We start from the raw sequence: 230,686 nt of genomic DNA on the forward strand, positions 1-230,686 counted from the left end.
CTGCTTCTGGAAATCAATGAGTCTTTTTGGGCCCATCCGTAGAAGAATCCGTCAAGGGTTTAAGCGGATCAATCGCGGTGGGAGAAGAAGGTGGAATCCCCTTAATTGCAATCAAAGCCTCCATCACCTTTTTAACCACAGGAGCCGCTACCGTTCCCCCAAAAACATTACCTCCCTTCGGTTCATCCACTACTGCCAGTACAACATAACGAGGATCTTCCACTGGTAGGATCGAAACAAAGCTCGTAATATAGGCATTTGCTAAATAACCACCCCTTGGCCCAGCCTTTTGAGCAGTTCCTGTTTTACCGCCGATGTCATAACCATTAATTTGGGCAGCTTTCCCAGTTCCGCCATCCGCATTAACCACATCTCCCATCATTCGGACGATGGCATGGGCATCAGGTTGGGAAAACACGTTTTTAACAGGATAATCCGGTTGCCAATGAAGAGTTCCCCTGGCATCCACTAACCCTTCAACCACATGAGGCGTAACCAATCTTCCTCCATTGGCCAGAGCCGCATTGAGTTGTAACAGCTTAATGGGAGTGAGAGAAAGCCCTTGCCCAAAGGCCGCCGTCGCTGGTTCAATCGCTTGGCTAACAAACTCTTCCCTCGTCTTCAAATAATTTGCCACTTCGCCAGGCAGATCAATCCCTGTTTTACTACTCATACCCACGCCCTGAAGGAGTGTATAGTACTGATCAGGAGATAAATGCCTCATTAATCCCACCATGCCAACATTACTAGAGGTTTTAATGATTTGTGCCACATCAATTAACCCCCCGCCACCAGAATGGGAATTTTTAATTGTCCAGGGCCCAACCCTAACTGAACCTCCATCAAACACCCTCGTTTTGGGAGTAATGGCCTTGGTACTCATCGCCAGGGCAATATTAATGGGTTTAAAAGTTGAGCCAGGCTCATAGAGATCGCTCACTGACCAATTTTTAAAATATTCAACCTTGGATTTGTAATATTCGTTGGGATTAAAAGAGGGTTCATTGACCATCGCCAGAATAGCCCCATCCTTAGCATCCATAATCAGGACAGTTCCTCGTTTGGCTTTATAAACCTTCATTTGTGCCTGCAAAGCTTCCTTGGCGGCTCGTTGTAAGCGCATATCCAAGGTTAACTGCAATTGCCAATCATTGGACTGGAGTAAATCCTGGGGTAAAAAGGCGGGCAAAATCGTCCCATTACCGGCTCGGCGAATGGAAAAGCTTAAGGCATCCCGTTCCAACAACTGCTTTTGACTTAATTCAATGCCTGCCTGGCCATGGTGATCCCCATCCACATAGCCGACGACATCGGCTGCCATTTCTTCCTGGGGATAGAAACGAGCATACTGCTGCTCTAGTTCTAAGCCATCTAATTTCAGGCTGTGAATTTTAGCGGACTGGGACTCACTTAATCGGGTTGCTAATTTAATCCCACTGGCTTGCTGATTAAAGCGTTTTACCAATTCCTGCGGAGTTCTGTCCCCTAAAATTAACGCCAGTTCCTGAGCAATTTCTTCCTTGGGTTTTTTAAATAACTTAGGATGCACGTAGAGGACATACATTAGACGATCTGTTGCTAAAACATTCCCTAAATTATCAATCACAGATCGTCGAGGAATATAGGGTTGGAGACTAGTTGTTTGTTGAGCCTGGGCTTTTTTTTGCAGCCAAGCGGCTTGAATAACTTGTAAATGATACAGTTTATAGCCTAACCCCAACATTCCAGCCGTTAGGATTCCCCATACAGCCAGCATTCTTAATTTCGGTAGGGGTGACGGTCTATTTTTCCTTTTGAGGGGGGGGCGTTGAGGAGGGGAGGATTTTCGGTTCTCTAATGGTAGTTTTGGGGCAGTGACAGTCGAACGCTTTGATACAGGCTTCGGCCGATTGGGTCGCTGGGGACGATTGGCAGGGGAGGTTTTGGGATTCGTTTTCAACTTCAAATGCGAGGAGGCCATAGTCTTGACCAGGAAACGAGAATTTTAAAAGGATGGGGAAACTTAGCTCAATTAGCTTAAAACATTAAATCTGAACAATAAGCACAATATTTATAGAAATATTGATAAAAACGATAAACCGTATAAATAGTATAAGCAATCATGATCTCTGCAAGGAGAGGAGCCAAGGTCAAGAATCAGATTCATTTCCTCTAGCTCCTTTCCAGCTTAGTAGGCAATGGGTTCTTTGGAAATAATCAATGGAGACTGAGCTTTGACTGGTTTGGCTTTTGACAAGGAGAGTGAGTTAGGACTGGCGGCTAAAAAGATATTTTGCTGAGGCATGGCTTTGACTAAGCCCGAACCAGGTTTAGTAGCTTGCTCTGCCAATTGATGTTTAATAGATTCATTGCTGGCAATTAATTGACGTTCATAGCGTTGCAGAGTTAGCAATTTATGAAATTCCTGACTCCAAGCCCTAGGAGTATAAACTGTCCAACCATAAACGCCCAAGGCAATACCCACTAATCCCAGGGTAAAGACGGAAGTTGCCTGCTGGAAACGCAGCAAAAATTGCAAGCTAGTCGGCAGAGGTGTTTGGGGTAAGACTGAGGGAGGGAGATTGTCAGATTGGCCAAAACTGGTCTGATTACTGGCTTTCGCAGCCTCTACAGGCAAAGCCTGGGAATGACGGGGAAAAGCTCTTCTTCCCCGTCTGGCTCTGGGATGGGTATTGGTCAAAAATTCTTTCGGAAGGGCAGTCATGGCAGGGTCTATCAATAAAAAAGTCGAAAATGTGGTATGACAACAATTTCATGCTTGCAGAGGCAGCATTACTCCCCAATCATAAACGCTTAGTCGTTTTCCGATCAGGTTTTTGTTCCTTTTTTGCTAACAATTTTAGAGTGCTGAAGGGCAAGGGGAGAGAGGAAACTCTAAAAAGTTGAGAGAGAGGGAGCATAAATGGGTTTCTGATGCTTAGTTCTCAATTTATCCCCTGTTGTGGGACAAAGCAGGCGATCGCGGGATTCGGGAAGTGTGAGGATTAGACCTTAGAGTTATTGACAGTTTGCATCAGTCTTTGGTGCTGGGGAAGGACGTATTTTCCCTGGGGAATGAAAAATCTTTCCGAGTGATTACGGGGATCACTGGTCTGTTAAGGCATTGAGCCAATTATCTTCTCCCGAAGCCGCGATCGCGTCTCTGGATCTAAAAACGATGCGGAAAAAAGGAAACAAAGCCGATAGAATGGTTTACTGAAGCGTATTAAATGCAAAAGGTTGAACTCCTATGACACCTTCTTTAGCTAATTTCCTCTGGAGCTTGGTATTGGGAGCCGTGATTGTGCTCATTCCCGCCACCGTAGGTCTGATCTTCATTAGCCAAAAAGATAAAATCAAACGTAATGTCTGATCTGCTCCCCACTCTGGCGTTGGCTGGGGTGGGGCGATCGACTATCACCGAAGGGTTCAAAATTGCTACCCTAAAATAGCGAGATGGAGTGTTAATTCAGATAAATGGTTAATTTTGGACTTAATTCAGCCAGTATTTTAGGGATTTTTTTGGCGGTGGCCGGGGCTGGTCTCTATTTTTTGCGATCGGTTCGCCCCGAAGTTTCACGAGACTATGACATTTTTTTCTCGGCTGTCGGCTTGCTCTGTGGCTTAATTTTATTGTTTCAGGGCTGGCGACTTGACCCAATTCTCCAGTTTGGCCAATTACTATTAACTGGCTCAACCGTATTTTTTGCGGTAGAAACGATTCGGTTGCGGGGGATCACCACGGAACAGGCCCGCCGCAGTAGTCCGTTAGTGGACGATCGCCGAGTGAGCAAAACCAGGGTCTATACAGAAGCAGAACTAGATCAGATAGAACCCTACGAAGAAGAAGGTTATAGCGACAAGCGTCGCCTCAGAGGTTATACCGATCCCCGCTCTAATCGCAGCACCAATTATGGGGATGAGGAATCCCGCCCTAGTCGTAACCGCCGTCCCGCTAATGAACCAGATCGGCAATCTCCCCGCCGTTCTCGCCCCAGTCCTCGTCCCGAAACCGATAACTATGCAAGTTGGGAGGAAGATGTTTGGGAAGAACCCCCTTCTCCCCGTCGTCCCCGTCGTCCGCGACCTGAAAGTGATGGGCCAACTGAATCTAGAGAAACGTCTTCTCGTCCCCGTCGTCCTCGCGCTGAACGCCCTACTCCAAAGGTTTCTCCCTATGAAGATGAACCACCGGCGGCCTATGTCGATTACCAACCCTTAAATGAAGAGGATGAGACCCCGAATGATTTCCCCTCAGAATCTTCCTCTTCTAGCCGCGATCGCCCTAGGGAAGAAGATTCAACCCGATTTGATTATTAGATTTTTTGATTCATTAAAATACGGTTGAGTGAACAATCCTCTTGGTTAATGCGAGTCTATCGGCCCATTTTGCTCGGTTTATTGGGACTACTTGCGGCCTGTGATTTAATTCCCCGCGCACCGATCGCCTCCTCCCTAAATAGTCGCTTCAATGATGAACAACCTGCTTTAAGTGGAGATGGCCGCTGGTTAGCCCTAACCTCCAACCGCAACGGCAATCGGGAGATTTTAGTCTATGACCTACGGGAAAATCATCTTGTCGATCTGCCCGGTCTTAATCAAAGTAATGCGATCGCCGAAAGTCCTAGCCTAAGTCGTACAGGCCGCTATTTGGTCTATCTATCCAGTTTACAAGGACGACCCGATGTCGCTCTTTATGACCGTTTAACTAAACGAACAGACTTATTAACCTTGACCTACCGTAGTTGGGTGAGAAACCCCCAGATCAGCCCTGACGGTCGCTATGTGGTTTTTGAAACGGCGCGGCGAGGTCAGTGGGACATTGAAGTGCTAGACCGAGGGCCACAGATTGAACTTGATATTCCTAACGGTAGCCCTGTCATCGGCCCCTCATCCGTACCCTAGCCGATGAGGAGAAATCTTGATCTCACCCTATTCCTGTTTTGCACCGCGTCGCTTCCGGGTTTGGAACGGGGTGATAATCGGGGCGGAAATAATGGTATCGGGCGGCAAACAGACTAAATAGACGATTAAATTACCAACTCGCTCCGGCGGTAGGGAAATTTCAGGACGAATTGGGCCATTTTGCTCCCAAATAGGAGTATCCACTGCATCCGGTAATACTACTTGTACCTTAATGCCATACTGCCGCACTTCCTCCGCCACAGATTCAGAAAAACCAATAACCCCAAATTTAGTTGCACAATAAGCAGAATCATGGGCCCGACCTTGACGACCTGAAACCGAAGACATATTAATAATCGTGCCTCGTTTTTGTTGAATCATGTTTGGCAGTACGGCTCGATTACTGAGAAAAACGCCTTTGAGGTTAATGTCCATCACAAAATCCCACTCATCGACACCATATTTAACCATGGGTTTCGGTAAACTACCAGCTCCCCGCAGAACTGCTGCACTAGTTACTAGAATGTCAATTTGTCCAAATTTTTCGACGGTCAGCCGGGCCATCGCCTCCATATCTTCTTCCTTGCGAACATCTAGGGTTAAACCCAAGGTTTCTGGACAGCCCTCTCCACCAATCTGGGCAAGCTCCTGCTGAAGTTGCTCAATCCGTTCGGTGGATTTGTCCACAATGACGACTGAGGCTCCCTCGGCCATTAAACCCTGACAAGCGGCTTGACCAATTCCACCCGCACCACCAGTGACAATGGCGACCTGGCCCTGTAACCTTTTGGCTTGTCCATTCTGGAAACTGTTCACTCGTACTCTCCTTGATTAATATCTCAAATTATCTTTAATTATGGCTAGGGAAGATTAAAAATAATCTTCGTCACCTTGGCTTTAATCACGTTGCTTTAACCAACTAGGACGTTTAGCGCGTACCGGCTCCACTATCATCTGAGGACAAATGGTATCCTGGGGCAAGGTTAGTAAATACAGGACTAAATCTGCTACTCTCTCTACCGGCGGTAAACCCTGGGGATGGGGAATGGAACGATTCTGTGACCAAATAGAACTTTCAAACGCGCCTGGTAAAACGGTTTGAACCCGAATGCCTTTGGGGCCAACCTCTTCGGCTAGGGACTGGGACAAGCCAATAACGCCAAATTTGGAGGCACAGTAGGCAGAATCAAAGGCCCGTCCTTTGAGGGCAGATTTGGAGGCAATATTAATGATCTGTCCCGATCGCTGTTGTAACATACTGGGCAATACAGCCCGGTTGCTCAGGAAGGTTCCCCTTAAGTTAATGTTAATCACTTCATCCCAGGCTTCCGTGTTCATTTGCCAAATCGGGGTAATGTTCGGTTGTTTGCTAGGCCGGAGAATCCCTGCTGATGCCACCAGGATATCGATCTTGCCAAAATGAGCCAGGGTTTTGTCAGCCATTGCGGTCATATCCTCATCCTTAGCCACATCTAAGGGATATCCCACAATTGGACAAGCTGGATAGGCTGCCGTTAAGCTTTCGGTAACTTCTTGTAATCGCTGGGGATTGCGTCCTACCATGACGATTGAGGTATTCTGTTGGGCAAGACTGGCGGCGATCGCCTTTCCAATCCCGGCACTTGCTCCCGTGATAATGGCGACCTTTCCCTCTAGCGAAGTTAAATTACATCTGTTAGCATTAAGCATATTGTTGAGAACTATTGGGGATTTTGAAAAATTTAACTATCGTTAAGCCGGAATCTTTTCCTAATATGCCATTTTTCTTGACTGGTTTCTATAATTCCTGGGAGGAAGTTAATGACTCGCACACTCTTCATTGGTCTTGATGGTGCAACATTCACTGTTTTGAATGAAATGACTCGTGACTTACCTGGGGAAGGCATTACAATGCCGTTTTTAAAAAAATTCTTAGAGAATGGAGTCCGAGCCAAATTACGTTCAACACCTAATCCTTTAACCCCTCCGGCTTGGGTTTCTATTCAAACCGGCAGAAATCCGGGAGAACATGGGATTTATGACTTCGTTCATACAGAAGAAAAAGGAAGAGATATTTTCTTTACCCTCAATGATTTTCGTAATATTGACACGGAAACTATTTGGTCAATTTTGGGACGGCAAGATAAAAGTTATGTCGCACTGAATTTCCCAGTAACAGCCCCTCCTAAGGGTTTAACCGGCGTTGTTGTCCCTGGTTTTGTTTCATGGAAACATCTCCGTCGTAATGTTTCACCAGAGAACTTTTATGAGCGACTTAAGAATATTCCTGATTTTGATCCCAAAGAATTAGCTTGGGATTTTGAACAGGAAGGGAAAGCCATTGAAATCATTAGTCCTGAAGATATGGAAAGCTGGATTAGCTATCACCTTCCTAGGGAAGAACAGTGGTTTCGTATTTCCGAAATGTTAATGAAAGAAGATAATCCTGATTTCATGGCCGTTCTGTTTGATGGAACCGACAAAATTCAACATCAGGCTTGGAAGTTTTTAGATCCAGCTTTGTTGCCGGAAAATCCCTCTCCCTGGGAGACACGAATGCGTGCTCTCTGTTTAAAATATTTTCGACAACTAGATGGTTATATTGAAGCACTGGTCACGCTAGCAGGGCCAGACGCACAGGTTTTTATGGCCTCTGATCATGGTTTTACCACCACCACCGAAGTCATTCGGATTAATAGTTTCTTGGCGGAAAAAGGATACCTGATCTGGAAAGAGGATGATGGTACTGAACAAAGTAAAAGACGGGATGCTTCCAACTTTGCCAATGTGGATTGGGATCAAACGTTGGCTTACTGTCGTACTCCTTCCAGTAATGGTATTACTATCCGTGTCGCGGAAAAACCAGGCGACCCAGGTATTAAACCAGAAAACTATGAAAGCTTCCGTACCAAATTAATTCTGGATCTGGAAAGTTTTGTTGATGAAGAAAACGGGGAACGGATCATCGTGGAAATTATGAAGCGAGAAGATGTTTTCCCTGGTAAAAACATGAAAAACGCCCCTGATCTGACCTTGATGCTGCGTGACAATGGCTTTGTGTCAGTCCGTAGCACCACACCGCCTCTCTGGAAGCGAGATATGCCGGCGGGCACTCATCATCCCGATGGTGTTTTTCTGGCGGGAGGTTATGGCATCCGTCAAGGCGTTGAAACCGATTTAAAACAAATTGTCGATGTCGCACCGACTTTTCTTTATAGCCAAGGTCTGCCTATTCCTAGCGACTTTGAAGGAACTATTCCCCAGGATTTCTTTACAGAGGAGTATTGGAACGCTCAGCCTCCTCGAACAGGGCCAGCGACCCTCTCCATTGAGCAGTTAAATGCTTCGCCCTCCCCTAGCTCAAGTTCTGAGGATGCAACAGAGGAAGACAAGGCAAAAATCATTGCCCAATTGCAAATGTTAGGATATATGGAATAATCTTAAGCATTCGTAATCCAACCCCTAGTCCCTTCAATCGCTCCTGTAGAAAGTGTTTGCTTTCTCAGTGAGTTGAAGAGGGGAGAAATCTATCCTGAACTTTTTCTAGACTTCTATCGAATCTTATGACTACAGCAGCACCCAAACAAGACGTAACAGAGCGAGTAATTACTATCATTGACGATATGACTCAAGATTGGGATCTCCCTTCGGATGAACCGATCAGTGCAACAACCCAGTTGATGGATGATTTAGCCTTTGAGTCTGTTGATGTTGTTCAATTAATTGTGGCTTTGGAAGAGAACTTCAAGAATCCTTCTGCTGAGGCACGTCTCCCTTTTGAAAAGCTGATTATGATCGATGGTCGATATGTCGATGATCTGAGTATCGATGAGATTGCTGAGTTTTTAGTTTCCCAATCAGTGGCTTAAAAAGTTTGTTGGCCAAGCATTTCGGTGAACAAGATTCAAACCGTATTAAACAATGGCGATTTCAGATAGAATCAGGCAACGCATTCTTGCGCGTCGTCAAGGTGTTCAAGAAAATACTGTAGCTCATCGTCTTATTGATGTTCAAGCTTTTTCTCAATATAGTCCTGAAGTCATCGAAGCGTTAACCTTTGTTGATGATCAGCGTCATCGAGAAATCCCCTTGAATATCTACTATCCACGAGAAAGGAATAAATGTCCTATCCTTTTCTTTTCCCATGGGGCTGGTGGCTCTCGTCTTTCCTATGATTATTTAGGACGGTACTGGGCTAGTCATGGCTATATTGCTATTCACCCAACCCACATTGGTAGTGACTCTTCTCTGCTAGGAAAACAGCGAGGACTTGGTTTTCAACTCCTCAAAGATATCATTGATGATCCCCAGCAATGGCAAGATCGAGTTCAAGATATTTCTGCTTTGATTGATTCCCTTCCGCTTTTGGAACAGAAGGTTCCTGTGTTGGCAGGAAAGCTAGATCGTTCCTCTATTGGTGTAGCGGGTCATTCCTTTGGTGCCCATACGGTGATGTTACTGGCGGGAGCCAATCTCCGGCTTCCGAACGGAGCGATTCTTAATCTTAAGGATGAACGTATTTGTGCTTTTCTGGCTATTTCTCCCCAGGGAACTGGCCGGCAAGGTTTTGATCGCCATTCTTGGGAGATGATCACTCGGCCAATGATGATCATTACCGGGCCAGAGGATCGAGGGTTAATGGGAGAAACGGCTCAGTGGCGACAGCAGTCCTTTGACTATATGGCTCCAGGCGATAAGTGTCAGATCTTGATTCAGCGAGCTTCCCATTTTTCTTTTGCAGAGGATCAGTTGGGGTTAGTGAATCGCGATCGCCAACGTCAAGTACATAGTTATGTTCAAGATCTGAGTTTAGCTTTCTGGCATACCTATCTCCAGCCTTCCCCATCGACGTTAAAGTTGCTTGATTCTCTCAAGTTACCGGCAGATAATCGGGGAGAAATCACCGTTTTACAAAAATAGTCCTCCCATTCGTTCTGAACTTAAGAAATTTATGATGGAAGTTATTACGTCCTACGAACCCTATTCTCAACAGCCAGAATATATTCAAGGCAATCGCGACTTTTTGGAAAATCTCTCACTCGGAAAATTTGTAAGAGTTCTGGATTTGGCCTGTGGCACTGGAACATTGACGGAGATCCTGTTTGAGATTCAGCCTAATATTCAAGTGATCGGGATTGATATTTCTAAGGAATCTTTAGATATTGGTCGTAAAAACTTTCGAGAAAGAGGACTTTTAGTTGAAGATATCAATGGTCTAGAAGTAGCAGCCCAGGTGAATAAAGGGGCTGTTTTGTTATTAGAAGGCAGTGCCGATGAGATTCCTTGCCAACCGAATAGTATTGACTTAGTGGTGATGGGAAATTCGATTCACCTCTTACCGGATAAGGATAAGCTTCTACAGGGAATTTTGCGGGTTCTTCGTCCAGGGGGTCGTTTCGCTTTTAATAGTACTTTCTTTGTGGGCACTTACCCAGAAGGGACACAATGGATCAACAATGAATGGATGAAAGAATCCTTTAAAGTCATGCTGGATCTAGATAAACAGCAACGGGAAAAAGGAGAGCCAGGCATCAAGCGTAAACGAGGAACGGTGGGTAAAGCTTTTGACAAGGGTTGGATGTCTTCCGAGGAATGGCAAGAAACGTTAAGTCGTAATGGTTTTGAGGCGGTTGGCTCTGCTCTGCGTACAATTATGATGACCCAGCAGAGTTTTGAAACGGTTGGAGTCTATGCTGGTTTGGCGGAAGTGCTGATGAGTGGTTATCCAATCCAGTTTGCTAGTCAAGCCTTACAAGAGGGAGCCAAAAATCTATGGGAACGGGAAAAGTTAACGGAAATTCCTCGTTACTGGCTAGAAATAACCGGTATTAAACCCGCCTAAATTAATTCCGGCTCTCTCTCTAGCTCTCGTCTTAGGAACCTCTGGCAGGAGAGAGAGAGAGAATGGCCATCCGTGTCAACTTAAAGGAATGGGTTCCCAAATTTGTTGATTGAGAGCGGCCTTTTCTCGATGTCGCTTTCTCTCAGCTTTGACCAAACCAAATAACTTAGCACGTTCAGCCAGATAGGTTACTGTATCAGGCTTTTCTCCTCTAGCAATAGCCTTCGCTACATAGTATAGACTCCGAAACACCATCTCTACTGAGATTTTTTCTTTCGGTTGATTTAGAGCAATCGCCACTTCCCCTACCAATTGATTTAAGACCGTATAGAAAATCAAAGTGCAAATAATCTGGATTTGGACACCATTCTTATTACCTACCCATAAATAGGCTAGTCCTAAAAGTCTTTTCGTTAATAAAAAGGCTTCTTCGATTGTCCATCGTCTTCGATATAAATCACAGACCTCTTCGGCGGACAGTTGTTCGGGAGACAACACATTTGTTAAATAGGGCTTGCTGAAAAAGTCAAAAAACGAAAGAAATGTGGGTTAGGGAAGTATGGACTGAAAAAGCATAGATAACTTATCCTTATAGAAACAAATCAAAATACAGATTTTGTTTAATCTATTGTTCCTTTCTGTCTAAAAAGGTCAACACAAATCACTCCTCACAAAAGAGAGGAAAATTAACACCATTTTTCACAAGAAAAACGACTCTACAACTTTTTACTTTTTGTCTTCTGAAGTAGAGTAGAAAGATTCATTACCAAAAAGTTCATCGCAATTACCGTTTCCGAGGTCTCAGGTAGTTTGGCCATCACTCGACCAAGACTAAATTTCCTCTTTCCCTGTCCGAATTTACCCTCAATGGCATTACGCACTCTTTCATCTGAGCGTGCCTCTTTCTTTTTTTCTTTGCTCACCTCTTTCGGCGGTCTTCCCAATCGGGGACCACTCATTCTTATATCCCTTTCTTTACAATAAGCTCGATTCGCTTTTGTTCGATAGATTTTATCCACATGAACCGATTCCGGATAACATCCTGTTTCCCTTTTATATTCTTCTATTCGCGCTTGTAAATCTCCCGATTCGTTGTAATTATCCCAACTTAATTTGTCTAAGAAGACAAAGCCATTCACATTACTTGCCGATATTTTAGCTCCAAACTCTACTGCTTTTCCCGCTTTTCCACGCACTATTGGACGCACGTGAGGTTGGCTTACACTCACAATTCTGTTTTCTACTTTATTTGTCTTTTTTTCATACATTTCTAACTGTTGCTCATACACTTTTCCTATCGTTACAAGCTCTTCTTGCTCTTTTTTCGTTAGTTTTTCTAACTTTGCTCCCTCTTCTATCATTTTTTCTATATGAGACAAGTTTCTTTTTATATATCCTAGTTGTTTTTTTGTTCCTTTTCTTCTTTCTTTTTTTGACACACGACGTTTTTTTGCTATGGCTAAGTACTCTTTTCTTGCCACTTCCCTATAAGTCCTCGGCTTTTCTTTCCTTTTCTCTTTTATTTCTTCATACAGCTTATCTATTATTTTTTCTGTTTTTTCTCTGGCATCATTCAATATTCCTATATCCGTTGGATATTTTATATCTGCTGGTGTACAAGTCGCATCTAACAATAACTTTCCTTCATTTTCTTTTTTTTCTGACGCTACACCCGTCGCTTTTTTTTCTATTTCTTTATTAATTTTATTTATTAATTCCATTCCTATTTTTTTACGAAAATGAACCATCATTGACGCATTAAATGCTTCTTTGCTACTATAGCTTTCCATTCCTATAAAGTACTGTAAATAAGGGTTCTCTTTTATTTGTTCTACTGTTTCTCTGTCACTTTTTCCTGAAATTTCTTTGATAATTAATGCTCCTAATGCCATTCTAAATGATTTGGCTGGGGCTCCTTTTTTTTCTGTGAAGTTTTTTGCATATTCTTCCTCATATTCTTCCCAAAGAATCATTTTTGACATTTCTATCCAACGATTTTCTTCGTCTAACTGCCCGCCGAACAGATTTTTCAAGTTTTCTGGTGTTTCAATTGAGTACTGTTGCTTTCGGTACATCTGCTTTCTCTCTTCTTAATGCAATGGTTTTGAGGCATTCTACCCTATTTTCGTGCATTCTAGCGGTTCTTAATTCGCCTACTATTTTTCTCCGTAAAGGTTTCAGCTTTTTTCAGCAAGCCCTATCCTAGTGAACGCATTGCTCAACTAGCCATCCAACATCAAGCCCCAATGATTTTTCCTCAAAGTCCACCTAGTCTGCTTTTGCCTAAATTCCTTGCCGCTAAACTTGACCCTTTTCCAAGTCCTGATAGACTTACTTTGGCCGCATAGTCATTACCTTCTCTGCCATCCATAAACTTCCCACTGTCCAGTTTCTAACACTCCTTTTAGTAATATTGCAAATATTTCGGCTGGCACATTCATCATTCTTTTTGATACTGCCTGTTTGCTTACTTTTAATGATGCTACCCATAGCAATCCCTCTTCCTCTAACAGTCTTACCGCTTCACTTATACCCGCTATTTGACGATACACTATACTTAACACTAATGCCACCATTACTGGTAAATTTAATGGGTACATCCCGGATAAAGTAGTACATAGAATCTGGGGTAAAATGGAAAAAAACTGATGAGCGAAAAAAGTATGTTACCGATTCCCCCAGAAGAAAAAGCACTGTTAAAACAGCATCTCACCGAATCAGCCCGTATCCTGCGCAAATATACGGAACCAGAGAAACAGAAGGACTTTGGAAGCATCGAAGTAGAAGTCAGAACCCAGATGTTAGAAATTGTGGGGCCAACAATGGGGGAGTTTTTTTTTCAGAAGGGGGAAAAAAACGGTCTGGAAACAAGCGAAAAATCAAAACCCTAGTCGGAGAAGTGGAAATAAGCCAAAAACAAGCCAGAAAACTAAAGGTGTCGCCAAAAATCGTCTTAAGTCCAGGTTTAGAGAAATGCTGTCTAAGAGCCAGTGCGAAAACATCCTACCAACAAGCAGAAGAAGATATAGAGGAGTTGATGGGGATAAAAGTAGGACATAGCAGTTTACATCGCTTGGTAGAACGGACAGAACTGCCCTTAGCTCAAGCTCAGTCAGAGAGTGCGGGGGTCAGTATAGATGGGGGAAAGATTTGTCTGCGGGGCGAGGAGAAGGAAGGGGGACAGTGGCGAGATTATAAACTGGTGAGTCTTCATGGCAATGTCTGTGAAGCCTTTTTCCAAGACCCAGAGGGCTTAAAGAATTGGAGCAATGTTCAACCTTTGTCTCCAATAGTGACCTTTTTGGGAGATGGTCATCCCGCAATCTGGAATGCGGTAGAGAGTTTCGCCACTCAATCGTGGCTGATACGACGAGAGGTGTTGGATTGGTATCATCTCAAGGAGAATCTGTTCAAAGTGGGTGGCTCTCTCAAACGGCTAGAAGCAGTGGAGCATTTACTGTGGCGGGGTTTTGTGAACAAGGCAATAGATGCGTTTGATGGAGTCAAAAGCAAGAGGGCAAAGAATTTTCAAGCCTATTTGACGAAGCATTATCAGCGTATCCCTGATTACCAATACTATCAACAGCTTGGTATTGTGATTGGTTCTGGTGATGTGGAGTCTAAGATTAAACAGGTGGGAGCTAGGGTTAAATTGTCGGGAGCACGTTGGCATCTTCATAATGTTTCTCGTATTCTTCGGCTACGATGTGCTTATCTCAATCACTCTCCTCTTTTGAGTGTCAATGTATTATCTTAAGTGGGATGCACCCATTTAATACCCTATCTCTCATCATTTTCTCATGAGTTCCCTGTAAATATTTTAATGGTGTAAACATTGTGGGTTCTAGTAATTCAAACAACTCTTTTGTTATTTCAGGGATTTCTACCCCTGGCTGATTTGTCTTACGACGTAAGTCTGGGTTTCCTTTTCTCCGAGGATGTTGTCTTGCCATTTGTTTTTTGCTCACTTTTTTATATACTAACCTTTTTTTCAGCCTACTCTTACTTCCGCCTGCTTTTAGGCTAATCTTTTGTGAGTAGGCATTTTGGCTTAAGTTGACACCAATGGAGAATGGCTCTCAAAAATGTTTAAAGGCGATCGGCTGATTGACTGACTAAACATGGGAGAGAAAAGGCTAAAAGGCTTGTCAGAAGGGGTGCGACCTTTAGTTGATAAAAGCTGTTGTAATCAGGGTTCTACAGGGAACCCATATTGATCAAGTTTTGCCCAAAATTGACTCCATCGTTCCTTGGTCAATACCAAAGCTCGTAGGCTCAAAATAATTCCTGCTCCTTTTTCCTTCCATCGCATCCCTGAACAACATAATCGTTGTTTGACCAACGTCTTACAAGCTGCTTCCATAACACCTGAACCAATCGGATACTTTTTCTCTATGTATTCAGCATAATCCATTTGATGCTGATGATTCTCGTAATAAGTAATCGCCGCTTGTAGTTTCTCGGTAAGATTCTTAGAATGACTTTTTTCTTCTTTGACTTCTTTCATCAGATTTAGCAGTTCTCCTGCTTTTCCTTTTTCATGCTTGAGTTCTCGACAATTTTCAGTCAACCATTCTTTTTGTTTTGACACGGTATTCGGATGCAACGCTTCTGCCAAGGCACCTAAGTAACCAGAGGCATGATAGAAATCTAATATCTGTTCTTCCGTTTGCTTTTCTAAAAACTTCCAATTTGATTCTGCCCCGTCTGCTATCCCGACCAATGTTGCCTCTGGATAACGTTTTTTCGCTCGCTCAATTTCTCTTTCTAATCTTTCTAGAAAACTCTTTTTTCCATACTCTGGTGCCGCACCTAGATAGATTGTAGGTTGACGTTCGCCTTCACTATCGTATAGGGAAACGGTTCCCACCATTGCTTCACGGTAGCCATCCTCACACATCAGCATACAGGTTCCATCTAATCCTATTCCCACTGTTGCAATTTGGCTATCCTCCTTGGGCGGGGCATAACTCCACGCTTCTTCTTTTGCCTGTACCACACTTCCTACTGCTTCACTCAATCTTTGGATATAGGATAGCGCTACTTTTCTACCATGATTTTCTAATAAATCATTTTTCACCTCTTTGCCTGCCATCCCTGACATTTTTGAGGATACCTGTTTTGCCAATAATGGCGTTGATGTTATGATTATCCTTGCTTCTCTTTCTAAGGGGCAATACGTTTTTCCTCAAAGGTGAACGCTGATATACATGACGATTCACTATAACCTCACCATAAGGTGTTTGATATTCTTTCGGTTGCTCTCCCTTACTCTTCCAGATTTCTTCACCGATTTTTAAGGGTGAACCATCTGTATCTAAATATTTCAAGGCTTCTTTGCTGGCGATGCAACCTACTTCGTTTAAGCCTTTTTGAATATTTATTTCTGTATCCAACATTGAACGACTGAGTTCTAATGTTAGTTCTATTTTTATCTTTGAACCCTCTACATTAATTAGTTTTGCTGTCATCATTGTTTCCTCTTTGTCACTTTTCATCCCATGTTAACACTTTTCTTTTCCTTCATCAACTAAAGGTCACACCCGTCAGAAGAAGGATAGAAGCCCTTGATAGAAGGGTGTGCAGGGCAAACGCATCGGGTGCGACCTTTAGTTGATAAGAGCTGTTGTAATCAGGGTTCTACAGGGAACCCATATTGATCAAGTTTTGCCCAAAATTGACTCCATCGTTCCTTCGTCAATACCAAAGCTCGTAGGCTCAAAATAATTCCTGCTCCTTTTTCCTTCCATCGCATCCCTGAACAACATAATCGTTGTTTGACCAACGTCTTACAAGCTGCTTCCGTAACACCTGAACCAATCGGATACTTTTTCTCTATGTATTCAGCATAATCCATTTGATGCTGATGATTCTCGTAATAAGTAGGGCTTGCTGAAAAAAGCTGAAACCTTTACGGAGAAAAATAGTAGGCGAATTAAGAACCGCTAGAATGCACGAAAATAGGGTAGAATGCCTCAAAACCATTGCATTAAGAAGAGAGAAAGCAGATGTACCGAAAGCAACAGTACTCAATTGAAACACCAGAAAACTTGAAAAATCTGTTCGGCGGGCAGTTAGACGAAGAAAATCGTTGGATAGAAATGTCAAAAATGATTCTTTGGGAAGAATATGAGGAAGAATATGCAAAAAACTTCACAGAAAAAAAAGGAGCCCCAGCCAAATCATTTAGAATGGCATTAGGAGCATTAATTATCAAAGAAATTTCAGGAAAAAGTGACAGAGAAACAGTAGAACAAATAAAAGAGAACCCTTATTTACAGTACTTTATAGGAATGGAAAGCTATAGTAGCAAAGAAGCATTTAATGCGTCAATGATGGTTCATTTTCGTAAAAAAATAGGAATGGAATTAATAAATAAAATTAATAAAGAAATAGAAAAAAAAGCGACGGGTGTAGCGTCAGAAAAAAAAGAAAATGAAGGAAAGTTATTGTTAGATGCGACTTGTACACCAGCAGATATAAAATATCCAACGGATATAGGAATATTGAATGATGCCAGAGAAAAAACAGAAAAAATAATAGATAAGCTGTATGAAGAAATAAAAGAGAAAAGGAAAGAAAAGCCGAGGACTTATAGGGAAGTGGCAAGAAAAGAGTACTTAGCCATAGCAAAAAAACGTCGTGTGTCAAAAAAAGAAAGAAGAAAAGGAACAAAAAAACAACTAGGATATATAAAAAGAAACTTGTCTCATATAGAAAAAATGATAGAAGAGGGAGCAAAGTTAGAAAAACTAACGAAAAAAGAGCAAGAAGAGCTTGTAACGATAGGAAAAGTGTATGAGCAACAGTTAGAAATGTATGAAAAAAAGACAAATAAAGTAGAAAACAGAATCGTGAGTGTAAGCCAACCTCACGTGCGTCCAATAGTGCGTGGAAAAGCGGGAAAAGCAGTAGAGTTTGGAGCTAAAATATCGGCAAGTAATGTGAATGGCTTTGTCTTCTTAGACAAATTAAGTTGGGATAATTACAACGAATCGGGAGATTTACAAGCGCGAATAGAAGAATATAAAAGGGAAACAGGATGTTATCCGGAATCGGTTCATGTGGATAAAATCTATCGAACAAAAGCGAATCGAGCTTATTGTAAAGAAAGGGATATAAGAATGAGTGGTCCCCGATTGGGAAGACCGCCGAAAGAGGTGAGCAAAGAAAAAAAGAAAGAGGCACGCTCAGATGAAAGAGTGCGTAATGCCATTGAGGGTAAATTCGGACAGGGAAAGAGGAAATTTAGTCTTGGTCGAGTGATGGCCAAACTACCTGAGACCTCGGAAACGGTAATTGCGATGAACTTTTTGGTAATGAATCTTTCTACTCTACTTCAGAGGGTGCGACCTTTAGTTGATAAAAGCTGTTGTAATCAGGGTTCTACAGGGAACCCATATTGATCAAGTTTTGCCCAAAATTGACTCCATCGTTCCTTGGTCAATACCAAAGCTCGTAGGCTCAAAATAATTCCTGCTCCTTTTTCCTTCCATCGCATCCCTGAACAACATAATCGTTGTTTGACCAACGTCTTACAAGCTGCTTCCGTAACACCTGAACCAATCGGATACTTTTTCTCTAAGTATTCAGCATAATCCATTTGATGCTGATGATTCTCGTAATAAGTAATCGCCGCTTGTAGTTTCTCGGTAAGATTCTTAGAATGACTTTTTTCTTCTTTGACTTCTTTCATCAGATTTAGCAGTTCTCCTGCTTTTCCTTTTTCATGCTTGAGTTCTCGACAATTTTCAGTCAACCATTCTTTTTGTTTTGACACGGTATTCGGATGCAACGCTTCTGCCAAGGCACCTAAGTAACCAGAGGCATGATAGAAATCTAATATCTGTTCTTCCGTTTGCTTTTCTAAAAACTTCCAATTTGATTCTGCCCCGTCTGCTATCCCGACCAATGTTGCCTCTGGATAACGTTTTTTCGCTCGCTCAATTTCTCTTTCTAATCTTTCTAGAAAACTCTTTTTTCCATACTCTGGTGCCGCACCTAGATAGATTGTATGTTGACGTTCGCCTTCACTATCGTATAGGGAAACGGTTCCCACCATTGCTTCACGGTAGCCATCCTCACACATCAGCATACAGGTTCCATCTAATCCTATTCCCACTGTTGCAATTTGGCTATCCTCCTTGGGCGGGGCATAACTCCACGCTTCTTCTTTTGCCTGTACCACACTTCCTACTGCTTCACTCAATCTTTGGATATAGGATAGCGCTACTTTTCTACCATGATTTTCTAATAAATCATTTTTCACCTCTTTGCCTGCCATCCCTGACATTTTTGAGGATACCTGTTTTGCCAATAATGGCGTTGATGTTATGATTATCCTTGCTTCTCTTTCTAAGGGGCAATACGTTTTTCCTCAAAGGTGAACGCTGATATACATGACGATTCACTATAACCTCACCATAAGGTGTTTGATATTCTTTCGGTTGCTCTCCCTTACTCTTCCAGATTTCTTCACCGATTTTTAAGGGTGAACCATCTGTATCTAAATATTTCAAGGCTTCTTTGCTGGCGATGCAACCTACTTCGTTTAAGCCTTTTTGAATATTTATTTCTGTATCCAACATTGAACGACTGAGTTCTAATGTTAGTTCTATTTTTATCTTTGAACCCTCTACATTAATTAGTTTTGCTGTCATCATTGTTTCCTCTTTGTCACTTTTCATCTCATGTTAACACTTTTCTTTTCCTTCATCAACTAAAGGTCACACCCACTTCAGAAGACAAAAAGTAAAAAGTTGTAGAGTCGTTTTTCTTGTGAAAAATGGTGTTAATTTTCCTCTCTTTTGTGAGGAGTGATTTGTGTTGACCTTTTTAGACAGAAAGGAACAATAGATTAAACAAAATCTGTATTTTGATTTGTTTCCATAAGGATAAGTTATCTATGCTTTTTCAGTCCATACTTCCCTAACCCACATTTCTTTCGTTTTTTGACTTTTTCAGCAAGCCCTATTTAATATTTGTCACGAAGTATTAAGGACTGGAAAGCGAGGTCGTCCCACCAAAGTATTACCGAAGGGTCTTGTGGTAAGACTAAAAAATAAGAGTAGTAAACGTCGAGATTCTGAGGGTAAACTAAAGAAAGTAGAAACTCCGAAACCAGAACATCCTGAGACAACAGAAAAACCAGAAGAAAAGGACGTCCATGCCAACCACGTTGAGGCATTTAATAGTGCTATCCGACGCTATTTATCTGCCTTTCGTCGTCGTACAAATACTTATGCTAAATCTGTTGTGGGATTACAGCGAGTCCTAGATATTTTCTGGATGGTTCATAACTTTGTTCGCAGCCATTTTACTACGAGAAAAGTTCCTGCTGTAGCTCTCGGTATAATTGAAAAAGGGTTTACTTGGGAGGACTTACTCCAAATTCGCCTGATTTTTTGAACCTCTCGTATTGCAACGTTTGTAGCTTCTAGCTAGACGATACCAGTGCCATTTATCATCCAGAAGCCGAAAAGATAACACTTATTCACGACAACCTGAATACTAATGTTTCCTATGCCTTATATGAGACCTTTGAACCCCAAGAAGCCAAGCGTATCCTTGACAAACTGGATATTCATTACACCCCTAAGCATGGTAGTTGGCTCAACATGGCTGAGATTGAGTTGAGCGTTTTATCTCGTCAATGTTTAGCCCGTCGTATTCCTGACAAGGAAACTCTCAACAATGAAATTGCTGCTTGGGAAAAACACCGAAATGAACAATTGCGTACCATTGATTGGCAATTTACCACTGATGATGCTCGCATCAAACTCAAGCGGCTTTATCCATCAGTTCTACCTTGACTGACTACTAGGTTAATGCCATTATCATCCAGATACAAGTTTTTAAATGAGTCAGATGTTCCCATTCAGTGGCTTCTCCCAACCATGACTCTAGGGCATTGTAGTGAGGGGAGTTTTTTTTCATGGCATTTCTCCATTACGAGTCGTTTCTAATCTCAGAATCTCAACTCTCATCCCCTTCTGTCAAGGGCTTCTATTCCTTCTCTGACTTAGCTTTCAGCCTGTTCTCTCCTATCTTTTGTCAGTCAATCAGGGTCTAAGGTTAAACAGAAAACCAAAGACTTATGTGTACACGGTAGATCGTCTGGGTGGGTCCTGGTTGACTGACAAAACATGGATCACTAACCCCTGAAACCCTTAGCTGACAAGGATTACAGGCGAGACAAAGCCATAAAACGATCTTGATCACCTAAAACCCTTGCTAGAAGGGGCTTTGAGTGGCATCAAGACAAACTTTTGTCAGTCAATCAGGGGGGGGTCAGTGACTACCAGTATCCTACCATATAAAGCCGTCCTAGAACGACGGGGTTTCAGACAGGGCGAACGCATCTTATTTTTGAAAGGTAGGCTGGATAAGGGTTTCCGAGATCATGATTGATTTTTTATGAAACGCTGAAAGTCTTATCAGATAAGGAGTCTAGAATTTAGATGCGTTTGCCCTGAGGTGGCACTGGTATCGTCTAACTAGAAGCTACAAACGTTGCAATACGAGAGGTTCAAAAAATCAGGCGAATTTGGAGTAAGTCCTCCCAAGTTAACCCTTTTTCAATTATACCGAGAGCTACAGCAGGAACTTCTCTAGTGGTCTGTCAAGCTAAAGATTGTGAATTTGAGGGAAAATGGAGAGGCTATTCATTACCTCAACAGATATCGTAATAAGTAACCATGCTCAAGACCTATATTGTCCGATTAAGTCAAGAAGAACGTCAGACCCTAAAAGATTTGGTATCCATCGGCAAAGGAGCGGCTTACAAAATTAAGCACGCCAATATTCTGTTAAACATTGATGTGAATGGACAAGGATGGACGGATGAGGAAGCTGCCGCCGCCTTTAGTTGTCACCGTAACACAGTCGCCAATCTCAGGGAGCGATTGGTCAATGAAGGTGTGGAGTCAGCATTAAGCCGCAAGCCCCGCAAAACGCCGCCTCGTCAACCGATTATTGATGGAGAGGTAGAAGCAAAACTAATCGCCTTACGTTGTGGAGAACCGCCTGCTGGTCAAGCCCGTTGGACATTGAGGTTACTAGCCGACAAGGCGGTCGAGTTAGAAATTGTGCCAGCAATTAGTCACGAAACCGTGCGTCAAGTGTTAAAAAAAACGAACTAAAACCTCATCTGCGACAGATGTACGTGATTCCACCAGAAAAGAGTGCCGAATTGGGTGCGACCTTTAGTTGATAAAAGCTGTTGTAATCAGGGTTCTACAGGGAACCCATATTGATCAAGTTTTGCCCAAAATTGACTCCATCGTTCCTTGGTCAATACCAAAGCTCGTAGGCTCAAAATAATTCCTGCTCCTTTTTCCTTCCATCGCATTCCTGAACAACATAATCGTTGTTTGACCAACGTCTTACAAGCTGCTTCCGTAACACCTGAACCAATCGGATACTTTTTCTCTATGTATTCAGCATAATCCATTTGATGCTGATGATTCTCGTAATAAGTAATCGCCGCTTGTAGTTTCTCGGTAAGATTCTTAGAATGACTTTTTTCTTCTTTGACTTCTTTCATCAGATTTAGCAGTTCTCCTGCTTTTCCTTTTTCATGCTTGAGTTCTCGACAATTTTCAGTCAACCATTCTTTTTGTTTTGACACTGTATTCGGATGCAACGCTTCTGCCAAGGCACCTAAGTAACCAGAGGCATGATAGAAATCTAATATCTGTTCTTCCGTCTGCTTTTCTAAAAACTTCCAATTTGATTCTGCACCATCTGCTATACCGACAAATTTTGCCTCTGGATAACGGTTTTTCGCTCGCTCAATTTCTCTTTCCAATCTTTCTAGAAAACTCTTTTTTCCGTACTCTGGTGCCGCACCTAGATAGATTGTCTGTTGACGTTCTCCCTCACTATCGTATAGGGAAACGGTTCCCACCATTGCTTCACGGTAGCCATCCTCACACATCAGCATACAGGTTCCATCTAATCCTATTCCCACTGTTGCAATTTGGCTATCCTCCTTGGGCGGGGCATAACTCCACGCTTCTTCTTTTGCCTGTACCACACTTCCTACTGCTTCACTCAATCTTTGGATATAGGATAGCGCTACTTTTCTACCATGATTTTCTAATAAATCATTTTTCACCTCTTTGCCTGCCATCCCTGACATTTTTGAGGATACCTGTTTTGCCAATAATGGCGTTGATGTTATGATTATCCTTGCTTCTCTTTCTAAGGGGCAATACGTTTTTCCTCAAAGGTGAACGCTGATATACATGACGATTCACTATAACCTCACCATAAGGTGTTTGATATTCTTTCGGTTGCTCTCCCTTACTCTTCCAGATTTCTTCACCGATTTTTAAGGGTGAACCATCTGTATCTAAATATTTCAAGGCTTCTTTGCTGGCGATGCAACCTACTTCGTTTAAGCCTTTTTGAATATTTATTTCTGTATCCAACATTGAACGACTGAGTTCTAATGTTAGTTCTATTTTTATCTTTGAACCCTCTACATTAATTAGTTTTGCTGTCATCATTGTTTCCTCTTTGTCACTTTTCATCTCATGTTAACACTTTTCTTTTCCTTCATCAACTAAAGGTCACACCCGCCGAATTTGTGTCTAACATGGAAGATGTTCTAGAAATTTATCACCGACCCTATGACCCCAATTGTCCAGTGATTTGCATGGATGAGCAACCTATACAATTGGTCAAAGAAACCCGCCTTCCTCTACCAGCCAAACCTGGACAGCCAGAGGCGCATGATTACGAATATGAACGCAATGGAACAGCCAATATCTTTATGTTTACAGAACCCTTGTCTGGGTGGCGAAAGACAGTTGTCAGTGAACGTAGAACATCGGTTGACTGGGCAACAGAAATTAAGAATTTACTCGATAACGACTATGCTGATAACGACAAAGTCATTTTAGTATGTGATCAGCTAAATACTCACAAACTTGCCTCACTATATGAAGCATTTGAGCCTTCCACGGCTCGTCGTCTAGTCGAACGGTTGGAAATTCACCATACCCCAAAACATGGCAGTTGGCTTAATATTGCTGAAAACGAGCTGTCCGCAATGACTCGGCAATGCCTAGCTCGTCGAATTCCAGATCGGGAAACTTTAGAGCAAGAAACAACGGCTTGGTACACTCAGCGCAATCATTCCCAAAAGTCGGTAGATTGGCAATTCACGACGGCTGAGGCTCGTATCCGTCTCAAGCGTCTTTATCCACAAATAGAAAATTGACAGACCACTAGTCGTAAAATGGCTGCGAACAAAGTTATGAACCATCCAGAAAATATCTAGTACTCGCTGTAATCCCACAACAGATTTAGCATAAGTATTTGTACGACGACGAAAGTCGGCTAAATAGCGTCGGATAGCACTATTAAATGCCTCAACGTGGTTGGCATGGACGTCCTTTTCTTCTGGTTTTTCTGTTGTCTCTGGATGTTCTGGTTTCGGAGTTTCTACTTTCTTTAGTTTACCCGCAGAATCTCGACGTTTACTACTCTTATTTTTTAGTCTTACCACCATACCCTTCGGTAATACTTTGGTGGGACGACCTCGCTTTCCAGTCCTTAATACTTCGTGACAAATATTAAATAGCAGTTGACTATATCGCTTTTCTCCATCTGTAAATAGCTGGAGAGATTCTGCACTCCTTTCAAATAATTCCGCTACCGTCATCATTGCTTCTAGAAATAATTTCTGCTCTTTTCGACCACATTTTAAATGCCAAATAAAGCGGCTAGCCCTGTCCATGAGAACGATTGTCCACCCCTCAGAGGCACTTGCTTCTTTATTTTTTCCAACTTTTGTGTATAGTTCATCCCCTTCTATTACTAATTTAACAAATTCATTCACTAAGGCGTATAAAAATAATGTCTCTTGTAATCCTGAATTTCTTTTCCCAATTCAATATTGTTGTTTTCGCGTAGCCAAATACTCGGGCTGCTGCATTCAATCCTATTCCTTCCATTCTGGCTTTTAATACTTTTACAATTTCACTTAATGGGGTTTCTAAGCCAGCGATTACGCTACCATAAGTCTCAGCAAAACAAGAACTACATTCTTGACAAATGAACATTTTACGTTCCCCGTTACCTTTCGTTTGATAATGAGAATGTATTTTTACTTTTTCACTATAGCAATGAGGACAGTTTTTCTTGAATAAGGCATCCTCTTTCTCTTGGCACAAGCCAACATCATTCAGAATTTCCATAGAGCTTTTCTTTAATATTGACATTGTTTTCTGTTTCCTTCTTCTTTGATATAATGATAATAATAATAGTATAATAAAAACGGGCCCATGTCTAGTCTTAAACTATTTTTCTATTTTCTCAAAGCCTTACACCATAACTTTTTCCAACTTTGATCAGACGATACCAGTTCCCCTGAGGTTTCAGACCCAAATTTTTGATGATTGCTCCAGAGGAAGACCTGGATTCGGGGGCGACGGTAATTAATCCGTTTAAATCGATTATGGATCCCTGGTAGGACAAAGCCAGTTATCGTTGACGAGAAGCCCGTAACTGCCCACAGGCCGCATCAGCTTGCAGTCCCCTGGAATAACGAACACTGACGGCGACATGCCGCTCTCCTAAAATATCTGCAAAGGCTTGGATTCGTTCGGGGGTGGGACGTTGATAGTCTGCCTCTGAAATGGGATTGTAGGGGATCAAGTTAACATGACTCTGAAAGCCTTTAATCAGTTCAGCTAAGGAGATCGCCTGCTCCGGCAAGTCATTCACGTCGGCTAACAAAATATATTCAAAGGTAATTCTACGCCCTGTTATTTTGACGTAATCTCGACAGTCTGCTAACAGGGTTTTGAGCGGGTAATGTTTGGCACTGGGGATTAACTCTTCTCGTAAAGTCTGATCGGCCGCATGAAGACTCACGGCCAAGGTGATTTGTAATTGATGTTGGGCTAATTGACGAATTTTTTGCGCTAGACCCACCGTTGAAACTGTCAGCGATCGCGCCCCAATACCCACATCTTGATTCAGACAATGGAGAGCTTGCAGTACTGCCGGAAGATTCAGTAGCGGTTCTCCCATGCCCATAAAGACCACATGACTGACCCTTTCCTGAAAATCTGTCTGGACGGTCAAGACTTGATCCACAATTTCATGGGGTTGTAAATTACGGAGAAATCCTCCTTTGCCCGTTGCACAGAAGGTACAGTCCATGCCACAACCGACCTGGGAGGAAACACAGACCGTTAGTCGCTTGCTACTGGGAATGCCAACCGTTTCAATAATGAGTCCATCCGCCAGACGTAGCAGATATTTGCGGGTTTTATCGGTCGCCGTACTGCAATGCTCAATGACGGATCGTCCCAGGGGATAGTCTTGCAATTGTTCTCGCCATTGTTTGGGAAAGACAGAAATCTCTAACAGAGATCGCGCTCCCTTTTCGTAAAGCCACTGGTGTAATTGTTTACCGCGATAGGCCGGTTGTCCTTGGCTTTGTACCCAATGGGTTAGATCCGTGAGAGATTGGCCCAATAGAGGCAGGGGAGAAACGGCGATCGGGGAAGCAGTCATGATGTCTCAAGCAAGGGTGTCCAGGTCTATGGTAATCCAAGGCAAAAGAAGATTGAATTTTTCTAATCCTAAACCCTTGACAGAAGTCTTTTTTTTTGGCATCATTAGAGACATCTCAAATGTGCGGGTATAGCTCAGTGGTAGAGCGCAACCTTGCCAAGGTTGATGTCGCGCGTTCGAATCGCGTTGCCCGCTTGAAAGTAACAAACTTGTTTTTGGTTGTGTCTAGCACTTGAAATATTTAGTTTTGCTGAGATGCCAGATTGATGATCATAAATGCACAAGACGATCCTGATGTTTGACTGTGCCGGTCGTGTTCTAAACCTGTGGAAAAGAGTAATAATAAATAAATGTAAATCTTAAAATTGGTGTGCCATGCTATTCAAAGCAATTGTTTGCCCAAGTTGTCAAAGTACGGATATTGTGAAACACGGCCCCTCTGGGGAGGGGAAAGAGCGTTACAGATGTCGTAATACAGAATGTAAGCGTTGCACATTTATCTTAAACTATACTTATAAAGGTTATTTGCCAGAAGTAAAGGAAAAGATTGCCGAAATGGCAATGAATGGTAGTGGCATAAGGGATACAGCCCGTGTGCTGAGGATTAGTCCATCAACAGTGATTAGTGAACTAAAAAAAAAGAGTCTAGTTTAGTATTCGTCAACGAAAAAAAACTAGCAGAACTGGAACCCAGTCAGAGTATTGTAACGCTCTGCCAATGGAATGACGTGGAAGCAGAACTCGACGAAATGTGGGGTTTTGTGAAGAGCAAAAAAGAGCAAAGATGGTTATGGCACGCTATTGCTCATAAGACAGGTGAGATATTAGCTTATGTTTTGTCTGGTCACAAAGACGAAGCATTTCTAAGGCTAAAAGAGTTGTTAGAACCTTTTGGTATTACTCAATATTATACAGATGGATGGGGGGCTTACGAACGACATATTGAGCCAGCATTGCATGAGGTGGGTAAGTATAATACTCAAAAAATCGAACGAAAGCACTTGACATTGAGAACTCGAATAAAGAGATTAGCGAGAAAAACGATTTGTTTCTCCAAATCTATTGTGATGCACGATATTGTCCTTGGATTATTTATCAATCGCTTTGAATTTGGATGTCTTATTTAGATGTGCTTCCACAGATTCAGAACACTACCAAGGGTTTTGGCTTAGGTTGACACCAATGGATTGCAATCAGCCTCTACAGTGTGCTGATTTTTTCCAATAAACGTACCCCCTTTTCTACAGAGGATAATGCAAAAATTATGAGTATTTTAGATGTTTTACAAGCTGACTACCAACGTTTTCCCACTAATCCTAGCTACGAAATCTATGCTGAGGATGTTTATTTTAAAGATCCTTTAACGGAATTTCACGGCATTCAACGTTATCAGGCCATGATCCAGTTTATGGCGACCTGGTTTCAGGATATTCAGATGGAACTTCATCACCTAGAACAACACCAGCAGGAGATCGCCTCTCGTTGGACATTACACTGGACAACCCCTTTGCCTTGGAAACCGCGAATTAGTATCTCAGGACGAAGTGAATTACTGCTCAACGATCAAGGACTCATTTATTCCCATCAAGACTACTGGGATTGCTCCCCCTGGCAAGTGCTACAGCAACATCTTTTTCCCAAGACTGGGATTAACCGCCATAATTAATAATAAGGAATGTAAATTTTTCTCAGCCAAAAACTAACCCATGCGCGTAATTCTGATGACTGGTAAGGGCGGAGTCGGTAAAACCTCTGTCGCTGCGGCCACGGGCCTTCGTTGTGCCGAACTAGGCTATAAAACCCTGGTGCTGAGTACCGATCCAGCCCACTCCCTAGCCGATAGCTTTGATTTAGAATTGGGCCATGAACCTCGTCTTGTTCGTCCTAATCTTTGGGGGGCTGAACTAGATGCCCTCATGGAATTAGAAGGTAATTGGGGAGCCGTTAAACGTTATATTACCCAAGTACTGCAAGCACGAGGCTTGGATGGAGTACAGGCTGAAGAATTAGCCATTTTACCCGGTATGGACGAAATCTTTGGGCTAGTCCGTATGAAACGTCACTATGATGAAGCCGACTATGATGTCCTAATTATCGATTCGGCTCCCACTGGCACAGCCCTGCGTTTACTTAGTCTGCCGGAAGTCGGTGGCTGGTATATGAGAAGATTTTATAAACCCTTGCAAAGTATGTCGGTGGCTTTGCGACCCTTAGTAGAACCGCTTTTTCGACCGATCGCTGGTTTTTCCCTGCCCGATAAGGAAGTGATGGATGCCCCCTACGAATTCTATGAGCAGATCGAAGCCCTCGAAAAAGTTTTGACCGACAATACCATTACCTCAGTACGTCTCGTGACCAATCCCGAAAAAATGGTCATCAAAGAATCCCTGCGGGCCCATGCCTATTTGAGTTTGTATAATGTTTCCACCGACTTGATTATTGCCAATCGCATTTTGCCAGAAAGCATTGACGATCCCTTCTTTCAGCGTTGGAAAAGCAATCAACAGGTCTATAAACAGGAAATTTACGACAACTTTCATCCCCTACCCGTCAAAGAAGTTCCGCTTTTCTCCGAAGAAATGTGTGGTCTAGCAGCCCTCGAACGTCTTAAGGAAACCCTCTATAAAGACGAAGATCCTTCCCAGGTCTATTACCGCGAAAATACCATTCGCATTGTCCAAGACGCTCAAAATTATAGTCTCGAACTCTATTTGCCCGGAGTCCCCAAAGAACAAATCCAACTCAATAAGACTGGGGATGAGTTAAATATTCGGATTGGGAATCATCGCCGTAACCTAGTCTTACCCCAAGCTCTAGCAGCCCTCAGCCCTTCTGGCGCGAAAATGGAAGACGACTACCTCAAAATTCGTTTTAGTGATCTTGCCAAAGTTTAATCCAGGCTTGAATTCACCCAAGACAATCAAGGCCGTTGTCATCACTTCTATCAATGGTGGTCTGACTCCAAAACAGGTCGGCCACTTTCCCCAAACTATCTCCTTTGGGAAGTTGCTTTTTATCAGATAAAAAATGTAAGATTAGAGATCGTGACTACAAGACGAATTTTTTACTAATTGGAATCGTAACATTATGTCGAAGCGTGTACAAGTTGTCTTAAACAAACCCGTCAATAAACTCGGAAAGAATGGCGATCTCGTCGAAGTAGCCCCCGGATATGCCCGTAATTACTTAATTCCCCAAGGGATGGGAGTACTGGCAACCCCTGGTATTCTCCGTCAGGTTGAACAGCGTCGCGTTAAAGAAGAGGCTCGTCTGCAAGCGGAAAAACAAGCTGCTGAGGCTCAGAAGGCTGCACTACAAACGGTGGGTCGCTTTGTCATTCAAAAACAGGTGGGAGAAAACGAAGCAATCTTCGGGACTGTCACCAGCCAAGAAGTTGTGGATGCCATCAAAGCCATTACCAACCAAGAAGTTGATCGTCGCGGCATTACCCTACCAGAAATTAGCAGACTCGGTTTCTATAAAGCTCAAATTAAAATTCATCCTGAAGTGACGGCTGAAGTAGAAATTCAAGTGGCTTCTCTCTAACATCGGGAAGGTAAAGACTGAAAATTTTAGGGATAAAGTGGCATAGATTGGTGGCCTTCAGTGAACAACCCTAATTGGACTTTACCTTGACCAGGCTTGGTGATGGTAGGGGATAGGATCACCGTCGGTTCACTGATCCCCAATTTAAAGCTCACAACAAAACAATGAGAATTTTTTGGCGATCTTTTTGGCGATCTAAATTTGCTCTTCGTTGGCGGATATTTAGAGAAAATCCTTATCAACACTTACTTCTATCCTTAATTTTTCTCTTTTTCGCCTTTGCTTTTGTTGACAATGACTATCCTTTCGGTGGTGTTGCTATTAATGCACTATTTTTGTTAACGGTTTTATTTGTCATTGAAACTTTCCAACTTCCCCAAAGATTTTTGAATTGCTTCCGATTGATTGCTATTCTGAGTTTTGGTATTAATAGCTATATCATCTTATTCCTAGAGCAAGATATTTGGTTTTCAACTTTTATCAGCCACATCATCCAACTTATTTTTATTGCCACTGCCATCTGGATTATCCTCAAAAGAATTTTTCGTGACAAACACGTTACAGGCGATATTCTAGTGGGGGGGATTAGTGTCTATTTAATGGTGGGTTTTTTTTGGTTTCAACTTTACCAAATCCTAGTTTCCTTTGATCCCAAAGCTTTTTCCCAAACTATGACTTACTATCGCACCTTTTATTTTAGTTTTGTCACCTTAACGACGGTGGGATACGGTGATATTGTCCCGATTAATCGAGTAGGAATGGTGATGTCTAATATGGAGGCAATTATCGGTCAAATGTACCCGGCTGTTATTCTGTCCCGATTAGTGAGTTTATACGTGCAAGATCTTAAAGATTAACGTTTAATAAATGGGTGTGACCTTTAGTTGATGAAGGAAAAGAAAAGTGTTAAGCTGTCATCAGTTTAACTTGCAATAATACTTGAGCCCTTGTTTTTGATTTTACGTCCCCAACATATTGTCAATCCACCTTCATTAAGAAGTTTATGGATGAGAGATTCTAATTCTTCAATTGATTTGAATAATTTATTTGCAATATATTCTTTTGCTGAATGCCATACCAATTCCATTAAATTATAATCGGGACTATAGGGGGGTAAAAACTCCAAAATAATGTTTGGCATTTCTTCCGTGCTCTCGTCTAGAATTTCTTGCTTTTTGTGGAAGCTCGCATTATCTAAAATAATCACAATCTTCGGACCATTCTTTTCAAAGTCTTCTTTTTTATTTCCTTGTTCTATCCATTCTCTTTGTATGTCTTTGTAAAATTTTAATAATACACTCTTGAAGTTCTGAGAGTTACCAGTGGGAATCAAATCAACCCACCGTTTTTTGTCAGTATATCTAGGGCTTGCTGAAAAAGTCAAAAAACGAAAGAAATGTGGGTTAGGGAAGTATGGACTGAAAAAGCATAGATAACTTATCCTTATGGAAACAAATCAAAATACAGATTTTGTTTAATCTATTGTTCCTTTCTGTCTAAAAAGGTCAACACAAATCACTCCTCACAAAAGAGAGGAAAATTAACACCATTTTTCACAAGAAAAACGACTCTACAACTTTTTACTTTTTGTCTTCTGAAGTAGAGTAGAAAGATTCATTACCAAAAAGTTCATCGCAATTACCGTTTCCGAGGTCTCAGGTAGTTTGGCCATCACTCGACCAAGACTAAATTTCCTCTTTCCCTGTCCGAATTTACCCTCAATGGCATTACGCACTCTTTCATCTGAGCGTGCCTCTTTCTTTTTTTCTTTGCTCACCTCTTTCGGCGGTCTTCCCAATCGGGGACCACTCATTCTTATATCCCTTTCTTTACAATAAGCTCGATTCGCTTTTGTTCGATAGATTTTATCCACATGAACCGATTCCGGATAACATCCTGTTTCCCTTTTATATTCTTCTATTCGCGCTTGTAAATCTCCCGATTCGTTGTAATTATCCCAACTTAATTTGTCTAAGAAGACAAAGCCATTCACATTACTTGCCGATATTTTAGCTCCAAACTCTACTGCTTTTCCCGCTTTTCCACGCACTATTGGACGCACGTGAGGTTGGCTTACACTCACAATTCTGTTTTCTACTTTATTTGTCTTTTTTTCATACATTTCTAACTGTTGCTCATACACTTTTCCTATCGTTACAAGCTCTTCTTGCTCTTTTTTCGTTAGTTTTTCTAACTTTGCTCCCTCTTCTATCATTTTTTCTATATGAGACAAGTTTCTTTTTATATATCCTAGTTGTTTTTTTGTTCCTTTTCTTCTTTCTTTTTTTGACACACGACGTTTTTTTGCTATGGCTAAGTACTCTTTTCTTGCCACTTCCCTATAAGTCCTCGGCTTTTCTTTCCTTTTCTCTTTTATTTCTTCATACAGCTTATCTATTATTTTTTCTGTTTTTTCTCTGGCATCATTCAATATTCCTATATCCGTTGGATATTTTATATCTGCTGGTGTACAAGTCGCATCTAACAATAACTTTCCTTCATTTTCTTTTTTTTCTGACGCTACACCCGTCGCTTTTTTTTCTATTTCTTTATTAATTTTATTTATTAATTCCATTCCTATTTTTTTACGAAAATGAACCATCATTGACGCATTAAATGCTTCTTTGCTACTATAGCTTTCCATTCCTATAAAGTACTGTAAATAAGGGTTCTCTTTTATTTGTTCTACTGTTTCTCTGTCACTTTTTCCTGAAATTTCTTTGATAATTAATGCTCCTAATGCCATTCTAAATGATTTGGCTGGGGCTCCTTTTTTTTCTGTGAAGTTTTTTGCATATTCTTCCTCATATTCTTCCCAAAGAATCATTTTTGACATTTCTATCCAACGATTTTCTTCGTCTAACTGCCCGCCGAACAGATTTTTCAAGTTTTCTGGTGTTTCAATTGAGTACTGTTGCTTTCGGTACATCTGCTTTCTCTCTTCTTAATGCAATGGTTTTGAGGCATTCTACCCTATTTTCGTGCATTCTAGCGGTTCTTAATTCGCCTACTATTTTTCTCCGTAAAGGTTTCAGCTTTTTTCAGCAAGCCCTATCTAATACCACCCATTACATTGACTCTTCCTTTTCTTCTATCTCCCCTCACTTTTTTACGCTTTCCTTTTTTTGTCCAATGTTTTCTCCGTATTACTCTTAAGCTGAAGCCACTTTCATCCCAAAACCATATCTGGATTGATTCTGGCTTTTCTTTCAAAAGCTTCTTGTACTCTTCAACTTTCTTTCTAAATTCCTCTCTTTTTTGCTCATCTTTTTTATCTTCTAGACTATATTTTGCCCAAATATAGACAGATCGCTTTTTTTAAAGCATATTTCTAAGTTGTGTATTTCCTAACAATATACCCGTTTCTTTTTCCATATGAGTTGATAGTCTTGCTACTGTCCAACTTCCAAATTCATATCCAAACTCTTCAGGCTCTTTGATTATTATCTCCGTCAATTTCTCTATGTATTCTTCTGTTACTTTCCTGTGATTTCCTTTTTTTCTTTTGTCTCTTAAGCTTTCTATCTCTTTCGGATTTCCATTATTGCACCAGTACCACACTTGTCGTTTGCAACATCCTAATAATCCTGATATTTCATCATACGTTTTTCCTTCATTTCTCAGTAACATAATCAATATTCTCTCTCTTGTAACTGCGTGCTCTTCCGTTTTAAGGGCTTTTTGTAGCTCTTTCTTGGTCTTTTGGTCTAAGAAGTTTAACGTCAGCATAGTCATACAAAAAAGTAAGTCTATATATTCTACCTTATATCCACTTAGAGTGATGACAGCTTAACATGAGATGAAAAGTGACAAAGAGGAAACGGTAGTGTTCTGAATCTGTGGATAAGATAAGTCATAATGAATAGACTGACTACGTTCTAGAAATACGCTCCACTGGTCTAGAACATTACCGATTCAACTTGTTAAGGGCAACCTCCTCTACCTCTGGCAAACTCCCTAGAGCTAACCGAGAAGGCTGTTTACTGCCGGATAGACGTTTGAGCAGAGAGGGCCTGGGATCATGGAGCAAATAGAAAATTTCATCCCCTGCATCCCACATTTCATCACTTTTAACCAATTGCAAATTTCCCTGACGCTTTACCAATAGGGGTAATAATTCCCCTGAACGAATCAGGGCTTGTAGATGGGCCTGTTGTAAACTTAAACCCTCTTCTTGAAAAGTTGTTTTCCCTAGTTTTACCTGATCATTACTGAGATATTGATTCCAATTTTTAAACAATTGATGATCAATAAAAGACTGAATCCCCTTCGGTCGATGATTAGGAATTTCTTCTGACCCCTGGTTGGGGAAAATTGCCCAAACCCTTGGCGGTTTAAATTCTTCTAAAGCCCTTTGAGCCAAGACCAAATTGACCTCTGCATTACTGGTTAAGGCAATTAAGGTTCCCATTGAATTCATGCCGGCCGCTTCTAAGACATTCGGATCTAAAGCACTGCTATGGACAGCCCGAATGCCTTCTGATTCAGCAATTTGACAGGCTTCTAATTCCGTATCGATGAGAACGACAGGTTCCTCCTGGGACTGAAATAAACGGGCCATTAACCGGCCTAAAGGCGTGCAACCAATAATAATCGCTCCCGTGGCAGTGGCGGTGGTAATGCCTAACGTATTAGCTAACCATCGGGCCGTTAAACCTTGAATAAATACCGTCATAATAATCGTGAGAAATACCAAAGCTTTAATGGCATCTCCCCCGTTAATTCCTTCGGCGGTTAATAAAATCGCAAAAAGAGAGGCAACCGAGGCTGAGACAATTCCCCTGGGGGCAATCCAAGCGACAAAACATTTTTGTTGCCAAGTTAAGCCACTGTTTAAGGTACAAAGTAGAACACTAATCGGTCGTACCACAAACATCAGGGTTAAAACCGTTAAAACACTGCCCCAACCCAGGGCTACAATACTGGCAAGAGAAAGATCCGCCGCGAGCAGGATAAAGAGGACAGAAACACAGAGAATGGTCAGTTTACCTTTAAAGCGTCGTAGGAGTCGTTCATCCGGTAGGGCAGAGGAGTTAAGAAACATCCCCGTAGCAACGGTGGCCATTAAGCCAGATTCACTAATCAACAATTGGGCCCCACCGAATACTCCCCACACACCAGCCAAGACCACTAGATTATTAATATCTTCCGATAAGAAAGTGGCACGTTTCAAAAAGAAACTCATCAACCAGCCGCCCAGGATGCCAATACCCAATCCAATCCCTAAACGGAGTAAAAGACCTGTTAAAATTTCGATGACATCGGCTTCTACGGTGACATTGGTTTTAAAAATCGTTTCTAGGACAACAACGGCCAGGATGGCTCCGACGGGATCAATGAGTACGCCTTCTCCCTCTAAAATGGTTGCTACTGAACGATCAACCTGAACTTGTTTAATCAATGGGCCGACGACGGTGGGCCCCGTCACCACCACTAATGAGCCATACAAAAAGGCGATCGCCCAGGGAAATTCCGCTAACCAATGAGCCGCCATACCAGCACCGGCCAAGGTAATTAAGGTTCCGAGGGTGACAAGATTGCGTAAACTGCCCGAAACCTGAGAGATTTCTTTTAGACTTAAATTCAGTCCGCCTTCAAATAAAATAATGGCAACGGAAAGGGCGACTATCACTTCTAACCCGTCTCCCAATTGTTGCGGATGGAGCAGATGCAGACCGTTACGTCCTAATAAAATACCAAAGAGGAGCAGGAAGACAATACTGGGAACCTTAAGATAGGCCGCCACAACTTGGGCACTGATGCCTGCCAGTACCGTAAGGATAATTTGTAAGGTTAAATTAAAGGAGCCTTCCATGACAATGAATCATAGAAGATTTTCTCGCCAGTGGATAGCGATCCGATTGTTCTGACAATGTAAGGTTATGGGCGGCGATCGCCGTTGTTCCCTAACTGATGCTGCCTTGAGAAAAGAAAGCATTATCATTAAAATCGTGACTTTTGGGTGATCAAACTCAACCCGCATTGTAACACTTGAGTATTTTGACTCATTTTAAAGTTGAAGATCACTTTTTCCTTTTAAAGCTTGCTATGAATCATCCGGCCTTCCTGTCAGATCGCGACCAACGTCAATGGCGTAGAGAAGAACGCTGGTTAGAAAGATTTTGTATTGGTGGTTTACTCATCGCAGCGATCCTTCTTTTTTGCAGTAATCTTGGCAGTGTTCCTCTCTTGAATGGTGAAGAAGCTACCTTAGCCCAAATTGCAAAGGAATTGGCCGCTCATTGGCCAAAATTTTCAGGCTTTTTTCAAGCAGATCATCCTTCTGCACCCGCTCCAAATTCGATTCCGGCAATCGCTCACAAAACAACGACAGGGATATTAGCGGCGATCGCTGATCCTAGGGAATTAAGCACCATTCCAAAGAAAGTTGCTGGTACATTTCAAGCTCTCAGCCCCCTCAGTGCTAAAGGATCATCGGCTCATTTCCTGACACTCTGGGGAAAACCGATTCTTGCCCAACCGCCCCTTGTTCCGGTTTTATTGGCAAGTAGTTACGCTCTCGGCGGTATTAACCTATGGACAACCCGTTTACCGATCGCCTTGCTGACAGCTTTATCGGTTCCTGGACTCTATTGTGTGGCCAAAGAACTGTTTCGACATCGGTTAACAGCACTCTATGCCGGACTCATCTATTTAACCTGTTGGGGGGTGATTTGTTGGGGGCGATTGGGCAGCAGTCATGGCGTTGTCCTGTTTAGCGAAATTTGGTTAATGGGAGCCGTTTTAAGAACGAGACGCAATCTCATCACTTCCTTTGAAATTGGTTTAGCCCTCAGTTTATTAATGCTCACCCAACCATTATTAGGGGCATTATTAGCCATAACGGCTTTAACTTTTCTATTTTGGGATACGCCCCGCTTATCACGCTCTGTTTACTTTTGGAGTGGTTTGGGGTTGGGACTAGGGCCAGCCATTGCTTGGTATGGATGGCAAAGCTCTCAATGGGGAAAAGTATTTTGGTCACAGATATTTGTTTTCCCTAATGGACAAGCATCTTCGCTCTGGTTGGCCATTATTGGCTTTTATAGTTTAAAACTGTTGCAATATGGTCTGCCCTGGCTATTATTTGCGGGTTATGGTTTTTCCTTAGCCTGGTCTTCACGGCATTGGAGTTGGGGGAAAGCAATTATTATTGGTTTGGGTCTGTATTTTTTACTAATCTGTTTGCTACCAGGACAGTGGGAAAATGCTCTCACACCGATCTATCCTTCCTTGGCTTTAGCTGGGGCGATCGCTTTAAAAGAAGTCCGTCATCTCGATCCCACCATTCCCTATCCCAAAATTTGGCGTTTTGCCTTTTTCGGGTTTTCTTTTATCTTTATTGCCCTAACTATCTCGCTCTATAGTAATTTTCCCGTTCAAATATTACCCCAGAAGGAAAGACCTTTTCTACTATTGATTCTGATCTTTTTCTCTCTTACTTTAGCGATGACGGCTAATCTTCTCGCTCAACGACAGACGGAATTTATTCCGATTTTATTCTGGGGAATGTTTATTAGTCTTCTGCTTTGGGTCAATACCCCTTTCTGGTTGTGGCCAAAAGCTGGAGATTTTCCTGTTAAGGCGATCGCGGCTCTGATTCAAAAAAAGTTCCAGCTTCTCAACCAATTTATACCTGATACATTTATGCGACAGAAAGCGGTATATTACCGCATTTTGCAACAATAGCATCACCCTCGTTACTGAGAGTGAAGGTCGTACCCGACAAAGCCTTGAGCATAATACCCAAAGCACCATTCCAATCGCGTGGAATAACGTGGTCACAAACGGGACATCGAAAAACCTTAGAACCACCTAGTTTTGTGTGGATATGTCCGTATTTCGTACAAGTTTTGCTGGTAAATTCTTCTGTCACGTCAAACACCTGACAGCCACTTAACTCAGCTTTATTTTTAAGGACTTGTTTGAACCGATAATGCGCCCATGTCAACATTTGTCGGGCAGTTTTACTTCTGATTTTTTGCTTGGAACGATTGGTCATTTCTGACGTTTCAAACTTTGGCAGCAAGATAGCTGGATATTTTTTTGTTAAGTAACTTGCTGTTTTTTTATGACAGTCATCAATTAAGTCACGAATCTTGCCTCGTAATCGAGACGCTGCCCGTCTCATTTTTTGTCGTTCTTTAGCAACTTTTGACAGGCTAATTCGACTCATTAAGTCATCAAGATACTTACATAGCCTGTTGATTCGTCCCATATCTGATGAACCGACTTCTAGGAAGTTTTGCCCATCAAATCCTGTCAGAAAAGTTCTTACTCCTGGGTCAAGAGCAATAATGCGATTTTCCGGCTGGGGTGTCGTTTTTGTTTCTTCTAGAAAAATACAGAACCAGTCACCCGACTTATCCTTGATTAGTTGAGTTGCATAAAGACTAACATCAGGGATTGCTTCTGAAGAAATAAAACCAAGCCCCTTTGTTAGAGTTGGATACCATGTTCCCTTGCTGAAATTGCAGTTGTTAAACTTGATTGTTTGTCTAGGAGCTTTACAACTTCTATACTTACAATCCCGACTGGCAGTATAGGCTTGGTGAGCATCAAAAATAGCATTCTGCCTGATATGACAAGGGGTGTCTTTTACCCATTCAGGAAGGTTGGATTGCATGATGATATTTCTTAATTTTCCCTTGCCAATCCTGCCATTTTTCTTTTGGTAGTCAATAGCTTGATTAAAGCAATAACGACAAGCCGCCATCCATTTATTCCACTGTTTCTTCAACTCCAGACTGGGATAAACTTTTATCTTTCTTGCTCTGATTTTTATACTTTCGGAGTCCGTATAATCGCCTTGAGAAACAAGGTCGAATGGCGAGGATGTCTTCAACCATCTCGGCTTCAGGAGAGAGATTTGTCTCCCTATCGAACCACGATTGAGCATCCAAACTTTCGGCAGAACCCGTCAAGCCAATTAAATCCAAATCGGGCAAGCCTATCTTGGTGAGCGACCACAATTGTTGCGACATCTCCAGACATGACTCGTTCCAATAAGGCTGTAAGTTTTTGCCTTTTGAAGTTGAGTCCTCCACCGATTTCGCTGACGACTTCCGCTTGCGGGTATTTTTCTTGGAGGACGGCGACTTGTCTTGAGAGGTCTTCGGATTGTCCCCTACTGCTGACACGAGCGTAAATAACGGTAGCTCTAGTTGGCTCAACCTATTTCCCTGTGTAGGATTCAGTTTCGTATCGCCTTTACCCTGACGGGGTTTTAATTGCTTGGATTTTCCCTTCCTGCTCCCATTTAACCAGGGTTCGGACGTGGACTCCGAGCATTCCTGCTGCGGTTTTGGGTTTAACATATTTTGCGATAATAAATCCCTCAATTCGACGCTTCCATTCTAGCGCATAGTAGCGCATTCTGTCGGTATTTGTGGATTAAATCTTGCTCTTTATTACAGGAACAGTTTTCCCCAAGAATTTGATGTCTAAAACGTTGGTGGGGAATAATATTTACGGGAAATCACGGAGAAACCTTGAAACGACTTCCCCAGCCCTTAAGGCCGCCGAAAATCAGAGCCACTATTCATTTGACACTTGAGCAGCGATCGCGTCAAGATAGATAGAGATTCGTAAAATTTTGTAAAGCTGGTCACGAAATGTCGGTAGAGTTTTTATCGGTTGATGACATTCAGACGATCGCACGTCAATACGGCTACTGGACAGTCTTTATCGGGATTGCCCTTGAAAACACTGGAATTCCGCTACCAGGGGAAACCATTACCATTGTGGGTGGCTTCCTGGCGGGAAGTGGAGAATTAAATTATTGGTTTGTTCTCTTAACGGCGATCGCTGGAGCCGTAATGGGGGACAACTTTGGCTACTGGATTGGCAAATGGGGCGGTTGGCCCTTTTTATTAAAAGCCGGACGCTTATTTAAAATTTCTGAACATCAACTGTTACAAGCTCGCCATCAATTTAGCAAGAACGCCCCTAGAGCAGTATTTTTCGGACGATTTGTAGCCCTATTGCGAATTTTTGCTGGCCCAATGGCAGGTATTGCCCAGATGCCCTATCCTCAATTTTTACTCTGTAATTTAGGGGGTGCAACCCTCTGGGGAACAATCATGGTGACGGCATCCTTTTTTCTTGGACGTTTGATCCCGCTCCATCAATTGGTGTCCTGGGCAGCCCGATTTGGCATTATTGCTTTGATGGCAGTTGTCGCATCTATAGTAGCGATGATTTGGTTAGAATCCCAAAAAGCTAAGTTAGAAATGAAAAAATAGATCAAGAGTCAGAAAGAGCTAGAATTTTTCAGTCTTTTGTAAGAATTCATTGATTTGACTTTGAAGTTAGTTTTAAGATCTGTCTAGTGGATAAACTAGCTAAGTTCCGATCTCAAAATTCCGCTATAATGTTTGCCTATTCAGGATTACCGTGAAATACTATGAGCATGAATTCCCAACTCCAAACCGCTCTACGTCAACGTCGTGCTGTCAAGATTATCAGTGGTTTAAATAATTTCAATATTGACAAAGTCAGTGCAGTAGTAAAAGCCGCCCAAGCCGGTGGAGCCACTTTTGTTGATATTGCCGCCGATCGCGCTTTAATTCAGCAGGTAAAACAGTTAATCGCTCTTCCCGTTTGCGTCTCTGCGGTAGAAGCCCAATTATTAGCTGATGCGGTTGAGGCTGGTGCAGATTTAGTCGAAATTGGTAATTTTGATAGCTTTTATGCCCAGGGTCGTCGATTTGAAGCCATGAAAGTTTTAGCGTTAACCCAAGCCACCCGTCAACTGCTTCCCAATACAACTCTCTCCGTTACCGTTCCCCACATTTTGGCTCTAGATGAACAGGTACGACTAGCCGAAGCCTTAGTAGAAGCCGGAGCTGATATCATTCAAACCGAAGGCGCAACTAGTGCTACACCGAACCATGCTGGCATTTTGGGACTGATCGAAAAAGCCGCTCCCACGTTGGCCGCAGCCCATGCCATTTCCCATGCCGTTACTGTTCCCGTCCTCTGTGCCTCTGGCCTTTCCGATGTCACGGTGCTAATGGCGATCGCCGCCGGTGCGTCAGGAGTGGGTGTCGGTTCAGCTATTAATCAACTCAACGATCAAGTAGCAATGGTGGCCGCAGTACGTAGTTTAGTAGAAGCGTTAAGCAGCAAACAAGTGGCTCTTCGCTAAGGTAATTTCTAACGGAACTCCTACCAGTAAGTCCCCCAGTATTGGTAGGGCTGTTTCATTCTAATACATACTTGTGTGCGACCTCTAATTGATAAAAGATGGTGTAATCAGGGTTCTACAGGGAATCCATATTGATCAAGTTTTGCCCAAAATTGACTCCATCGTTCCTTGGTCAATACCAAAGCCCGTAGGCTCAAAATAATTCCTGGGTAGTGATTCGATAGTAGTGGTGGCGGCTTAAGCCTTTGCTAATTGGGCATTGTAGTCGTGTATAAAGTACCAAATTGCCCCAATATGATTTTCCACATTTTTGGAAAAAGAGAGGCTTTTTCGCACCAGTCGAGAGATTCTTTGTCGAAAGGTATTATTTAATCTTTCAACATGATTATTTTGTCCCGTCTCTTTACCGACTGCTCGATGACGCTTACTGGGAATAACTTTCTCATAAGATACCCAAAAATCCGTGTAAGCAACGGCACATTGTCGGTAAACAGCAGGCAAACTTGCCCAAAGTTTTTTGGCTGATGCACGGCTTCTGTCCCCAATATAACAACCAACAATGTCTCTTGTTGTTCTGTCTATAGCTAACCAGACATAAAACTTATTTTCTTTGGAGAAAACAAATGACCAAAGCTCATCACATTCGATAGTCAATTTTCCTCGCGCTTTTTCTGAAACGCTTATCTGACGAGGTACCGCAGCAAATTTATCATTAACATAATTCTGTAACCATGACCAACTTACTCCTGTGACTCTTTCAACTCCCCGTAGAGAAATTCGCTCTAGTAGGAGCCTATTAATTAATTGTTTTGTCTGTTCTGAAACTCTCTTCTGACTAGAGTTAATAACAAACTGGCGACCACAGTCTTTACATAGATTTTTGGGCTTACCATTATGGGCGGAACCATTCTTAATAGTGTGATAAGAGCCACAACTTGGGCAGGGCTATTTAAAATTAGTCTTTGAGGGACAATATTTCTCTGCCAATTGCTGTTCTACTGTCAATTGATTTAAGACAAAAAATAATAGCGCAAAAATGTTAGTCATAAAAACGTTAATTTAGGGGATAGATTTGAGAAAAATTTATATTAGTTGATATTCTACATCATCCCTGCCATATAAGCTATTTAGACCACCACTACTATCGAATCACTACCCCCCCTTTAGAATGTTCTTTAAATCCCTAAAAGGCTTGCTGTGTCTAAAACTGAGAATTGCTGATCTTCATATAACCAAAATGGAAACAAATTAAAATGACTCACTTTGTAAACTCTCATCCCTATCCTTTCCCCTATAACGGTGATCTTCGTCCTGAAAATACTGCTCTCATTATTATTGATATGCAGACAGATTTTTGTGGTGTCGGCGGCTATGTGGATAAAATGGGCTACGATTTATCCCTAACTCGCGCTCCCATTGAACCGATTAAAAAAGTCTTAAAAATAATGCGAGAAAAAGGCTTTTTAATTATTCATACCAGGGAAGGGCATCGTCCCGACTTATCTGATTTACCTCCTAACAAAAGATGGCGTAGTCAACAAATTGGAGCAGGAATTGGCGATCCAGGCCCCTGTGGCAAAATCTTAGTTAGAGGTGAATTAGGTTGGGAAATCATTGATGAACTTGCTCCGTTATTAGGAGAAGTAATTATTGATAAACCTGGAAAAGGATCATTTTATGCTACCGATTTAGACCTAATTCTTAAAACCCAAAAAATTGACAACATTATTCTCACGGGCATCACCACCGATGTCTGCGTTCATACCACCATGCGAGATGCCAACGATCGCGGTTATGAATGTTTATTGCTTTCAGACTGCACAGGCGCAACCGATTATGGCAACCATCAAGCTGCCTTAAAAATGATTGAAATGCAGGGAGGCGTTTTTGGAGCTTTCACCGACTCCGATACTCTCTTAAAAACAATTAGTGAACTATAACCATCAATGATAGCAAGTCTATTTAAAACACAAACACGAAGAACTCGATAGCAGGGCACGTAAGCCCCTTGTCTGCCTCACTCAACTGCAAATTTCTATAGTATAATTTTCACAACTATCTAAAGTTCTATCTATCTGGAGGAGTAATGGAAAACTTAATTAAAGAAATACAGAACACACCAATACCTACTATTCTTATCTGGAGTGGATTATTTATTGTTGTTCTAGCATTTGTGACAAAGATCGGCGGAATTATTGAGGTATCACCAGAGCAAAAAAAATTGGCTATTCCTACGGGTGCGACCTTTAGTTGATAAAAGCTGTTGTAATCAGGGTTCTACAGGGAACCCATATTGATCAAGTTTTGCCCAAAATTGACTCCATCGTTCCTTCGTCAATACCAAAGCTCGTAGGCTCAAAATAATTCCTGCTCCTTTTTCCTTCCATCGCATCCCTGAACAACATAATCGTTGTTTGACCAACGTCTTACAAGCTGCTTCCGTAACACCTGAACCAATCGGATACTTTTTCTCTAAGTATTCAGCATAATCCATTTGATGCTGATGATTCTCGTAATAAGTAATCGCCGCTTGTAGTTTCTCGGTAAGATTCTTAGAATGACTTTTTTCTTCTTTGACTTCTTTCATCAGATTTAGCAGTTCTCCTGCTTTTCCTTTTTCATGCTTGAGTTCTCGACAATTTTCAGTCAACCATTCTTTTTGTTTTGACACGGTATTCGGATGCAACGCTTCTGCCAAGGCACCTAAGTAACCAGAGGCATGATAGAAATCTAATATCTGTTCTTCCGTTTGCTTTTCTAAAAACTTCCAATTTGATTCTGCCCCGTCTGCTATCCCGACCAATGTTGCCTCTGGATAACGGTTTTTCGCTCGCTCAATTTCTCTTTCTAATCTTTCTAGAAAACTCTTTTTTCCATACTCTGGTGCCGCACCTAGATAGATTGTAGGTTGACGTTCGCCTTCACTATCGTATAGGGAAACGGTTCCCACCATTGCTTCACGGTAGCCATCCTCACACATCAGCATACAGGTTCCATCTAATCCTATTCCCACTGTTGCAATTTGGCTATCCTCCTTGGGCGGGGCATAACTCCACGCTTCTTCTTTTGCCTGTACCACACTTCCTACTGCTTCACTCAATCTTTGGATATAGGATAGCGCTACTTTTCTACCATGATTTTCTAATAAATCATTTTTCACCTCTTTGCCTGCCATCCCTGACATTTTTGAGGATACCTGTTTTGCCAATAATGGCGTTGATGTTATGATTATCCTTGCTTCTCTTTCTAAGGGGCAATACGTTTTTCCTCAAAGGTGAACGCTGATATACATGACGATTCACTATAACCTCACCATAAGGTGTTTGATATTCTTTCGGTTGCTCTCCCTTACTCTTCCAGATTTCTTCACCGATTTTTAAGGGTGAACCATCTGTATCTAAATATTTCAAGGCTTCTTTGCTGGCGATGCAACCTACTTCGTTTAAGCCTTTTTGAATATTTATTTCTGTATCCAACATTGAACGACTGAGTTCTAATGTTAGTTCTATTTTTATCTTTGAACCCTCTACATTAATTAGTTTTGCTGTCATCATTGTTTCCTCTTTGTCACTTTTCATCTCATGTTAACACTTTTCTTTTCCTTCATCAACTAAAGGTCACACCCATTCCTACCGGATTATTTTTGCTAACTATTGGTTTAATTCTTAACTTTTCTACTCCATCGCCTACTTCTACTTCTACTTCTACTTCTACTTCTACTTCTACTTCTACTTCTACTTCTACTTCTACTTCTACTTCTACTCCATCGCCTACTTCTACTCCATCAACTACTTCTACTCCATCGCCTACTTCTACAGAAAAACCTGAGGGAAATGTATCTAAAGAAACTTTACTGAACGAAATCTTAGGAAACTATGAGAATCATCAGTATAATGGGACTAGCGGAAAGAACGATTGGCATTATGTTACTATAAGCAAGGTCAATGACACTACGTTGGAGTGGACAAATCGTGCTGGTGTGAGTTGGAAACTCACCACGACACCAGACAAAACAAAGCTAAATCTTGGGGAAGATTTCCCATACAGAAAGGAAGGTCCTAAACAAGTAACCGTAGTTTGGGAAGGAGATAAGGTATCGGGATTAAATATAGGCGAATTTTACGAGAAGTCTAAATGATTTTCATACACAGGTAAAGGTTTGTGATCGCCGCTTCGGGTGTGACCTTTAGTTGATGAAGGAAAAGAAAAGTGTTAACATGGGATGAAAAGTGACAAAGAGGAAACAATGATGACAGCAAAACTAATTAATGTAGAGGGTTCAAAGATAAAAATAGAACTAACATTAGAACTCAGTCGTTCAATGTTGGATACAGAAATAAATATTCAAAAAGGCTTAAACGAAGTAGGTTGCATCGCCAGCAAAGAAGCCTTGAAATATTTAGATACAGATGGTTCACCCTTAAAAATCGGTGAAGAAATCTGGAAGAGTAAGGGAGAGCAACCGAAAGAATATCAAACACCTTATGGTGAGGTTATAGTGAATCGTCATGTATATCAGCGTTCACCTTTGAGGAAAAACGTATTGCCCCTTAGAAAGAGAAGCAAGGATAATCATAACATCAACGCCATTATTGGCAAAACAGGTATCCTCAAAAATGTCAGGGATGGCAGGCAAAGAGGTGAAAAATGATTTATTAGAAAATCATGGTAGAAAAGTAGCGCTATCCTATATCCAAAGATTGAGTGAAGCAGTAGGAAGTGTGGTACAGGCAAAAGAAGAAGCGTGGAGTTATGCCCCGCCCAAGGAGGATAGCCAAATTGCAACAGTGGGAATAGGATTAGATGGAACCTGTATGCTGATGTGTGAGGATGGCTACCGTGAAGCAATGGTGGGAACCGTTTCCCTATACGATAGTGAAGGCGAACGTCAACCTACAATCTATCTAGGTGCGGCACCAGAGTATGGAAAAAAGAGTTTTCTAGAAAGATTAGAAAGAGAAATTGAGCGAGCGAAAAACCGTTATCCAGAGGCAACATTGGTCGGGATAGCAGACGGGGCAGAATCAAATTGGAAGTTTTTAGAAAAGCAAACGGAAGAACAGATATTAGATTTCTATCATGCCTCTGGTTACTTAGGTGCCTTGGCAGAAGCGTTGCATCCGAATACAGTGTCAAAACAAAAAGAATGGTTGACTGAAAATTGTCGAGAACTGGACAGTGGGAAGTTTATGGATGCCAGATAAGGTAATGACTATGCGACGAAAGTAAGCATATCAGGGCTTGGGGAAGAGGCAAGTTTAGCGGTAAGGAATTTAGGCAAAAGCAGACTGGGTGGACTTTGAGGAAAAATCATTTGGGCTTGATGTTGAAGGGCTAGTTGAGCAATCCGTTCACTAGGGTAGCCATGGGATGGTAATGTCCGAAACCATCGAGGAAAATTAGCCCAAATCCCCTGGGGTAACTCTAAGGCGAGAATTTGAAGTAGCCCTAAAGCAATGGCATTAAGGTTAACAAAACGCTCAAAGGCTTCTACCTTGTTTAAAATCTGAGTCTGAACAGCTTGTGGATAGTCACTGAGGATAAGATTGCTGGGCCAGGTAGGTAAAGTAGGAAGACTCTTAAGCCAAAAACGATAGGCAAAGCTGCCCAAAAGATGGACTAATTGACGAAAAGTGACTTCAATCTTAAATCGGAGACCGTAAGCGGCAATAATCTCAGGTCCAGTCAAACAGAGATCAGTAGAAAGCAGAATCAGTCGTCGTCCGTTAGGCAATTGGGTCAGAACAAACTTGACGAGCTGATGGGGACTATCCCAGTGGAACTCAAAGCACTGATAAGAAACCGTGACTTGTTGACCATAGAGCCAGACTTTAGCTGTCGGAAAGTCCGCCGCCAGAGCGAACAGCTTTTCTAGTTTTATCGAACTCCCCCAAATCCGTGGTCGTCCTCTCCCCGTCAGCGTCGGCACGGAACAAAAGGGGGCATAGGCGACGGTGGAGCAACGCACTCTTGTGATTAGATGCAAGGCGTTCTGGCGAAAACTTTTGAGCACTGGTTCGCAAGCAAAATAAGCATCCAAAATTACATAACTCCCTGCCTCTGCGTAAGTAACACAAAGGTCAGCCATTTTTGTCACCAGGCTCGTCTTCACCTTTTTTTTGCCTTTTCCCTCCCCCTTCTCGGTTGCTTTGGACTTGATGCCATCGTCTAGCCGCAACACTAAGGGCAAGGCAAAGCAGGCTTTCCCTACTCCCACCAAAATACTCAAGGCATTGAAGTAATGACCCCTTATCCACTCTGGCTTGGACACATCTTCCGATTCTTGGTGTAGTCGTTTTACACCTGGCATCTTGCGTCCTTCTTTCCCCACTTTGATGCCATCACCCACATACACCCGTTTCCCTTTAATTCTGTATAGACTTTCATGCTGACTTAGCCACTTTGACCATTGTAAAGTTAGTCCTTCGACCCTAAACGCCTTGGAATCAAACCAATGTAGAGCCTGATTGTAGTAGCTCTCTGTTAAGCCAATGGCATTGACATAGCTAGTTATTGCGCTGGGTTGGCTGTTGAGCACTACTCCCCAGACTAACAGGATAAACCATTGGAACGTTGCTTCTCGGCTAAAGGCTGGACGGAGATTATTGAGGATTTGCTCTAGTCGCTGACATAGTTGCATAATTGATAGATAGCACTGGCTATCGATTTTCTTATATCAGCCAGTTTCGGACATAACGGCACTCTTTTGTATCGGATGTCCGATTTTCTTTTCTCCACTTACACGCCTCGAGAACTTCCCACTGTCCAGTCGAGAACTCAAGCATGAAAAAGGAAAAGCAGGAGAACTGCTAAATCTGATGAAAGAAGTCAAAGAAGAAAAAAGTCATTCTAAGAATCTTACCGAGAAACTACAAGCGGCGATTACTTATTACGAGAATCATCAGCATCAAATGGATTATGCTGAATACTTAGAGAAAAAGTATCCGATTGGTTCAGGTGTTACGGAAGCAGCTTGTAAGACGTTGGTCAAACAACGATTATGTTGTTCAGGGATGCGATGGAAGGAAAAAGGAGCAGGAATTATTTTGAGCCTACGAGCTTTGGTATTGACCAAGGAACGATGGAGTCAATTTTGGGCAAAACTTGATCAATATGGGTTCCCTGTAGAACCCTGATTACAACAGCTTTTATCAACTAAAGGTCGCACCCGCCGCTTCGTAGATTGGCTTAATAAAAGAAAACCCAATATTTTTGATAAGCAATATAATATTCTTAAAAAAATCATTGATAGCGGTTTTCACAGTAGTGAGGTATTTACGATCCTTGTTAATAAGTGGCTTAAGCCCCTTTACCCTATAGGTTTTATCTGTTTATCAATTAACAACTATTCACTCTCAACTATTCACTATAAAACCATGACCAGCACTATTACTGCCAACCCGATAAAAACCCTTCCTCCCGAACTGGAAATTGTCAACATGACCAAAAAATTTGGTTCTTTCGTTGCCTTAGAAAATGTTTCTTTGAAGATGAAACCAGGAACTTTCCATGCCTTACTAGGAGAAAATGGAGCCGGAAAAAGCACCTTAGTTAAGTGCATTATGGGTTTTCATGCCCCCACCAATGGCGACGTACTTATTGATAAACAATCGAGAGAAATTAATAATCCCCGCGATGCTCATCACTACGGCATTGGTATGGTTTATCAACACTTTACCTCTGTTCCCGCCATGACCGTTGCCGAAAATCTAGTTCTCTCTCGCTATGATCAAACAAATATCATTAATTGGCCCAAAGAATTAGAGCAATTAAAAACCTTCATGGCCAATGCTCCGTTTCAAGTTCCCCTGGATAAAACGATTGGTGAATTAGCAGCAGGACAAAAACAAAAACTAGAGATTCTTAAACAACTTTATCTACACAGTCGCATCCTTATTTTAGATGAACCTACTTCCGTATTAACCCCAGGGGAAGCAGATGAAATTCTAGGACTGTTGCGTGAACAAGTTACCGCCGAACAATTAAGCGTTTTAATGATAAGCCACAAATTCAGAGAAGTGACCGCCTTTGCCGACGAAATTACTGTCTTAAGGAAAGGTAAATTTGCGGGTCATGGCAAGGTTAAAGATTTAACGATCGCTGATATGGCCAAAATGATGCTAGGAGAAGAACGAGGCAATTTTGATGAACGAACGGTTAATAAAATTGCTTGCCAAACCTCTGAAGCAATATTGGAAACGACAGACCTTCATGGCAACAAAGATAATGGTTTAGAAGCCGTTACCGCGATTAATTTTCGGGTTTATGGCGGGGAAATTGTTGGTATTGCAGGAGTTTCTGGTAATGGACAACGGGAATTAGTGGAAATCTTAGCGGGTCAACGATTAGCCACTCAAGGAGACATTTTAATTAATGGGAAAGTTTATCATGCTACCCGTAAAGAAATGTTTACCAATCAAGTGTTTATTTTACCCGAAGAACCTTTAAGAAATGCCTGTGTTCCCCAGATGAGTGTGGCTGAAAATATGGCATTAAGGACTTTTGATCGTCCACCTCAAGCTAGGGGATTATTATTAATTTTGAGAGCCATTCGTGAGGCAGCGAAAGGTTTAATTCAGACTTTTTCAGTCAAAACTCCTTCCCCAGAAACTCCCATTAGTCATCTCTCTGGCGGTAATGTACAAAGAGCCGTTTTAGCCAGGGAATTGTCTTCCCAACATATTCAAGTTTTAATTGCGGCGAATCCCTGTTTTGGGCTAGATTTTGCGGCGGTGGAGTTTATTCATCAACAAATTCTTGAAGCCAGAAATCGGGGCGTTGCCGTCTTATTGGTCAGCGAAGATTTGGATGAGTTATTAAAACTCGCAGACCGAATTATGGTGATGAGTGAAGGCAGATTAGTCTATGAAAGTGCGATCGCCGAAGCTGATATTACCACCATTGGCCAAAAAATGGCTGGACATTAGATCTCTTACAAATTCAAGAAAATCCCCCTTTTTAAGGGGGATTTAGCGATTATCTTGTTTGTCAAGGCCTTGATAGGATCGCTATCAAATAAAATTAGTCAAAACAAACAACTCATCCTCATACAACTCGTCAGAGAATGAGTTATGTTAACTCTTTCAACCAATATCAGAGAATTAGCACGCTTGCAGTTTTTCCTCCTTTGTCTCTATATTTTCAGGACATCGCCAAGGTTTTTGACTCTTGACTATAGCATGAAGAAATCCCAATAGCTTATGAGCGCAGGCAATTAAAGCTACTTTTTTGGCCTTACCTGCCTGGAGCAATTTTTGATAAAACGCCTTAATTACCGGATTGTGTTGTATTGCCACTAGGGCTGACATATACAGCACGGCACGCACCCTTGCTCGTCCACCGATAATACGTCGTTTTCCTCGCATTTGCCCACTGTCACAGTTCATGGGAGCAATTCCCACTAGACTCGACAGTTTCTTCAATGGTAGCTCTCCTAATTCTGGCAACATTGATAGCAAGGTCACGGCCGTTACTCTGCCCACTCCAGGTACACTGGTTAATAGCTCATACTGCTTTTTACTCTCTTCGTTGTCTTGCCGCAGTTGGTCTATCTGCTCATCCATTCCTTTTATCCTTTGTTTGAGCCATTGAATATTAGTCTCAATGTCAGCTTTCGCCGTGCTACTACGAACACTGTGCGCTCGTTTTTGTTCACTGTTTAGCATTTCCACTAACTGACTACGACGATTGACCAAATCGGATAAAGCTACTTGAGATTCTGATGCTAACGGTTTTGGGCTTGGTTGCAAGGCTTCTCCAAAATGGGCTAATACCTCGGCATCTATTTTGTCCGTTTTCGCTAGACGACCTGATGCCTTGGCAAAATCTCTGGCTCTTTTGGGATTAATCACTGCTACCTTGAATTCCTCTTTTTGCAGCTTGTGAGCCACTCCTCTTTCCATTCCTCCTGTTGATTCGATGATGATTAACTCAATTTTGTATTTTTTGAGTTGTTCGCTTAATTCCTGCCAGCCTGACTCTTGATTGGTTACTTGCAAAACCTTATTCGCTGGACGTAAAGCTATGTCCAACTTGGCTTTGCTGACGTCTATACCAACCCATTGGCTTGCTACTTGAGTTTCCATGCTTTTACCCCTTTACTTTGAGTTTTTATCTTCATTACTCGACCTTGTTCACTACGGGTTCGAGACCCTCTCGATTTTTCGAGTTTTTGAAGGATTGATGAGTGGCGACCTAGACTAAATCTCGGCTTTTATAACCAAGGGGGAATCGGTCTACCACTCTTCCTTTAAGATACAAGGGGGATCAAACGCCATTGTGCAAGAAGTCTATTAATGTAGATTCCAAATTTTTTTAACTTTAACTTTTAGTTCACCGAAGAGATAGATAAAATGACGGTCATTAAAGCCCAACCCTACGATTATGAATTACCCGTTACGGGTCAAATTGCCTTGCTGATTATTGATATGCAGCGTGATTTTCTGGAAGTAGGTGGCTTTGGAGATGCCCTGGGTAATGATGTTCAACAATTACGAGAAATCGTTCCCACCGTAAAAACATTGCTCGAAGCATTTCGTCAATATCAACTTCCCATTTTTCAAACAGTAGAAGGTCATCGCCCCGATTTATCTGATTGTCCTCCCTCGAAATTAAAACGGGGTAAAGGAACTTTAAAAATTGGTGATACTGGTTCAATGGGGCGTATTTTAATCTTGGGTGAACCGGGCAATCAAATTATTCCAGAATTGGAACCTTTGCCTCATGAAATCGTAATTGCTAAACCAGGTAAGGGGGCTTTTTATGGGACAAATTTAGAATCTCTTTTACAAACTGAAGGGATTACCCATCTCATTATCACGGGGGTTACGACCGAAGTTTGTGTACAGACGACCATGCGGGAAGCTAATGACCGAGGTTATGAATGTTTATTAGTGGAAGATGGGACTGCCAGCTATTTTCCCGAATTTAAAGAAGCGGCGATCGCCATGGTTCGCGCTCAAGGGGGGATTGTGGGTTGGACTGCTACTGCTGATAAGGTGTTAGAAGCACTAGAGATAGACAACAGGGAGTGAGAAAAAGACTTTGCAGGACTCAGAATACATAATTTTAGTTTGATTATATTGAAACTCAAAAAAACGTAACCAATTGTTAAGCTAATTTACAAAATCAGCGATCGCGCTTGTCAGTATCTTCAAGAATATTGGGAATAGTGCTTGGATTATAGTGAATCGTAATGATCGACTATAACGACATCTACGATAAAACCAATTAGGTTTCAACAAAGTAGCCATACTAATCCAGTGGTAGAATACAAATCGCTTACGATGAAATTCAAAATGATTATTGCAAATATCAAGAAAGTATTTAAAAAAGCCCATTTTACAGGTATTGATTCAGGTGGTCTTCTAAAATAAGAAAATAGCTTACTTAAAATCACTAGTGAAATTATCCAAGCTACGTCGATTACATAAAGTACTAGTAAAAATTGCAGAAAACCTATAGATGAATATCCATTTGCTTGAACAGAAGAAAATTTTCCTAAAAAAACGATGCAAATTGTTTGTCCAGTAATCACAAAATAATCGTATAACCATGCTAATTCTTTGAGTTTTTTAAAGTCGTCACTAACTAAGTATAATTGATTACCAATAAAAAATCGCATGGAAACTAATAAAAACGTTACAATCAGAAGTAAACCGTTTACGATTAGACCAGATAACAATGACTTATGGGCCACTTCAAGCATTCTATCGTAAGCAATCCCCATCAACACAGCCAAGAAAAGTGGTGAGATAATAGCCCGTCTTTCCAACTGATTGTTCATGATTTTATTTTAACCGTATATATTTAATGATGTTTACAAATTTTTTACAACAAGTGTAAAGTTTTCCCTTATTAAGTTTTGTTAACAGTCTAAAAATACCGCAAAGACCAATAAAAACAAGAATCACAACCACAAAAACGAGACCAATCAAAAGTGAATTAATTTGTAACCTATCTTTATCTCTCTTATCGTAAATAAATCTTCCTATGTCTAGTGAGGAATTTTGAGGAATTATTCCCAATGTTGCATAAGTTTCGGCTATACCTTGCCATCTACCTGGATACATATATCCGATTTCAACAATATCAGGCATAATATCCAATCGCATTTTTTTTGATTCATAATTTAAATGCTCTAATGTATGACGTTTGCTGTATTTTTTGTAAATTAAGTTAATTATTTCCTGAGTATTTTTATTATTTTTAAAAGTATATTTCCAGCCTTGTAGCGAAGCCTCTAAAAATTTACGAGATATATCTGAATGCTCTCTTAAGTATTGTTCTGTTGTAAAAAGTGTATCACCATAAAAGTCAATTCCCGCCGATCTAGGAGAGAAAATGTTATATTGAATTTTATTTTTTTCAAGTAGATAAGGCTCGTCTGTTGTATAAGCAGAAATAGCATTAACTTTATCTTTGATTAGGGGAGTAATATCAAATGAATGAGGATAAAGGACTAACTGTTCCTTAGAGATACCTTCATTTTTAAGATAAGCAAATAAGGAATCTGCATGGGGTTCAATCATAGCTTTTTTGCCAACCAGATTGTGAATATTATTAATTCCTTTATTTTGTTTAGTTAGTAAAACTAGTGGAGAGTGCTGAAAAATTGCAGCGAGTACAACTATCGGCTCGCCTTTAATATGATCAATTACCAGATCGGATGTGCCAACCCCAAACTCTGCTTGGCCATTTAAAACAGATTTAGTTGAGTCTGTCCAATCTGAAGATTCTTCTATTTTAACCCGAAGTCCAGCTTTTCTGTAAAACCCTTTTTCCTGCGCTGCATAATAACCAGCAAATTGAAATTGATGCTTCCATTTTAGTTTCAGAGTGATCTCATCCATGTAAGTAGAAGTTTCCTTGATTTGCTCTTTCCCTAAAGCAAAATAACCAGGAAAACAAACTACACAGGCAAGTGCAAGAAATAGAATAATCAAAAACCTTGAGCAATTGATTTTAGTTAATTTACCCATAAAAATATATCTGTATATGAATTTTGTTGATGGCTTTTTATTCCGTTAGTAGTTTAGTTACTAATTCCAATATCTTCATTCCAGAGTAAAGGTTTTTTTTCAATAAAGTCTTTCATAAGCTGTTGGCATTCCTCTAAATTTAAGTCAATTACCTCAACCCCATGATGCTCCATAAAGTCTCTAGCCCCTGGGAATGTTCTTGAATCTCCAGCAACAACTTTTTTTATTCCAAATTGAACAACCGCTCCAGCACAAAGATAGCAAGGCATTAGGGTAGAATAAAGTACTGTATTTTGATAGTCTTTAACTCGACCTGCATTGCGAAGACAGTCAATTTCCGCATGAGTTACAGGATCATTGTCCTGAACACGTCTGTTGTGTCCTCGGCCGATAATCTTTCCAGACTTTACTAGAACAGAGCCGATAGGAATTCCTCCCTCATCAAGCCCAAGCATCGCTTCTGCAATAGCTTCTTTCATAAACGTATCTATTGTTAGATTGGCTTGTAAGATCACTTTACTATTCCTGTAGATAAGCAGACATGAATGAACTTTCGTAGAGCTTGATTTATGCCCGTTTCAAACGAGATCGCGGCTCTTATCGGTTAGCTTAAGAAACTCAGCCTCACCACTATTCAGTTTAGATTAATTGCGATCAATTTGGATTACTGTGTGCTTCCTTAAATGCGATCACAATGGTTCGCGCTCAAGGGGAAATTGTGGGCTGGACGGCTCCTGCTGATAAGGTGTTAGAGGCACTAGAGATAAACAACAGGGAGTGAGAAAAAGGTTTTGTTTGTTACCAAGGCAAGGGCTGGAGTTAGGCCAACCCCACCTACCCTCGAAAATGTTATAGTAGCATTAGATACAAAAATAATTTTTTATTAATGCTATGAAAACCTCTCCTTTCTTGGCCAGAGTGAATCTAGGCGAAAACCTTCCCGTTCAAAATCGGAAAAGTGCGATCGCCGTCAGGTAGGATCTGGGGGGGCAGTAACTGTAATTCTCGTCGGGCGGGATCGAGACGAAAGTGAAAACGACTCAACACATCCATCCCCAAAATCCCCATCACTCCCTCTGGAACCATACCCTGGGACAGTTGTAGAGCCTGTAAGCCTTTGACCTAAGCCTTATCGAGAATCAAGGGGGGTAAAGCGTAAAGGGCTGCATCCATTTCTCGACAAGCATTGCCAGCCACTGCATAGCGGGTATTCTCGCGGGGAATTGGTGTTCCTGTTAAGCCTAATAATTTTGTCCAGGCGGCGGTAACGATGGAAATAGAAGCTCCCGTATCTAGTAAAAATTGTCCTGAATGTTCTCCTGTTTTGACGGTCATTGTCCAGGATAAACCGCCGCTTAAAGCCTGTAAGGGGAGATTGCCCTGACCCTGGATAAGAGGATGAGGTAATTTAGTATTTGCCAAACGGATGATGGCTTGGGAAGGAATGGCTTGATCCATTGAGGTCAGCGATCGCGGCCTGGTGACGGTGTTAACGGGCTTGGCAACTTGACCCAGGGCGGGAAACATCAAAACTTTTCCCAGGGCGATCGCGGTGATCAACAGAATAATCCAATGGCCAGAATTTTTATCAAACATCGTCAATAATTGCAGAACTTTTGGACAGATATTTCGCGGTTAAAGACTTGACCACAATATAAAGCACTGGCACAACAAATAGGCTTAAAAAAGTGGCAACTAGCATTCCACCAAAAACGGCTGTTCCTAAAGATTGCCGACTACTAGAACCGGCTCCGGTAGCAATCAATAAGGGAATATTGCCGAGCAGTGTGGCGAAACTGGTCATTAAAATGGGGCGTAGTCTTCCCTGGGCGGCGGCGATCGCGGCTTTAGTAATCGATAAACCCTGTTCTCGCAATTGGTTGGCAAATTCGACAATCAGAATTGAGTTTTTACTGGCTAAACCAATTAACATTACTAACCCAATCTGACAGTAAATATCATTGGCAAAACCCCGTAAAAATTGGGCTGCTAAAGCGCCTAAAATAGCTAGAGGAACGGCCAACATAATAATAAACGGATCAACATAATTTTCGTATTGGGCCGCTAAAACCAGAAAAACAAAGAGCAATCCCAAGGAAAAGATAATGGGAGCCAAGCCGCCTGATTCCAATTCTTCCAGGGAAACCCCCGACCATTCATAACCAAACCCTAAGGGTAAGATTTTCTTGGCTAAATTTTCCATTTTTTCAATCGCCTGACCAGAACTGACCCCTGGTGCTGCCGAACCATTGACGGCGATCGCCCGAAAAAGATTATAGTGATTAATCGTCTGGGCACTCACTTTGGAAGTGACAGTTACCAAATTAGATAGAGGAATCATTTGATTGCTATTAGAGCGCACATAGAGTTGATTAATATCCTCTGGACTATTGCGAAATTGCTGATCGGCCTGTAAATAAACCCGATAGGTACGATCTTGTAAAATAAAATCATTCACATAGCTCGATCCCATCGCTGTTTCTAGGGTTTTAAAAATATCATTGACCTCTACTCCCAAAATTTTAGCGCGATTACGATTCACCTCAATTAATAACTGGGGACTATTGGCCTGAAAAGTGCTAAATACCCGTTGTAATCCAGGGGTTTGATTAGCTTCACCTAATAACATTCCCATCGTTTGTACCAAAGTTTCTAAATCACTGTTGGCACGACGATCCTGAAGTTGAAAATTAAAGCCACCAAAGTTTCCTAAACCTCGAATAGCTGGTGGATTGAGAGGAAAAATACTGGCCTCAGGAATCTGGGAAAATTGACCAAAGAGTTGTCCAATAATTGCCTGTACGGATTGATCTGGCTTTTTGCGCTCTTGCCAAGGTTTAAGGGTTGTGAAAATAATGCCTTGGTTAGCACTACTGCCACTAAAACTAAAACCGCCCACCGTAAAAGTTCCCACCACTTCTGGCACTTTTAAAATTGTCTTTTCTACCTCCGTCATAATCTTGCTGGTATATTGCAAAGAAACCCCTTGAGGAGCCTGAATCAGCGTAATAAAATAGCCCTGATCTTCTTCTGGTAAAAAAGCGGTAGGTACGATGGTATAAAGCCAGATCGTCACCCCAAAAAGAGCGATAAAAATACCGATAATGAGAGCTTTTAGACGGACTAATTTAAAGAGTGAATTCTCATAACTGTTTTGGATAATGCTCAAAAATCCATTAAAACCATTGAAAAACCAGGCAATCCAACGAGGCGGATGTTGCCCCGATCGCAACCAAAGAGCGCAGAGAGAAGGGGTTAGGGTCAAGGCCAGAAAGGTAGAAATACCAATGGAAAAGGCGATCGTCAGCGCGAATTGTTGATATAAAGCTCCAGTTGTACCAGGAAAAAAGGCAACGGGAATAAACACCGCCATTAAGACTAAAGAAGTGGCAATCACAGCACTACTTAACTCCTTCATAGACTCGCTGGCAGCTTGGTAGGGCGGCAAGCCTTTTGTCTGAATAAAACGACTAATTTGTTCAACGACAATAATGGCATCATCGACAACCATGCCGGTCGCTAAGGTTAAACCAAACAGAGTTAAACTATTGATGGAAAAATTAAAGGCTTTAACAAAAATAAACGTACCCACTAAAGACAGGGGAATGGTTAAAGAAGGAATCAGTGTGGTGCGCCAATCCTGAAGAAAAATCAGAATTACGAGAATGACCAACGTGACGGATTCAATTAAGGTTTTGATCACCTCAGACAGAGACTCTTTTACAAAATTAGTGCTGTCGAGAGCGATTTGATAATCAATCCTTTCTGGAAAATCCTGGGACAATTTTTTGAGTTCTGCTTTCACCAGTTTGCCGACTTCTAACGCATTACTATCAATCAACTGATAAATCCCTAAACCAACCGCATCATAACCGCGATAACGAAGAAAGCTATTATAATTTTCTGCTCCCAATTCAACTCGTCCCACATCCTTAAAGCGAACAATCAGACCATTATCGCCCGTTTTAAGAATCAGATTATTAAAATCCTCGACATTGGTTAACTGACTACTAGCCCTTAGATCGATCTGAAATTCCTGCCCTTTGGGTGCGGGTTCCTTGCCAATTTGACCAGCTCCAACCTGCAAGTTTTGTTCTTTTAAAGCCTGAACAATGTCATCGGTGGTTAAACTTTGACTGGCTAATTTAATCGGATCCAGCCAGAGTCGCATGGCATATCGTCTTTCCCCAAAAATTCTCACCCCTCCTACCCCTGATAACCGTTTAATCGGATCGACTAAATAGCGATCGGCGTAATTACTTAAAAAGACATTATCATACTTGCCATTGGCACTATATAAGCCAATTCCTAATAACAAACTATTAGACTGCTTACTAACATTAACCCCAGTTTGTTTAACCGGTTCAGGAAGTTGCGGTTCGGCTAAAGAAACCCGATTTTGCACATCAATGGCGGCAATATCCTTATCCCTGGAACGGCTAAAGGTAGCGGTGATACTACTGGTTCCATCATTACTACTGCTAGAACTGAGATATTTTAAGCCTTGTACACCATTGATTTGTCGCTCTAAAATATCGGTGACAGCCTTTTCAACCACTTCGGCACTGGCTCCACTGTAGTTGGCTGTTACCTGAATTTCCGTGGGAGAAATATCGGGATATTGGGCAACGGGCAGATTCACTAAGCTAATCATTCCGACTAACAAAATCAGTAAGGCACAAACACTGGAAAAGACAGGGCGTTTAATGAAGAAATCAACAAACATAAGGGAAAATTAGCAGGAATTTGACGGTGAAGCAGTTGAGGATTTGGGTAAGACCCATGAGAAGATGGGGTGAGATTTTCGATCTAATATTTTTTGACTTAGTGTAACGCTTGCACACCGTTAAGAAACTGCTACGGGTTGAGATTGCCTTTAGATGGCATTGTGTCCTATTCTGCAAGCTTGACGATCAAGGGCTTAAACGCCTTACCTGTCGGTGTTTTAGAGAGCAAACTGCTGAACACTGCAGGGCGAACGCATCTAAAAATGATACAGATGCAAGAACATTATAGAGGGATGGATAAGGGAAAATAAGGAAAAGTGCATAGAAAACAAAAGCGATGAAACTCCGACCCAAATATAGACTGGTAGAACACTTTGCCGAAATAGATGACCCTCGCATCGAACGAACAAAACGGCATAAACTCATTGATATTCTAACGATTGCCATCTTAGCCGTCATTTGTGGAGCAGAAGGTTGGGTAGCCATGGAAAGTTTCGGCAAGGCTAAACATCAATGGCTAAAAAAAATTTTGGAATTGCCGAATGGCATCCCCTCCGACGATACGTTTGCGCGTGTATTTGCTAGTCTGAATCCAGAGCAATTTCAAGACTGTTTTCTGCATTGGGTCAAAAGTATAGCGGAGGTAAGTGAGGGAGAAGTCAGCAATTCCAAATTCAGAATGTAGTCAAAGATACAAAAGGCTCAATGTATTTACTGGCAAGGGTTTTGCTATGAAAATTGCCAATTAATCAACTAGGAAGAATTCGAGACAGCGAGAGAAACTGAGTCATCAAGCATAAAATCTAAAAGATGATGCCAGCTTTCAAAGAACAGATATTTGGTCAAAGAGAGAATATCTTGAAAGAATCCCTTACGAGTGCCGCGTTGGACGCGAATTCTCTGGTAACGTTCATCAACCAAACCTAAAACCGTGTGCAAGAGAAAAGCCAGCAAATTCAGGGTAAGCAAAACAGAGGCGAGGTGTTGTTTACCATGCCCAAAATTATGCTCTAAGTGATAGCCTCGATTTTTGAGAATATTGTGATTCTCGTTCTCAGTACGCCAACGAGTCCGTCCAGCACGACAGACATCAAGAACGATGTGAGGGGTGAGAAAATGATTGGTAATCCAACTATTGTGATAAAGAAGTTGAGCATCGGATTCGCGGTGGATTTTTAGCTCACACCAGTTAACCAACAAAGCAGGCTGTTGGTCTCGCAGGGGAATCTGATTGAGATAACGGCAGTGCCAAATCTCGAAATACTTCCCATTCCAACGTCGGTGTTGAGTGGTTTTGACTTCTCCATTAGCTTCTAAATAGTTTAACCATTCATAGAGTGTGGGATGAGAAGTCGGTAAACAGACGAAGATAAAGTTGAAATCGTGGTCGAGACAGTGCTGACAAGTGGGCTGACGACTGTACAAGTCATCCCCTAGCAGAGTTATCTTCTGTCCCGCAAACAAACTAGCATGGTTACTTATCCAACGTTTCGCCGCATTTTGCTCACAATCTTGCTTTTCAGAACCGTCTTGAGGGGTGATAAATTCAGGGGGTAAGGAAAAAACTGATTCATGGTCTGGGGAAACAATCACGGGCAATAATGCCTGATGGAAGTAGGTGACTTTTCCCTGTTTTGACGTTTTGGTTGAACAGCATGGACAATTTACTTTTTCCGAACTGTAGTAATTTGTCCCATCCATTGCTACTAGAAGATTTCCCCTCAATATTTCATAGGCTTTCAAGAATCCCATGCTCCTCAATGCTTGGTAAATTAACCCAAACAAAGGGAATAGACTACTCGCTGCTACCCCATCCACAATGTTGCGAATCTGTTCTACTGTTGGTATTTTTTCTAGTCCAAACAAGCTCTGAGCATTATCTCGCCCACAACGGCTGTTAAGCTGACGTTGGTACTCTAAAAATGACTCATTTTGCATAAAAAAGGCGGCAAATGCCCCCAGTATCGCCTCTCTTAGACTATATTTCGTTGCATTACTAACCGAACGGGGGTCATCTATCTTCCCAATGACCTCGTTTAAACAGTGAACGATTCCGTCAAAACTTAGGTCGTTTACTTCCATCTTTCTCTCTGCAAAATCAGTAGACACTTTTCTCTTTATTCATAACTTCCTATAGGTCAAAGTTTTTCTGTCTCTATTTATACCATTTGAATTTGGAATTGCTGGGGAGAAGTGATAGCGATTGACGGCAAAACCCTTCGCCACTCCTATGATAATGCCAACGGAAAGGGCGCAATTCAGATGGTAAGTGCATGGGCAACAGCAAATCGTCTAGTACTAGGACAGTGCAAGGTGGAAAGCAAATCGAATGAAATCACGGCGATTCCTAAACTCCTGAAAATGCTAGAGGTCAAAGGTTGTATCGTAACGATTGATGCCATGGGAACTCAGACAAAGATTGCCCAACAGATAGTAGGGCGAGGGGGAGATTATGTTTTGGCATTGAAAGGCAATCAAGGTAATCTATGTGAGGATGTTGAACAATTATTTGCTCATGCTCAAGCGATTAATTTTGCGGGAATTAAGCATGATTTTCATCAAACAATAGACAAGGGACATGGACGGATTGAAATTCGCCGTTGCTGGACGATGGAACAAACAGAATTTTTGCTGGGTGGGGAGAAATGGGCAAAGTTGACGAGCATCTGTATGATTAAAGCGGAGAGACGATTGAAAGACAAAACAGAGTATGAGACTCTCTACTATATCAGTAGCCTGCCGAGTAATGCTCAAAAATTATCCCAATCTGTTCGTAGTCATTGGTTGATCCCACATTCCGCAGGTTGTCGAAGAGGAGCACTAGTTCACGCGAGCTAGTATCGGTACTTGTGCATTGATTTCGGGCAAGGATAAAAAATGTCAATAAAGTTCTAAAATGGAGTCTTGTCTTAGATAGGGCTTGCTGAAAAAGTCAAAAAACGAAAGAAATGTGGGTTAGGGAAGTATGGACTGAAAAAGCATAGATAACTTATCCTTATGGAAACAAATCAAAATACAGATTTTGTTTAATCTATTGTTCCTTTCTGTCTAAAAAGGTCAACACAAATCACTCCTCACAAAAGAGAGGAAAATTAACACCATTTTTCACAAGAAAAACGACTCTACAACTTTTTACTTTTTGTCTTCTGAAGTAGAGTAGAAAGATTCATTACCAAAAAGTTCATCGCAATTACCGTTTCCGAGGTCTCAGGTAGTTTGGCCATCACTCGACCAAGACTAAATTTCCTCTTTCCCTGTCCGAATTTACCCTCAATGGCATTACGCACTCTTTCATCTGAGCGTGCCTCTTTCTTTTTTTCTTTGCTCACCTCTTTCGGCGGTCTTCCCAATCGGGGACCACTCATTCTTATATCCCTTTCTTTACAATAAGCTCGATTCGCTTTTGTTCGATAGATTTTATCCACATGAACCGATTCCGGATAACATCCTGTTTCCCTTTTATATTCTTCTATTCGCGCTTGTAAATCTCCCGATTCGTTGTAATTATCCCAACTTAATTTGTCTAAGAAGACAAAGCCATTCACATTACTTGCCGATATTTTAGCTCCAAACTCTACTGCTTTTCCCGCTTTTCCACGCACTATTGGACGCACGTGAGGTTGGCTTACACTCACAATTCTGTTTTCTACTTTATTTGTCTTTTTTTCATACATTTCTAACTGTTGCTCATACACTTTTCCTATCGTTACAAGCTCTTCTTGCTCTTTTTTCGTTAGTTTTTCTAACTTTGCTCCCTCTTCTATCATTTTTTCTATATCAGACAAGTTTCTTTTTATATATCCTAGTTGTTTTTTTGTTCCTTTTCTTCTTTCTTTTTTTGACACACGACGTTTTTTTGCTATGGCTAAGTACTCTTTTCTTGCCACTTCCCTATAAGTCCTCGGCTTTTCTTTCCTTTTCTCTTTTATTTCTTCATACAGCTTATCTATTATTTTTTCTGTTTTTTCTCTGGCATCATTCAATATTCCTATATCCGTTGGATATTTTATATCTGCTGGTGTACAAGTCGCATCTAACAATAACTTTCCTTCATTTTCTTTTTTTTCTGACGCTACACCCGTCGCTTTTTTTTCTATTTCTTTATTAATTTTATTTATTAATTCCATTCCTATTTTTTTACGAAAATGAACCATCATTGACGCATTAAATGCTTCTTTGCTACTATAGCTTTCCATTCCTATAAAGTACTGTAAATAAGGGTTCTCTTTTATTTGTTCTACTGTTTCTCTGTCACTTTTTCCTGAAATTTCTTTGATAATTAATGCTCCTAATGCCATTCTAAATGATTTGGCTGGGGCTCCTTTTTTTTCTGTGAAGTTTTTTGCATATTCTTCCTCATATTCTTCCCAAAGAATCATTTTTGACATTTCTATCCAACGATTTTCTTCGTCTAACTGCCCGCCGAACAGATTTTTCAAGTTTTCTGGTGTTTCAATTGAGTACTGTTGCTTTCGGTACATCTGCTTTCTCTCTTCTTAATGCAATGGTTTTGAGGCATTCTACCCTATTTTCGTGCATTCTAGCGGTTCTTAATTCGCCTACTATTTTTCTCCGTAAAGGTTTCAGCTTTTTTCAGCAAGCCCTAGATAGAATCAACAGTAAAAATGAATAACCTAAATATTAAAGACCTCGACCACTTAGGAATCGTAGCGGGAATTATAGATGAAATGGGTTTAGTAGAAATTATCGATGAGGAAGTGGGAACTCATCCTCAAGAAAAGCTCAGTGTAGGTACAATAGTAAAAGCAATGATATTAAACTGCTTAGGATGTATCAATGCTCCGTTATATTTGTTGAGTGAGTTTTTTAAAGGAAAAGCATTAGAACACCTATTAGGAGAAGGAATAAAAGCAGAAGATTTAAATGATGACAAGCTAGGAAGGTCATTGGATAAGGTATTTGGAGTGGGGGTAAAAAACCGGTTCACGAAAATAGTCCTAAAAGCGGCAGCAATCTTTGGAATAGAACAAAAGTCAAAGCATTTAGACTCAACCTCAATGTCTGTACAAGGGAAGTATAAGGAAAGGATAGAAGATGAGGAAGACGAGCAGACAAAAGCCATAAAAATAAAATTTGGTTATTCCAGAGATAAACGACCAGACCTAAAACAGTTTATGTTAAATATGATATGTAGTGGAGATGGTGGTGTCCCTCTCTTTATGCAATTAGGAGATGGCAATGAATCGGATAAAAAGGTGTTTCCCCAGATAATCAAAGACTGTCAAGAAAGGTTGAATATGGAAGGTTTATCGGTGATGGATGGAGCTTTTTATACGGCGGAAAATGTGGGCATGGCGAGGTCAATTCAATGGTTAAGTCGTGTCCCTCTGAAAGAAGCCACTGAGACTTTGGCAAATATATCAGAAGACCAATGGCAGCAGGGTGAACAGGACGGTTATCGTTGGCAAGTGAGGGCTTCGGAATATGGGGGTGAACAGCAACGATGGCTTGTGGTCGAAAGTGCTCAACGTCTCCAGTCCGATAATAAAGCTATAAGTCAAAAAATTGAGAAAGCCGATAAAGTTGTCAAAAAAGAATGGCAGAAACTTTGTGGACAGAATTTTGCTTGTGAGGCCGATGCTCTTACTGAGGCTCAACTCTGGCCAAAAACCTTGACTTATCATCAACTCAGTCAAGTTGAGGTTCAGACTATTGGGTGCATCCCACTTAAGATAATACATTGACACTCAAAAGAGGAGAGTGATTGAGATAAGCACATCGTAGCCGAAGAATACGAGAAACATTATGAAGATGCCAACGTGCTCCCGACAATTTAACCCTAGCTCCCACCTGTTTAATCTTAGACTCCACATCACCAGAACCAATCACAATACCAAGCTGTTGATAGTATTGGTAATCAGGGATACGCTGATAATGCTTCGTCAAATAGGCTTGAAAATTCTTTGCCCTCTTGCTTTTGACTCCATCAAACGCATCTATTGCCTTGTTCACAAAACCCCGCCACAGTAAATGCTCCACTGCTTCTAGCCGTTTGAGAGAGCCACCCACTTTGAACAGATTCTCCTTGAGATGATACCAATCCAACACCTCTCGTCGTATCAGCCACGATTGAGTGGCGAAACTCTCTACCGCATTCCAGATTGCGGGATGACCATCTCCCAAAAAGGTCACTATTGGGGACAAAGGTTGAACATTGCTCCAATTCTTTAAGCCCTCTGGGTCTTGGAAAAAGGCTTCACAGACATTGCCATGAAGACTCACCAGTTTATAATCTCGCCACTGTCCCCCTTCCTTCTCCTCGCCCCGCAGACAAATCTTTCCCCCATCTATACTGACCCCCGCACTCTCTGACTGAGCTTGAGCTAAGGGCAGTTCTGTCCGTTCTACCAAGCGATGTAAACTGCTATGTCCTACTTTTATCCCCATCAACTCCTCTATATCTTCTTCTGCTTGTTGGTAGGATGTTTTCGCACTGGCTCTTAGACAGCATTTCTCTAAACCTGGACTTAAGACGATTTTTGGCGACACCTTTAGTTTTCTGGCTTGTTTTTGGCTTATTTCCACTTCTCCGACTAGGGTTTTGATTTTTCGCTTGTTTCCAGACCGTTTTTTTCCCCCTTCTGAAAAAAAAACTCCCCCATTGTTGGCCCCACAATTTCTAACATCTGGGTTCTGACTTCTACTTCGATGCTTCCAAAGTCCTTCTGTTTCTCTGGTTCCGTATATTTGCGCAGGATACGGGCTGATTCGGTGAGATGCTGTTTTAACAGTGCTTTTTCTTCTGGGGGAATCGGTAACATACTTTTTTCGCTCATCAGTTTTTTTCCATTTTACCCCAGATTCTATGTACTACTTTATCCGGGATGTACCCATTTACATTTATTCTTTTGAGGATGGAAAACACTTGACAGAAGAGGTAAAAAAAATGGTTTAATTTCTATAACAAAGAGCGATTCCATCAAGCTTTAGAATATCAGATGCCAGACCAAGTCTACTGGACAAGTTTGAATTTGGCTTGAGAGGACGTTTTTAGTTAGGGAGTCCGTTAACTTCAGAGCTTTACTCCCCGCTATTTTTGTTCAGTCTATTGGGGCCACCTCACTGACTCCATTGTGGAAGTAATAGGTTTAACCGGAACCTTGGTAATTGGTAACTGTGTTACGGCTTAATTTATCGAGTAAATTTAGACGAACGGCATTAGAGTTAGAACTAGGCAGTCTGGGGTCAATAGTGGGAAATATCTGCGTTGAGCCTTAACTGCCAGCGTTGCTGGGTCTGCACTAATTGAGTAATTGAAGCAACAGGAACTTTGGCGATCGCATTTCTGCCTAATAAACTGGTCGCCACTTCTGCCACAGTGGCCATGTGTCCCACAAATAACAAATTGCCGGAAAATTTTGTAGTTAATTGCTCGGTAACTACTGCTAAACGAGTCATCATCGCCGTTTCCGTTTCCGGATAGGACGGTATAACACAGGAACAATAGTGGGGTTCAATCAAGGGATATTGACGACAGAGTGATTCCCAAGGCTCCGTTTCCGGCCTTTCCGTTATCCAGTGGGGATTTAACCATTCCCCTAGGCCCGCCTCCACTTTAACGGATAGATTCAAACTATCGGCCAGGGGATAGGCTGTTTGCACCGCGCGTAAAAAAGGAGAACAAAAAATATGATCAATCTTTTCTGGGGCTAAACGCTGGGACAGTTTTTGTACCTGTTCTAATCCCTCGGCGGAAAGAGGTGGATCATAACGTCTAGCGGCGGTTTCAAACCATTCAGGAGAAGCAAAGTCTAAACGATGCCCATGTCTGACCAACCACACTGTCCGTTTCATCTCAGCTTTTTCTAACTCATACTACTTGAAAAGAGTCCCAATAGGCCGACAGCTTCTGCCTGTTGTTGCACACGTTGACTAATGCGATCGCAGACAGACTCACAAATCCCAAAAATAACTGGATCGGTAATACTATAATAAGCACTCACGCCTTGAGCTTGACGGGACAAAATTCCCGCCTGGGTCAGCACTTTTAAATGTTTAGATAAATTAGCTTGACCTAGACCCGTTGCCTCCGCTAATTCCGTTACATTCATAGGGCCAGCCTTGAGACAACTCAATATTTGTAAGCGGCTGACTTCAGACAACACCTTAAAATAATCAGCAACCAGCGTCAAGATCTCGGAATCCGTTTTAGCAGATGGGGTGTCAGCCATAGGTTCACACAGGAATTAATCGCAATATATGGCTTAAATCTTATCAGAAAAATGGGTTTAAAACCCTGTCGTTCTCAGGGCGCAGCAATTCCAAATTCAGAATGTAGTCAAAGATACAAAAGGCTCGATGTATTTAGGGCTTGCTGAAAAAGTCAAAAAACGAAAGAAATGTGGGTTAGGGAAGTATGGACTGAAAAAGCATAGATAACTTATCCTTATGGAAACAAATCAAAATACAGATTTTGTTTAATCTATTGTTCCTTTCTGTCTAAAAAGGTCAACACAAATCACTCCTCACAAAAGAGAGGAAAATTAACACCATTTTTCACAAGAAAAACGACTCTACAACTTTTTACTTTTTGTCTTCTGAAGTAGAGTAGAAAGATTCATTACCAAAAAGTTCATCGCAATTACCGTTTCCGAGGTCTCAGGTAGTTTGGCCATCACTCGACCAAGACTAAATTTCCTCTTTCCCTGTCCGAATTTACCCTCAATGGCATTACGCACTCTTTCATCTGAGCGTGCCTCTTTCTTTTTTTCTTTGCTCACCTCTTTCGGCGGTCTTCCCAATCGGGGACCACTCATTCTTATATCCCTTTCTTTACAATAAGCTCGATTCGCTTTTGTTCGATAGATTTTATCCACATGAACCGATTCCGGATAACATCCTGTTTCCCTTTTATATTCTTCTATTCGCGCTTGTAAATCTCCCGATTCGTTGTAATTATCCCAACTTAATTTGTCTAAGAAGACAAAGCCATTCACATTACTTGCCGATATTTTAGCTCCAAACTCTACTGCTTTTCCCGCTTTTCCACGCACTATTGGACGCACGTGAGGTTGGCTTACACTCACAATTCTGTTTTCTACTTTATTTGTCTTTTTTTCATACATTTCTAACTGTTGCTCATACACTTTTCCTATCGTTACAAGCTCTTCTTGCTCTTTTTTCGTTAGTTTTTCTAACTTTGCTCCCTCTTCTATCATTTTTTCTATATGAGACAAGTTTCTTTTTATATATCCTAGTTGTTTTTTTGTTCCTTTTCTTCTTTCTTTTTTTGACACACGACGTTTTTTTGCTATGGCTAAGTACTCTTTTCTTGCCACTTCCCTATAAGTCCTCGGCTTTTCTTTCCTTTTCTCTTTTATTTCTTCATACAGCTTATCTATTATTTTTTCTGTTTTTTCTCTGGCATCATTCAATATTCCTATATCCGTTGGATATTTTATATCTGCTGGTGTACAAGTCGCATCTAACAATAACTTTCCTTCATTTTCTTTTTTTTCTGACGCTACACCCGTCGCTTTTTTTTCTATTTCTTTATTAATTTTATTTATTAATTCCATTCCTATTTTTTTACGAAAATGAACCATCATTGACGCATTAAATGCTTCTTTGCTACTATAGCTTTCCATTCCTATAAAGTACTGTAAATAAGGGTTCTCTTTTATTTGTTCTACTGTTTCTCTGTCACTTTTTCCTGAAATTTCTTTGATAATTAGGGCTTGCTGAAAAAAGCTGAAACCTTTACGGAGAAAAATAGTAGGCGAATTAAGAACCGCTAGAATGCACGAAAATAGGGTAGAATGCCTCAAAACCATTGCATTAAGAAGAGAGAAAGCAGATGTACCGAAAGCAACAGTACTCAATTGAAACACCAGAAAACTTGAAAAATCTGTTCGGCGGGCAGTTAGACGAAGAAAATCGTTGGATAGAAATGTCAAAAATGATTCTTTGGGAAGAATATGAGGAAGAATATGCAAAAAACTTCACAGAAAAAAAAGGAGCCCCAGCCAAATCATTTAGAATGGCATTAGGAGCATTAATTATCAAAGAAATTTCAGGAAAAAGTGACAGAGAAACAGTAGAACAAATAAAAGAGAACCCTTATTTACAGTACTTTATAGGAATGGAAAGCTATAGTAGCAAAGAAGCATTTAATGCGTCAATGATGGTTCATTTTCGTAAAAAAATAGGAATGGAATTAATAAATAAAATTAATAAAGAAATAGAAAAAAAAGCGACGGGTGTAGCGTCAGAAAAAAAAGAAAATGAAGGAAAGTTATTGTTAGATGCGACTTGTACACCAGCAGATATAAAATATCCAACGGATATAGGAATATTGAATGATGCCAGAGAAAAAACAGAAAAAATAATAGATAAGCTGTATGAAGAAATAAAAGAGAAAAGGAAAGAAAAGCCGAGGACTTATAGGGAAGTGGCAAGAAAAGAGTACTTAGCCATAGCAAAAAAACGTCGTGTGTCAAAAAAAGAAAGAAGAAAAGGAACAAAAAAACAACTAGGATATATAAAAAGAAACTTGTCTCATATAGAAAAAATGATAGAAGAGGGAGCAAAGTTAGAAAAACTAACGAAAAAAGAGCAAGAAGAGCTTGTAACGATAGGAAAAGTGTATGAGCAACAGTTAGAAATGTATGAAAAAAAGACAAATAAAGTAGAAAACAGAATTGTGAGTGTAAGCCAACCTCACGTGCGTCCAATAGTGCGTGGAAAAGCGGGAAAAGCAGTAGAGTTTGGAGCTAAAATATCGGCAAGTAATGTGAATGGCTTTGTCTTCTTAGACAAATTAAGTTGGGATAATTACAACGAATCGGGAGATTTACAAGCGCGAATAGAAGAATATAAAAGGGAAACAGGATGTTATCCGGAATCGGTTCATGTGGATAAAATCTATCGAACAAAAGCGAATCGAGCTTATTGTAAAGAAAGGGATATAAGAATGAGTGGTCCCCGATTGGGAAGACCGCCGAAAGAGGTGAGCAAAGAAAAAAAGAAAGAGGCACGCTCAGATGAAAGAGTGCGTAATGCCATTGAGGGTAAATTCGGACAGGGAAAGAGGAAATTTAGTCTTGGTCGAGTGATGGCCAAACTACCTGAGACCTCGGAAACGGTAATTGCGATGAACTTTTTGGTAATGAATCTTTCTACTCTACTTCAGAAGACAAAAAGTAAAAAGTTGTAGAGTCGTTTTTCTTGTGAAAAATGGTGTTAATTTTCCTCTCTTTTGTGAGGAGTGATTTGTGTTGACCTTTTTAGACAGAAAGGAACAATAGATTAAACAAAATCTGTATTTTGATTTGTTTCCATAAGGATAAGTTATCTATGCTTTTTCAGTCCATACTTCCCTAACCCACATTTCTTTCGTTTTTTGACTTTTTCAGCAAGCCCTAATTAATGCTCCTAATGCCATTCTAAATGATTTGGCTGGGGCTCCTTTTTTTCTGTGAAGTTTTTTGCATATTCTTCCTCATATTCTTCCCAGGGAATCATTTTTGACATTTCTATCCAACGATTTTCTTCGTCTAACTGCCCGCCGAACAGATTTTTCAAGTTTTCTGGTGTTTCAATTGAGTACTGTTGCTTTCGGTACATCTGCTTTCTCTCTTCTTAATGCAATGGTTTTGAGGCATTCTACCCTATTTTCGTGCATTCTAGCGGTTCTTAATTCGCCTACTATTTTTCTCCGTAAAGGTTTCAGCTTTTTTCAGCAAGCCCTATTTACTGGCAAGGGTTTTGCTATGAAAATTGCCAATTAATCAACTAGGAAGAATTCGAGACAGCGAGAGAAACTGAGTCATCAAGCATAAAATCTAAAAGATGATGCCAGCTTTCAAAGAACAGATATTTGGTCAAAGAGAGAATATCTTGAAAGAATCCCTTACGAGTGCCGCGTTGGACGCGAATTCTCTGGTAACGTTCATCAACCAAACCTAAAACCGTGTGCAAGAGAAAAGCCAGCAAATTCAGGGTAAGCAAAACAGAGGCGAGGTGTTGTTTACCATGCCCAAAATTATGCTCTAAGTGATAGCCTCGATTTTTGAGAATATTGTGATTCTCGTTCTCAGTACGCCAACGAGTCCGTCCAGCACGACAGACATCAAGAACGATGTGAGGGGTGAGAAAATGATTGGTAATCCAACTATTGTGATAAAGAAGTTGAGCATCGGATTCGCGGTGGATTTTTAGCTCACACCAGTTAACCAACAAAGCAGGCTGTTGGTCTCGCAGGGGAATCTGATTGAGATAACGGCAGTGCCAAATCTCGAAATACTTCCCATTCCAACGTCGGTGTTGAGTGGTTTTGACTTCTCCATTAGCTTCTAAATAGTTTAACCATTCATAGAGTGTGGGATGAGAAGTCGGTAAACAGACGAAGATAAAGTTGAAATCGTGGTCGAGACAGTGCTGACAAGTGGGCTGACGACTGTACAAGTCATCCCCTAGCAGAGTTATCTTCTGTCCCGCAAACAAACTAGCATGGTTACTTATCCAACGTTTCGCCGCATTTTGCTCACAATCTTGCTTTTCAGAACCGTCTTGAGGGGTGATAAATTCAGGGGGTAAGGAAAAAACTGATTCATGGTCTGGGGAAACAATCACGGGCAATAATGCCTGATGGAAGGGGCGTGACCTTTAGTTGATGAAGAAAAAGAAAAGTGTTAACATGAGATGAAAAGTGACAAAGAGGAAACAATGATGACAGCAAAACTAATTAATGTAGAGGGTTCAAAGATAAAAATAGAACTAACATTAGAACTCAGTCGTTCAATGTTGGATACAGAAATAAATATTCAAAAAGGCTTAAACGAAGTAGGTTGCATCGCCAGCAAAGAAGCCTTGAAATATTTAGATACAGATGGTTCACCCTTAAAAATCGGTGAAGAAATCTGGAAGAGTAAGGGAGAGCAACCGAAAGAATATCAAACACCTTATGGTGAGGTTATAGTGAATCGTCATGTATATCAGCGTTCACCTTTGAGGAAAAACGTATTGCCCCTTAGAAAGAGAAGCAAGGATAATCATAACATCAACGCCATTATTGGCAAAACAGGTATCCTCAAAAATGTCAGGGATGGCAGGCAAAGAGGTGAAAAATGATTTATTAGAAAATCATGGTAGAAAAGTAGCGCTATCCTATATCCAAAGATTGAGTGAAGCAGTAGGAAGTGTGGTACAGGCAAAAGAAGAAGCGTGGAGTTATGCCCCGCCCAAGGAGGATAGCCAAATTGCAACAGTGGGAATAGGATTAGATGGCTACCGTGAAGCAATGGTGGGAACCGTTTCCCTATACGATAGTGAAGGCGAACGTCAACATACAATCTATCTAGGTGCGGCACCAGAGTATGGAAAAAAGAGTTTTCTAGAAAGATTAGAAAGAGAAATTGAGCGAGCGAAAAACCGTTATCCAGAGGCAACATTGGTCGGGATAGCAGACGGGGCAGAATCAAATTGGAAGTTTTTAGAAAAGCAAACGGAAGAACAGATATTAGATTTCTATCATGCCTCTAGTTACTTAGGTGCCTTGGCAGAAGCGTTGCATCCGAATACAGTGTCAAAACAAAAAGAATGGTTGACTGAAAATTGTCGAGAACTCAAGCATGAAAAAGGAAAAGCAGGAGAACTGCTAAATCTGATGAAAGAAGTCAAAGAAGAAAAAAGTCATTCTAAGAATCTTACCGAGAAACTACAAGCGGCGATTACTTATTACGAGAATCATCAGCATCAAATGGATTATGCTGAATACATAGAGAAAAAGTATCCGATTGGTTCAGGTGTTACGGAAGCAGCTTGTAAGACGTTGGTCAAACAACGATTATGTTGTTCAGGGATGCGATGGAAGGAAAAAGGAGCAGGAATTATTTTGAGCCTACGAGCTTTGGTATTGACCAAGGAACGATGGAGTCAATTTTGGGCAAAACTTGATCAATATGGGTTCCCTGTAGAACCCTGATTACAACAGCTTTTATCAACTAAAGGTCGCACCCATTTAGAGATGGAAGTAGGTGACTTTTCCCTGTTTTGACGTTTTGGTTGAACAGCATGGACAATTTACTTTTTCCGAACGGGTGCGACCTTTAGTTGATAAAAGCTGTTGTAATCAGGGTTCTACAGGGAACCCATATTGATCAAGTTTTGCCCAAAATTGACTCCATCGTTCCTTGGTCAATACCAAAGCTCGTAGGCTCAAAATAATTCCTGCTCCTTTTTCCTTCCATCGCATCCCTGAACAACATAATCGTTGTTTGACCAACGTCTTACAAGCTGCTTCCGTAACACCTGAACCAATCGGATACTTTTTCTCTATGTATTCAGCATAATCCATTTGATGCTGATGATTCTCGTAATAAGTAATCGCCGCTTGTAGTTTCTCGGTAAGATTCTTAGAATGACTTTTTTCTTCTTTGACTTCTTTCATCAGATTTAGCAGTTCTCCTGCTTTTCCTTTTTCATGCTTGAGTTCTCGACAATTTTCAGTCAACCATTCTTTTTGTTTTGACACTGTATTCGGATGCAACGCTTCTGCCAAGGCACCTAAGTAACCAGAGGCATGATAGAAATCTAATATCTGTTCTTCCGTTTGCTTTTCTAAAAACTTCCAATTTGATTCTGCCCCGTCTGCTATCCCGACCAATGTTGCCTCTGGATAACGGTTTTTCGCTCGCTCAATTTCTCTTTCTAATCTTTCTAGAAAACTCTTTTTTCCATACTCTGGTGCCGCACCTAGATAGATTGTATGTTGACGTTCGCCTTCACTATCGTATAGGGAAACGGTTCCCACCATTGCTTCACGGTAGCCATCCTCACACATCAGCATACAGGTTCCATCTAATCCTATTCCCACTGTTGCAATTTGGCTATCCTCCTTGGGCGGGGCATAACTCCACGCTTCTTCTTTTGCCTGTACCACACTTCCTACTGCTTCACTCAATCTTTGGATATAGGATAGCGCTACTTTTCTACCATGATTTTCTAATAAATCATTTTTCACCTCTTTGCCTGGGCACTGGTATCGTCTAGCTAGAAGCTACAAACGTTGCAATACGAGAGGTTCAAGAAATCAGGCGAATTTGGAGTAAGTCCTCCCAAGTTAACCCTTTTTCAATTATACCGAGAGCTACAGCAGGAACTTCTCTAGTCGTAAAATGGCTGCGAACAAAGTTATGAACCATCCTGAAAATATCTAGGACTCGCTGTAATCCCACAACAGATTTAGCATAAGTATTTGTACGACGACGAAAGGCGGCTAAATAGCGTCGGATAGCACTATTAAATGCCTCAACGTGGTTGGCATGGACGTCCTTTTCTTCTGGTTTTTCTGTTGTCTCTGGATGTTCTGGTTTCGGAGTTTCTACTTTCTTTAGTTTACCCTCAGAATCTCGACGTTTACTACTCTTATTTTTTAGTCTTACTACAAGACCCTTCGGTAATACTTTGGTGGGACGACCTCGCTTTCCAATCCTTAATACTTCGTGACAAATATTAAATAGCAGTTGACTATATCGCTTTTCTCCATCTGTAAATAACTGGAGAGATTCTGCACTCCTTTCAAATAATTCCGTTACCGTCATCATTGCTTCTAGAAATAATTTCTGCTCTTTTCGACCACATTTTAAATGCCAAATAAAGCGGCTAGCCCTGTCCATGAGCACGATTGTCCACCCCTCAGAGGCACTTGCTTCTTTATTTTTTCCAACTTTTGTGTATAGTTCATCCCCTTCTATTACTAATTTAACAAATTCATTCACTAAGGCGTATAAAAATAATGTCTCTTGTAATCCTGATAATTTCTTTTCCCAATTCAATATTGTTGTTTTCGCGTAGCCGAATACTCGGGCTGCTGCATTTAATCCTATTCCTTCCATTCTGGCTTTTAATACTTTTACAATTTCACTTAATGGGGTTTCTAAGCCAGCGATTACGCTACCATAAGTCTCAGCAAAACAAGAACTACATTCTTGACAAATGAACATTTTACGTTCCCCATTACCTTTCGTTTGATAATGAGAATGTATTTTTACGTTTTCACTATAGCAATGAGGGCAGTTTTTCTGAAATAAGGCTTCCTCTTTCTCTTGGGGTAAGCCAATATCACTTAGGAGGTCAATTGAGCTTTTATTCAATGTTGACATTGCTTTCTGTTTTCCCTTTCTTTAATATAATGACAATAATAATAGTATAACAAAAACGGGAATATGTCCAGTCGTAAGTTATTTTCTATTTTCTCAAACTCTTACACCATAACTTTTTCTAGCTTTGATCACACGATACCAGTACCTTGCTGTCATCATTGTTTCCTCTTTGTCACTTTTCATCTCATGTTAACACTTTTCTTTTCCTTCATCAACTAAAGGTCACACCCATTTCTATTGGCTCTGGCTCTGTCGAATCTCAAGTTAAACAAATTGGTCATCGTCTTAAAATTACTGGTGCGAGTTGGAATTCTGACAATGTACCACAAGTCCTTCGTCATCGCTGTTCCTATTTAAATGATTACCTTTTTTGACTCTTTCATTTACCTCGTTAAGTATTTCTACTTATTGCAAAGGTGAGATGCTCCCGACGGTTGACGGTTTCCTTTTTCTGTACAGAGCGATCGCGTTTTTTTATAGTTAAGAGGCGATCGCTTTTTCTGAGAGTTGAGACGGTGATCGCGTTCCCAACGGACAATTATCAACTATTCATTATCAACTATCAATTAATCGGCGATCGCCTTTTAAAATTAACCCCTATTAACTATTCATTATCAATTATCCACTAGGCCACGCTTTGGTTTCAGAGTTCAGGTTTAAGGCGCGATCGCTCCATCTTAATAGCCTTGTACCGTTTTTGGCCTTATCAGAGATCAATTGACCCTTGATCCTGTGAAGGCATAGATTCACAGTAAATTGGGCCAAAAATCCCTGACCGTGCTAGTATCTTAGTCAGCATCTCCCTAAAGAAACTAGAAACAAATTCTAGACTCTGGGGTCAAGCTTTCTGGTGGTGTTTTGTGGAGTTTCAATTACATTTATGAATAATTCGCTTAAAGGTCAGAGAAGTTATCTGGAGCCGATCCGCGTTGGAGTAATCGGGGTCGGCAATATGGGACAGCACCACACCCGTGTCCTTAGCCTCATGAAAGATGTAGAATTCGTTGGAATTTCCGATGTCAATATAGAAAGAGGACTCGATACCGCCAGTAAATACCGAGTCCGTTTTTTTGAGAACTATATCGATATGCTGCCCCACGTTGATGCCGTCTGTGTAGCCGTTCCCACTCGTCTGCACTATAGCGTTGGCATGGCCTGTTTACAGGCAGGTGTCCATACTCTTATTGAAAAGCCGATCGCCGCCAGTATTGCGGAAGCCGAATCTTTGGTCAATGCAGCCGCCCAGTCGAACTGTATTTTACAAGTCGGTCATATTGAACGCTTTAACCCTGCTTTTCAGGAACTAACCAAAGTTCTGCAAACCGAAGAACTACTGGCATTAGAAGCCCATCGTATGAGTCCCTATTCTCAACGGGCCAATGATGTATCAGTCGTTCTAGACCTGATGATCCATGACATTGACTTACTTTTAGACCTAGTAGGCGCGCCGGTTGTCAAATTAACCGCCAGTGGTAGTCGAGCGTCAGGCTCAGGCTATTTGGATTATGTGACAGCAACCCTAGGTTTTGCCACGGGCATTGTTGCCACGGTGACGGCCAGTAAAGTTACCCATCGTAAAATTCGTCGGATCACAGCCCATTGTAAAAATTCCTTGACAGAAGCGGATTTTCTCAATAATGAAATTCTAATCCATCGTCAAACCACCGCCAACTATACAACAGACTACGGTCAAGTTCTCTACCGTCAAGATGGCTTAATCGAAAAGGTTTACACCAGTAACATTGAACCGCTACACGCCGAATTAGAACATTTTGTCTATTGTGCCAGGGGCGGCGATCAACCCTCAGTGGGTGGTGAACAGGCCCTCAAGGCCTTGCGGTTAGCTAGTTTAATCGAACAAATGGCCTTAGATGGTCGAGTTTGGGATGCTTCGGAACAGGATTTGCTTTACTCCAATCCCCAGGATGTTGTGAATTACGCAGTCCTGTAAGCAGTGAAGCCGATCACTCAAGCCTCGAAAGGAGACTATCATGATCATTCCATATCTGGTCTTTGGAATTTTGGTTCTGATGATGATTTTTCTCCTTTTTGGACGCGCTCAGGAAGTTGAGATTCCCCATCTGCTCTCAGATCAAGAAATTCTTCAGTTAGCCCAGCAAGGAAAGAAAATTGAGGCAATTAAGTGTTATCGCTCTTTGCATAATGTGGGATTGAAACAAGCAAAAGAGGCCGTGGAAGCAATGCTGAAACAATCCTAAGCCAGATAATTTTTGATCTTGCTTGATCAATAACCTCTAGGGGTAATGAGCCAATTTTGATATTGGTAGGTCGTGCTATTACCAATTAAAACAACGGTTAACATATCAATCGGAAAGTCGAGCATTTTGTCTAAGGTCGTTTGAACAATCTCTTCTTCCTGTCGATAAACAGAACGCACCAGGGCAACTGGATTATTAGGATGGCGATGTTTAAGAAAAATTTGTTGCGTTAAAGTAATTAATTCGGTGCGTTTTTGGGATCTAGGATTATAAAGAGCGGTGACAAAATCAGCTTGAGCAGCAGCTTCTAACCGTTGTAAAATCTTGGCTGTGGGTGTTAGCAAATCACTGAGACTAATGGCACAAAAATCGTGCATCAGAGGTGCGCCGACTTTGGCTGCGGCTGCTTGCAGGGCGGTAATACCAGGAAAAACTTCGATCGCCGGATTCAGACCATCCCAATACTGTTTTTGTAATTCTTCTAACACCAAACCGGCCATGCCATAGATACCACAATCCCCAGAAGAAATAATAGCTACTTTTAATCCCCATTGGGCTAATTTTATAGCGCGTTGACAGCGTTGACGCTCTTGGGTAATAGGAAAGGCTTCGATAATTTGGCCCGCCCTTGTTAGTGGTTTAATTAAATCTAAATAAAGGGAATAACCAATGATGGCATCGGCTTGGATTAGGGCTGTTTTCGCTGCCGGTGTGATTTGTTCTAAGGCTCCTGGCCCCGTTCCCACTAAATATAAGGCTCCGGTTTTACCGATATATTCCTCTGAGGCAAGCGCGATCGCCACTGTCACCGCTTCTGAGTTGCTTTCTGAACTGGCTTTAATAATTTGTTTTGGTACTAATAACTGAGCTTCACCATAGATTTGGGCGGCACAAAGGGCGGCGGCTTCTGCGACACTGGCGGTTCCCACTTCCTGTTCGACAATCTGGGAAGGAGTGGGTACTGGAATTTGATGTAATTGTGCGGCGGTAAAGGTTTTTAAGGGATATTGTTGCGCGTCACAGTAAGCCAGTAACCCCATTTCATCGGCCTTAATATCAATGGTGGCAATGCCCGCGATCGCCTTTTGTGTCAGTTGAAAGGATTGAAACACCTGATCAATGGCCTGGTGAATCAACGCTTGGGAAGTGCCTCGCACACAACCAATGCCAACCCATAACAGACGGGGATGCCATTGCACCTGGGGACAATCAGCTTTCGTCTGCCCTTGACCTTGAGTGATACTAATCCATATTCTGGCCCGGGCATTGTTAACCTGTTCCCAAACAAAAGGATGAGTATCCGGTAAAGCTTTTTGCCAAAGAGTACTGCCCACTTCCTGAATCACTTCTACTGGCTTACCATTGGCGATCGCGGCACTAACCTCTGTCCAATCTCCCGCTCCTTTTCGCCACCCAAACGGTTCCCCCAATGTATCAATGCCAGGTAAGTTCAATGCCTGGGCTGCTCCAGTTAAAATCGGAATCGCGCCTAACTGAGCGGCAATCAAACAAGCCAGGCGATCGCTCCCCCCCTGATGACTACCACAAAGACTAATGACAAAGCGACCCTGGGGATCGATAACAATTACCGCCGGATCAGTGGCTTTATTGGTCAAAAGTGGGGAAATTAAACGGACAACCGCTCCCGTTGCCAAGCCAAAAATAAAAGCTCGATGGTGGGGCCAAAGACTAGCTAAATGATCTTTTAAACTGCCTGAATAACGAGTTACACCATCACATTCCGTTAGCTGTTCGGCTAAATGTAAGGTGATGCCCAAACTTTGACAAAGGGGGTGCAACTTGTGGGCAGACTGGCTGGTTGTGGCGATCGCGGCGATCGGTTGGAAGTCAGAAAAGAGCGATTCGGTCAATGTTGGGTGAAAAAATATTTTAGATTTTAATCATAGCCTTTAAAGCGGTTCTATTGCTGACAAAATTTCTGATCTAATCAGATGAATATTTGGGACAAAATTGACGCAAACGGAGGGCATTTGTCACCACAGAAACTGAACTAAAAGCCATTGCGGCTCCGGCAATAATAGGATTCAGTAACCAACCAAACCAGGGATAGAATAAACCAGCAGCCAAGGGAATGCCAATTACATTATAAATAAAGGCAAAAAAGAGGTTTTGTTGGATATTTCGCATGGTGGCCCGACTGAGTTGAATCGCGGTGACAATGCCCTGGAGATCGCCCGAAATGAGGGTAATATCACTGGCTGCGATCGCTACATCTGTTCCAGTCCCCAAAGAAATTCCCACATCGGCCTGAGCCAAAGCTGGCGCATCATTAATACCATCGCCTACCATCGCCACAATTTTGCCAGACTGTTGTAATTTTTTGATCTGGTTAGCTTTATCATCGGGACGAACTTCGGCAATCAGGTGATAAATCCCCACTTGATCGGCGATCGCCCGGGCCGTAGCCTGATTATCTCCCGTTAACATGACCACTTCTAAACCCATTTTTTTTAAGGTGGCGACAACTTGCTGGGAAGAAGGTTTCAGCGCGTCAGCAATGCCGACAATTGCTTGTAGTTGTTGATTAATGGCCAGCCAAACTACGGTTTTTTGCTCTTTTTCCCAACGGGTTTCAGCGTCTTTTAAATCATCGGTAATCATCCCCAATTCCTGAAACCAGCGTTCTGTCCCCAATTGAATCCAGTTTTCCCCCACCTGACCTTGTACCCCACAACCGGCGATCGCCGTAAAATTCTGAATATCTAACAGCGTCACTTGTTGAGATTGGGCATAATTAACAATCGCTTCTGCTAAAGGATGTTCTGAATATTTTTCAATCGAAGCAGCTCCTTGAATTAACTCAAGTTCCGTCATAGAGTTGTTAGCATGGAGACTGATAAAATCTGTGACGGTTGGTTTTCCTTGTGTTAATGTTCCCGTTTTATCTAAGACAATAGTTTGTAATTTTTGAGACAATTCTAAACTTTGGGCATCTCGAATTAAGATCCCAAATTCGGCTCCTTTTCCCGTTCCGACCATCACCGAGGTGGGGGTTGCTAATCCTAAGGCGCAGGGACAGGCAATAATTAACACTGCAACCATGGTGGAAATAGCAAAAGTTAAATGATGACCTAAAACGAACCAGAGAATAAAGGTTAACAAAGCAACCAAAAGCACGACGGGAACAAACCATTGAGTGACTTGATCCGCTAACTTTTGAATCGGGGCCTTAGACGCTTGGGCCTGCTGAACCAGTTTAACAATTTGAGCAAGAACCGTATCTTTGCCAACACGAGTCGCACGAATTTTTAAACTGCCATTTTTATTAATGGTTGCGCCAATAACTTCATCGCCAATACTTTTTTTAATCGGTAAGCTTTCCCCTGTCACCATCGCTTCATCAATGGTCGAGGTGCCGTCTATAATTTCACCATCCACAGGAATTTTCTCACCTGGGTGAACAAGAATGAGATCGCCGACTTGAACCGCCTCAATGGGAACGGTAACGACTTCTCCATTACGAAAAAGTTGAGCTGTTTTTACCTGTAAACCCATTAATTTATGAATAGCGTCTGAAGTTTCCCGTCTAGCTCGCTGCTCAAAAAATCGTCCTAATAAAATCAAAGTAATGACAATGGTAGAGGCTTCAAAATAAACATGATGGCTTAAGCCTGGCTCCATTAAAAACTGCGGAAAAAGCAGGGTAAATAAGGAATAAAAATAAGCAGCACTCGTTCCCAAGACAACCAGGGTATCCATCGTCGCTGAACGGGTTTTTAAGGATTTAATCGCTCCTTGATAAAAACCTTTTCCACACCAAAATTGTACAGGGGTTGCTAAGAGCCATTGAAACCAAGGATTCTGGAAAAAAGTCGGGATAAAATTCATGCCCCAACCTGTCATCATCGGGATTGAACCGAGTAATAGTAAAAAACTAGCAATTCCACCGATTAATAACTGGACATACAGGGTTTGTAATACTTTTTTCTGGTTGATTTTCTCATCTTGCTCATTATTAACCTCTAGGGGCAAACTCTGATAACCAGCTTTATCGATCGCAGTTTGAATGGCGATCATCGTTGTAGCTTGAGGATCATAATCAACGGTAGCTTGTTCGAGGGCAAAGTTAACCTGACAGGATGAAACACCCACAACTTTTTTAACGACTCTTTCAACGGTTGAGGCACAGGCGGCACAGCGCATTCCCTGAAGTTGTAAAGTAAGATTTTCCATATAGAATAAACCTGAATAAAACCCAAATTAAAATGTAAGAAATTGATTAACCGAAAATAGTATTAATCCCCATAGTGAGATTTAGCACGAATAATCAGAATTGTTTTTTCTGATTCATAAATTTCATACAAGATTCTATCCTTAAGGTTTAAACGATAGGAACGTAGTCCGGCCAAACTTCCTTTGAGGGCCTTACCTTGGTAAGGATTTTCAGCTAATATTTCAATTAATATTTCCTGAAGTTTTATTTTTTGTTTTGGAGAGAGTTCGGTAATATCTTTTTTGGCCTGTCTTGAAAATAAAAACTGATAATTTGCCATCTTTAGTCAAGTGAGATTCCAAAAACCTGTTCCATTGTCAATGCTTCCTTACATTGATAATCTTGACGAGCCGCAGCAACATCGGACAAAATATCAGCATCTTGCATCCATGTGGCTGTTTCCATCAGTGATTCCCATTCTTCCTGATTGACCAGAATATATTTTTGATCTCCTCTGGTAATGGCTATCCCCTTGGGTTCCATAATGGCATGATCGCAAAGTTCATCCAAATGGCTTTTGGCATAATCAACAGTAACCTGATACATTCTTGTCTCCTTACTGAGTATTTTTTAATGGTTAAAGCGTATGAAAAGTTTGTTTAATTATGTCAGAAAAATTAATACATACTATACTTGACATTGTAAGTTAAGATTTTTATTTTGAAAAGTAGTTTAGCTGACAATATTCTCCTATGCTGGCCGATAAATCTTAAAATGAGTGAACGTTCCCAGATATTTAACTTTCCATGATCACCCATCTTCCTCTCAACATCCCTTCTCCCTGCTTTGTCTTAGAAGAAGCTTGCTTAGAAAGAAACTTAGCCATTTTTGCGAGAGTACAACAGCAAGCACCAGTGAAAGTAATGTTGGCCCTCAAAGGGTTCGCCCTCTTTCCCAGTTTTCCTTGGATTCGTCAAGTGTTAGCGGGAGCCTCAGCCAGTTCTTTGTGGGAAGCTCAGTTAGCAGCCGCAGAATTTGGCAAGGAAGTTCATGTTTATGCCCCGGCCTATCGAGAAGAAGATTTACCAGCTATTTTACCTTTGGCAACTCATCTAGTTTTTAATTCCCTCAGCCAATGGGAAAACTTTCGCTCATTAGTGCAGAATTCACCCCAGATTCCAGGCATTGGTTTACGCATTAATCCCCAATATTCTCCTGTTACTACGGCCTTATATAATCCCTGTATTCCTGGTTCCCGTCTGGGCATTTCTCCTGAACAATTAGGCGATCGCCTACCAGCAGGAATTACCGGTTTTCTGTCCCATAATCTGTGTGAAAGTGATTCCTATGCCTTAGAAAAAACCCTAGGTTATATTGAAGAATATTTTGGTCATTGGTTATCCCAAATTCGTTGGTTAAATCTAGGGGGAGGTCATTTAATGACTCGTCAGGATTATGATCTAGATCATGCCATTACGGTTCTTAATCATTTCCATCAACGTTATCCCCATTTATCCCTCATTTTAGAACCTGGATCGGCGATCGTTTGGGAAACCGGCTTTTTATTGAGTCAAGTCAGAGATATCATTCCGACACCCGAATTTACCCATGCCATGCTAGATGTTTCCTTTACCGCTCATATGCCAGACTGTTTAGAAATGCCCTATCGTCCCGCCATTAGATATGCCCACGAACCACAAGCCGGAGAAACTATTTATCGCATGGGAGGATCTAGTTGTTTAGCGGGGGATTTTATGGGGGATTACGGCTTTGATCAGGCTCTGCAAGTCGGCGATCGCTTAATTTTTGAAGATATGATGCACTATACCCTAGTCAAAACAACCATGTTTAATGGCGTTCCCCATCCAGCCATTGGCATACTCAAAAAAGACGGTAGCTTTGAACTATGGCGAGAATTTGGCTATCAGGATTACCGCGATCGCTTAGGTTGATTTTGCTTCAGCTTAAATTGAATTACCATTTCGACTCGCATCCAGACTGACCTTCAAATGAAAAAAGAGGGCAATGATTATCCCAGCCAGTAAAATGGGTAAAATGCTCATTGGTAAAATAACCGGGCCTAACAGGAACGGAAAATAACTCATAGCCGAGACAAAGGTAATCGTCATTGGCACAAAGAAATAATGGGGAAAATAAAAGCCATAAATAATCGATAAAATATCGGCTGCAAAAAAATAGCGTTCGTGCATTTTCGGTAAACAATAAGGCACGATTAACACAGAAATCAGTGCAATTTGGACAATAATAGCGGCTGTCACTTCAAATTTAATTCTATTAATGATCAGGATAAAACTGGTAAGAATAAGAACTGTCAAAAGAATCCCTAAAGGTGCGAGACTATCAAAATAGCGATTGGAAACCCATAGGTAAGGATTGGGCGCATTGAGCGTGAGAAATTGAAAGGTATTAGCTTGCTGAAGATAAATAAAGAGTAAATCTTTGACTGATCTGCCCGCAATCCAACTAGGCAGAATAGCGATCGCGTAAATAGTGGGAATCCAGAGAAAAGATCGCAGAGAAATATATTTTTTAAGCCCTAAGATAATCAACACGGGGAGAAAAAAGAGAGCCTGCTGCTTAAAGGCTAGAGCTAAACCAAAAGCAATCAGGGCTAGATTTTCCTGTTTTTTACATAAATAATAAAGACAGGCCACTAATCCCGTGGTGTAGATAATGTCACACTGTCCCCAAAAAGAGCCATTTAAGAGAAGAGTGGGGGCAAAAAGAAGGGTTAATAGGGCTAGTAAGGGGAGAGATCCCTGGGGATAACGGAGTTTAACTAATTGATAGGTGAAAAATCCACAAATAATTTCAAAGGGAAAGTTAATTAATTTAATGGCAATAACTTTTGATAAATTAGCCAAAAAAGTAACAACCAGTACCAATAGATAAAGATAGGGGGGCGTGTAATTACTAAAATTATCTTTTAAGGCCCAAAAGCCGCCATGAGCTTGTATATAATCATACCAAGGTTCGAGAAAATAGGTATAGTCGCTACTTTCATGACTAATTAAGCTAAGACGCACAATGATCGCTATCACCACTGCGATCGCCGTCAAAATACCTTTGGCAGTAAGAGACAAAAAATTAAGGAGTTTAAAGATATTTTTGCAAGAATAAACCTAGTTTTTCCTTCGTTGCTGCCGGAGCCTGAGCTAGGGGAGTAAGAATCGCATACTTTAAGGCATTATGGGCCTTAGAAAGCGGTGGATTTTCCGTCAGCCGACGAACCGTTTCTTGAATCACTTGCTGGGCATTGATCGCATTGCGATGTAAATTATCTAAAATCATTTCGACGGTGACATGGTCATGGTCGGGATGCCAGCAATCATAATCGGTGACTAAGGCTAGGGTTGCATAGGCAATTTCTGCTTCTCTCGCTAACTTAGCCTCTGGTAAATTGGTCATGCCAATTACCGTCCCCCCCCAACTGCGATAAAGATTAGATTCCGCCAAGGTTGAAAAGGCTGGCCCTTCCATACAAACATAAGTTCCTTGGGTATGTAGGGTAATCTCCGGCAAATTTAAACTAGTAATGGCATCCTGTAAGACCTGGGCTAATGCGGGGCAAATTGGATGACCAAAACCAATATGGGCCACAATGCCTTCCCCAAAAAAGGTAGAAATGCGATTGCGGGTACGGTCAATAAATTGATCGGGAACTAACAGATCTAAAGGTTTAACCTCGGCTTGCAGAGATCCCACGGCCGAAGCGGAGATAATATATTCAACTCCCAATTGCTTCATGGCATGGATATTGGCTCGAAAGGGAATTTCCGTAGGGGTGAGATGGTGATTACGACCATGACGAGCTAAAAAAGCAACTGGTACACCAGACAATTGTCCCATCATGAGGGCATCAGACGGTTTGCCAAAGGGCGTTTCGAGGGCCACTTCCTGAATATCTTTGAGGGCCTCCATTTTATAAAGCCCACTACCGCCGATAATACCGATTTTTGCTGAGGTCATGGAAATTAAAGCTCAAAAAGACAGTGAGAGTTAATGGGGTATTTGTTGATCAGACTATGGGCAGCGAGAGAATCGAACTCTCATGAGGGGTTACCTCGCCACATTTTGAGTGTGGTGCGTCTACCAATTTCGCCAGCCGCCCTGGGTTTTGTCTTTTTGATTATAGAGGCTACGGGGGCCTTGTAACAAGTCTTGATAATTTTGGGAACTGGCCCAACGATCAATTTCCTTGGCACGAAGCACCGGAACCGGATGGGTTAAGGCCTCGGTTTGCATGGATTTTAGCATAGTTCCTAATTCCGTTTCACTGATCGCCTGATATTCCCTGGCCTGTTCAATAAAGGCATCCAAATTCAACAGTGGAGCTAAACTGGGGGAACCACCGGCCAATTTCATCAGCACAGACATGACAATCCTGGGATCTTGAACCGCTAATAAAGCGGCGCGATCGCAACTAAATTCAGCACAACGTACCCATTCCAAAATTTGAGATTGTAGCGATTGGGCAATCATTGTTCCCCAGATCGGCAATTGTTCTGATGCCAAGGCAATCAGATTCGCTAGGGTTAAATAAACCCCATGTTCACATTTGAGGTGTCCCAATTCGTGGGCCATAACCGCTTGAATTTCAACCGGCGTGAGCATTTCAATTAAGGACGTATGCAGCACCATAAATGGCTGTTTGCCCCGCATCGCAAAGGTATAGGCATTGGGAATCGGATTTTGCTGCACATAGAGTTGGGGGGGATCTAAATCTAAAATCCGACAGGCCTCTAATAGCAATTCATGCAGATGGGGTAATTGTTTTGAACTAACCCGCACACTGGCGGCTAAATTATTGAGGGCAAAAAACTGTTCAGCAACAGAGCCTAATAAACCACGAATGGCTAAATCAAATCCGGGTAACTGTTTAAGAGAATTGGTGGCAGCTAGATCGAGGGGATGACGGAAATCATCGGCTTTAAGTCCAACTAACAGCGTGGGGGAAAGTACCATAAACTTAGCTGATTAAAGAAAATGTTAAATGAACAATAGTCTGCTTTTGGGGAATGCTTTCAATGTGTAGTTGTCCCCCATTTAATTCTACTAAATATTTAGCAATAACCAAACCGAAACCTTCTAAGTTACCTTTAGGATCACTGAGGGAACTTTTAGGATTTCCCATCCAATTTTCATACAATTCTGACTCCATGCCCTGACCCGCATCGATAATGAATAAACGATATCGAGACTCATCTATTTGACTGACAACTTCCACCGTTGAACCAGGGAGAGAATAACGGAAGGCGTTATCACTTAATTCTTCTATAATTTTTTTGAAATTGGTTTCAGATAAGGCAATCTTGGTATCCTGCAAGGTCAGTTTTAAATCTCGTAGGCGTTGATATTGTTGAGCTTTTAACTGGGCAACTTTAGTAATTACAGCACTGGGAAAACATTGACTGCGTTTGCTTTGATAGGCTTCTCTCATCTTTGGATTGCTGGCAATCATCTCTAGTTGGGAATAGAGAGAGAGATTAATAAATAGGCGATGAATTTCGACCGAGTTATTTTCGATTTTCTCAGCGATTTCCTCAATCTCCTGAACGGTTAGGTTATCACTTAACTGCTTGAGAGTATTGGCAACACTGTGTAAGGGAGAGATCAGATTATTTAATCTTTTGGGCAGCGATCGCGTTAGACGATAACGAAAATCACTCAATTCCTGTTGAGCTTCTTCTTGTAAGCTGGCCTTTTTATCTAAGCGCAGACGAATTGAGAGTAACAGAGCCTTGATACTGTAGGGCTTGATTAAATAATCATCGGCCCCTAAATCCATGCCAGCTCTTAATGATTCTAGCTCCGATTTAGCAGTTAGAAAAATTAAGGGAATATTTTTGGTAGAGGGATTTTGTCTGAGGTTTTGTAAGACTTCATAACCATCCATTTCTGGCATCATGACATCACAGAGAATCAGATCAGGAAGATGAGTTTGGGCTATTAATAGGCCCTCTTTGCCATTACTTGCCTCTAAGATCTGAAAACTCTCCAATTCTAGAATGTCCTGAAGATTTTTTCTAACTAAAAGATCATCCTCAATCAGTAGAATAGTCGTGGTCATGTTGCCTCTATGAAAATTAATTAAAACAGGCTAGGCTGATGTTTAATACCAACATTTAGGTTAATAGCCAAGCTTTTACCCGTTGCAAATTTTTCCAGTCTGGTTTTCGTTCTAGACCATCTTCAATGTTGTCGGCCACGGTTTGGTAGATTTCCTTATCTAAGGACATAATTTGACCTGCCAGTTCCACATGGGGACGCACACCAGGACGATTATTTTCTAACATTGCCAGCACTAAATTGACCTGGGCTTGGGGATGTTTGGCATCAATCTTAACGCTTTTCTGGGCTGCTTTTAGGGCCGCTTGTGGTTTGTCGGCAAGCAGATATAGCCAGGCCAAACAGGCCCACACGGTGGCATTGCGAGGGGCGCGATCGCAAATATCTTTAAATACTGGAATGAGGGTGATTGGATCTTCTCCGGCTTTATAACGTTCTAGCCCTTGTTCAAAGTCTTGTACTACCAATTCAACGGTTTCAGTCATAGGTAACGAGTAAGGTTCAGTAGGGAAAAATAAGCAGAAAAAAGAGGACGTGATGGACTGTCCCCTATCTACCATACTGGATCACGAAGCATCCTTAAACCCCAAAGGATTTTCCACAGCCACAGGTTTGATTGGCATTGGGATTGGTGAACTGGAAACCGCCGCCGATCATAGCGTTGCTATAGTCCAGCATCAGACCGTAGAGATAAAGTAAACTTTTGCGATCGCAAACAATCTTAAACCCATCGTATTCAAAGACTTCATCATGTTCCGTAGTCTTGCTAGGGTCTTCAAAATCCATCAAGTAGGACATACCGGAACAACCACCTTGACGCACTCCCACCCGCAAACAAAGGTCTTGACCCTGTTGTTCTCGTAACATCAGGACGTGTCTCAGGGCAGTTTCACTCAGTTGGATTCCTTGACGTTTGGTTTCTGTGGCTTGGGTCATACTATTTATATCTCCTAAATCCTGGTGTCGAGGAATGGACAAGATCTTATTTTAACAAGGGTATCCCTCTATAGTAGCGAGTTTGGCCGGAGAAAGACCAATCTCAACCGAATTGCTCGGTATGGCCTGAAGGCGATCGCTTAACTGGACATGTTTGTAGTACGACACGAAATCGAAGTAACTGAGATAGTCGTCGCCTTGTCCAGAAAAACTATAATCAAACAGTTGAGCGGGTGTGACCTTTAGTTGATGAAGGAAAAGAAAAGTGTTAACATGAGATGAAAAGTGACAAAGAGGAAACAATGATGACAGCAAAACTAATTAATGTAGAGGGTTCAAAGATAAAAATAGAACTAACATTAGAACTCAGTCGTTCAATGTTGGATACAGAAATAAATATTCAAAAAGGCTTAAACGAAGTAGGTTGCATCGCCAGCAAAGAAGCCTTGAAATATTTAGATACAGATGGTTCACCCTTAAAAATCGGTGAAGAAATCTGGAAGAGTAAGGGAGAGCAACCGAAAGAATATCAAACACCTTATGGTGAGGTTATAGTGAATCGTCATGTATATCAGCGTTCACCTTTGAGGAAAAACGTATTGCCCCTTAGAAAGAGAAGCAAGGATAATCATAACATCAACGCCATTATTGGCAAAACAGGTATCCTCAAAAATGTCAGGGATGGCAGGCAAAGAGGTGAAAAATGATTTATTAGAAAATCATGGTAGAAAAGTAGCGCTATCCTATATCCAAAGATTGAGTGAAGCAGTAGGAAGTGTGGTACAGGCAAAAGAAGAAGCGTGGAGTTATGCCCCGCCCAAGGAGGATAGCCAAATTGCAACAGTGGGAATAGGATTAGATGGAACCTGTATGCTGATGTGTGAGGATGGCTACCGTGAAGCAATGGTGGGAACCGTTTCCCTATACGATAGTGAGGGAGAACGTCAACAGACAATCTATCTAGGTGCGGCACCAGAGTACGGAAAAAAGAGTTTTCTAGAAAGATTGGAAAGAGAAATTGAGCGAGCGAAAAACCGTTATCCAGAGGCAAAATTTGTCGGTATAGCAGATGGTGCAGAATCAAATTGGAAGTTTTTAGAAAAGCAGACGGAAGAACAGATATTAGATTTCTATCATGCCTCTGGTTACTTAGGAGCGTTGGCAGAAGCGTTGCATCCGAATACCGTGTCAAAACAAAAAGAATGGTTGACTGAAAATTGTCGAGAACTCAAGCATGAAAAAGGAAAAGCAGGAGAACTGCTAAATCTGATGAAAGAAGTCAAAGAAGAAAAAAGTCATTCTAAGAATCTTACCGAGAAACTACAAGCGGCGATTACTTATTACGAGAATCATCAGCATCAAATGGATTATGCTGAATACTTAGAGAAAAAGTATCCGATTGGTTCAGGTGTTACGGAAGCAGCTTGTAAGACGTTGGTCAAACAACGATTATGTTGTTCAGGAATGCGATGGAAGGAAAAAGGAGCAGGAATTATTTTGAGCCTACGAGCTTTGGTATTGACCAAGGAACGATGGAGTCAATTTTGGGCAAAACTTGATCAATATGGGTTCCCTGTAGAACCCTGATTACAACAGCTTTTATCAACTAAAGGTCGCACCCAGTTGAGCAATTAAGTTTTTTATATTGCTTCGTGAGTACCTCGTGGGTAAAGCAGTTCTGATTTACCGACGCGACGAAATTCTTTGGAGATGGAGAGATGCCAGTCAAAATTGCGATCGCCCAAATTCACGTTGCGCCTGGTCAGCGAGTCAGGCTGGAAAATATTAGCTGGCAAGAATTTGAAGAGACGTTAGAAGATTTAGGAGAGCATCGTCATTCCCATATCGCCTATTACCAAGGAGTTTTAGAGCTTCGGATGCCATTACCAGGACACGAACGAACAAAAGTTTTGATTTCTCACTTGTTAGTGATTTTATTGGATGAGTTAAATTTAGAGTGGGAATCCTTGGGATCAACTACCTTTAAAAGTCCAACAATGCAGGCCGGGATTGAACCTGATGATTGTTTTTATATTCAGAATTATCAGGCCATGATTGGGAAACAGCGACTGGATCTGGCCGTTGCTCCTGTCCCTGATTTGGCAATTGAAGTAGATTTAACATCAATGACGCAAATCAGTGCCTATGAAGCCTTGGCAATAGCTGAAATTTGGCGTTATGAAAGGGGCAAATTAGAGATTAGTGTCTTGGAAAACGGGCGATATATTAATGTTTTAACCAGTAAAATTTTTCCTTCTATACCTGTCATTGAGGGAATTTCTGAGTTTGTAGAAAAAAGTGAGGAGAGGCCGATGAGTGCCTTGGGACGGGAATTTCGCCAATGGCTAAAGGATTATTGTTTGTAAGCCGGTCAATATTCATGCTTCTGAAGTCTGGAAGTCTTGGGAGATCGCTGCTCTGAGCCTAGCAATCATCTCCCTCGCCCTAGAAAGACGGGTTTTAAAACCCATTTCTCTGATAATCTAGAACTGTATGCGTAATCATGATGACCTAAGCCTCCTTGAGGATCACTTCGATGACCCGTTAGAGCAGCTTGATGCTGATAACCTGGCGGACTCTCCTCCCCCTGATCCAGAAATAATGTTGTCGCTTCTGGCCGATCCGGATGCGTCTCAACGGATGCTGGCTGCACGAGCTTTTTGTGAATTACAGGATGAGCGATCAATCCCTACTCTGATTCAACTATTGGGAGATATTTGCCCTCTAGTGCGAGTCAGTACAGCCTACGCTTTGGGCAGAAATACCCATGTAGATGCGGTGGAGCCTTTGATTCACCTTTTAGCAACGGATTGGAATGGCTATGTCCGCAAAGGTGTGGTTTGGGCCCTGGGGAATTGCCGCGATCGCCGGGCCTTACAACCCTTGATCCACGCCTTAAAAACAGATATTTCTGCGGTGCGTCTATGGGCGGCAAGTAGTTTACCCCCGATTGCCAGTTTGGCCTACGAAGATGTCATTTCAACCATTCCTCCTATTATTGAGGCTCTGCGTCGAGATAAGATGTCTGCGGTTCGGAGTAACTGTGCCTGGGCGATCGGCCAACTCTGCCGAGAATTACCGTCTAACGTCGTCTATGCAACGGCGATCGATGCTTTACTTGAGGCTTTGGTAGAGGATGAGGATTTTGGGGTAAAAGAAGATGCTAAGGCTTCCCTGTTGCGGTTAGGTGATCCGAGGGGATTACAAATGATTGAAGATTTGGAATTGGAAGGATTGATTTAAGTTTTTGTTTTAAGTTCTGACTCTGTAGAACAGTGTAAACCCTGGCTAAACATTAAGACAATCATGACCAAACCGTTAATTTTGGGAGTCAGTGGAGCTTCTGGCTTGATCTATGCTGTTCGTACCATCAAATACTTATTGGAAGCCGATTACGCTATTGAATTAGTGGCATCCAAAGCAACCTATCAGGTTTGGCAAGCTGAACAAGCGATCCGAATGCCCTCTGAACCCGAAGCTCAGGAAGAATTTTGGCGATCGCAGTCTGGTGTGATCAGTCAGGGAAAATTGCATTGTCACCGTTGGGGAGATGTGGGAGCAACCATTGCCAGTGGTTCTTTTCGTACCTTGGGAATGATTGTCATTCCTTGCAGTATGAGTACGGTGGCCAAACTGGCAGCCGGTTTAAGTTCGGATTTATTGGAAAGAGCGGCAGATGTGCAAATCAAGGAAAGCCGTCCTCTGGTGATTGTGCCCCGTGAAACCCCTTTTAGTGTTATCCATTTACGGAATTTAACGACCTTAGCGGAGGCAGGCGTGAGGATTGTTCCCGCTATTCCGGCCTGGTATCATCATCCCCAATCCATAGAAGATTTAGTAGATTTTGTTGTGGCTAGGACTCTGGATCAATTAGAGATTGATTGTGTTCCTCTTCAACGTTGGCAAGGATCATCATTGTGAGGTGTAAAAACGCGATCGCACTTTCACATTCCAGCCAGGAGACGGCGATCGCACTAGATTGGTTTGTTTTTTGAACAAAAGGGGGAGAAATTTTAGATTTATCGCCATACAGAGATTTTCATTACGTCAAAATGATAGTCATAAGTCCAGACAGGTATATTTAATTCATCGGCTAAGATAGCAGTAAGAGCATCAACAATGGTAATGGTTTGATCGGGAAATTGTTGAACTTTTTTAATGGCTTTTAAATATTGTTCTTCTGTGGGGTTGAGTAGATTAGCAGACTCTAAGCAATTTTGGCTAAAACGAGTTGCTTGTTCAAATCCTAAGCGATATAAAGTTAGGCTATAGGCTTCAATATAAACAGGAAAAGAAACAACAACAATTAATTTTTCTGTGGCAATACGTTGAATTTCTGCTTGTGCTCTAGCATGAAATTGATCGCTAGTATCTATGGCTCCATAGAGGGGTGTGGTATCGGCAAGAATGGCTTTCAAGATTCGGTCTGATTCAGTTTTTGAGAGAGGATAAATTCGTTTAAAACAACATCGTGATTGATAGCGGTATCATTATAGCCACTACCGATGGGAGCGGGATCAAGATGAAATGTTTTTCGCGGTTTGGTTAAATAGCCTTTAGCGATTAGAAAGGATTCTAAGGCCGTTTGGACGGTATCAGCAGAGGATGTTTGCTGTTCTTGGGTATAGGTTGTGAGGGCATTAAGGATGGGTAAGGGGAGATCAAGGGTTATTTGGGGCATCGTTATCAATTTTTTGTTGTTTAAAAATTCTAGCATCTTGCCGATAATCATTAATCGCTCTTATCGAGCATCATTAAACTGACAATGATCGCTTTTTTATCTTTTGTTTAAGAATGATTGCTTTTTTAATTTTTAACAACAGGGGAAGGGCGATCGCCTATTCAAGTAGAAAAAAAGTGATCGCCAAAATCATCAATTATTTGCGCTGTTTAGCTAGGAAATAGGCATCATCGTGTTCTGCAAAGCTTACAATAATAACTCGTTGTGGTGATGGCTTTTCATAAATGCGATAAACTAAGCGATAGGAAATCTGATTCCAGTCAATCTCTAAGGCACGAAATCCCCTGAGTTTACCGATTAAACTATGACTCGGAAAACCTAGTGTTTTGTACGGATCTAAGGACAAAATATTGTAATATTGGGGCCATTTTTTCTGTAATTCTGATGGTAAGCTAGCAATGTCTGATTGTACATCAGGAAAAATTTGTATTAGATATAATCCCTTGTTTTTGCTCATGGGCAATCCATTCTTTTAATGCCGTTTCATCAATTTCTTGCCCGGGTTCCATGACGGTGATCCACTGACTCGAATCCTTTAGCAAGGGTAATCGAGCGATCGCCAATGCTTCAGCCGATAAGGTTTTAGGTTGTTCCTCCAGGATAATAATCACTTCAACCGTTTTTCCCTCTGGTAAGCGATCATCTTGAATTTCAATTCTACCCTGGGATTTAACGAGAGCCTGTTGTCGAAAGGTTTTAGTCATAACCATCACTCGTAAGGAAATTAGTTTTATGATAACAAGTTAGAAAAGATTATGCTCTGCGATCGCGGTTTTAAATTTTCATAGAGGAAGGAAAGGGCGATCACGTTTTATTCTTTGTAAGGAATGATCGCTTTTTTATCTTGTGTTAGGGGCGATCGCGGTTTTAAATTTTAATTCAGAAGAAGATAGCGATCTCTGCTATCTCAAGTCATCTTCGGTTAGATCAGCATCTTTTAAAATACTTTTAAGAGTACCAATTGGTAAATCTTTATTGCCATGAATAGGAATAGATAAAATGACTCTCATTCCTTGTTTTGTATAAATATGATGGCTACTACTAACACGCTTTAACTGCCAACCTTAACGTTCAACAATTTTACAAAGAGCTTTACCAGAGATAGATTTCATAATGATAATTCGATTAGCTCTTTTTCTGCTTCGATTTCTGTTTCTTGACTCGCAACTTCAAGCCAGCCTTGAACTGCATCTTGCAACATTTCTAATAATTGTTCATAACTTTCTCCCCAGGTATGACAACCTGGCAAAGCGGGTACGGAACCGCACCAAACCCCGTCTTCTTGCCAAATCAAGGCTTTAACTTTCATTATTGATATTACTCCTGTCATTTGCTTGATTTTACTATGAAGACGGCAATAGGCGATCGCAGTTTTAAATTTTCATAGAGGAAGGAAAGGGCGATCGCTTTTTTATCTTGTGTTAGGGGCGATCGCAGTTTTAAAGTTTAACCAATTAAGAAAATTATTCACGATTTTATCTGTACGATTTAATAAGTACCTCGACAAAATTATTTACACCAAGCGATCCTTGTACAGTAAGACTTCTGGGCTTGTCTAATGGGTAATTTATTTTGCAGAACCACTTACACATCAAGGGAAAGTAGAAGCCTAACTACATTTGCAGAATATATTTTTTAAAAATCTGCCATTAATAGAATGTCTGTGCTATATTCTAAAAAGCCAAGAAAATCAGGATTATAGCAATGGCACACGCAATGACACATAAGGATAATTCTTCTGCCCGCGATTTATCGGGTAAGGAGGTTGAGCAGAACGTAATTCGCATTGAAAACCAGATTGAGCGGGCAACTCATTCGCTATTTCAACAAAAAGCTGTTCTTGAGAAGATTATCAAGGAATGTTGTGAGCTAGGCTTTGGTTTTGCCTCGATTCAACTGGTTCGTCCTGAAGAACAAATTATCGAAGCAGTGACAGGAGCCGCTTGGGCTGGAAAAGCCGGACACTTTTTAGAGCCTGTTAATAATTTAAGAGACATCCAAGCCGATATTTGCCAGACTTGCCGCACTGAAGTTATTGCTGGCTGGGACGATCGCTTTGATGAATGGGTTTACAAAAAGTACAAGCACCAAGACTCGATACGGATTTTTACGCCTCTAATCTTAGTACAAGATGATAAAGGTTGCAATGACCAGAAATGGTTTAACAACTTTGATCAAAAGTGGATTACTCATAAGGTTAATGAAAGTTGGTTTAAGGGAGGTGAGCAAAATCAACCAAAGGAGAATGGGCAACATAGTGTTGTGGAAGTCTTATTACCTAAATCCTATATCGGCAATGAAATCAAGGTAATTGGAACGATAGAGGTTGGATATTGGTCTTTTGACTCCCCGTTAGCTCTGATTGAAAAAGACAAAGTGATTGATCTAATTGTAAAAGCGGGTGAGTGGGCTTTAAAAATTCGGGAAACTCAGCTTCCTTGTGTTTTAGATGAGATTACTAAAATTGCGATGAGAGAAGTTAAGGCTGATGGAGCTACCCTTCATTTTTTAGAAGGCTTGCCTCCAAAATCTAATATCTTGGAAATTGGTACTGATGGGAGCATAAAGAAGAACTAAGTACAGGACAAAAAATGTAGGGAGTCGAGAAAAAGAGAAAAATTGGGTAGAGAAGGATTAAGAACAAGATGACGAAGATGGTCAAAACCAAGACGAAAAAGACTCTGCGCTAGGCGACCATGTTTCTTGAGGGGAATGGGATGAAGATGATGAATTGCTAGACCAGTTTTGAGAGACCAAGCCAAAGCTAAAGTCAGTAAAGCCAAAAGCTTACGAAGACGCTTGGGGTCAGTAAAGTGAGTAGATTCCAAGCAAAAGCCACGAGTCTTAAAGATGCCAAAAAGGGTTTCAATGCCCCAACGCAGGGCATAATCGTGAATAAGACCTTGGGAATCGGGATGTCCAATGACGATGAGTAGAGAATTATCAGGCAAGCGAAGAGCCTCTACAGAAACAGGATATCCCCAAACCCGACAACTCCCTTGAAGACGTTGAGATTCACTCTTTTGCAAGATGGGCAAAAATGACTTTGGCGGCCAAAAGCTTGCCATTGTGCTCAATCTTGTCCGTAGCCCGAATTCTCAGACAGAAAGCCAGTAGCGGTTCGAGCAGAAGATAGCGAAGCCAAGCCTGACCAATAAACTCACGGTCGCCACATAAACAACGAATCAGGGCGGTGGGAAAAATCTTGAGCATCTCCTCGATAAAACGCATTCGTTCATCACTGTTAGAATTGCCCTTTTTCTTGCTAAGCATCCACCACAAGATGGGAATGGCTACTCCTTCATGGACAATGCCGACAGTGAGGATATTATAACCATGACTGCCAAACTCCCAGGTTGTGCGGTCAATACTTAATACCCAAGGTTGAGGGATATCCAGCCAACTGACTACAATACGGGCAATGTGATGGTAATCCAGCTCAAATCCTGAGAAAAAGCGTTGTAAGCGTTTGTAATGAGAATCCACCAATGCCCGACCTTCAAAACCCAGAGCCAATTCTTTAAGGTTAACCGTTTTCACTTTGAGGAGGGCGAGTAAGAACAAGGCTAGGAAGGAGAGTCTGGCACCATGCCATCCCAAATGGGGTTTTAGGGCTTGTTTCAATGCGTTATATTGGTTCATGGGTTTTCTTACATTACGTTCATCTTCCATGAAACCCCTTTCTCGTATACTTTTCAAGCCTTTTGTCCTGTACTTAGAAAGAAGAAGTATTTAGAGATGAAAACAGGTCGAATTCCCTACACCTACGAGGTATTTTCTGAATTAATTGGGCGTGAATTTATCCGAGAATGTCCTCCTTGTATCGGGGGCGAGGGTCAATTAGCGATCGCAGCTAATCAGGAAAGGATATTGCCATCTTTACCGAAATCCTTGAAAGATTATAATCCAAAAGCGTTTGATTTAGGCATCAGAGAAATTGTTATTTTCCCTTTAATTGTTGACCAATATAAAGGATGTTTGTATCTTCATTTTAAACAGAAAAATCCTTTTAACAAAGAGGCAATTAGTTGGCTAAGGCTCTTTCGTAATCGGATTGAAGAGGCTATCCGTTAGGGGAGCATCTCACTTATGCAATAAGTATTAATACTTATGGGGCAGAAAAATAAGACTTTGAACTTTATCGAACTTTATCAAAAAAAGAAATGAGAGTATAATAGTCGAGACCCACTTTCCAAAATCTATCCCAATTGAGGAACAATCTCATGTTATCAGTGTTATCAGAAAATGAAAAAAGGATTCAAGAGTTATGTCAAGAGTTGGGAGAATGTCTCTATCAACAATCTCAAGTTAAAACATTTAATAATTTGGGCGAAATAGAGGAGACTGTCAGAGACTTAATGATTCAGTATGTCAACCCAGAAATAGGTATTTTTTTGTCAAAACAAGTACCGAGGAAACCACAGGTCGGATACGAACAGTAAAAAGTATTTTGGGGGAATTGCCCATTACAGAAAAACAAGCGAAGAAATTAGAACTAAAGCCTCGAACTCAGATGAGTCCAATGTTAGAGAAGAACTGTTTGCTACTGAGTGGCGATGAGTCTTATGAAAAAGCAGCTAAGAAAATCCAATCATTGACGGGAATTGCTGTTTCTCACAGTACGCAACAACGCCTTGTACATCGCTATCATTTTGAAGAATTACCCTCTAACACAGAAGTCGAAGAAATTAGCATAGATGGTGGGAAGGTACGACTCAGAACTCCCAAGGGAGAACCCTTAATTTGGCGTGATTATAAAGGAGTCAGTTTTCATCAATTGGGGGTAGCTGCCTTTTTTCAAGATAACTCGGCTTTATTAGATTTGGTTAATTCTCAAATTTTGGCTAAGCCTTTAATTTGTTTGGGAGATGGACATGATGGTATCTGGAACTTATTTCGTGAGATAGGACAGAAACATGAGCGAATTGAAATTTTGGACTGGTATCACTTAATTGAAAACCTCTATAAAGTTGGGGGGTCATTCCAGCGAATTGAGGAGGTCAAGTCTTTTCTTTGGACGGGTGAAGTGGATGCCGCTATCTCCTGTTTTGAGGGATGGTCAGAGCCTCAAGCTGAGAATTTTATCATTTATTTAAACAAGCATAAACATCGGATTGTCAATTATGGTTATTTGCAGGCAGAGGGCATTTCTATTGGCTCTGGCTCTGTCGAATCTCAAGTTAAACAAATTGGTCATCGTCTTAAAATTACTGGTGCGAGTTGGAATTCTGACAATGTACCACAAGTCCTTCGTCATCGCTGTTCCTATTTAGGGCTTGCTGAAAAAAGCTGAAACCTTTACGGAGAAAAATAGTAGGCGAATTAAGAACCGCTAGAATGCACGAAAATAGGGTAGAATGCCTCAAAACCATTGCATTAAGAAGAGAGAAAGCAGATGTACCGAAAGCAACAGTACTCAATTGAAACACCAGAAAACTTGAAAAATCTGTTCGGCGGGCAGTTAGACGAAGAAAATCGTTGGATAGAAATGTCAAAAATGATTCTTTGGGAAGAATATGAGGAAGAATATGCAAAAAACTTCACAGAAAAAAAAGGAGCCCCAGCCAAATCATTTAGAATGGCATTAGGAGCATTAATTATCAAAGAAATTTCAGGAAAAAGTGACAGAGAAACAGTAGAACAAATAAAAGAGAACCCTTATTTACAGTACTTTATAGGAATGGAAAGCTATAGTAGCAAAGAAGCATTTAATGCGTCAATGATGGTTCATTTTCGTAAAAAAATAGGAATGGAATTAATAAATAAAATTAATAAAGAAATAGAAAAAAAAGCGACGGGTGTAGCGTCAGAAAAAAAAGAAAATGAAGGAAAGTTATTGTTAGATGCGACTTGTACACCAGCAGATATAAAATATCCAACGGATATAGGAACTGGACAGTGGGAAGTTTATGGATGCCAGATAAGGTAATGACTATGCGACGAAAGTAAGCATATCAGGGCTTGGGGAAGAGGCAAGTTTAGCGGTAAGGAATTTAGGCAAAAGCAGACTGGGTGGACTTTGAGGAAAAATCATTTGGGCTTGATGTTGAAGGGCTAGTTGAGCAATCCGTTCACTAGGGTAGCCATGGGATGGTAATGTCCGAAACCATCGAGGAAAATTAGCCCAAATCCCCTGGGGTAACTCTAAGGCGAGAATTTGAAGTAGCCCTAAAGCAATGGCATTAAGGTTAACAAAACGCTCAAAGGCTTCTACCTTGTTTAAAATCTGAGTCTGAACAGCTTGTGGATAGTCACTGAGGATAAGATTGCTGGGCCAGGTAGGTAAAGTAGGAAGACTCTTAAGCCAAAAACGATAGGCAAAGCTGCCCAAAAGATGGACTAATTGACGAAAAGTGACTTCAATCTTAAATCGGAGACCGTAAGCGGCAATAATCTCAGGTCCAGTCAAACAGAGATCAGTAGAAAGCAGAATCAGTCGTCGTCCGTTAGGCAATTGGGTCAGAACAAACTTGACGAGCTGATGGGGACTATCCCAGTGGAACTCAAAGCACTGATAAGAAACCGTGACTTGTTGACCATAGAGCCAGACTTTAGCTGTCGGAAAGTCCGCCGCCAGAGCGAACAGCTTTTCTAGTTTTATCGAACTCCCCCAAATCCGTGGTCGTCCTCTCCCCGTCAGCGTCGGCACGGAACAAAAGGGGGCATAGGCGACGGTGGAGCAACGCACTCTTGTGATTAGATGCAAGGCGTTCTGGCGAAAACTTTTGAGCACTGGTTCGCAAGCAAAATAAGCATCCAAAATTACATAACTCCCTGCCTCTGCGTAAGTAACACAAAGGTCAGCCATTTTTGTCACCAGGCTCGTCTTCACCTTTTTTTTGCCTTTTCCCTCCCCCTTCTCGGTTGCTTTGGACTTGATGCCATCGTCTAGCCGCAACACTAAGGGCAAGGCAAAGCAGGCTTTCCCTACTCCCACCAAAATACTCAAGGCATTGAAGTAATGACCCCTTATCCACTCTGGCTTGGACACATCTTCCGATTCTTGGTGTAGTCGTTTTACACCTGGCATCTTGCGTCCTTCTTTCCCCACTTTGATGCCATCACCCACATACACCCGTTTCCCTTTAATTCTGTATAGACTTTCATGCTGACTTAGCCACTTTGACCATTGTAAAGTTAGTCCTTCGACCCTAAACGCCTTGGAATCAAACCAATGTAGAGCCTGATTGTAGTAGCTCTCTGTTAAGCCAATGGCATTGACATAGCTAGTTATTGCGCTGGGTTGGCTGTTGAGCACTACTCCCCAGACTAACAGGATAAACCATTGGAACGTTGCTTCTCGGCTAAAGGCTGGACGGAGATTATTGAGGATTTGCTCTAGTCGCTGACATAGTTGCATAATTGATAGATAGCACTGGCTATCGATTTTCTTATATCAGCCAGTTTCGGACATAACGGCACTCTTTTGTATCGGATGTCCGATTTTCTTTTCTCCACTTACACGCCTCGAGAACTTCCCACTGTCCAGATAGGAATATTGAATGATGCCAGAGAAAAAACAGAAAAAATAATAGATAAGCTGTATGAAGAAATAAAAGAGAAAAGGAAAGAAAAGCCGAGGACTTATAGGGAAGTGGCAAGAAAAGAGTACTTAGCCATAGCAAAAAAACGTCGTGTGTCAAAAAAAGAAAGAAGAAAAGGAACAAAAAAACAACTAGGATATATAAAAAGAAACTTGTCTCATATAGAAAAAATGATAGAAGAGGGAGCAAAGTTAGAAAAACTAACGAAAAAAGAGCAAGAAGAGCTTGTAACGATAGGAAAAGTGTATGAGCAACAGTTAGAAATGTATGAAAAAAAGACAAATAAAGTAGAAAACAGAATTGTGAGTGTAAGCCAACCTCACGTGCGTCCAATAGTGCGTGGAAAAGCGGGAAAAGCAGTAGAGTTTGGAGCTAAAATATCAGCAAGTAATGTGAATGGCTTTGTCTTCTTAGACAAATTAAGTTGGGATAATTAGGGCTTGCTGAAAAAGTCAAAAAACGAAAGAAATGTGGGTTAGGGAAGTATGGACTGAAAAAGCATAGATAACTTATCCTTATGGAAACAAATCAAAATACAGATTTTGTTTAATCTATTGTTCCTTTCTGTCTAAAAAGGTCAACACAAATCACTCCTCACAAAAGAGAGGAAAATTAACACCATTTTTCACAAGAAAAACGACTCTACAACTTTTTACTTTTTGTCTTCTGAAGTAGAGTAGAAAGATTCATTACCAAAAAGTTCATCGCAATTACCGTTTCCGAGGTCTCAGGTAGTTTGGCCATCACTCGACCAAGACTAAATTTCCTCTTTCCCTGTCCGAATTTACCCTCAATGGCATTACGCACTCTTTCATCTGAGCGTGCCTCTTTCTTTTTTTCTTTGCTCACCTCTTTCGGCGGTCTTCCCAATCGGGGACCACTCATTCTTATATCCCTTTCTTTACAATAAGCTCGATTCGCTTTTGTTCGATAGATTTTATCCACATGAACCGATTCCGGATAACATCCTGTTTCCCTTTTATATTCTTCTATTCGCGCTTGTAAATCTCCCGATTCGTTGTAATTATCCCAACTTAATTTGTCTAAGAAGACAAAGCCATTCACATTACTTGCCGATATTTTAGCTCCAAACTCTACTGCTTTTCCCGCTTTTCCACGCACTATTGGACGCACGTGAGGTTGGCTTACACTCACAATTCTGTTTTCTACTTTATTTGTCTTTTTTTCATACATTTCTAACTGTTGCTCATACACTTTTCCTATCGTTACAAGCTCTTCTTGCTCTTTTTTCGTTAGTTTTTCTAACTTTGCTCCCTCTTCTATCATTTTTTCTATATGAGACAAGTTTCTTTTTATATATCCTAGTTGTTTTTTTGTTCCTTTTCTTCTTTCTTTTTTTGACACACGACGTTTTTTTGCTATGGCTAAGTACTCTTTTCTTGCCACTTCCCTATAAGTCCTCGGCTTTTCTTTCCTTTTCTCTTTTATTTCTTCATACAGCTTATCTATTATTTTTTCTGTTTTTTCTCTGGCATCATTCAATATTCCTATATCCGTTGGATATTTTATATCTGCTGGTGTACAAGTCGCATCTAACAATAACTTTCCTTCATTTTCTTTTTTTTCTGACGCTACACCCGTCGCTTTTTTTTCTATTTCTTTATTAATTTTATTTATTAATTCCATTCCTATTTTTTTACGAAAATGAACCATCATTGACGCATTAAATGCTTCTTTGCTACTATAGCTTTCCATTCCTATAAAGTACTGTAAATAAGGGTTCTCTTTTATTTGTTCTACTGTTTCTCTGTCACTTTTTCCTGAAATTTCTTTGATAATTAATGCTCCTAATGCCATTCTAAATGATTTGGCTGGGGCTCCTTTTTTTTCTGTGAAGTTTTTTGCATATTCTTCCTCATATTCTTCCCAGGGAATCATTTTTGACATTTCTATCCAACGATTTTCTTCGTCTAACTGCCCGCCGAACAGATTTTTCAAGTTTTCTGGTGTTTCAATTGAGTACTGTTGCTTTCGGTACATCTGCTTTCTCTCTTCTTAATGCAATGGTTTTGAGGCATTCTACCCTATTTTCGTGCATTCTAGCGGTTCTTAATTCGCCTACTATTTTTCTCCGTAAAGGTTTCAGCTTTTTTCAGCAAGCCCTAATTACAACGAATCGGGAGATTTACAAGCGCGAATAGAAGAATATAAAAGGGAAACAGGATGTTATCCGGAATCGGTTCATGTGGATAAAATCTATCGAACAAAAGCGAATCGAGCTTATTGTAAAGAAAGGGATATAAGAATGAGTGGTCCCCGATTGGGAAGACCGCCGAAAGAGGTGAGCAAAGAAAAAAAGAAAGAGGCACGCTCAGATGAAAGAGTGCGTAATGCCATTGAGGGTAAATTCGGACAGGGAAAGAGGAAATTTAGTCGGGTGCATCCCACTTAAGATAATACATTGACACTCAAAAGAGGAGAGTGATTGAGATAAGCACATCGTAGCCGAAGAATACGAGAAACATTATGAAGATGCCAACGTGCTCCCGACAATTTAACCCTAGCTCCCACCTGTTTAATCTTAGACTCCACATCACGGCACTGGTATCGTCTAGCTAGAAGCTACAAACGTTGCAATACGAGAGGTTCAAGAAATCAGGCGAATTTGGAGTAAGTCCTCCCAAGTTAACCCCTTTTCAATTATACCGAGAGCTACAGCAGGAACTTCTCTAGTCGTAAAATGGCTGCGAACAAAGTTATGAACCATCCAGAAAATATCTAGGACTCGCTGTAATCCCACAACAGATTTAGCATAAGTATTTGTACGACGACAAAAGGCGGCTAAATAGCGTCGGATAGCACTATTAAATGCCTCAACGTGGTTGGCATGGACGTCCTTTTCTTCTGGTTTTTCTGTTGTCTCTGGATGTTCTGGTTTCGGAGTTTCTACTTTCTTTAGTTTACCCTCAGAATCTCGACGTTTACTACTCTTATTTTTTAGTCTTACTACAAGACCCTTCGGTAATACTTTGGTGGGACGACCTCGCTTTCCAGTCCTTAATACTTCGTGACAAATATTAAATAGCAGTTGACTATATCGCTTTTCTCCATCTGTAAATAACTGGAGAGATTCTGCACTCCTTTCAAATAATTCCGCTACCGTCATCATTGCTTCTAGAAATAATTTCTGCTCTTTTCGACCACATTTTAAATGCCAAATAAAGCGGCTAGCCCTGTCCATGAGCACGATTGTCCACCCCTCAGAGGCACTTGCTTCTTTATTTTTTCCAACTTTTGTGTATAGTTCATCCCCTTCTATTACTAATTTAACAAATTCATTCACTAAGGCGTATAAAAATAATGTCTCTTGTAATCCTGATAATTTCTTTTCCCAATTCAATATTGTTGTTTTCGCGTAGCCGAATGCTCGGGCTGCTGCATTTAATCCTATTCCTTCCATTCTGGCTTTTAATACTTTTACAATTTCACTTAATGGGGTTTCTACGCCAGCGATTACGCTACCATAAGTCTCAGCAAAACAAGAACTACATTCTTGACAAATGAACATTTTACGTTCCCCGTTACCTTTCGTTTGATAATGAGAATGTATTTTTACGTTTTCACTATAGCAATGAGGACAGTTGTCCTTGAATAAGGCATCCTCTTTCTCTTGGCACAAGCCAACATCATTCAGGATTTTCATAGAGCTTTTCTTTAATATTGACATTGTTTTCTGTTTCCTTCTTCTTTGATATAATGACAATAATAATATAATAAAAACGGGCCGATGTCTAGTCTTAAACTATTTTTCTATTTTCTCAAAGCCTTACACCATAACTTTTTCCAACTTTGATCAGACGATACCAGTTCCCACATCACCAGAACCAATCACAATACCAAGCTGTTGATAGTATTGGTAATCAGGGATACGCTGATAATGCTTCGTCAAATAGGCTTGAAAATTCTTTGCCCTCTTGCTTTTGACTCCATCAAACGCATCTATTGCCTTGTTCACAAAACCCCGCCACAGTAAATGCTCCACTGCTTCTAGCCGTTTGAGAGAGCCACCCACTTTGAACAGATTCTCCTTGAGATGATACCAATCCAACACCTCTCGTCGTATCAGCCACGATGGGTGTGACCTTTAGTTGATGAAGGAAAAGAAAAGTGTTAACATGAGATGAAAAGTGACAAAGAGGAAACAATGATGACAGCAAAACTAATTAATGTAGAGGGTTCAAAGATAAAAATAGAACTAACATTAGAACTCAGTCGTTCAATGTTGGATACAGAAATAAATATTCAAAAAGGCTTAAACGAAGTAGGTTGCATCGCCAGCAAAGAAGCCTTGAAATATTTAGATACAGATGGTTCACCCTTAAAAATCGGTGAAGAAATCTGGAAGAGTAAGGGAGAGCAACCGAAAGAATATCAAACACCTTATGGTGAGGTTATAGTGAATCGTCATGTATATCAGCGTTCACCTTTGAGGAAAAACGTATTGCCCCTTAGAAAGAGAAGCAAGGATAATCATAACATCAACGCCATTATTGGCAAAACAGGTATCCTCAAAAATGTCAGGGATGGCAGGCAAAGAGGTGAAAAATGATTTATTAGAAAATCATGGTAGAAAAGTAGCGCTATCCTATATCCAAAGATTGAGTGAAGCAGTAGGAAGTGTGGTACAGGCAAAAGAAGAAGCGTGGAGTTATGCCCCGCCCAAGGAGGATAGCCAAATTGCAACAGTGGGAATAGGATTAGATGGAACCTGTATGCTGATGTGTGAGGATGGCTACCGTGAAGCAATGGTGGGAACCGTTTCCCTATACGATAGTGAGGGAGAACGTCAACAGACAATCTATCTAGGTGCGGCACCAGAGTACGGAAAAAAGAGTTTTCTAGAAAGATTGGAAAGAGAAATTGAGCGAGCGAAAAACCGTTATCCAGAGGCAAAATTTGTCGGTATAGCAGATGGTGCAGAATCAAATTGGAAGTTTTTAGAAAAGCAGACGGAAGAACAGATATTAGATTTCTATCATGCCTCTGGTTACTTAGGAGCGTTGGCAGAAGCGTTGCATCCGAATACCGTGTCAAAACAAAAAGAATGGTTGACTGAAAATTGTCGAGAACTCAAGCATGAAAAAGGAAAAGCAGGAGAACTGCTAAATCTGATGAAAGAAGTCAAAGAAGAAAAAAGTCATTCTAAGAATCTTACCGAGAAACTACAAGCGGCGATTACTTATTACGAGAATCATCAGCATCAAATGGATTATGCTGAATACTTAGAGAAAAAGTATCCGATTGGTTCAGGTGTTACGGAAGCAGCTTGTAAGACGTTGGTCAAACAACGATTATGTTGTTCAGGAATGCGATGGAAGGAAAAAGGAGCAGGAATTATTTTGAGCCTACGAGCTTTGGTATTGACCAAGGAACGATGGAGTCAATTTTGGGCAAAACTTGATCAATATGGGTTCCCTGTAGAACCCTGATTACAACAGCTTTTATCAACTAAAGGTCGCACCCGCCACGATTGAGTGGCGAAACTCTCTACCGCATTCCAGATTCCGGGATGACCATCTCCCAAAAAGGTCACTATTGGAGACAAAGGTTGAACATTGCTCCAATTCTTTAAGCCCTCTGGGTCTTGGAAAAAGGCTTCACAGACATTGCCATGAAGACTCACCAGTTTATAATCTCGCCACTGTCCCCCTTCCTTCTCCTCGCCCCGCAGACAAATCTTTCCCCCATCTATACTGACCCCCGCACTCTCTGACTGAGCTTGAGCTAAGGGCAGTTCTGTCCGTTCTACCAAGCGATGTAAACTGCTATGTCCTACTTTTATCCCCATCAACTCCTCTATATCTTCTTCTGCTTGTTGGTAGGATGTTTTCGCACTGGCTCTTAGACAGCATTTCTCTAAACCTGGACTTAAGACGATTTTTGGCGACACCTTTAGTTTTCTGGCTTGTTTTTGGCTTATTTCCACTTCTCCGACTAGGGTTTTGATTTTTCGCTTGTTTCCAGACCGTTTTTTTCCCCCTTCTGAAAAAAAAACTCCCCCATTGTTGGCCCCACAATTTCTAACATCTGGGTTCTGACTTCTACTTCGATGCTTCCAAAGTCCTTCTGTTTCTCTGGTTCCGTATATTTGCGCAGGATACGGGCTGATTCGGTGAGATGCTGTTTTAACAGTGCTTTTTCTTCTGGGGGAATCGGTAACATACTTTTTTCGCTCATCAGTTTTTTTCCATTTTACCCCAGATTCTATGTACTACTTTGTCCGGGATGTACCCAATTAGTCTTGGTCGAGTGATGGCCAAACTACCTGAGACCTCGGAAACGGTAATTGCGATGAACTTTTTGGTAATGAATCTTTCTACTCTACTTCAGAAGACAAAAAGTAAAAAGTTGTAGAGTCGTTTTTCTTGTGAAAAATGGTGTTAATTTTCCTCTCTTTTGTGAGGAGTGATTTGTGTTGACCTTTTTAGACAGAAAGGAACAATAGATTAAACAAAATCTGTATTTTGATTTGTTTCCATAAGGATAAGTTATCTATGCTTTTTCAGTCCATACTTCCCTAACCCACATTTCTTTCGTTTTTTGACTTTTTCAGCAAGCCCTATTTAAATGATTACCTTTTTTGACTCTTTCATTTACCTCGTTAAGTATTTCTACTTATTGCAAGGGTGAGATGCTCCCCCTACGCACCTCTTCACTTGTTATTCTCGTATATAATCGCGTACTTTTAAAACTTGGGTCTGTTTGACTTTTCGGCTCCACTATCGACTTTATATCTTCTAAGATATTCGGTAATTTTGTTTCTATTTTTTTGCGCCCACTACGGCTGTGACCATCTATGAATGCTTGACCACTCGTTAATTCTTCTGTTCCTTTGCGGATTGTTCGTCTATTCCACCCTAATTCGCGTTCTGCGAAGGTTTGTCCCCCTATTCCCAAACCTTGTACAACCTGTGCCATGAATTGTCTCCTGTCGCTACCTTTTAGTTTTTTGGCTGTTTCGATGTACAGCGATTTTAGGTCTTCACTGATTTCCGTTACTGATTTTTTCAGCATACAATTTACCTTTTTGTTAAAACTGTCTTTTGCTATTCTATCGGATCATTTATTTTATGGCTATCTCTTACTGACTCTCTAAGAGACCGAGATTCGAGGAGGGAATGCAAAAAAACTCAGAGATTAGGTTAATATCTCTCATATCCATAAAAACAAGATCATGTCTGTATCTTATGTTACCGTTTGAATTTGGAATTGCTGCGGAGTTTCAGATCCAAATTTTCGATGATTTGAAATATGCTAACTTGGAGGATTATCACGATCACATCTAGCCAGTACCATGAGTGAAATTAACGTCGGGGGAAAAGTCCGTCTGATTGCCATTCCCCCTTACCTGAAAACTGCCGATCCCATGCCTATGTTACGGCCGCCGGATCTGCTCAGTATCGACGATATAGGCACAGTTATAGATCGCCGGCCGGGGGGTTATTGGGTGGTAAAATTCGATCAAGGCTCATTTCTGCTCGATAGCAAATATTTAGGGCTTGCTGAATAAGGATGAAATCCTTGCTAGACAATACTTTCAGGCATTTTACAAACGATCAGATGCAAGGTTATGGCATTTGGAGGCTCAAAATCCATGCACTTTGCTGGAAAAATGTGGGGTAAAACTGGAAACTGATCTCTGAAGTCACCATTTTTCGCGCCCTGTGGCATCTAGGTTCGTTTTGTGGACTTTTTCAGCAAGCCCTATTTAGAAGCTATTTAAACCAGTTAAGTGCATCGCGGTCAGGACAACTTTCAACCAAGGTAAAACTATCTGTCATTGGCTGCCAGAAATAGCCGAACAACTGCGGATTGAAGTTAATCCTCCTGAATACAGCAATTCCAAATTCAGAATGTAGCTAAAGATACAAAATCCCTGAAGTGCTTACGGTCAAGGGGTTTAATGCCAATATTTAGAATCAATGTAATGCTCTATTTAGTGATTGATCAAGTTTGTTTGTAGGTTACTGACTCTCTAAGAGACCGAGATTCAAGTTTGTTTCAGAACAGCAATTCTAAATTTGCGCTGTAGCAAGGGTTTCAGGTTTTAGTTCGCGTAATACGGGGGAAAATTCAACGGGATTAACAAGTTCATTTTACGAGTCTTCAAGCTTTTAGGCACAATAGTACATCTAGGATTGCCCCAAAAACCCCTTTAAAATGTTCTTTAAATCCCTAAAAGGCTTGCTGTGTCTAAAACTGAGAATTGCTGATCATTTCTCAGCCTCTTGACTAATCAGCAATTCCAAATTCAGAATGTAGTCAAAGATACAAAAGACTCGATGTATTTACTGGCAAGGGTTTTGCTATGAAAATTGCCAATTAATCAACTAGGAAGAATTCGAGACAGCGAGAGAAACTGAGTCATCAAGCATAAAATCTAAAAGATGATGCCAGCTTTCAAAGAACAGATATGGCTCTTCCCCCAACTGTGTGGAAAGTGTATAATAGTAATACCACAGTAGGAGGTGGAGTATGTGGATAAACTTGGATGAGCTACTAGGATTGCCAAAGGTAACAGTCGTAAACTATCGAGAAATAGATGGTGCTTTGTTCTTAAAATTAAAAATGAAAAACGAAGTAATGGAATGTCCAAATTGTCATAAAGAATTGGAAGATATAAATCAAATAGAATATAATTTGGTTCGGGATTTATCCCTATTGGGAAAGAAAGTATATCTGGAAGTGCCCCGCCGCCAGTTCCATTGTGAAAAATGTCAGAAATACATAACAGAAAGACTGGACTTTATGCGGCTAAGAAAACATTATACAATTCGTTATGAAGAAAAGATTTATGAGCAAGTAAAAAAGAAAAATGTAGAAGAGGTAAGGCAAGAAGAAGAAATAAGTTGGGGAACATTGGAATCAATATTTGAAGAGTATGCAAAGCAGGCAGAAAAGAAGGAATGGGAATTACCAGAAAAGATAAGTTTAGACGAATTTAGTAATAGAAAAGGAAAAAAAGACTTTATTACAACAGTGATAGATATAAATAAAAAGGAATTGTTAGAAGTAATAAAAGGACACAAAAAAGAAGAGATAATAGAAGCCCTAAAGGTGCAGCCAGCAAGGGTTAGAGAGAATGTAAAGGAAGTAAGTGTGGATATGTGGGAGTGATTTACGTCAGCAATAAAGGAGTTATTTGTAAATGCTAAAATCGTCTATGATAGATTTCATGTAATGAAAAATATAAATGAAGAATTGAATAAATTGAGAAAGAAAATGAATATCCATAAAAAGGGTTTAACATACCTATTATGGAAAAATAAAGAAGAGTTAAAAAAAGAAAAAAGAGAAGAGTTAGAAGAGATATTGAAAATGTATCCTTGTTTAGGAATAGCGTATGAAATGAAGGAAGAGATTAGAGATATTTATGAGCATTCAAGAACGACAAATGGTGCAAGGAGAAAATTTGAAAAATGGATGAGAACAGCGTGCCTATTCTATAAAAAAAGTGTGGGTATGCTGAAAACTCATTTGACAGGTATATGCAATTATTTTGAAAACCATACAACTAATGGATTAACGGAAGGGATGAATACAAAAATTAAATTAATAAAAAGGAAAAGTTATGGATTTGCTAATTTGAGCATCTACGGCTTAAATTGTTAGCTTGCTTTAACTCGTAACATAACATTACACACAGACAAGGGGAGAGCCCAGATATTTGGTCAAAGAGAGAATATCTTGAAAGAATCCCTTACGAGTGCCGCGTTGGACGCGAATTCTCTGGTAACGTTCATCAACCAAACCTAAAACCGTGTGCAAGAGAAAAGCCAGCAAATTCAGGGTAAGCAAAACAGAGGCGAGGTGTTGTTTACCATGCCCAAAATTATGCTCTAAGTGATAGCCTCGATTTTTGAGAATATTGTGATTCTCGTTCTCAGTGCGCCAACGAGTCCGTCCAGCACGACAGACATCAAGAACGATGTGAGGGGTGAGAAAATGATTGGTAATCCAACTATTGTGATAAAGAAGTTGAGCATCGGATTCGCGGTGGATTTTTAGCTCACACCAGTTAACCAACAAAGCAGGCTGTTGGTCTCGCAGGGGAATCTGATTGAGATAACGGCAGTGCCAAATCTCGAAATACTTCCCATTCCAACGTCGGTGTTGAGTGGTTTTGACTTCTCCATTAGCTTCTAAATAGTTTAACCATTCATAGAGTGTGGGATGAGAAGTCGGTAAACAGACGAAGATAAAGTTGAAATCGTGGTCGAGACAGTGCTGACAAGTGGGCTGACGACTGTACAAGTCATCCCCTAGCAGAGTTATCTTCTGTCCCGCAAACAAACTAGCATGGTTACTTATCCAACGTTTCGCCGCATTTTGCTCACAATCTTGCTTTTCAGACCCGTCTTGAGGGGTGATAAATTCAGGGGGTAAGGAAAAAACTGATTCATGGTCTGGGGAAACAATCACGGGCAATAATGCCTGATGGAAGTAGGTGACTTTTCCCTGTTTTGACGTTTTGGTTGAACAGCATGGACAATTTACTTTTTCCGAACTGTAGTAATTTGTCCCATCCATTGCTACTAGAAGATTTCCCCTCAATATTTCATAGGCTTTCAAGAATCCCATGCTCCTCAATGCTTGGTAAATTAACCCAAACAAAGGGAATAGACTACCATTGGTGTCAACTTAAGCCAAAATGCCTACTCACAAAAGATTAGCCTAAAAGCAGGCGGAAGTAAGAGTAGGCTGAAAAAAAGGTTAGTATATAAAAAAGTGAGCAAAAAACAAATGGCAAGACAACATCCTCGGAGAAAAGGAAACCCAGACTTACGTCGTAAGACAAATCAGCCAGGGGTAGAAATCCCTGAAATAACAAAAGAGTTGTTTGACTTACATCTTGCACCAAAACTCATGTTCTAAGTTGTGACAGCAACTAACTGAAGTTGGAGTCCAAAAGATTGCAAAAGTGGACGTAATCGCTCGACTTGAGAAAAAAGGGAACAAAGAGCAACATCAGGAAAAAGTGTCTGAAGAGCAGAAGCAGAAGCTTGACCCCAATCAGGTGGTTTAGAGGAGTCAGTAGAAAGATAAACCCAATGGGCAAGAAGAAAACTAATCATCGAAAGAAGCAACCAGCGATAAACCCCCAGAAGAGTTTGTTGACCAAAACGATGTAAACCAAAACGATGTTTTACGGTCTTGAAAAAGCCCTCAATACTCCATCTTCGCCGTCCCCACCAGATAATGGTACTGGACTTAAGAGGACGAGTCGATAAGACGAAGCGTTTTTCGAGTTTGCCGTTACGTTTGAGGTAGAACCAAGAGATAGTAACAGGGAAAGATAATCCATCAAGAGTGACCTGTTGTCCTTTTTTGAGCAAATCACGAAGCTGACGACCATCAGCTAATTTACGGTCACAACGCACACCGACGATAACCGCAAGACGGCGTTTTTTCATCGCTTGAAGGAATTGCACACTACTAAAGGCGGTATCGGCTAAAATGACAACCCGAAAAGCACTCAGGAGTTCTTTGGGTAGGCTATCCACTAATCGCACCGCGAGTTGAGCGGGACTTCTTGTTTCTTTACCTCTCCAAACTCGAAATCCCCAGGGGACTAGAAATTCTCCTATCACCAGATAAATCACCAAAAGATGTAAACCCCTCTTCCCGTGAAGAACATGAATTAAATGCTCAAAAGCCTTAAATTTTCCGCATTTCTCCAGTGTCGTTAAGTCCACAATCACCTGCAACCAAGGTCGTCTTCCTCTTGGAGCATAGGTAAGTAGTTCTTTGAGAATTGCTTTTCGCACTGCTCGGATAATTTGGCGAGTACCCCAATCATACTGATTCAAAAATCGGCTTAAGGCCGAGGGTGATTTTGTTTGACTATGTTGGGGTAGAGGATGACCTTGAGCTTCTAGGAATAGCCCCAACATTGCCTGCAAACTATCGCGTTGATAGGAGGTCGGCATCAAACCTAGCAATGTATAAACTAGGGTCTGGGCTTGTATAAGAATGGTTTCCATTGTTTTGCTGTTTTTTCACTTCTACTCCTTTTTCCACTTTCTTGACCCTTTCCGCCAGTCGTTCTTTTGTTCTGCTGCAAGATGTAAGTTTATTCATAACTTCCTATAGGTCAAAGTTTTTCTGTCTCTATTTATACCATTTGAATTTGGAATTGCTGGTTTCAGAACAGCAATTCTAAATTTGAAAAATCAGGAGGAATTAGTGGCGGGTAGAGGGTCAAATGGCTCAAGCATAAAATCAAGAAGGTGTTGCCAGCTATCAAAGGCACTGGTATCGTCTAGCTAGAAGCTATAAACGTTGCAATACAAGAGGTTCAACAAATCAGGCGAATTTGGAGTAAGTCCTCCCAAGTTAACCCTTTTTGAATTATACCGAGAGCTACCGCAGGAACTTTTTTCGTCGTAAAATGGCTGCGAACAAAGTTATGAACCATCCAGAAAATATCTAGCACTCGCTGTAATCCCACAACAGATTTAGCATAAGTATTTGTTCGACGACGAAAGGCGGCTAAATAGGGCTTGCTGAAAAAGTCAAAAAACGAAAGAAATGTGGGTTAGGGAAGTATGGACTGAAAAAGCATAGATAACTTATCCTTATGGAAACAAATCAAAATACAGATTTTGTTTAATCTATTGTTCCTTTCTGTCTAAAAAGGTCAACACAAATCACTCCTCACAAAAGAGAGGAAAATTAACACCATTTTTCACAAGAAAAACGACTCTACAACTTTTTACTTTTTGTCTTCTGAAGTAGAGTAGAAAGATTCATTACCAAAAAGTTCATCGCAATTACCGTTTCCGAGGTCTCAGGTAGTTTGGCCATCACTCGACCAAGACTAAATTTCCTCTTTCCCTGTCCGAATTTACCCTCAATGGCATTACGCACTCTTTCATCTGAGCGTGCCTCTTTCTTTTTTTCTTTGCTCACCTCTTTCGGCGGTCTTCCCAATCGGGGACCACTCATTCTTATATCCCTTTCTTTACAATAAGCTCGATTCGCTTTTGTTCGATAGATTTTATCCACATGAACCGATTCCGGATAACATCCTGTTTCCCTTTTATATTCTTCTATTCGCGCTTGTAAATCTCCCGATTCGTTGTAATTATCCCAACTTAATTTGTCTAAGAAGACAAAGCCATTCACATTACTTGCCGATATTTTAGCTCCAAACTCTACTGCTTTTCCCGCTTTTCCACGCACTATTGGACGCACGTGAGGTTGGCTTACACTCACAATTCTGTTTTCTACTTTATTTGTCTTTTTTTCATACATTTCTAACTGTTGCTCATACACTTTTCCTATCGTTACAAGCTCTTCTTGCTCTTTTTTCGTTAGTTTTTCTAACTTTGCTCCCTCTTCTATCATTTTTTCTATATCAGACAAGTTTCTTTTTATATATCCTAGTTGTTTTTTTGTTCCTTTTCTTCTTTCTTTTTTTGACACACGACGTTTTTTTGCTATGGCTAAGTACTCTTTTCTTGCCACTTCCCTATCTGACTTTTCCCGTTAAGTGCGGATTGCAAGCTGCCAGCCTTGGCAAAGGTCATGCAACTTCAACCAACCGCGCCAAAGGACTTGGATACCGAGAGGAGTTTTACGACGATGTTCAAGATAACCACCAAGAAAAGCAACAGACTCGACAGCCCAAGCAACAGTCAAAATAGGGGGAAGTTTTTGAGAGGCGGCTGCTTTTAACACCTGAAGTTGAAGAGGATTAAGAATTTCAATCGCGAGAGCATCGGGCTGGGTACGATGAAGATAAGTAACGTGTAAAAGTTCAACAGCAATGACACTTAAAAAACCCAAAAGAGTTTTCATTCCATCAGAGGCAAGTCGATAACGCTCACTCTGACAACCAGACTTAAGGACTTTATGAAATTCTTCAACCCGCCATCGGTAGGTGTACCAACGAAGAATAGTGACAGCCATCTCAATAGTCTCAACAACTTCTGTAGTCAGAAGCATCCAAGATAAAGGAGTTTCGCCTTCGGGACAATCGATTTCTGTCGCATAAACAGCATAGACATTCAACGGGTCACGATTATCAAAACGATAGGGAGTTCGTAGATTAACTGAGCAAAATCGGACGGCAAGCTTAACCTTCCGTGCTTTTCTTTTTCCTGTACTCGGAATCTCGATTTCTTGATGAAAACGAATCGGTTCTGATTCCAAATGTTGCCAAAGTCGTTCACTATTTTTGTCTAAACTACGATTATGAGACGCTCTGACCAGCACTCCTGTATGCTTGAGTTGACGCACTGAGTCAAAGACTTCTGAAACATCTCCTTCTCTGTCAAATACATGAATTACCCTCGTTGAACTTTCTACCTGTTTCTCACAGGTGTTTAGAGCCTCTACCCATTTGTAGGATTCTTTTTCCTCAAATGGTCTTTGACGAGCTGCTTTTCTTTGTTCTTTCTGTCTTTCTTTTTTCTGCTTCGCCGTTTCATCTGTTGGGGGCTTTTCTTTTACCTCCCTATTCCACAGTTTTTGCCATAATAAACCTAATACTTGTCCTTTTTCTGGCTCAATTGCTAAAGCACTATGCAGTATTAATCCATTCCCTCCTTTTCCAGTCGGCCCATACCCTTCCCTTTTTTCCTTGATATTGCGATAATCTAAGAAGGTCGTATCTCCGACTGATAGCATTATCTTATATTCTTCTACGGCGGCAGTTGTCATTTCACAGTGCGGCTCTATTATCTTGACAAAGTCTGTTTTCGGATTCCCAAAAATTCATAGGCCCTCTTTAACTCGTTTCCTCCCTTAAACACTTCTGATAAGGCTTTTCCAAACCCCTCACTTAACTTTTTCCCAATCGAGAAGGCACGATTGTTTAGCCTCTCGTCTCCCAATTCACAACTGGCAAAGTTTTTTGTCCACCATTCCAACATTTTTTGACCTGCCCTTTAAGATTTTCTCCATTTTACAGTCTCATACTCCCTTCATCCTTTGTTTTTGAAATTTGAACGATAAGCGGGATGATGGCTTCAGAATATTTTTTTCCTGTCAAGAGAATCATTACTCAAACCCTTGCCAGATAAAGCCTCTAGAAGTTTGCATTGCTGGATTTTGGACTTAACGGGAAAAGTCAGCTTCCCTATAAGTCCTCGGCTTTTCTTTCCTTTTCTCTTTTATTTCTTCATACAGCTTATCTATTATTTTTTCTGTTTTTTCTCTGGCATCATTCAATATTCCTATATCCGTTGGATATTTTATATCTGCTGGTGTACAAGTCGCATCTAACAATAACTTTCCTTCATTTTCTTTTTTTTCTGACGCTACACCCGTCGCTTTTTTTTCTATTTCTTTATTAATTTTATTTATTAATTCCATTCCTATTTTTTTACGAAAATGAACCATCATTGACGCATTAAATGCTTCTTTGCTACTATAGCTTTCCATTCCTATAAAGTACTGTAAATAAGGGTTCTCTTTTATTTGTTCTACTGTTTCTCTGTCACTTTTTCCTGAAATTTCTTTGATAATTAATGCTCCTAATGCCATTCTAAATGATTTGGCTGGGGCTCCTTTTTTTTCTGTGAAGTTTTTTGCATATTCTTCCTCATATTCTTCCCAGGGAATCATTTTTGACATTTCTATCCAACGATTTTCTTCGTCTAACTGCCCGCCGAACAGATTTTTCAAGTTTTCTGGTGTTTCAATTGAGTACTGTTGCTTTCGGTACATCTGCTTTCTCTCTTCTTAATGCAATGGTTTTGAGGCATTCTACCCTATTTTCGTGCATTCTAGCGGTTCTTAATTCGCCTACTATTTTTCTCCGTAAAGGTTTCAGCTTTTTTCAGCAAGCCCTAAATAGCGTCGTAGAGAACTATTAAATGCCTCAACGTGGTTGGCATGAACATCCTTGTCTTCTGGTTTTTCTGTTGTCTCAGGATGTTCAGTTTTCGGAGTTTCTACTTTCTCTAGTTTACCCTCAGAATCTCGACGTTTACTACTCTTATTTTTTAATCTTACCACCATACCCTTCGGTAATACTTTGGTGGGACGACCTCGCTTCCCAGTCCTTAATACTTCGTGACAAATATTAAATAGCAGTTGACTATATCGCTTTTCTCCATCTGTAAATAACTGGAGAGATTCTGCACTCCTTTCAAATAATTCCGCTACCGTCATCATTGCTTCTAGAAATAATTTCTGCTCTTTTTTACCACATTTTAAATGCCAAATAAAGCGGCTAGCCCTGTCCATGAGCACGATTGTCCACCCCTCAGAGGCACTTGCTTCTTTATTTTTTCCAACTTTTGTGTATAGTTCATCCCCTTCTATTACTAATTTAACAAATTCATTCACTAAGGCGTATAAAAATAATGTCTCTTGTAATCCTGATAATTTCTTTTCCCAATTCAATATTGTTGTTTTTGCGTAGCCGAATACTCGGGCTGCTGCATTTAATCCTATTCCTTCCATTCTGGCTTTTAATACTTTTACAATTTCACTTAATGGGGTTTCTAAGCCAGCGATTACGCTACCATAAGTCTCAGCAAAACAAGAACCACATTCTTGACAGATGAACATTTTACGTTCCCCGTTACCTTTCGTTTGGTAATGAGAATGTATTTTTACTTTTTCACTATAGCAATGAGGGCAGTTTTTCTGAAATAAGGCTTCCTCTTTCTCTTGAGGTAAGCCAATATCACTTAGGAGGTCAATTGAGCTTTTATTCAATGTTGACATTGCTTTCCGTTTTCCCTTTCTTTAATATAATGACAATAATAATAGTATAACAAAAACGGGAATATGTCCAGTCGTAAGTTATTTTCTATTTTCTCAAACTCTTACACCATAACTTTTTCTAGCTTTGATCACACGATACCAGTACCCTATCAAAGACAAAATAGGTAGTAAGAGTGCGTAAATGGGAAAAAAAGCATCTTCGAGCCCCTAAAAGTAGTCGGATACGTTGGTAGGACTCATCTAAAAGCTGTAAAACGGTGTGAAACAAGAAAGCCAGTAAATTTAAGGTGAGCAAAAAGGTAGCAAGATGGTGGTCACCATGTCCAAAATTGTGTTCTAGATGGTAGCCCTGAGTCTTAAGAGTATTATGGTTCTCATTTTCGGTTTTCCAACGAGAGCGAGCGACACTGACTAACTCAACAATGTTATCGGCTTGGGAAAAATGGTCGGTAATCCAATCGTTGTGAAAGAGAACCTGACCATCAGAACGGCGAGTAACAGTGACCTCAAACCAATGAGTATTGAGGGCGGCGGAACCATCTCTTAGGGGCAAGTGATAAGTCCAACGATAATGATAGTCATGCCAATCGCGACCATGACGACGACGCTCATGGAAAGAGTAAACTTCCCCAATCTTCTCGGCATAGTCCAAAAACTCATAGAGAGTAGGGTGAGATTCAGGCAAACAGACAAAAAGATAGTGAAAGTGGTTTTGAAGAGCCTCTTCGCACATCGGTTGACGACTATAGAGGTCATCCCCCAATCATAGTAACGCTAAACGGGTCAAAGAATTCTCGATGTCTGTGGAGCCAACGTTTTGCCGCCGCTACCTCACAGTCCTGTTTCTCGTGACCATCTTGAGGAGTAATAAATTCAGGGTCAAGACTAATCACCGCTTTTTGCTGAGGTGAGACAATTACCGGTAAGATTGCCGAATGAAAGTAAGTCACTGTCCCGTTTTTATGGGTTCGATGGGAACATTGCTCACAGTGGATATTTTGGGAGGAGAAATACTCTGTGCCATCTAGCGGAATTAGTAATTGCTTGTCTAACACCTCATACCGAGTCAATATTCCTCTGGTCTTTAGTAGTTGATAAATGTCACTAAACACCACAAATAACGAATTGGCTTTGATTTTATCCAGGATATTGCGGATTTGATTGTCACTAGGTATTTTGATGGCACCGAATAGAGTTTGAAGATTATCCCTACCGTTGCGACTATGCAGTTGTCTTTGATGTTCTAGGAATGATTCACATTGCATTAGAAACAGGCTGAAACCACCTAGTACCGCATCTTTTAGGCTGTAGGTTGTATTTGGACTGGGTTGGCGAGGGTCTTTCATTTTCTCTATACTTGCTACCAAGTACGCTATCAGACCAGTCATACTGATTATTCCTTGCATCTTTTCTTCCTCTCTGGCTACCTTGTTGTCCTTTCCCATTATCCTTTTTTTCTACAACCCTTACCTCGCCTTAAATTTAGAATTGCTGGTTTCAGAACAGGGCAAACGCATCTTATCCGAGTAAAACCTTAAGGAGATAGTCCTCGTCCCAACCAGCGCGTAGCCGTTTATTCTTGATACCAAGTTTCAGAGTATTTTCCTTTGTGAGCAAGTTAAGAGCGATATGGCGTAAGACGGCTAAATTCTCAGGAGCAAAATCCTTACGAATGCGACAAGCATCCTCGTTGAAGGCCAAGTCTAGAACCCAATGTAAAGAGTTTTCTATCAACCAATGACTACGAACAGATTGGGATAATTTTTGAGCATTACTCGGCAGGCTACTGATATAGTAGCGAGTCTCATACTCTGTTTTGTCTTTCAATCGTCTCTCCGCTTTAATCATACAGATGCTCGTCAACTTTGCCCATTTCTCCCCACCCAGCAAAAATTCTGTTTGTTCCATCGTCCAGCAACGGCGAATTTCAATCCGTCCATGTCCCTTGTCTATTGTTTGATGAAAATCATGCTTAATTCCCACAAAATTAACCGATTGAGCATGAGCAAATAATTGTTCAACATCCTCACATAAATTACCTTGATTGCCTTTCAATGCCAAAACATAATCTCCCCCTCGCCCTACTATCTGTTGGGCAATCTTTGTCTGAGTTCCCATGGCATCAATCGTTACGATACAACCTTTGACCTCTAGCATTTTCAGGAGTTTAGGAATCGCCGTGATTTCATTCGATTTGCTTTCCACCTTGCACTGTCCTAGTACTAGACGATTTGCTGTTGCCCATGCACTTACCATCTGAATTGCGCCCTTTCCGTTGGCATTGTCATAGGAGTGGCGAAGGGTTTTGCCGTCAATCGCTATCACTTCTCCTTCACTTACCTCCGCTATACTTTTGACCCAATGCAGAAAACAGTCTTGAAATTGCTCTGGATTCAGACTAGCAAATACACGCGCAAACGTATCGTCGGAGGGGATGCCATTCGGCAATTCCAAAATTTTTTTTAGCCATTGATGTTTAGCCTTGCCGAAACTTTCCATGGCTACCCAACCTTCTGCTCCACAAATGACGGCTAAGATGGCAATCGTTAGAATATCAATGAGTTTATGCCGTTTTGTTCGTTCGATGCGAGGGTCATCTATTTCGGCAAAGTGTTCTACCAGTCTATATTTGGGTCGGAGTTTCATCGCTTTTGTTTTCTATGCACTTTCCCTTATTTTCCCTTATCCATCCCTCTATAATGTTCTTGTATCTGTATCATTTTTAGATGCGTTCGCCCTGGGTTTCAGAACTTACGCATTGACAGGATTTCCATAATGTGTGTTTGAGCTTCAGACTATTCCTTCCCAGTTATTGAGGTCAAGGCAGTTAGACTCTAAATTATTAACAATAAAAGAGCGGATGACCTCAGTAAATAAATTTCTCTGCAAGGAATACCAATTGATAATTTGCCCTTTAAATCGGAGGCATTCTAACTGAACAAAGCAGCGAATGGCACAAAAGATATGAGTCCTTATCGCCCGACTTTCTCTCACTTGAAACCTCTCAATATTACACACTTGTTTTAAGGCGTGATGATACTCCTCAATTCCCCAATGTTGGTCATGAATTTTCTGGAATTCTCTCCAGGTGATTGAGTCCAGTTTATCTAAATTGGGGACGAACATCACGTAGTAACGAATTTCGTTTTTGAGAACCGTTCTAAATACCTTGACTCGTCCCACTTGTTTGAGATAAACAATTAAGCCATCTTGAGGAATATCTAAAGTTTGAACTTGAACATATTTAGTTTCTAGTTCAACCGAGACTAAACGCAGGGTAATCGCATCTTATTTGTTACAAAAAATACAGACAAAAAGAGAGAAATATAGTGTAAAAAAGAAGCAGTCATCTAAGAGAAGAAAAGGCTATTATTTAAAAAAAGTAAGTGAGTGAGGTCAAAGATGGCAAAAGGCTTCGGCGCAAGAGTTCTAACCCCACAACAAGAAAAAGAAGTCAAAATTATCAAAAGAAGCATACTGAAACATTTTCAGTGCCTAAAAGAACCGAGAACAGGGAGAAGGCAAGACCATAACTTAACAGCAATTGTCACCATAGGAATATTGGCAGTATTGTCAGGGGCAGATGGCTTCGTAGCAATTGAAGCCTATGGCAAAGCCAAACGAGAATGGCTAGAAATGTTTCTAGAGTTACCAAAGGGAATTCCCTCTCACGATACCTTAAGATGCGATTACCCTGGTGCTGGTCTGCCCTGCATTGTGCCACTATTAGCAATGCCTCCGTTAGCAAATATCCCTGAATTGGCGATCGAATAAACCTTGTCTCCCTATCTAGAAAAATGAGAAGGTTTAAGAATTTTTGCCTAATCAATAAGCCGTCACGCATTTAGATTGCATAATGATTTTGTTAGAAGTCTTTTAACAAGGGGCTTAAGCCCCTTGCCTGCATGCGTTTGAGATGATTAACAGCTTAGCCCACTTTATTTAGAGCTAAACTCGGGACAATTATCTTAATCTTCTCCAAAGGTTTCTTCTGTCTCCCCAGCATCCCCCGATTCTATCGGTAACACTAAAGACCCAATTTCCAGCTTTTCTCGAACTTGTTGCTCGACCGTTGTTGCCGTCTCTGGATGTTCCTCTAGATATTTCATGGCATTGTCCCGACCCTGAGCAATATTTTCGCCATTGTAACTATACCAAGCCCCTTTACGAGTAATTACCCCACTTTGTTCAGCCAGATCAATAATGCAGCCCACCTGGGAGATACCCGAACCAAAGAGAATATCAAATTCTGCAATCCGAAAGGGAGGAGCGACCTTATTTTTCGCAACCTTAACCTTGGCACGAATACCGTATTCTCCTTCACTCCCTTTTTTAAGGGTTTGAATGCGTCGAATATCTAAACGGACAGAAGCATAAAATTTGAGAGCCGTTCCCCCAGTCGTTACTTCTGGACTGCCGTAGCTGACCCCAATCTTTTGACGTAATTGGTTAAGAAAGACGACCAAGCAACCCGAACGTCCTACGTTACCGGCAATTTTACGCAGGGCCTTACTCATTAACCGAGCCTGGAGTCCGACCTGGGTATCTCCCATTTCCCCTTCAATTTCTGCCCTGGGTACTAAAGCCGCGACAGAGTCCACCACAATCACGTCCACGACCGAAGAACGAACTAATTGATCCACAATTTCCAGGGCTGATTCCCCCGTATCGGGTTGGGAAACCAACAAATTCTGAATATCGACTCCCACAGCATCTGCGTAGGTCGGGTCGAGTGCGTGTTCTGCATCCACAAAGGCTGCTACTCCCCCTGCTTTTTGAACTTCGGCGATCGCATGGAGGGCGAGGGTGGTTTTTCCTGAACTTTCTGGCCCATAAATTTCAATGATCCTTCCCTTAGGCAGACCACCACCTAAGGCTAAATCCAGGGTTAAAGCCCCGCTAGAGACGGTTTCCACTCGCATCTGAACCGCATCACCCAAACGCATGATCGCGCCCTTGCCAAAACTCCGCTCAATTTGCGTTAAAACGGCATTAAGGGTTTTATCTCTATCCGAATTACTGGTACTAGTACTGGCTGCCATTTATACCTCAGAGGTTCAACAGAATTTTATTGGTACGGAGGTTTCCATTCTATCTTAAAAACTGGCAAGTAAACAAGCATTAAGCGTTGACATACTCCCCCGCGTGAACGACGGGGAATTCTTATTCATAGTTCACAGAGATCCACTTACTATTGTTGGTTTCCCTTCAATGATAGAGGTGGTTCTCTCCCTATGCTTTCCCTCTTCCGAGGCAGATTCCTTTTGCCCAAAGGTACTGTTTTGCCATGACCTTCCCAGAATTCCCATTCCCTTTTTAAGGATGTTAATTGCCGCATTTGTATCACGACAAATTTCTATTCCACAATTGGGACAAGAATGAGTTCTGGTACTCAATGACTTTTTCGCCCGATGACCACAATTAGAGCAGTCCTGAGAAGTGTAGTTGGGCGAAACCGCCACCACTGCTTTGTCCCAGATTTTCCCGTAGTAGTCTAACCACAGGGTGAATTGATACCAACTAGCATCAGAAATTGATTTAGCCAAAGTAATGATTCTTGACCAGGTTCGACACCTTTAAATCTTCATACACCACGATATCGTTAGATGCCACCACGTTTCGGGCTTGCTTAATTGCCCAATCTTGCCAGCAATTCTCAGTTTTAGACACAGCAAGCCTTTTAGGGATTTAAAGAACATTTTAAAGGGGTTTTTGGGGCAATCCTAGGCGTACTATTGTGCCTAAAAGCTTGAAGACTCGTAAAATGAACTTGTTAATCCCGTTGAATTTTCCCCCGTATTACGCGAACTAAAATCTGAAACCCTTGCTACAGTGCAAATTTAGAATTGCTGTTAACAAAATTTATGAATGAAGGATAATGACGGAAGAACAGATCTTTGAACTGGACTTGCAAGCCTATCTTTATGGTCATCCCTTTGTACCAACAGAGATAACCAAGCAAGTTTATTTAGGGCTTGCTGAAAAAAGCTGAAACCCTTACGGAGAAAAATAGTAGGCGAATTAAGAACCGCTAGAATGCACGAAAATAGGGTGGAATGCCTCAAAACCATTGCATTAAGAAGAGAGAAAGCAGATGTACCGAAAGCAGATGTACCGAAAGCAGATGTACTCAATTGAAACACCAGAAAACTTGAAAAATCTGTTCGGCGGGCAGTTAGATGAAGAAAATCGTTGGATAGAAATGTCAAAAATGATTCCCTGGGAAGAATATGAGGAAGAATATGCAAAAAACTTCACAGAAAAAAAAGGAGCCCCAGCCAAATCATTTAGAATGGCATTAGGAGCATTAATTATCAAAGAAATTTCAGGAAAAAGTGACAGAGAAACAGTAGAACAAATAAAAGAGAACCCTTATTTACAGTACTTTATAGGAATGGAAAGCTATAGTAGCAAAGAAGCATTTAATGCGTCAATGATGGTTCATTTTCGTAAAAAAATAGGAATGGAATTAATAAATAGGGCTTGCTGAAAAAGTCAAAAAACGAAAGAAATGTGGGTTAGGGAAGTATGGACTGAAAAAGCATAGATAACTTATCCTTATGGAAACAAATCAAAATACAGATTTTGTTTAATCTATTGTTCCTTTCTGTCTAAAAAGGTCAACACAAATCACTCCTCACAAAAGAGAGGAAAATTAACACCATTTTTCACAAGAAAAACGACTCTACAACTTTTTACTTTTTGTCTTCTGAAGTAGAGTAGAAAGATTCATTACCAAAAAGTTCATCGCAATTACCGTTTCCGAGGTCTCAGGTAGTTTGGCCATCACTCGACCAAGACTAAATTTCCTCTTTCCCTGTCCGAATTTACCCTCAATGGCATTACGCACTCTTTCATCTGAGCGTGCCTCTTTCTTTTTTTCTTTGCTCACCTCTTTCGGCGGTCTTCCCAATCGGGGACCACTCATTCTTATATCCCTTTCTTTACAATAAGCTCGATTCGCTTTTGTTCGATAGATTTTATCCACATGAACCGATTCCGGATAACATCCTGTTTCCCTTTTATATTCTTCTATTCGCGCTTGTAAATCTCCCGATTCGTTGTAATTATCCCAACTTAATTTGTCTAAGAAGACAAAGCCATTCACATTACTTGCCGATATTTTAGCTCCAAACTCTACTGCTTTTCCCGCTTTTCCACGCACTATTGGACGCACGTGAGGTTGGCTTACACTCACAATTCTGTTTTCTACTTTATTTGTCTTTTTTTCATACATTTCTAACTGTTGCTCATACACTTTTCCTATCGTTACAAGCTCTTCTTGCTCTTTTTTCGTTAGTTTTTCTAACTTTGCTCCCTCTTCTATCATTTTTTCTATATGAGACAAGTTTCTTTTTATATATCCTAGTTGTTTTTTTGTTCCTTTTCTTCTTTCTTTTTTTGACACACGACGTTTTTTTGCTATGGCTAAGTACTCTTTTCTTGCCACTTCCCTATAAGTCCTCGGCTTTTCTTTCCTTTTCTCTTTTATTTCTTCATACAGCTTATCTATTATTTTTTCTGTTTTTTCTCTGGCATCATTCAATATTCCTATATCCGTTGGATATTTTATATCTGCTGGTGTACAAGTCGCATCTAACAATAACTTTCCTTCATTTTCTTTTTTTTCTGACGCTACACCCGTCGCTTTTTTTTCTATTTCTTTATTAATTTTATTTATTAATTCCATTCCTATTTTTTTACGAAAATGAACCATCATTGACGCATTAAATGCTTCTTTGCTACTATAGCTTTCCATTCCTATAAAGTACTGTAAATAAGGGTTCTCTTTTATTTGTTCTACTGTTTCTCTGTCACTTTTTCCTGAAATTTCTTTGATAATTAATGCTCCTAATGCCATTCTAAATGATTTGGCTGGGGCTCCTTTTTTTTCTGTGAAGTTTTTTGCATATTCTTCCTCATATTCTTCCCAGGGAATCATTTTTGACATTTCTATCCAACGATTTTCTTCGTCTAACTGCCCGCCGAACAGATTTTTCAAGTTTTCTGGTGTTTCAATTGAGTACTGTTGCTTTCGGTACATCTGCTTTCTCTCTTCTTAATGCAATGGTTTTGAGGCATTCTACCCTATTTTCGTGCATTCTAGCGGTTCTTAATTCGCCTACTATTTTTCTCCGTAAAGGTCTCAGCTTTTTTCAGCAAGCCCTAAATAAAATTAATAAAGAAATAGAAAAAAAAGCGACGGGTGTAGCGTCAGAAAAAAAGAAAATGAAGGAAAGTTATTGTTAGATGCGACTTGTACACCAGCAGATATAAAATATCCAACGGATATAGGAACTGGACAGTGGGAAGTTTATGGATGGCAGAGAAGGTAATGACTATGCGGCCAAAGTAATTCTATCAGGACTTGGAAAAGGGTCAAGTTTAGCGGCAAGGAATTTAGGCAAAAGCAGACTAGTGGTCTGTCAATTTTCTATTTGTGGATAAAGACGCTTGAGACGGATACGAGCCTCAGCCGTCGTGAATTGCCAATCTACCGACTTTTGGGAATGATTGCGCTGAGTGTACCAAGCCGTTGTTTCTTGCTCTAAAGTTTCCCGATCTGGAATTCGACGAGCTAGGCATTGCCGAGTCATTGCGGACAGCTCGTTTTCAGCAATATTAAGCCAACTGCCATGTTTTGGGGTATGGTGAATTTCCAACCGTTCGACTAGACGACGAGCCGTGGAAGGCTCAAATGCTCAGGGCAAACGCATCTTATCCGAGTAAAACCTTAAGGAGATAGTCCTCGTCCCAACCAGCGCGTAGCCGTTTATTCTTGATACCAAGTTTCAGAGTATTTTCCTTTGTGAGCAAGTTAAGAGCGATATGGCGTAAGACGGCTAAATTCTCAGGAGCAAAATCCTTACGAATGCGACAAGCATCCTCGTTGAAGGCCAAGTCTAGAACCCAATGTAAAGAGTTTTCTATCAACCAATGACTACGAACAGATTGGGATAATTTTTGAGCATTACTCGGCAGGCTACTGATATAGTAGCGAGTCTCATACTCTGTTTTGTCTTTCAATCGTCTCTCCGCTTTAATCATACAGATGCTCGTCAACTTTGCCCATTTCTCCCCACCCAGCAAAAATTCTGTTTGTTCCATCGTCCAGCAACGGCGAATTTCAATCCGTCCATGTCCCTTGTCTATTGTTTGATGAAAATCATGCTTAATTCCCACAAAATTAACCGATTGAGCATGAGCAAATAATTGTTCAACATCCTCACATAAATTACCTTGATTGCCTTTCAATGCCAAAACATAATCTCCCCCTCGCCCTACTATCTGTTGGGCAATCTTTGTCTGAGTTCCCATGGCATCAATCGTTACGATACAACCTTTGACCTCTAGCATTTTCAGGAGTTTAGGAATCGCCGTGATTTCATTCGATTTGCTTTCCACCTTGCACTGTCCTAGTACTAGACGATTTGCTGTTGCCCATGCACTTACCATCTGAATTGCGCCCTTTCCGTTGGCATTGTCATAGAAGTGGCGAAGGGTTTTGCCGTCAATCGCTATCACTTCTCCTTCACTTACCTCCGCTATACTTTTGACCCAATGCAGAAAACAGTCTTGAAATTGCTCTGGATTCAGACTAGCAAATACACGCGCAAACGTATCGTCGGAGGGGATGCCATTCGGCAATTCCAAAATTTTTTTTAGCCATTGATGTTTAGCCTTGCCGAAACTTTCCATGGCTACCCAACCTTCTGCTCCACAAATGACGGCTAAGATGGCAATCGTTAGAATATCAATGAGTTTATGCCGTTTTGTTCGTTCGATGCGAGGGTCATCTATTTCGGCAAAGTGTTCTACCAGTCTATATTTGGGTCGGAGTTTCATCGCTTTTGTTTTCTATGCACTTTCCCTTATTTTCCCTTATCCATCCCTCTATAATGTTCTTGTATCTGTATCATTTTTAGATGCGTTCGCCCTGCTCAAATGCTTCATATAGTGAGGCAAGTTTGTGAGTATTTAGCTGATCACATACTAAAATGACTTTGTCGTTATCAGCATAGTCGTTATCGAGTAAATTCTTAATTTCTGTTGCCCAGTCAACCGATGTTCTACGTTCACTGACAACTGTCTTTCGCCACCCAGACAAGGGTTCTGTAAACATAAAGATATTGGCTGTTCCATTGCGTTCATATTCGTAATCATGCGCCTCTGGCTGTCCAGGTTTGGCTGGTAGAGGAAGGCGGGTTTCTTTGACCAATTGTATAGGTTGCTCATCCATGCAAATCACTGGACAATTGGGGTCATAGGGTCGGTGATAAATTTCTAGAACATCTTCCATGTTAGACACAAATTCGGCACTCTTTTCTGGTGGAATCACGTACATCTGTCGCAGATGAGGTTTTAGTTCGTTTTTTTTAACACTTGACGCACGGTTTCGTGACTAATTGCTGGCACAATTTCTAACTCGACCGCCTTGTCGGCTAGTAACCTCAATGTCCAACGGGCTTGACCAGCAGGCGGTTCTCCACAACGTAAGGCGATTAGTTTTGCTTCTACCTCTCCATCAATAATCGGTTGACGAGGCGGCGTTTTGCGGGGCTTGCGGCTTAATGCTGACTCCACACCTTCATTGACCAATCGCTCCCTGAGATTGGCGACTGTGTTACGGTGACAACTAAAGGCGGCGGCAGCTTCCTCATCCGTCCATCCTTGTCCATTCACATCAATGTTTAACAGAATATTGGCGTGCTTAATTTTGTAAGCCGCTCCTTTGCCGATGGATACCAAATCTTTTAGGGTCTGACGTTCTTCTTGACTTAATCGGACAATATAGGTCTTGAGCATGGTTACTTAGGGCTTGCTGAAAAAAGCTGAAACCTTTACGGAGAAAAATAGTAGGCGAATTAAGAACCGCTAGAATGCACGAAAATAGGGTAGAATGCCTCAAAACCATTGCATTAAGAAGAGAGAAAGCAGATGTACCGAAAGCAACAGTACTCAATTGAAACACCAGAAAACTTGAAAAATCTGTTCGGCGGGCAGTTAGACGAAGAAAATCGTTGGATAGAAATGTCAAAAATGATTCCCTGGGAAGAATATGAGGAAGAATATGCAAAAAACTTCACAGAAAAAAAAGGAGCCCCAGCCAAATCATTTAGAATGGCATTAGGAGCATTAATTATCAAAGAAATTTCAGGAAAAAGTGACAGAGAAACAGTAGAACAAATAAAAGAGAACCCTTATTTACAGTACTTTATAGGAATGGAAAGCTATAGTAGCAAAGAAGCATTTAATGCGTCAATGATGGTTCATTTTCGTAAAAAAATAGGAATGGAATTAATAAATAAAATTAATAAAGAAATAGAAAAAAAGCGACGGGTGTAGCGTCAGAAAAAAAAGAAAATGAAGGAAAGTTATTGTTAGATGCGACTTGTACACCAGCAGATATAAAATATCCAACGGATATAGGAATATTGAATGATGCCAGAGAAAAAACAGAAAAAATAATAGATAAGCTGTATGAAGAAATAAAAGAGAAAAGGAAAGAAAAGCCGAGGACTTATAGGGAAGTGGCAAGAAAAGAGTACTTAGCCATAGCAAAAAAACGTCGTGTGTCAAAAAAAGAAAGAAGAAAAGGAACAAAAAAACAACTAGGATATATAAAAAGAAACTTGTCTCATATAGAAAAAATGATAGAAGAGGGAGCAAAGTTAGAAAAACTAACGAAAAAAGAGCAAGAAGAGCTTGTAACGATAGGAAAAGTGTATGAGCAACAGTTAGAAATGTATGAAAAAAAGACAAATAAAGTAGAAAACAGAATTGTGAGTGTAAGCCAACCTCACGTGCGTCCAATAGTGCGTGGAAAAGCGGGAAAAGCAGTAGAGTTTGGAGCTAAAATATCGGCAAGTAATGTGAATGGCTTTGTCTTCTTAGACAAATTAAGTTGGGATAATTACAACGAATCGGGAGATTTACAAGCGCGAATAGAAGAATATAAAAGGGAAACAGGATGTTATCCGGAATCGGTTCATGTGAATAAAATCTATCGAACAAAAGCGAATCGAGCTTATTGTAAAGAAAGGGATATAAGAATGAGTGGTCCCCGATTGGGAAGACCGCCGAAAGAGGTGAGCAAAGAAAAAAAGAAAGAGGCACGCTCAGATGAAAGAGTGCGTAATGCCATTGAGGGTAAATTCGGACAGGGAAAGAGGAAATTTAGTCTTGGTCGAGTGATGGCCAAACTACCTGAGACCTCGGAAACGGTAATTGCGATGAACTTTTTGGTAATGAATCTTTCTACTCTACTTCAGAAGACAAAAAGTAAAAAGTTGTAGAGTCGTTTTTCTTGTGAAAAATGGTGTTAATTTTCCTCTCTTTTGTGAGGAGTGATTTGTGTTGACCTTTTTAGACAGAAAGGAACAATAGATTAAACAAAATCTGTATTTTGATTTGTTTCCATAAGGATAAGTTATCTATGCTTTTTCAGTCCATACTTCCCTAACCCACATTTCTTTCGCTTTTTGACTTTTTCAGCAAGCCCTATTTAGGTAGTGTTCTGAATCTGTGGAAGCACATCTAAATAAGACATCCAAATTCAAAGCGATTGATAAATAATCCAAGGACAATATCGTGCATCACAATAGATTTGGAGAAACAAATCGTTTTTCTCGCTAATCTCTTTATTCGAGTTCTCAATGTCAAGTGCTTTCGTTCGATTTTTTGAGTATTATACTTACCCACCTCATGCAATGCTGGCTCAATATGTCGTTCGTAAGCCCCCCATCCATCTGTATAATATTGAGTAATACCAAAAGGTTCTAACAACTCTTTTAGCCTTAGAAATGCTTCGTCTTTGTGACCAGACAAAACATAAGCTAATATCTCACCTGTCTGGTCGTGTTCTAAACCTGTGGAAAAGAGTAATAATAAATAAATGTAAATCTTAAAATTGGTGTGCCATGCTATTCAAAGCAATTGTTTGCCCAAGTTGTCAAAGTACGGATATTGTGAAACACGGCCCCTCTGGGGAGGGGAAAGAGCGTTACAGATGTCGTAATACAGAATGTAAGCGTTGCACATTTATCTTAAACTATACTTATAAAGGTTATTTGCCAGAAGTAAAGGAAAAGATTGCCGAAATGGCAATGAATGGTAGTGGCATAAGGGATACAGCCCGTGTGCTGAGGATTAGTCCATCAACAGTGATTAGTGAACTAAAAAAAAAGAGTCTAGTTTAGTATTCGTCAACGAAAAAAAACTAGCAGAACTGGAACCCAGTCAGAGTATTGTAACGCTCTGCCAATGGAATGACGTGGAAGCAGAACTCGACGAAATGTGGGGTTTTGTGAAGAGCAAAAAAGAGCAAAGATGGTTATGGCACGCTATTGCTCATAAGACAGGTGAGATATTAGCTTATGTTTTGTCTGGTCACAAAGACGAAGCATTTCTAAGGCTAAAAGAGTTGTTAGAACCTTTTGGTATTACTCAATATTATACAGATGGATGGGGGGCTTACGAACGACATATTGAGCCAGCATTGCATGAGGTGGGTAAGTATAATACTCAAAAAATCGAACGAAAGCACTTGACATTGAGAACTCGAATAAAGAGATTAGCGAGAAAAACGATTTGTTTCTCCAAATCTATTGTGATGCACGATATTGTCCTTGGATTATTTATCAATCGCTTTGAATTTGGATGTCTTATTTAGATGTGCTTCCACAGATTCAGAACACTACCCCCTATTTAGAGCAGGGAACCCCATCTTCCTACATTGGTGCCGACTCAACGTCAGGGCAAACGCAGCTTATCCGAGTAAAACCTTAAGGAGATAGTCCTCGTCCCAACCAGCGCGTAGCCGTTTATTCTTGATACCAAGTTTCAGAGTATTTTCCTTTGTGAGCAAGTTAAGAGCGATATGGCGTAAGACGGCTAAATTCTCAGGAGCAAAATCCTTACGAATGCGACAAGCATCCTCATTGAAGGCCAAGTCTAGAACCCAATGTAAAGAGTTTTCTATCAACCAATGACTACGAACAGATTGGGATAATTTTTGAGCATTACTCGGCAGGCTACTGATATAGTAGCGAGTCTCCTAAGTACAGGACAAAAGGCTTGAAAAGTATACGAGAAAGGGGTTTCATGGAAGATGAACGTAATGTAAGAAAACCCATGAACCAATATAACGCATTGAAACAAGCCCTAAAACCCCATTTGGGATGGCATGGTGCCAGACTCTCCTTCCTAGCCTTGTTCTTACTCGCCCTCCTCAAAGTGAAAACGGTTAACCTTAAAGAATTGGCTCTGGGTTTTGAAGGTCGGGCATTGGTGGATTCTCATTACAAACGCTTACAACGCTTTTTCTCAGGATTTGAGCTGGATTACCATCACATTGCCCGTATTGTAGTCAGTTGGCTGGATATCCCTCAACCTTGGGTATTAAGTATTGACCGCACAACCTGGGAGTTTGGCAGTCATGGTTATAATATCCTCACTGTCGGCATTGTCCATGAAGGAGTAGCCATTCCCATCTTGTGGTGGATGCTTAGCAAGAAAAAGGGCAATTCTAACAGTGATGAACGAATGCGTTTTATCGAGGAGATGCTCAAGATTTTTCCCACCGCCCTGATTCGTTGTTTATGTGGCGACCGTGAGTTTATTGGTCAGGCTTGGCTTCGCTATCTTCTGCTCGAACCGCTACTGGCTTTCTGTCTGAGAATTCGGGCTACGGACAAGATTGAGCACAATGGCAAGCTTTTGGCCGCCAAAGTCATTTTTGCCCATCTTGCAAAAGAGTGAATCTCAACGTCTTCAAGGGAGTTGTCGGGTTTGGGGATATCCTGTTTCTGTAGAGGCTCTTCGCTTGCCTGATAATTCTCTACTCATCGTCATTGGACATCCCGATTCCCAAGGTCTTATTCACGATTATGCCCTGCGTTGGGGCATTGAAACCCTTTTTGGCATCTTTAAGACTCGTGGCTTTTGCTTGGAATCTACTCACTTTACTGACCCCAAGCGTCTTCGTAAGCTTTTGGCTTTACTGACTTTAGCTTTGGCTTGGTCTCTCAAAACTGGTCTAGCAATTCATCATCTTCATCCCATTCCCCTCAAGAAACATGGTCGCCTAGCGCAGAGTCTTTTTCGTCTTGGTTTTGACCATCTTCGTCATCTTGTTCTTAATCCTTCTCTACCCAATTTTTCTCTTTTTCTCGACTCCCTACATTTTTTGTCCTGTACTTAGGCGAGTCTCATACTCTGTTTTGTCTTTCAATCGTCTCTCCGCTTGAATCATACAGATGCTCGTCAACTTTGCCCATTTCTCCGCACCCAGCAAAAATTCTGTTTGTTCCATCGTCCAGCAACGGCGAATTTCAATCCGTCCATGTCCCTTGTCTATTGTTTGATGAAAATCATGCTTAATTCCCGCAAAATTAACCGATTGAGCATGAGCAAATAATTGTTCAACATCCTCACATAGATTACCTTGATTGCCTTTCAATGCCAAAACATAATCTCCCCCTCGCCCTACTATCTGTTGGGCAATCTTTGTCTGAGTTCCCATGGCATCAATCGTTACAATACAACCTTTGACCTCTAGCATTTTCAGGAGTTTAGGAATCGCCGTGATTTCATTCGATTTGCTTTCCACTTTGCACTGTCCTAGTACTAGACGATTTGCTGTTGCCCATGCACTTACCATCTGAATTGCGCCCTTTCCGTTGGCATTATCATAGGAGTGGCGAAGGGTTTTGCCGTCAATCGCTATCACTTCCCCTTCACTTACCTCCGCTATACTTTTGACCCAATGCAGAAAACAGTCTTGAAATTGCTCTGGATTCAGACTAGCAAATACACGCGCAAACGTATCGTCGGAGGGGATGCCATTCGGCAATTCCAAAATTTTTTTTAGCCATTGATGTTTAGCCTTGCCGAAACTTTCCATGGCTACCCAACCTTGTATGTTGGGAATGGAGGATAGGAGCTATCCTAATCTCAAGAAGAACAAGAAAAAGAGTGACTCTGAACCCAACCTAAAGCAAAAAGCTTGCTTCGTAGATAAAGAGCCTCTTATTTGTTCTTCGGAATGTCACCTTCCGCAGACTGGACAGTATCAACGTGGCTTTTCTCAAAAAACCTAGTATTTGCAAGGATAGCGCGGCAGAGTGACAACTATTTTTCTGACTCACAAGGAGTTAAACCATGAGCGAAAAAGAAGCCATTCTCGGCATAGATATTAGTAAAGAAAAATTCTCAGCCGCCTTACTCAAAGGAGAGAAAAAAAGTCAGGTTAAAGAATTTGCCAATAACCTTGAAGGGTTCGAGCAACTCAAAAAATGGTTGGAGCAAAACCAACTGGAAAGAGTTCATGCTTGTTTAGAGGCAACTAGTACGCACGGCCATTCAGTAGCAACTTATTTACACAGTTTAGGTCACATTGTCAGTATTGTTAATCCTGCCCGAATTAAGGGATTTGCTCAAAGTCGCTTGAGTCGAACAAAAAATGATCAAGCAGATGCCACAACGATTGCACGATTCTGTGCAGCCCTTAAACCACAAGCTTGGACACCTCCAAGTCCAGAAATGGCACAATTACAGTCTTATAGCCGTCGATTAAGAGCGTTAGAGCAGATGGCAACTCAAGAAAAAAATCGTTTAAAAACAACAGTTGATGAGAGTCTCATAGAAGATATTGAAGCTCATCTTGTGTTTTTAGAAACTCAAATTGACAATGTAAAAAAGCGACAAAAAGAATTGTTGAACGAATATAGTTCCCTAAAAAGTCAAGCAGATTTATTGACTTCGATTGTAGGAATTGGTGAGCCGACAGCAATGACCATTCTGGCAGAAATTGGCGATATTAATCAGTTTTCTTCTGCTCGTCAATTAGCGGCATTTGCGGGTTTAACACCTCAAGAGCATCAATCGGGAACCTCTGTTAAAGGGAAAACTCGGTTGTGTAAAATTGGTAATCCTCATTTACGTAAGGCTCTTTATTTTCCTGCATTGAGTTCTATGCGTCATTGTTCTCCCATGAAGGACTTGCGAGAACGGTTTTTAGAGGCAGGAAAAAATAAAATGCAGATCGTTGGGGTTGTAATGCACAAACTCATTCGGATTGTTTACGGGGTTCTCAAGTCAGGGAAACCGTTTGACCAGACTAAGTTGGCTCTTCCTAACGTTGTTTTAGAGGAGGAAACTGATTTTTTGCCTGCTTCCCCTTGACACTTAACACAGTATCTGCTCCACAAATGACGGCTAAGATGGCAATCGTTAGAATATCAATGAGTTTATGCCGTTTTGTTCGTTCGATGCGAGGGTCATCTATTTCGGCAAAGTGTTCTACCAGTCTATATTTGGGTCGGAGTTTCATCGCTTTTGTTTTCTATGCACTTTCCCTTATTTTCCCTTATCCATCCCTCTATAATGTTCTTGTATCTGTATTATTTTTAGATGCGTTCGCCCTGGACTCAACGTATAACTCTTGCTGATTAAGGCTTTGAAACTACTTTAGGGAATCTTATTGAGCCTTATTTGTAAGTACTCGGAGCCATAACCCTTGATTAGTCGTTGATTGATGATGTGTTAACACCGCCTAGCCCACCCTACAATCTTTATTTAATAAGGGTTTTGACTTAATTTGACTTAATTTGACACCAATGGCTATCAAGCCCTAGTAGTCTGAGGCGCAAGTTAAGATACTATTATTAGGCAACCGATAAAAAGATAAATATAGGTATATAGGAGAAAAAGTCATGCCCCGATTAGCCCCCAAAGAGTTAAAGTTGGAAGCAAAAGAACGAGAACATCTAGAAAAACTGATAAATCGTCATACAACAGAGCAGCAAATTGCCTTAAGGGCAAAAATAGTGCTTCTGGCAGATGAGGGAGAAAATAATCGAGAAATTGCTAGAAAATTAAAAATCAGCCGAAAAATGGCAAGTCAATGGAGAGAAAGATGGATAGCAGGACAGAAAAGTGAAATAGAAATAACAGAAAGAATCAAAGATGCTGAACGTAGTGGAGCACCCGCCAAGTTTAAACGCGAACAAATCTTGAAGTTGTTCAAATTAGCCTGTGATGACCCAAAGAATTATGAGCGTCCGATAAGTCACTGGACAGGACGAGAATTAGCCGAGGAATTAGTAAAGCAAGGAATAGTGGAAAGTATATCTCCTCGACAGGTAGGAAGATTATGGGAAGAAGCAGATATTAAACCCCATCAGTCAGGATACTGGCTGAATCCCCCCCCTGACCCAAATTTTGGGGAAAAAGTGAATGATATCTGCCAAGCCTATGAGAGTGCAATTTTAGGAGAGGAAAAGGGAGAAAAGACTATTTCTCTAGATGAAATCTCTAGATGAAATGACGGGAATTCAAGCATTAGAGCGGAAAGCACCAGACCTTCCGATGTCTCAGGGGAAGATTCAAGGTCGAGAATTTGAATATATTCGTCACGGCACTCAAACGTTAATAGCCAGTTTTGATGTGGCCAAGGGTCAAGTAATCTGCTCTACAGTCGGAAATACTCGCACAGAGGCAGACTATTTAAGCCATATCCAAAAAACCATTGCCACCAGCCCTGATGTAGCAAAATGGCACTTGAGCATGGATTGCCTAAATACCCATCAGTCAGAATCTTTGGTTCGCTATGTAGCAGAATTTGAGGGACTTAATCTTGAATTAGGAGAGAAGGGCAAGAGTGGCATCCTTCAATCAATGGCGAGTAGAGCAACTTTTCTCAGTGACCCCAATCATCGAATTGTTTTTCACTTCACACCGAAGCATTGTTCATGGCTCAATCAAATTGAGATTTGGTTTGGTATTTTAATGCGTAAGTTACTGAAACGAGGAAATTTTCTCAGTCAAGATGATTTAAGAACGCAAATTCTTGAATTCATCGACTATTTTAACCGCACTATGGCGAAGCCCTTTCGATGGACGTATCGGGGGAAGGTTTTGGCTGCTTAAATTTTATAGCACCCAAACTTACGCCTTGGACTACTAGTTATTAGAAAAAATTATATCCACAAGGTCAGGAGAGCAAAAAAACAAATCAATTCTCTTTATCAGCAATTCTAAATTTAAGGCGAGGTAAGGGTTGTAGAAAACAGGGATAATGGGAAAGGACAACAAGGGAGACAGAGAGGACGAAAAGATGCAAGGAATAATCAGTATGGCTGGTCTGATAGCTTACGTGGTAGCAAGTATAGAGAAAATGAAAGACCCTCGCCAACCCAGGGTAATCGCATCTTATTTGTTACAAAAAATACAGACAAAAAGAGAGAAATATAGTGTAAAAAAGAAGCAGTCATCTAAGAGAAGAAAAGGCTATTATTTAAAAAAAGTAAGTGAGTGAGGTCAAAGATGGCAAAAGGCTTCGGCGCAAGAGTTCTAACCCCACAACAAGAAAAAGAAGTCAAAATTATCAAAAGAAGCATACTGAAACATTTTCAGTGCCTAAAAGAACCGAGAACAGGGAGAAGGCAAGACCATAACTTAACAGCAATTGTCACCATAGGAATATTGGCAGTATTGTCAGGGGCAGATGGCTTCGTAGCAATTGAAGCCTATGGCAAAGCCAAACGAGAATGGCTAGAAATGTTTCTAGAGTTACCAAAGGGAATTCCCTCTCACGATACCTTTGGAAGAGTATTTGGAATGTTGGAAACAGAAGAACTAGAAAAAAGTTTTCTGAGCTGGATAAGCAGTCTAACGGAGAAAATGGACATAGAGCTGATACAGATCAGCAATTCTAAATTTAAGGCGAGGTAAGGGTTGTAGAAAAAAAGGATAATGGGAAAGGACAACAAGGTAGCCAGAGAGGAAGAAAAGATGCAAGGAATAATCAGTATGACTGGTCTGATAGCGTACTTGGTAGCAAGTATAGAGAAAATGAAAGACCCTCGCCAACCCAGTCCAAATACAACCTACAGCCTAAAAGATGCGGTACTAGGTGGTTTCAGCCTGTTTCTAATGCAATGTGAATCATTCCTAGAACATCAAAGACAACTGCATAGTCGCAACGGTAGGGATAATCTTCAAACTCTATTCGGTGCCATCAAAATACCTAGTGACAATCAAATCCGCAATATCCTGGATAAAATCAAAGCCAATTCGTTATTTGTGGTGTTTAGTGACATTTATCAACTACTAAAGACCAGAGGAATATTGACTCGGTATGAGGTGTTAGACAAGCAATTACTAATTCCGCTAGATGGCACAGAGTATTTCTCCTCCCAAAATATCCACTGTGAGCAATGTTCCCATCGAACCCATAAAAACGGGACAGTGACTTACTTTCATTCGGCAATCTTACCGGTAATTGTCTCACCTCAGCAAAAAGCGGTAATTAGTCTTGACCCTGAATTTATTACCCCTCAAGATGGTCACGAGAAACAGGACTGTGAGGTAGCAGCGGCAAAACGTTGGCTCCACAGACATCGAGAATTTTTTGACCCGTTTAGCGTTACTATGATTGGGGGATGACCTCTATAGTCGTCAACCGATGTGCGAAGAGGCTCTTCAAAACCACTTTCACTATCTTTTTGTCTGTTTGCCTGAATCCCACATTCCGCAGGTTGTCGAAGAGGAGCACTAGTTCACGCGAGCTGGTATCGGTACTTGTGCATTGATTTCGGGCAAGGATAAAAAATGTCAATAAAGTTCTAAAATGGAGTCTTGTCTTAGATAGAATCAACAGTAAAAATGAATAACCTAAATATTAAAGACCTCGACCACTTAGGAATCGTAGCGGGAATTATAGATGAAATGGGTTTAGTAGAAATTATCGATGAGGAAGTGGGAACTCATCCTCAAGAAAAGCTCAGTGTAGGTACAATAGTAAAAGCAATGATATTAAACTGCTTAGGATGTATCAATGCTCCGTTATATTTGTTGAGTGAGTTGGCTCTCCCCTTGTCTGTGTGTAATGTTATGTTAAGAGTTAAAGCAAGCTAACAATTTAAGCCGTAGATGCTCAAAATTAGCAAATCCATAACTTTTCCTTTTTATTAATTTAATTTTTGTATTCATCCCTTCCGTTAATCCATTAGTTGTATGGTTTTCAAAATAATTGCATATGCCTGTCAAATGAGTTTTCAGCATACCCACACTTTTTTTATAGAATAGGCTCGCTGTTCTCATCCATTTTTCAAATTTTCTCCTTGCACCATTTGTCGTTCTTGAATGCTCATAAATATCTCTAATCTCTTCCTTCATTTCATACGCTATTCCTAAACAAGGATACATTTTCAATATCTCTTCTAACTCTTCTCTTTTTTCTTCTTTTAACTCTTCTTTATTTTTCCATAATAGGTATGTTAAACCCTTTTTATGGATATTCATTTTCTTTCTCAATTTATTCAATTCTTCATTTATATTTTTCATTACATGAAATCTATCATAGACGATTTTAGCATTTACAAATAACTCCTTTATTGCTGACGTAAATCCCTCCCACATATCCACACTTACTTCCTTTACATTCTCTCTAACCCTTGCTGGCTGCACTTTTAGGGCTTCTATTATCTCTTCTTTTTTGTGTCCTTTTATTACTTCTAACAATTCCTTTTTATTTATATCTATCACTGTTGTAATAAAGTCTTTTTTTCCTTTTCTATTACTAAATTCGTCTAAACTTATCTTTTCTGGTAATTCCCATTCCTTCTTTTCTGCCTGCTTTGCATACTCTTCAAATATTGATTCCAATGTTCCCCAACTTATTTCTTCTTCTTGCCTTACCTCTTCTACATTTTTCTTTTTTACTTGCTCATAAATCTTTTCTTCATAACGAATTGTATAATGTTTTCTTAGCCGCATAAAGTCCAGTCTTTCTGTTATGTATTTCTGACATTTTTCACAATGGAACTGGCGGCGGGGCACTTCCAGATATACTTTCTTTCCCAATAGGGATAAATCCCGAACCAAATTATATTCTATTTGATTTATATCTTCCAATTCTTTATGACAATTTGGACATTCCATTACTTCGTTTTTCATTTTTAATTTTAAGAACAAAGCACCATCTATTTCTCGATAGTTTACGACTGTTACCTTTGGCAAACCTAGTAGCTCATCCAAGTTTATCCACATACTCCACCTCCTACTGTGGTATTACTATTATACACTTTCCACACAGTTGGGGGAAGAGCCGTGAGTTTTTTAAAGGAAAAGCATTAGAACACCTATTAGGAGAAGGAATAAAAGCAGAAGATTTAAATGATGACAAGCTAGGAAGGTCATTGGATAAGGTATTTGGAGTGGGGGTAAAAAACCGGTTCACGAAAATAGTCCTAAAAGCGGCAGCAATCTTTGGAATAGAACAAAAGTCAAAGCATTTAGACTCAACCTCAATGTCTGTACAAGGGAAGTATAAGGAAAGGATAGAAGATGAGGAAGACGAGCAGACAAAAGCCATAAAAATAAAATTTGGTTATTCCAGAGATAAACGACCAGACCTAAAACAGTTTATGTTAAATAGGGCTTGCTGAAAAAAGCTGAAACCTTTACGGAGAAAAATAGTAGGCGAATTAAGAACCGCTAGAATGCACGAAAATAGGGTAGAATGCCTCAAAACCATTGCATTAAGAAGAGAGAAAGCAGATGTACCGAAAGCAAAAGTACTCAATTGAAACACCAGAAAACTTGAAAAATCTGTTCGGCGGGCAGTTAGACGAAGAAAATCGTTGGATAGAAATGTCAAAAATGATTCCCTGGGAAGAATATGAGGAAGAATATGCAAAAAACTTCACAGAAAAAAAAGGAGCCCCAGCCAAATCATTTAGAATGGCATTAGGAGCATTAATTATCAAAGAAATTTCAGGAAAAAGTGACAGAGAAACAGTAGAACAAATAAAAGAGAACCCTTATTTACAGTACTTTATAGGAATGGAAAGCTATAGTAGCAAAGAAGCATTTAATGCGTCAATGATGGTTCATTTTCGTAAAAAAATAGGAATGGAATTAATAAATAAAATTAATAAAGAAATAGAAAAAAAAGCGACGGGTGTAGCGTCAGAAAAAAAAGAAAATGAAGGAAAGTTATTGTTAGATGCGACTTGTACACCAGCCTGACTTTTCCCGTTAAGTGCGGATTGCAAGCTGCCAGCCTTGGCAAAGGTCATGCAACTTCAACCAACCGCGCCAAAGGACTTGGATACCGAGAGGAGTTTTACGACGATGTTCAAGATAACCACCAAGAAAAGCAACAGACTCGACAGCCCAAGCAACAGTCAAAATAGGGGGAAGTTTTTGAGAGGCGGCTGCTTTTAACACCTGAAGTTGAAGAGGATTAAGAATTTCAATCGCGAGAGCATCGGGCTGGGTACGATGAAGATAAGTAGGGCTTGCTGAAAAAGTCCACAAAACGAACCTAGATGCCACAGGGCGCGAAAAATGGTGACTTCAGAGATCAGTTTCCAGTTTTACCTCATATTTTTCCAGCAAAGTGCATGGATTTTGAGCCTCCAAATGCCATAACCTTGCATCTGATCGTTTGTAAAATGCCTGAAAGTATTGTCTAGCAAGGATTTTATCCTTATTCAGCAAGCCCTAAGTAACGTGTAAAAGTTCAACAGCAATGACACTTAAAAAACCCAAAAGAGTTTTCATTCCATCAGAGGCAAGTCGATCTGACTTTTCCCGTTAAGTCCAAAATCCAGCAATGCAAACTTCTAGAGGCTTTATCTGGCAAGGGTTTGAGTAATGATTCTCTTGACAGGAAAAAAATATTCTGAAGCCATCATCCCGCTTATCGTTCAAATTTCAAAAACAAAGGATGAAGGGAGTATGAGACTGTAAAATGGAGAAAATCTTAAAGGGCAGGTCAAAAAATGTTGGAATGGTGGACAAAAAACTTTGCCAGTTGTGAATTGGGAGACGAGAGGCTAAACAATCGTGCCTTCTCGATTGGGAAAAAGTTAAGTGAGGGGTTTGGAAAAGCCTTATCAGAAGTGTTTAAGGGAGGAAACGAGTTAAAGAGGGCCTATGAATTTTTGGGAATCCGAAAACAGACTTTGTCAAGATAATAGAGCCGCACTGTGAAATGACAACTGCCGCCGTAGAAGAATATAAGATAATGCTATCAGTCGGAGATACGACCTTCTTAGATTATCGCAATATCAAGGAAAAAAGGGAAGGGTATGGGCCGACTGGAAAAGGAGGGAATGGATTAATACTGCATAGTGCTTTAGCAATTGAGCCAGAAAAAGGACAAGTATTAGGTTTATTATGGCAAAAACTGTGGAATAGGGAGGTAAAAGAAAAGCCCCCAACAGATGAAACGGCGAAGCAGAAAAAAGAAAGACAGAAAGAACAAAGAAAAGCAGCTCGTCAAAGACCATTTGAGGAAAAAGAATCCTACAAATGGGTAGAGGCTCTAAACACCTGTGAGAAACAGGTAGAAAGTTCAACGAGGGTAATTCATGTATTTGACAGAGAAGGAGATGTTTCAGAAGTCTTTGACTCAGTGCGTCAACTCAAGCATACAGGAGTGCTGGTCAGAGCGTCTCATAATCGTAGTTTAGACAAAAATAGTGAACGACTTTGGCAACATTTGGAATCAGAACCGATTCGTTTTCATCAAGAAATCGAGATTCCGAGTACAGGAAAAAGAAAAGCACGGAAGGTTAAGCTTGCCGTCCGATTTTGCTCAGTTAATCTACGAACTCCCTATCGTTTTGATAATCGTGACCCGTTGAATGTCTATGCTGTTTATGCGACAGAAATCGATTGTCCCGAAGGCGAAACTCCTTTATCTTGGATGCTTCTGACTACAGAAGTTGTTGAGACTATTGAGATGGCTGTCACTATTCTTCGTTGGTACACCTACCGATGGCGGGTTGAAGAATTTCATAAAGTCCTTAAGTCTGGTTGTCAGAGTGAGCGTTATCGACTTGCCTCTGATGGAATGAAAACTCTTTTGGGTTTTTTAAGTGTCATTGCTGTTGAACTTTTACACGTTACTTATCTTCATCGTACCCAGCCCGATGCTCTCGCGATTGAAATTCTTAATCCTCTTCAACTTCAGGTGTTAAAAGCAGCCGCCTCTCAAAAACTTCCCCCTATTTTGACTGTTGCTTGGGCTGTCGAGTCTGTTGCTTTTCTTGGTGGTTATCTTGAACATCGTCGTAAAACTCCTCTCGGTATCCAAGTCCTTTGGCGCGGTTGGTTGAAGTTGCATGACCTTTGCCAAGGCTGGCAGCTTGCAATCCGCACTTAACGGGAAAAGTCAGGTTGAGCGATCGCCGCAATTAAAGAATTCAGGTAAATATTGATTGTGTTTTTGCGGAACACAGGCTTTATAAAAGTTTGCGTCTGGAAAATCTTCCATTCGTCCATAGGATTGAGGCGATCGCCGACCTTTAATGGGGGCAAAACTACCTTCACACAGGATGACAATTTTATTTTTAATGCGACGGGATTGGAGGATCGTTTGACAATGTTCTTCAAGTTGTTGGGCATCAAAACTCATTACGAATGATTAACGTTATTCAAAAGTTTGGGTTCAATTTCTTTAACATGAGCAGGGGTTAAAGCTTGGCAAAGTTCGTAGGAATGGGTCGCTAAAATATATTGATTAGTTGGCCCCCATTCTTCCAAGTCTCGAATAATTTGATATTGCCAGTCAGGATGAAGTGCAATTTCAATTTCATCAAACAGAATAATTGCATTTTCAATATTACTATATTTGAGCCAAACATATAAACTGAGTCTTTTGAGTTCGCCATGACTCAAATCTTCGGGATAAAGTTCTATGGTTTCACCATTCCTTTCTGCTTTAAAATTAACTCCTGATAAATCTTTGTCTAGATTGATTTGTTTATCTTTTAAAAATTTATTAAAATCATTGAGTAAGTTTTGATAATGTTTACCATAGTGACCTCCTGTTTCGATTGCTTCCTCAAAATCTTTATCTCTTGCTTGTTTAAAGGATTGAATAAGAATATCTACCGAAACAAAGTCATAGGGGAAAAAATTGGTTAGTTGATTTTTCGCATCGTCCCATTCCCACCCCCTATCCTGTTTTTTTGAAGATTCTTCCTGATTTTCTAACGTTTTATTGCTTTTAAATCGTGATTTACGATATTTTTTAGAAAGAAAAAGAAAAATCTGAGTGGAAGGTGAAGCTAAAAATACTTTTTTGGATAAATTATCTAGAAATATATCACTTTTATCAAAATCTATATTTGTAGATTGATCTTGGGCTTCATTAACTGTTGTAAGATAAGCCTGTATAATTCTATAAGCAAGAATATAGTTGTTATAGTCAAGAATATATTTAGGCTTACTTGCAAAACTTTGTTCTTTCCCTATTGATTCAGAGATCAAAAAGGTCTTGTTTTCAATGGTGCTATATAAAGCAGAAAAAGAACTTCCTAAAAATACCAAATATTCGAGTCCAATAATCCCCCCTCTATTCGCAATCTCAAACTTAGCCAACGTTCTTTGATCAGTGCCTTTAGGAATTGTGAAATCTTCTAATAAATTTCGGATAAAGTGGTACTTCTGAGGATCAGCTGAGCAATGCAACAAGATAAAAATTAATTGCAATAAGGTGCTTTTTCCCCCACCATTCAAACTACCCAGGGGAAAAATACGAGGAGAAAACTCCTTCTCAAAGCTAATATCAATATCCTTTAAAACCCGAAAATCGGGAACTTGAACCCGTTGTAAGTGCATGGAATTTATCTCAACTAGCCAAAGTTGCTTGTAATAGTAACTTATCGTTCGTGCAAAAGAGAATAAGTAAAAATGCTTAGAGGGATAGTATGATCGCTGTTTTTTGTAGATTAGCTTGACGATTCGTTGCGTTTCTTAATCGATCCTACAGAAATGACAACGATCTTCGTATTGCCCTAAGACAATTGGCGATCGCCGTTCACTGAGAGTTAAGGCGGAGATCGCACTTTAATAGCACCTCCACCGAAAACTGTCAGTTGACCTGACTTTTCCCGTTAAGTGCGGATTGCAAGCTGCCAGCCTTGGCAAAGGTCATGCAACTTCAACCAACCGCGCCAAAGGACTTGGATACCGAGAGGAGTTTTACGACGATGTTCAAGATAACCACCAAGAAAAGCAACAGACTCGACAGCCCAAGCAACAGTCAAAATAGGGGGAAGTTTTTGAGAGGCGGCTGCTTTTAACACCTGAAGTTGAAGAGGATTAAGAATTTCAATCGCGAGAGCATCGGGCTGGGTACGATGAAGATAAGTAACGTGTAAAAGTTCAACAGCAATGACACTTAAAAAACCCAAAAGAGTTTTCATTCCATCAGAGGCAAGTCGATAACGCTCACTCTGACAACCAGACTTAAGGACTTTATGAAATTCTTCAACCCGCCATCGGTAGGTGTACCAACGAAGAATAGTGACAGCCATCTCAATAGTCTCAACAACTTCTGTAGTCAGAAGCATCCAAGATAAAGGAGTTTCGCCTTCGGGACAATCGATTTCTGTCGCATAAACAGCATAGACATTCAACGGGTCACGATTATCAAAACGATAGGGAGTTCGTAGATTAACTGAGCAAAATCGGACGGCAAGCTTAACCTTCCGTGCTTTTCTTTTTCCTGTACTCGGAATCTCGATTTCTTGATGAAAACGAATCGGTTCTGATTCCAAATGTTGCCAAAGTCGTTCACTATTTTTGTCTAAACTACGATTATGAGACGCTCTGACCAGCACTCCTGTATGCTTGAGTTGACGCACTGAGTCAAAGACTTCTGAAACATCTCCTTCTCTGTCAAATACATGAATTACCCTCGTTGAACTTTCTACCTGTTTCTCACAGGTGTTTAGAGCCTCTACCCATTTGTAGGATTCTTTTTCCTCAAATGGTCTTTGACGAGCTGCTTTTCTTTGTTCTTTCTGTCTTTCTTTTTTCTGCTTCGCCGTTTCATCTGTTGGGGGCTTTTCTTTTACCTCCCTATTCCACAGTTTTTGCCATAATAAACCTAATACTTGTCCTTTTTCTGGCTCAATTGCTAAAGCACTATGCAGTATTAATCCATTCCCTCCTTTTCCAGTCGGCCCATACCCTTCCCTTTTTTCCTTGATATTGCGATAATCTAAGAAGGTCGTATCTCCGACTGATAGCATTATCTTATATTCTTCTACGGCGGCAGTTGTCATTTCACAGTGCGGCTCTATTATCTTGACAAAGTCTGTTTTCGGATTCCCAAAAATTCATAGGCCCTCTTTAACTCGTTTCCTCCCTTAAACACTTCTGATAAGGCTTTTCCAAACCCCTCACTTAACTTTTTCCCAATCGAGAAGGCACGATTGTTTAGCCTCTCGTCTCCCAATTCACAACTGGCAAAGTTTTTTGTCCACCATTCCAACATTTTTTGACCTGCCCTTTAAGATTTTCTCCATTTTACAGTCTCATACTCCCTTCATCCTTTGTTTTTGAAATTTGAACGATAAGCGGGATGATGGCTTCAGAATATTTTTTTCCTGTCAAGAGAATCATTACTCAAACCCTTGCCAGATAAAGCCTCTAGAAGTTTGCATTGCTGGATTTTGGACTTAACGGGAAAAGTCAGTTCTTAGAACATCAGAGGCAACTCCATAGCCGCAACGGTAGGGATAATCTTCAAACTCTATTCGGTGCCATTAAAATCCCTAGTGACAATCAAATTCGCAATATTCTAGACAAAATCAATGCCAATTCGTTATTTGGGGTGTTTAGTGACATTTACCAACTCCTGAAGACCAGAGGAATATTGACTCAGTATGAGGTGTTAGACAAGCAATTACTAATTCCGCTAGATGGCACAGAGTATTTCTCCTCTCAAAATATTCACTGTGAGCAATGTTCCCATCGAACCCATAAAAACGGGACAGTGACTTACTTTCATTCGGCAATCTTACCCGTAATTGTCTCACCTCAGCAAAAAGCGGTAATTAGTCTTGACCCTGAATTTATTACCCCTCAAGATGGTCACGAGAAACAAGACTGTGAGGTAGCAGCGGCAAAACGTTGGCTCCACAGACATCGAGAATTTTTTGACCCGTTCAGCGTTACTATGATTGGGGGATGACCTCTATAGTCGTCAACCAGCAATTCCAAATTCAGAATGTAGTCAAAGATACAAAAGGCTCGATGTATTTACTGGCAAGGGTTTTGCTATGAAAATTGCCAATTAATCAACTAGGAAGAATTCGAGACAGCGAGAGAAACTGAGTCATCAAGCATAAAATCTAAAAGATGATGCCAGCTTTCAAAGAACAGATATTTGGTCAAAGAGAGAATATCTTGAAAGAATCCCTTACGAGTGCCGCGTTGGACGCGAATTCTCTGGTAACGTTCATCAACCAAACCTAAAACCGTGTGCAAGAGAAAAGCCAGCAAATTCAGGGTAAGCAAAACAGAGGCGAGGTGTTGTTTACCATGCCCAAAATTATGCTCTAAGTGATAGCCTCGATTTTTGAGAATATTGTGATTCTCGTTCTCAGTACGCCAACGAGTCCGTCCAGCACGACAGACATCAAGAACGATGTGAGGGGTGAGAAAATGATTGGTAATCCAACTATTGTGATAAAGAAGTTGAGCATCGGATTCGCGGTGGATTTTTAGCTCACACCAGTTAACCAACAAAGCAGGCTGTTGGTCTCGCAGGGGAATCTGATTGAGATAACGGCAGTGCCAAATCTCGAAATACTTCCCATTCCAACGTCGGTGTTGAGTGGTTTTGACTTCTCCATTAGCTTCTAAATAGTTTAACCATTCATAGAGTGTGGGATGAGAAGTCGGTAAACAGACGAAGATAAAGTTGAAATCGTGGTCGAGACAGTGCTGACAAGTGGGCTGACGACTGTACAAGTCATCCCCTAGCAGAGTTATCTTCTGTCCCGCAAACAAACTAGCATGGTTACTTATCCAACGTTTCGCCGCATTTTGCTCACAATCTTGCTTTTCAGAACCGTCTTGAGGGGTGATAAATTCAGGGGGTAAGGAAAAAACTGATTCATGGTCTGGGGAAACAATCACGGGCAATAATGCCTGATGGAAGTAGGTGACTTTTCCCTGTTTTGACGTTTTGGTTGAACAGCATGGACAATTTACTTTTTCCGAACTGTAGTAATTTGTCCCATCCATTGCTACTAGAAGATTTCCCCTCAATATTTCATAGGCTTTCAAGAATCCCATGCTCCTCAATGCTTGGTAAATTAACCCAAACAAAGGGAATAGACTACTCGCTGCTACCCCATCCACAATGTTGCGAATCTGTTCTACTGTTGGTATTTTTTCTAGTCCAAACAAGCTCTGAGCATTATCTCGCCCACAACGGCTGTTAAGCTGACGTTGGTACTCTAAAAATGACTCATTTTGCATAAAAAAGGCGGCAAATGCCCCCAGTATCGCCTCTCTTAGACTATATTTCGTTGCATTACTAACCGAACGGGGGTCATCTATCTTCCCAATGACCTCGTTTAAACAGTGAACGATTCCGTCAAAACTTAGGTCGTTTACTTCCATCTTTCTCTCTGCAAAATCAGTAGACACTTTTCTCTTTATTCATAACTTCCTATAGGTCAAAGTTTTTCTGTCTCTATTTATACCATTTGAATTTGGAATTGCTGGTCGTCAACCGATGTGCGAAGAGGCTCTTCAAAACCACTTTCACTATCTTTTTGTCTGTTTGCCTGAATCTCACCCTACTCTTTATGAGTTTTTGGACTATGCCGAGAAGATTGGGGAAGTTTACTCTTTCCATGAGCGTCGTCGTCATGGTCGCGATTGGCATGACTATCATTATCGTTGGACTTATCACTTGCCCCTAAGAGATGGTTCCGCCGCCCTCAATACTCATTGGTTTGAGGTCACTGTTACTCGCCGTTCTGATGGTCAGGTTCTCTTTCACAACGATTGGATTACCGACCATTTTTCCCAAGCCGATAACATTGTTGAGTTAGTCAGTGTCGCTCGCTCTCGTTGGAAAACCGAAAATGAGAACCATAATACTCTTAAGACTCAGGGCTACCATCTAGAACACAATTTTGGACATGGTGACCACCATCTTGCTACCTTTTTGCTCACCTTAAATTTACTGGCTTTCTTGTTTCACACCGTTTTACAGCTTTTAGATGAGTCCTACCAACGTATCCGACTACTTTTAGGGACTCGAAGATGCTTTTTTTCCCATTTACGTACTCTTACTACCTATTTTGTCTTTGATAGCTGGCAACACCTTCTTGATTTTATGCTTGAGCCATTTGACTCTCTGCCCGCCACTAATTCCTCCTGATTTTTCAAATTTAGAATTGCTGTCTCTTTATTTACCTTACATCAAGTCATGTAGTATGCTGTTATAATGGGGGGTTAAAAGCTTTTCCATTGAAAAAAGTATTTAATTTTGGTAAAAAATTCTAAAATGTCTTACATGAGTTTATTGGAAAAATCGGCTCGAAACACAGCGGCCGCCTCATTGCTTAACAAAATGAGACATTGGTTACAGGGAAGGCAAGCAGATGGATTGTCTTCTGATGAGCGGCAAGTTCTCTTAGAATCTTTGGATGTGTTGGAGTCCAGGCAATTTGATCAAATGATCATCCATAGCTTTCGAGGGATCGAGAACCCCCTGAACGCTTCTGTTTTATCCATATCTATGGCATTGCACAATGCTAATGGACAAGACGAAGACGGTTGCCAACGCAGCCATTTGAAGCAATTACTGGACTCCAATCAGTTACCAGAGGATCAAGCAACAAGAGAAAATTGCATCAACTTGCTTAATCAAGCTATTCAAGCAATTGGAGACTTTGAGATTGGAGTAAATTCTCACTCTCACAAAATGCCATATAAAGGTCTTTAGTCTTTGACATCCTCTCCGCCGTAGAACGGCGAAGAAACCTAAACCTCACGATTTAGGTTTCTGCTTCACTCACCGTCGCATACCACAGTTTTAAAAATTATGTACTGTCTTACACAGAGTCCACAGACTTTTACCCCATTTCAGAAGCCTAGGGCTGATTCATTCTAACAAATCTCAATCAATCAAATCCTTATCTGGCAAGGTTTTAAGGCGATTTCTCAGAATAAATATCTGAAAATTTTTAAAAATACCTTACTTTGCTTACCCCATAAGCGATTGAAGAGAGACAAAAAAGGAATCAAACCAGAGAATGAATCAGCCCTACATTTCAGAAGCCCGATTCCGTGTGTCCCACGGTACGGTTTCAGCAAAATGCTTTTTGTACTTGTTGCTTAGACTTTTTACCTTGCCAAGCCTTTCTAGCAAGAACCCCCTAAGCCTAGTTTTCAAGGTGCGATGCCGACCACTTGGTTTTCGTATTCAGCACCTCGATTCTAACACCTTGTAAAGCCGTCCTAGAAGGACGGGGTTTCAGACCCATTTTTTTCGATGAAAGATATGATGGAGCATCCTGAAGTGGATATGCTGAGGCAAATTGCTCTAACGGCCATTGCCCCTGAGTTAGAAAAAATTGGAATCGTTGTCCAACAAAATATCCCCGATAGCATTAAAGACGTCTGTAATCAAATTCAAAACGATTTAGAGTATCAGGCAAATAATGTTCAGGATATACAAGACCTGACTGTGTTGAGACAATATCTATACACAGTCTCTTTTTTTATCAGCTTACTTCTTAAAGCGAGTCCTGAACGTTCTTCATGGTGGGCAGAGTCCCTGATTTATGAGTGTTATAGCCTATGCAAAATAAGTGAGAGAGAGATAATTATTGTACATTCCCAAGATACTAACTTGGAAGATTTTAGTGTTTATCCCAACGCTACTTTTACTTTTGGACTAAACTATTCCTCTCAACATAATACACCAGTTAAACCATTAGATATTTTTTTTATTCCCGCAGAAGTAAAGTTTGATATTTCTTGTATGGCATTGATTGGCCATGAAGTTGGCCATATCTACTGGCAAATACATCAAAACGTACTTGATGAAAAAGTTAAGGAAGCATTTCAAAAAATTCCCCTACCTCAAGATAGAGGGGAACAGTGGGAGTTACAGCACAAACCACAACAAGTAGCACTACGCATTGAGGAGTATCTTTGTGACCAAGTAGGACGCTACTTACTTGGCCCTGCTTTTGATTTTGCGCTACTAAAACTTTTTCTATTTTTACCGAGCAGTGGTAGTAGTCGTACCCATCCCCCTCAAGAAAATCGTATTCTCCGTTCTAAGGATATTATTAAATGTTATGTGGATTCTCCGAGCAATAACTGCTATCAATTAATGAATAAGATGTCTCAATTAATTGACGCTATCTACGATAAATTGCATGATTTTAAATCAGAACTTAAGTCAAGTCGCTATGATGAGATCGCAGAAAAAGTAGCCAAAGAAATTTATCAAGCCAGTAATTTAATTATTGAAAAGCGGCTTTCTCCTGAGAAGTTTGAACAAATTTGGAGAATGGTTAAGCCAGAATTGGATGGTTTCAGACCTCCTTTTGAAACAGTCACAATTAATAAACCCGAATACATAAACCCAACTGACGCGATTATTGCTGCAACGCTTTACTATCATGGCGAAGCTTATCTAACTAGCAATGTTTTTTATCTTAATAGTTCAAAACCAGAGTCAGAAAAACGTCGTATATTGTTTGAAAAACTCAGTGAACACCTCAGATACGCTATCAGTCTCCATCGTTTTGTTAAGTTTGCTCAACATCAAGAGGAAGATTTTGAGACACTGAAGCAAAGCAATAGCTTATGGAATTGGCGTGGAGGGAAACAAGATACAGATAAATTGATTGTGACACCCACCATAGATCCTAATAACCAATATGGACAGAGCACGGTAGATTTGCGACTAGGCTGTTCATTTCTAGTCAATGTGCCTTCTCGCTATACTCATATTGATCCTGCTTCTAAGGATAATCACCTATCAGCTTACTATCAAGAAATTCATATCCCTGTAGGGCAGGAATTTATCTTACATCCTCACCAATTTGTGCTTGCAACAATTCTGGAATATATCTGCTTACCAAACGATCATTATGCTTTGGTTTTGGGAAGATCTACTTGGGGGAGATTAGGATTAAATATTGCCACCGCAACCACCGTTCAATCAGGTTACAAAGGGTGTTTGACGTTAGAATTAAGGAATCTTGGTGAAAGTCCTCTACCATTAACTGTTGGTACTAGAATCGCTCAATTATGCTTAATTTCTGTTGCTTCCCCTGCTCAACAAGGCTATGTAGGCAAATATATTGGCCCTATTAAAGCAGAAATTCCTAAAATCTATTCTGATCCTGATTGGGTAATTATTAAACACTTTGTGAATGGCTAACCATTAAAAAAGGTTTTCTGCAAAAGAATAGATAAAGGTTTTCGTTAAGTTTTCTACTATTCATTCTTAATATTTTTTCACTACAAGAGTTTTTGGCTCCCCACTTGTTTGTGTGTAACCTTAATTTATTTTTTTTGAAAAAAGCATGCCCCTTAACGAAAATTTATTGTTCCCCATCAAAACAGAGATCGCACTCTAAACCTCAAATTTAAAAAGCGATCGCAGATTAATTGATAGTTTTAAAAAGTGATCGCTATCTCAACTCTCAGAAAAAGCAATCGCCTCTTCCCAATTAATAAAAAACGCGATCGCCTATAAAATACCTTTATGATAGAGTTACTTAAACTGTTACCAAAGTCACTGACGACATTTTTGTATGCAGTGGCGGCTTTATTAAGATTTTATGGAAACTCAGACACCATCCTCTTCTCATTCTTCCCCTTCACCACCATCGAAGGTCGCTTTCTGGTCTTTGGTCTGGGGTCAGGGTCTCTGGTGGCTAATCTCGGCCTTGAGTGGCACGCTGGAAATCAAAGCAGAAGGGAAACGACAGCAGCAAGAACACGAATTGAGAATGAAAACCTTGCAGCAAGAACACGAATTGAGAATGAAAATCTTGCAGCAAGAGAACGAGAGGCTAGACGGGATAATCTTGCAAACGAGGAAAGAGAACGAGGAACTCGCCATACTCGAATCCAAAATAGATGGATTATTCTCCAAATACAACATCAACTCGAAAGTTCACCAGACACCAGAGCAGCCTTGAGGGATTTTCTTGTATTTTTGTCGGAATATGGTGAGTAGAAGAGCGATCACCCCTTACCGATTTAAAAAAGCGATCGCCGATTAATTGATAGTTGATAGTGAATAGTTGATAATTATCCCTAGTTCCGCAGGGGTTTGTGTCTATGAGAAGAGAGGGGACGACGACCATTGAGAGAGGAAGCAATCAAGAGATTCCGAAGCCAATGGTCATGATAACGAAAACCATTAAGACTCTCAAAGGGAGAAAGTTGTCCCTGCTTCCGAACACAAGTTTTACGAGAGTAAGGACGAAAATTCCACAATAAGGCAAGAGAGCGAACAGTTAATCTCGCCGATGTTAGATTGCCGTGAAAATATTGCATAGAATAAAGCACACGGTCAAAGTAATTCATCGGTCGGTCAACTTGATTACTCGTACGGTAAGCATTGGGAAAGTCGAGGGCACTTTGGAAAAGATGAGATTTAAGGTGAATGCGTCTGACCTTGGCCGTAATCACTTCCGATAGTTTTTGCTTTTTCACCCATTCGAGAAAACGTCTCAGACGTTGAGCGAATTGTCTTTTGGTTGTACCTTGATAAACCTCCCAGAGTTTTTGGCACAGTCTCTGACACTGTTGAGGTTTAGAGCGACAGACAGAGCGGATTTTGAGGACTTCATGGAGAAAACAGAGAATCAGGGTGATACCTTCAAATAGGCTTTTCCATGCACTTCGGGTTGCTTCCCAACCATCCGTTGTCACCGTTAACGGTTGATAACTGGGGGAGATTTCCTTGGCACTAGTATCGTCTGATCAAAGTTGGAAAAAGTTATGGTGTAAGGCTTTGAGAAAATAGAAAAATAGTTTAAGACTAGACATCGGCCCGTTTTTATTATACTATTATTATTGTCATTATATCAAAGAAGAAGGAAACAGAAAACAATGTCAATATTAAAGAAAAGCTCTATGGAAATCCTGAATGATGTTGGCTTGTGCCAAGAGAAAGAGGATGCCTTATTCAAGAAAAACTGTCCTCATTACTATAGTGAAAAAGTAAAAATACATTCTTATTATCAAACGAAAGGTAACGGGGAACGTAAAATGTTCATTTGTCAAGAATGTAGTTCTTGTTTTGCTGAGACTTATGGTAGCGTAATCGCTGGCTTAGAAACCCCATTAAGTGAAATTGTAAAAGTATTAAAAGCCAGAATGGAAGGAATAGGATTAAATGCCGCAGTCCGAGTATTCGGCTACGCAAAAACAACAATATTGAATTGGGAAAAGAAATTATCAGGATTACAAGAGACATTATTTTTATACGCCTTAGTGAATGAATTTGTTAAACTAGTAATAGAAGGGGATGAACTATACACAAAAGTTGGAAAAAATAAAGAAGCAAGTGCCTCTGAGGGGTGGACAATCGTGCTCATGGACAGGGCTAGCCGCTTTATTTGGCATTTAAAATGTGGTAAAAAAGAGCAGAAATTATTTCTAGAAGCAATGATGACGGTAGCGGAATTATTTGAAAGGAGTGCAGAATCTCTCCAGTTATTTACAGATGGAGAAAAGCGATATAGTCAACTGCTATTTAATATTTGTCACGAAGTATTGAAGACTGGAAAGCGAGGTCGTCCCACCAAAGTATTACCGAAGGGTCTTGTGGTAAGACTAAAAAATAAGAGTAGTAAACGTCGAGATTCTGAGGGTAAACTAAAGAAAGTAGAAACTCCGAAACCAGAACATCAAGAGACAACAGAAAAACCAGAAGAAAAGGACGTCCATGCCAACCACGTTGAGGCATTTAATAGTGCTATCCGACGCTATTTAGCCGCCTTTCGTCGTCGTACAAATACTTATGCTAAATCTGTTGTGGGATTACAGCGAGTCCTAGATATTTTCTGGATGGTTCATAACTTTGTTCGCAGCCATTTTACGACTAGAGAAGTTCCTGCTGTAGCTCTCGGTATAATTGAAAAAGGGTTAACTTGGGAGGACTTACTCCAAATTCGCCTGATTTCTTGAACCTCCCGTATTGCAACGTTTGTAGCTTCTAGCTAGACGATACCAGTGCCTCATATTGGCCAGGTATAGAAATACGTTTCAATCCTGATTGAGGCAATCTTATATACCTCGCACGGTGATAATTTGCGTTTTTTAGTTCAGCCCCCCTAGCCCCCCAAGTTTTGGGGGAACCATTCTCTATTTATCGGTTTCAAAGTCCCCCAGCATTGGGGGATTCAGGGGGCGAAAATCTCAATCCATGACCGTGCCAAGTATATTTTCAAAATAGGGAATTACTTCACCTTCTTTGATTTCATCACCATGACGAGGATTTAGTCTATGCGGATAATTATGAAATGAATTAAGATTTGCTTGGCCATCTTTCCCCCATATTTCTTCAGGGAAACCATAACCATCTTTACTTGTAAAAGACAAACTCGATCCCATAATGCCTGGGATAAACACTACCAAGATGGGGGACTTGTCAGAACTCATACCTAATATTCAGCTAAAACTCTTTTTAAAAACTGACCTCAAAACACAGACACAGAAGATCAAACGAATTGTGAGTCTCTAGGCTTTTTAGTTGTATCTCCTCCAAAAAGAATAGCCTAAAAACTCACCTGTATGTAGGGCTTGCTGAAAAAGTCAAAAAACGAAAGAAATGTGGGTTAGGGAAGTATGGACTGAAAAAGCATAGATAACTTATCCTTATGGAAACAAATCAAAATACAGATTTTGTTTAATCTATTGTTCCTTTCTGTCTAAAAAGGTCAACACAAATCACTCCTCACAAAAGAGAGGAAAATTAACACCATTTTTCACAAGAAAAACGACTCTACAACTTTTTACTTTTTGTCTTCTGAAGTAGAGTAGAAAGATTCATTACCAAAAAGTTCATCGCAATTACCGTTTCCGAGGTCTCAGGTAGTTTGGCCATCACTCGACCAAGACTAAATTTCCTCTTTCCCTGTCCGAATTTACCCTCAATGGCATTACGCACTCTTTCATCTGAGCGTGCCTCTTTCTTTTTTTCTTTGCTCACCTCTTTCGGCGGTCTTCCCAATCGGGGACCACTCATTCTTATATCCCTTTCTTTACAATAAGCTCGATTCGCTTTTGTTCGATAGATTTTATCCACATGAACCGATTCCGGATAACATCCTGTTTCCCTTTTATATTCTTCTATTCGCGCTTGTAAATCTCCCGATTCGTTGTAATTATCCCAACTTAATTTGTCTAAGAAGACAAAGCCATTCACATTACTTGCCGATATTTTAGCTCCAAACTCTACTGCTTTTCCCGCTTTTCCACGCACTATTGGACGCACGTGAGGTTGGCTTACACTCACAATTCTGTTTTCTACTTTATTTGTCTTTTTTTCATACATTTCTAACTGTTGCTCATACACTTTTCCTATCGTTACAAGCTCTTCTTGCTCTTTTTTCGTTAGTTTTTCTAACTTTGCTCCCTCTTCTATCATTTTTTCTATATCAGACAAGTTTCTTTTTATATATCCTAGTTGTTTTTTTGTTCCTTTTCTTCTTTCTTTTTTTGACACACGACGTTTTTTTGCTATGGCTAAGTACTCTTTTCTTGCCACTTCCCTATAAGTCCTCGGCTTTTCTTTCCTTTTCTCTTTTATTTCTTCATACAGCTTATCTATTATTTTTTCTGTTTTTTCTCTGGCATCATTCAATATTCCTATATCCGTTGGATATTTTATATCTGCTGGTGTACAAGTCGCATCTAACAATAACTTTCCTTCATTTTCTTTTTTTTCTGACGCTACACCCGTCGCTTTTTTTTCTATTTCTTTATTAATTTTATTTATTAATTCCATTCCTATTTTTTTACGAAAATGAACCATCATTGACGCATTAAATGCTTCTTTGCTACTATAGCTTTCCATTCCTATAAAGTACTGTAAATAAGGGTTCTCTTTTATTTGTTCTACTGTTTCTCTGTCACTTTTTCCTGAAATTTCTTTGATAATTAATGCTCCTAATGCCATTCTAAATGATTTGGCTGGGGCTCCTTTTTTTTCTGTGAAGTTTTTTGCATATTCTTCCTCATATTCTTCCCAGGGAATCATTTTTGACATTTCTATCCAACGATTTTCTTCGTCTAACTGCCCGCCGAACAGATTTTTCAAGTTTTCTGGTGTTTCAATTGAGTACTGTTGCTTTCGGTACATCTGCTTTCTCTCTTCTTAATGCAATGGTTTTGAGGCATTCTACCCTATTTTCGTGCATTCTAGCGGTTCTTAATTCGCCTACTATTTTTCTCCGTAAAGGTTTCAGCTTTTTTCAGCAAGCCCTATGTACTTTTTTTATGAGAAATTCTACTTTTCCCAATCAGCTAGTATCAATTCCAAGGCGATCGCGGCATGAGTCCAATGGGTTCCACCCTGGCAAAAAACAGTATAAAAAATTTACCATTTAAGGAGAATTTGAAACAGTCTAATCATCAAATTTTTCAAATTCATAATTGTCACAAATTTTGTTGTCATTCTTCTGAACAATCTTCTTTGGAACAACTTCCACAAGCTGAGGACTGGGCATTGTATCTTTATCAGACAATTTGAAAGCTGCACCCGATGTTTCATCTTCCGACAGTTGAACGTGTTGCATTTTACCACCCAAACTGTCCCTTGTTATACTTGTTATAATATCGGTGTCGTATTTGGAGAAAGCTTTATTAAAAGCAATAGTTGCATCATAGCTAGTCGCTGTTCTCCAATTCACATCTCCGCCAGCAAGTTCACTAACATCTTTATTAAAACGTTTCGATGCTTCATTTGCGCCATTGAACCAGGGAACACTCAATATTAAGCCAGAAGAATATTTACTCAATTTATCACATTCATATAAAGAATCACCACCTAGCATTGGCAGTTTAGCTTGTTTTGCGTTTTCTTCGATAAGTTTTAACGAAAATTTTTGTGCATCTTCAGTTTGAGTAAAATGTAAAATTGCTCCTACACTAAAGTTTACATTCTCCTTAATAATGTCAGTTGGAGAGCGATTTTTTGATTGTTTAAATTCAATTTCTCTTATTAACTTAATACCCTTTTCTTTTTTATCAGAATAATCCTTTAAAGATTTTAGATAATCTTCGCTGGAAACATCTCCTTTTTCATAGACAACCGCTACATTTTTAATATTTTTGTCTGCCAAGTAATCCGCAAGCCGCTCTGACAACTTCTGATTAGATGTTACTGTTCGATAAAACATCCCTGTCATCTCTTTTTCCAAATCAGAAGCGGTACTGGTTGATGTAACAACAACAATGTTTCCCCTGTATTCATCAAGAGCGGCTTTAGTTGCAGAACTTGAATTATGGCCAATCACCCCCAAGATACTTTTATCTTGAACTATTTTCCGTGCAATCTCTTTTGATTTGTAGCCTTTATCATTTCTATCATTGGCAATGACAACTTCAAGATGGTATTTCTGACCCTTGATTAAAATTCCTGTTATATTAATCTTTTTCTGTGCCATTGCCACACCAAAAAGAATAGGCCGTCCACGATTGCAGTAGGTACTGGTATAATCAGTAGAACCATCAATGTTTTTTTTATGAAGGGGAACGACAACCGCAATAGAAAGAAAATTTTTGCTCCTGCGAGCCTTAGCATTTTCTTGATAAATCTGTAGCTCAGGATCATTACCAATACGTAAGTTAGGACGATTCTCCTTGTTTTTCATTATCACTGACTCAAATTCTCGTTCAGAATCAGCATACTTTTCCTTTTGAAAATACTCCTCAGTTGCTTTTTTGAGCTTCATATCCATAGGATTCTCTTTTTTATTTTTTCTTAGTATTTCTATTACTGATTCAAGTTTTTGTGTAGCATTTAAGTACTTTTTGCTACCGAAATCCTCCTCTGCTTTTTTGAGGTTATCCAATTGATCTTTTTGAGTCTTTGTATTCAATTCGCTCTCTGTATCAAATGTCCGTTGAAATTTACATTTTTCCTCTGAAATTTTCGGTGGTGACAAAAATTCTTCACCACGACTCATATCATCGCCCACAAAAAATTGAGGCTTGGCTTGAGCTATATTCATTACCTTAATAATCGCAAAAACAATGATGCCAATTTTCAATAAAATCATTATTAATAAAAGTATGTTTATCTTATTTTCCCAATTTTTCCAAATACTGCCTGAAACATTAGGAGGTGTAACTGGAGGTGTTTGTGAAGAACTAGATTCGACAGGCATTGATTTTTGACATGGATTAGAGTTTAAAGAGTTTTTAAATTCATCTAACGAAAGAATTTTAAGCCTGTAAGTTTTTTCTTCTCCGCCAGGTAGTGGCAGAGAAATTTTTAGAAAATTATCGCTTTTTGTTCGCAAAATTAAATTTGGATCGTCTGTAATAATATCTGGAATGTTTTGTGCCAATGCAAAATAGACTAATAGATGAAACTGATCAGGATGTGTGTGATAGCTTAATATTTCTCTAATCTGATTTATATGAGAAATTACGATACCATTGCCTTGTACACCATGATAATCTTTAATAGTAACCCTTTCTTGTTTTTCTAGCAAAGCTTTTATTTTACTAAACTCTTGTTGGTTATCACCCAGAATTTCTTCTAGTAATGTTTCTAGAACTATTATTGTTATTTCAGAAGCATTGTCATCATTTAACAAGGAAAAAATATCGTTGCGTTGTGTTTCATTAACTAGCAAGGAAGCATTGATTAAAAATTGTCGGTTATCCATAAAAACAGTTTATTTAAAGTTGGTTTTATAAAAAAGATAAAATAGCAGAAAAAACTTTCAGATGATTATAGTAACTTTTCTTAACCATACTCAAAATTTCAAATGTAACCATCCTAATGCAAAACTTTAAACGGCATAGCACAAATAGATAAAGCTGTGATTCTTTAGATTGACTTGACTTATTCGCTCTTTTCCTTGGGGTTTTGCTGAGGGTTCTGTAATTCTTTGGGTGAACTAGGTAATCGAGGATACAGATGTCCACTACGTTCCGCAAGTAATTTTAATATAGAATAATACACGTCTAGATATTTTTTGAGAGAAAGTAAGTCATCTCCTTGCTCCCATTTTTTGAGGTTGGTAAGACTAACACCTGATTTTATGTGTAATTCATCCACGCTATGTTGTTTCCTTTCTCTAAGAATAGAAAGCCTTGAATTAATATGCTGCGTCTTCACAGGGTATTCTATCAACCGATAGATTGGACAACCGAGAACTTCTGCAAGCTGCATATATTTTTCTAGTTTTTTCAGTTTGTCTTCAGTTTCATAGTTCCTGATCATAGAGCTAGTACAGCCAGGCAATAGCAATGCAGCTTCATCTTCCGATAAATTAAGTTCTTCTCGAAAAGCCTTTATCTTTAAGGCAAAATTTTTAATCGTTAATGGAAACTGGTCTAGGCAGTAAGAAAGCTCCTCCTCGATAATTTCTATTTCTTGATTAAGCTGTTCAACAGCAATTTGTTTTTCTTCAGAATCTTCAATTTTTGACCATAAGCTTAAAGACGCTTGTAACGCTTCTTTTGATAAAGAAAATTCGTTATTCTTAAGTAAAGTTTCACCCAACTCTTGCCAAGAACGAGCCGCAATTTTAACCTCGCCAGCTTGTTCGTATAACTCGGCTGCTTTACGCTGAGACTTAAAGGCATTATCGTAACTGCAAAAATCCATCGCTTCAGAAACGAAATCTTCTTGTTCTAAGGCTTTCCTAAAACTTTCAGATTTGGAAACCACCGCCTTCACAAAATTTTCATTTTCCGAAATATCTAAGCGAGCCGTATCCAAAACATTATTATTGTTACGAACCTGAAGAATATAAGTGCCTTTGGATAATTCCGCAGGAATCACAAATTTTACAGAAAGAGGATTTTTACCTTGCTCATTAGCAGATTTTAATGGCAAAGTAATCTCATCTAATTTGGCAATTTCACCTAACTCTGAAATCAGTTCTACCCTGAGCTTCATATCTTCAGGCAATTTACCATCTACAGAGAGGCTAACCTTTAACTCATCTCCTGGCAGAACAAAAGGCGGCCAATAGTAGAGAGATACTCGTGGCATTATTTTTGGCACGGACAACGTTGCTTGTTTTCGGGAGGAAGAATCTGTACTTTCCATCATAGTAACTTCCCAAATTCTGTTTTGAGTTTAGCATGAACTTCTGGATTATGACATAATCCCAAATGATCTGCGGGTGAGTTGTGGACTAACTCAGGTTTTTCACTATAGGCGATCGCGCTGGCACAGGTGACAGTATTGTCCCCTAGGATGAGACTTGGCATTTGCTGAATAACCTCAAATTTTTGGGGATCGGTTGAAGCTTTAACAAGATAATGAATCGGGGTTTTATCATGATCAGAATAAATACACTTGATGCTAATAGATAAAGCTTGAGACTGCAACTTATTATGAACTTGTTGAGCAGTTTCAACATACTCTCGTAAATCTTCACGCCAAACCATCGGATCGAGAGCCGAATATCCTGTACCATAGACATCATAAAGAGAAATTACATCTTGGGGGGGCAATAATTGATAGAGAGAATGACATCTTTCTAAAGATTTTTTGAGTTTTTCAATGTTACCCCTCAGAGCATCTTCTAATAACCGACGAAAGTTATCAAAACGAGGTTCAAGAAGTAATGGAGAACGTTTGATTGCATCATAGGCTTTGGCCGCTCCTTTAACAGGGGTCGCAATTTGAAAGAAAAGTTTCGTTCTTTTGGCAATTTCTGGATTTTCTAATAACATTAAACGACTAACAATACCGCCCATACTGTGAGCAATTAAACATAAGCGATAATTGTTTTCACGGTCAAGCCTTTTAATATCTTCTGCTAATGCTTTAGCTGTTAGCATATTATCTGCTAACCAATTGTAGGCAAAAGGACTGAATTTATCTTTTACTCTTAAACCCAAATTATTTCTACAAAAATCCATTAGGGGAGCGTACACTTCTTGAGTCTCAAAAGTATTCAAGAAATTCATCGAACGAATAACCTCTCCCGCATATGTATCATTAGCATTCAGCTTTTCGGGATGTTTGCGAAGTGAACGAAGAGTAATGAAGGTATTTTCGCTCCATATCTCTTCTTTTGTCTGTTTTAAATGCAAACTTGATCCCAAAATACCTGGGACAAACACGACCAAAATTGGGGACTTGTCAGAACTCATCGTTAATTTAGCGAATACTCTTTTTAAAAACTAACCTAAAGCCAAAAGCATTACAGCCGACATTCCGCAGGTTGCCGCCACCTATGCGGCAATAAATTTAAACTACTCTATTCATGGTGCATTAAAACAAATTAACGCCATGTAGAAAGAGCATCTATTTGTATTTATGCGCTATCTGTAGCGTTTGCGGAATGTGGGTTACAGAGCAAGAGTATTGTTAGTCTCCAGGTTTTGGAGTTGTATCTCCATCTAGCAAGAATAGCCTAAAAACTCGCCCGTACGTACTTTTTTATGAGAAATTCTACTTTTCCCAATCAGCTAGTATCAATTCCAAGGCGATCGCGGTATGAGTCCAATGGGTTCCCCCCTGGCAAAAAACCGTATAGGGTTCTCGCAAAGGGCCGTCCGCCGACAGTTCTGAAGTGCTGCCATCAATAAAAGTGCCACCGGCCATCACCACCTGACTGGCATAACCTGGCATGGCCGCCGGAACCGGATCGAGATAGGAACCGATGGGAGAAACGGATTGTAACGCTTTACAAAAAGCCAGTAACTTTTCGGGAGAGCCTAATTTAATTGCTTGAATCACATCACGGCGGGGAACCAGAGGAGCCGGATTGACGGGATAACCTAACTGATCAAAGACATAGGCCAATAAATGGCTACCCTTAACCGCTTCTGCCACCATCTGGGGGGCAAGAAATAACCCCTGAAACAATAAACGGTTTTGATCAAAAGTTGCTCCCCCCTCTGAACCAATACCGGGGGCTGTTAACCGACAAGCGGCAGCTTCTACCCATTCTGCTTTTCCGGCTAAATATCCTCCCGCCGTGACAATAGTTCCCCCTGGATTTTTAATCAATGATCCCGCCATGAGATCGGCCCCAACAGCCGTCGGTTCAAGGATTTCAATAAATTCGCCGTAGCAGTTATCTATAAAACAAACAGTATGGGGATTCTGAGCCTTGATTATTTGGATAATGCGTTCAATCTCTGGAATGGAAAGACTTTGCCGCCAGGAATAACCACAGGAGCGTTGAATCAAAGCCATTCGGGTATGGGGTTTAATTGCAGTTTTTAACCCATCCCAATCGATCTCACCCTGGACAGTTAACGCCAACTCTCGATAGGAAATGTTAAACTCTGTTAAGGAGCCTTGACTTTTACCCCGTAGCCCAATCACTTCTTCGAGGGTATCGTAGGGGGCACCGGCGACGGCCAATAATTCATCCCCTGGGCGCAAGACTCCATACAAGGCACAGGCGATCGCATGGGTTCCAGACACAAGCTGTACACGAACAATGGCAGACTCGGCCCCCATTACGGTTGCAAAAACTTGATCTAAAGTTTCCCGTCCCAAATCATCATGACCATAGCCACTCACACTAGAAAAGTGATGAACACCAACCCGATGATGACGAAAGGCTTCTATCACTTTTTGCAGATTTTGCTTGACCTTTGCGTCAATATCCGAAAAGATTGGAGATAGTATCTGTTCTGCCTGCTTGAGGAGTAGCAACTTATTCATAGGATCATCCTAATCATTTTGAGTCCTATTTGATTCAAAGCTTAAAGCTCCTTAATGTCAACTGATCTCAATTTTCCCCTTTTTTTACCATCTGTCTGATTTCAGTTATGTCAAACAGTTATGCCAAAGTTTTAAATCATTCAAATTTTTAAATTGATACTCAGGCTTGATCTTCAACATTACTGAAAAAAGTGACTTTTCCTTAGGGCTGGCTCTTAGCTACTATTCCGATCTCATATTCTCTTTAGGTACTTCATGACTGCCTCGTTATCTAGCAATAATAATGATAAGTTGACCCCCGCTTGGCACATTATCATTTACTTCGCTATTATCCATGTAGTGGCACTGTTAGCATTTTTGCCTCAGTTCTTTAGCTGGAAGGCGATCGCGGTGTCCTTCGTGCTCTACTGTTTAACGGGTGGGGTTGGTGTCACCTTGGGTTTTCATCGCCTGATTTCCCATCGTAGTTTTACAGCTCCCAAATGGTTAGAATATATTCTTCTCTTCTGTGGAACCTTGTCCTGTCAGGGTGGCCCCATTGACTGGGTAGGCTTACATCGGATGCACCATAAATTTTCTGACACTGCCCCCGATCCCCACGATTCCAATCGCGGTTTTTGGTGGAGTCACATGGGGTGGATGCTATTTAATATTCCTGCTGATAAAGATATTCCTCGTTATACCCAAGATATTAAAGATGATCCGTTTTATTTGTTTTGTCAAAAGTATTTAATCCTGATGCAACTGGTCTTAGGCCTATTGCTCTATCTTTGGGGTGGTTGGTCTTTTGTGGTTTGGGGCATTTTTGTTCGTCTGGTATTCGTTTTTCACTGTACCTGGTTTGTCAATAGTGCGACGCATAAATTTGGTTATGTTAGCCATGAATCCCACGACCATTCTCGCAATTGTTGGTGGGTTGCTTTATTAACTTTTGGGGAAGGCTGGCACAATAATCACCATGCTTATCAATATTCGGCTCGTCATGGCTTGCAATGGTGGGAGATTGATCTGACTTGGATGACAATTCGTTTGTTAGCGTTTCTCGGATTAGCAAAAGATATTAAATTGGCTCCTGTTAACAAAGTTTCTAGTCCTTCAGCTTAATTAATTTTCTGAATTAGATTTTGCCTGTAGATTCATACCTCCTCATCAAAGGGGGTTTTTTAACGGCTATTTTTGCTTCCTCAAAAGGGCGATCGCGCCTCTTACCGTTTGACGATGAAAATCACGACAATTAGATATTTGCTATACATGATTCTCGACAGTTAAACTTTGGCGTTCAATCTCAATTTGTTTGCGTTTCTTGGCCCCACTTTTGCGATCGCGTTTGGCAATTGGATTCGGAATATCCCAGTATCGACAAGCGGCGGACATATCCATTTCCAGCAGATGCTCATCTCCTAAAGTCAGCACTTTTTTTGGTTTAGTGGGTTTGATCCCTAAAACCTTGATAATTTCCAAGGCGATCGCCCTAGCTAAGGGCGGTGGAACTGCATTACCAATTTCCCGCGCACCATGCCATTTAGTTACATGAAATTGAAACCAGTCTGGAAAACCATGCAGACGCGCCATTTCTCGCACTGTGATACAACGAGCCTTTGCGTAGTGAATAGGCCGAGGACTGGTAAAAGCTCCCCTCGCCGAATCCGTGCCAGCCCGTAGCGTATGACAAGCTCCGTTAGCCGGTAAACGGAAAAAGCGTGAGATCGGCTCAACTGTACCGGGCTGAGTTGAACCAAAGCGACGACGGGAAATGGCAGAGTGATCGGTTCGCATACTAGCTGTCAGCAGTCGGGGATTCCAACGGCGAGGATAGCCAAAAAACCAGTCCTTCATCTCTAGACAACGCATTTGTTGCCCATAGGGACTGGGCTGGCCCCAGGCATCCGTTAAGACCCGATCTTGAGTTAGCAATACTTCATAATCCTCTGCTTCGGGTAAATCTCCCAGGGCCTCGTAACAGGTTGGGCCTACCGGTAACTCGCCTTTTCCTTTCAAGGCTGCCCGACTAATGGCGATCGGATAAGTCGGCAATTCTAACCCCTGTTTAGCTCCCATTAAGATTAATCGCTCCCGTTCCTGGGGAACACCATAGTGGGCGGCATTTAAAACTTGCCAGGGCCAACGAACCTGATAACCAATGGTGATAAAGGCGGCAATTAACTCCTCTAAAAATTGGCGATGAACACCAACCGTTAAGCCCTTAACATTTTCAAAGACAAAATAGGCTGGCTCCAGTTCTCCCACCAACCGTACAAACTCTTTAACCAAACCATTACGGGGATCATCCAAGGCCCGTTGGCCGATTAAAGAAAATCCCTGACAGGGCGCACCCCCGAAAACGACTGCAATGGCGCGATCGCCAATCTTGGCCCGTTTACGAAGATAGCTACCATTAAGAAAAGTAACAGACTGGGGAATGACCACAGCGTCAGGAAAGTTTACCTGATGAACAGCCGCATGAATCGGATCTACTTCAACAGCGACTTGGACATCAAATCCTGCCTGCTCAAATCCCAAACTGAGGCCCCCAACCCCAGCAAATAGATCAACAGCGATCGGTCGATTCTTACTCAAATATTTATTCCTTAAATGGCTGAATGCTTAGATTGGTATTATACAATCGGCTTGGATGGGGAGATTCGGGCAGAGGGCTAATTAACAGAATGGTAAATTCAATCGCTTTCTTGACTCGGTATCTTAAATTAAATGTCTGATAGATCTTCTAATTATCGCTATATCCGACCCTTTGGGAAAAATAGAGTATTTCGCAACATTTTCGATACACTAGCCTTAGTGCGATTTCATTTCTAGCTTGTTTATGAAGCAAAAAAATAATACCGTTAGTCTCTTGTTGCTGGTTGTCCTAGGTATCGGCATCCTCGGTGGTCTGTCCTGGTGGATACTCCAGCTACTCGGAGGAGAAACCCGACCGGTTAATTCAGAAACAAAGCTCAGAAACCCTACCACACCGCTAAACGTGGGAATGACGATTGGTTCAGGCTTTGCCAAAAGTTTTAGCGAAGTTGCCAACATCCCAGTCGGACTTTTCAGCTATGGAGGAAGCACTACCTGGTCTCCCATTCGAGAAAAAGTTGATCGCTCTATTCAAAAAGCCTGGCCGAATTTTCAGTTACGTTATACAGACCCCATCGGCAGCGCACCCGGATCGGGAATGGGGATCAAAATGTTACTCAATGATGAGTTAGCTTTTGCTCAATCGTCTCGGTCTTTAACGACAGAAGAATACCAACAGGCAACAGAACGCGGTTTTAAACTCAAACAAATTCCGATCGCACTAGATGGCATTGTGATCGCTGTCCACCCTGATCTGAACTTGAAAGGACTGACGCTTAAACAGTTACAGGATATGTACACAGGGCAAATTATGAACTGGCAGCAGGTGGGTGGCCCCAATTTGGGGATCGTTCCCTACTCTCGTCCCCTCAACTCCGGTGGGACAGTGGACTATTTCCGCGAAAATATCTTACAAAATAAAGCGTTTGGCAAAAATCTACAGTGGGTAAGGGATACGACCCAGGGAATACGAGCCGTTTCTAACCAACCTGGCGGTCTTTACTATGCTTCTGCTTCAACGGTAATTAATCAATGTACGGTGAAAACCCTACCCATTGGTCGCAATACCAAAACCCTAGTGGCTCCCTATCTAGAACCATTGGTTCCTGTCACCGATTGCCCCAATAAACGCAATGAAATTAATCGAGAAGTGATTAAAACAGGTCAATACCCAATTACCCGTCGTCTTTTTGTCATTATTAAAGAAAATGGTCAATTAGATGAACAAGCTGGAAATGCCTATGCCCAGTTACTTTTAACGGATCAAGGTCAAACATTAATTAGTAAAGCCGGATTTGTCAAAATTCGTTAGTGGATAAAAATTGAGAAAGAATTATGACTCAAAAGAAAGAAACAACTATTTTGTTAATGGCTCTGTTGGTGACTGGGGGAATCCTAGGAGGCGGTTTTTGGCTGTTTAGTCGGCAATCTCAACCGATTACCCCCAATCAAAGCACCAATCCGGCTTCCAATGCTTCCCCATCACTGCTGCCGCCTCCCCCCGCTCCGATGGATGTTAGTGCTTTACCTGCTCCGACCCAGGTGCCCCAGGGCACTGTGGTCAAAATTAATGGCTCTACCAGTATGGTTGGCATCAATGAGACTCTCAAAAAACTGTTTCAAACGACTTTTCCGGGTACTCAAGTGCTTACTAATGCCCAGGGATCGGATAAGGGCATTTTAGAATTGATGACGGGGGTGATTGATGTGGCGGGTATTTCCCGCCCTTTGTCCAGCCAGGAACAAGCCCAAGGATTAGCAGCCGTTCCAATGGGCAGAGATGCGATCGCGGTGGTGGTAAGTTTAGAAAATCCTTTTCGGCAGGGGTTAAGCCAGCAACAAGTCAGGGAAATTTTCCAAGGTAAGATTACCAATTGGTCGGTGATCGGTGGTAAACCCAGCTCTATTCGGGTGATTAATCGTCCTCCTATCAGTGGAACCTATCAGGCTTTTCAAAAGTTAGTACTTCAGGATCAGCCTTTTGGTCAGGGAGCAAATTTTAAAACTCTGGAACGGGATGCTACCACTCCGATTCTCCAGGCTCTTGGTAAGGATGGTATTAGTTATGCAACCTATCGTCAAATTGCCAATCAGCAAACGGTACGAACTGTGCCCATTGATGGTTTGACCCCCGAAGCAGCCAATTATCCCTATGTTCGGGAACTCTATTACGCCTATAAAAACCCTCCTACTCCCCAGGTTAAGGCCTTTTTGGGGTTTGCGACTTCTCCCCAGGGTCAGGCGGCGATCGCGGGCATTGAGTAGAAATCTGTTTCCAAAGCTCCCAGTGAAGGGTGCGACTTTTAGTTGATGAAGGAAAAGAAAAGTGTTAACATGAGATGAAAAGTGACAAAGAGGAAACAATGATGACAGCAAAACTAATTAATGTAGAGGGTTCAAAGATAAAAATAGAACTAACATTAGAACTCAGTCGTTCAATGTTGGATACAGAAATAAATATTCAAAAAGGCTTAAACGAAGTAGGTTGCATCGCCAGCAAAGAAGCCTTGAAATATTTAGATACAGATGGTTCACCCTTAAAAATCGGTGAAGAAATCTGGAAGAGTAAGGGAGAGCAACCGAAAGAATATCAAACACCTTATGGTGAGGTTATAGTGAATCGTCATGTATATCAGCGTTCAGTAGGAGGAAAAACGTATTGCCCCTTAGAAAGAGAAGCAAGGATAATCATAACATCAACGCCATTATTGGCAAAACAGGTATCCTCAAAAATGTCAGGGATGGCAGGCAAAGAGGTGAAAAATGATTTATTAGAAAATCATGGTAGAAAAGTAGCGCTATCCTATATCCAAAGATTGAGTGAAGCAGTAGGAAGTGTGGTACAGGCAAAAGAAGAAGCGTGGAGTTATGCCCCGCCCAAGGAGGATAGCCAAATTGCAACAGTGGGAATAGGATTAGATGGAACCTGTATGCTGATGTGTGAGGATGGCTACCGTGAAGCAATGGTGGGAACCGTTTCCCTATACGATAGTGAGGGAGAACGTCAACATACAATCTATCTAGGTGCGGCACCAGAGTATGGAAAAAAGAGTTTTCTAGAAAGATTAGAAAGAGAAATTGAGCGAGCGAAAAAACGTTATCCAGAGGCAACATTGGTCGGGATAGCAGACGGGGCAGAATCAAATTGGAAGTTTTTAGAAAAGCAAACGGAAGAACAGATATTAGATTTCTATCATGCCTCTGGTTACTTAGGTGCCTTGGCAGAAGCGTTGCATCCGAATACAGTGTCAAAACAAAAAGAATGGTTGACTGAAAATTGTCGAGAACTCAAGCATGAAAAAGGAAAAGCAGGAGAACTGCTAAATCTGATGAAAGAAGTCAAAGAAGAAAAAAGTCATTCTAAGAATCTTACCGAGAAACTACAAGCGGCGATTACTTATTACGAGAATCATCAGCATCAAATGGATTATGCTGAATACTTAGAGAAAAAGTATCCGATTGGTTCAGGTGTTACGGAAGCAGCTTGTAAGACGTTGGTCAAACAACGATTATGTTGTTCAGGGATGCGATGGAAGGAAAAAGGAGCAGGAATTATTTTGAGCCTACGAGCTTTGGTATTGACCAAGGAACGATGGAGTCAATTTTGGGCAAAACTTGATCAATATGGGTTCCCTGTAGAACCCTGATTACAACAGCTTTTATCAACTAAAGGTCGCACCCCCAGTGAATGTCATCAGATCAGCATAGGAGCGATTAGGAATGAAACCATTTAGTTAAAAAATGATGAATTTTTGAAAATTTGTATCCCACAGGACTTGGAAGGTTATTTTAAAAATCTTGCCTAATAAGGGTTTCAGAGGATGAGCATTTTAGCCCTTTCAACGAGGATGCTGGGTTTCAGCCCTGTGATTGAGTGCTAACCTTCCAAGTCGTGTATCCCACCTTCAGCAGGCTATTTTGCATATTTTTTACAACCCATTCATGAGCGACTTACAGCAATTTAGCTAGGGCTTGCTGAATAAGTATAGAACCCTTGCCAGATAATGCTTTCAAGCATTTTAAAAACGATCAGGTGCAAGGTTATGGCCTTTGGAGGCTCAAAGCCCATGCACGTCGTTGGAAAACTGGGGGTTGAAATTGGAAACTACTCTCTGAAGTCACCATTTTTCGCCTCCTGTGGCATCTAGGTTCGTTTTGTGGACTTTTTCAGCAGACCCTAGCTATTTTTGTCTAAATCTCAAATAGAGGGTTTTCTGTGAAGTTTTTTGCATATTCTTCCTCATATTCTTCCCAGGGAATCATTTTTGACATTTCTATCCAACGATTTTCTTCGTCTAACTGCCCGCCGAACAGATTTTTCAAGTTTTCTGGTGTTTCAATTGAGTTCTGCTGTTTCCGATATATCTGTTTCTTCTCTTTTGGCTGCAAGGCTTTTGAGCCATTTTAACCTATTTTACTGTATTATAGCTGTTCTTCATTCGACTATTATCTTTTCTCTATAAGAGTTTCAGTTTTTTTCAGCAAGCCCTAAATACACCTCCTCGTATTTGAGAGAACGCCATAATTGCTCTACAAAGATGTTATCCAAGGCTCGTCCCCGATCATCTTGGCTAATACGAATTCCTTTTTCTTCCAAATGCTCAGTAAAAGCATGACTGGTAAATTGGCTACCTTGATCGGGTGTGACCTTTAGTTGATGAAGGAAAAGAAAAGTGTTAACATGAGATGAAAAGTGACAAAGAGGAAACAATGATGACAGCAAAACTAATTAATGTAGAGGGTTCAAAGATAAAAATAGAACTAACATTAGAACTAAGTCGTTCAATGTTGGATACAGAAATAAATATTCAAAAAGGCTTAAACGAAGTAGGTTGCATCGCCAGCAAAGAAGCCTTGAAATATTTAGATACAGATGGTTCACCCTTAAAAATCGGTGAAGAAATCTGGAAGAGTAAGGGAGAGCAACCGAAAGAATATCAAACACCTTATGGTGAGGTTATAGTGAATCGTCATGTATATCAGCGTTCACCTTTGAGGAAAAACGTATTGCCCCTTAGAAAGAGAAGCAAGGATAATCATAACATCAACGCCATTATTGGCAAAACAGGTATCCTCAAAAATGTCAGGGATGGCAGGCAAAGAGGTGAAAAATGATTTATTAGAAAATCATGGTAGAAAAGTAGCGCTATCCTATATCCAAAGATTGAGTGAAGCAGTAGGAAGTGTGGTACAGGCAAAAGAAGAAGCGTGGAGTTATGCCCCGCCCAAGGAGGATAGCCAAATTGCAACAGTGGGAATAGGATTAGATGGAACCTGTATGCTGATGTGTGAGGATGGCTACCGTGAAGCAATGGTGGGAACCGTTTCCCTATACGATAGTGAAGGCGAACGTCAACCTACAATCTATCTAGGTGCGGCACCAGAGTATGGAAAAAAGAGTTTTCTAGAAAGATTAGAAAGAGAAATTGAGCGAGCGAAAAAACGTTATCCAGAGGCAACATTGGTCGGGATAGCAGACGGGGCAGAATCAAATTGGAAGTTTTTAGAAAAGCAAACGGAAGAACAGATATTAGATTTCTATCATGCCTCTGGTTACTTAGGTGCCTTGGCAGAAGCGTTGCATCCGAATACCGTGTCAAAACAAAAAGAATGGTTGACTGAAAATTGTCGAGAACTCAAGCATGAAAAAGGAAAAGCAGGAGAACTGCTAAATCTGATGAAAGAAGTCAAAGAAGAAAAAAGTCATTCTAAGAATCTTACCGAGAAACTACAAGCGGCGATTACTTATTACGAGAATCATCAGCATCAAATGGATTATGCTGAATACTTAGAGAAAAAGTATCCGATTGGTTCAGGTGTTACGGAAGCAGCTTGTAAGACGTTGGTCAAACAACGATTATGTTGTTCAGGGATGCGATGGAAGGAAAAAGGAGCAGGAATTATTTTGAGCCTACGAGCTTTGGTATTGACCAAGGAACGATGGAGTCAATTTTGGGCAAAACTTGATCAATATGGGTTCCCTGTAGAACCCTGATTACAACAGCTTTTATCAACTAAAGGTCGCACCCCCTTGATCAGTGTTGAGAATTTCGGGTATCCCTTGAGCTAGTGCTTTTTCTGTCTTGACATTGGGGAGCATCTTAGAACATCAGCGATCGCGGCTGTTACGCCAGCAGATATTCAACGGGTAGCCCAACAGACTTTTACACCAGAAAATCGTACCATTGGCCGCATTTTATCGGATAGTTCCCAAGGTGCTGGAACTTCTACTCATTCTAAAGAATAAGGGTGATGCTATCGGTAATGTTCTAGACCTGTGGATGGTACTTCTAGAACGTAGTCAGTTTATTCATTCTGATTTGTCTTATCCATAGATTCAGAACACTACCGATAATTTGATGTTGGTTTTTGATGCTCTAGAGAAGAAACGTTAGGTTTAGATAAAGATTTATTCCGTTTCCTGTGTCTAGATTAGCCGCGATCGCATTTCTAATCTGAATTATGGGTGCGACGCGATTTTTGCTGTTTATTTGATTTTTTTATACATTTTGGTAAGTCTTTTTATTTCTTTCGGATCTAAAATTTCAACATACCGACTTTGATATTTTATCTCTTGAGTAAACTCGACTTGAATAAGAATACCGAAGGCATATGACTCAACAAGAAAAAGATGTGCAATATTGTTATCTATTCTTTTACAGAAATAATTTCCTCCTAAATTAGGGCTTACATAAAATTTACCCGTCTCAAAAATAGTGTCAAAACCTAGAGGAAGTCCCAAAGAATCTATTGTAGTTACTTTGTTTCTAACTACATCAAATAATTCGTAGATTGTATGTATTTTATGTATTTGATGTGGATCAAAGGGAGGGCCACCATAACTTCTTGTAAGTATTTTTTCATAAGAAAATTGAATGGAATAAATTCTTTTTTTATTGAATTCGTTTGGTACATCAATAAACCATTTGTCATCACCTTCTAAATCAATTATTTGTTTTTTGGGTAAATTAAATTCATCTGGAAAATTGTCATATATATTTTGTGCAATAATATCACCTAGCCTATAGATTTTATTTGAATTAAATAAACGTGAATGAATTACTAGGTACTCAAGTATGCCGTTTTCCTCTGATAGAGTATGGGTTTTATTACCATCTAATTTCAATATAATATTCCGAATATCTAAAGCGGGTTCTTGTGTATTTCCAATTAAATCTTCTGGTATTTGAATTTTTTTTGTTAAAGTAAAAAGCTCAATATTATGTCTTTCTGCAACCTCTATACATCCAGATTGAAATTCAGAAGAAGATATCATAATAGATTTATTTGCATTTGCATCTCTACTTTTAGTGACGAATGCTTCTACTTTATCAACCGATACTCGGCTTGTATATTTTTTGCATTCAATAATCGTTAAATAGCTATATAAACCCTGTTTAAATCGAATTGTGACATCAAATTGACGGCCTTTAATCTGCTCATTCCAAATAACAGTAGCTCCCTTTGTTTCAGCAATATGAATTGCCGCTACTATACGTTCAAATTCTTTCCAATTTTTTTTATGAACCATACGCTAAAAAAAAGTTAAAATGCTTGCAATCGTAATAAAGTAATAATTTTTATTAAAAGTAATAATTTTTATTAGTTTAATCAATCAAATAAGAATGATTTTGAGAGAGCTTCTGATTTTTATATGAGAATCTTATTTTGAATAAATTGATTTGTCTCTGGAAGCTGATCTTCAGTCAAATCCTTACACGCAAGAGCTTTTACAATTGCTTGTTTATGATCATCACAAGGAATACTTACTTCAAAAACAAAAGCATCCTCTGAATGGGTAAAAACAGTTTTAAGGTCAACCTTTCCATTTTTGATATTATCAAATCTTTCTAATGATACAGGAGCATAAAGCCAAACATCTTCTACCTCAGAGCTATCTACCCAAAGAGCAATATAAACCTGTCCCGATAAATTTTGGCAGGAAAATAAACAGGGCTGATCATAAAATTCGTAAACTTCGATCAGCTTTAAAATACCTAATATTGTAGATTCTGGTAAATAAGTTTTCATTGCTTTTCTCCATCATGAACAATAAAATTTAACTCAACGTTGATTAAATGATAATAAATATTTTCCAAGGCGTTCCACCGTCTGGAACCCACCAAGTATAATGATAGCGACTATTTCGAGATGGCGTATTTTGAATTTTTCCTGAATTTTCATCAAGATTTCCCTCCGCTATTTTCATTTTTCTTAGTCGAGGAATTACTTTTGCCATCCGACTAATTTCTTCTAAAGACGCATAAATTGATAGTCCGCAAGCCTGACATTCTGTTATATTTTCAGGACATGGTTTTCCTTGATTATTTTCTCTCCATGATAAAAAATCTTGTGATTGGGGTGACTCGTGATCTTTTTCAACAAATCGATAAAATTTTCCAGATGGACTTGATGCTGTGAGTGGTGGACAATTTTCAGGAAAATATTCTGGCCACTGTCTGTAATTCATCATTTCAAGAACGCTACAATGATGGTGTCAAATTAATATAACAATGCTTACAAAGCTTGCGATCGCAACCAGGCAATCGGTAAATAGAGCATCTTCTTAGGCGTTGGCACATAGGCCCGTTGATCAAAAACATTATAATTATTCGCCTCAATCACATCCAAAATTCCCTGATATAACATCAAAGCCGTCCACACCGGCCAACGAGAATCCCGATTTAAAGCCCGAATCCCTCTTTCCGCAGACTCGTAATACTTTCTGGCCCTTTGAATTTGGAACTTCATTAAACCCTGCCAACGCTCATCATTGACACCCTTTAACAAATCCTCTTCCGTGTAATCAAACAACGCCAAATCTTCCAACGGTAAATAAATTCGTCCCCGTTGCACATCCTCGCCCACATCCCGCAAGATATTCGTCAATTGATTGGCAATTCCTAACGCGATCGCCTCTTCCTGAGGAATATAAACCGCATCTGACTGCCAGGGAGCCGGACTACAACTCGTATCCACACCCAGGACAGAACTTGACATCAAACCCACCGTTCCAGCGACTCGATAACAGTAAAGATCTAAATCCTCAAAGGTTTCATAACGACTGCGATAGAGATCCATCCTTTGACCCGCGATCATATCGCGAAAGGGCTGAATATCCATCGGAAAACGCTCTAAAGTATCAATTAACGCCACATCAGCATCATCCATTGGATGACCGGCAAAGACCCCTTCCAAATGTTGTTCCCACTGATCCAAGGTTTCCGGCGTAGTCGAGGCCGCCTGGGGGCCATCCACCAACTCATCAGTGCGACGACACCAAAAATAGATCGCCCAAATCGCCTTCCGTTTTTGGGGTGGCATTAAAAGTGTGCCTAAATAAAACGTTTTAGCGTACTGAGCCGTTACCTGACGACAAAGTTCGTAAGCCTCATCAATGGAGGCCAAAGGTTTCGTAGCGGTAGAGGGTTTCGGCAGTTGTAGCATTAAGGACGGACGATGGGCAGAAGCCAGTGACCAGTCGTGATCGTTGGTAACTAGATGTTTAGGAGAGATTTGACCGTTAACCATTTAGCATTGTCGCATTCAAATTGTCTTTTTTGACATTCTCTTCCGTCAGAAGCCAGAAAAGTTGTCTTTAAGCGTTATTAACACTCATCAAAGCCGGGGTTCTGAACTTTGAGAGCCGCAGCATTGTCAGCCAGAGAAAATCAGGCAACACCGACAGTTTGAGGAATTGGCTTGACTGAAACAGGCTGATTATCCGTCGAGATCACCTCTGCACATTGTTTCCCTGAAAGCACGGCTCCCTCCATACTGCCCAAATATTTTTGCATAGTAAAATCCCCCGCCAAATAAAAATTAGCGATCGAGGTGCGTTGATCGGGGCGACAGGCTTGCCGTCCGGGAGTAGCTTTATAGACAGAACGAGGGGTCTTAACCACATGGAATTTGAGTAACTGGGCGGGCTGCTCACCGGTAAAATGCTGGGGGAAAAGCTTCTCTAATTCGGCGATCGTCGCGGCAATAATTTCCTGATTGGACTTATTAATCCAATCCTGGGCAGGGGCTAAAACCAATTCCAACATTGAGCGGTCAGGATTGCTGTATTCTTTGCAAGTATTACTCATATCCGCATAGACACTGAGCAAAGGGGAGCGGGAGAAGAGGAGATGATCAATATCCGTCAATTTGCGATCAAACCAAAGGTGTAAATTAATGACTGGAACACCCTCTAAACCCTCAATCATTTTGAATTCAGGGCGATCGCGCCAGGCTTGCGGTACCATGACTTTTAAGGGATCAACGGGCATCGCAGACACATAAAGATCGGCAGTGAAAATCTCATCCGGCTGACCTTCTACACCACGCAATAAAAAACCTTGAACCGTTCCGTCTTCCTTCAATAAAATTTCCTTTAGGGGCGCATTAAGACGCACTTCTCCACCCCGTTCGGTGATGTAATCCACTATGGGCTGACAGAGACGCTCCGTAGGTGAACCATCTAAAAAGGCCATTTTAGAGCCTTCTTTTTCCTGAAGAAAACGATTCAGAGCCGTTAATAAAATGGTGGCCGAGATTTCATCGGGGTTAATAAAATTTAACGCCTTTGACATCGCAATAAACACTTCTTTTTCCACACGAGGAGGAATGTTTTGTTTTTGCATCCACTCTGACCAGGTATAGCAATCCATGTCTTCCACATAGCTCTGACCCTGGATCATGGCGGGTAGTAACCCTAGACCAAATTTAATTTTTTCGGGCCAGGTCAGCAAATCATTATTGCGGAGAATTGCTACCACTCCATTCAAGGGAGCCGGCAGATCGGGAAAATCAAAACGGGAATAGGTGCCAGGCTTTTCTGGTTGGTTAAAGATCATCGTGTGTTCTTTCCACTGAAGCCGATCTTCAATCCCTAATTCCTTAAATAATTGCAGCATATTGGGATAGGCCCCAAAAAAAATATGCAGTCCGGTTTCGTACCAGTCTCCATCCTCATCTTTCCACGCTGCGACTTTGCCGCCTAATACATCCCGTCGTTCTAGGACAATGGGGGTAAACCCTGCATCGACAAGGTATTTGGCACAAGACAATCCTGCTAAACCTGCTCCGGCGATCGCAACACGCATTGATAGTTTCCCGTTTCTCCGTAGGATGAACAATGTTGAATATTATACGTTGCGAATTGTAACATTTTCTTAATTTTTGTCCTAGTTATCTCCCACAGCAAGACTGATAAACTAAAAAGTTACCCTTAAGAGTCATAACTGGTATGAGTAGTGATACTATTTTCGGCAAAATTATTAGACGGGAAATTCCGGCGGCGATCGTCTATGAGGATGATCTTTGTCTTGCTTTTAAGGATGTCAATCCCCAGGCTCCGGTTCATGTTCTGATTATTCCCAAGAAACCTCTACCCCAATTGGCTGCTGCCACCTCAGAAGATCAAATGCTACTAGGGCATCTTTTGTTAACGGCGAAGGATTTGGCAGTGACCCTGGGACTGGACAAGGGTTATCGTCTTGTCATCAATAACGGCGAAAATGGCGGACAAACGGTCTATCATCTTCATCTTCATTTACTCGGCGATCGCGCCCTGGGATGGCCACCGGGTTAAAAATAGTGGCAATCAGAAATGGTCAAAAAAGCAGATATTGGTGGCAAGCGTTTAATTAGCCTCGATCCGAACAACTGGGTAAAATGGGTAACAGAGCGCGATGAACTACAAGCCCAAGAAATTATGGGTTCTGATTTTCAATGGATTGGTCGAGAAAACGATATTTTAATTCGTACCTATTCTCCCCAGGATCAGCAAACCTTTTTAGTCCTCAACGAGCTACAACTACGCTACAGCGAAAAGATGCCGCGACGGATGCGAGCCTATGCCGCCCTGGCGGAAGAAAAGTACCACTTACCCACCTATCCTGTGCTGGTGAACATTTTGCCGCCGAACTCTTCTCCTCATGCTTCTGTAGAAATTGTCAATTTTTATCAATCAACCTGTTATGGTCTAACTGCAAGACAGGATTATCGAGTTATTAATCTTTGGGAAGTAGAAGTGGAACTGGTGTTTGAGCAACCGATTCCCTCTTTACTCCCTTTTGTTCCTATTCTCAAGGGAGGTGGGAATGAATCTCAAGTAAGGCAAGCACTCAGACAATTGAGACAGACCAAAAGTTTAGAGGAGCTAGAGCCATTGCTGGCTTTTTTCGCTACATTTGTTTTAGACAGCGAATTAGTTCAACAAATTATGAGGTGGGATATGGCCGTGTTACTGGAATCACCCTGGTATCGTCAGATTTTGCAGGAGGGAGAAAAAAGAGGTGAAAAAAGAGGTGAGGAACAAGGAAAAAAAGCTGGATTGTTATCGGGCATTGCGACCATTCTGGAGTTAAAGTTCGGAGTCAATGGTTTACAGTTAATGGCAGAAATTCAAACCTTGGATCAAGTTGAACTTCTAGAGGCAGTTTTAACGAGCCTTAAGACCGTTGAGTCGTTAGAAGAATTACGCCTAGTTTATGGATTTCCAGCGTCTAATTCGCATAACGGGGACGACCCAGGGTAGTAATGTACAGCACCGCCTCATCTGCCGGAATCCCCAGTACTTCATTCACCTGATCATCAAAAAAACCGCCTATGCCGCTTACTCCTAACTCCAGATAAATGGCCGCGAGATTTAACCGTTGTCCTAAGTGACCCGCATCCATGTGTAGGTAACGATAAGCGCGATCGCCGTAAAGCTTAACGGCCTGCTCTAAATCTGCGGTATGAAAAATCACTGCTGCCGCATCTCGTCCCAAGGCTTGGCCAAGACAGAGATAGTAAAGCTCCTGTCGGAAATTTTTAAAGCGAATTTGTCGTAACTCCTGAGCCAACGGAGCATAGTAATAACAGCCTTCTTCCAGTCCATTTACCCCCGATACGGCCACAAAGCTTTGAATCAAACTCAGATCAAAATAATCCGGTTGGGGATCAAGTTCCTGATATTGGTAATGGTGCGGCTGATAGGTAAAGTCTAATAGAGCCTTGAGTTCTTCAATACTGAGATTCGCGCCACTATAGGCACGGGTAGATCGCCGCCGTAAAATTGCTTTCTCTAAACCAGTTAACCCTGGTTGCCAATCAATCGGGTTTGTTTGGGTGGGGATTTTCAAACAGAAGGGAAAATTATATTTATCTTCTAGAGGTTTATTTTCGGCGGGGATAGCAATCTGGGTTTGAATTTCCGTGGTTTGATGAAAATAGGGCAGCAATTCTCCATCCTTTAGGTTTGGATAATCCCGATGAATGGTGGAAGGTAAGGCCGGGGCTGGCCTTTCCAAAGGGGCTGGATTTTGTTGGTAATCCTGAAGTCCAATCACCGTCATTACTGCTTCCTGTTGAGGTTCCAGATACAGTAAGGCCGCGATCGCCTGATCCTGAAAACCGCCCAGCAGATAGGGTCGATACTCATTAATCGCACTGGCTAATTCAATATTGCCCAGTAAATGGCCTGTGTCCAGAAAAATACGTCGATAGGCCCGATCCTCATAACGCCAAACAGAGCGATAAAAAATAGCAGTTGTCACTAAGGCCAAACTCACCTTGCTCAAAACCGCCGGATAAAAACAAGCTTCCTGTAACTTTGACCAAACCGTATCTTGCCAAAAATGCACCAGGGAATGGGTTTGGGGTTGGTAACTGTACAAACCAGAAGGGAGCGATTTTGTTCCCCTCGATAACAAGTAAATCTCTGCTGGATAGAGTCCCCCTGCCGATGGAGCCGCCCTGAGATACATGGGTTGTCCGATGGTGGCAACGGTTGCTGTTAATCCATAACTACAAGCCAACAAACGGGACAAACGGGCCCATTGCTCCTCTTCCGTTCCAGGCGCGATCGGCTCCGAAAGATAGGGCTTAAGATCATAGACCGTGCCAATTTTATACTCTTTAAAGACAGCCGGTTGGCTCTCCCAATCCAGTCCCCGACTTTTCTGGGCCAGGGTTTGCGGATGATATTTAGTTTGCTCGTGGTAGTAACTGGCAAGGGAAGGGGGCAAGTCTGACATCGGGGGAATCTCTGCACATCAAGGAAGCTAAAGGCATTATAGGTAGGGCTTGCTGAATAAGTCTGCAAATCGAACCTAGATGCCACAGGGCGCGAAAAATGGTGACTTCAGAAATCAGTTTCCGATTTTAACCCACAATTTTCTAGCAAAGTGCATGGATTTTGAGCCTTCAAATGCCATAAGCTTGCACCTAATCGTGTTCAAAATGGCTGAAAAGCTTATCTGATAAAGGTTCTGCCTTTATTCGGCAAACCCTAGGTAAAGAGGGATTCTCCAAACTATTTGACTTTTTCGAGACTTATCAGGTTTTCGTCAGGGCAAACGCATCTTATTTTTGAAAGGTAGGCTGGATAAGGGTTTTCGAGATCATGATTGATTTTTTATGAAACGCTGAAAGTCTTATCAGATAAGGAGTCTAGAATTTAGATGCGTTTGCCCTGAGGTTTTCGTCAGGGCAAACGCATCTTATCCGAGATCCGAGTAAAACCTTAAGGAGATAGTCCTCGTCCCAACCAGCGCGTAGCCGTTTATTCCTGATACCAAGTTTCAGGGTATTTTCCCTTGTGAGCAAGTTAAGAGCGATATGACGTAAGACGGCTAAATTCTCAGGCGCGAAATCCTTGCGAATGCGACAAGCATCCTCATTGAAAGCCAAGTCTAGAACGGGTGCGACCTTTTCTTGATAAAAGCTGTTGTAATCAGGGTTCTACAGGAGACCTCGGCACTAGTATTGTCTGATCAAAGTTGGAAAAAGTTATGGTGTAAGGCTTTGGGCACTGGTATCGTCTAGCTAGACGATACCAGTGCCTTCTTCTTTGATATAATGATAATAATAATAGTATAATAAAAACGGGCCGATGTCTAGTCTTAAACTATTTTTCTATTTTCTCAAAGCCTTACACCATAACTTTTTCCAACTTTGATCAGACGATACCAGTTCCCTACCCAACCTTCTGCTCCACAAATGACGGCTAAGATGGCAATCGTTAGAATATCAATGAGTTTATGCCGTTTTGTTCGTTCGATGCGAGGGTCATCTATTTCGGCAAAGTGTTCTACCAGTCTATATTTGGGTCGGAGTTTCATCGCTTTTATTTTCTATGCACTTTCCCTTATTTTCCCTTATCCATCCCTCTATAATGTTCTTGTATCTGTATTATTTTTAGATGCGTTCGCCCTGGGGTTTGAACGACAGTAATAGTGGCAGTCATACCAATCAGCGCAACGGGGAGAGTATAACGACTGTTAAACATCGGTTAGCGGGGAAATACAGGTTACATGGTAATTTTACCATATACATATAGGAGTCTATGAAAATCCTGTCTTGTACAAAGAACAGGCCTCAACGATTAAAAAATACCTTGCGGCTAGCGTAGTATAGTTCGATAAGTACGGAATGCGAGTTTTAATTATCAATTACCGCCTTAACAGATTTAAGTCTGCATCCATTTTTGAAGGTAATAGAAATCACAGCTTCATAATTTGTGTTGACGTATCCCTGTATCATAAATTATCTTTCAGACTCCTCGAACCGAAGCGATGAACGGCACGGTAGCCGATACGAACAACCCAAGTTTGGGCATCTGGAATCAGCAATTCCAAATTTAGAATGTAGCCAAAGATACAAAAGATCTGAAGTGCTTACGGTCAAGGGGTTTCATGCCAATATTTAGAATCAACGTAATGCTCTATTTAGGGCTTGCTGAAAAAGTCAAAAAACGAAAGAAATGTGGGTTAGGGAGGTATGGACTGAAAAAGCATAGATAACTTATCCTTATGGAAACAAATCAAAATACAGATTTTGTTTAATCTATTGTTCCTTTCTGTCTAAAAAGGTCAACACAAATCACTCCTCACAAAAGAGAGGAAAATTAACACCATTTTTCACAAGAAAAACGACTCTACAACTTTTTACTTTTTGTCTTCTGAAGTAGAGTAGAAAGATTCATTACCAAAAAGTTCATCGCAATTACCGTTTCCGAGGTCTCAGGTAGTTTGGCCATCACTCGACCAAGACTAAATTTCCTCTTTCCCTGTCCGAATTTACCCTCAATGGCATTACGCACTCTTTCATCTGAGCGTGCCTCTTTCTTTTTTTCTTTGCTCACCTCTTTCGGCGGTCTTCCCAATCGGGGACCACTCATTCTTATATCCCTTTCTTTACAATAAGCTCGATTCGCTTTTGTTCGATAGATTTTATCCACATGAACCGATTCCGGATAACATCCTGTTTCCCTTTTATATTCTTCTATTCGCGCTTGTAAATCTCCCGATTCGTTGTAATTATCCCAACTTAATTTGTCTAAGAAGACAAAGCCATTCACATTACTTGCCGATATTTTAGCTCCAAACTCTACTGCTTTTCCCGCTTTTCCACGCACTATTGGACGCACGTGAGGTTGGCTTACACTCACGATTCTGTTTTCTACTTTATTTGTCTTTTTTTCATACATTTCTAACTGTTGCTCATACACTTTTCCTATCGTTACAAGCTCTTCTTGCTCTTTTTTCGTTAGTTTTTCTAACTTTGCTCCCTCTTCTATCATTTTTTCTGTATGACTGGACAGTGGGAAGTTTATGGATGGCAGAGAAGGTAATGACTATGCGGCCAAAGTAAGTCTATCAGGACTTGGAAAAGGGTCAAGTTTAGCGGCAAGGAATTTAGGCAAAAGCAGACTAGTGGTCTGTCAATCTTGAAATGAGGGGCTACAAGAACCCGTAAGTCTATTTTGGCAAGGCTTTGAGAATCTAGCAACCCATCAAAATAAAGTTGACGTGCCACTAGGTGGACTTTGAGGAAAAATCATTGGGGCTTGATGTTGGATGGCTAGTTGAGCAATGCGTTCACTAGGATAGCCATGGGAGGGTAGAGTCCGAAACCAGCGAGGGAAATTAGCCCAAATCCCCTGGGGTAACTCTAAGGAAAGAATTTGAAGTAAGCCGAGAACAATGACATGAAGATTAACAAAACGCTCAAAGGCTTCTACTTTGTTTAAAATCTGAGTCTGAACAGTTTGGGGATAGTCAGGGAGGATAAGATTGCTAGGCCAGGTCGGTAAAGTAGGAAGAGCCTTAAGCCAAAAACGATAGGCAAAGCCGCCCAAAAGATGGATTAATTGACGAAAAGTGACTTCAATCTTAAATCGGAGACCGTAAGCGGCAATAATCTCAGGTCCAGTCAAACAGAGGTCAGTAGAAAGCAGAATCAGTCTTTGTCCGTTGGGCAATTGGGTGAGGACAAACTTAACGAGCTGATGGGGACTATCCCAGTGGAACTCAAAGCACTGATAAGAAACGGAGACTTGTTGACCATAGAGCCAGACTTTAGCGGTGGGAAAATCCTCCACAAGAGCAAACAGGCTTTCTAGTTTTATTGAACTCCCCCAAAGCCGTGGTCGTCCTTTCCCCCTCAAGGTCGGAACGGAAGAAAAGGGAGCATATGCCACTGTAGAGCAACGCACTCGGGTGATGAGATGCAAGGCATTTTGGCGAAAACTTTTGAGCACTGCTCCACAAGCGAAGTAAGCATCCAAAATCACATAGCTTCCCGCCTCTGCGTAGGTAGTGCAAAGCTCCCCCATTTTCGTGACTAGAGTAGTCTTCTCTTTTTTGCTGCCTTTTTTCCCTTCCTTTGCCGTTGCTTTGGACTTGATGCCATCGTCTAGCCGCAACACTAAGGGCAAGGCAAAGCAGGCTTTTCCTGCTCCCACCAAAACACTCAAGGCATTGAAGTAATGCCCCCTTATCCATTCTGGCTTCGCCACATTTCCGGATTCTTGGTGTAGTCGTTTTACCCCTGGCATCTTGCGCCCTTCTTTCCCCACTTTGATTCCATCCCCCACATACACTCGTTTTTCCTTGATTCGATATAGATTTTCATGCTGACTTACCCACTTCGACCATCCCAAGGTCAGTCCTTTGACGTTAAATGCCTTGGATTCAAACCAATGTAGTGCCTGATGGTAGTAGCTCTCTGTTAACCCTAAGGCATTGACATAGCTTGTTATTGCGCTCGGTTGGCTGTTGAGCACTACTCCCCAGGCTAATAGGATAAACCATTGGTACGTTGCTTCTCGGCTAAAGGCGGGACGGAGATTCTCTAGGATTTGCTCTAGTCGCTGACATAGTTGCATAATTGATAGATAGCACTGGCTATCGATTTTCTATATCAGCCAGTTTCGGACATAACGGCACTCTTGGGTATCGCATGTCCGATTTTCTTTTCTCACTTACCCTGCTCGAGAACTTCCCACTGTCCAGCTATATGAGACAAGTTTCTTTTTATATATCCTAGTTGTTTTTTGGTTCCTTTTCTTCTTTCTTTTTTTGACACACGACGTTTTTTTGCTATGGCTAAGTACTCTTTTCTTGCCACTTCCCTATAAGTCCTCGGCTTTTCTTTCCTTTTCTCTTTTATTTCTTCATATCGCTTATCTATTATTTTTTCTGTTTTTTTTCTTGCATCATTCAATATTCCTATATCCGTTGGATATTTTATATCTGCTGGTGTACAAGTCGCATCTAACAATAACTTTCCTTCATTTTCTTTTTTTTCTGACGCTACACCCGTCGCTTTTTTTCTATTTCTTTATTAATTTTATTTATTAATTCCATTCCTATTTTTTTACGAAAATGAACCATCATTGACGCATTAAATGCTTCTTTGCTACTATAGCTTTCCATTCCTATAAAGTACTGTAAATAAGGGTTCTCTTTTATTTGTTCTACTGTTTCTCTGTCACTTTTTCCTGAAATTTCTTTGATAATTAATGCTCCTAATGCCATTCTAAATGATTTGGCTGGGGCTCCTTTTTTTTCTGTGAAGTTTTTTGCATATTCTTCCTCATATTCTTCCCAGGGAATCATTTTTGACATTTCTATCCAACGATTTTCTTCGTCTAACTGCCCGCCGAACAGATTTTTCAAGTTTTCTGGTGTTTCAATTGAGTACTGTTGCTTTCGGTACATCTGCTTTCTCTCTTCTTAATACAATGGTTTTGAGGCATTCTACCCTATTTTCGTGCATTCTAGCGGTTCTTAATTCGCCTACTATTTTTCTCCGTAAAGGTTTCAGCTTTTTTCAGCAAGCCCTATTTAGTGATTGATCAAGTTTATTTGCCGGTTACTGACTCCCCAAGAGGCAAAGATTCGAGGAGAGAATGCAGAAAATCTCAGAAATTAGCTTAATCTCTCTTGCCTTCATAAAAGTGAGATTATATCTGTATTCCATGTTGCCGTTTGAATTTGGAATTACTGGGTTTAGATTGCCTTTATATGGCATCGTGTCCTATTCTGCAAGCTTGACGATCAAGGGGGTTAAACTCCTTACCTGTCGGTGTTTTAGAGGGCAAACTGCTTAACACTACTCTAAAATTGATTAAGCCACCTGTTTATTAAAACCCCTGTTCTAAATCAGCGATAGAATCCATCGTCAAGCACAAGCGTCTCTTTTACCTCATCCCCTAGTGGTCTGTCAAGCTAAAGATTGTGAATTTGAGGGAAAATGGAGAGGCTATTCATTACCTCAACAGATATACCTCGCACGGTGATAATTTGCGTTTTTTAGTTCAGCCCCCCTAGCCCCCCAAGTTTTGGGGGAACCATTCTCTATTTATCGGTTTCAAAGTCCCCCAGCATTGGGGGATTCAGGGGGCGAAAATCTCAATCCATGACCGTGCCAAGTATATCGTAATAAGTAGGGCTTGCTGAAAAAGTCAAAAAGCGAAAGAAATGTGGGTTAGGGAAGTATGGACTGAAAAAGCATAGATAACTTATCCTTATGGAAACAAATCAAAATACAGATTTTGTTTAATCTATTGTTCCTTTCTGTCTAAAAAGGTCAACACAAATCACTCCTCACAAAAGAGAGGAAAATTAACACCATTTTTCACAAGAAAAACGACTCTACAACTTTTTACTTTTTGTCTTCTGAAGTAGAGTAGAAAGATTCATTACCAAAAAGTTCATCGCAATTACCGTTTCCGAGGTCTCAGGTAGTTTGGCCATCACTCGACCAAGACTAAATTTCCTCTTTCCCTGTCCGAATTTACCCTCAATGGCATTACGCACTCTTTCATCTGAGCGTGCCTCTTTCTTTTTTTCTTTGCTCACCTCTTTCGGCGGTCTTCCCAATCGGGGACCACTCATTCTTATATCCCTTTCTTTACAATAAGCTCGATTCGCTTTTGTTCGATAGATTTTATTCACATGAACCGATTCCGGATAACATCCTGTTTCCCTTTTATATTCTTCTATTCGCGCTTGTAAATCTCCCGATTCGTTGTAATTATCCCAACTTAATTTGTCTAAGAAGACAAAGCCATTCACATTACTTGCCGATATTTTAGCTCCAAACTCTACTGCTTTTCCCGCTTTTCCACGCACTATTGGACGCACGTGAGGTTGGCTTACACTCACAATTCTGTTTTCTACTTTATTTGTCTTTTTTTCATACATTTCTAACTGTTGCTCATACACTTTTCCTATCGTTACAAGCTCTTCTTGCTCTTTTTTCGTTAGTTTTTCTAACTTTGCTCCCTCTTCTATCATTTTTTCTATATGAGACAAGTTTCTTTTTATATATCCTAGTTGTTTTTTTGTTCCTTTTCTTCTTTCTTTTTTTGACACACGACGTTTTTTTGCTATGGCTAAGTACTCTTTTCTTGCCACTTCCCTATAAGTCCTCGGCTTTTCTTTCCTTTTCTCTTTTATTTCTTCATACAGCTTATCTATTATTTTTTCTGTTTTTTCTCTGGCATCATTCAATATTCCTATATCCGTTGGATATTTTATATCTGCTGGTGTACAAGTCGCATCTAACAATAACTTTCCTTCATTTTCTTTTTTTTCTGACGCTACACCCGTCGCTTTTTTTCTATTTCTTTATTAATTTTATTTATTAATTCCATTCCTATTTTTTTACGAAAATGAACCATCATTGACGCATTAAATGCTTCTTTGCTACTATAGCTTTCCATTCCTATAAAGTACTGTAAATAAGGGTTCTCTTTTATTTGTTCTACTGTTTCTCTGTCACTTTTTCCTGAAATTTCTTTGATAATTAATGCTCCTAATGCCATTCTAAATGATTTGGCTGGGGCTCCTTTTTTTTCTGTGAAGTTTTTTGCATATTCTTCCTCATATTCTTCCCAGGGAATCATTTTTGACATTTCTATCCAACGATTTTCTTCGTCTAACTGCCCGCCGAACAGATTTTTCAAGTTTTCTGGTGTTTCAATTGAGTACTGTTGCTTTCGGTACATCTGCTTTCTCTCTTCTTAATGCAATGGTTTTGAGGCATTCTACCCTATTTTCGTGCATTCTAGCGGTTCTTAATTCGCCTACTATTTTTCTCCGTAAAGGTTTCAGCTTTTTTCAGCAAGCCCTAAGTAACCATGCTCAAGACCTATATTGTCCGATTAAGTCAAGAAGAACGTCAGACCCTAAAAGATTTGGTATCCATCGGCAAAGGAGCCAGGGCAAACGCATCTTATCCGAGTAAAACCTTAAGGAGATAGTCCTCGTCCCAACCAGCGCGTAGCCGTTTATTCTTGATACCAAGTTTCAGAGTATTTTCCTTTGTGAGCAAGTTAAGAGCGATATGGCGTAAGACGGCTAAATTCTCAGGAGCAAAATCCTTACGAATGCGACAAGCATCCTCGTTGAAGGCCAAGTCTAGAACCCAATGTAAAGAGTTTTCTATCAACCAATGACTACGAACAGATTGGGATAATTTTTGAGCATTACTCGGCAGGCTACTGATATAGTAGCGAGTCTCATACTCTGTTTTGTCTTTCAATCGTCTCTCCGCTTTAATCATACAGATGCTCGTCAACTTTGCCCATTTCTCCCCACCCAGCAAAAATTCTGTTTGTTCCATCGTCCAGCAACGGCGAATTTCAATCCGTCCATGTCCCTTGTCTATTGTTTGATGAAAATCATGCTTAATTCCCACAAAATTAACCGATTGAGCATGAGCAAATAATTGTTCAACATCCTCACATAAATTACCTTGATTGCCTTTCAATGCCAAAACATAATCTCCCCCTCGCCCTACTATCTGTTGGGCAATCTTTGTCTGAGTTCCCATGGCATCAATCGTTACGATACAACCTTTGACCTCTAGCATTTTCAGGAGTTTAGGAATCGCCGTGATTTCATTCGATTTGCTTTCCACCTTGCACTGTCCTAGTACTAGACGATTTGCTGTTGCCCATGCACTTACCATCTGAATTGCGCCCTTTCCGTTGGCATTGTCATAGGAGTGGCGAAGGGTTTTGCCGTCAATCGCTATCACTTCTCCTTCACTTACCTCCGCTATACTTTTGACCCAATGCAGAAAACAGTCTTGAAATTGCTCTGGATTCAGACTAGCAAATACACGCGCAAACGTATCGTCGGAGGGGATGCCATTCGGCAATTCCAAAATTTTTTTTAGCCATTGATGTTTAGCCTTGCCGAAACTTTCCATGGCTACCCAACCTTCTGCTCCACAAATGACGGCTAAGATGGCAATCGTTAGAATATCAATGAGTTTATGCCGTTTTGTTCGTTCGATGCGAGGGTCATCTATTTCGGCAAAGTGTTCTACCAGTCTATATTTGGGTCGGAGTTTCATCGCTTTTGTTTTCTATGCACTTTCCCTTATTTTCCCTTATCCATCCCTCTATAATGTTCTTGTATCTGTATCATTTTTAGATGCGTTCGCCCTGGCAAAGGAGCGGCTTACAAAATTAAGCACGCCAATATTCTGTTATACTTGGCACGGTCATGGATTGAGATTTTCGCCCCCTGAATCCCCCAATGCTGGGGGACTTTGAAACCGATAAATAGAGAATGGTTCCCCCAAAACTTGGGGGGCTAGGGGGGCTGAACTAAAAAACGCAAATTATCACCGTGCGAGGTATAAACATTGATGTGAATGGACAAGGATGGACGGATGAGGAAGCTGCCGCCGCCTTTAGTTGTCACCGTAACACAGTCGCCAATCTCAGGGAGCGATTGGTCAATGAAGGTGTGGAGTCAGCATTAAGCCGCAAGCCCCGCAAAACGCCGCCTCGTCAACCGATTATTGATGGAGAGGTAGAAGCAAAACTAATCGCCTTACGTTGTGGAGAACCGCCTGCTGGTCAAGCCCGTTGGACATTGAGGTTACTAGCCGACAAGGCGGTCGAGTTAGAAATTGTGCCAGCAATTAGTCACGAAACCGTGCGTCAAGTGTTAAAAAAATGAACTAAAACCTCATCTGCGACAGATGTACGTGATTCCACCAGAAAAGAGTGCCGAATTTGTGTCTAACATGGAAGATGTTCTAGAAATTTATCACCGACCCTATGACCCCAATTGTCCAGTGATTTGCATGGATGAGCAACCTATACAATTGGTCAAAGAAACCCGCCTTCCTCTACCAGCCAAACCTGGACAGCCAGAGGCGCATGATTACGAATATGAACGCAATGGAACAGCCAATATCTTTATGTTTACAGAACCCTTGTCTGGGTGGCGAAAGACAGTTGTCAGTGAACGTAGAACATCGGTTGACTGGGCAACAGAAATTAAGAATTTACTCGATAACGACTATGCTGATAACGACAAAGTCATTTTAGTATGTGATCAGCTAAATACTCACAAACTTGCCTCACTATATGAAGCATTTGAGCCTTCCACGGCTCGTCGTCTAGTCGAACGGTTGGAAATTCACCATACCCCAAAACATGGCAGTTGGCTTAATATTGCTGAAAACGAGCTGTCCGCAATGACTCGGCAATGCCTAGCTCGTCGAATTCCAGATCGGGAAACTTTAGAGCAAGAAACAACGGCTTGGTACACTCAGCGCAATCATTCCCAAAAGTCGGTAGATTGGCAATTCACGACGGCTGAGGCTCGTATCCGTCTCAAGCGTCTTTATCCACAAATAGAAAATTGACAGACCACTAGGCTAATTTTTCATGATCACCCTCGATCTTCGCCCTAACTTACAACTAACGGATCAAGCCTTTGATCAACTTTGTCGCAGTAACCCTGATTTGCAACTGGAACGAACCGCTCAAGGAGAATTAATTGCAATGGCCCCTTCTGGTAGTGAAACGGGATATTACAACGCGGATATTAGTGGTCAACTATGGCAATGGAATCGAAAACGACAAGGGGGGATAACCTTTGATTCTTCAGCCGGATTTACGCTACCGAATGGCGCGATTCGTTCACCTGATGCAGCTTGGATTGAAAAATCTCGTTGGCAAGCGATTCCTCCTCAACAACGTCGTAAATTTGCACCCATTTGTCCTGATTTTGTGATTGAGTTAAAATCGCCTAGTGATGATTTGTCGATATTACAAGCAAAGTTAACGGAGTATATAGAGAATGAAGCCAGATTAGGTTGGTTAATTGATCCTGAAAATCGTCAAGTTTTTTGTTATCGTCCCCAACAGTTACCCGAATTGTTCAATAATCCCCGTCATTTGTCGGGAGAAGATGTTTTGTTGGAATTTGTGTTAGATTTGCTGGTGGTTTGGGGAGATTGATAGTGTTCTGAATCTGTAGATAGATAGCTCTCTAACGGGCAAACTGACTAGGATTTAGAAAATCGATCCACAGATTTATAAATCACCGCACAAGTGTCTCTTTTACCTCATCCTCAAGGCTAATTTTTCATGATCACCCTCGATCTTCGCCCTAATTTACAACTAACGGATCAAGCCTTTGATCAACTTTGTCGCAGTAACCCTGATTTGCAACTGGAACGCAATGCTCAAGGAGAATTAATCGCTATGGCCCCTTCTGGTAGTGAAACTGGTCGTCAAAATTTGGGGCTGGGTGCTCAACTTTGGATTTGGAACCAGGCAACTCGACGAGGTGAAGCTTTTGATTCTTCAGCCGGATTTACGTTACCGAATGGCGCGATTCGTTCACCTGATGCAGCTTGGATTGAAATATCTCGTTGGCAAGCAATTCCTCCTCAACAACGTCGTAAATTTGCACCTATTTGTCCTGATTTTGTGATTGAGTTAAAATCGCCTAGTGATGATTTGTCGATATTACAAGCAAAATTAACAGAGTATATAGAGAATGGGGCCAGATTAGGTTGGTTAATTGATCCTGAAAATCGTCAAGTTTTTTGCTATCGTCCCCAACAGTTACCAGAATTGTTTAATAATCCCCGTTATTTGTCGGGAGAAGATGTTTTGTTGGAATTTGTGTTGGATTTGTGGGTGGTTTGGGGAGATTAATACCAAAGATTTTTTGCTGAGTATTTAGCTTATTATTTCGGACTTTCCGAACAACTTAAGCATTTTTTTATCCTGATTTTGGCTGTTTTGATATGTTGCGATTAACTGAAATTAAGCTGCCCCTTGACCATCCCGAAGATGCGGTCACAAAGTGTGCCTACGGCATCGCTGTGGCTATCCTCAAGAAATTACAGATCGCCCCAGAGGAATTAATTCGCTACACCATTTTCAAACGCAGTCATGATGCCCGTAAAAAAGGCGCAATTGCTTTGGTTTACATTGTGGACGTGGAAACGACCCAGGATCAAGCCCTTCTCAAACGTTTCCAAAAAGACCCTCATGTGATGCCTACCCCTGACATGAGTTACCATTTTGTCACCCAGGCTCCCCCGAATTTAAGCCAACGTCCGATCATCATTGGGACTGGCCCCTGTGGGATGTTTGCTGGCTTGTTGCTGGCTCAAATGGGTTTTTGTCCTTTGATCCTAGAACGAGGTAAACCTGTCCGCGATCGCACGGCTGATACCTTTGCCTTTTGGAAGGGAAAAGAAACCTTAAACCCAGAATCCAACGCCCAATTTGGGGAAGGCGGGGCGGGAACCTTTTCTGATGGCAAACTCTACAGTCAAGTCCGAGATTCCAACCATTACGGGCGCAAAGTATTGAATGAATTGGTTAACGCTGGGGCTTCCCCTGAAATTCTCTACATTAATAAACCTCACATTGGTACTTTTAAGTTAGTGGGTATTGTCCAAAGTTTACGCGCTCGCATTGAAGCCCTAGGGGGGGAAATCCGTTTTCAAAGTCGTGTCACTGATATTCAGATCGAAAAAGGACAAGTACAGGGTGTGACCCTAGCCGGTGGGGAAATGATCGCCAGTCATCATGTTGTTTTGGCGATCGGCCATAGTGCACGGGATACCTTCCAAATGTTATTTGAGCGGGGCGTTTACATCGAACCCAAACCCTTTTCCATCGGTTTTCGCATTGAACATCCCCAACCCCTGATTGATCGCTGTCGTTTTGGAGAACAAGCCGGTCATAAATTGTTAGGAGCCGCCGACTATAAGCTGGTTCATCACTGTCAGAATGGCCGTTCTGTCTATAGTTTTTGTATGTGTCCTGGGGGGTTAGTAGTGGCTGCGACCTCAGAACTGGGAAGGGTTGTCACCAACGGTATGAGCCAATATTCTCGCAATGAACGCAATGCCAATAGTGGGATCGTAGTGGGCATTACTCCCGAAGATTATCCAGGGCATCCTTTGGCTGGGGTGGATTTGCAACGTCGTTTAGAATCCCAGGCTTTTGAGCTAGGCGGCCGCAATTATGACGCACCAGGGCAACGGGTGGGGGATTTTCTGGCCAATCGTCCTTCTCAAAATTTGGGGACGGTACATCCTTCCTATACTCCGGGTGTGCATCTTACTGACTTAAGTACAAGCTTGCCAGACTATGCGATCGCGGCAATTCGTGAAGCTTTACCAGCCTTTGATAAACAGATTAAGGGGTTTGCCATGCCCGATGCCATGCTGACGGGGGTAGAAACGCGCACTTCTTCTCCTATTCGTATTAAACGCGATGAAAGTTATCAAAGTATTAATACTGAAGGGCTTTATCCGGCGGGGGAAGGGGCCGGTTATGCAGGCGGTATTCTTTCTGCGGGGATTGATGGGATTAAAGTTGCCGAGGCTGTTGCTTTAAATATGGCGCGATTATGAGGTGATGATCCTGCGATCGCCGATCTGTAGGTTGAATTAACAAAAGAAAAACAAGCATTATTAACCAATATAAACCTTTAGATTAGATGATAAAATCGAGGACTAAAGCCTAGCGACAAGTATTAATTAAATGCAGTTTGAATGGAATCCAGACAAAGCAGATTTAAACTTGAAAAAACATGGCGTATCGTTCAACGAAGCATCAACTGTTTTCAATGATCTTTTATCCGTGACATTCCCCGATCCAGATCACTCTTATGGAGAAGAACGTTACGTTATCATTGGTTTATCCCATACCCATCGCCTCCTAATCGTTTCTCATACAGATCGAGGGGATCGAGTTAGGCTCATCAGCGCACGGGAGGCAAATCAACATGAACGGAGGTTTTATGAAACAGGAGAATAGCCACGAATTAGAGGATGAATTACGTCCTGAATATGATTTTAGCAAAATGGAAGGGGGGATTCAGGGTAAATATGTAGAGCGTTATCGGGCAGGAACTAACGTAGTCTTCCTAGATCCTGATGTTGCTCAAGCTTTCCCGACCAGTGAATCCGTTAATGCGGCTCTACGATCGCTGATACCAATTTCCTAGTGCGATCGTCAATCTGTAGGTTGGTTTAGCGAAAGAAAAAAGTATTATTTATCAATATAAACCTTTAGATTAGATGATAAGATTGAGGATTAAAGCCTAGCGATAAGTATCAATTAAATGCAGTTTGAATGGCATTCAAACAAAGCAGATTGGCTATCCACTATTGTGTGTGATAACTCAGGCTTATGGATTCATGGAATCCTTACATAGGGCTTGCTGAATAAGGATAAAATCCTTGCTAGACAATACTTTCAGGCATTTTACAAACGATTAGATGCAAGGTTATGGCATTTGGAGGCTCAAAATCCATGCACTTTGCTGGAAAAATGTGGGGTAAAACTGGAAGCTGATCTCTGAAGTCACCATTTTTCGCGCCCTGTGGCATCTAGGTTCGTTTTGTTGACTTTTTCAGCAAGCCCTACATAGCAAGTTTTTTACCCTTATCATTTGTGGATTAGTAACTCTTATGAGCCCATTTTCCACACAGTCAAGGGAAGAGCCAGGGCGAACGCATCTTATTTTTGAAAGGTAGGCTGGATAAGGGTTTCCGAGAGCATGATTGATTTTTTATGAAACGCTGAAAGTCTTATCAGATAAGGAGTCTAGAATTTAGATGCGTTTGCCCTGAGGGAAGAGCCAGAATTGTTGACAAGGAATCAATTAAACCCATGTTTTCATGATTATTTCGTCCAATTTTATATAGGGTCTGCTGAAAAAGTCAACAAAACGAACCTAGATGCCACAGGACGCGAAAAATGGTGACTTCAGAGAGTTGTTTCCAATTTCAACCCCCAGTTTTCCAACGACGTGCATGGGCTTTGAGCCTCCAAAGTCCATAACCTTGCACCTAATCGTTTTTAAAATGCTTGAAAGCATTATCCGGCAAGGTGTTATCAAGCTCAAAGCAACAAATATACGGGGAATTTCGAGGCTTATAGCCCGCCATCAGAATTTGATAGGCAATACCGGAATTAGAGCCACCACTTCCTGCCAAGGCAAACGCATCTAAATTCTAGACTCCTTATCTGATAAGACTTTCAGCGTTTCATAAAAAATCAATCATGCTCTCGGAAACCCTTATCCAGCCTACCTTTCAAAAATAAGATGCGTTCGCCCTGCACTTCCTGCCGACATTCCGCAGGTTGCCGCCACCTATGCGGCAATAAATTTAAACTACTCTATTCATGGTGCATTAAAACAAATTAACGCCATGTAGAAAGAGCATCTATTTGTATTTATACGCTATCTGTAGCGTTTGCGGAATGTGGGTTCCTGCCACAAATTCAGCAATAATTGCACCGATGAGTTAAGCAAAAAACCCGCCGAAGCGGGCCTTACACATCAGTTCACTGAAACGGTTTAAACGAGATTATTTAAACACAAATCTTAATAACGACCTTGGCCTTGGCTAGGCTTGTGAACAATAAAACTGATGGTTTGACACTGTTTGATATTGTCAAAACCGATCACGCGGATATAAGCGTTGGGATACTCAGAACGGCATTCCCGAACTTCTGCCAAAAGTTCTTGAGCAGAGGCACCACCAAAGAAAGGCAGTTTCCACATTGTCCAAAAGTGAGTTTCAGGCAGAGGATTTTCTTCAAATTCCACACCCGCGATCATGCCTTGATCAATCAAGTATTGAACTTGCTTAAGAATTTGTTGATCGGTTAAAGGAGGTAAATAGGAAAGGGTTTCGTAACGACGCTCTTTCGATAGGGTTTTCATGGGTATTGTTCCTGTCTGATTACAATTTTTAAGAAGGGGATGAATCGTTAACGTCCGATTCAGTATCCGCCATTTCAGAGGGCAGCAAGTCTTCTGGCCTGGATTGGGTAAGTCGTTCTAGCAAATGACGACGGTGTTCCATGTTAGCCTGGCCTATGCCAGTACGAACCATCTCTGGAAGAAAATCGAGAACATTGTCTGCGAGATATTCCCGAACTGTCAAAATCCTTAAAACTAGTTCCTTGTTGACCGCTAACAAACCATCAATAAACACCTCACCATCCTGAATGTCATGAGTAGATGCGTATTGACCTAGCCAGATGGCTTGAGGAGGGTTAGTTTCTGACAGTTCACTTTGGATAGTGCGGACTGCTTGATAGGTGAGATAACTCTGTAATACCTTGGCTGTCGCTTGGGCAACTTGCTTGGTCTGCATGAACAACTCCCAAAGTGAATAGTGGTTAGTTAATAGTGATTAATGAATAGAGGATAGTGAGGAATTTGTTTAACATTTGCTGAAGTTTTCTTGTTATAGCAAATCTATTAGGATTTACTAAATAACAACTCAACGTGGTTAACTGTTCACTATCAACTATTCCTGATCGACTATTCCCTATCAACTATTACAGGGTGTCCATTGCCTCGAACTCAAACTTGATTTCTTTCCATAGTTCGCAGGCAGCAGCCAATTCAGGCGACCAACGGCAAGCTTCACGGATAACATCATTGCCTTCACGGGCCAAGTTACGACCTTCGTTACGGGCTTGGATACAAGCTTCCAGGGCGACACGGTTAGCGGTTGCTCCAGGTGCGTTGCCCCAGGGGTGTCCGAGGGTTCCACCACCAAATTGTAAGCAGGAGTCATCACCAAAGATTTCCACCAGAGCGGGCATATGCCATACGTGGATACCACCCGAAGCAACGGGCATGACACCAGGTAAGGAAGCGTAATCCTGGGTGAAGAAAATACCGCGTGAACGATCTTCTTCCACGTAGTCTTCACGCATTAGGTCAACAAAGCCCATGGTGATACCGCGTTCGCCTTCTAATTTACCAACAACGGTTCCAGAGTGTAGGTGATCACCACCCGACAGACGCAAGCATTTTGCTAAAACGCGGAAGTGAATGCCGTGATTTTTTTGACGGTCAACAACGGCGTGCATGGCGCGGTGAATGTGCAACAACAGACCGTTATCGCGGCAGTATTTCGCTAAGGTTGTGTTAGCGGTAAAACCACCGGTGAAGAAGTCGTGCATGATGATCGGGGTTTTGATTTCTTTGGCGAATTCAGCCCGTTTCATCATTTCTTCGCAGGTTCCGGCGGTCACGTTGAGGTAGTGACCTTTCATCTCATTGGTTTCAGCTTGGGCTTTTTCAATGGCTTCTTGGACAAACAGGAAGCGATCGCGCCAACGCATGAAGGGCTGAGAGTTAATGTTTTCGTCGTCTTTAGTGAAATCTAGACCACCGCGTAAGCACTCATAAACGGCACGACCGTAGTTTTTAGCAGATAACCCTAATTTAGGCTTGATGGTACAACCCAGTAAAGGACGACCATATTTGTTTAACTTGTCCCGTTCAACAGTGATACCGTGAGGGGGGCCTTGGAAGGTTTTAATTAAGGCAACAGGAAAACGAATATCTTCTAAACGGAGAGCACGTAGAGCTTTAAATCCGAAAACGTTACCCACTAAAGAGGTTAAAACGTTGGTGACGGAACCTTCTTCAAATAGATCTAAAGGATAGGCAATAAAAGCAAAATACTGATTATCTTCGTTGGGAACGGGTTCAATATCATAGCAACGACCTTTGTAACGGTCGAGGTCAGTTAAATTATCTGTCCAAACAGTTGTCCAGGTTCCAGTCGAGGACTCCGCAGCAACCGCAGCACCTGCCTCTTCAGGAGGAACACCGGGTTGGGGTGTCATACGGAAGCAGGCCAGTAAGTCTGTATCTTTCGGGGTATAGTCAGGGGTATAGTAGGTGAGGCGATAGTCTTTTACGCCCGCCTCAAACCCTGCTTTGGTTTTGGCTTGTACCATTTAGGTTAATTCCTCCATAAACATTGATGGCATACTTTTCTCGGATCACCAGTCATTAGGGCGCAAAAAGCCCCAACTCTGATCGAGAGCAGTCGTTTAGTTTAGTTATTCGGTTACGAGAAATTTCTGCGACAACCCAGCAACTATCTGTTTTCTGAGAATCATCCTATCACGGTGTGGAAACCTTTATTACACCCTATGCTGTCTATTGATGGTTTTTTCAATTACAATTCTTGGCTTCTCTGATTAAGTTTTCTGATGATGGGTAATCTTACTTATCGTCTTCGGTCATTGGTCAAATCAAAATCTCATGAGGGTAGGGCGATCGCGGTTTCAGAATTTTTGGGAAAGTTGGTAAATGTCCTATTTTTCCTTGCTGTAAATTTTTCGTTGATGATGCCTGATGTTATCACAGAAGTCTTATCATCCCTTTTCACAGGAAAAGCTATCAACGAATTCTTTACAGGTAGGAAGACTTTGATGGAGGAAGCTCCAAACAGTTTTGATGTTGATAAATACTTTGCCATTCCTCTGGGGTTAAAGGTTGGGTAATAAGATTAATGTCAAAACACTGGCAAGCTTTCTCTGTTAAGACTGTCAGAATTTCTGGTAGCGAAATCTCACCCAGGCGATCGCTTAACGTTTTTTTCCAGGGAGCAAGTTGCTGAAAGACTTGTTCAAATAAAAGGTGATCGCTATTCAAAACCATTGAACCATGTTGTAAAATCGCGTGACCGCATTGACGTTGGGCACTCCCAATTAATTTACTCCCATCTAGAGCCACTAAATCCGCCGCCGTTGCCGTATTAAAACAACTGGCATTATGAATATAACCTCGTTGGGCTGTACCATATTGTAGCGGAATCCCTAGCTGCTGCCAGCCTGCGATTAGAAATTGACAAATACGCTCATAGGCTTGCCACCGTTTGCCCTGACCCTGATCGCAAATAACAGCATAGGTTAGAGAACCTTGATGAAGAACGGCCCGACCACCACTGGGACGACGTACTATCGACAATAATTGGTCTTCCCAAGTTAAAGTTGGCCAATGCTCAGGATAGGATTTTTGAAAATAGCCTAAAGAAATTGCTGCTGGCTGCCAACCATAGAAACGTAAAGTGGGTTTTCCCAGACCTTGTACAAATTGCCGGAGCAACCAATCATCCATGGTCATTTGGATATGTCCAGGGCCATCCCAATAGGGAATTAAACGCCAGGATTGAGCCAGAGAATCGGACAAATCAGACATTGATCAATATGTAGGTCATCAAGCAATTCTACCTATAAATAATTCATTGATAGCTTATCCTTGGTCATGGCACGGTAAGACTTCCGCCATTGGATCATGAAGATATCATCAACGAAAAATTTACAGCAAGAAAGTATCTACCTGTAAATAATTCGTTGATAGCTTTTCCTGTGAAAAGGGATGATAAGACTTCTGTGATAACATCAGGCATCATCAACGAAAAATTTACAGCAAGAAGTCTTCCTAAAAAAAGGAATTGGTGAGATTTCCCTTAATCAGAATCTTCACCATTTTTGCGCGGCTGAATCACACCATAACCGCCATGATTACGCATATAGATCACATTGATTTCATCAGTTTCTTGGTTGCGAAACATATAAAAATCGTGATCGACTAATTGCAGTTGATTTAAGGCCTCATCAATGGTCATCGGTGGCATGGCAAAATACTTCATCCGTACCACTTCCGAAGGCAATTCAGGGGTGCGATCGCCGATCAAGTCTGGGCTAACCGGTTTATCCTCAACAATCTCGCTGGTTTTGATATGGCTCTGGCTTTTATCGACGAGACGCTCTTTGTATTTGCGCAGTTGACGAGAAATTTTGTCCGAAACTAAGTCAATACTGGCATACAAATTTTCGCTACCTTCCTGGGCCCGAATCACAGCCCCATTGGCATAGACCGTCACTTCCGCTTTATGCTTATCGGTAATTCGAGCATTACGAGCCACCGATAAATGAACATCTACTTTCGTCGTAATTCCCTGGAAATGCTTGACAGCCTTTTCTAGCTTTTCTTCAACGTAATCATGAATTGCATCGGTAACAGTAATATTATTGCCTTGAATTAACAGTTTCATACTGAATTCTCCCTGCTCAGTAAATGTAAAGACTGGATAATGTAAAAGATAAAGAAAGATCTCAAGTTTTATACCTTGAGGTTAATCCCCCAAAGGTAGCTGAAATTACTCTCTTTTGTGTAAGACCATCATGAATACAAATTAATGTATTCTACACTAAATAATTAGGGGGTGTCATATTAACGGATGACCTCTTGTAAAGCGAACTAGCACCACTCGTGGGGTGAAAAAACGAAAAAAGGCAATTGTCATGTTGTCCCAGGAATACGAACTAGCAAAAGGTGTTGCGAATGTGAGGTGTTCCTCGGTGCAGCTTTTTCCCTCAACTTCTATTTAATGGTGTTTTGCTACCTTTAGATTAGCACTATGTATTTCTCAAAACATGATCCTAGCGATCATTTTGATTTTCCTTTGCATCTCTTCACATATCTTAAGATAGAATTAAGGCAATGTTATGGTATATGAGTCTGTCCCTTCCCGCAGAGATTGTCGTGTAGAGTGGCTTGGCCAAGTTCCCTACGCGATCGCCTGGCATTATCAGCAATCTTTAGTGCAAGCAAGATTAAGGGATCCCACCCTAGAAGATAAATTATTACTACTAGAACACCCGTCCGTTTATACCCTAGGAACAGGGGCCAAAACCGAATTTTTGAAATTTGATCCCCAAACCACTGATTACGAATTACATCGCATTGAACGGGGAGGAGAAGTGACCTATCACTGTCTGGGGCAATTGGTGGGTTATCCGATTCTCAATTTACGCTACTATCAACCGGATTTGCACTGGTATCTGCGACAGTTGGAAGAGGTCATTTTACAGTTATTACAAAGTTACGGTTTACCCGCAGAACGGTTATCGGGCCTAACGGGGGTTTGGGTTGAGAGTTACAAAGTAGCGGCGATCGGCATTAAAGTTAGTCGTTGGATTACCATGCACGGCTTTTCTCTCAATATTGATCCCGATCTAACCGGATTTCAACGCATTGTTCCCTGTGGTATTGCCGACAAGCCCGTTGGTTCTTTAAGCCAATTTTTACCCAATGTGACCTTGGCCCAGGTGCAGCAGGATTTAATGCAAACGTTCGCCCAGGTTTTTCAGGTAAACCTTCTGGTTGAAGAAAAATTACTACAATAGAGAGGTGCGTTTCACGCAGCAGGATAATTATGGAAGCACTATTCGGGCCATTGATTATTTTTTTCTAGCAGTACTAATAAAAGGGGTCAAAGTAGATCGGGAATACGAAAGAGGCGTTATTTTTCGGCTAGGGCGTTTGAGCAGTATTAAGGGGCCGGGAATGTATTGGATTATGCCGGTTGTGGATCAAAAAATGAAGATGGATATTCGCACTAAAACCGTCGATATTGCGCCCAAGGAAACAGTTACTGCCGACAGTGTGACGCTCAAGGTGAATGCCGTTCTCTATTACCGTATTCTAGATGCCGCTAAAGCCATTAATCGGGTTGAGGATTATCGTTCGGCTGTCTATCAAACTGCTATGACGACTTTGCGTAATGTGGTGGGCCAAAATGGCTTAGTTGACATCCTCCTCGGCGTGAACGCACGAGGATTCCCAAACCTCACGATTTAGGTTTCTGCTTCTTAGCACCTGCCTTAACAGATTTACTCTGTTCTGGTCTTACAGTCGCTCCACAGACTGACACCGCAAGCCCTGCGGCCAAAATATTTTTGGATGCGTTAACATCTCGATCATGGTTTGCTCGACAACTAGGACATTGCCATTCACGGATATTCAGAGGCATCTTTTCGACAATATGCCCACAAGAATTGCATCGTTTTGAACTAGGAAACCATCGGTCAATCTCGACCAATTTTCTTCCATACCAACGACACTTGTAATCCAGTTGTCGAATCAGTTCACTCCACCCACTATCTGAAATAGCAAGGGCGAGTTTGTGGTTTTTAACCATATTCTTAACCGCTAACGACTCAACGGCAATCACTTGATTTTCGCGTACCAAACGAGTCGTCAATTTATGCAAGAAATCTTTTCGAGCATCGGATATTTCAAGGTGAATTTTAGCTACCTTGATTCTCGCCTTTTCTCTGTTTTTAGAACCTTTTTGCTTACGAGCAAGATTCTTTTGTGCTTTCTTTAAGCGTTTGTGGTGCTTTTTGAAATGCTTGGGATTAGTAATCTTTTTTCCATTGCTATCTGCAATTAGACTTGTTACCCCCAAATCTATCCCTATCGCATTTTCGTTGACAGGGAGAGGCTTGATTGTTGGATCATCAAACCTGATAGAGATATGCCAGCGTCCAGAGGGGTGAAGACTCACTGTAACGGTGCTTGGCTCACATCCTTTTGGAATATGCCTAGACCATCTAATCGGTAATGGTTCAGAGCATTTGGCGAGGTAAATCTCTTTGTCTCTGAATTTAAAGGCCGACTTGGTAAACTCAGCACTACCGCCATTCCTCTTTTTCTTGAAGTTTGGATATGCTGTTCTTCCTGAGAAGAAATTTGTAAAGGCTGTTTGGAGATGTCGAAGTCCTTGCTGCAAAGGAACACAACTAACTTCATTGAGGAAGTCAAGGTCTTCTTCCTTCTTCCATTGAGTAAGCAGACTAGAAGTTTCGGAATACCCGACTCTTTCCTGCCTCTCATACCATGCCTGAGTTCTTTCGTGGAGAGCCTTATTATAGACCAGTCTTACGCAACCCAAAGTGCGTCGCAATAGCGACTCTTGCTCAGGGGTTGGGTAAAATCTAAGTCGAAAAGCCTTTTCCATATTTCACACCAAAGTGCGTCGCAATAGCGACTCTTGCTCAGGGGTTGGGTAAAATCTAAGTCGAAAAGCCTTTTCCATATTTCACATTCTAGCGACTCTTCGTTGAAAGCGTCAACCCACCCCATATAAAGTCGTCCTCCGCTATCGCTAAAGGACGAGGTTTCTACCCATTTTTCTGATGATGTCCTACAAAACCGCGACAAAATTAATATTACCGTTCAACAAATCGTCGATGAAATTACCGAACCTTGGGGTATTGAAATTGAGCGAGTTGAGATGAAGGATGTGGAAATTCCTACCTCTATGCAACGGGCAATGGCTAAGGAAGCGGAAGCAGTACGAGAAAAACGAGCCAGAATCATTAAAGCGGCGGCCGAACAGGAAGCCTCCATTAAATTAGCTGAAGCGGCTCTCAAAATTGCCGAAAATCCGGCTGCGTTGGAACTACGACGGCTACAGATGTTAACGGAAATTGGGGTGGAAAATAATACTTCTACCATTGTGATGATCCCTTCGGATATTATTACCTCTCTCGCCTCTTCTAAAAATATTAATTCAAAGGTTCGCCTCACCGAGTAATCCTACGCTAAACAATAATCGTGATCGCTCAAATGAGCTTAATGGAGTTCTGAGATTAAGGTTTAAGAACGGTCATTATTGTTGATCAGATCTCCCTAGCTAAAACTGAATTAAACAGAACTGGAGCAAGGGAGATCAACCGATTAAGATGGCAAAACGGAATATAAGAAGGGATTAAGGATTGAGAAAATTATTGACGGGCAAAATTACTGTTTTTACGAAAATTTTTTACGAAAATTTCCACCACCTTCACCACCACGATCATTCTCACGAGGCTTGGCTTTATTCACTTTTAGATTCCGTCCCATCCACTGAGCACCATCTAAAGTTTCAATCGCCGTATTTTCTTGTTCATCGGTGGCCATCTCAACAAAACCGAAACCCCGCATTTTTCCAGTTTCTCGATCCGTCGGTAGATAGACCCGTTTTACCGTACCATACTCAGCAAAAACCTCTTTAAGATCATCCTGAGTAACTTCATAAAATAAATTGCCAACATAAATTGCCATGAAATGTCTCCAAAATTTAAGGTTGAGAGAAAATTTCGGAAACACGCCAGCCAATACATTCAGGGGAGGGCCTGTCCATATTTAAAACCAATGCTGAAACCGAACTGAACTCGTAATACTACATTTCCGATTTTATCATATTCAGAAAAAATCACACTCCTTCTAAAGATGGTTTCCGCCACTCTCTCTTCAGAATGTAGCTTGCAATACAAAACTGTTGCGAATCCAGAAACTCACCACTAGGAGAAGTTGGTTATACTGCTACCAGTCAAGCCGTCTGGCACTTTTTACGCTACTATTCTTGACAATAGATCTATTCACCAGGCTCTAGATATTTTCTGATATTCTTAAAAGTCTCTAACATTTTAGTCTAAATAATCTGACCGTTAATCAAATCAAAAAATGCTCTTTTTTGGTCATTAGCACTGTTTAATTGCTCAATAAATTGGAAAAATGACAACGACAACAATCTTTCACTTGGCTATTCCTGTTAACGATATTGCTCTAACCAAAGAATTTTATTGCAGAAAATTAGGCTGTCTGGCGGGTCGGGAAACCGCGATCGCCCTCATTCTGAATTTCTATGGTCATCAAGTGGTTGCCCACCATACGGAGGAATTGCTAATTCGTCCTAAAAGTATTTATCCGCGTCACTTTGGTCTTATTTTCCCCACCCAATCGGCCTGGCAAGACCTGATAGACAGAATTGAAAGCCAAGACATCCCTTTTCATATTCCCCCCAAATGGCGTTTCATTGGTGAAATCACAGAACATAGCACTTTCTTTCTGGAAGATCCCTTTTATAATCTGTTGGAATTTAAGTTTTATCGCCATTTTGAAGCGATCTTTGCTGCCAATGAATTTAGAGCGATCGGCGATCGCCCCAGGGAATAAAGAGTTAGGTAAATTTTCCGAGCGCAAAGGCTAGGAACACTTTGTAAATATTTTCGCAAATTTAACGGGTCTGACGGGGCTCGAACCCGCAACTTCCGCCGTGACAGGGCGGTGCTCTAACCAATTGAACTACAGACCCAAATTTTTCAGACTTTTATAAGTCTAACGAAGACAATAGCATTTGTCAATCCCTTCAAGGAAAAATGTTGTGCCATTGTCTCCATCTCTCTAACCTTAGCTCTCACTACCTTTCAAGGCTAGAGATTCATCCTGATTGCCTGCATGAACTGTTTTTACCCACTTGAGGCGTTTAGGTCGAATGGCCATACGAGCAGTCACACAGGGCATAATCACTAGCCAGTGCAGCATATAGATAGTACCGAAAATAGTTTGTCCCAGTCGGGAGAGAAGGGAAGGACGGGGTTGCGATGATTGAAGCTCTAGACGGTTTAAGCCCTGATACATTCCCCAGCCAGAAAGGGAGATAACCACGTAGGTCAGGGGGGTAAGGAGGGGTAAATGGTGACGAGTTAGGGCCATTAGAAAATCTGGAATGGCTGCCGTTGGCAGTAAATATTGCATCAGCATAAAGGAAAAGAGATCGAGCTTTTTCGGCCAGCCCATCGGTTGTCCCATAATCCAACGCCAATAATCTAAATATCGTTGATAACCGCCTTCTGCCCAGCGATTGCGTTGATGCCAAAGGGCGATCGCTGTTGTTACTCCTTCTTCCTGTACCGGTGGATTAACAAGTACGGCAATTTTCCAATCATCCAAATGAAGCCGAATGGTGAGATCGAGATCATCGGTGATAGTTTGTTCGTTCCAGCCGCCACAACTGGCTAACGCCTGACGAGAAACAAATTGACCATTACCTCGTAATTCTCCCATGCCCCCCGTCACAATGCGCTGTTGCTGAAAATAGATGTCTAGGGCCATTTCTGCGGTCTGTCCCCTTGTCCAAAAATTATCATCGCTATTGGCGATCGCTTTTCTGACCTGTACTGCACCCACTTTTTCCTGGTCAAAGTAGGGAACCACCTGACGAAGCAGATCCGCCGGAATCTGAGCATCCGCATCAAACACACCGATAATATCGCCTCGACATAAGGGTAAAACCTCGTTTAGAGCACCAGACTTGCCTCCGCCAGCCCCCGCCGGACGATGAATCACCTGTAAATGAGCATATTGATTTACTAATTCATCTAAAATTTGAGGTGTTTTATCTGTACTATGATCGTCAATAATCCAAACGTCGTATTTCTCGGCGGGATAGTCTAAATGGCAAAGTTGGTCAACCAAATTGCGAATGACGGACTCTTCATTTTTAGCGGCAACTAAAAGAGAGACTGATCTCGCCTGGCTTAAATTGTTCTCCGTTAACCTGGGAGGCACTGGATCGGGCTTGGCCAAAATTAACCGTAGAGCTTGCAGGAACAATAGGACTGTCAGGAGTAAAACCAAGATCGCGCCCCAGGACACTGAGTGTAAAGTAATCACCAAGCCCCAAATGGCCATCAAGACAAAGGCCGCTTTTTTACGACGACCTTCCAAACCTTGAAAGAAATCGCTGCGAAATTCCTCCTCTTCCATTTCAGGATCAGTCCAGTCTGAAAATAAAGAGGCTAAAGGATCTAGCGGTGCGTCTGGTTCGTTCTCTGGCCAACGGTTTTGGGACATAGGATTTTTAAGGAGGGGGTTAAAAAGATTAGACTAGGCTAATTCAGCAAACATTGGTGATAATGGATACATTCTAGCCATATTTGTTAATTTTTTTAACAAAGTATAGACTAAATATTGCTTTTCTGAGGTTAGTAAGATTTTAGCCCAATCCTCTATACTGCAAGGTGATTTAGTGATCTCTGAAACAATTCCAAGAGGTTGGTATGGCAAAAGTCAAGGCTCTAAACCTGAATGACCTTTTCTCTCCCCAATCTTTTTTTGCCTATCCCGAACAGAAGCTCGCTCAATAATGAGTTTTACCAATACAAATCTTTAATTTTTATTTATGATTCGTGAGTTCTCATTGGCCTTCCTCGGTAATATCAGTATGCCTGTCGTGGTATCTCTTGGCTCAATTGTTTGGGTTGAGATTATCCGTGATAGTTACCATGCTCTAGCCCATGTGTGGCAACCCTTATATCGACTTCATGCTTGGCATCATCGCGTTTTTCGTCCTGATCTTTCCGTCATAAGCGAGGAGATTTATCGTAAAGCCCATTGGTATAACGACGTGCCAGAAGCTTTGGTGATGATGGTTTTTAGTCTGCTGCCTGGGTTGTTGCTACTGATTTGGAACCTGCCTCAAAGTTGGATCTGGGCGACGGGAATGGGCTCGCTTTATACGCTTAGTTTTTTAGCTACCGCGATCGCCAGGGGAGCAGGCATTCCTCAAATGGATGAATTAACGGATTTAACCCACCGCCCTGGCCCCTTTACTGAAACCCCGAACCCTTGGCGCGTGAATCGTACCTACCACTGGCGACATCATTTTGATGATCAAAAAGCATATTATTGTGGCACATTAACGTTGGTGGATAAGATTTTGGGAACGGCCTTGTCTTTAAAAGGAAAAACGATCGCTGTCACCGGAGCATCGGGTAGTTTAGGTCTAGCTTTGTTAAAAGAATTACAGTTAAAAGGAGCGAAAGTCGTTGCTCTGACTTCTCAAGAGCGTTCCTTAATGCTCAATATGAAGGGAGAAAATGTTCCGATTAAAACCCTAACCTGGAAAATTGGAGAGGAAGACGCTTTAACAGAAGCCCTAGAAAAAATTGATATTTTAATTATTAATCATGGGGTCAACGTTCATCAGCAACGCTCCGCAGCAGCCATTCGTGAAGCCTATGAGGTGAATACCTTCTCAGTTTTACGATTGATGGAATTATTTTTAAAGACGGTTCGCACTAATCAACAGATTGCCACTAAAGAAGTTTGGATCAATACCTCAGAAGCTGAAGTGAATCCCGCCTTTAGCCCTCTCTACGAGTTAAGCAAACGGGCGATCGGTGAACTGATTACCCTGCGTCGTTTAGATTCTCCCTGTGTGATTCGTAAATTAATTCTCGGCCCCTTTAAAAGTAATCTCAATCCAGTGGGGATTTTATCGGCAGATTGGGTCGCCAAACAGGTTGTTAAGGCCGCACAACGGGATAGTCGCAATATTATCGTGACGATTAATCCTATAACTTTTATTGCCTTCCCCATTAAAGAGTTTTTTGTATCCTGGTATTTTCGGTTATTTACAAAAGCAAGTTAAGGTTTTTAGCTGTTATGAAAGTCAAACGCTTAGAGTTAAAAGGTTTTCGGGGATTTGATGAAATCGTCCTAGATTTTGATACGAGTCCCCAAAGGCCAACGGTTTTTATTGGGGTTAATGGTGTTGGTAAATCAAGTATTTTAGATGCCTTAGCTATTCTTTTATCTTGGTTTATTAGTGGGTTAAAAAATGAGAATAAAAAAAATGAGAATAAAAAATATCGTAATATCCCTCTTTACTCTGAAAATCAAGCTCAGGGAACAAGACCCAGTATAAACGATTTTGAAAATAAGTGTGATGCTATTAATCAAAGTATTACAGTTCAATATGGAGATGAAAAGGGAGCATCTCACTTATGCCATAAGTATTAATACTTATGGGCAGAAAAATAAGACTTTGAACTTTATCGAACTTTATCAAAAAAAGAAATGAGAGTATAATAAGCTGTCATCACTCTAAGTGGATATAAGGTAGAATATATAGACTTACTTTTTTGTATGACTATGCTGACGTTAAACTTCTTAGACCAAAAGACCAAGAAAGAGCTACAAAAAGCCCTTAAAACGGAAGAGCACGCAGTTACAAGAGAGAGAATATTGATTATGTTACTGAGAAATGAAGGAAAAACGTATGATGAAATATCAGGATTATTAGGATGTTGCAAACGACAAGTGTGGTACTGGTGCAATAATGGAAATCCGAAAGAGATAGAAAGCTTAAGAGACAAAAGAAAAAAAGGAAATCACAGGAAAGTAACAGAAGAATACATAGAGAAATTGACGGAGATAATAATCAAAGAGCCTGAAGAGTTTGGATATGAATTTGGACGTTGGACAGTAGCAAGACTATCAACTCATATGGAAAAAGAAACGGGTATATTGTTAGGAAATACACAACTTAGAAATATGCTTAAAAAAAAGCGATTTGTCTATATTTGGGCAAAATATAGTCTAGAAGATAAAAAAGATGAGCAAAAAAGAGAGGAATTTAGAAAGAAAGTTGAAGAGTACAAGAAGCTTTTGAAAGAAAAGCCAGAATCAATCCAGATATGGTTTTGGGATGAAAGTGGCTTCAGCTTAAGAGTAATACGGAGAAAACATTGGACAAAAAAAGGAAAGCGTAAAAAAGTGAGGGGAGATAGAAGAAAAGGAAGAGTCAATGTAATGGGTGGTATTAGATATACTGACAAAAAACGGTGGGTTGATTTGATTCCCACTGGTAACTCTCAGAACTTCAAGAGTGTATTATTAAAATTTTACAAAGACATACAAAGAGAATGGATAGAACAAGGAAATAAAAAAGAAGACTTTGAAAAGAATGGTCTGAAGATTGTGATTATTTTAGATAATGCGAGCTTCCACAAAAAGCAAGAAATTCTAGACGAGAGCACGGAAGAAATGCCAAACATTATTTTGGAGTTTTTACCCCCCTATAGTCCCGATTATAATTTAATGGAATTGGTATGGCATTCAGCAAAAGAATATATTGCAAATAAATTATTCAAATCAATTGAAGAATTAGAATCTCTCATCCATAAACTTCTTAATGAAGGTGGATTGACAATATGTTGGGGACGTAAAATCAAAAACAAGGGCTCAAGTATTATTGCAAGTTAAACTGATGACAGCTTAGTCGAGACCCACTTTCCAAAATCTATCCCAATTGAGGAACAATCTCATGTTATCAGTGTTATCAGAAAATGAAAAAAGGATTCAAGAGTTATGTCAAGAGTTGGGAGAATGTCTCTATCAACAATCTCAAGTTAAAACATTTAATAATTTGGGAGAAATAGAGGAGACTGTCAGAGACTTAATGATTCAGTATGTCAACCCAGAAATAGGTATTTTTTTGTCAAAACAAGTACCGAGGAAACCACAGGTCGGATACGAACAGTAAAAAGTATTTTGGGGGAATTGCCCATTACAGAAAAACAAGCGAAGAAATTAGAACTAAAGCCTCGAACTCAGATGAGTCCAATGTTAGAGAAGAACTGTTTGCTACTGAGTGGCGATGAGTCTTATGAAAAAGCAGCTAAGAAAATCCAATCATTGACGGGAATTGCTGTTTCTCACAGTACGCAACAACGCCTTGTACATCGCTATCATTTTGAAGAATTACCCTCTAACACAGAAGTCGAAGAAATTAGCATAGATGGTGGGAAGGTACGACTCAGAACTCCCAAGGGAGAACCCTTAATTTGGCGTGATTATAAAGGAGTCAGTTTTCATCAATTGGGGGTAGCTGCCTTTTTTCAAGATAACTCGGCTTTATTAGATTTGGTTAATTCTCAAATTTTGGCTAAGCCTTTAATTTGTTTGGGAGATGGACATGATGGTATCTGGAACTTATTTCGTGAGATAGGACAGAAACATGAGCGAATTGAAATTTTGGACTGGTATCACTTAATTGAAAACCTCTATAAAGTTGGGGGGTCATTCCAGCGAATTGAGGAGGTCAAGTCTTTTCTTTGGACGGGTGAAGTGGATGCCGCTATCTCCTGTTTTGAGGGATGGTCAGAGCCTCAAGCTGAGAATTTTATCATTTATTTAAACAAGCATAAACATCGGATTGTCAATTATGGTTATTTGCAGGCAGAGGGCATTTCTATTGGCTCTGGCTCTGTCGAATCTCAAGTTAAACAAATTGGTCATCGTCTTAAAATTACTGGTGCGAGTTGGAATTCTGACAATGTACCACAAGTCCTTCGTCATCGCTGTTCCTATTTAAATGATTACCTTTTTTGACTCTTTCATTTACCTCGTTAAGTATTTCTACTTATTGCAAAGGTGAGATGCTCCCGATGGCGACATTCCCGCTTTTCTCGAATTAGGAGATGGCAATCAAAGTGATAAAAAAGAGTTTGCTAAACTCTTGAAAAAGTTCAATGAGCAGTGGCAATTCGATGGTTTGTATATAGCAGATTCAGCCTTATACAGTGCCGATAACTTGCAAAAGTTAACCGGCATATACTGGTTATGTTCTGTGCCGAAAACGATTAGAGAAGTGCAGGATGCGGTCAGTCAATTAGCCTCGGAGCAATTCATCACAACTGATTTAGAGGGCTATCGTCTTACCTCCTTAGAAAGTGAATATGGGGGAGTCAAACAACGTTGGATAGTGGTAGATAGCGAGCAAAAAAAAGCTTTAGACCTCAAACAACTGACGAAGAAGACAGAGAAAGCAACGGCTCAAGCTCAAAGACAATTAGAACAATTACAGCGTCAGGAATTTGCTTGTCGGGAGGATGCTTTAACCGCCCTGAGCCGATGGGAGAAGAGTTTAGAATGGCATCTTCTTCAAGACCTAACTGTCGTCGAAAAATGTCATTACGGTCATCGAGGTAAACCCCGTCCCCATGAACAGCCCATTCGTCGTAGCTATCATGCCCAAGCCACTTTCAGCCTCAATAGTGCGAAAGTTCAAGCTTCAGAGCGGGCAGCAGGACGTTTTGTCTTGGCGACGAATCAGCTAGATGGAGACTCTTTGAGCGATGAGCAACTGCTTGTCCACTACAAGCAACAGCAAGGGGTAGAGCGAGGTTTTCGCTTCCTTAAAGACCCTCTGTTTTTGGCGTCCAGTGTTTTTCTCAAAACCCCTGAGCGGATTATGGCATTGAGTTTCATCATGGTGTTGTGTTTACTGGTGTACAGCTTGGGACAACGTAAACTGAGACTGGCTCTGGCAGAGCAGGAGGAGACTGTGCCTAATCAGTTGGGAAAGCCGACTCAGCGTCCGACACTGCGTTGGATTTTTCAGATGTTGAGAGGAGTTCATTGGGTTGTACTGGATAATTGTCCCCAAATAATCAATCTAACGCTTGAGCGAGAGAGGATTTTGCGCTTTTTTGGGGCTACTACTTGTCAGTATTATCTTTTGTCATAATGACTTTTCTTATTTTCTTTGTTCTTTTTTTATGTACGGAATGTGGGCTCAAAGGCTTCTACCTTGTTTAAAATCTGAGTCTGAACAGCTTGTGGATAGTCACTGAGGATAAGATTGCTGGGCCAGGTAGGTAAAGTAGGAAGACTCTTAAGCCAAAAACGATAGGCAAAGCTGCCCAAAAGATGGACTAATTGACGAAAAGTGACTTCAATCTTCAATCGGAGACCGTAGGCGGCAATAATCTCAGGTCCAGTCAAACAGAGATCAGTAGAAAGCAGAATCAGTCGTCGTCCGTTAGGCAATTGGGTCAGAACAAACTTGACGAGCTGATGGGGACTATCCCAGTGGAACTCAAAGCACTGATAAGAAACCGTGACTTGTTGACCATAGAGCCAGACTTTAGCTGTCGGAAAGTCCGCCGCCAGAGCGAACAGCTTTTCTAGTTTTATCGAACTCCCCCAAATCCGTGGTCGTCCTCTCCCCGTCAGCGTCGGCACGGAACAAAAGGGGGCTCCTTTTTTTTCTGTGAAGTTTTTTGCATATTCTTCCTCATATTCTTCCCAGGGAATCATTTTTGACATTTCTATCCAACGATTTTCTTCGTCTAACTGCCCGCCGAACAGATTTTTCAAGTTTTCTGGTGTTTCAATTGAGTACTGTTGCTTTCGGTACATCTGCTTTCTCTCTTCTTAATGCAATGGTTTTGAGGCATTCTACCCTATTTTCGTGCATTCTAGCGGTTCTTAATTCGCCTACTATTTTTCTCCGTAAAGGTTTCAGCTTTTTTCAGCAAGCCCTACATAACTCCCTGCCTCTGCGTAAGTAACACAAAGGTCAGCCATTTTTGTCACCAGGCTCGTCTTCACCTTTTTTTTGCCTTTTCCCTCCCCCTTCTCGGTTGCTTTGGACTTGATGCCATCGTCTAGCCGCAACACTAAGGGCAAGGCAAAGCAGGCTTTCCCTACTCCCACCAAAATACTCAAGGCATTGAAGTAATGACCCCTTATCCACTCTCAGCAATTCTAAATTTGCGCTGTAGCAAGGGTTTCAGGTTTTAGTTCGCGTAATACGGGGGAAAATTCAACGGGATTAACAAGTTCATTTTACGAGTCTTCAAGCTTTTAGGCACAATAGTACATCTAGGATTGCCCCAAAAACCCCTTTAAAATGTTCTTTAAATCCCTAAAAGGCTTGCTGTGTCTAAAACTGAGAATTGCTGGGTGTTGCCAGCTATCAAAGACAAAATAGATAGTAAGAGTGCGTAAATGGGAAAAAAAGCATCTTCGAGCCCCTAAAAGTAGTCGGATACGTTGGTAGGACTCATCTAAAAGCTGTAAAACGGTGTGAAACAAGAAAGCCAGTAAATTTAAGGTGAGCAAAAAGGTAGCAAGATGGTGGTCACCATGTCCAAAATTGTGTTCTAGATGGTAGCCCTGAGTCTTAAGAGTATTATGGTTCTCATTTTCGGTTTTCCAACGAGAGCGAGCGACACTGACTAACTCAACAATGTTATCGGCTTGGGGAAAATGGTCGGTAATCCAATCGTTGTGAAAGAGAACCTGACCGTCAGAACGGCGAGTAACAGTGACCTCAAACCAATGAGTATTGAGGGCGGCGGAACCATCTCTTAGGGGCAAGTGATAAGTCCAACGATAATGATAGTCATGCCAATCGCGACCATGACGACGACGCTCATGGAAAGAGTAAACTTCCCCAATCTTCTCGGCATAGTCCAAAAACTCATAGAGAGTAGGGTGAGATTCAGGCAAACAGACAAAGAGATAGTGAAAGTGGTTTTGAAGAGCCTCTTCGCACATCGGTTGACGACTATAGAGGTCATCCCCCAATCATAGTAACGCTAAACGGGTCAAAGAATTCTCGATGTCTGTGGAGCCAACGTTTTGCCGCCGCTACCTCACAGTCCTGTTTCTCGTGACCATCTTGAGGAGTAATAAATTCAGGGTCAAGACTAATCCAGCAATTCCAAATTCAGAATGTAGTCAAAGATACAAAAGGCTCGATGTATTTACTGGCAAGGGTTTTGCTATGAAAATTGCCAATTAATCAACTAGGAAGAATTCGAGACAGCGAGAGAAACTGAGTCATCAAGCATAAAATCTAAAAGATGATGCCAGCTTTCAAAGAACAGATATTTGGTCAAAGAGAGAATATCTTGAAAGAATCCCTTACGAGTGCCGCGTTGGACGCGAATTCTCTGGTAACGTTCATCAACCAAACCTAAAACCGTGTGCAAGAGAAAAGCCAGCAAATTCAGGGTAAGCAAAACAGAGGCGAGGTGTTGTTTACCATGCCCAAAATTATGCTCTAAGTGATAGCCTCGATTTTTGAGAATATTGTGATTCTCGTTCTCAGTACGCCAACGAGTCCGTCCAGCACGACAGACATCAAGAACGATGTGAGGGGTGAGAAAATGATTGGTAATCCAACTATTGTGATAAAGAAGTTGAGCATCGGATTCGCGGTGGATTTTTAGCTCACACCAGTTAACCAACAAAGCAGGCTGTTGGTCTCGCAGGGGAATCTGATTGAGATAACGGCAGTGCCAAATCTCGAAATACTTCCCATTCCAACGTCGGTGTTGAGTGGTTTTGACTTCTCCATTAGCTTCTAAATAGTTTAACCATTCATAGAGTGTGGGATGAGAAGTCGGTAAACAGACGAAGATAAAGTTGAAATCGTGGTCGAGACAGTGCTGACAAGTGGGCTGACGACTGTACAAGTCATCCCCTAGCAGAGTTATCTTCTGTCCCGCAAACAAACTAGCATGGTTACTTATCCAACGTTTCGCCGCATTTTGCTCACAATCTTGCTTTTCAGAACCGTCTTGAGGGGTAATAAATTCAGGGGGTAAGGAAAAAACTGATTCATGGTCTGGGGAAACAATCACGGGCAATAATGCCTGATGGAAGTAGGTGACTTTTCCCTGTTTTGACGTTTTGGTTGAACAGCATGGACAATTTACTTTTTCCGAACTGTAGTAATTTGTCCCATCCATTGCTACTAGAAGATTTCCCCTCAATATTTCATAGGCTTTCAAGAATCCCATGCTCCTCAATGCTTGGTAAATTAACCCAAACAAAGGGAATAGACTACTCGCTGCTACCCCATCCACAATGTTGCGAATCTGTTCTACTGTTGGTATTTTTTCTAGTCCAAACAAGCTCTGAGCATTATCTCGCCCACAACGGCTGTTAAGCTGACGTTGGTACTCTAAAAATGACTCATTTTGCATAAAAAAGGCGGCAAATGCCCCCAGTATCGCCTCTCTTAGACTATATTTCGTTGCATTACTAACCGAACGGGGGTCATCTATCTTCCCAATGACCTCGTTTAAACAGTGAACGATTCCGTCAAAACTTAGGTCGTTTACTTCCATCTTTCTCTCTGCAAAATCAGTAGACACTTTTCTCTTTATTCATAACTTCCTATAGGTCAAAGTTTTTCTGTCTCTATTTATACCATTTGAATTTGGAATTGCTGAGACTAATCACTGCTTTTTGCTGAGGTGAGACAATTACAGGTAAAATTGCCGAATGAAAGTAAGTCACTGTCCCGTTTTTATGGGTTCGATGGGAACATTGCTCACAGTGGATATTTTGGGAGGAGAAATACTCTGTGCCATCTAGCGGAATTAGTAATTGCTTGTCTAACACCTCATACCGAGTCAATATTCCTCTGGTCTTTAGTAGTTGATAAATGTCACTAAACACCACAAATAACGAATTGGCTTTGATTTTATCCAGGATATTGCGGATTTGATTGTCACTAGATATACTGAACACGGTCACAAGTTGCGAATTTTAAAAATAAGAGATAATATAGTAAAAATAGAAAAAGTAGTCAAGAGGCTGAGAAATGATTAAGTTAGAATTTACGGAAGAAGACAAAAGACTGTTGTCTTACGGTCGGTTTAATCACCCGCATCCTAGAGTACAGCTAAAGATGGAAGTTTTATGGTTAAAAAGTCAGGGATTATCTCATCAAAAAATTGCTCAATTCGCAGGAGTTTCAGTAAATACGGTGACAAGCTATATCCGTGATTATCAAGAGGGCGGGATAGAAAAACTAAAAGAAATAAAATTTAATCGCCCGAAAAGTGAGTTAACAGAGCATCAAGGGACAATTGAGGCATATTTTGAGTCAAATCCACCAGCAACAATAAATGAAGCAGTAAAAAGAATAGAAGAATTAACGGGAATAAAAAGAAGTCCAACGCAAGTCAGAAAATTTTTAAAGTCAATAGGAATGAGGTGTCTAAAGGTGGGAACAATTCCATCAAAAGCAGATGTAGAAGCTCAGGATAGCTATAGAGAAAAAGAGCTAGAACCAAGGCTAGAAGAGGCAAAAGCAGGAAAAAGGGCAGTTTTCTTTGTAGATGCCTCTCATTTTGTAATGGGAGCATTTGTAAATTTTATATGGTGCTTCAAGAGGATTTTTATTAAGTCACCATCAGGGAGAAAACGTTTTAATGTGTTAGGAGCATTAAATGCAATTACCCATGAAGTAATTATGGTAACGAACAGTTCTTATATTACGGGAACTCAGGTTTGTGAACTCCTAGAAAAGATAGCAGAATTAGGACTATTAATACCGATTACGTTGGTATTAGACAATGCTCGTTATCAAAAATGCCGAATTGTGCAGGAGTTGGCAGAATTATTAGGAATAGAGTTACTGTACTTACCTCCTTATTCTCCTAACTTGAATTTAATTGAAAGACTGTGGAAGTTTGTGAAGAAGAAGTGTTTATATGCAAAATATTATGAAGATTTTACGCAGTTTTCTGCAGCAATTTCAGGATGTCTTGAAGATGCTAACGTAAAATATAAGGAGGAGCTTGATTCTTTGCTCACCTTACGATTTCAACGCTTTGATAAATCTCAGATTATGAACGTTTGAAGTATATTTTGATGGCACCGAATAGAGTTTGAAGATTATCCCTACCGTTGCGACTATGCAGTTGTCTCTGATGTTCTAGGAATGATTCACATTGCATTAGAAACAGGCTGAAACCACCTAGTACCGCATCTTTTAGGCTGTAGGTTGTATTTGGACTGGGTTGGCGAGGGTCTTTCATTTTCTCTATACTTGCTACCAAGTACGCTATCAGACCAGTCATACTGATTATTCCTTGCATCTTTTCTTCCTCTCTGGCTACCTTGTTGTCCTTTCCCATTATCCCTGTTTTCTACAACCCTTACCTCGCCTTAAATTTAGAATTGCTGTTGGATTACCAATCATTTTCTCACCCCTTACATCGTTCTTGATGTCTGTCGTGCTGGACGGACTCGTTGGCGTACTGAGAACGAGAATCACAATATTCTCAAAAATCGAGGCTATCACTTAGAGCATAATTTTGGGCATGGTAAACAACACCTCGCCTCTGTTTTGCTTACCCTGAATTTGCTGGCTTTTCTCTTGCACACGGTTTTAGGTTTGGTTGATGAACGTTACCAGAGAATTCGCGTCCAACGCGGCACTCGTAAGGGATTCTTTCAAGATATTCTCTCTTTGACCAAATATCTGTTCTTTGAAAGCTGGCATCATCTTTTAGATTTTATGCTTGATGACTCAGTTTCTCTCGCTGTCTCGAATTCTTCCTAGTTGATTAATTGGCAATTTTCATAGCAAAACCCTTGCCAGTAAATACATCGAGCCTTTTGTATCTTTGACTACATTCTGAATTTGGAATTGCTGCTAGTAGTCAGTCATCCTTGATTTGATGGGTAAAAAGTGTGAGAATGGGGAAGACCTAAACATTCAAGAGAAATCATGGCTAAAAAAAAATACATAGGGCTTGCTGAAGGGTGCGACCTTTAGTTGATAAAAGCTGTTGTAATCAGGGTTCTACAGGGAACCCATATTGATCAAGTTTTGCCCAAAATTGACTCCATCGTTCCTTGGTCAATACCAAAGCTCGTAGGCTCAAAATAATTCCTGCTCCTTTTTCCTTCCATCGCATCCCTGAACAACATAATCGTTGTTTGACCAACGTCTTACAAGCTGCTTCCGTAACACCTGAACCAATCGGATACTTTTTCTCTATGTATTCAGCATAATCCATTTGATGCTGATGATTCTCGTAATAAGTAATCGCCGCTTGTAGTTTCTCGGTAAGATTCTTAGAATGACTTTTTTCTTCTTTGACTTCTTTCATCAGATTTAGCAGTTCTCCTGCTTTTCCTTTTTCATGCTTGAGTTCTCGACAATTTTCAGTCAACCATTCTTTTTGTTTTGACACGGTATTCGGATGCAACGCTTCTGCCAAGGCACCTAAGTAACCAGAGGCATGATAGAAATCTAATATCTGTTCTTCCGTTTGCTTTTCTAAAAACTTCCAATTTGATTCTGCCCCGTCTGCTATCCCGACCAATGTTGCCTCTGGATAACGGTTTTTCGCTCGCTCAATTTCTCTTTCTAATCTTTCTAGAAAACTCTTTTTTCCATACTCTGGTGCCGCACCTAGATAGATTGTAGGTTGACGTTCGCCTTCACTATCGTATAGGGAAACGGTTCCCACCATTGCTTCACGGTAGCCATCCTCACACATCAGCATACAGGTTCCATCTAATCCTATTCCCACTGTTGCAATTTGGCTATCCTCCTTGGGCGGGGCATAACTCCACGCTTCTTCTTTTGCCTGTACCACACTTCCTACTGCTTCACTCAATCTTTGGATATAGGATAGCGCTACTTTTCTACCATGATTTTCTAATAAATCATTTTTCACCTCTTTGCCTGCCATCCCTGACATTTTTGAGGATACCTGTTTTGCCAATAATGGCGTTGATGTTATGATTATCCTTGCTTCTCTTTCTAAGGGGCAATACGTTTTTCCTCAAAGGTGAACGCTGATATACATGACGATTCACTATAACCTCACCATAAGGTGTTTGATATTCTTTCGGTTGCTCTCCCTTACTCTTCCAGATTTCTTCACCGATTTTTAAGGGTGAACCATCTGTATCTAAATATTTCAAGGCTTCTTTGCTGGCGATGCAACCTACTTCGTTTAAGCCTTTTTGAATATTTATTTCTGTATCCAATATTGAACGACTTAGTTCTAATGTTAGTTCTATTTTTATCTTTGAACCCTCTACATTAATTAGTTTTGCTGTCATCATTGTTTCCTCTTTGTCACTTTTCATCTCATGTTAACACTTTTCTTTTCCTTCATCAACTAAAGGTCACACCCTTGCTGAAAAAGTCAAAAAACGAAAGAAATGTGGGTTAGGGAAGTATGGACTGAAAAAGCATAGATAACTTATCCTTATGGAAACAAATCAAAATACAGATTTTGTTTAATCTATTGTTCCTTTCTGTCTAAAAAGGTCAACACAAATCACTCCTCACAAAAGAGAGGAAAATTAACACCATTTTTCACAAGAAAAACGACTCTACAACTTTTTACTTTTTGTCTTCTGAAGTAGAGTAGAAAGATTCATTACCAAAAAGTTCATCGCAATTACCGTTTCCGAGGTCTCAGGTAGTTTGGCCATCACTCGACCAAGACTAAATTTCCTCTTTCCCTGTCCGAATTTACCCTCAATGGCATTACGCACTCTTTCATCTGAGCGTGCCTCTTTCTTTTTTTCTTTGCTCACCTCTTTCGGCGGTCTTCCCAATCGGGGACCACTCATTCTTATATCCCTTTCTTTACAATAAGCTCGATTCGCTTTTGTTCGATAGATTTTATCCACATGAACCGATTCCGGATAACATCCTGTTTCCCTTTTATATTCTTCTATTCGCGCTTGTAAATCTCCCGATTCGTTGTAATTATCCCAACTTAATTTGTCTAAGAAGACAAAGCCATTCACATTACTTGCCGATATTTTAGCTCCAAACTCTACTGCTTTTCCCGCTTTTCCACGCACTATTGGACGCACGTGAGGTTGGCTTACACTCACAATTCTGTTTTCTACTTTATTTGTCTTTTTTTCATACATTTCTAACTGTTGCTCATACACTTTTCCTATCGTTACAAGCTCTTCTTGCTCTTTTTTCGTTAGTTTTTCTAACTTTGCTCCCTCTTCTATCATTTTTTCTATATCAGACAAGTTTCTTTTTATATATCCTAGTTGTTTTTTTGTTCCTTTTCTTCTTTCTTTTTTTGACACACGACGTTTTTTTGCTATGGCTAAGTACTCTTTTCTTGCCACTTCCCTATAAGTCCTCGGCTTTTCTTTCCTTTTCTCTTTTATTTCTTCATACAGCTTATCTATTATTTTTTCTGTTTTTTCTCTGGCATCATTCAATATTCCTATATCCGTTGGATATTTTATATCTGCTGGTGTACAAGTCGCATCTAACAATAACTTTCCTTCATTTTCTTTTTTTTCTGACGCTACACCCGTCGCTTTTTTTTCTATTTCTTTATTAATTTTATTTATTAATTCCATTCCTATTTTTTTACGAAAATGAACCATCATTGACGCATTAAATGCTTCTTTGCTACTATAGCTTTCCATTCCTATAAAGTACTGTAAATAAGGGTTCTCTTTTATTTGTTCTACTGTTTCTCTGTCACTTTTTCCTGAAATTTCTTTGATAATTAATGCTCCTAATGCCATTCTAAATGATTTGGCTGGGGCTCCTTTTTTTTCTGTGAAGTTTTTTGCATATTCGGGAGCATCCCAAATTTGCAGTAAGTATAAATGCTTAGTTACAAAGAAGGGAAAAGGGGATAATCTAAAAAGTTATAAAAATTGGAGTACAAAAAATGAACGTTGAAGATAAGCAAAAATTAGACGACCATCTCAAAGCTATCGCAGAAATCATGGTCAGAAATACGCAAAAAGAAGACTTGAAAAGCTTTGAAAGTATAGAACTAGCGGTACGAGAGCAAATGTTGACGGTCGTAAGTCCAGCTATTGGCCGTTTTTTTTGTGAAACAGCAACAGGAACAAAAGCAGGAAGAGAAAGAACAGTGGACAGTATTATCGGAAAAGTAAAAATTACAGAAAAACAGGCGAAAAAGCTAGGGTTAGAAAAAAATAAACAAGTGAGTCCTTATTTAGGGCTTGCTGAAAAAAGCTGAAACCTTTACGGAGAAAAATAGTAGGCGAATTAAGAACCGCTAGAATGCACGAAAATAGGGTAGAATGCCTCAAAACCATTGCATTAAGAAGAGAGAAAGCAGATGTACCGAAAGCAACAGTACTCAATTGAAACACCAGAAAACTTGAAAAATCTGTTCGGCGGGCAGTTAGACGAAGAAAATCGTTGGATAGAAATGTCAAAAATGATTCCCTGGGAAGAATATGAGGAAGAATATGCAAAAAACTTCACAGAAAAAAAAGGAGCCCCAGCCAAATCATTTAGAATGGCATTAGGAGCATTAATTATCAAAGAAATTTCAGGAAAAAGTGACAGAGAAACAGTAGAACAAATAAAAGAGAACCCTTATTTACAGTACTTTATAGGAATGGAAAGCTATAGTAGCAAAGAAGCATTTAATGCGTCAATGATGGTTCATTTTCGTAAAAAAATAGGAATGGAATTAATAAATAAAATTAATAAAGAAATAGAAAAAAAGCGACGGGTGTAGCGTCAGAAAAAAAAGAAAATGAAGGAAAGTTATTGTTAGATGCGACTTGTACACCAGCAGATATAAAATATCCAACGGATATAGGAATATTGAATGATGCCAGAGAAAAAACAGAAAAAATAATAGATAAGCTGTATGAAGAAATAAAAGAGAAAAGGAAAGAAAAGCCGAGGACTTATAGGGAAGTGGCAAGAAAAGAGTACTTAGCCATAGCAAAAAAACGTCGTGTGTCAAAAAAAGAAAGAAGAAAAGGAACAAAAAAACAACTAGGATATATAAAAAGAAACTTGGGGAGCATCCCAAATTTGCAGTAAGTATAAATGCTTAGTTACAAAGAAGGGAAAAGGGGATAATCTAAAAAGTTATAAAAATTGGAGTACAAAAAATGAACGTTGAAGATAAGCAAAAATTAGACGACCATCTCAAAGCTATCGCAGAAATCATGGTCAGAAATACGCAAAAAGAAGACTTGAAAAGCTTTGAAAGTATAGAACTAGCGGTACGAGAGCAAATGTTGACGGTCGTAAGTCCAGCTATTGGCCGTTTTTTTTGTGAAACAGCAACAGGAACAAAAGCAGGAAGAGAAAGAACAGTGGACAGTATTATCGGAAAAGTAAAAATTACAGAAAAACAGGCGAAAAAGCTAGGGTTAGAAAAAAATAAACAAGTGAGTCCTTATTTAGAAAAATGCTGCTTAAATATTGTAGCCTGTGAGTCATTTGAGAGAGGAGAAAAAACAATCAAGATGACGACGGGAATGTCCATCTCAAAAAGCAGTCAACACCGATTAGCATTAGGGTATGAATTTCAAGAAGCTCAAGGTAAAGGGAAAATAGAAAGTCTAAGCATAGATGGCGGAACAGTAAGAATACGAACGAGCGTAGGCGAAGAAAGTATCTGGAAAAATTATAAAGCAGTAAGCTTACATGGTCAGGTATGTGCGGCATTTTTTCAAGCGCAGGAAGAATTAATCGCTTGGACAAATAATCAACCATTAGCGAGAGTAGTAACTTGCTTAGGAGATGGACATGATGGGATTTGGAATCTGATAGAAAAGATAAGGGATAAAGACGAAAGAAGGGAAGTATTGGATTGGTATCACTTGGTGGAAAATATCCATAAAGTGAAAGTTTCAAAAAAGGTAAAGAGGCAAATAGAGACGTACTTATGGCAAGGGGAGCAAGATTCAGCAATTAAAGAATTGAACGGTTCAAAACAAAAGGAAGCAATTAACTTCATCAATTATATGAAGAAACATGAAAGCAGAATGCCAGATTATGGACTCTATCAAGACTTAGGTATCTGCATTGGCTCAGGAAGTGTAGAGTCAAAAATCAAACAAATTGGCAAGAGAATACAAATAGCAGGGGCTTGTTGGAAGTCAGAAAACGTTCCTCAAATATTGAGATTACGCTGTGCTTATCTCAATGAAGCTATTGCCTGAGTACTTTTACTCATTGCAAATCTGGGATGCTCCCCGAGAGAGCGATTAGGGACTCCCTTATGGGACTTATACTTTTCTTGGGCAAGACGATCTATTTTAGATAATAAATCTTCTGGAACCCTTAGAGAGACAGTTTTGGAGCTAGACACGGTTGCAATGTCGTACAGTGCATACATAGATTATCATACACTGCATTGTCATCGCTTCGCTTATAACCCATATTCCGTACTAATTTTGAAAAAATAAAAATAGATTCAAAAATAGCAACAGAATAGTTAAAATAAAAAAGCTAACAAACCGAGGAGAAAATGACCCAATTAAACGTTAAAAATCTCGACCATTTAGGAATAATCGCGGCCGTAGTTGATGAACTAGGTCTAGTGGATTATATCAATGAACAGTTACAAGAAAATGACCGTGCGAAAATCAGTGCGGGTCTGGTGGTTAAAGCCATGATTCTCAATGGCTTAGGATTTATTAATTCTCCCTTGTATTTATTCAGTCGTTTTTTTGAAGATAAACCCCTAGAACATCTCTTAGGAAAAGGAATAAAAGCCAGCGACCTGAATGATGACCGTCTGGGAAGAGTATTAGATTTAATTTTTATGGCTGGCATCAGTCGTTTATTTGTAGGAATTTGTCTAAAAGCAGTGGAAATCTTCAAAATAATGATGGCAAGCGCCCATCTAGACTCAAGTTCTATATCAGTAGAAGGGGAATATAAATTATCAGTAGAAAGAGAAGACAAAGAAGACCAAGTAATCCACATAACCCATGGTCATTCAAAAGATGGCCGACCCGACCTGAAGCAATTTGTCTTAAATTTAGTCTATTGGGGGGATGGGGACATACCCGCTTTTCTGGAATTAGGGGATGGCAATCAAAGTGACAAAAAAGAGTTTGCTGAAGTCTTGAAAAGGTTCAATGAACAGTGGCAATTCGATGGTTTATATATAGCGGATTCAGCTTTATACAGTGCAGATAACTTAAAAAAACTAACAGGAATAAAATGGTTATATTGTGTGCCGAAAACGATTAAGTCAGTGCAAGACTTGCTGACTGAATTAGCTTCAGAGCAATTTATTACAACGGATTGATTTAGCGGGCTATCGTCTTACCTCCGTAGGAAATGAATATGGGGGAGTAAAGCAACGTTGGATAGTGGTGGAAAGCGAGCAAAAAAAAGCTTTAGACCTGAAACAACTGACTAAGGCGACAGAGAAAGCGACGGCTCAAGCTGAAAAGCAATTGTCGCAATTACAGCGTCAGGAATTTGCCTGTCGTGAGGATGCTTTGACTGCTCTGAGCCGATGGGAGAAGAGTTTAGAATTACATCATCTTGAAGACCTAAGCGTAGTGGAAAAATGTCATTACGGTCATTGAGGTAAGCCCCGACTCCATGAACAGCCGATTCGTCGTAGCTACCCTGCTCAAGCCACTTTCAGCCTCAATAGTGCGAAAGTTCAAGCTTCAGAGCGGGCAGCAGGACGTTTTGTCTTGGCGACGAATCAGCTAGATGGAGACTCTTTGAGCGATGAGCAACTGCTCATCCGTGTCAACTTAAAGGAATGGGTTCCCAAATTTGTTGATTGAGAGCGGCCTTTTCTCGATGTCGCTTTCTCTCAGCTTTGACCAAACCAAATAACTTAGCACGTTCAGCCAGATAGGTTACTGTATCAGGCTTTTCTCCTCTAGCAATAGCCTTCGCTACATAGTATAGACTCCGAAACACCATCTCTACTGAGATTTTTTCTTTCGGTTGATTTAGAGCAATCGCCACTTCCCCTACCAATTGATTTAAGACCGTATAGAAAATCAAAGTGCAAATAATCTGGATTTGGACACCATTCTTATTCCCTACCCATAAATAGGCTAGTCCTAAAAGTCTTTTCGTTAATAAAAAGGCTTCTTCGATTGTCCATCGTCTTCGATATAAATCACAGACCTCTTCGGCGGACAGTTGTTCGGGAGACAACACATTTGTTAAATACTGATACCAGATTGTTCCCCATAATACTGAGACTAATCTCACCGGATGCTTGCAAGGATTAGAACGGTAATTTCCCATAATGATAATCTCATCTCTGTAATGACTACCTTGAGACAATACTTGTTTGGTTTTGTAAGATGTACCCGCTCTAAATCTGGTTAGAAAAAACTTTTTAGCTTCTGTTAACAAATCAAACCACACAAAGCTAAAAAATCCCATATCTACGAGAATTAAACCATTTTCTGGTAATTTAGCTGCCAATTCTTCACACCATATTTTATCATTTGATTTATCATTTTCTGTGTACCATAAAGTAACGGGTCTTTGGGTAAAGGCTTCCACTACCATCATTATTTTACCCCCCAATTTACTCTTTTCTTCTTTACTTATTTTCATATTTTTCCTTATCTGCTCTAGCGTTTAGCCATCTGCTATCCACACTGCACTAAACTTTTCTCTTATTTTTTCCCATTTTTCTCCTACTTGGAGCTTCTTCCCTTTTTCGGCTGCTTTTTCTAACACTCCTTTTAGTAATATTGCAAATATTTCGGCTGGCACATTCATCATTCTTTTTGATACTGCCTGTTTGCTTACTTTTAATGATGCTACCCATAGCAATCCCTCTTCCTCTAACAGTCTTACCGCTTCACTTATACCCGCTATTTGACGATACACTATACTTAACACTAATGCCACCATTACTGGTAAATTTAGCACCCTATCTCTCATCATTTTCTCATGAGTTCCCTGTAAATATTTTAATGGTGTAAACATTGTGGGTTCTAGTAATTCAAACAACTCTTTTGTTATTTCAGGGATTTCTACCCCTGGCTGATTTGTCTTACGACGTAAGTCTGGGTTTCCTTTTCTCCGAGGATGTTGTCTTGCCATTTGTTTTTTGCTCACTTTTTTATATACTAACCTTTTTTTCAGCCTACTCTTACTTCCGCCTGCTTTTAGGCTAATCTTTTGTGAGTAGGCATTTTGGCTTAAGTTGACACCAATGGCAACTGCTTGTCCACTACAAGCAACAGCAAGGGGTAGAGCGAGGTTTTCGCTTCCTTAAAGACCCTCTGTTTTTGGCGTCCAGTGTTTTTCTCAAAACCCCTGAGCGGATTATGGCATTGAGTTTCATCATGGTGTTGTGTTTACTGGTGTACAGCTTGGGACAACGTAAACTGAGACTGGCTCTGGCAGAGCAGGAGGAGACTGTGCCTAATCAGTTGGGAAAGCCGACTCAGCGTCCGACACTGCGTTGGATTTTTCAGATGTTGAGAGGAGTTCATTGGGTTGTACTGGATAATTGTCCCCAAATAATCAATCTAACGCTTGAGCGAGAGAGGATTTTGCGCTTTTTTGGGGCTACTACTTGTCAGTATTATCTTTTGTCATAATGACTTTTCTTATTTTCTTTGTTCTTTTTTTATGTACGGAATGTGGGTTAATTGATTCATATTTTTAAATAATTTATACAAATTTTTGAAAGATTGGTCTGGCAATCAGTCGTAATTTTTAACCAGACCATGTAATAAATTTAAGCTAATCAACCTAAGCACTGAAATATTTAGCCACAGGATGATAGGCAATAATCGCCGTTGTGGATTGTTCGGGATAAACCTGCTCACTTTCATCCATAAATAAACCAATGCGATCGCTTTTTAAGAGGTCTAATTGCTTGTATTGATCCTGCATATTGGGACAAGCGGGATAGCCAAAACTATAACGAGAACCTTGATAACGTTGTTGCAAAATATCTCGAATATTGTCAGGTTCCTGCGCCCCAAAACCGAGTTCACGACGGATTAAAGCATGAGTCCATTCCGCTAACGCCTCCGCCATTTGTACCGCCATACCGTGATAGTAAAGATAATCCGTATATTCATTACCATCAAATAAGGTTTTGGCATAGGCTGTGGCCACTTCTCCCACCGTTACCGCTTGCATGGGAAAAACATCGGTAATGCCCGATTCTTTAGGCACAAAAAAGTCCGCAATACAGAGACGACGACCCGACTTTTGACGGGGAAAATCAAAGGTGACAATCGGGGCTAAATCGGCAGGAATTTGACCTTGATTCTGTGCAACGATTTCGGGATCATAGATATACAGAGAATTGCCTTCCGATTGACAGGGGAAATAACCATAAACCACCGTCGGATGCAATAAATCTTCAGCTAAAACTTTGGCTTTCCATTTTGCTAAAATGGGATGAACCGTTTCCTGTAAAAATTGGTCGTATTCTTCGCGGCTTTGCTCTTTGGGTTTGCGAAATTGCCACTGTCCCACAAACAGAGCCTGTAAGTCCAGATAATTGAAAACATCTTCTACTGCAATATCACTGGGTTGCAATATTTTCGTTCCCCAGAAAGGTGGTGTAGGACGTTCAATATTAATCTCTACGGCTTCAGAACGTTGGGTATCAATAACTTGCGGTTCCGCAGGAGTATCAGTGGCATCAATTAACTTTTCATCCTCGATACCAAAATTCGTTTTCTGTCCATTATCCTGAGCCTTACCCTTGCCATTTTCCTCGGCATAATCCCCTAAAAAGCCTTGCAGATCATCCCAGAAGTTTTGGCTCTTAGCAGGCATTAATTTATCCATAAAATGCAAATCAGAAAAAGCATCTTTGCCATAAACAACCCGACCTTGATAGGTATTTTGGCAATCCTCATAGACAAATTTAGGGGTTAAAGCGGCTCCTCCTAAAATAACGGGAACGGTAATTCCTTCCTGATTGAAAACTTCCAGATTTTCCTTCATAAATGCAGTGGATTTAACCAGTAAACCACTCATAGCAATACAATCTGGATTATGTTCTCGATAGGCTTCAATGATATTTTCAACGGGTTGTTTAATGCCTAAATTAACAACTTTATAGCCGTTATTGGAAAGAATAATATCTACTAAGTTTTTACCAATATCATGGACATCGCCTTTCACCGTGGCAATAACAAAGGTTCCCTTGGCATTCCCCGCACTTTCGGATTTTTCCATATAGGGTTCCAGAAAAGCGACGGCGGCTTTCATGGTTTGAGCCGATTGCAAGACAAACGGTAATTGCATTTGACCCGATCCAAATAATTCACCAACGGTTTTCATGCCATCTAAGAGGAAAATATTGATAATATCTAAAGGGGGATGGGTTTTTAACGCTTCCGTTAGTGCATCTTCTAAGCCTAAACGCTCCCCATCAATAATATGTTGAGTTAAACGCTGTTCAACGGGAAGATTACTATCCCCAGAGCGATCGCGTTTAGTGGTTTTGCCTTCAAATAAAGTGGTTAATTTGGTTAAGGGATCATAAGTACATACCTCTCCCTCAAACTGACGACGATCATAGATTAAATCTAAACAAACCTGTTGATGTTCAGGATCAATTTTGGCCAAGGGTAAAATCTTATTGGCACTAACGATCGCCGCATCCATTCCCACGACCATACATTCATGGAGAAAGATAGAATTTAAGACTTGACGAGCCGCAGAATTTAGCCCAAAGGAAACATTGGAAACCCCCAATAAAATATGACAATTAGGCAATTCTTCGCGTATTTGTTTAATAGCTTCGACGGTAGCTTTACCGTTTTCACGGTCTTCTTCAATGCCTGTTGAAATGGGCAAGGCTAAAGGATCAAAAAAGATTTCTGAACCAGGAATTCCGTAGGCGATCGCCGCATCATAGGCCCGTTTGGCAATCTCAAATTTCTTGGCAGCCGTGCGTCCCATGCCATCTTCATCAATGGTTCCGACCACAATTCCTGCCCCATATTGTTTAGCAATATCGAGTAATTTATAGAAGCGTTCTTCGCCATCTTCGTAGTTAGTGGAATTGAGAATACATTTCCCGCCAGCAACCTTTAAACCCACCTCCATTTTTTGCCATTCTGTTGAATCGAGCATTAAAGGTAGAGTTATATTATTCACTAAACGGGAAGCCAATTCGTGCATATCTCGCACCCCATCGCGTCCCACATAATCTACGTTCACATCAAGAATATGCGCCCCTTCTCGGACTTGAGATTTAGCCAGGGAAACCAAACTATCCCAGTCTTCAGCGTTTAATAAATCTCGACACTTTTTGGAACCACTGGCATTTAATTTTTCTCCCACAATTAGAAAAGAATTGTCTTGAATGTAGGGCTGAGTGGTGTAAATTGAAGCGGCAGAAGGTTCATTGTAGGGATGGCGTTCTTTCGGGGTTAAAGTCTCTGCAATTTCTGCTAACGCTTTAATATGATCGGGACGAGTACCACAACAACCACCAATAATTTGCACTCCCAAATCTTCAATAAAGTGCATCAAAGACATTTGTAATTCCACAGGAGTCAGCCGATAAAAAGCTTGTCCTCCCACATTTTCGGGTAAACCCGCGTTAGGAATACAGGAAACAATAAAAGGCGAATGTTCCGACAAATATTTAATATGTTCCTTCATTTTGTCGGGGCCAGTAGCACAATTTAAACCCAAAATATCAATTTTGTAGGGTTCTAAAATGGCTAAAGCGGCTCCAATTTCTGTCCCTACTAACATCGTTCCCATTACTTCCATTGTTACCGAAACCATAATCGGCAACCGTGCTTTTTTCTCGTTAAAAACTTCTTCGATCGCATTCAAAGCGGCTTTAATTTGTAAAACATCCTGACAGGTTTCCACTAATAATAAATCTACGCTACCATCGTAAAGACCCTGTACCTGTTCAATATAGGAATTTTTGAGGGTGTCGTAATCAATATGTCCCAGAGTGGGCAATTTTGTTCCTGGCCCCATAGAACCTGCCACAAACCTTGGTTTTTCAGGGGTTGAAAATTCCTGAGCTACACTTTTTGCTAACTCTGCCGCCGTTTTATTGAGGTAGTACGCCTTGTCCGCTAGATCGTATTCGCCTAAAACAATGGAAGTTCCGCCAAAGGTATCGGTTTCAATCACATCCGCCCCTGCTTCAAAAAAGGCTCGATGCACCGTTGCCACCGCTTCAGGCTTAGTGTGTACCAAGTATTCATTGCAGCCCTCATACTCTGCCCCGCCAAAATCGGCTGCTGTCAAGTTTTGGACTTGCAGGTTGGTTCCCATAGCCCCATCAAAAACCAATACGGGACGGTTAGGACTATTCAGGCGATCAAGGAAGGCACTTTTCATGGCGATTCAGGAGATCAATTTGGGTTATGGGCTATTATAGAGGATGTTATCGAGGTATGACTAAGACAAGGCTTTATTTCTCCAAACTCTATAATTAAATTTACGACATAATACTACCTCAGAACAGCAATTCCAAATTCAGAATGTAGTCCAAGATACAAAAGCCTTGAAGTGCTTACGGTCAAGGGGTTTTGTATCAATATGTGGAATCAGCGTAATGCTCTATTTAGTGATTGATCAAGTTTGTTTGCAGGTTGCTGACTCTCCAAGAGGCTAAGATTCGAGGAGGAAGTACGAAAAACGTCAGAAATCAGCGAAATCTCTTTTAACGCATAAAAGCGAGATAACGTCTGTATCTTATGTTACTGTTTGAATTTGGAATTGCTGATTGATGACACAGGGCGAACGCATCTAAAAATGATACAGATACAAGAACATTATAGAGGGATGGATAAGGGAAAATAAGGGAAAGTGCATAGAAAACAAAAGCGATGAAACTCCGACCCAAATATAGACTGGTAGAACACTTTGCCGAAATAGATGACCCTCGCATCGAACGAACAAAACGGCATAAACTCATTGATATTCTAACGATTGCCATCTTAGCCGTCATTTGTGGAGCAGAAGGTTGGGTAGCCATGGAAAGTTTCGGCAAGGCTAAACATCAATCTGACTTTTCCCGTTAAGTCCAAAATCCAGCAATGCAAACTTCTAGAGGCTTTATCTGGCAAGGGTTTGAGTAATGATTCTCTTGACAGGAAAAAAATATTCTGAAGCCATCATCCCGCTTATCGTTCAAATTTCAAAAACAAAGGATGAAGGGAGTATGAGACTGTAAAATGGAGAAAATCTTAAAGGGCAGGTCAAAAAATGTTGGAATGGTGGACAAAAAACTTTGCCAGTTGTGAATTGGGAGACGAGAGGCTAAACAATCGTGCCTTCTCGATTGGGAAAAAGTTAAGTGAGGGGTTTGGAAAAGCCTTATCAGAAGTGTTTAAGGGAGGAAACGAGTTAAAGAGGGCCTATGAATTTTTGGGAATCCGAAAACAGACTTTGTCAAGATAATAGAGCCGCACTGTGAAATGACAACTGCCGCCGTAGAAGAATATAAGATAATGCTATCAGTCGGAGATACGACCTTCTTAGATTATCGCAATATCAAGGAAAAAAGGGAAGGGTATGGGCCGACTGGAAAAGGAGGGAATGGATTAATACTGCATAGTGCTTTAGCAATTGAGCCAGAAAAAGGACAAGTATTAGGTTTATTATGGCAAAAACTGTGGAATAGGGAGGTAAAAGAAAAGCCCCCAACAGATGAAACGGCGAAGCAGAAAAAAGAAAGACAGAAAGAACAAAGAAAAGCAGCTCGTCAAAGACCATTTGAGGAAAAAGAATCCTACAAATGGGTAGAGGCTCTAAACACCTGTGAGAAACAGGTAGAAAGTTCAACGAGGGTAATTCATGTATTTGACAGAGAAGGAGATGTTTCAGAAGTCTTTGACTCAGTGCGTCAACTCAAGCATACAGGAGTGCTGGTCAGAGCGTCTCATAATCGTAGTTTAGACAAAAATAGTGAACGACTTTGGCAACATTTGGAATCAGAACCGATTCGTTTTCATCAAGAAATCGAGATTCCGAGTACAGGAAAAAGAAAAGCACGGAAGGTTAAGCTTGCCGTCCGATTTTGCTCAGTTAATCTACGAACTCCCTATCGTTTTGATAATCGTGACCCGTTGAATGTCTATGCTGTTTATGCGACAGAAATCGATTGTCCCGAAGGCGAAACTCCTTTATCTTGGATGCT

At 40.9% G+C, this 230,686-nt stretch carries 186 protein-coding genes, 3 tRNA genes and 61 pseudogenes (1 of these 250 running past the window's edge); 111 read left to right on the forward strand and 139 right to left on the reverse strand.

The genetic code is table 11. The annotated features are described in order from the left end of the window. Positions 1-13 precede the first annotated feature (13 nt). Entirely contained in the window at positions 14-1,756 is a 1,743-nt protein-coding gene (locus KA717_26005) for a penicillin-binding protein 2 (protein ID UXE59303.1), read from the reverse strand. Positions 1,757-2,167: 411 nt separating this feature from the next. Beyond that, positions 2,168-2,704 carry a hypothetical protein gene (locus KA717_26010; GenBank protein ID UXE59304.1) on the reverse strand — a complete coding sequence of 179 codons (537 nt, stop codon included), beginning with the start codon at positions 2,702-2,704 and terminating at the stop codon, positions 2,168-2,170. Positions 2,705-3,229: 525 nt separating this feature from the next. On the opposite strand from KA717_26010, the gene KA717_26015 reads away from it, so the two are divergent. From KA717_26015 to KA717_26025, 3 genes and pseudogenes are all read left to right on the forward strand, one after another. Then, entirely contained in the window at positions 3,230-3,352 is a 123-nt protein-coding gene (locus KA717_26015; protein UXE59305.1) for a photosystem II reaction center X protein, read from the forward strand. Between the two features lie 104 nt (positions 3,353-3,456). After that, positions 3,457-4,221: pseudogene (locus KA717_26020) on the forward strand (Ycf66 family protein). Positions 4,222-4,323: 102 nt separating this feature from the next. Further along, entirely contained in the window at positions 4,324-4,884 is a 561-nt protein-coding gene (locus tag KA717_26025) for a biopolymer transporter Tol (protein ID UXE59306.1), read from the forward strand. 27 nt (positions 4,885-4,911) lie between these two features. Here KA717_26025 and KA717_26030 read toward each other — a convergent pair whose 3' ends face one another. Both KA717_26030 and KA717_26035 read right to left on the reverse strand, forming a co-directional pair. Continuing rightward, entirely contained in the window at positions 4,912-5,700 is a 789-nt protein-coding gene (locus KA717_26030) for an SDR family oxidoreductase (protein UXE59307.1), read from the reverse strand. A gap of 81 nt (positions 5,701-5,781) precedes the next feature. Beyond that, positions 5,782-6,573, reverse strand: a complete 792-nt coding sequence (locus KA717_26035; protein UXE59308.1) for an SDR family oxidoreductase — start codon at positions 6,571-6,573, stop codon at positions 5,782-5,784. Positions 6,574-6,684: 111 nt separating this feature from the next. On the opposite strand from KA717_26035, the gene KA717_26040 reads away from it, so the two are divergent. The 4 genes from KA717_26040 to KA717_26055 all read left to right on the forward strand — a co-directional run bounded on the left by KA717_26040 (position 6,685) and on the right by KA717_26055 (position 10,705). After that, entirely contained in the window at positions 6,685-8,301 is a 1,617-nt protein-coding gene (locus KA717_26040) for an alkaline phosphatase family protein (protein ID UXE59309.1), read from the forward strand. Between the two features lie 125 nt (positions 8,302-8,426). Continuing rightward, positions 8,427-8,732 carry an acyl carrier protein gene (locus KA717_26045; GenBank protein ID UXE59310.1) on the forward strand — a complete coding sequence of 102 codons (306 nt, stop codon included), beginning with the start codon at positions 8,427-8,429 and terminating at the stop codon, positions 8,730-8,732. Positions 8,733-8,784: 52 nt separating this feature from the next. Further along, positions 8,785-9,783: a hypothetical protein gene (locus tag KA717_26050; GenBank protein UXE59311.1), complete on the forward strand. Its 999-nt coding sequence runs from the start codon at positions 8,785-8,787 to the stop codon at positions 9,781-9,783. Between the two features lie 31 nt (positions 9,784-9,814). Further along, entirely contained in the window at positions 9,815-10,705 is an 891-nt protein-coding gene (locus KA717_26055) for a class I SAM-dependent methyltransferase (protein UXE59312.1), read from the forward strand. A 75-nt stretch (positions 10,706-10,780) separates the two neighbouring features. On the opposite strand, the pseudogene KA717_26060 reads toward KA717_26055, so the two are convergent. The 3 genes and pseudogenes from KA717_26060 to KA717_26070 form a co-directional block, all read right to left on the reverse strand. Then, positions 10,781-11,215: pseudogene (locus KA717_26060) on the reverse strand (transposase). A gap of 227 nt (positions 11,216-11,442) precedes the next feature. After that, positions 11,443-12,780, reverse strand: a pseudogene (locus tag KA717_26065) (IS5 family transposase). Positions 12,781-13,056: 276 nt separating this feature from the next. After that, positions 13,057-13,305, reverse strand: coding sequence for a hypothetical protein (locus KA717_26070; protein ID UXE59313.1), 249 nt, complete (start codon positions 13,303-13,305; stop codon positions 13,057-13,059). A 48-nt stretch (positions 13,306-13,353) separates the two neighbouring features. On the opposite strand from KA717_26070, the gene KA717_26075 reads away from it, so the two are divergent. Beyond that, a complete protein-coding gene (locus tag KA717_26075; protein ID UXE59314.1) occupies positions 13,354-13,596 on the forward strand; it encodes a hypothetical protein in 243 nt (80 codons plus the stop codon). After that, on the forward strand, positions 13,584-14,462 hold the full coding sequence (locus KA717_26080; GenBank protein ID UXE64783.1) for an ISKra4 family transposase: 879 nt from the start codon (positions 13,584-13,586) through the stop codon (positions 14,460-14,462). Before KA717_26075 ends, KA717_26080 begins: the two co-directional genes overlap by 13 nt. On the opposite strand, the gene KA717_26085 is transcribed toward KA717_26080, so the two are convergent. The 3 genes and pseudogenes from KA717_26085 to KA717_26095 all read right to left on the reverse strand — a co-directional run bounded on the left by KA717_26085 (position 14,446) and on the right by KA717_26095 (position 16,589). Beyond that, positions 14,446-14,673 (reverse strand): hypothetical protein, encoded by a 228-nt coding sequence (locus tag KA717_26085; protein UXE59315.1) that lies wholly within the window; start codon positions 14,671-14,673, stop codon positions 14,446-14,448. The two genes, KA717_26080 and KA717_26085, sit on opposite strands and share 17 nt — an antisense overlap. A 221-nt stretch (positions 14,674-14,894) precedes the next feature. After that, positions 14,895-16,176 (reverse strand): annotated as a pseudogene (locus KA717_26090) (ISKra4 family transposase). A gap of 161 nt (positions 16,177-16,337) precedes the next feature. Further along, positions 16,338-16,589, reverse strand: a pseudogene (locus KA717_26095) (ISKra4 family transposase). 124 nt (positions 16,590-16,713) lie between these two features. On the opposite strand from KA717_26095, the gene KA717_26100 reads away from it, so the two are divergent. Next, on the forward strand, positions 16,714-18,111 hold the full coding sequence (locus KA717_26100) for an IS5 family transposase (GenBank protein UXE59316.1): 1,398 nt from the start codon (positions 16,714-16,716) through the stop codon (positions 18,109-18,111). Here the strand turns inward: KA717_26100 and KA717_26105 are convergent. Then, positions 18,084-19,365, reverse strand: a pseudogene (locus tag KA717_26105) (ISKra4 family transposase). The gene KA717_26100 and the pseudogene KA717_26105 overlap by 28 nt on opposite strands. Before the next feature lie 385 nt (positions 19,366-19,750). Here KA717_26105 and KA717_26110 point away from each other — a divergent pair. The 3 genes and pseudogenes from KA717_26110 to KA717_26120 all read left to right on the forward strand — a co-directional run bounded on the left by KA717_26110 (position 19,751) and on the right by KA717_26120 (position 21,846). Further along, complete coding sequence (locus KA717_26110; GenBank protein ID UXE59317.1) at positions 19,751-20,113, forward strand: hypothetical protein; 363 nt, start codon at positions 19,751-19,753, stop codon at positions 20,111-20,113. A gap of 65 nt (positions 20,114-20,178) precedes the next feature. Then, a pseudogene (locus KA717_26115) lies at positions 20,179-20,517 on the forward strand (transposase). 885 nt (positions 20,518-21,402) lie between these two features. Beyond that, positions 21,403-21,846: a helix-turn-helix domain-containing protein gene (locus KA717_26120; protein ID UXE59318.1), complete on the forward strand. Its 444-nt coding sequence runs from the start codon at positions 21,403-21,405 to the stop codon at positions 21,844-21,846. 86 nt (positions 21,847-21,932) lie between these two features. Here KA717_26120 and KA717_26125 read toward each other — a convergent pair. Further along, positions 21,933-23,214, reverse strand: a pseudogene (locus KA717_26125) (ISKra4 family transposase). Positions 23,215-23,306: 92 nt separating this feature from the next. On the opposite strand from KA717_26125, the gene KA717_26130 reads away from it, so the two are divergent. Beyond that, entirely contained in the window at positions 23,307-23,933 is a 627-nt protein-coding gene (locus tag KA717_26130) for an IS630 family transposase (GenBank protein UXE64784.1), read from the forward strand. Between the two features lie 613 nt (positions 23,934-24,546). Here KA717_26130 and KA717_26135 read toward each other — a convergent pair. Both KA717_26135 and rlmN read right to left on the reverse strand, forming a co-directional pair. Next, on the reverse strand, positions 24,547-24,936 hold the full coding sequence (locus KA717_26135) for a hypothetical protein (protein ID UXE59319.1): 390 nt from the start codon (positions 24,934-24,936) through the stop codon (positions 24,547-24,549). Between the two features lie 262 nt (positions 24,937-25,198). Further along, positions 25,199-26,239, reverse strand: a complete 1,041-nt coding sequence (rlmN, locus tag KA717_26140; GenBank protein ID UXE59320.1) for a 23S rRNA (adenine(2503)-C(2))-methyltransferase RlmN — start codon at positions 26,237-26,239, stop codon at positions 25,199-25,201. A gap of 123 nt (positions 26,240-26,362) precedes the next feature. Between rlmN and KA717_26145 the strand changes: the two genes are divergently transcribed. The 6 genes and pseudogenes from KA717_26145 to KA717_26170 all read left to right on the forward strand — a co-directional run bounded on the left by KA717_26145 (position 26,363) and on the right by KA717_26170 (position 30,642). Continuing rightward, a tRNA-Gly gene (locus KA717_26145) sits at positions 26,363-26,434 on the forward strand. 180 nt (positions 26,435-26,614) lie between these two features. Next, positions 26,615-27,366 (forward strand): annotated as a pseudogene (locus tag KA717_26150) (IS1 family transposase). A gap of 137 nt (positions 27,367-27,503) precedes the next feature. After that, positions 27,504-27,905 (forward strand): DUF2358 domain-containing protein, encoded by a 402-nt coding sequence (locus KA717_26155; protein UXE59321.1) that lies wholly within the window; start codon positions 27,504-27,506, stop codon positions 27,903-27,905. Between the two features lie 40 nt (positions 27,906-27,945). Continuing rightward, positions 27,946-29,133 (forward strand): TRC40/GET3/ArsA family transport-energizing ATPase, encoded by a 1,188-nt coding sequence (locus tag KA717_26160; GenBank protein ID UXE59322.1) that lies wholly within the window; start codon positions 27,946-27,948, stop codon positions 29,131-29,133. 193 nt (positions 29,134-29,326) lie between these two features. Continuing rightward, on the forward strand, positions 29,327-29,785 hold the full coding sequence (gene rplI, locus KA717_26165) for a 50S ribosomal protein L9 (GenBank protein ID UXE59323.1): 459 nt from the start codon (positions 29,327-29,329) through the stop codon (positions 29,783-29,785). A gap of 164 nt (positions 29,786-29,949) precedes the next feature. Continuing rightward, positions 29,950-30,642, forward strand: a complete 693-nt coding sequence (locus KA717_26170; protein UXE59324.1) for a potassium channel family protein — start codon at positions 29,950-29,952, stop codon at positions 30,640-30,642. A 65-nt stretch (positions 30,643-30,707) separates the two neighbouring features. On the opposite strand, the pseudogene KA717_26175 reads toward KA717_26170, so the two are convergent. From KA717_26175 to KA717_26190, 4 genes and pseudogenes are all read right to left on the reverse strand, one after another. Beyond that, positions 30,708-31,058, reverse strand: a pseudogene (locus KA717_26175) (transposase). A 318-nt stretch (positions 31,059-31,376) separates the two neighbouring features. Further along, positions 31,377-32,714: pseudogene (locus tag KA717_26180) on the reverse strand (IS5 family transposase). A 125-nt stretch (positions 32,715-32,839) separates the two neighbouring features. Next, positions 32,840-33,514, reverse strand: a pseudogene (locus tag KA717_26185) (IS630 family transposase). A gap of 178 nt (positions 33,515-33,692) precedes the next feature. Then, complete coding sequence (locus KA717_26190) at positions 33,693-35,600, reverse strand: cation:proton antiporter (protein ID UXE59325.1); 1,908 nt, start codon at positions 35,598-35,600, stop codon at positions 33,693-33,695. Positions 35,601-35,833: 233 nt separating this feature from the next. On the opposite strand from KA717_26190, the gene KA717_26195 reads away from it, so the two are divergent. Further along, the gene (locus tag KA717_26195) at positions 35,834-37,474 is read left to right on the forward strand and encodes a glycosyltransferase family 39 protein (protein UXE59326.1); all 1,641 of its coding nucleotides are present in this window, start codon (positions 35,834-35,836) and stop codon (positions 37,472-37,474) included. Here KA717_26195 and KA717_26200 read toward each other — a convergent pair. Beyond that, the gene (locus tag KA717_26200; protein ID UXE59327.1) at positions 37,431-38,525 is read right to left on the reverse strand and encodes a transposase; all 1,095 of its coding nucleotides are present in this window, start codon (positions 38,523-38,525) and stop codon (positions 37,431-37,433) included. The two genes, KA717_26195 and KA717_26200, sit on opposite strands and share 44 nt — an antisense overlap. Then, positions 38,506-39,112: pseudogene (locus tag KA717_26205) on the reverse strand (IS607 family transposase). The gene KA717_26200 and the pseudogene KA717_26205 overlap by 20 nt, the downstream one beginning before the upstream one ends. Positions 39,113-39,399: 287 nt before the next feature. Between KA717_26205 and KA717_26210 the strand changes: the two are divergent. Together KA717_26210 and KA717_26215 are read left to right on the forward strand one after the other, a co-directional pair. After that, the gene (locus tag KA717_26210; protein UXE59328.1) at positions 39,400-40,029 is read left to right on the forward strand and encodes a DedA family protein; all 630 of its coding nucleotides are present in this window, start codon (positions 39,400-39,402) and stop codon (positions 40,027-40,029) included. A 161-nt stretch (positions 40,030-40,190) separates the two neighbouring features. Beyond that, complete coding sequence (locus KA717_26215) at positions 40,191-40,934, forward strand: DUF561 domain-containing protein (GenBank protein ID UXE59329.1); 744 nt, start codon at positions 40,191-40,193, stop codon at positions 40,932-40,934. 237 nt (positions 40,935-41,171) lie between these two features. Here KA717_26215 and KA717_26220 read toward each other — a convergent pair whose 3' ends face one another. Continuing rightward, on the reverse strand, positions 41,172-41,849 hold the full coding sequence (locus tag KA717_26220; protein ID UXE64785.1) for an IS1 family transposase: 678 nt from the start codon (positions 41,847-41,849) through the stop codon (positions 41,172-41,174). Positions 41,850-42,187: 338 nt separating this feature from the next. Here KA717_26220 and KA717_26225 point away from each other — a divergent pair, with 338 nt between their 5' ends. Then, positions 42,188-42,874 carry a cysteine hydrolase gene (locus KA717_26225; protein ID UXE59330.1) on the forward strand — a complete coding sequence of 229 codons (687 nt, stop codon included), beginning with the start codon at positions 42,188-42,190 and terminating at the stop codon, positions 42,872-42,874. A 146-nt stretch (positions 42,875-43,020) separates the two neighbouring features. After that, positions 43,021-43,188, forward strand: a complete 168-nt coding sequence (locus KA717_26230; GenBank protein ID UXE59331.1) for a hypothetical protein — start codon at positions 43,021-43,023, stop codon at positions 43,186-43,188. A 15-nt stretch (positions 43,189-43,203) separates the two neighbouring features. Here the strand turns inward: KA717_26230 and KA717_26235 are convergent. Continuing rightward, a pseudogene (locus KA717_26235) lies at positions 43,204-44,485 on the reverse strand (ISKra4 family transposase). Between the two features lie 92 nt (positions 44,486-44,577). Between KA717_26235 and KA717_26240 the strand changes: the two are divergent. From KA717_26240 to KA717_26250, 3 genes are all read left to right on the forward strand, one after another. Next, positions 44,578-45,072, forward strand: coding sequence for a hypothetical protein (locus KA717_26240; GenBank protein UXE59332.1), 495 nt, complete (start codon positions 44,578-44,580; stop codon positions 45,070-45,072). Between the two features lie 84 nt (positions 45,073-45,156). Continuing rightward, positions 45,157-45,585 carry a hypothetical protein gene (locus KA717_26245; protein UXE59333.1) on the forward strand — a complete coding sequence of 143 codons (429 nt, stop codon included), beginning with the start codon at positions 45,157-45,159 and terminating at the stop codon, positions 45,583-45,585. Continuing rightward, positions 45,551-46,138 carry a hypothetical protein gene (locus KA717_26250; GenBank protein ID UXE59334.1) on the forward strand — a complete coding sequence of 196 codons (588 nt, stop codon included), beginning with the start codon at positions 45,551-45,553 and terminating at the stop codon, positions 46,136-46,138. Before KA717_26245 ends, KA717_26250 begins: the two co-directional genes overlap by 35 nt. An 8-nt stretch (positions 46,139-46,146) precedes the next feature. Here the strand turns inward: KA717_26250 and KA717_26255 are convergent, their stop codons facing one another. Beyond that, on the reverse strand, positions 46,147-47,574 hold the full coding sequence (locus KA717_26255; GenBank protein ID UXE59335.1) for a transposase: 1,428 nt from the start codon (positions 47,572-47,574) through the stop codon (positions 46,147-46,149). Between the two features lie 178 nt (positions 47,575-47,752). Between KA717_26255 and KA717_26260 the strand changes: the two genes are divergently transcribed. Together KA717_26260 and KA717_26265 are read left to right on the forward strand one after the other, a co-directional pair. Next, a complete protein-coding gene (locus KA717_26260; protein UXE59336.1) occupies positions 47,753-48,070 on the forward strand; it encodes a hypothetical protein in 318 nt (105 codons plus the stop codon). A gap of 354 nt (positions 48,071-48,424) precedes the next feature. Beyond that, positions 48,425-49,861, forward strand: a complete 1,437-nt coding sequence (locus KA717_26265; protein ID UXE59337.1) for an ABC transporter ATP-binding protein — start codon at positions 48,425-48,427, stop codon at positions 49,859-49,861. A 174-nt stretch (positions 49,862-50,035) separates the two neighbouring features. Here KA717_26265 and KA717_26270 read toward each other — a convergent pair whose 3' ends face one another. Beyond that, positions 50,036-51,019: an IS110 family transposase gene (locus KA717_26270; protein UXE59338.1), complete on the reverse strand. Its 984-nt coding sequence runs from the start codon at positions 51,017-51,019 to the stop codon at positions 50,036-50,038. 267 nt (positions 51,020-51,286) lie between these two features. Here KA717_26270 and KA717_26275 point away from each other — a divergent pair, with 267 nt between their 5' ends. Next, positions 51,287-51,967: a cysteine hydrolase gene (locus tag KA717_26275; protein ID UXE59339.1), complete on the forward strand. Its 681-nt coding sequence runs from the start codon at positions 51,287-51,289 to the stop codon at positions 51,965-51,967. A gap of 203 nt (positions 51,968-52,170) precedes the next feature. On the opposite strand, the gene KA717_26280 is transcribed toward KA717_26275, so the two are convergent. The 5 genes from KA717_26280 to KA717_26300 form a co-directional block, all read right to left on the reverse strand. After that, a complete protein-coding gene (locus KA717_26280) occupies positions 52,171-52,719 on the reverse strand; it encodes a hypothetical protein (GenBank protein UXE59340.1) in 549 nt (182 codons plus the stop codon). Between the two features lie 4 nt (positions 52,720-52,723). Beyond that, the gene (locus tag KA717_26285; protein UXE59341.1) at positions 52,724-53,914 is read right to left on the reverse strand and encodes an ABC transporter substrate-binding protein; all 1,191 of its coding nucleotides are present in this window, start codon (positions 53,912-53,914) and stop codon (positions 52,724-52,726) included. A 53-nt stretch (positions 53,915-53,967) separates the two neighbouring features. Beyond that, on the reverse strand, positions 53,968-54,429 hold the full coding sequence (locus tag KA717_26290; GenBank protein ID UXE59342.1) for a nucleoside deaminase: 462 nt from the start codon (positions 54,427-54,429) through the stop codon (positions 53,968-53,970). 607 nt (positions 54,430-55,036) lie between these two features. Next, complete coding sequence (locus KA717_26295) at positions 55,037-55,516, reverse strand: hypothetical protein (protein ID UXE59343.1); 480 nt, start codon at positions 55,514-55,516, stop codon at positions 55,037-55,039. After that, positions 55,503-58,640: an efflux RND transporter permease subunit gene (locus KA717_26300; protein ID UXE59344.1), complete on the reverse strand. Its 3,138-nt coding sequence runs from the start codon at positions 58,638-58,640 to the stop codon at positions 55,503-55,505. The genes KA717_26295 and KA717_26300 overlap by 14 nt, the downstream gene beginning before the upstream one ends. A 338-nt stretch (positions 58,641-58,978) precedes the next feature. On the opposite strand from KA717_26300, the pseudogene KA717_26305 reads away from it, so the two are divergent. Continuing rightward, positions 58,979-59,302: pseudogene (locus KA717_26305) on the forward strand (ISAs1 family transposase). A 92-nt stretch (positions 59,303-59,394) separates the two neighbouring features. Here the strand turns inward: KA717_26305 and KA717_26310 are convergent. Beyond that, complete coding sequence (locus KA717_26310) at positions 59,395-60,750, reverse strand: ISNCY family transposase (GenBank protein UXE59345.1); 1,356 nt, start codon at positions 60,748-60,750, stop codon at positions 59,395-59,397. A gap of 84 nt (positions 60,751-60,834) precedes the next feature. Between KA717_26310 and KA717_26315 the strand changes: the two genes are divergently transcribed. Further along, on the forward strand, positions 60,835-61,479 hold the full coding sequence (locus tag KA717_26315; GenBank protein ID UXE59346.1) for an ISAs1 family transposase: 645 nt from the start codon (positions 60,835-60,837) through the stop codon (positions 61,477-61,479). A gap of 305 nt (positions 61,480-61,784) precedes the next feature. Here KA717_26315 and KA717_26320 read toward each other — a convergent pair. Continuing rightward, a pseudogene (locus KA717_26320) lies at positions 61,785-63,122 on the reverse strand (IS5 family transposase). Between the two features lie 144 nt (positions 63,123-63,266). Between KA717_26320 and KA717_26325 the strand changes: the two are divergent. Next, positions 63,267-64,346: an IS1634 family transposase gene (locus KA717_26325; GenBank protein UXE59347.1), complete on the forward strand. Its 1,080-nt coding sequence runs from the start codon at positions 63,267-63,269 to the stop codon at positions 64,344-64,346. Here the strand turns inward: KA717_26325 and KA717_26330 are convergent. The 5 genes and pseudogenes from KA717_26330 to KA717_26350 form a co-directional block, all read right to left on the reverse strand. Next, positions 64,330-65,208: an ISKra4 family transposase gene (locus tag KA717_26330; GenBank protein ID UXE64786.1), complete on the reverse strand. Its 879-nt coding sequence runs from the start codon at positions 65,206-65,208 to the stop codon at positions 64,330-64,332. The genes KA717_26325 and KA717_26330 overlap by 17 nt on opposite strands. Beyond that, positions 65,196-65,438 (reverse strand): hypothetical protein, encoded by a 243-nt coding sequence (locus KA717_26335; protein UXE59348.1) that lies wholly within the window; start codon positions 65,436-65,438, stop codon positions 65,196-65,198. The genes KA717_26330 and KA717_26335 overlap by 13 nt, the downstream gene beginning before the upstream one ends. Before the next feature lie 409 nt (positions 65,439-65,847). Then, a complete protein-coding gene (locus KA717_26340) occupies positions 65,848-66,456 on the reverse strand; it encodes a histidine phosphatase family protein (GenBank protein ID UXE59349.1) in 609 nt (202 codons plus the stop codon). An 11-nt stretch (positions 66,457-66,467) separates the two neighbouring features. Further along, entirely contained in the window at positions 66,468-66,833 is a 366-nt protein-coding gene (locus tag KA717_26345; protein ID UXE59350.1) for a metalloregulator ArsR/SmtB family transcription factor, read from the reverse strand. A 363-nt stretch (positions 66,834-67,196) separates the two neighbouring features. Next, positions 67,197-68,336: pseudogene (locus KA717_26350) on the reverse strand (IS5 family transposase). A 122-nt stretch (positions 68,337-68,458) separates the two neighbouring features. On the opposite strand from KA717_26350, the pseudogene KA717_26355 reads away from it, so the two are divergent. Further along, positions 68,459-69,796, forward strand: a pseudogene (locus KA717_26355) (IS5 family transposase). A 228-nt stretch (positions 69,797-70,024) separates the two neighbouring features. Here the strand turns inward: KA717_26355 and KA717_26360 are convergent. Together KA717_26360 and KA717_26365 are read right to left on the reverse strand one after the other, a co-directional pair. Beyond that, positions 70,025-70,227, reverse strand: a pseudogene (locus tag KA717_26360) (IS5/IS1182 family transposase). A 168-nt stretch (positions 70,228-70,395) separates the two neighbouring features. Then, a complete protein-coding gene (locus tag KA717_26365; protein UXE59351.1) occupies positions 70,396-71,241 on the reverse strand; it encodes a hypothetical protein in 846 nt (281 codons plus the stop codon). A gap of 90 nt (positions 71,242-71,331) precedes the next feature. Between KA717_26365 and KA717_26370 the strand changes: the two are divergent. Beyond that, positions 71,332-72,586 (forward strand): annotated as a pseudogene (locus KA717_26370) (ISKra4 family transposase). A gap of 147 nt (positions 72,587-72,733) precedes the next feature. On the opposite strand, the gene KA717_26375 reads toward KA717_26370, so the two are convergent. Both KA717_26375 and KA717_26380 read right to left on the reverse strand, forming a co-directional pair. Then, complete coding sequence (locus tag KA717_26375; protein UXE59352.1) at positions 72,734-73,624, reverse strand: hypothetical protein; 891 nt, start codon at positions 73,622-73,624, stop codon at positions 72,734-72,736. 61 nt (positions 73,625-73,685) lie between these two features. Continuing rightward, positions 73,686-74,765: an IS1 family transposase gene (locus KA717_26380; protein ID UXE59353.1), complete on the reverse strand. Its 1,080-nt coding sequence runs from the start codon at positions 74,763-74,765 to the stop codon at positions 73,686-73,688. Between the two features lie 230 nt (positions 74,766-74,995). On the opposite strand from KA717_26380, the pseudogene KA717_26385 reads away from it, so the two are divergent. Next, positions 74,996-75,139 (forward strand): annotated as a pseudogene (locus KA717_26385) (ISKra4 family transposase). Between the two features lie 27 nt (positions 75,140-75,166). Here KA717_26385 and KA717_26390 read toward each other — a convergent pair. Beyond that, entirely contained in the window at positions 75,167-75,310 is a 144-nt protein-coding gene (locus tag KA717_26390; protein UXE59354.1) for a hypothetical protein, read from the reverse strand. A 335-nt stretch (positions 75,311-75,645) separates the two neighbouring features. Here KA717_26390 and KA717_26395 point away from each other — a divergent pair, with 335 nt between their 5' ends. Beyond that, entirely contained in the window at positions 75,646-76,716 is a 1,071-nt protein-coding gene (locus KA717_26395) for a Gfo/Idh/MocA family oxidoreductase (protein UXE59355.1), read from the forward strand. Between the two features lie 40 nt (positions 76,717-76,756). Next, positions 76,757-76,984, forward strand: coding sequence for a ribosomal protein L7/L12 (locus KA717_26400; protein UXE59356.1), 228 nt, complete (start codon positions 76,757-76,759; stop codon positions 76,982-76,984). A gap of 26 nt (positions 76,985-77,010) precedes the next feature. Here KA717_26400 and cobJ read toward each other — a convergent pair whose 3' ends face one another. From cobJ to KA717_26420, 4 genes are all read right to left on the reverse strand, one after another. Next, positions 77,011-78,855 carry a precorrin-3B C(17)-methyltransferase gene (cobJ, locus tag KA717_26405; GenBank protein UXE59357.1) on the reverse strand — a complete coding sequence of 615 codons (1,845 nt, stop codon included), beginning with the start codon at positions 78,853-78,855 and terminating at the stop codon, positions 77,011-77,013. Positions 78,856-78,928: 73 nt separating this feature from the next. Then, positions 78,929-81,178 carry a heavy metal translocating P-type ATPase gene (locus KA717_26410; protein ID UXE59358.1) on the reverse strand — a complete coding sequence of 750 codons (2,250 nt, stop codon included), beginning with the start codon at positions 81,176-81,178 and terminating at the stop codon, positions 78,929-78,931. Between the two features lie 62 nt (positions 81,179-81,240). After that, complete coding sequence (locus KA717_26415; protein ID UXE59359.1) at positions 81,241-81,498, reverse strand: type II toxin-antitoxin system mRNA interferase toxin, RelE/StbE family; 258 nt, start codon at positions 81,496-81,498, stop codon at positions 81,241-81,243. Between the two features lie 2 nt (positions 81,499-81,500). Next, on the reverse strand, positions 81,501-81,764 hold the full coding sequence (locus tag KA717_26420; protein UXE59360.1) for a type II toxin-antitoxin system Phd/YefM family antitoxin: 264 nt from the start codon (positions 81,762-81,764) through the stop codon (positions 81,501-81,503). Positions 81,765-81,964: 200 nt separating this feature from the next. Between KA717_26420 and nspC the strand changes: the two genes are divergently transcribed. Next, complete coding sequence (nspC, locus tag KA717_26425; protein UXE59361.1) at positions 81,965-83,110, forward strand: carboxynorspermidine decarboxylase; 1,146 nt, start codon at positions 81,965-81,967, stop codon at positions 83,108-83,110. 12 nt (positions 83,111-83,122) lie between these two features. Here nspC and KA717_26430 read toward each other — a convergent pair whose 3' ends face one another. The 7 genes from KA717_26430 to KA717_26460 all read right to left on the reverse strand — a co-directional run bounded on the left by KA717_26430 (position 83,123) and on the right by KA717_26460 (position 88,184). Next, positions 83,123-84,262, reverse strand: a complete 1,140-nt coding sequence (locus KA717_26430) for a hypothetical protein (protein UXE59362.1) — start codon at positions 84,260-84,262, stop codon at positions 83,123-83,125. A gap of 13 nt (positions 84,263-84,275) precedes the next feature. Next, entirely contained in the window at positions 84,276-85,148 is an 873-nt protein-coding gene (locus KA717_26435; protein UXE59363.1) for an S-methyl-5'-thioadenosine phosphorylase, read from the reverse strand. Positions 85,149-85,205: 57 nt separating this feature from the next. Then, a tRNA-Leu gene (locus KA717_26440) sits at positions 85,206-85,290 on the reverse strand. Continuing rightward, positions 85,269-86,144 (reverse strand): M48 family metallopeptidase, encoded by an 876-nt coding sequence (locus KA717_26445; GenBank protein ID UXE59364.1) that lies wholly within the window; start codon positions 86,142-86,144, stop codon positions 85,269-85,271. The genes KA717_26440 and KA717_26445 overlap by 22 nt, the downstream gene beginning before the upstream one ends. 4 nt (positions 86,145-86,148) lie before the next feature. After that, on the reverse strand, positions 86,149-87,249 hold the full coding sequence (locus tag KA717_26450; GenBank protein UXE59365.1) for a response regulator: 1,101 nt from the start codon (positions 87,247-87,249) through the stop codon (positions 86,149-86,151). Positions 87,250-87,304: 55 nt separating this feature from the next. Then, a complete protein-coding gene (locus tag KA717_26455; protein ID UXE59366.1) occupies positions 87,305-87,733 on the reverse strand; it encodes a hypothetical protein in 429 nt (142 codons plus the stop codon). A gap of 94 nt (positions 87,734-87,827) precedes the next feature. After that, complete coding sequence (locus KA717_26460; GenBank protein UXE59367.1) at positions 87,828-88,184, reverse strand: iron-sulfur cluster assembly accessory protein; 357 nt, start codon at positions 88,182-88,184, stop codon at positions 87,828-87,830. Between the two features lie 305 nt (positions 88,185-88,489). On the opposite strand from KA717_26460, the pseudogene KA717_26465 reads away from it, so the two are divergent. From KA717_26465 to KA717_26480, 4 genes and pseudogenes are all read left to right on the forward strand, one after another. After that, a pseudogene (locus tag KA717_26465) lies at positions 88,490-89,771 on the forward strand (ISKra4 family transposase). Between the two features lie 131 nt (positions 89,772-89,902). Beyond that, on the forward strand, positions 89,903-90,550 hold the full coding sequence (locus tag KA717_26470) for a Uma2 family endonuclease (GenBank protein ID UXE59368.1): 648 nt from the start codon (positions 89,903-89,905) through the stop codon (positions 90,548-90,550). Between the two features lie 127 nt (positions 90,551-90,677). Further along, the gene (locus tag KA717_26475; protein UXE59369.1) at positions 90,678-91,427 is read left to right on the forward strand and encodes a HEAT repeat domain-containing protein; all 750 of its coding nucleotides are present in this window, start codon (positions 90,678-90,680) and stop codon (positions 91,425-91,427) included. 63 nt (positions 91,428-91,490) lie between these two features. Then, positions 91,491-92,105: a UbiX family flavin prenyltransferase gene (locus tag KA717_26480; protein ID UXE59370.1), complete on the forward strand. Its 615-nt coding sequence runs from the start codon at positions 91,491-91,493 to the stop codon at positions 92,103-92,105. Positions 92,106-92,203: 98 nt separating this feature from the next. Here the strand turns inward: KA717_26480 and KA717_26485 are convergent, their stop codons facing one another. The 6 genes from KA717_26485 to KA717_26510 all read right to left on the reverse strand — a co-directional run bounded on the left by KA717_26485 (position 92,204) and on the right by KA717_26510 (position 94,234). Continuing rightward, entirely contained in the window at positions 92,204-92,602 is a 399-nt protein-coding gene (locus KA717_26485; protein ID UXE59371.1) for a PIN domain-containing protein, read from the reverse strand. Further along, the gene (locus KA717_26490; protein ID UXE59372.1) at positions 92,599-92,865 is read right to left on the reverse strand and encodes a hypothetical protein; all 267 of its coding nucleotides are present in this window, start codon (positions 92,863-92,865) and stop codon (positions 92,599-92,601) included. The genes KA717_26485 and KA717_26490 overlap by 4 nt, the downstream gene beginning before the upstream one ends. 196 nt (positions 92,866-93,061) lie before the next feature. Then, on the reverse strand, positions 93,062-93,382 hold the full coding sequence (locus tag KA717_26495; GenBank protein ID UXE59373.1) for a hypothetical protein: 321 nt from the start codon (positions 93,380-93,382) through the stop codon (positions 93,062-93,064). Further along, on the reverse strand, positions 93,339-93,629 hold the full coding sequence (locus KA717_26500) for a hypothetical protein (protein UXE59374.1): 291 nt from the start codon (positions 93,627-93,629) through the stop codon (positions 93,339-93,341). The genes KA717_26495 and KA717_26500 overlap by 44 nt, the downstream gene beginning before the upstream one ends. Before the next feature lie 198 nt (positions 93,630-93,827). Then, entirely contained in the window at positions 93,828-93,935 is a 108-nt protein-coding gene (locus KA717_26505; GenBank protein ID UXE59375.1) for a type II toxin-antitoxin system HicA family toxin, read from the reverse strand. 98 nt (positions 93,936-94,033) lie between these two features. Then, positions 94,034-94,234, reverse strand: coding sequence for a type II toxin-antitoxin system HicB family antitoxin (locus KA717_26510; GenBank protein ID UXE59376.1), 201 nt, complete (start codon positions 94,232-94,234; stop codon positions 94,034-94,036). A 395-nt stretch (positions 94,235-94,629) separates the two neighbouring features. Here KA717_26510 and KA717_26515 point away from each other — a divergent pair, with 395 nt between their 5' ends. After that, positions 94,630-95,502: a hypothetical protein gene (locus tag KA717_26515; protein ID UXE59377.1), complete on the forward strand. Its 873-nt coding sequence runs from the start codon at positions 94,630-94,632 to the stop codon at positions 95,500-95,502. Here the strand turns inward: KA717_26515 and KA717_26520 are convergent. Then, positions 95,499-96,567 (reverse strand): annotated as a pseudogene (locus KA717_26520) (IS4 family transposase). The gene KA717_26515 and the pseudogene KA717_26520 overlap by 4 nt on opposite strands. A 96-nt stretch (positions 96,568-96,663) precedes the next feature. Here KA717_26520 and KA717_26525 point away from each other — a divergent pair. The 3 genes and pseudogenes from KA717_26525 (at position 96,664) to KA717_26535 (ending at position 98,812) form a co-directional block, all read left to right on the forward strand. Then, positions 96,664-96,999 carry a GAF domain-containing protein gene (locus KA717_26525; GenBank protein ID UXE59378.1) on the forward strand — a complete coding sequence of 112 codons (336 nt, stop codon included), beginning with the start codon at positions 96,664-96,666 and terminating at the stop codon, positions 96,997-96,999. A 158-nt stretch (positions 97,000-97,157) separates the two neighbouring features. Beyond that, a protein-coding gene (locus KA717_26530; protein ID UXE64787.1) for an ISKra4 family transposase occupies positions 97,158-98,218 on the forward strand; the annotation gives its coding sequence in 2 pieces (ribosomal slippage) (positions 97,158-97,314 and positions 97,314-98,218; 1,062 coding nt in all). 102 nt (positions 98,219-98,320) lie between these two features. After that, positions 98,321-98,812, forward strand: a pseudogene (locus tag KA717_26535) (transposase). A 45-nt stretch (positions 98,813-98,857) separates the two neighbouring features. Here the strand turns inward: KA717_26535 and KA717_26540 are convergent. Continuing rightward, on the reverse strand, positions 98,858-100,285 hold the full coding sequence (locus tag KA717_26540; protein UXE59379.1) for a transposase: 1,428 nt from the start codon (positions 100,283-100,285) through the stop codon (positions 98,858-98,860). Positions 100,286-100,360: 75 nt separating this feature from the next. On the opposite strand from KA717_26540, the gene KA717_26545 reads away from it, so the two are divergent. Continuing rightward, positions 100,361-100,906 carry a hypothetical protein gene (locus tag KA717_26545; protein ID UXE59380.1) on the forward strand — a complete coding sequence of 182 codons (546 nt, stop codon included), beginning with the start codon at positions 100,361-100,363 and terminating at the stop codon, positions 100,904-100,906. Positions 100,907-101,132: 226 nt separating this feature from the next. Here the strand turns inward: KA717_26545 and KA717_26550 are convergent. Beyond that, positions 101,133-102,470: pseudogene (locus KA717_26550) on the reverse strand (IS5 family transposase). 124 nt (positions 102,471-102,594) lie between these two features. On the opposite strand from KA717_26550, the pseudogene KA717_26555 reads away from it, so the two are divergent. Further along, a pseudogene (locus KA717_26555) lies at positions 102,595-102,864 on the forward strand (transposase). Positions 102,865-102,878: 14 nt separating this feature from the next. Here KA717_26555 and KA717_26560 read toward each other — a convergent pair. From KA717_26560 to KA717_26570, 3 genes and pseudogenes are all read right to left on the reverse strand, one after another. Next, positions 102,879-103,022, reverse strand: a pseudogene (locus tag KA717_26560) (hypothetical protein). A gap of 55 nt (positions 103,023-103,077) precedes the next feature. Next, complete coding sequence (locus KA717_26565) at positions 103,078-104,157, reverse strand: IS1 family transposase (protein UXE59381.1); 1,080 nt, start codon at positions 104,155-104,157, stop codon at positions 103,078-103,080. A gap of 177 nt (positions 104,158-104,334) precedes the next feature. Next, positions 104,335-104,550 (reverse strand): annotated as a pseudogene (locus KA717_26570) (ISKra4 family transposase). An 87-nt stretch (positions 104,551-104,637) separates the two neighbouring features. Here KA717_26570 and KA717_26575 point away from each other — a divergent pair. After that, positions 104,638-105,919, forward strand: a pseudogene (locus tag KA717_26575) (ISKra4 family transposase). On the opposite strand, the gene KA717_26580 reads toward KA717_26575, so the two are convergent. Together KA717_26580 and KA717_26585 are read right to left on the reverse strand one after the other, a co-directional pair. Beyond that, a complete protein-coding gene (locus tag KA717_26580; GenBank protein UXE59382.1) occupies positions 105,892-106,416 on the reverse strand; it encodes a hypothetical protein in 525 nt (174 codons plus the stop codon). The pseudogene KA717_26575 and the gene KA717_26580 sit on opposite strands and share 28 nt — an antisense overlap. A gap of 8 nt (positions 106,417-106,424) precedes the next feature. Then, positions 106,425-106,667: a hypothetical protein gene (locus KA717_26585; protein ID UXE59383.1), complete on the reverse strand. Its 243-nt coding sequence runs from the start codon at positions 106,665-106,667 to the stop codon at positions 106,425-106,427. 60 nt (positions 106,668-106,727) lie between these two features. Here KA717_26585 and KA717_26590 point away from each other — a divergent pair. Beyond that, positions 106,728-106,817: pseudogene (locus tag KA717_26590) on the forward strand (transposase). A 288-nt stretch (positions 106,818-107,105) separates the two neighbouring features. Here KA717_26590 and KA717_26595 read toward each other — a convergent pair. Then, positions 107,106-107,504 (reverse strand): hypothetical protein, encoded by a 399-nt coding sequence (locus tag KA717_26595; GenBank protein UXE59384.1) that lies wholly within the window; start codon positions 107,502-107,504, stop codon positions 107,106-107,108. Between the two features lie 280 nt (positions 107,505-107,784). Between KA717_26595 and KA717_26600 the strand changes: the two genes are divergently transcribed. Both KA717_26600 and KA717_26605 read left to right on the forward strand, forming a co-directional pair. Further along, a complete protein-coding gene (locus tag KA717_26600) occupies positions 107,785-108,000 on the forward strand; it encodes a DUF3148 domain-containing protein (GenBank protein ID UXE59385.1) in 216 nt (71 codons plus the stop codon). Positions 108,001-108,965: 965 nt separating this feature from the next. Further along, positions 108,966-110,119 (forward strand): annotated as a pseudogene (locus KA717_26605) (ISL3 family transposase). A gap of 7 nt (positions 110,120-110,126) precedes the next feature. On the opposite strand, the gene KA717_26610 reads toward KA717_26605, so the two are convergent. Then, positions 110,127-111,071: an ISNCY family transposase gene (locus KA717_26610; protein UXE59386.1), complete on the reverse strand. Its 945-nt coding sequence runs from the start codon at positions 111,069-111,071 to the stop codon at positions 110,127-110,129. 147 nt (positions 111,072-111,218) lie between these two features. Between KA717_26610 and KA717_26615 the strand changes: the two genes are divergently transcribed. After that, positions 111,219-111,365 (forward strand): hypothetical protein, encoded by a 147-nt coding sequence (locus tag KA717_26615; GenBank protein ID UXE59387.1) that lies wholly within the window; start codon positions 111,219-111,221, stop codon positions 111,363-111,365. Here the strand turns inward: KA717_26615 and KA717_26620 are convergent. From KA717_26620 to KA717_26665, 10 genes and pseudogenes are all read right to left on the reverse strand, one after another. Beyond that, positions 111,362-112,474 (reverse strand): transposase, encoded by a 1,113-nt coding sequence (locus tag KA717_26620; protein UXE59388.1) that lies wholly within the window; start codon positions 112,472-112,474, stop codon positions 111,362-111,364. The two genes, KA717_26615 and KA717_26620, sit on opposite strands and share 4 nt — an antisense overlap. A 314-nt stretch (positions 112,475-112,788) precedes the next feature. Then, complete coding sequence (locus tag KA717_26625) at positions 112,789-112,941, reverse strand: hypothetical protein (GenBank protein UXE59389.1); 153 nt, start codon at positions 112,939-112,941, stop codon at positions 112,789-112,791. Between the two features lie 254 nt (positions 112,942-113,195). Then, positions 113,196-113,981, reverse strand: a pseudogene (locus KA717_26630) (transposase). Continuing rightward, positions 113,982-115,157 (reverse strand): IS4 family transposase, encoded by a 1,176-nt coding sequence (locus tag KA717_26635; protein UXE59390.1) that lies wholly within the window; start codon positions 115,155-115,157, stop codon positions 113,982-113,984. It lies immediately after the preceding pseudogene. A gap of 17 nt (positions 115,158-115,174) precedes the next feature. Continuing rightward, on the reverse strand, positions 115,175-115,369 hold the full coding sequence (locus tag KA717_26640) for a transposase (GenBank protein UXE59391.1): 195 nt from the start codon (positions 115,367-115,369) through the stop codon (positions 115,175-115,177). A gap of 205 nt (positions 115,370-115,574) precedes the next feature. Continuing rightward, positions 115,575-116,165: pseudogene (locus tag KA717_26645) on the reverse strand (transposase). Positions 116,166-116,267: 102 nt separating this feature from the next. Then, the gene (locus KA717_26650; GenBank protein UXE59392.1) at positions 116,268-117,173 is read right to left on the reverse strand and encodes an IS1 family transposase; all 906 of its coding nucleotides are present in this window, start codon (positions 117,171-117,173) and stop codon (positions 116,268-116,270) included. 118 nt (positions 117,174-117,291) lie between these two features. Beyond that, the gene (locus KA717_26655) at positions 117,292-117,936 is read right to left on the reverse strand and encodes a hypothetical protein (protein ID UXE59393.1); all 645 of its coding nucleotides are present in this window, start codon (positions 117,934-117,936) and stop codon (positions 117,292-117,294) included. Then, the gene (locus KA717_26660) at positions 117,926-118,618 is read right to left on the reverse strand and encodes a hypothetical protein (GenBank protein UXE59394.1); all 693 of its coding nucleotides are present in this window, start codon (positions 118,616-118,618) and stop codon (positions 117,926-117,928) included. Before KA717_26660 ends, KA717_26655 begins: the two co-directional genes overlap by 11 nt. 73 nt (positions 118,619-118,691) lie before the next feature. Then, positions 118,692-119,819 carry an ISAs1 family transposase gene (locus tag KA717_26665; protein UXE59395.1) on the reverse strand — a complete coding sequence of 376 codons (1,128 nt, stop codon included), beginning with the start codon at positions 119,817-119,819 and terminating at the stop codon, positions 118,692-118,694. 756 nt (positions 119,820-120,575) lie between these two features. Here KA717_26665 and KA717_26670 point away from each other — a divergent pair. Continuing rightward, positions 120,576-120,947, forward strand: coding sequence for a transposase family protein (locus tag KA717_26670; protein ID UXE59396.1), 372 nt, complete (start codon positions 120,576-120,578; stop codon positions 120,945-120,947). A 194-nt stretch (positions 120,948-121,141) separates the two neighbouring features. On the opposite strand, the gene recA is transcribed toward KA717_26670, so the two are convergent. Further along, the gene (gene recA, locus KA717_26675) at positions 121,142-122,215 is read right to left on the reverse strand and encodes a recombinase RecA (GenBank protein UXE59397.1); all 1,074 of its coding nucleotides are present in this window, start codon (positions 122,213-122,215) and stop codon (positions 121,142-121,144) included. Positions 122,216-122,347: 132 nt separating this feature from the next. Next, on the reverse strand, positions 122,348-122,719 hold the full coding sequence (locus tag KA717_26680) for a transposase (GenBank protein UXE59398.1): 372 nt from the start codon (positions 122,717-122,719) through the stop codon (positions 122,348-122,350). Between the two features lie 563 nt (positions 122,720-123,282). Here KA717_26680 and KA717_26685 point away from each other — a divergent pair. Continuing rightward, a pseudogene (locus tag KA717_26685) lies at positions 123,283-123,654 on the forward strand (transposase). A 225-nt stretch (positions 123,655-123,879) separates the two neighbouring features. On the opposite strand, the pseudogene KA717_26690 reads toward KA717_26685, so the two are convergent. The 5 genes and pseudogenes from KA717_26690 to KA717_26710 form a co-directional block, all read right to left on the reverse strand. Then, positions 123,880-125,217, reverse strand: a pseudogene (locus tag KA717_26690) (IS5 family transposase). 382 nt (positions 125,218-125,599) lie between these two features. After that, positions 125,600-125,875 (reverse strand): annotated as a pseudogene (locus KA717_26695) (transposase). A gap of 16 nt (positions 125,876-125,891) precedes the next feature. Then, on the reverse strand, positions 125,892-127,019 hold the full coding sequence (locus KA717_26700) for an ISAs1 family transposase (GenBank protein ID UXE59399.1): 1,128 nt from the start codon (positions 127,017-127,019) through the stop codon (positions 125,892-125,894). 76 nt (positions 127,020-127,095) lie between these two features. Continuing rightward, positions 127,096-127,518, reverse strand: coding sequence for a transposase (locus KA717_26705; protein ID UXE59400.1), 423 nt, complete (start codon positions 127,516-127,518; stop codon positions 127,096-127,098). Between the two features lie 17 nt (positions 127,519-127,535). Next, a complete protein-coding gene (locus tag KA717_26710) occupies positions 127,536-127,979 on the reverse strand; it encodes a helix-turn-helix domain-containing protein (protein ID UXE59401.1) in 444 nt (147 codons plus the stop codon). A 132-nt stretch (positions 127,980-128,111) separates the two neighbouring features. Between KA717_26710 and KA717_26715 the strand changes: the two are divergent. Further along, positions 128,112-129,448 (forward strand): annotated as a pseudogene (locus tag KA717_26715) (IS5 family transposase). A gap of 262 nt (positions 129,449-129,710) precedes the next feature. Here KA717_26715 and KA717_26720 read toward each other — a convergent pair. Beyond that, on the reverse strand, positions 129,711-130,001 hold the full coding sequence (locus KA717_26720) for an IS1 family transposase (GenBank protein UXE59402.1): 291 nt from the start codon (positions 129,999-130,001) through the stop codon (positions 129,711-129,713). Between the two features lie 92 nt (positions 130,002-130,093). Here KA717_26720 and KA717_26725 point away from each other — a divergent pair. After that, positions 130,094-130,845: pseudogene (locus KA717_26725) on the forward strand (IS1 family transposase). A 96-nt stretch (positions 130,846-130,941) separates the two neighbouring features. Here KA717_26725 and KA717_26730 read toward each other — a convergent pair. Next, positions 130,942-131,235 (reverse strand): annotated as a pseudogene (locus tag KA717_26730) (ISAs1 family transposase). 71 nt (positions 131,236-131,306) lie between these two features. On the opposite strand from KA717_26730, the pseudogene KA717_26735 reads away from it, so the two are divergent. Beyond that, positions 131,307-132,375 (forward strand): annotated as a pseudogene (locus KA717_26735) (IS4 family transposase). Here KA717_26735 and KA717_26740 read toward each other — a convergent pair. Beyond that, positions 132,352-133,077 (reverse strand): ISAs1 family transposase, encoded by a 726-nt coding sequence (locus tag KA717_26740; GenBank protein UXE59403.1) that lies wholly within the window; start codon positions 133,075-133,077, stop codon positions 132,352-132,354. The pseudogene KA717_26735 and the gene KA717_26740 sit on opposite strands and share 24 nt — an antisense overlap. A 257-nt stretch (positions 133,078-133,334) precedes the next feature. On the opposite strand from KA717_26740, the gene KA717_26745 reads away from it, so the two are divergent. Next, positions 133,335-134,357, forward strand: coding sequence for an IS110 family transposase (locus KA717_26745; protein UXE59404.1), 1,023 nt, complete (start codon positions 133,335-133,337; stop codon positions 134,355-134,357). Here KA717_26745 and KA717_26750 read toward each other — a convergent pair. Continuing rightward, positions 134,353-134,505 (reverse strand): annotated as a pseudogene (locus tag KA717_26750) (transposase family protein). The gene KA717_26745 and the pseudogene KA717_26750 sit on opposite strands and share 5 nt — an antisense overlap. Before the next feature lie 382 nt (positions 134,506-134,887). Between KA717_26750 and KA717_26755 the strand changes: the two are divergent. The 6 genes and pseudogenes from KA717_26755 (at position 134,888) to KA717_26780 (ending at position 138,038) form a co-directional block, all read left to right on the forward strand. Then, the gene (locus tag KA717_26755) at positions 134,888-135,496 is read left to right on the forward strand and encodes a helix-turn-helix domain-containing protein (protein UXE59405.1); all 609 of its coding nucleotides are present in this window, start codon (positions 134,888-134,890) and stop codon (positions 135,494-135,496) included. 46 nt (positions 135,497-135,542) lie between these two features. Beyond that, a pseudogene (locus tag KA717_26760) lies at positions 135,543-135,977 on the forward strand (transposase). Positions 135,978-136,251: 274 nt separating this feature from the next. Next, complete coding sequence (locus KA717_26765; GenBank protein ID UXE59406.1) at positions 136,252-136,491, forward strand: hypothetical protein; 240 nt, start codon at positions 136,252-136,254, stop codon at positions 136,489-136,491. A gap of 8 nt (positions 136,492-136,499) precedes the next feature. Next, on the forward strand, positions 136,500-136,907 hold the full coding sequence (locus tag KA717_26770; protein ID UXE59407.1) for an ISAs1 family transposase: 408 nt from the start codon (positions 136,500-136,502) through the stop codon (positions 136,905-136,907). Positions 136,908-136,928: 21 nt separating this feature from the next. Next, positions 136,929-137,621 carry a hypothetical protein gene (locus KA717_26775; protein ID UXE59408.1) on the forward strand — a complete coding sequence of 231 codons (693 nt, stop codon included), beginning with the start codon at positions 136,929-136,931 and terminating at the stop codon, positions 137,619-137,621. Positions 137,622-137,840: 219 nt separating this feature from the next. After that, positions 137,841-138,038, forward strand: a pseudogene (locus KA717_26780) (DUF4277 domain-containing protein). Positions 138,039-138,071: 33 nt separating this feature from the next. On the opposite strand, the gene KA717_26785 reads toward KA717_26780, so the two are convergent. After that, positions 138,072-139,226 carry an ISL3 family transposase gene (locus KA717_26785; GenBank protein ID UXE59409.1) on the reverse strand — a complete coding sequence of 385 codons (1,155 nt, stop codon included), beginning with the start codon at positions 139,224-139,226 and terminating at the stop codon, positions 138,072-138,074. Here KA717_26785 and KA717_26790 point away from each other — a divergent pair. Both KA717_26790 and KA717_26795 read left to right on the forward strand, forming a co-directional pair. Further along, positions 139,190-139,624 carry a DUF4277 domain-containing protein gene (locus KA717_26790; GenBank protein ID UXE59410.1) on the forward strand — a complete coding sequence of 145 codons (435 nt, stop codon included), beginning with the start codon at positions 139,190-139,192 and terminating at the stop codon, positions 139,622-139,624. The genes KA717_26785 and KA717_26790 overlap by 37 nt on opposite strands. Before the next feature lie 112 nt (positions 139,625-139,736). Then, a pseudogene (locus tag KA717_26795) lies at positions 139,737-140,201 on the forward strand (transposase). A 15-nt stretch (positions 140,202-140,216) separates the two neighbouring features. Here the strand turns inward: KA717_26795 and KA717_26800 are convergent. Further along, positions 140,217-140,474 (reverse strand): annotated as a pseudogene (locus KA717_26800) (IS4 family transposase). 491 nt (positions 140,475-140,965) lie between these two features. Here KA717_26800 and KA717_26805 point away from each other — a divergent pair. Beyond that, positions 140,966-141,160 carry a transposase gene (locus KA717_26805; GenBank protein ID UXE59411.1) on the forward strand — a complete coding sequence of 65 codons (195 nt, stop codon included), beginning with the start codon at positions 140,966-140,968 and terminating at the stop codon, positions 141,158-141,160. Positions 141,161-141,177: 17 nt separating this feature from the next. Next, positions 141,178-142,353, forward strand: coding sequence for an IS4 family transposase (locus tag KA717_26810; protein UXE59412.1), 1,176 nt, complete (start codon positions 141,178-141,180; stop codon positions 142,351-142,353). A gap of 9 nt (positions 142,354-142,362) precedes the next feature. Here KA717_26810 and KA717_26815 read toward each other — a convergent pair whose 3' ends face one another. From KA717_26815 to KA717_26830, 4 genes are all read right to left on the reverse strand, one after another. Then, on the reverse strand, positions 142,363-142,605 hold the full coding sequence (locus tag KA717_26815) for a hypothetical protein (GenBank protein ID UXE59413.1): 243 nt from the start codon (positions 142,603-142,605) through the stop codon (positions 142,363-142,365). Beyond that, on the reverse strand, positions 142,605-143,813 hold the full coding sequence (locus tag KA717_26820) for an ATP-binding protein (protein ID UXE59414.1): 1,209 nt from the start codon (positions 143,811-143,813) through the stop codon (positions 142,605-142,607). The genes KA717_26815 and KA717_26820 overlap by 1 nt, the downstream gene beginning before the upstream one ends. A gap of 275 nt (positions 143,814-144,088) precedes the next feature. Then, positions 144,089-145,264 (reverse strand): IS4 family transposase, encoded by a 1,176-nt coding sequence (locus KA717_26825; GenBank protein UXE59415.1) that lies wholly within the window; start codon positions 145,262-145,264, stop codon positions 144,089-144,091. A gap of 17 nt (positions 145,265-145,281) precedes the next feature. Further along, the gene (locus tag KA717_26830) at positions 145,282-145,476 is read right to left on the reverse strand and encodes a transposase (protein UXE59416.1); all 195 of its coding nucleotides are present in this window, start codon (positions 145,474-145,476) and stop codon (positions 145,282-145,284) included. Between the two features lie 168 nt (positions 145,477-145,644). On the opposite strand from KA717_26830, the gene KA717_26835 reads away from it, so the two are divergent. Further along, the gene (locus KA717_26835; GenBank protein UXE59417.1) at positions 145,645-146,175 is read left to right on the forward strand and encodes a hypothetical protein; all 531 of its coding nucleotides are present in this window, start codon (positions 145,645-145,647) and stop codon (positions 146,173-146,175) included. A 110-nt stretch (positions 146,176-146,285) separates the two neighbouring features. Here the strand turns inward: KA717_26835 and KA717_26840 are convergent, their stop codons facing one another. Next, the gene (locus KA717_26840; protein UXE59418.1) at positions 146,286-147,641 is read right to left on the reverse strand and encodes an ISNCY family transposase; all 1,356 of its coding nucleotides are present in this window, start codon (positions 147,639-147,641) and stop codon (positions 146,286-146,288) included. 136 nt (positions 147,642-147,777) lie between these two features. On the opposite strand from KA717_26840, the gene KA717_26845 reads away from it, so the two are divergent. The 4 genes from KA717_26845 (at position 147,778) to KA717_26860 (ending at position 152,211) form a co-directional block, all read left to right on the forward strand. Beyond that, positions 147,778-148,383: a hypothetical protein gene (locus KA717_26845; protein UXE59419.1), complete on the forward strand. Its 606-nt coding sequence runs from the start codon at positions 147,778-147,780 to the stop codon at positions 148,381-148,383. A 108-nt stretch (positions 148,384-148,491) separates the two neighbouring features. Further along, complete coding sequence (locus KA717_26850; GenBank protein UXE59420.1) at positions 148,492-148,950, forward strand: hypothetical protein; 459 nt, start codon at positions 148,492-148,494, stop codon at positions 148,948-148,950. Positions 148,951-149,499: 549 nt separating this feature from the next. Continuing rightward, positions 149,500-151,407, forward strand: a complete 1,908-nt coding sequence (gene dcd, locus KA717_26855; GenBank protein ID UXE59421.1) for a dCTP deaminase — start codon at positions 149,500-149,502, stop codon at positions 151,405-151,407. A gap of 327 nt (positions 151,408-151,734) precedes the next feature. Continuing rightward, a complete protein-coding gene (locus tag KA717_26860; GenBank protein UXE59422.1) occupies positions 151,735-152,211 on the forward strand; it encodes a hypothetical protein in 477 nt (158 codons plus the stop codon). Between the two features lie 80 nt (positions 152,212-152,291). On the opposite strand, the gene KA717_26865 is transcribed toward KA717_26860, so the two are convergent. Continuing rightward, the gene (locus KA717_26865) at positions 152,292-152,912 is read right to left on the reverse strand and encodes a hypothetical protein (GenBank protein UXE59423.1); all 621 of its coding nucleotides are present in this window, start codon (positions 152,910-152,912) and stop codon (positions 152,292-152,294) included. Between the two features lie 180 nt (positions 152,913-153,092). On the opposite strand from KA717_26865, the gene KA717_26870 reads away from it, so the two are divergent. Beyond that, positions 153,093-154,172 carry an IS1 family transposase gene (locus tag KA717_26870; protein UXE59424.1) on the forward strand — a complete coding sequence of 360 codons (1,080 nt, stop codon included), beginning with the start codon at positions 153,093-153,095 and terminating at the stop codon, positions 154,170-154,172. Between the two features lie 231 nt (positions 154,173-154,403). On the opposite strand, the gene KA717_26875 is transcribed toward KA717_26870, so the two are convergent. The 6 genes and pseudogenes from KA717_26875 to KA717_26900 all read right to left on the reverse strand — a co-directional run bounded on the left by KA717_26875 (position 154,404) and on the right by KA717_26900 (position 162,861). Further along, positions 154,404-154,646 carry a hypothetical protein gene (locus KA717_26875; GenBank protein UXE59425.1) on the reverse strand — a complete coding sequence of 81 codons (243 nt, stop codon included), beginning with the start codon at positions 154,644-154,646 and terminating at the stop codon, positions 154,404-154,406. Between the two features lie 364 nt (positions 154,647-155,010). Beyond that, a pseudogene (locus KA717_26880) lies at positions 155,011-156,348 on the reverse strand (IS5 family transposase). 265 nt (positions 156,349-156,613) lie between these two features. Continuing rightward, complete coding sequence (locus KA717_26885; protein UXE59426.1) at positions 156,614-158,884, reverse strand: ABC transporter substrate-binding protein; 2,271 nt, start codon at positions 158,882-158,884, stop codon at positions 156,614-156,616. 179 nt (positions 158,885-159,063) lie between these two features. Then, on the reverse strand, positions 159,064-160,281 hold the full coding sequence (locus KA717_26890) for a helix-turn-helix domain-containing protein (protein ID UXE59427.1): 1,218 nt from the start codon (positions 160,279-160,281) through the stop codon (positions 159,064-159,066). Continuing rightward, positions 160,278-161,333, reverse strand: a complete 1,056-nt coding sequence (locus tag KA717_26895) for a hypothetical protein (protein UXE59428.1) — start codon at positions 161,331-161,333, stop codon at positions 160,278-160,280. Before KA717_26895 ends, KA717_26890 begins: the two co-directional genes overlap by 4 nt. Positions 161,334-161,634: 301 nt before the next feature. Continuing rightward, positions 161,635-162,861: a methionine gamma-lyase family protein gene (locus KA717_26900; protein ID UXE59429.1), complete on the reverse strand. Its 1,227-nt coding sequence runs from the start codon at positions 162,859-162,861 to the stop codon at positions 161,635-161,637. 255 nt (positions 162,862-163,116) lie between these two features. Between KA717_26900 and KA717_26905 the strand changes: the two genes are divergently transcribed. After that, complete coding sequence (locus tag KA717_26905) at positions 163,117-163,965, forward strand: acyl-CoA desaturase (protein ID UXE59430.1); 849 nt, start codon at positions 163,117-163,119, stop codon at positions 163,963-163,965. Positions 163,966-164,106: 141 nt separating this feature from the next. Here the strand turns inward: KA717_26905 and KA717_26910 are convergent, their stop codons facing one another. After that, positions 164,107-165,438, reverse strand: coding sequence for a DNA cytosine methyltransferase (locus KA717_26910; GenBank protein ID UXE59431.1), 1,332 nt, complete (start codon positions 165,436-165,438; stop codon positions 164,107-164,109). Between the two features lie 244 nt (positions 165,439-165,682). Between KA717_26910 and KA717_26915 the strand changes: the two genes are divergently transcribed. The 3 genes from KA717_26915 to KA717_26925 all read left to right on the forward strand — a co-directional run bounded on the left by KA717_26915 (position 165,683) and on the right by KA717_26925 (position 169,085). Then, the gene (locus KA717_26915; protein UXE59432.1) at positions 165,683-166,750 is read left to right on the forward strand and encodes a PstS family phosphate ABC transporter substrate-binding protein; all 1,068 of its coding nucleotides are present in this window, start codon (positions 165,683-165,685) and stop codon (positions 166,748-166,750) included. 23 nt (positions 166,751-166,773) lie between these two features. Further along, positions 166,774-167,703: a phosphate ABC transporter substrate-binding protein gene (locus KA717_26920; protein ID UXE59433.1), complete on the forward strand. Its 930-nt coding sequence runs from the start codon at positions 166,774-166,776 to the stop codon at positions 167,701-167,703. Positions 167,704-167,804: 101 nt separating this feature from the next. Further along, positions 167,805-169,085 (forward strand): ISKra4 family transposase, encoded by a 1,281-nt coding sequence (locus tag KA717_26925; GenBank protein ID UXE64788.1) that lies wholly within the window; start codon positions 167,805-167,807, stop codon positions 169,083-169,085. 544 nt (positions 169,086-169,629) lie between these two features. Here the strand turns inward: KA717_26925 and KA717_26930 are convergent. Next, positions 169,630-169,827, reverse strand: a complete 198-nt coding sequence (locus KA717_26930) for a hypothetical protein (protein ID UXE59434.1) — start codon at positions 169,825-169,827, stop codon at positions 169,630-169,632. A gap of 100 nt (positions 169,828-169,927) precedes the next feature. After that, positions 169,928-170,077: pseudogene (locus tag KA717_26935) on the reverse strand (IS3 family transposase). A 74-nt stretch (positions 170,078-170,151) separates the two neighbouring features. On the opposite strand from KA717_26935, the pseudogene KA717_26940 reads away from it, so the two are divergent. After that, positions 170,152-171,433 (forward strand): annotated as a pseudogene (locus KA717_26940) (ISKra4 family transposase). 492 nt (positions 171,434-171,925) lie between these two features. Here the strand turns inward: KA717_26940 and KA717_26945 are convergent. From KA717_26945 to pds, 5 genes are all read right to left on the reverse strand, one after another. After that, positions 171,926-172,969 carry a restriction endonuclease gene (locus tag KA717_26945; GenBank protein UXE59435.1) on the reverse strand — a complete coding sequence of 348 codons (1,044 nt, stop codon included), beginning with the start codon at positions 172,967-172,969 and terminating at the stop codon, positions 171,926-171,928. 119 nt (positions 172,970-173,088) lie between these two features. Continuing rightward, positions 173,089-173,469: a hypothetical protein gene (locus KA717_26950; GenBank protein UXE59436.1), complete on the reverse strand. Its 381-nt coding sequence runs from the start codon at positions 173,467-173,469 to the stop codon at positions 173,089-173,091. 43 nt (positions 173,470-173,512) lie between these two features. Next, positions 173,513-173,911 (reverse strand): hypothetical protein, encoded by a 399-nt coding sequence (locus KA717_26955; GenBank protein UXE59437.1) that lies wholly within the window; start codon positions 173,909-173,911, stop codon positions 173,513-173,515. 44 nt (positions 173,912-173,955) lie between these two features. Next, on the reverse strand, positions 173,956-174,885 hold the full coding sequence (locus KA717_26960; GenBank protein ID UXE64789.1) for a phytoene synthase: 930 nt from the start codon (positions 174,883-174,885) through the stop codon (positions 173,956-173,958). Between the two features lie 224 nt (positions 174,886-175,109). Then, entirely contained in the window at positions 175,110-176,528 is a 1,419-nt protein-coding gene (pds, locus tag KA717_26965) for a 15-cis-phytoene desaturase (GenBank protein UXE59438.1), read from the reverse strand. A 143-nt stretch (positions 176,529-176,671) separates the two neighbouring features. Between pds and KA717_26970 the strand changes: the two genes are divergently transcribed. Together KA717_26970 and KA717_26975 are read left to right on the forward strand one after the other, a co-directional pair. Then, entirely contained in the window at positions 176,672-177,016 is a 345-nt protein-coding gene (locus KA717_26970) for a histidine triad nucleotide-binding protein (protein ID UXE59439.1), read from the forward strand. Positions 177,017-177,034: 18 nt separating this feature from the next. Next, positions 177,035-177,964, forward strand: a complete 930-nt coding sequence (locus tag KA717_26975; protein UXE59440.1) for an Rpn family recombination-promoting nuclease/putative transposase — start codon at positions 177,035-177,037, stop codon at positions 177,962-177,964. Here KA717_26975 and KA717_26980 read toward each other — a convergent pair. The 8 genes and pseudogenes from KA717_26980 to KA717_27015 all read right to left on the reverse strand — a co-directional run bounded on the left by KA717_26980 (position 177,933) and on the right by KA717_27015 (position 188,064). Further along, positions 177,933-179,447, reverse strand: a complete 1,515-nt coding sequence (locus KA717_26980; GenBank protein UXE59441.1) for a SagB/ThcOx family dehydrogenase — start codon at positions 179,445-179,447, stop codon at positions 177,933-177,935. The genes KA717_26975 and KA717_26980 overlap by 32 nt on opposite strands. A gap of 415 nt (positions 179,448-179,862) precedes the next feature. Next, a pseudogene (locus KA717_26985) lies at positions 179,863-180,111 on the reverse strand (hypothetical protein). Between the two features lie 278 nt (positions 180,112-180,389). Continuing rightward, positions 180,390-180,533 (reverse strand): annotated as a pseudogene (locus tag KA717_26990) (transposase family protein). 815 nt (positions 180,534-181,348) lie between these two features. Continuing rightward, positions 181,349-182,005 (reverse strand): annotated as a pseudogene (locus tag KA717_26995) (transposase). 201 nt (positions 182,006-182,206) lie between these two features. Then, on the reverse strand, positions 182,207-183,580 hold the full coding sequence (locus KA717_27000) for a transposase (GenBank protein ID UXE59442.1): 1,374 nt from the start codon (positions 183,578-183,580) through the stop codon (positions 182,207-182,209). 137 nt (positions 183,581-183,717) lie between these two features. After that, positions 183,718-184,415: pseudogene (locus KA717_27005) on the reverse strand (transposase). A 957-nt stretch (positions 184,416-185,372) separates the two neighbouring features. Then, positions 185,373-186,709 (reverse strand): annotated as a pseudogene (locus tag KA717_27010) (IS5 family transposase). Positions 186,710-186,936: 227 nt separating this feature from the next. Further along, a complete protein-coding gene (locus KA717_27015) occupies positions 186,937-188,064 on the reverse strand; it encodes an ISAs1 family transposase (protein UXE59443.1) in 1,128 nt (375 codons plus the stop codon). 278 nt (positions 188,065-188,342) lie between these two features. Here KA717_27015 and KA717_27020 point away from each other — a divergent pair, with 278 nt between their 5' ends. The 7 genes from KA717_27020 to KA717_27050 all read left to right on the forward strand — a co-directional run bounded on the left by KA717_27020 (position 188,343) and on the right by KA717_27050 (position 192,989). Beyond that, a complete protein-coding gene (locus KA717_27020; GenBank protein UXE59444.1) occupies positions 188,343-188,678 on the forward strand; it encodes a helix-turn-helix domain-containing protein in 336 nt (111 codons plus the stop codon). Positions 188,679-188,700: 22 nt separating this feature from the next. After that, complete coding sequence (locus tag KA717_27025; protein UXE59445.1) at positions 188,701-189,372, forward strand: IS630 family transposase; 672 nt, start codon at positions 188,701-188,703, stop codon at positions 189,370-189,372. A gap of 22 nt (positions 189,373-189,394) precedes the next feature. After that, complete coding sequence (locus KA717_27030; GenBank protein UXE59446.1) at positions 189,395-189,970, forward strand: Uma2 family endonuclease; 576 nt, start codon at positions 189,395-189,397, stop codon at positions 189,968-189,970. Positions 189,971-190,099: 129 nt separating this feature from the next. Beyond that, the gene (locus KA717_27035) at positions 190,100-190,675 is read left to right on the forward strand and encodes a Uma2 family endonuclease (GenBank protein UXE59447.1); all 576 of its coding nucleotides are present in this window, start codon (positions 190,100-190,102) and stop codon (positions 190,673-190,675) included. 92 nt (positions 190,676-190,767) lie between these two features. After that, positions 190,768-192,393, forward strand: coding sequence for an NAD(P)/FAD-dependent oxidoreductase (locus tag KA717_27040; protein ID UXE59448.1), 1,626 nt, complete (start codon positions 190,768-190,770; stop codon positions 192,391-192,393). A 130-nt stretch (positions 192,394-192,523) separates the two neighbouring features. Next, positions 192,524-192,799 carry a BrnT family toxin gene (locus KA717_27045; protein UXE59449.1) on the forward strand — a complete coding sequence of 92 codons (276 nt, stop codon included), beginning with the start codon at positions 192,524-192,526 and terminating at the stop codon, positions 192,797-192,799. Further along, positions 192,783-192,989 (forward strand): hypothetical protein, encoded by a 207-nt coding sequence (locus KA717_27050; protein ID UXE59450.1) that lies wholly within the window; start codon positions 192,783-192,785, stop codon positions 192,987-192,989. Before KA717_27045 ends, KA717_27050 begins: the two co-directional genes overlap by 17 nt. An 847-nt stretch (positions 192,990-193,836) precedes the next feature. Here the strand turns inward: KA717_27050 and KA717_27055 are convergent. From KA717_27055 to raiA, 6 genes are all read right to left on the reverse strand, one after another. Next, the gene (locus KA717_27055; GenBank protein UXE59451.1) at positions 193,837-193,983 is read right to left on the reverse strand and encodes a hypothetical protein; all 147 of its coding nucleotides are present in this window, start codon (positions 193,981-193,983) and stop codon (positions 193,837-193,839) included. Between the two features lie 392 nt (positions 193,984-194,375). Next, on the reverse strand, positions 194,376-194,717 hold the full coding sequence (locus KA717_27060) for a ribulose bisphosphate carboxylase small subunit (GenBank protein ID UXE59452.1): 342 nt from the start codon (positions 194,715-194,717) through the stop codon (positions 194,376-194,378). Positions 194,718-194,745: 28 nt separating this feature from the next. Continuing rightward, complete coding sequence (locus KA717_27065) at positions 194,746-195,153, reverse strand: chaperonin family protein RbcX (GenBank protein ID UXE59453.1); 408 nt, start codon at positions 195,151-195,153, stop codon at positions 194,746-194,748. Positions 195,154-195,340: 187 nt separating this feature from the next. Further along, positions 195,341-196,759: a form I ribulose bisphosphate carboxylase large subunit gene (locus tag KA717_27070; GenBank protein ID UXE59454.1), complete on the reverse strand. Its 1,419-nt coding sequence runs from the start codon at positions 196,757-196,759 to the stop codon at positions 195,341-195,343. A gap of 460 nt (positions 196,760-197,219) precedes the next feature. Next, positions 197,220-198,008, reverse strand: coding sequence for a lipoate--protein ligase family protein (locus tag KA717_27075; protein UXE59455.1), 789 nt, complete (start codon positions 198,006-198,008; stop codon positions 197,220-197,222). Between the two features lie 271 nt (positions 198,009-198,279). Beyond that, positions 198,280-198,867, reverse strand: a complete 588-nt coding sequence (gene raiA, locus KA717_27080) for a ribosome-associated translation inhibitor RaiA (protein UXE59456.1) — start codon at positions 198,865-198,867, stop codon at positions 198,280-198,282. Positions 198,868-199,321: 454 nt separating this feature from the next. On the opposite strand from raiA, the gene lipB reads away from it, so the two are divergent. Next, on the forward strand, positions 199,322-200,002 hold the full coding sequence (gene lipB / locus KA717_27085) for a lipoyl(octanoyl) transferase LipB (protein UXE59457.1): 681 nt from the start codon (positions 199,322-199,324) through the stop codon (positions 200,000-200,002). A 4-nt stretch (positions 200,003-200,006) separates the two neighbouring features. After that, positions 200,007-200,456, forward strand: coding sequence for a hypothetical protein (locus KA717_27090; GenBank protein UXE59458.1), 450 nt, complete (start codon positions 200,007-200,009; stop codon positions 200,454-200,456). Here the strand turns inward: KA717_27090 and KA717_27095 are convergent. After that, positions 200,446-201,564, reverse strand: coding sequence for a transposase (locus KA717_27095; protein ID UXE59459.1), 1,119 nt, complete (start codon positions 201,562-201,564; stop codon positions 200,446-200,448). The genes KA717_27090 and KA717_27095 overlap by 11 nt on opposite strands. A gap of 279 nt (positions 201,565-201,843) precedes the next feature. Between KA717_27095 and KA717_27100 the strand changes: the two genes are divergently transcribed. Beyond that, on the forward strand, positions 201,844-202,197 hold the full coding sequence (locus KA717_27100) for a hypothetical protein (GenBank protein UXE64790.1): 354 nt from the start codon (positions 201,844-201,846) through the stop codon (positions 202,195-202,197). A 215-nt stretch (positions 202,198-202,412) separates the two neighbouring features. On the opposite strand, the gene KA717_27105 is transcribed toward KA717_27100, so the two are convergent. Next, positions 202,413-202,706: an RNA-binding protein gene (locus KA717_27105; protein UXE59460.1), complete on the reverse strand. Its 294-nt coding sequence runs from the start codon at positions 202,704-202,706 to the stop codon at positions 202,413-202,415. 453 nt (positions 202,707-203,159) lie between these two features. Here KA717_27105 and KA717_27110 point away from each other — a divergent pair, with 453 nt between their 5' ends. Further along, the gene (locus KA717_27110) at positions 203,160-203,600 is read left to right on the forward strand and encodes a VOC family protein (protein UXE59461.1); all 441 of its coding nucleotides are present in this window, start codon (positions 203,160-203,162) and stop codon (positions 203,598-203,600) included. A 65-nt stretch (positions 203,601-203,665) separates the two neighbouring features. Here KA717_27110 and KA717_27115 read toward each other — a convergent pair. Further along, positions 203,666-203,739 (reverse strand) — tRNA-Asp (locus KA717_27115). Positions 203,740-203,834: 95 nt separating this feature from the next. Further along, positions 203,835-205,280, reverse strand: coding sequence for a glycosyltransferase family 2 protein (locus tag KA717_27120; protein ID UXE59462.1), 1,446 nt, complete (start codon positions 205,278-205,280; stop codon positions 203,835-203,837). Between the two features lie 370 nt (positions 205,281-205,650). Between KA717_27120 and KA717_27125 the strand changes: the two genes are divergently transcribed. The 5 genes from KA717_27125 to KA717_27145 all read left to right on the forward strand — a co-directional run bounded on the left by KA717_27125 (position 205,651) and on the right by KA717_27145 (position 210,741). Next, positions 205,651-206,859, forward strand: a complete 1,209-nt coding sequence (locus KA717_27125) for a bifunctional sterol desaturase/short chain dehydrogenase (GenBank protein ID UXE64791.1) — start codon at positions 205,651-205,653, stop codon at positions 206,857-206,859. A gap of 14 nt (positions 206,860-206,873) precedes the next feature. Then, a complete protein-coding gene (locus KA717_27130; protein UXE59463.1) occupies positions 206,874-207,230 on the forward strand; it encodes an AAA family ATPase in 357 nt (118 codons plus the stop codon). 132 nt (positions 207,231-207,362) lie between these two features. Next, positions 207,363-208,475 carry an IS630 family transposase gene (locus tag KA717_27135; GenBank protein ID UXE64792.1) on the forward strand — a complete coding sequence of 371 codons (1,113 nt, stop codon included), beginning with the start codon at positions 207,363-207,365 and terminating at the stop codon, positions 208,473-208,475. Positions 208,476-208,545: 70 nt separating this feature from the next. Beyond that, a protein-coding gene (locus KA717_27140) for an ISKra4 family transposase (protein UXE64793.1) occupies positions 208,546-209,603 on the forward strand; the annotation gives its coding sequence in 2 pieces (ribosomal slippage) (positions 208,546-208,702 and positions 208,702-209,603; 1,059 coding nt in all). Between the two features lie 64 nt (positions 209,604-209,667). Continuing rightward, a complete protein-coding gene (locus tag KA717_27145; protein UXE64794.1) occupies positions 209,668-210,741 on the forward strand; it encodes an IS1634 family transposase in 1,074 nt (357 codons plus the stop codon). Positions 210,742-210,770: 29 nt separating this feature from the next. Here the strand turns inward: KA717_27145 and KA717_27150 are convergent, their stop codons facing one another. From KA717_27150 to KA717_27170, 5 genes are all read right to left on the reverse strand, one after another. Beyond that, complete coding sequence (locus tag KA717_27150; protein UXE59464.1) at positions 210,771-211,415, reverse strand: hypothetical protein; 645 nt, start codon at positions 211,413-211,415, stop codon at positions 210,771-210,773. 102 nt (positions 211,416-211,517) lie between these two features. Beyond that, positions 211,518-211,724 carry a hypothetical protein gene (locus KA717_27155; GenBank protein ID UXE59465.1) on the reverse strand — a complete coding sequence of 69 codons (207 nt, stop codon included), beginning with the start codon at positions 211,722-211,724 and terminating at the stop codon, positions 211,518-211,520. A 156-nt stretch (positions 211,725-211,880) separates the two neighbouring features. Next, the gene (locus KA717_27160; protein UXE59466.1) at positions 211,881-212,588 is read right to left on the reverse strand and encodes a hypothetical protein; all 708 of its coding nucleotides are present in this window, start codon (positions 212,586-212,588) and stop codon (positions 211,881-211,883) included. A gap of 221 nt (positions 212,589-212,809) precedes the next feature. Beyond that, positions 212,810-214,165, reverse strand: coding sequence for an ISNCY family transposase (locus KA717_27165; GenBank protein UXE59467.1), 1,356 nt, complete (start codon positions 214,163-214,165; stop codon positions 212,810-212,812). A 46-nt stretch (positions 214,166-214,211) separates the two neighbouring features. Further along, a complete protein-coding gene (locus KA717_27170; protein UXE59468.1) occupies positions 214,212-214,550 on the reverse strand; it encodes a hypothetical protein in 339 nt (112 codons plus the stop codon). 67 nt (positions 214,551-214,617) lie between these two features. Here KA717_27170 and KA717_27175 point away from each other — a divergent pair, with 67 nt between their 5' ends. Then, a complete protein-coding gene (locus KA717_27175; protein ID UXE59469.1) occupies positions 214,618-215,661 on the forward strand; it encodes an IS630 family transposase in 1,044 nt (347 codons plus the stop codon). Here KA717_27175 and KA717_27180 read toward each other — a convergent pair. Next, entirely contained in the window at positions 215,648-215,938 is a 291-nt protein-coding gene (locus KA717_27180) for a hypothetical protein (protein ID UXE59470.1), read from the reverse strand. The two genes, KA717_27175 and KA717_27180, sit on opposite strands and share 14 nt — an antisense overlap. A 50-nt stretch (positions 215,939-215,988) precedes the next feature. On the opposite strand from KA717_27180, the pseudogene KA717_27185 reads away from it, so the two are divergent. Continuing rightward, positions 215,989-216,366, forward strand: a pseudogene (locus KA717_27185) (ISNCY family transposase). 235 nt (positions 216,367-216,601) lie between these two features. Here KA717_27185 and KA717_27190 read toward each other — a convergent pair. Together KA717_27190 and KA717_27195 are read right to left on the reverse strand one after the other, a co-directional pair. Then, positions 216,602-217,883 (reverse strand): annotated as a pseudogene (locus tag KA717_27190) (ISKra4 family transposase). A 297-nt stretch (positions 217,884-218,180) separates the two neighbouring features. Then, positions 218,181-219,389: pseudogene (locus KA717_27195) on the reverse strand (IS5 family transposase). Positions 219,390-219,484: 95 nt separating this feature from the next. Here KA717_27195 and KA717_27200 point away from each other — a divergent pair. The 5 genes and pseudogenes from KA717_27200 (at position 219,485) to KA717_27220 (ending at position 223,139) form a co-directional block, all read left to right on the forward strand. Next, positions 219,485-219,781: pseudogene (locus KA717_27200) on the forward strand (ISKra4 family transposase). Between the two features lie 123 nt (positions 219,782-219,904). After that, positions 219,905-220,602 (forward strand): annotated as a pseudogene (locus KA717_27205) (transposase). 95 nt (positions 220,603-220,697) lie between these two features. Next, a complete protein-coding gene (locus KA717_27210; protein UXE59471.1) occupies positions 220,698-221,756 on the forward strand; it encodes an ISKra4 family transposase in 1,059 nt (352 codons plus the stop codon). Positions 221,757-222,064: 308 nt separating this feature from the next. After that, positions 222,065-222,853 (forward strand): IS1634 family transposase, encoded by a 789-nt coding sequence (locus KA717_27215; protein ID UXE59472.1) that lies wholly within the window; start codon positions 222,065-222,067, stop codon positions 222,851-222,853. A 67-nt stretch (positions 222,854-222,920) separates the two neighbouring features. Then, positions 222,921-223,139 carry a hypothetical protein gene (locus tag KA717_27220; protein ID UXE59473.1) on the forward strand — a complete coding sequence of 73 codons (219 nt, stop codon included), beginning with the start codon at positions 222,921-222,923 and terminating at the stop codon, positions 223,137-223,139. Between the two features lie 172 nt (positions 223,140-223,311). Here KA717_27220 and KA717_27225 read toward each other — a convergent pair. Further along, positions 223,312-224,637: pseudogene (locus KA717_27225) on the reverse strand (IS4 family transposase). 119 nt (positions 224,638-224,756) lie between these two features. Here KA717_27225 and KA717_27230 point away from each other — a divergent pair. Then, positions 224,757-225,140: pseudogene (locus KA717_27230) on the forward strand (IS1634 family transposase). A 154-nt stretch (positions 225,141-225,294) separates the two neighbouring features. Here KA717_27230 and metH read toward each other — a convergent pair. Further along, the gene (gene metH, locus KA717_27235; GenBank protein ID UXE59474.1) at positions 225,295-228,882 is read right to left on the reverse strand and encodes a methionine synthase; all 3,588 of its coding nucleotides are present in this window, start codon (positions 228,880-228,882) and stop codon (positions 225,295-225,297) included. 491 nt (positions 228,883-229,373) lie between these two features. Between metH and KA717_27240 the strand changes: the two are divergent. The 3 genes and pseudogenes from KA717_27240 to KA717_27250 form a co-directional block, all read left to right on the forward strand. Next, a pseudogene (locus KA717_27240) lies at positions 229,374-229,538 on the forward strand (transposase family protein). Positions 229,539-229,752: 214 nt separating this feature from the next. Further along, the gene (locus KA717_27245) at positions 229,753-229,947 is read left to right on the forward strand and encodes a transposase (protein UXE59475.1); all 195 of its coding nucleotides are present in this window, start codon (positions 229,753-229,755) and stop codon (positions 229,945-229,947) included. A gap of 17 nt (positions 229,948-229,964) precedes the next feature. Further along, a protein-coding gene (locus KA717_27250; GenBank protein ID UXE59476.1) for an IS4 family transposase crosses the window boundary here: on the forward strand, positions 229,965-230,686 show its 5' portion. The gene runs 454 nt beyond the window's last position; the window shows 722 of its 1,176 coding nt (coding positions 1-722); the start codon lies at positions 229,965-229,967; its stop codon lies beyond the right edge, outside the window.

Origin of the sequence: Woronichinia naegeliana WA131 (genome assembly GCA_025370055.1) — a bacterium.
Taxonomy (GTDB): Bacteria; Cyanobacteriota; Cyanobacteriia; order Cyanobacteriales; family Microcystaceae; genus Woronichinia; species Woronichinia naegeliana.

Excerpts from the sequence above, each read along its gene's own strand:
- KA717_26210 (UXE59328.1), top strand. The coding sequence starts at position 39,400 with ATGTCGGTAGAGTTTTTATCGGTTGATGACATTCAGACGATCGCACGT.
- KA717_26905 (UXE59430.1), top strand. The coding sequence starts at position 163,117 with ATGACTGCCTCGTTATCTAGCAATAATAATGATAAGTTGACCCCCGCT.
- KA717_26805 (UXE59411.1), top strand. The coding sequence starts at position 140,966 with ATGTTGGAATGGTGGACAAAAAACTTTGCCAGTTGTGAATTGGGAGAC.
- KA717_26970 (UXE59439.1), top strand. The coding sequence starts at position 176,672 with ATGAGTAGTGATACTATTTTCGGCAAAATTATTAGACGGGAAATTCCG.
- KA717_26215 (UXE59329.1), top strand. The coding sequence starts at position 40,191 with ATGAGCATGAATTCCCAACTCCAAACCGCTCTACGTCAACGTCGTGCT.
- KA717_26710 (UXE59401.1), bottom strand. The coding sequence starts at position 127,979 with ATGCTCAAGACCTATATTGTCCGATTAAGTCAAGAAGAACGTCAGACC.
- KA717_26400 (UXE59356.1), top strand. The coding sequence starts at position 76,757 with ATGATCATTCCATATCTGGTCTTTGGAATTTTGGTTCTGATGATGATT.
- KA717_26765 (UXE59406.1), top strand. The coding sequence starts at position 136,252 with ATGGGAAAGGACAACAAGGGAGACAGAGAGGACGAAAAGATGCAAGGA.
- KA717_26860 (UXE59422.1), top strand. The coding sequence starts at position 151,735 with ATGATAGAGTTACTTAAACTGTTACCAAAGTCACTGACGACATTTTTG.
- KA717_26410 (UXE59358.1), bottom strand. The coding sequence starts at position 81,178 with ATGGAAAATCTTACTTTACAACTTCAGGGAATGCGCTGTGCCGCCTGT.
- KA717_26070 (UXE59313.1), bottom strand. The coding sequence starts at position 13,305 with ATGTACCCATTAAATTTACCAGTAATGGTGGCATTAGTGTTAAGTATA.
- raiA (UXE59456.1), bottom strand. The coding sequence starts at position 198,867 with ATGAAACTGTTAATTCAAGGCAATAATATTACTGTTACCGATGCAATT.
- KA717_26660 (UXE59394.1), bottom strand. The coding sequence starts at position 118,618 with ATGGGAAAGGACAACAAGGTAGCCAGAGAGGAAGAAAAGATGCAAGGA.
- KA717_26595 (UXE59384.1), bottom strand. The coding sequence starts at position 107,504 with ATGCTGAAAAAATCAGTAACGGAAATCAGTGAAGACCTAAAATCGCTG.
- KA717_26265 (UXE59337.1), top strand. The coding sequence starts at position 48,425 with ATGAAACCAGGAACTTTCCATGCCTTACTAGGAGAAAATGGAGCCGGA.
- KA717_26325 (UXE59347.1), top strand. The coding sequence starts at position 63,267 with ATGAATAACCTAAATATTAAAGACCTCGACCACTTAGGAATCGTAGCG.
- KA717_26665 (UXE59395.1), bottom strand. The coding sequence starts at position 119,819 with ATGAAACTCCGACCCAAATATAGACTGGTAGAACACTTTGCCGAAATA.
- KA717_26915 (UXE59432.1), top strand. The coding sequence starts at position 165,683 with ATGAAGCAAAAAAATAATACCGTTAGTCTCTTGTTGCTGGTTGTCCTA.
- KA717_26170 (UXE59324.1), top strand. The coding sequence starts at position 29,950 with ATGAGAATTTTTTGGCGATCTTTTTGGCGATCTAAATTTGCTCTTCGT.
- KA717_26270 (UXE59338.1), bottom strand. The coding sequence starts at position 51,019 with ATGGAAACTCAAGTAGCAAGCCAATGGGTTGGTATAGACGTCAGCAAA.
- KA717_26600 (UXE59385.1), top strand. The coding sequence starts at position 107,785 with ATGAGTGAAATTAACGTCGGGGGAAAAGTCCGTCTGATTGCCATTCCC.
- KA717_26740 (UXE59403.1), bottom strand. The coding sequence starts at position 133,077 with ATGGAAAGTTTCGGCAAGGCTAAACATCAATGGCTAAAAAAAATTTTG.
- KA717_26815 (UXE59413.1), bottom strand. The coding sequence starts at position 142,605 with ATGAGTTTTGATGCCCAACAACTTGAAGAACATTGTCAAACGATCCTC.
- KA717_26010 (UXE59304.1), bottom strand. The coding sequence starts at position 2,704 with ATGACTGCCCTTCCGAAAGAATTTTTGACCAATACCCATCCCAGAGCC.
- KA717_26130 (UXE64784.1), top strand. The coding sequence starts at position 23,307 with ATGGAAGATGTTCTAGAAATTTATCACCGACCCTATGACCCCAATTGT.
- KA717_27045 (UXE59449.1), top strand. The coding sequence starts at position 192,524 with ATGCAGTTTGAATGGAATCCAGACAAAGCAGATTTAAACTTGAAAAAA.
- KA717_27030 (UXE59446.1), top strand. The coding sequence starts at position 189,395 with ATGATCACCCTCGATCTTCGCCCTAACTTACAACTAACGGATCAAGCC.
- KA717_26495 (UXE59373.1), bottom strand. The coding sequence starts at position 93,382 with ATGAGCAAAAACAAGGGATTATATCTAATACAAATTTTTCCTGATGTA.
- KA717_26875 (UXE59425.1), bottom strand. The coding sequence starts at position 154,646 with ATGAGTTCTGACAAGTCCCCCATCTTGGTAGTGTTTATCCCAGGCATT.
- KA717_26650 (UXE59392.1), bottom strand. The coding sequence starts at position 117,173 with ATGTCAACATTGAATAAAAGCTCAATTGACCTCCTAAGTGATATTGGC.
- KA717_26045 (UXE59310.1), top strand. The coding sequence starts at position 8,427 with ATGACTACAGCAGCACCCAAACAAGACGTAACAGAGCGAGTAATTACT.
- KA717_26895 (UXE59428.1), bottom strand. The coding sequence starts at position 161,333 with ATGAGTTCTGACAAGTCCCCAATTTTGGTCGTGTTTGTCCCAGGTATT.
- KA717_27110 (UXE59461.1), top strand. The coding sequence starts at position 203,160 with ATGACAACGACAACAATCTTTCACTTGGCTATTCCTGTTAACGATATT.
- KA717_27245 (UXE59475.1), top strand. The coding sequence starts at position 229,753 with ATGTTGGAATGGTGGACAAAAAACTTTGCCAGTTGTGAATTGGGAGAC.
- KA717_26755 (UXE59405.1), top strand. The coding sequence starts at position 134,888 with ATGCCCCGATTAGCCCCCAAAGAGTTAAAGTTGGAAGCAAAAGAACGA.
- KA717_26635 (UXE59390.1), bottom strand. The coding sequence starts at position 115,157 with ATGACAACTGCCGCCGTAGAAGAATATAAGATAATGCTATCAGTCGGA.
- KA717_26015 (UXE59305.1), top strand. The coding sequence starts at position 3,230 with ATGACACCTTCTTTAGCTAATTTCCTCTGGAGCTTGGTATTGGGAGCC.
- KA717_26515 (UXE59377.1), top strand. The coding sequence starts at position 94,630 with ATGGCACACGCAATGACACATAAGGATAATTCTTCTGCCCGCGATTTA.
- KA717_27150 (UXE59464.1), bottom strand. The coding sequence starts at position 211,415 with ATGTACCGAAAGCAACAGTACTCAATTGAAACACCAGAAAACTTGAAA.
- KA717_26640 (UXE59391.1), bottom strand. The coding sequence starts at position 115,369 with ATGTTGGAATGGTGGACAAAAAACTTTGCCAGTTGTGAATTGGGAGAC.
- KA717_26825 (UXE59415.1), bottom strand. The coding sequence starts at position 145,264 with ATGACAACTGCCGCCGTAGAAGAATATAAGATAATGCTATCAGTCGGA.
- KA717_26245 (UXE59333.1), top strand. The coding sequence starts at position 45,157 with ATGAAAAGTGACAAAGAGGAAACAATGATGACAGCAAAACTAATTAAT.
- KA717_27065 (UXE59453.1), bottom strand. The coding sequence starts at position 195,153 with ATGCAGACCAAGCAAGTTGCCCAAGCGACAGCCAAGGTATTACAGAGT.
- KA717_26340 (UXE59349.1), bottom strand. The coding sequence starts at position 66,456 with ATGAAACGGACAGTGTGGTTGGTCAGACATGGGCATCGTTTAGACTTT.
- KA717_26035 (UXE59308.1), bottom strand. The coding sequence starts at position 6,573 with ATGCTTAATGCTAACAGATGTAATTTAACTTCGCTAGAGGGAAAGGTC.
- KA717_26230 (UXE59331.1), top strand. The coding sequence starts at position 43,021 with ATGGAAAACTTAATTAAAGAAATACAGAACACACCAATACCTACTATT.
- KA717_27175 (UXE59469.1), top strand. The coding sequence starts at position 214,618 with ATGATTAAGTTAGAATTTACGGAAGAAGACAAAAGACTGTTGTCTTAC.
- metH (UXE59474.1), bottom strand. The coding sequence starts at position 228,882 with ATGAAAAGTGCCTTCCTTGATCGCCTGAATAGTCCTAACCGTCCCGTA.
- KA717_26955 (UXE59437.1), bottom strand. The coding sequence starts at position 173,911 with ATGATGAATTACAGACAGTGGCCAGAATATTTTCCTGAAAATTGTCCA.
- KA717_26155 (UXE59321.1), top strand. The coding sequence starts at position 27,504 with ATGAGTATTTTAGATGTTTTACAAGCTGACTACCAACGTTTTCCCACT.
- KA717_26480 (UXE59370.1), top strand. The coding sequence starts at position 91,491 with ATGACCAAACCGTTAATTTTGGGAGTCAGTGGAGCTTCTGGCTTGATC.
- KA717_26300 (UXE59344.1), bottom strand. The coding sequence starts at position 58,640 with ATGTTTGTTGATTTCTTCATTAAACGCCCTGTCTTTTCCAGTGTTTGT.
- KA717_26620 (UXE59388.1), bottom strand. The coding sequence starts at position 112,474 with ATGGAAACCATTCTTATACAAGCCCAGACCCTAGTTTATACATTGCTA.
- KA717_26960 (UXE64789.1), bottom strand. The coding sequence starts at position 174,885 with ATGCTACAACTGCCGAAACCCTCTACCGCTACGAAACCTTTGGCCTCC.
- KA717_26280 (UXE59340.1), bottom strand. The coding sequence starts at position 52,719 with ATGAACAATCAGTTGGAAAGACGGGCTATTATCTCACCACTTTTCTTG.
- KA717_26460 (UXE59367.1), bottom strand. The coding sequence starts at position 88,184 with ATGACCCAAGCCACAGAAACCAAACGTCAAGGAATCCAACTGAGTGAA.
- KA717_26770 (UXE59407.1), top strand. The coding sequence starts at position 136,500 with ATGGCAAAAGGCTTCGGCGCAAGAGTTCTAACCCCACAACAAGAAAAA.
- KA717_26565 (UXE59381.1), bottom strand. The coding sequence starts at position 104,157 with ATGTCAATATTAAAGAAAAGCTCTATGAAAATCCTGAATGATGTTGGC.
- KA717_26250 (UXE59334.1), top strand. The coding sequence starts at position 45,551 with ATGTCAGGGATGGCAGGCAAAGAGGTGAAAAATGATTTATTAGAAAAT.
- KA717_26525 (UXE59378.1), top strand. The coding sequence starts at position 96,664 with ATGAAAACAGGTCGAATTCCCTACACCTACGAGGTATTTTCTGAATTA.
- KA717_26395 (UXE59355.1), top strand. The coding sequence starts at position 75,646 with ATGAATAATTCGCTTAAAGGTCAGAGAAGTTATCTGGAGCCGATCCGC.
- KA717_27135 (UXE64792.1), top strand. The coding sequence starts at position 207,363 with ATGCTGACGTTAAACTTCTTAGACCAAAAGACCAAGAAAGAGCTACAA.
- KA717_26500 (UXE59374.1), bottom strand. The coding sequence starts at position 93,629 with ATGACTAAAACCTTTCGACAACAGGCTCTCGTTAAATCCCAGGGTAGA.
- KA717_26345 (UXE59350.1), bottom strand. The coding sequence starts at position 66,833 with ATGGCTGACACCCCATCTGCTAAAACGGATTCCGAGATCTTGACGCTG.
- KA717_26380 (UXE59353.1), bottom strand. The coding sequence starts at position 74,765 with ATGTCAACATTGAATAAAAGCTCAATTGACCTCCTAAGTGATATTGGC.
- KA717_27015 (UXE59443.1), bottom strand. The coding sequence starts at position 188,064 with ATGAAACTCCGACCCAAATATAGACTGGTAGAACACTTTGCCGAAATA.
- KA717_26050 (UXE59311.1), top strand. The coding sequence starts at position 8,785 with ATGGCGATTTCAGATAGAATCAGGCAACGCATTCTTGCGCGTCGTCAA.
- KA717_26470 (UXE59368.1), top strand. The coding sequence starts at position 89,903 with ATGCCAGTCAAAATTGCGATCGCCCAAATTCACGTTGCGCCTGGTCAG.
- KA717_27040 (UXE59448.1), top strand. The coding sequence starts at position 190,768 with ATGTTGCGATTAACTGAAATTAAGCTGCCCCTTGACCATCCCGAAGAT.
- KA717_26335 (UXE59348.1), bottom strand. The coding sequence starts at position 65,438 with ATGAGCGAAAAAAGTATGTTACCGATTCCCCCAGAAGAAAAAGCACTG.
- KA717_26510 (UXE59376.1), bottom strand. The coding sequence starts at position 94,234 with ATGAAAGTTAAAGCCTTGATTTGGCAAGAAGACGGGGTTTGGTGCGGT.
- KA717_26040 (UXE59309.1), top strand. The coding sequence starts at position 6,685 with ATGACTCGCACACTCTTCATTGGTCTTGATGGTGCAACATTCACTGTT.
- KA717_27025 (UXE59445.1), top strand. The coding sequence starts at position 188,701 with ATGTACGTGATTCCACCAGAAAAGAGTGCCGAATTTGTGTCTAACATG.
- KA717_26830 (UXE59416.1), bottom strand. The coding sequence starts at position 145,476 with ATGTTGGAATGGTGGACAAAAAACTTTGCCAGTTGTGAATTGGGAGAC.
- KA717_26505 (UXE59375.1), bottom strand. The coding sequence starts at position 93,935 with ATGAGAGTCATTTTATCTATTCCTATTCATGGCAATAAAGATTTACCA.
- KA717_26275 (UXE59339.1), top strand. The coding sequence starts at position 51,287 with ATGACGGTCATTAAAGCCCAACCCTACGATTATGAATTACCCGTTACG.
- KA717_27000 (UXE59442.1), bottom strand. The coding sequence starts at position 183,580 with ATGCAACTATGTCAGCGACTAGAGCAAATCCTAGAGAATCTCCGTCCC.
- KA717_26260 (UXE59336.1), top strand. The coding sequence starts at position 47,753 with ATGAAAGAAGTCAAAGAAGAAAAAAGTCATTCTAAGAATCTTACCGAG.
- KA717_26775 (UXE59408.1), top strand. The coding sequence starts at position 136,929 with ATGGGAAAGGACAACAAGGTAGCCAGAGAGGAAGAAAAGATGCAAGGA.
- KA717_26900 (UXE59429.1), bottom strand. The coding sequence starts at position 162,861 with ATGAATAAGTTGCTACTCCTCAAGCAGGCAGAACAGATACTATCTCCA.
- KA717_26135 (UXE59319.1), bottom strand. The coding sequence starts at position 24,936 with ATGTCAATATTAAAGAAAAGCTCTATGGAAATTCTGAATGATGTTGGC.
- KA717_26100 (UXE59316.1), top strand. The coding sequence starts at position 16,714 with ATGTACCGAAAGCAACAGTACTCAATTGAAACACCAGAAAACTTGAAA.
- KA717_26980 (UXE59441.1), bottom strand. The coding sequence starts at position 179,447 with ATGTCAGACTTGCCCCCTTCCCTTGCCAGTTACTACCACGAGCAAACT.
- KA717_26920 (UXE59433.1), top strand. The coding sequence starts at position 166,774 with ATGACTCAAAAGAAAGAAACAACTATTTTGTTAATGGCTCTGTTGGTG.
- KA717_26285 (UXE59341.1), bottom strand. The coding sequence starts at position 53,914 with ATGGGTAAATTAACTAAAATCAATTGCTCAAGGTTTTTGATTATTCTA.
- KA717_26490 (UXE59372.1), bottom strand. The coding sequence starts at position 92,865 with ATGCCCCAAATAACCCTTGATCTCCCCTTACCCATCCTTAATGCCCTC.
- nspC (UXE59361.1), top strand. The coding sequence starts at position 81,965 with ATGATCACCCATCTTCCTCTCAACATCCCTTCTCCCTGCTTTGTCTTA.
- KA717_26545 (UXE59380.1), top strand. The coding sequence starts at position 100,361 with ATGTCCGATTTTCTTTTCTCCACTTACACGCCTCGAGAACTTCCCACT.
- KA717_27215 (UXE59472.1), top strand. The coding sequence starts at position 222,065 with ATGACCCAATTAAACGTTAAAAATCTCGACCATTTAGGAATAATCGCG.
- KA717_26925 (UXE64788.1), top strand. The coding sequence starts at position 167,805 with ATGACAGCAAAACTAATTAATGTAGAGGGTTCAAAGATAAAAATAGAA.
- rplI (UXE59323.1), top strand. The coding sequence starts at position 29,327 with ATGTCGAAGCGTGTACAAGTTGTCTTAAACAAACCCGTCAATAAACTC.
- KA717_26785 (UXE59409.1), bottom strand. The coding sequence starts at position 139,226 with ATGTGGATAAACTTGGATGAGCTACTAGGTTTGCCAAAGGTAACAGTC.
- KA717_26075 (UXE59314.1), top strand. The coding sequence starts at position 13,354 with ATGAGCGAAAAAAGTATGTTACCGATTCCCCCAGAAGAAAAAGCACTG.
- KA717_26975 (UXE59440.1), top strand. The coding sequence starts at position 177,035 with ATGGTCAAAAAAGCAGATATTGGTGGCAAGCGTTTAATTAGCCTCGAT.
- KA717_26415 (UXE59359.1), bottom strand. The coding sequence starts at position 81,498 with ATGGCAAATTATCAGTTTTTATTTTCAAGACAGGCCAAAAAAGATATT.
- KA717_26420 (UXE59360.1), bottom strand. The coding sequence starts at position 81,764 with ATGTATCAGGTTACTGTTGATTATGCCAAAAGCCATTTGGATGAACTT.
- KA717_26445 (UXE59364.1), bottom strand. The coding sequence starts at position 86,144 with ATGGTACTTTCCCCCACGCTGTTAGTTGGACTTAAAGCCGATGATTTC.
- KA717_26810 (UXE59412.1), top strand. The coding sequence starts at position 141,178 with ATGACAACTGCCGCCGTAGAAGAATATAAGATAATGCTATCAGTCGGA.
- KA717_26195 (UXE59326.1), top strand. The coding sequence starts at position 35,834 with ATGAATCATCCGGCCTTCCTGTCAGATCGCGACCAACGTCAATGGCGT.
- KA717_26610 (UXE59386.1), bottom strand. The coding sequence starts at position 111,071 with ATGGGATTCTTGAAAGCCTATGAAATATTGAGGGGAAATCTTCTAGTA.
- KA717_27125 (UXE64791.1), top strand. The coding sequence starts at position 205,651 with ATGCCTGTCGTGGTATCTCTTGGCTCAATTGTTTGGGTTGAGATTATC.
- KA717_26890 (UXE59427.1), bottom strand. The coding sequence starts at position 160,281 with ATGATGGAAAGTACAGATTCTTCCTCCCGAAAACAAGCAACGTTGTCC.
- KA717_26820 (UXE59414.1), bottom strand. The coding sequence starts at position 143,813 with ATGCACTTACAACGGGTTCAAGTTCCCGATTTTCGGGTTTTAAAGGAT.
- KA717_27050 (UXE59450.1), top strand. The coding sequence starts at position 192,783 with ATGAAACAGGAGAATAGCCACGAATTAGAGGATGAATTACGTCCTGAA.
- KA717_27060 (UXE59452.1), bottom strand. The coding sequence starts at position 194,717 with ATGAAAACCCTATCGAAAGAGCGTCGTTACGAAACCCTTTCCTATTTA.
- rlmN (UXE59320.1), bottom strand. The coding sequence starts at position 26,239 with ATGACTGCTTCCCCGATCGCCGTTTCTCCCCTGCCTCTATTGGGCCAA.
- KA717_26705 (UXE59400.1), bottom strand. The coding sequence starts at position 127,518 with ATGTACGTGATTCCACCAGAAAAGAGTGCCGAATTTGTGTCTAACATG.
- KA717_26450 (UXE59365.1), bottom strand. The coding sequence starts at position 87,249 with ATGACCACGACTATTCTACTGATTGAGGATGATCTTTTAGTTAGAAAA.
- KA717_27075 (UXE59455.1), bottom strand. The coding sequence starts at position 198,008 with ATGTCTGATTTGTCCGATTCTCTGGCTCAATCCTGGCGTTTAATTCCC.
- KA717_26455 (UXE59366.1), bottom strand. The coding sequence starts at position 87,733 with ATGACTGAAACCGTTGAATTGGTAGTACAAGACTTTGAACAAGGGCTA.
- KA717_26005 (UXE59303.1), bottom strand. The coding sequence starts at position 1,756 with ATGCTGGCTGTATGGGGAATCCTAACGGCTGGAATGTTGGGGTTAGGC.
- KA717_26435 (UXE59363.1), bottom strand. The coding sequence starts at position 85,148 with ATGACCTCAGCAAAAATCGGTATTATCGGCGGTAGTGGGCTTTATAAA.
- KA717_26885 (UXE59426.1), bottom strand. The coding sequence starts at position 158,884 with ATGGATAACCGACAATTTTTAATCAATGCTTCCTTGCTAGTTAATGAA.
- KA717_26120 (UXE59318.1), top strand. The coding sequence starts at position 21,403 with ATGCTCAAGACCTATATTGTCCGATTAAGTCAAGAAGAACGTCAGACC.
- KA717_27070 (UXE59454.1), bottom strand. The coding sequence starts at position 196,759 with ATGGTACAAGCCAAAACCAAAGCAGGGTTTGAGGCGGGCGTAAAAGAC.
- KA717_27120 (UXE59462.1), bottom strand. The coding sequence starts at position 205,280 with ATGTCCCAAAACCGTTGGCCAGAGAACGAACCAGACGCACCGCTAGAT.
- KA717_26055 (UXE59312.1), top strand. The coding sequence starts at position 9,815 with ATGATGGAAGTTATTACGTCCTACGAACCCTATTCTCAACAGCCAGAA.
- KA717_26950 (UXE59436.1), bottom strand. The coding sequence starts at position 173,469 with ATGAAAACTTATTTACCAGAATCTACAATATTAGGTATTTTAAAGCTG.
- KA717_26540 (UXE59379.1), bottom strand. The coding sequence starts at position 100,285 with ATGCAACTATGTCAGCGACTAGAGCAAATCCTCAATAATCTCCGTCCA.
- KA717_27105 (UXE59460.1), bottom strand. The coding sequence starts at position 202,706 with ATGGCAATTTATGTTGGCAATTTATTTTATGAAGTTACTCAGGATGAT.
- recA (UXE59397.1), bottom strand. The coding sequence starts at position 122,215 with ATGGCAGCCAGTACTAGTACCAGTAATTCGGATAGAGATAAAACCCTT.
- KA717_26585 (UXE59383.1), bottom strand. The coding sequence starts at position 106,667 with ATGAGCGAAAAAAGTATGTTACCGATTCCCCCAGAAGAAAAAGCACTG.
- KA717_26945 (UXE59435.1), bottom strand. The coding sequence starts at position 172,969 with ATGGTTCATAAAAAAAATTGGAAAGAATTTGAACGTATAGTAGCGGCA.
- KA717_27130 (UXE59463.1), top strand. The coding sequence starts at position 206,874 with ATGAAAGTCAAACGCTTAGAGTTAAAAGGTTTTCGGGGATTTGATGAA.
- KA717_27210 (UXE59471.1), top strand. The coding sequence starts at position 220,698 with ATGAACGTTGAAGATAAGCAAAAATTAGACGACCATCTCAAAGCTATC.
- KA717_26700 (UXE59399.1), bottom strand. The coding sequence starts at position 127,019 with ATGAAACTCCGACCCAAATATAGACTGGTAGAACACTTTGCCGAAATA.
- lipB (UXE59457.1), top strand. The coding sequence starts at position 199,322 with ATGGTATATGAGTCTGTCCCTTCCCGCAGAGATTGTCGTGTAGAGTGG.
- KA717_26160 (UXE59322.1), top strand. The coding sequence starts at position 27,946 with ATGCGCGTAATTCTGATGACTGGTAAGGGCGGAGTCGGTAAAACCTCT.
- KA717_26190 (UXE59325.1), bottom strand. The coding sequence starts at position 35,600 with ATGGAAGGCTCCTTTAATTTAACCTTACAAATTATCCTTACGGTACTG.
- KA717_26745 (UXE59404.1), top strand. The coding sequence starts at position 133,335 with ATGAGCGAAAAAGAAGCCATTCTCGGCATAGATATTAGTAAAGAAAAA.
- KA717_27035 (UXE59447.1), top strand. The coding sequence starts at position 190,100 with ATGATCACCCTCGATCTTCGCCCTAATTTACAACTAACGGATCAAGCC.
- KA717_26870 (UXE59424.1), top strand. The coding sequence starts at position 153,093 with ATGTCAATATTAAAGAAAAGCTCTATGGAAATCCTGAATGATGTTGGC.
- KA717_26670 (UXE59396.1), top strand. The coding sequence starts at position 120,576 with ATGGCAAAAGGCTTCGGCGCAAGAGTTCTAACCCCACAACAAGAAAAA.
- pds (UXE59438.1), bottom strand. The coding sequence starts at position 176,528 with ATGCGTGTTGCGATCGCCGGAGCAGGTTTAGCAGGATTGTCTTGTGCC.
- KA717_26225 (UXE59330.1), top strand. The coding sequence starts at position 42,188 with ATGACTCACTTTGTAAACTCTCATCCCTATCCTTTCCCCTATAACGGT.
- dcd (UXE59421.1), top strand. The coding sequence starts at position 149,500 with ATGAAAGATATGATGGAGCATCCTGAAGTGGATATGCTGAGGCAAATT.
- KA717_27180 (UXE59470.1), bottom strand. The coding sequence starts at position 215,938 with ATGGGAAAGGACAACAAGGTAGCCAGAGAGGAAGAAAAGATGCAAGGA.
- KA717_26475 (UXE59369.1), top strand. The coding sequence starts at position 90,678 with ATGCGTAATCATGATGACCTAAGCCTCCTTGAGGATCACTTCGATGAC.
- KA717_26255 (UXE59335.1), bottom strand. The coding sequence starts at position 47,574 with ATGCAACTATGTCAGCGACTAGAGCAAATCCTCAATAATCTCCGTCCA.